This window comes from Pantoea sp. X-Soil-OKNW-556, from assembly GCF_059730695.1.
The window spans coordinates 1-230686 of record NZ_AP035993.1; the positions used below are offsets into that span (position 1 = coordinate 1).

208 protein-coding genes and 7 pseudogenes (1 of these 215 cut by a window edge) are annotated in these 230686 nt (G+C 51.3%); 119 read left to right on the forward strand and 96 right to left on the reverse strand.

Annotated features, from left to right (window positions below):
- Window positions 1-542 precede the first annotated feature (542 nt).
- Window positions 543-1622 carry a RepB family plasmid replication initiator protein gene (locus tag AC6I8T_RS25055; protein WP_021183835.1) on the forward strand — a complete coding sequence of 360 codons (1080 nt, stop codon included), beginning with the start codon at window positions 543-545 and terminating at the stop codon, window positions 1620-1622.
- A 600-nt stretch (window positions 1623-2222) separates the two neighbouring features.
- Here the strand turns inward: AC6I8T_RS25055 and gstA are convergent.
- Window positions 2223-2828, reverse strand: coding sequence for a glutathione transferase GstA (gene gstA, locus AC6I8T_RS25060; RefSeq protein WP_208727039.1), 606 nt, complete (start codon window positions 2826-2828; stop codon window positions 2223-2225).
- 129 nt (window positions 2829-2957) lie between these two features.
- On the opposite strand from gstA, the gene AC6I8T_RS25065 reads away from it, so the two are divergent.
- A complete protein-coding gene (locus AC6I8T_RS25065) occupies window positions 2958-3848 on the forward strand; it encodes a LysR family transcriptional regulator (RefSeq protein ID WP_497834743.1) in 891 nt (296 codons plus the stop codon).
- 117 nt (window positions 3849-3965) lie between these two features.
- On the opposite strand, the gene AC6I8T_RS25070 is transcribed toward AC6I8T_RS25065, so the two are convergent.
- Window positions 3966-4634: a DUF3313 domain-containing protein gene (locus AC6I8T_RS25070; protein WP_497831454.1), complete on the reverse strand. Its 669-nt coding sequence runs from the start codon at window positions 4632-4634 to the stop codon at window positions 3966-3968.
- A gap of 118 nt (window positions 4635-4752) precedes the next feature.
- On the opposite strand from AC6I8T_RS25070, the gene AC6I8T_RS25075 reads away from it, so the two are divergent.
- Together AC6I8T_RS25075 and AC6I8T_RS25080 are read left to right on the forward strand one after the other, a co-directional pair.
- The gene (locus AC6I8T_RS25075) at window positions 4753-5223 is read left to right on the forward strand and encodes a hypothetical protein (RefSeq protein WP_244634106.1); all 471 of its coding nucleotides are present in this window, start codon (window positions 4753-4755) and stop codon (window positions 5221-5223) included.
- 376 nt (window positions 5224-5599) lie between these two features.
- Window positions 5600-5884: a hypothetical protein gene (locus AC6I8T_RS25080; RefSeq protein ID WP_208727042.1), complete on the forward strand. Its 285-nt coding sequence runs from the start codon at window positions 5600-5602 to the stop codon at window positions 5882-5884.
- 307 nt (window positions 5885-6191) lie between these two features.
- Here AC6I8T_RS25080 and AC6I8T_RS25085 read toward each other — a convergent pair whose 3' ends face one another.
- On the reverse strand, window positions 6192-6815 hold the full coding sequence (locus tag AC6I8T_RS25085) for a TetR/AcrR family transcriptional regulator (RefSeq protein WP_208727043.1): 624 nt from the start codon (window positions 6813-6815) through the stop codon (window positions 6192-6194).
- A 79-nt stretch (window positions 6816-6894) separates the two neighbouring features.
- The gene (locus AC6I8T_RS25090) at window positions 6895-7536 is read right to left on the reverse strand and encodes a TetR/AcrR family transcriptional regulator (protein ID WP_208727044.1); all 642 of its coding nucleotides are present in this window, start codon (window positions 7534-7536) and stop codon (window positions 6895-6897) included.
- A 116-nt stretch (window positions 7537-7652) separates the two neighbouring features.
- On the opposite strand from AC6I8T_RS25090, the gene AC6I8T_RS25095 reads away from it, so the two are divergent.
- The 7 genes from AC6I8T_RS25095 (at window position 7653) to AC6I8T_RS25125 (ending at window position 17828) form a co-directional block, all read left to right on the forward strand.
- The gene (locus tag AC6I8T_RS25095) at window positions 7653-7976 is read left to right on the forward strand and encodes a hypothetical protein (RefSeq protein WP_497834744.1); all 324 of its coding nucleotides are present in this window, start codon (window positions 7653-7655) and stop codon (window positions 7974-7976) included.
- The gene (locus AC6I8T_RS25100) at window positions 7976-9313 is read left to right on the forward strand and encodes a hypothetical protein (protein WP_497834745.1); all 1338 of its coding nucleotides are present in this window, start codon (window positions 7976-7978) and stop codon (window positions 9311-9313) included. The genes AC6I8T_RS25095 and AC6I8T_RS25100 overlap by 1 nt, the downstream gene beginning before the upstream one ends.
- Window positions 9314-9342: 29 nt before the next feature.
- Window positions 9343-10812, forward strand: a complete 1470-nt coding sequence (locus AC6I8T_RS25105) for a prolyl oligopeptidase family serine peptidase (RefSeq protein ID WP_497834746.1) — start codon at window positions 9343-9345, stop codon at window positions 10810-10812.
- Between the two features lie 310 nt (window positions 10813-11122).
- The gene (locus tag AC6I8T_RS25110; protein ID WP_497834747.1) at window positions 11123-12457 is read left to right on the forward strand and encodes a Fic family protein; all 1335 of its coding nucleotides are present in this window, start codon (window positions 11123-11125) and stop codon (window positions 12455-12457) included.
- Window positions 12458-13172: 715 nt separating this feature from the next.
- Window positions 13173-15518: a membrane-bound PQQ-dependent dehydrogenase, glucose/quinate/shikimate family gene (locus AC6I8T_RS25115; protein WP_497834748.1), complete on the forward strand. Its 2346-nt coding sequence runs from the start codon at window positions 13173-13175 to the stop codon at window positions 15516-15518.
- 143 nt (window positions 15519-15661) lie between these two features.
- Entirely contained in the window at window positions 15662-17011 is a 1350-nt protein-coding gene (locus tag AC6I8T_RS25120; protein WP_208727050.1) for an NTP/NDP exchange transporter, read from the forward strand.
- Window positions 16992-17828, forward strand: a complete 837-nt coding sequence (locus tag AC6I8T_RS25125) for an aldo/keto reductase (protein ID WP_021183849.1) — start codon at window positions 16992-16994, stop codon at window positions 17826-17828. The genes AC6I8T_RS25120 and AC6I8T_RS25125 overlap by 20 nt, the downstream gene beginning before the upstream one ends.
- On the opposite strand, the gene AC6I8T_RS25130 is transcribed toward AC6I8T_RS25125, so the two are convergent.
- Both AC6I8T_RS25130 and AC6I8T_RS25135 read right to left on the reverse strand, forming a co-directional pair.
- Window positions 17825-18457 carry a hypothetical protein gene (locus tag AC6I8T_RS25130; RefSeq protein ID WP_021183850.1) on the reverse strand — a complete coding sequence of 211 codons (633 nt, stop codon included), beginning with the start codon at window positions 18455-18457 and terminating at the stop codon, window positions 17825-17827. The genes AC6I8T_RS25125 and AC6I8T_RS25130 overlap by 4 nt on opposite strands.
- Window positions 18457-18789: a helix-turn-helix transcriptional regulator gene (locus tag AC6I8T_RS25135; RefSeq protein ID WP_013512403.1), complete on the reverse strand. Its 333-nt coding sequence runs from the start codon at window positions 18787-18789 to the stop codon at window positions 18457-18459. Before AC6I8T_RS25135 ends, AC6I8T_RS25130 begins: the two co-directional genes overlap by 1 nt.
- Before the next feature lie 161 nt (window positions 18790-18950).
- Between AC6I8T_RS25135 and AC6I8T_RS25140 the strand changes: the two genes are divergently transcribed.
- From AC6I8T_RS25140 to ydfG, 5 genes are read left to right on the forward strand one after another with little or no spacing between them, the layout of a single operon-like run.
- A complete protein-coding gene (locus tag AC6I8T_RS25140) occupies window positions 18951-19526 on the forward strand; it encodes a cupin domain-containing protein (RefSeq protein WP_497834749.1) in 576 nt (191 codons plus the stop codon).
- A 26-nt stretch (window positions 19527-19552) separates the two neighbouring features.
- On the forward strand, window positions 19553-19846 hold the full coding sequence (locus AC6I8T_RS25145) for a putative quinol monooxygenase (RefSeq protein WP_208727052.1): 294 nt from the start codon (window positions 19553-19555) through the stop codon (window positions 19844-19846).
- 21 nt (window positions 19847-19867) lie between these two features.
- Window positions 19868-20416: a YbhB/YbcL family Raf kinase inhibitor-like protein gene (locus tag AC6I8T_RS25150; RefSeq protein ID WP_497834750.1), complete on the forward strand. Its 549-nt coding sequence runs from the start codon at window positions 19868-19870 to the stop codon at window positions 20414-20416.
- A gap of 9 nt (window positions 20417-20425) precedes the next feature.
- Complete coding sequence (locus tag AC6I8T_RS25155) at window positions 20426-20611, forward strand: tautomerase family protein (RefSeq protein ID WP_208727054.1); 186 nt, start codon at window positions 20426-20428, stop codon at window positions 20609-20611.
- Between the two features lie 17 nt (window positions 20612-20628).
- Entirely contained in the window at window positions 20629-21378 is a 750-nt protein-coding gene (gene ydfG, locus AC6I8T_RS25160) for a bifunctional NADP-dependent 3-hydroxy acid dehydrogenase/3-hydroxypropionate dehydrogenase YdfG (RefSeq protein ID WP_208727055.1), read from the forward strand.
- 88 nt (window positions 21379-21466) lie between these two features.
- Here the strand turns inward: ydfG and AC6I8T_RS25165 are convergent, their stop codons facing one another.
- The 6 genes from AC6I8T_RS25165 to AC6I8T_RS25190 form a co-directional block, all read right to left on the reverse strand.
- Window positions 21467-22729, reverse strand: coding sequence for a c-type cytochrome (locus AC6I8T_RS25165; protein WP_208727056.1), 1263 nt, complete (start codon window positions 22727-22729; stop codon window positions 21467-21469).
- Between the two features lie 10 nt (window positions 22730-22739).
- Window positions 22740-24509 (reverse strand): GMC family oxidoreductase, encoded by a 1770-nt coding sequence (locus tag AC6I8T_RS25170; RefSeq protein ID WP_208727057.1) that lies wholly within the window; start codon window positions 24507-24509, stop codon window positions 22740-22742.
- Window positions 24510-24526: 17 nt separating this feature from the next.
- Complete coding sequence (locus tag AC6I8T_RS25175) at window positions 24527-25255, reverse strand: gluconate 2-dehydrogenase subunit 3 family protein (protein WP_021183857.1); 729 nt, start codon at window positions 25253-25255, stop codon at window positions 24527-24529.
- 434 nt (window positions 25256-25689) lie between these two features.
- Window positions 25690-26949, reverse strand: coding sequence for a glycerate kinase type-2 family protein (locus AC6I8T_RS25180; RefSeq protein WP_208727058.1), 1260 nt, complete (start codon window positions 26947-26949; stop codon window positions 25690-25692).
- A gap of 2 nt (window positions 26950-26951) precedes the next feature.
- Window positions 26952-28040: a tartrate dehydrogenase gene (locus AC6I8T_RS25185; RefSeq protein WP_021183859.1), complete on the reverse strand. Its 1089-nt coding sequence runs from the start codon at window positions 28038-28040 to the stop codon at window positions 26952-26954.
- Window positions 28041-28058: 18 nt separating this feature from the next.
- Complete coding sequence (locus AC6I8T_RS25190; RefSeq protein ID WP_208727059.1) at window positions 28059-29369, reverse strand: MFS transporter; 1311 nt, start codon at window positions 29367-29369, stop codon at window positions 28059-28061.
- A gap of 130 nt (window positions 29370-29499) precedes the next feature.
- Between AC6I8T_RS25190 and AC6I8T_RS25195 the strand changes: the two genes are divergently transcribed.
- From AC6I8T_RS25195 to AC6I8T_RS25215, 5 genes are all read left to right on the forward strand, one after another.
- Window positions 29500-30408 carry a LysR family transcriptional regulator gene (locus AC6I8T_RS25195; protein ID WP_497831473.1) on the forward strand — a complete coding sequence of 303 codons (909 nt, stop codon included), beginning with the start codon at window positions 29500-29502 and terminating at the stop codon, window positions 30406-30408.
- A gap of 383 nt (window positions 30409-30791) precedes the next feature.
- Window positions 30792-32087, forward strand: a complete 1296-nt coding sequence (locus AC6I8T_RS25200) for an MFS transporter (protein WP_021183862.1) — start codon at window positions 30792-30794, stop codon at window positions 32085-32087.
- Between the two features lie 59 nt (window positions 32088-32146).
- Entirely contained in the window at window positions 32147-33007 is an 861-nt protein-coding gene (gene ttdA, locus AC6I8T_RS25205) for a L(+)-tartrate dehydratase subunit alpha (RefSeq protein ID WP_021183863.1), read from the forward strand.
- Entirely contained in the window at window positions 33004-33612 is a 609-nt protein-coding gene (gene ttdB / locus AC6I8T_RS25210; RefSeq protein WP_021183864.1) for a L(+)-tartrate dehydratase subunit beta, read from the forward strand. Before ttdA ends, ttdB begins: the two co-directional genes overlap by 4 nt.
- A gap of 20 nt (window positions 33613-33632) precedes the next feature.
- Window positions 33633-34487, forward strand: a complete 855-nt coding sequence (locus AC6I8T_RS25215) for a fumarylacetoacetate hydrolase family protein (RefSeq protein WP_021183865.1) — start codon at window positions 33633-33635, stop codon at window positions 34485-34487.
- Window positions 34488-34608: 121 nt separating this feature from the next.
- Here AC6I8T_RS25215 and AC6I8T_RS25220 read toward each other — a convergent pair whose 3' ends face one another.
- Together AC6I8T_RS25220 and AC6I8T_RS25225 are read right to left on the reverse strand one after the other, a co-directional pair.
- Entirely contained in the window at window positions 34609-35619 is a 1011-nt protein-coding gene (locus AC6I8T_RS25220; RefSeq protein WP_036625976.1) for a substrate-binding domain-containing protein, read from the reverse strand.
- Window positions 35620-35655: 36 nt separating this feature from the next.
- The gene (locus AC6I8T_RS25225) at window positions 35656-36930 is read right to left on the reverse strand and encodes an O-acetylhomoserine aminocarboxypropyltransferase/cysteine synthase family protein (RefSeq protein ID WP_208727061.1); all 1275 of its coding nucleotides are present in this window, start codon (window positions 36928-36930) and stop codon (window positions 35656-35658) included.
- A 318-nt stretch (window positions 36931-37248) separates the two neighbouring features.
- Here AC6I8T_RS25225 and AC6I8T_RS25230 point away from each other — a divergent pair, with 318 nt between their 5' ends.
- From AC6I8T_RS25230 to AC6I8T_RS25280, 11 genes are all read left to right on the forward strand, one after another.
- Entirely contained in the window at window positions 37249-38328 is a 1080-nt protein-coding gene (locus tag AC6I8T_RS25230; RefSeq protein ID WP_497834751.1) for an S-methyl thiohydantoin desulfurase, read from the forward strand.
- Window positions 38329-38339: 11 nt separating this feature from the next.
- Window positions 38340-38942, forward strand: coding sequence for a glutathione S-transferase family protein (locus tag AC6I8T_RS25235; protein ID WP_208727063.1), 603 nt, complete (start codon window positions 38340-38342; stop codon window positions 38940-38942).
- 74 nt (window positions 38943-39016) lie between these two features.
- Entirely contained in the window at window positions 39017-40648 is a 1632-nt protein-coding gene (locus AC6I8T_RS25240) for an S-methyl thiourocanate hydratase (protein WP_036625978.1), read from the forward strand.
- Between the two features lie 5 nt (window positions 40649-40653).
- On the forward strand, window positions 40654-42975 hold the full coding sequence (locus AC6I8T_RS25245) for a molybdopterin-dependent oxidoreductase (RefSeq protein WP_497834752.1): 2322 nt from the start codon (window positions 40654-40656) through the stop codon (window positions 42973-42975).
- 156 nt (window positions 42976-43131) lie between these two features.
- Window positions 43132-44529 carry a hydantoin-5-propionate amidohydrolase gene (ertD, locus tag AC6I8T_RS25250; protein ID WP_497834753.1) on the forward strand — a complete coding sequence of 466 codons (1398 nt, stop codon included), beginning with the start codon at window positions 43132-43134 and terminating at the stop codon, window positions 44527-44529.
- Window positions 44523-45788 carry an N-carbamyl-l-glutamate amidohydrolase ErtE gene (gene ertE, locus AC6I8T_RS25255; RefSeq protein ID WP_497834754.1) on the forward strand — a complete coding sequence of 422 codons (1266 nt, stop codon included), beginning with the start codon at window positions 44523-44525 and terminating at the stop codon, window positions 45786-45788. The genes ertD and ertE overlap by 7 nt, the downstream gene beginning before the upstream one ends.
- Window positions 45789-45856: 68 nt before the next feature.
- Complete coding sequence (locus AC6I8T_RS25260) at window positions 45857-46960, forward strand: ABC transporter ATP-binding protein (RefSeq protein ID WP_497833186.1); 1104 nt, start codon at window positions 45857-45859, stop codon at window positions 46958-46960.
- Window positions 46957-47607 (forward strand): ABC transporter permease, encoded by a 651-nt coding sequence (locus AC6I8T_RS25265; RefSeq protein ID WP_021183875.1) that lies wholly within the window; start codon window positions 46957-46959, stop codon window positions 47605-47607. The genes AC6I8T_RS25260 and AC6I8T_RS25265 overlap by 4 nt, the downstream gene beginning before the upstream one ends.
- Window positions 47604-48323 (forward strand): ABC transporter permease, encoded by a 720-nt coding sequence (locus AC6I8T_RS25270; RefSeq protein WP_497834755.1) that lies wholly within the window; start codon window positions 47604-47606, stop codon window positions 48321-48323. Before AC6I8T_RS25265 ends, AC6I8T_RS25270 begins: the two co-directional genes overlap by 4 nt.
- 5 nt (window positions 48324-48328) lie before the next feature.
- Window positions 48329-49204 carry an ABC transporter substrate-binding protein gene (locus tag AC6I8T_RS25275; RefSeq protein WP_021183877.1) on the forward strand — a complete coding sequence of 292 codons (876 nt, stop codon included), beginning with the start codon at window positions 48329-48331 and terminating at the stop codon, window positions 49202-49204.
- A 66-nt stretch (window positions 49205-49270) separates the two neighbouring features.
- Window positions 49271-50806 carry an HAL/PAL/TAL family ammonia-lyase gene (locus AC6I8T_RS25280; RefSeq protein ID WP_497834851.1) on the forward strand — a complete coding sequence of 512 codons (1536 nt, stop codon included), beginning with the start codon at window positions 49271-49273 and terminating at the stop codon, window positions 50804-50806.
- Between the two features lie 80 nt (window positions 50807-50886).
- Here AC6I8T_RS25280 and AC6I8T_RS25285 read toward each other — a convergent pair whose 3' ends face one another.
- Complete coding sequence (locus AC6I8T_RS25285) at window positions 50887-51786, reverse strand: LysR substrate-binding domain-containing protein (protein WP_208726879.1); 900 nt, start codon at window positions 51784-51786, stop codon at window positions 50887-50889.
- 302 nt (window positions 51787-52088) lie between these two features.
- On the opposite strand from AC6I8T_RS25285, the gene AC6I8T_RS25290 reads away from it, so the two are divergent.
- The 16 genes from AC6I8T_RS25290 to AC6I8T_RS25365 all read left to right on the forward strand — a co-directional run bounded on the left by AC6I8T_RS25290 (window position 52089) and on the right by AC6I8T_RS25365 (window position 69622).
- A complete protein-coding gene (locus tag AC6I8T_RS25290; protein WP_036625989.1) occupies window positions 52089-52625 on the forward strand; it encodes a sugar dehydrogenase complex small subunit in 537 nt (178 codons plus the stop codon).
- An 11-nt stretch (window positions 52626-52636) separates the two neighbouring features.
- The gene (locus tag AC6I8T_RS25295) at window positions 52637-54241 is read left to right on the forward strand and encodes a GMC family oxidoreductase (RefSeq protein WP_021183881.1); all 1605 of its coding nucleotides are present in this window, start codon (window positions 52637-52639) and stop codon (window positions 54239-54241) included.
- Window positions 54238-55626 carry a c-type cytochrome gene (locus AC6I8T_RS25300; RefSeq protein WP_497834756.1) on the forward strand — a complete coding sequence of 463 codons (1389 nt, stop codon included), beginning with the start codon at window positions 54238-54240 and terminating at the stop codon, window positions 55624-55626. The genes AC6I8T_RS25295 and AC6I8T_RS25300 overlap by 4 nt, the downstream gene beginning before the upstream one ends.
- 218 nt (window positions 55627-55844) lie before the next feature.
- Window positions 55845-56792 carry a LysR family transcriptional regulator gene (locus tag AC6I8T_RS25305; protein WP_208726882.1) on the forward strand — a complete coding sequence of 316 codons (948 nt, stop codon included), beginning with the start codon at window positions 55845-55847 and terminating at the stop codon, window positions 56790-56792.
- A gap of 120 nt (window positions 56793-56912) precedes the next feature.
- The gene (locus AC6I8T_RS25310) at window positions 56913-58028 is read left to right on the forward strand and encodes an alkene reductase (RefSeq protein WP_497834757.1); all 1116 of its coding nucleotides are present in this window, start codon (window positions 56913-56915) and stop codon (window positions 58026-58028) included.
- Window positions 58029-58077: 49 nt separating this feature from the next.
- On the forward strand, window positions 58078-58761 hold the full coding sequence (locus AC6I8T_RS25315; protein ID WP_208726884.1) for a type 1 glutamine amidotransferase domain-containing protein: 684 nt from the start codon (window positions 58078-58080) through the stop codon (window positions 58759-58761).
- Between the two features lie 6 nt (window positions 58762-58767).
- The gene (locus tag AC6I8T_RS25320) at window positions 58768-59628 is read left to right on the forward strand and encodes a type 1 glutamine amidotransferase domain-containing protein (RefSeq protein ID WP_208727082.1); all 861 of its coding nucleotides are present in this window, start codon (window positions 58768-58770) and stop codon (window positions 59626-59628) included.
- Window positions 59629-59898: 270 nt separating this feature from the next.
- Entirely contained in the window at window positions 59899-60786 is an 888-nt protein-coding gene (locus tag AC6I8T_RS25325) for an SMP-30/gluconolactonase/LRE family protein (RefSeq protein WP_208726885.1), read from the forward strand.
- Window positions 60787-60837: 51 nt separating this feature from the next.
- Window positions 60838-62004 (forward strand): mandelate racemase/muconate lactonizing enzyme family protein, encoded by a 1167-nt coding sequence (locus AC6I8T_RS25330; RefSeq protein WP_208726886.1) that lies wholly within the window; start codon window positions 60838-60840, stop codon window positions 62002-62004.
- An 11-nt stretch (window positions 62005-62015) separates the two neighbouring features.
- On the forward strand, window positions 62016-62792 hold the full coding sequence (locus AC6I8T_RS25335; protein WP_497834758.1) for an SDR family NAD(P)-dependent oxidoreductase: 777 nt from the start codon (window positions 62016-62018) through the stop codon (window positions 62790-62792).
- 47 nt (window positions 62793-62839) lie between these two features.
- Window positions 62840-63844, forward strand: a complete 1005-nt coding sequence (locus AC6I8T_RS25340; protein ID WP_021183890.1) for an ABC transporter substrate-binding protein — start codon at window positions 62840-62842, stop codon at window positions 63842-63844.
- Between the two features lie 70 nt (window positions 63845-63914).
- Entirely contained in the window at window positions 63915-65435 is a 1521-nt protein-coding gene (locus AC6I8T_RS25345; RefSeq protein WP_497834759.1) for a sugar ABC transporter ATP-binding protein, read from the forward strand.
- A complete protein-coding gene (locus AC6I8T_RS25350; protein WP_208726889.1) occupies window positions 65432-66412 on the forward strand; it encodes an ABC transporter permease in 981 nt (326 codons plus the stop codon). The genes AC6I8T_RS25345 and AC6I8T_RS25350 overlap by 4 nt, the downstream gene beginning before the upstream one ends.
- A 6-nt stretch (window positions 66413-66418) precedes the next feature.
- Entirely contained in the window at window positions 66419-67426 is a 1008-nt protein-coding gene (locus tag AC6I8T_RS25355) for an ABC transporter permease (RefSeq protein ID WP_021183893.1), read from the forward strand.
- A gap of 110 nt (window positions 67427-67536) precedes the next feature.
- Entirely contained in the window at window positions 67537-68220 is a 684-nt protein-coding gene (locus tag AC6I8T_RS25360; protein WP_208726890.1) for a GntR family transcriptional regulator, read from the forward strand.
- A gap of 661 nt (window positions 68221-68881) precedes the next feature.
- The gene (locus AC6I8T_RS25365) at window positions 68882-69622 is read left to right on the forward strand and encodes a carbonic anhydrase (protein ID WP_208727084.1); all 741 of its coding nucleotides are present in this window, start codon (window positions 68882-68884) and stop codon (window positions 69620-69622) included.
- Between the two features lie 211 nt (window positions 69623-69833).
- Here AC6I8T_RS25365 and AC6I8T_RS25370 read toward each other — a convergent pair whose 3' ends face one another.
- From AC6I8T_RS25370 to AC6I8T_RS25400, 7 genes are all read right to left on the reverse strand, one after another.
- Window positions 69834-70814 carry a VOC family protein gene (locus AC6I8T_RS25370; RefSeq protein ID WP_208726891.1) on the reverse strand — a complete coding sequence of 327 codons (981 nt, stop codon included), beginning with the start codon at window positions 70812-70814 and terminating at the stop codon, window positions 69834-69836.
- 351 nt (window positions 70815-71165) lie between these two features.
- Window positions 71166-71648, reverse strand: a complete 483-nt coding sequence (locus tag AC6I8T_RS25375) for a YbaK/EbsC family protein (protein WP_208726892.1) — start codon at window positions 71646-71648, stop codon at window positions 71166-71168.
- Between the two features lie 214 nt (window positions 71649-71862).
- Complete coding sequence (locus tag AC6I8T_RS25380; protein ID WP_497834760.1) at window positions 71863-73359, reverse strand: efflux transporter outer membrane subunit; 1497 nt, start codon at window positions 73357-73359, stop codon at window positions 71863-71865.
- Between the two features lie 13 nt (window positions 73360-73372).
- Window positions 73373-74488, reverse strand: coding sequence for an ABC transporter permease (locus tag AC6I8T_RS25385; RefSeq protein ID WP_021183915.1), 1116 nt, complete (start codon window positions 74486-74488; stop codon window positions 73373-73375).
- Between the two features lie 4 nt (window positions 74489-74492).
- Window positions 74493-75620, reverse strand: coding sequence for an ABC transporter permease (locus AC6I8T_RS25390; protein WP_497834761.1), 1128 nt, complete (start codon window positions 75618-75620; stop codon window positions 74493-74495).
- A complete protein-coding gene (locus AC6I8T_RS25395) occupies window positions 75613-77400 on the reverse strand; it encodes an ATP-binding cassette domain-containing protein (RefSeq protein ID WP_497834762.1) in 1788 nt (595 codons plus the stop codon). The genes AC6I8T_RS25390 and AC6I8T_RS25395 overlap by 8 nt, the downstream gene beginning before the upstream one ends.
- Window positions 77384-78406, reverse strand: coding sequence for an HlyD family secretion protein (locus tag AC6I8T_RS25400; protein WP_497834763.1), 1023 nt, complete (start codon window positions 78404-78406; stop codon window positions 77384-77386). The genes AC6I8T_RS25395 and AC6I8T_RS25400 overlap by 17 nt, the downstream gene beginning before the upstream one ends.
- A 112-nt stretch (window positions 78407-78518) precedes the next feature.
- Between AC6I8T_RS25400 and AC6I8T_RS25405 the strand changes: the two genes are divergently transcribed.
- Window positions 78519-79175: a TetR/AcrR family transcriptional regulator gene (locus AC6I8T_RS25405; RefSeq protein WP_208726896.1), complete on the forward strand. Its 657-nt coding sequence runs from the start codon at window positions 78519-78521 to the stop codon at window positions 79173-79175.
- A gap of 20 nt (window positions 79176-79195) precedes the next feature.
- Here the strand turns inward: AC6I8T_RS25405 and AC6I8T_RS25410 are convergent, their stop codons facing one another.
- Window positions 79196-79603, reverse strand: a complete 408-nt coding sequence (locus AC6I8T_RS25410; RefSeq protein ID WP_497834764.1) for a nuclear transport factor 2 family protein — start codon at window positions 79601-79603, stop codon at window positions 79196-79198.
- A gap of 153 nt (window positions 79604-79756) precedes the next feature.
- Here AC6I8T_RS25410 and AC6I8T_RS25415 point away from each other — a divergent pair, with 153 nt between their 5' ends.
- The 5 genes from AC6I8T_RS25415 (at window position 79757) to AC6I8T_RS25435 (ending at window position 85637) form a co-directional block, all read left to right on the forward strand.
- Window positions 79757-80308 carry a TetR/AcrR family transcriptional regulator gene (locus tag AC6I8T_RS25415; protein WP_303464584.1) on the forward strand — a complete coding sequence of 184 codons (552 nt, stop codon included), beginning with the start codon at window positions 79757-79759 and terminating at the stop codon, window positions 80306-80308.
- Between the two features lie 512 nt (window positions 80309-80820).
- A complete protein-coding gene (locus AC6I8T_RS25420; protein WP_036626024.1) occupies window positions 80821-83028 on the forward strand; it encodes a TonB-dependent receptor in 2208 nt (735 codons plus the stop codon).
- A 41-nt stretch (window positions 83029-83069) separates the two neighbouring features.
- Window positions 83070-84074 carry an ABC transporter substrate-binding protein gene (locus tag AC6I8T_RS25425; protein ID WP_208726899.1) on the forward strand — a complete coding sequence of 335 codons (1005 nt, stop codon included), beginning with the start codon at window positions 83070-83072 and terminating at the stop codon, window positions 84072-84074.
- A 284-nt stretch (window positions 84075-84358) separates the two neighbouring features.
- A complete protein-coding gene (locus tag AC6I8T_RS25430) occupies window positions 84359-84877 on the forward strand; it encodes an SRPBCC family protein (protein WP_497834852.1) in 519 nt (172 codons plus the stop codon).
- Between the two features lie 25 nt (window positions 84878-84902).
- Window positions 84903-85637, forward strand: a complete 735-nt coding sequence (locus tag AC6I8T_RS25435; RefSeq protein WP_497834765.1) for an NAD(P)-dependent oxidoreductase — start codon at window positions 84903-84905, stop codon at window positions 85635-85637.
- A 98-nt stretch (window positions 85638-85735) separates the two neighbouring features.
- Here the strand turns inward: AC6I8T_RS25435 and AC6I8T_RS25440 are convergent, their stop codons facing one another.
- Genes AC6I8T_RS25440 through AC6I8T_RS25450 form a run of 3 tightly spaced genes read right to left on the reverse strand, consistent with a single transcriptional unit; the run spans window position 85736 to window position 89258 of the window.
- The gene (locus tag AC6I8T_RS25440) at window positions 85736-87085 is read right to left on the reverse strand and encodes a cytochrome c (RefSeq protein WP_497834766.1); all 1350 of its coding nucleotides are present in this window, start codon (window positions 87083-87085) and stop codon (window positions 85736-85738) included.
- A gap of 12 nt (window positions 87086-87097) precedes the next feature.
- Entirely contained in the window at window positions 87098-88702 is a 1605-nt protein-coding gene (locus AC6I8T_RS25445) for a GMC family oxidoreductase (protein WP_208726902.1), read from the reverse strand.
- Between the two features lie 40 nt (window positions 88703-88742).
- A complete protein-coding gene (locus AC6I8T_RS25450) occupies window positions 88743-89258 on the reverse strand; it encodes a sugar dehydrogenase complex small subunit (RefSeq protein ID WP_244634090.1) in 516 nt (171 codons plus the stop codon).
- Window positions 89259-89635: 377 nt separating this feature from the next.
- On the opposite strand from AC6I8T_RS25450, the gene AC6I8T_RS25455 reads away from it, so the two are divergent.
- From AC6I8T_RS25455 to AC6I8T_RS25475, 5 genes are all read left to right on the forward strand, one after another.
- Window positions 89636-90535, forward strand: a complete 900-nt coding sequence (locus AC6I8T_RS25455) for a hypothetical protein (protein WP_208726903.1) — start codon at window positions 89636-89638, stop codon at window positions 90533-90535.
- Between the two features lie 331 nt (window positions 90536-90866).
- Complete coding sequence (locus AC6I8T_RS25460; protein WP_244634091.1) at window positions 90867-91388, forward strand: hypothetical protein; 522 nt, start codon at window positions 90867-90869, stop codon at window positions 91386-91388.
- A gap of 906 nt (window positions 91389-92294) precedes the next feature.
- Window positions 92295-93587 (forward strand): esterase, encoded by a 1293-nt coding sequence (locus AC6I8T_RS25465; protein WP_497834767.1) that lies wholly within the window; start codon window positions 92295-92297, stop codon window positions 93585-93587.
- 162 nt (window positions 93588-93749) lie between these two features.
- Window positions 93750-95768 (forward strand): TonB-dependent receptor domain-containing protein, encoded by a 2019-nt coding sequence (locus AC6I8T_RS25470; RefSeq protein WP_497834768.1) that lies wholly within the window; start codon window positions 93750-93752, stop codon window positions 95766-95768.
- A gap of 89 nt (window positions 95769-95857) precedes the next feature.
- Window positions 95858-97006, forward strand: a complete 1149-nt coding sequence (locus tag AC6I8T_RS25475) for a YncE family protein (RefSeq protein WP_497834769.1) — start codon at window positions 95858-95860, stop codon at window positions 97004-97006.
- On the opposite strand, the gene AC6I8T_RS25480 is transcribed toward AC6I8T_RS25475, so the two are convergent.
- The 3 genes from AC6I8T_RS25480 to shiA all read right to left on the reverse strand — a co-directional run bounded on the left by AC6I8T_RS25480 (window position 97003) and on the right by shiA (window position 100732).
- Complete coding sequence (locus AC6I8T_RS25480; RefSeq protein WP_497834853.1) at window positions 97003-98346, reverse strand: ATP-binding protein; 1344 nt, start codon at window positions 98344-98346, stop codon at window positions 97003-97005. The genes AC6I8T_RS25475 and AC6I8T_RS25480 overlap by 4 nt on opposite strands.
- Window positions 98346-99065 (reverse strand): response regulator transcription factor, encoded by a 720-nt coding sequence (locus tag AC6I8T_RS25485; RefSeq protein WP_497834770.1) that lies wholly within the window; start codon window positions 99063-99065, stop codon window positions 98346-98348. The genes AC6I8T_RS25480 and AC6I8T_RS25485 overlap by 1 nt, the downstream gene beginning before the upstream one ends.
- Before the next feature lie 356 nt (window positions 99066-99421).
- Window positions 99422-100732: a shikimate transporter gene (gene shiA / locus AC6I8T_RS25490; RefSeq protein ID WP_208727091.1), complete on the reverse strand. Its 1311-nt coding sequence runs from the start codon at window positions 100730-100732 to the stop codon at window positions 99422-99424.
- A gap of 349 nt (window positions 100733-101081) precedes the next feature.
- Between shiA and AC6I8T_RS25495 the strand changes: the two genes are divergently transcribed.
- Window positions 101082-101387, forward strand: a complete 306-nt coding sequence (locus AC6I8T_RS25495) for a HigA family addiction module antitoxin (RefSeq protein WP_497834771.1) — start codon at window positions 101082-101084, stop codon at window positions 101385-101387.
- A 91-nt stretch (window positions 101388-101478) separates the two neighbouring features.
- Here the strand turns inward: AC6I8T_RS25495 and AC6I8T_RS25500 are convergent, their stop codons facing one another.
- The 8 genes from AC6I8T_RS25500 to fliB all read right to left on the reverse strand — a co-directional run bounded on the left by AC6I8T_RS25500 (window position 101479) and on the right by fliB (window position 109774).
- Window positions 101479-102636: a mandelate racemase/muconate lactonizing enzyme family protein gene (locus AC6I8T_RS25500; protein WP_208726906.1), complete on the reverse strand. Its 1158-nt coding sequence runs from the start codon at window positions 102634-102636 to the stop codon at window positions 101479-101481.
- A 6-nt stretch (window positions 102637-102642) separates the two neighbouring features.
- On the reverse strand, window positions 102643-103992 hold the full coding sequence (locus AC6I8T_RS25505) for an MFS transporter (RefSeq protein ID WP_021183937.1): 1350 nt from the start codon (window positions 103990-103992) through the stop codon (window positions 102643-102645).
- Between the two features lie 74 nt (window positions 103993-104066).
- Window positions 104067-104699 carry a 2-dehydro-3-deoxy-6-phosphogalactonate aldolase gene (locus tag AC6I8T_RS25510; RefSeq protein ID WP_497834772.1) on the reverse strand — a complete coding sequence of 211 codons (633 nt, stop codon included), beginning with the start codon at window positions 104697-104699 and terminating at the stop codon, window positions 104067-104069.
- Complete coding sequence (locus AC6I8T_RS25515) at window positions 104692-105624, reverse strand: 2-dehydro-3-deoxygalactonokinase (protein WP_497834773.1); 933 nt, start codon at window positions 105622-105624, stop codon at window positions 104692-104694. Before AC6I8T_RS25515 ends, AC6I8T_RS25510 begins: the two co-directional genes overlap by 8 nt.
- Before the next feature lie 49 nt (window positions 105625-105673).
- The gene (locus AC6I8T_RS25520; protein WP_244634092.1) at window positions 105674-106345 is read right to left on the reverse strand and encodes an RraA family protein; all 672 of its coding nucleotides are present in this window, start codon (window positions 106343-106345) and stop codon (window positions 105674-105676) included.
- On the reverse strand, window positions 106329-107360 hold the full coding sequence (locus AC6I8T_RS25525) for a C-terminal binding protein (protein WP_497834774.1): 1032 nt from the start codon (window positions 107358-107360) through the stop codon (window positions 106329-106331). The genes AC6I8T_RS25520 and AC6I8T_RS25525 overlap by 17 nt, the downstream gene beginning before the upstream one ends.
- Before the next feature lie 173 nt (window positions 107361-107533).
- Entirely contained in the window at window positions 107534-108226 is a 693-nt protein-coding gene (locus AC6I8T_RS25530; protein WP_021183942.1) for a GntR family transcriptional regulator, read from the reverse strand.
- 144 nt (window positions 108227-108370) lie between these two features.
- Entirely contained in the window at window positions 108371-109774 is a 1404-nt protein-coding gene (gene fliB / locus AC6I8T_RS25535) for a flagellin lysine-N-methylase (protein WP_497834775.1), read from the reverse strand.
- 162 nt (window positions 109775-109936) lie between these two features.
- Between fliB and AC6I8T_RS25540 the strand changes: the two are divergent.
- Window positions 109937-110182, forward strand: a pseudogene (locus AC6I8T_RS25540) (Rpn/YhgA-type helix-turn-helix domain-containing protein); the annotation flags it as partial.
- A 209-nt stretch (window positions 110183-110391) separates the two neighbouring features.
- Here AC6I8T_RS25540 and nifJ read toward each other — a convergent pair.
- The gene (nifJ, locus tag AC6I8T_RS25545) at window positions 110392-113901 is read right to left on the reverse strand and encodes a pyruvate:ferredoxin (flavodoxin) oxidoreductase (protein ID WP_497834776.1); all 3510 of its coding nucleotides are present in this window, start codon (window positions 113899-113901) and stop codon (window positions 110392-110394) included.
- Between the two features lie 355 nt (window positions 113902-114256).
- On the opposite strand from nifJ, the gene nifH reads away from it, so the two are divergent.
- From nifH to AC6I8T_RS25620, 15 genes are all read left to right on the forward strand, one after another.
- Window positions 114257-115138 carry a nitrogenase iron protein gene (gene nifH / locus AC6I8T_RS25550; protein ID WP_021183946.1) on the forward strand — a complete coding sequence of 294 codons (882 nt, stop codon included), beginning with the start codon at window positions 114257-114259 and terminating at the stop codon, window positions 115136-115138.
- A gap of 12 nt (window positions 115139-115150) precedes the next feature.
- Window positions 115151-116599: a nitrogenase molybdenum-iron protein alpha chain gene (gene nifD / locus AC6I8T_RS25555; RefSeq protein ID WP_021183947.1), complete on the forward strand. Its 1449-nt coding sequence runs from the start codon at window positions 115151-115153 to the stop codon at window positions 116597-116599.
- Between the two features lie 55 nt (window positions 116600-116654).
- Window positions 116655-118217 carry a nitrogenase molybdenum-iron protein subunit beta gene (gene nifK, locus AC6I8T_RS25560; protein WP_208726914.1) on the forward strand — a complete coding sequence of 521 codons (1563 nt, stop codon included), beginning with the start codon at window positions 116655-116657 and terminating at the stop codon, window positions 118215-118217.
- Between the two features lie 41 nt (window positions 118218-118258).
- Window positions 118259-118489 (forward strand): putative nitrogen fixation protein NifT, encoded by a 231-nt coding sequence (gene nifT / locus AC6I8T_RS25565; RefSeq protein WP_208726915.1) that lies wholly within the window; start codon window positions 118259-118261, stop codon window positions 118487-118489.
- Window positions 118489-119151: a NifB/NifX family molybdenum-iron cluster-binding protein gene (locus AC6I8T_RS25570; RefSeq protein WP_208727093.1), complete on the forward strand. Its 663-nt coding sequence runs from the start codon at window positions 118489-118491 to the stop codon at window positions 119149-119151. The genes nifT and AC6I8T_RS25570 overlap by 1 nt, the downstream gene beginning before the upstream one ends.
- Window positions 119152-119314: 163 nt before the next feature.
- Window positions 119315-120688, forward strand: a complete 1374-nt coding sequence (gene nifE, locus AC6I8T_RS25575) for a nitrogenase iron-molybdenum cofactor biosynthesis protein NifE (RefSeq protein ID WP_497834777.1) — start codon at window positions 119315-119317, stop codon at window positions 120686-120688.
- A gap of 15 nt (window positions 120689-120703) precedes the next feature.
- Window positions 120704-122077 carry a nitrogenase iron-molybdenum cofactor biosynthesis protein NifN gene (gene nifN, locus AC6I8T_RS25580; RefSeq protein ID WP_497834778.1) on the forward strand — a complete coding sequence of 458 codons (1374 nt, stop codon included), beginning with the start codon at window positions 120704-120706 and terminating at the stop codon, window positions 122075-122077.
- Window positions 122064-122522, forward strand: coding sequence for a NifB/NifX family molybdenum-iron cluster-binding protein (locus tag AC6I8T_RS25585; RefSeq protein WP_036626047.1), 459 nt, complete (start codon window positions 122064-122066; stop codon window positions 122520-122522). Before nifN ends, AC6I8T_RS25585 begins: the two co-directional genes overlap by 14 nt.
- A 203-nt stretch (window positions 122523-122725) precedes the next feature.
- Window positions 122726-123550, forward strand: a complete 825-nt coding sequence (gene nifU / locus AC6I8T_RS25590; RefSeq protein WP_208726918.1) for a Fe-S cluster assembly protein NifU — start codon at window positions 122726-122728, stop codon at window positions 123548-123550.
- A 29-nt stretch (window positions 123551-123579) separates the two neighbouring features.
- Window positions 123580-124782: a cysteine desulfurase NifS gene (gene nifS / locus AC6I8T_RS25595; RefSeq protein WP_208726919.1), complete on the forward strand. Its 1203-nt coding sequence runs from the start codon at window positions 123580-123582 to the stop codon at window positions 124780-124782.
- A 12-nt stretch (window positions 124783-124794) separates the two neighbouring features.
- Window positions 124795-125937, forward strand: a complete 1143-nt coding sequence (nifV, locus tag AC6I8T_RS25600; RefSeq protein ID WP_208726920.1) for a homocitrate synthase — start codon at window positions 124795-124797, stop codon at window positions 125935-125937.
- Between the two features lies 1 nt (window position 125938).
- The gene (locus AC6I8T_RS25605; RefSeq protein WP_208726921.1) at window positions 125939-126196 is read left to right on the forward strand and encodes a nitrogenase-stabilizing/protective protein NifW; all 258 of its coding nucleotides are present in this window, start codon (window positions 125939-125941) and stop codon (window positions 126194-126196) included.
- Window positions 126193-126630, forward strand: a complete 438-nt coding sequence (locus AC6I8T_RS25610; RefSeq protein ID WP_021183958.1) for a nitrogen fixation protein NifZ — start codon at window positions 126193-126195, stop codon at window positions 126628-126630. Before AC6I8T_RS25605 ends, AC6I8T_RS25610 begins: the two co-directional genes overlap by 4 nt.
- A gap of 5 nt (window positions 126631-126635) precedes the next feature.
- A complete protein-coding gene (gene nifM / locus AC6I8T_RS25615) occupies window positions 126636-127427 on the forward strand; it encodes a nitrogen fixation protein NifM (protein WP_208726922.1) in 792 nt (263 codons plus the stop codon).
- Between the two features lie 286 nt (window positions 127428-127713).
- Window positions 127714-128697, forward strand: a complete 984-nt coding sequence (locus AC6I8T_RS25620) for an IS110 family RNA-guided transposase (RefSeq protein ID WP_497833612.1) — start codon at window positions 127714-127716, stop codon at window positions 128695-128697.
- A 37-nt stretch (window positions 128698-128734) separates the two neighbouring features.
- On the opposite strand, the gene AC6I8T_RS25625 is transcribed toward AC6I8T_RS25620, so the two are convergent.
- Window positions 128735-129268, reverse strand: a complete 534-nt coding sequence (locus AC6I8T_RS25625) for a flavodoxin (protein ID WP_497834779.1) — start codon at window positions 129266-129268, stop codon at window positions 128735-128737.
- Window positions 129269-129595: 327 nt separating this feature from the next.
- On the opposite strand from AC6I8T_RS25625, the gene nifL reads away from it, so the two are divergent.
- From nifL to AC6I8T_RS25645, 4 genes are all read left to right on the forward strand, one after another.
- Window positions 129596-131080, forward strand: coding sequence for a nitrogen fixation negative regulator NifL (nifL, locus tag AC6I8T_RS25630; protein ID WP_208726969.1), 1485 nt, complete (start codon window positions 129596-129598; stop codon window positions 131078-131080).
- A complete protein-coding gene (gene nifA / locus AC6I8T_RS25635) occupies window positions 131077-132648 on the forward strand; it encodes a nif-specific transcriptional activator NifA (RefSeq protein WP_208726968.1) in 1572 nt (523 codons plus the stop codon). Before nifL ends, nifA begins: the two co-directional genes overlap by 4 nt.
- Window positions 132649-132812: 164 nt before the next feature.
- Window positions 132813-134216, forward strand: coding sequence for a nitrogenase cofactor biosynthesis protein NifB (gene nifB, locus AC6I8T_RS25640; protein WP_497834780.1), 1404 nt, complete (start codon window positions 132813-132815; stop codon window positions 134214-134216).
- Complete coding sequence (locus tag AC6I8T_RS25645; RefSeq protein WP_497834781.1) at window positions 134213-134719, forward strand: nitrogen fixation protein NifQ; 507 nt, start codon at window positions 134213-134215, stop codon at window positions 134717-134719. Before nifB ends, AC6I8T_RS25645 begins: the two co-directional genes overlap by 4 nt.
- 86 nt (window positions 134720-134805) lie before the next feature.
- Here AC6I8T_RS25645 and AC6I8T_RS25650 read toward each other — a convergent pair whose 3' ends face one another.
- The 8 genes from AC6I8T_RS25650 to AC6I8T_RS25685 all read right to left on the reverse strand — a co-directional run bounded on the left by AC6I8T_RS25650 (window position 134806) and on the right by AC6I8T_RS25685 (window position 143514).
- Entirely contained in the window at window positions 134806-135318 is a 513-nt protein-coding gene (locus tag AC6I8T_RS25650; protein ID WP_497834782.1) for a hypothetical protein, read from the reverse strand.
- A gap of 53 nt (window positions 135319-135371) precedes the next feature.
- The gene (locus AC6I8T_RS25655) at window positions 135372-136370 is read right to left on the reverse strand and encodes an Abi family protein (RefSeq protein WP_497834783.1); all 999 of its coding nucleotides are present in this window, start codon (window positions 136368-136370) and stop codon (window positions 135372-135374) included.
- A 69-nt stretch (window positions 136371-136439) separates the two neighbouring features.
- Window positions 136440-136925, reverse strand: coding sequence for a hypothetical protein (locus AC6I8T_RS25660; protein ID WP_497834784.1), 486 nt, complete (start codon window positions 136923-136925; stop codon window positions 136440-136442).
- Window positions 136926-136953: 28 nt separating this feature from the next.
- Complete coding sequence (locus AC6I8T_RS25665; RefSeq protein WP_497834785.1) at window positions 136954-138300, reverse strand: ATP-binding protein; 1347 nt, start codon at window positions 138298-138300, stop codon at window positions 136954-136956.
- Complete coding sequence (locus AC6I8T_RS25670; protein ID WP_021183968.1) at window positions 138297-139028, reverse strand: response regulator; 732 nt, start codon at window positions 139026-139028, stop codon at window positions 138297-138299. Before AC6I8T_RS25670 ends, AC6I8T_RS25665 begins: the two co-directional genes overlap by 4 nt.
- 7 nt (window positions 139029-139035) lie before the next feature.
- Entirely contained in the window at window positions 139036-142170 is a 3135-nt protein-coding gene (locus tag AC6I8T_RS25675) for an efflux RND transporter permease subunit (RefSeq protein ID WP_497834786.1), read from the reverse strand.
- Window positions 142163-143236 (reverse strand): efflux RND transporter periplasmic adaptor subunit, encoded by a 1074-nt coding sequence (locus AC6I8T_RS25680; RefSeq protein WP_497834787.1) that lies wholly within the window; start codon window positions 143234-143236, stop codon window positions 142163-142165. Before AC6I8T_RS25680 ends, AC6I8T_RS25675 begins: the two co-directional genes overlap by 8 nt.
- A gap of 23 nt (window positions 143237-143259) precedes the next feature.
- Complete coding sequence (locus AC6I8T_RS25685) at window positions 143260-143514, reverse strand: EF-hand domain-containing protein (protein WP_208726960.1); 255 nt, start codon at window positions 143512-143514, stop codon at window positions 143260-143262.
- 232 nt (window positions 143515-143746) lie between these two features.
- Here AC6I8T_RS25685 and AC6I8T_RS25690 point away from each other — a divergent pair, with 232 nt between their 5' ends.
- Window positions 143747-144319, forward strand: a complete 573-nt coding sequence (locus tag AC6I8T_RS25690; RefSeq protein WP_208726959.1) for a flavin reductase family protein — start codon at window positions 143747-143749, stop codon at window positions 144317-144319.
- A 68-nt stretch (window positions 144320-144387) separates the two neighbouring features.
- Here the strand turns inward: AC6I8T_RS25690 and AC6I8T_RS25695 are convergent, their stop codons facing one another.
- The 3 genes from AC6I8T_RS25695 to AC6I8T_RS25705 form a co-directional block, all read right to left on the reverse strand.
- Window positions 144388-145710 (reverse strand): aspartate aminotransferase family protein, encoded by a 1323-nt coding sequence (locus AC6I8T_RS25695; RefSeq protein ID WP_208726958.1) that lies wholly within the window; start codon window positions 145708-145710, stop codon window positions 144388-144390.
- Window positions 145707-147173, reverse strand: a complete 1467-nt coding sequence (locus tag AC6I8T_RS25700) for an APC family permease (protein ID WP_497834788.1) — start codon at window positions 147171-147173, stop codon at window positions 145707-145709. Before AC6I8T_RS25700 ends, AC6I8T_RS25695 begins: the two co-directional genes overlap by 4 nt.
- 69 nt (window positions 147174-147242) lie before the next feature.
- Window positions 147243-148613 (reverse strand): type I glutamate--ammonia ligase, encoded by a 1371-nt coding sequence (locus AC6I8T_RS25705; RefSeq protein WP_208726956.1) that lies wholly within the window; start codon window positions 148611-148613, stop codon window positions 147243-147245.
- A 172-nt stretch (window positions 148614-148785) separates the two neighbouring features.
- On the opposite strand from AC6I8T_RS25705, the gene AC6I8T_RS25710 reads away from it, so the two are divergent.
- The 11 genes from AC6I8T_RS25710 (at window position 148786) to AC6I8T_RS25760 (ending at window position 159615) form a co-directional block, all read left to right on the forward strand.
- Window positions 148786-149637 (forward strand): MurR/RpiR family transcriptional regulator, encoded by an 852-nt coding sequence (locus tag AC6I8T_RS25710; RefSeq protein WP_021183976.1) that lies wholly within the window; start codon window positions 148786-148788, stop codon window positions 149635-149637.
- Entirely contained in the window at window positions 149621-150442 is an 822-nt protein-coding gene (locus AC6I8T_RS25715; protein WP_208726955.1) for an N-formylglutamate amidohydrolase, read from the forward strand. The genes AC6I8T_RS25710 and AC6I8T_RS25715 overlap by 17 nt, the downstream gene beginning before the upstream one ends.
- 3 nt (window positions 150443-150445) lie before the next feature.
- The gene (locus AC6I8T_RS25720) at window positions 150446-151093 is read left to right on the forward strand and encodes a cysteine hydrolase family protein (RefSeq protein ID WP_208726954.1); all 648 of its coding nucleotides are present in this window, start codon (window positions 150446-150448) and stop codon (window positions 151091-151093) included.
- A 121-nt stretch (window positions 151094-151214) separates the two neighbouring features.
- Window positions 151215-151667, forward strand: a complete 453-nt coding sequence (locus tag AC6I8T_RS25725) for a DUF4174 domain-containing protein (RefSeq protein ID WP_497834789.1) — start codon at window positions 151215-151217, stop codon at window positions 151665-151667.
- 349 nt (window positions 151668-152016) lie between these two features.
- Window positions 152017-153549, forward strand: coding sequence for an ABC transporter substrate-binding protein (locus tag AC6I8T_RS25730; RefSeq protein ID WP_244634098.1), 1533 nt, complete (start codon window positions 152017-152019; stop codon window positions 153547-153549).
- A gap of 11 nt (window positions 153550-153560) precedes the next feature.
- Window positions 153561-154478, forward strand: a complete 918-nt coding sequence (locus AC6I8T_RS25735) for an ABC transporter permease (protein WP_021183981.1) — start codon at window positions 153561-153563, stop codon at window positions 154476-154478.
- 9 nt (window positions 154479-154487) lie between these two features.
- Window positions 154488-155411, forward strand: coding sequence for an ABC transporter permease (locus tag AC6I8T_RS25740; RefSeq protein WP_021183982.1), 924 nt, complete (start codon window positions 154488-154490; stop codon window positions 155409-155411).
- A gap of 12 nt (window positions 155412-155423) precedes the next feature.
- Window positions 155424-156419, forward strand: coding sequence for an ABC transporter ATP-binding protein (locus tag AC6I8T_RS25745; RefSeq protein WP_208726952.1), 996 nt, complete (start codon window positions 155424-155426; stop codon window positions 156417-156419).
- Complete coding sequence (locus AC6I8T_RS25750; RefSeq protein WP_208726951.1) at window positions 156416-157267, forward strand: ATP-binding cassette domain-containing protein; 852 nt, start codon at window positions 156416-156418, stop codon at window positions 157265-157267. The genes AC6I8T_RS25745 and AC6I8T_RS25750 overlap by 4 nt, the downstream gene beginning before the upstream one ends.
- A gap of 5 nt (window positions 157268-157272) precedes the next feature.
- Window positions 157273-158667, forward strand: coding sequence for a M20 family metallopeptidase (locus AC6I8T_RS25755; protein ID WP_497834854.1), 1395 nt, complete (start codon window positions 157273-157275; stop codon window positions 158665-158667).
- Window positions 158668-158682: 15 nt separating this feature from the next.
- Window positions 158683-159615: a LysR family transcriptional regulator gene (locus tag AC6I8T_RS25760; protein WP_497831363.1), complete on the forward strand. Its 933-nt coding sequence runs from the start codon at window positions 158683-158685 to the stop codon at window positions 159613-159615.
- 92 nt (window positions 159616-159707) lie between these two features.
- Here the strand turns inward: AC6I8T_RS25760 and AC6I8T_RS25765 are convergent, their stop codons facing one another.
- Complete coding sequence (locus AC6I8T_RS25765; RefSeq protein ID WP_021183987.1) at window positions 159708-160724, reverse strand: 1-aminocyclopropane-1-carboxylate deaminase; 1017 nt, start codon at window positions 160722-160724, stop codon at window positions 159708-159710.
- Window positions 160725-161112: 388 nt separating this feature from the next.
- Between AC6I8T_RS25765 and AC6I8T_RS25770 the strand changes: the two genes are divergently transcribed.
- Window positions 161113-162024 (forward strand): DMT family transporter, encoded by a 912-nt coding sequence (locus tag AC6I8T_RS25770; protein WP_497834790.1) that lies wholly within the window; start codon window positions 161113-161115, stop codon window positions 162022-162024.
- An 8-nt stretch (window positions 162025-162032) separates the two neighbouring features.
- Here the strand turns inward: AC6I8T_RS25770 and AC6I8T_RS25775 are convergent, their stop codons facing one another.
- The gene (locus tag AC6I8T_RS25775; protein ID WP_021183990.1) at window positions 162033-162530 is read right to left on the reverse strand and encodes an Lrp/AsnC family transcriptional regulator; all 498 of its coding nucleotides are present in this window, start codon (window positions 162528-162530) and stop codon (window positions 162033-162035) included.
- Window positions 162531-162683: 153 nt separating this feature from the next.
- Between AC6I8T_RS25775 and AC6I8T_RS25780 the strand changes: the two genes are divergently transcribed.
- On the forward strand, window positions 162684-162896 hold the full coding sequence (locus AC6I8T_RS25780) for a helix-turn-helix domain-containing protein (RefSeq protein WP_051337958.1): 213 nt from the start codon (window positions 162684-162686) through the stop codon (window positions 162894-162896).
- Between the two features lie 127 nt (window positions 162897-163023).
- Here the strand turns inward: AC6I8T_RS25780 and AC6I8T_RS25785 are convergent, their stop codons facing one another.
- From AC6I8T_RS25785 to AC6I8T_RS25805, 5 genes and pseudogenes are all read right to left on the reverse strand, one after another.
- Window positions 163024-163323, reverse strand: a complete 300-nt coding sequence (locus AC6I8T_RS25785; protein WP_208726925.1) for a helix-turn-helix domain-containing protein — start codon at window positions 163321-163323, stop codon at window positions 163024-163026.
- A pseudogene (locus AC6I8T_RS25790) lies at window positions 163310-163686 on the reverse strand (type II toxin-antitoxin system RelE/ParE family toxin). The gene AC6I8T_RS25785 and the pseudogene AC6I8T_RS25790 overlap by 14 nt, the downstream one beginning before the upstream one ends.
- A 116-nt stretch (window positions 163687-163802) precedes the next feature.
- Window positions 163803-164660 (reverse strand): NAD(P)-dependent oxidoreductase, encoded by an 858-nt coding sequence (locus tag AC6I8T_RS25795; protein WP_497834791.1) that lies wholly within the window; start codon window positions 164658-164660, stop codon window positions 163803-163805.
- 19 nt (window positions 164661-164679) lie between these two features.
- The gene (locus tag AC6I8T_RS25800; RefSeq protein WP_497834792.1) at window positions 164680-164985 is read right to left on the reverse strand and encodes an EthD family reductase; all 306 of its coding nucleotides are present in this window, start codon (window positions 164983-164985) and stop codon (window positions 164680-164682) included.
- A gap of 36 nt (window positions 164986-165021) precedes the next feature.
- A complete protein-coding gene (locus tag AC6I8T_RS25805) occupies window positions 165022-166149 on the reverse strand; it encodes an MFS transporter (protein ID WP_497834793.1) in 1128 nt (375 codons plus the stop codon).
- A gap of 294 nt (window positions 166150-166443) precedes the next feature.
- Between AC6I8T_RS25805 and AC6I8T_RS25810 the strand changes: the two genes are divergently transcribed.
- The 4 genes from AC6I8T_RS25810 (at window position 166444) to AC6I8T_RS25825 (ending at window position 170249) form a co-directional block, all read left to right on the forward strand.
- Complete coding sequence (locus AC6I8T_RS25810) at window positions 166444-167064, forward strand: TetR/AcrR family transcriptional regulator (RefSeq protein ID WP_208726929.1); 621 nt, start codon at window positions 166444-166446, stop codon at window positions 167062-167064.
- Window positions 167065-167341: 277 nt separating this feature from the next.
- Complete coding sequence (locus tag AC6I8T_RS25815) at window positions 167342-168043, forward strand: hypothetical protein (RefSeq protein WP_208726930.1); 702 nt, start codon at window positions 167342-167344, stop codon at window positions 168041-168043.
- 46 nt (window positions 168044-168089) lie between these two features.
- Complete coding sequence (locus tag AC6I8T_RS25820; RefSeq protein ID WP_208726931.1) at window positions 168090-169526, forward strand: hypothetical protein; 1437 nt, start codon at window positions 168090-168092, stop codon at window positions 169524-169526.
- Between the two features lie 228 nt (window positions 169527-169754).
- Window positions 169755-170249 (forward strand): hypothetical protein, encoded by a 495-nt coding sequence (locus AC6I8T_RS25825; RefSeq protein WP_497834794.1) that lies wholly within the window; start codon window positions 169755-169757, stop codon window positions 170247-170249.
- Between the two features lie 169 nt (window positions 170250-170418).
- On the opposite strand, the gene AC6I8T_RS25830 is transcribed toward AC6I8T_RS25825, so the two are convergent.
- Window positions 170419-170640 carry a hypothetical protein gene (locus tag AC6I8T_RS25830; RefSeq protein WP_244634095.1) on the reverse strand — a complete coding sequence of 74 codons (222 nt, stop codon included), beginning with the start codon at window positions 170638-170640 and terminating at the stop codon, window positions 170419-170421.
- A 345-nt stretch (window positions 170641-170985) separates the two neighbouring features.
- On the opposite strand from AC6I8T_RS25830, the gene AC6I8T_RS25835 reads away from it, so the two are divergent.
- Window positions 170986-172023: a tyrosine-type recombinase/integrase gene (locus AC6I8T_RS25835; RefSeq protein WP_497834795.1), complete on the forward strand. Its 1038-nt coding sequence runs from the start codon at window positions 170986-170988 to the stop codon at window positions 172021-172023.
- Window positions 172024-172030: 7 nt separating this feature from the next.
- Here AC6I8T_RS25835 and AC6I8T_RS25840 read toward each other — a convergent pair whose 3' ends face one another.
- From AC6I8T_RS25840 to AC6I8T_RS25850, 3 genes are all read right to left on the reverse strand, one after another.
- A complete protein-coding gene (locus AC6I8T_RS25840; RefSeq protein WP_497834796.1) occupies window positions 172031-172888 on the reverse strand; it encodes a helix-turn-helix transcriptional regulator in 858 nt (285 codons plus the stop codon).
- A 22-nt stretch (window positions 172889-172910) separates the two neighbouring features.
- The gene (locus tag AC6I8T_RS25845) at window positions 172911-173543 is read right to left on the reverse strand and encodes a YbhB/YbcL family Raf kinase inhibitor-like protein (protein WP_208726935.1); all 633 of its coding nucleotides are present in this window, start codon (window positions 173541-173543) and stop codon (window positions 172911-172913) included.
- Window positions 173544-174052: 509 nt separating this feature from the next.
- Complete coding sequence (locus tag AC6I8T_RS25850) at window positions 174053-174379, reverse strand: hypothetical protein (RefSeq protein ID WP_208726936.1); 327 nt, start codon at window positions 174377-174379, stop codon at window positions 174053-174055.
- A 418-nt stretch (window positions 174380-174797) separates the two neighbouring features.
- On the opposite strand from AC6I8T_RS25850, the gene AC6I8T_RS25855 reads away from it, so the two are divergent.
- From AC6I8T_RS25855 to AC6I8T_RS25865, 3 genes are all read left to right on the forward strand, one after another.
- Window positions 174798-175199: an H-NS family histone-like protein gene (locus tag AC6I8T_RS25855; protein WP_021184006.1), complete on the forward strand. Its 402-nt coding sequence runs from the start codon at window positions 174798-174800 to the stop codon at window positions 175197-175199.
- Window positions 175200-175642: 443 nt separating this feature from the next.
- A complete protein-coding gene (locus AC6I8T_RS25860) occupies window positions 175643-176167 on the forward strand; it encodes a cysteine hydrolase family protein (RefSeq protein WP_497834797.1) in 525 nt (174 codons plus the stop codon).
- Window positions 176168-176199: 32 nt separating this feature from the next.
- Window positions 176200-176955 (forward strand): AraC family transcriptional regulator, encoded by a 756-nt coding sequence (locus AC6I8T_RS25865; protein ID WP_208727097.1) that lies wholly within the window; start codon window positions 176200-176202, stop codon window positions 176953-176955.
- On the opposite strand, the gene AC6I8T_RS25870 is transcribed toward AC6I8T_RS25865, so the two are convergent.
- The 8 genes from AC6I8T_RS25870 to AC6I8T_RS25905 all read right to left on the reverse strand — a co-directional run bounded on the left by AC6I8T_RS25870 (window position 176952) and on the right by AC6I8T_RS25905 (window position 185304).
- Window positions 176952-178529, reverse strand: coding sequence for a DHA2 family efflux MFS transporter permease subunit (locus AC6I8T_RS25870; protein WP_497834798.1), 1578 nt, complete (start codon window positions 178527-178529; stop codon window positions 176952-176954). The genes AC6I8T_RS25865 and AC6I8T_RS25870 overlap by 4 nt on opposite strands.
- A complete protein-coding gene (locus tag AC6I8T_RS25875) occupies window positions 178522-179640 on the reverse strand; it encodes an HlyD family secretion protein (RefSeq protein ID WP_208726939.1) in 1119 nt (372 codons plus the stop codon). The genes AC6I8T_RS25870 and AC6I8T_RS25875 overlap by 8 nt, the downstream gene beginning before the upstream one ends.
- Window positions 179637-181118: a TolC family protein gene (locus tag AC6I8T_RS25880; RefSeq protein WP_497834799.1), complete on the reverse strand. Its 1482-nt coding sequence runs from the start codon at window positions 181116-181118 to the stop codon at window positions 179637-179639. Before AC6I8T_RS25880 ends, AC6I8T_RS25875 begins: the two co-directional genes overlap by 4 nt.
- 524 nt (window positions 181119-181642) lie before the next feature.
- Window positions 181643-182515 carry an arginase family protein gene (locus tag AC6I8T_RS25885; RefSeq protein ID WP_497834800.1) on the reverse strand — a complete coding sequence of 291 codons (873 nt, stop codon included), beginning with the start codon at window positions 182513-182515 and terminating at the stop codon, window positions 181643-181645.
- 10 nt (window positions 182516-182525) lie between these two features.
- A complete protein-coding gene (locus tag AC6I8T_RS25890) occupies window positions 182526-183506 on the reverse strand; it encodes a quinone oxidoreductase family protein (protein ID WP_497834801.1) in 981 nt (326 codons plus the stop codon).
- Between the two features lie 175 nt (window positions 183507-183681).
- Window positions 183682-184407: a cyclase family protein gene (locus AC6I8T_RS25895; RefSeq protein ID WP_497834802.1), complete on the reverse strand. Its 726-nt coding sequence runs from the start codon at window positions 184405-184407 to the stop codon at window positions 183682-183684.
- Window positions 184404-184898: a DMT family transporter gene (locus AC6I8T_RS25900; protein WP_497834803.1), complete on the reverse strand. Its 495-nt coding sequence runs from the start codon at window positions 184896-184898 to the stop codon at window positions 184404-184406. The genes AC6I8T_RS25895 and AC6I8T_RS25900 overlap by 4 nt, the downstream gene beginning before the upstream one ends.
- Window positions 184876-185304: a DMT family transporter gene (locus AC6I8T_RS25905; protein WP_497834804.1), complete on the reverse strand. Its 429-nt coding sequence runs from the start codon at window positions 185302-185304 to the stop codon at window positions 184876-184878. Before AC6I8T_RS25905 ends, AC6I8T_RS25900 begins: the two co-directional genes overlap by 23 nt.
- Before the next feature lie 220 nt (window positions 185305-185524).
- On the opposite strand from AC6I8T_RS25905, the gene AC6I8T_RS25910 reads away from it, so the two are divergent.
- Both AC6I8T_RS25910 and AC6I8T_RS25915 read left to right on the forward strand, forming a co-directional pair.
- Entirely contained in the window at window positions 185525-186097 is a 573-nt protein-coding gene (locus AC6I8T_RS25910) for a TetR/AcrR family transcriptional regulator (RefSeq protein ID WP_208726943.1), read from the forward strand.
- Between the two features lie 199 nt (window positions 186098-186296).
- A pseudogene (locus tag AC6I8T_RS25915) lies at window positions 186297-186410 on the forward strand (HigA family addiction module antitoxin); the annotation flags it as partial.
- 168 nt (window positions 186411-186578) lie between these two features.
- On the opposite strand, the gene AC6I8T_RS25920 reads toward AC6I8T_RS25915, so the two are convergent.
- The 10 genes and pseudogenes from AC6I8T_RS25920 to AC6I8T_RS25965 form a co-directional block, all read right to left on the reverse strand.
- Complete coding sequence (locus AC6I8T_RS25920; RefSeq protein ID WP_208726944.1) at window positions 186579-186884, reverse strand: type II toxin-antitoxin system RelE/ParE family toxin; 306 nt, start codon at window positions 186882-186884, stop codon at window positions 186579-186581.
- Window positions 186881-187168, reverse strand: coding sequence for a damage-inducible protein J (locus AC6I8T_RS25925; protein ID WP_208726945.1), 288 nt, complete (start codon window positions 187166-187168; stop codon window positions 186881-186883). The genes AC6I8T_RS25920 and AC6I8T_RS25925 overlap by 4 nt, the downstream gene beginning before the upstream one ends.
- Before the next feature lie 196 nt (window positions 187169-187364).
- Entirely contained in the window at window positions 187365-188672 is a 1308-nt protein-coding gene (locus AC6I8T_RS25930; protein ID WP_303465395.1) for an IS4 family transposase, read from the reverse strand.
- A gap of 226 nt (window positions 188673-188898) precedes the next feature.
- Window positions 188899-189285: a contact-dependent growth inhibition system immunity protein gene (locus tag AC6I8T_RS25935; protein ID WP_208726946.1), complete on the reverse strand. Its 387-nt coding sequence runs from the start codon at window positions 189283-189285 to the stop codon at window positions 188899-188901.
- Window positions 189282-189551, reverse strand: a pseudogene (locus AC6I8T_RS25940) (polymorphic toxin type 28 domain-containing protein); the annotation flags it as partial. The pseudogene AC6I8T_RS25940 and the gene AC6I8T_RS25935, both read right to left, overlap by 4 nt.
- Before the next feature lie 125 nt (window positions 189552-189676).
- On the reverse strand, window positions 189677-189976 hold the full coding sequence (locus tag AC6I8T_RS25945; protein ID WP_208726947.1) for a hypothetical protein: 300 nt from the start codon (window positions 189974-189976) through the stop codon (window positions 189677-189679).
- Window positions 189977-190454: 478 nt separating this feature from the next.
- A pseudogene (locus AC6I8T_RS25950) lies at window positions 190455-191082 on the reverse strand (VENN motif pre-toxin domain-containing protein); the annotation flags it as partial.
- Window positions 191083-191290: 208 nt separating this feature from the next.
- Window positions 191291-191701, reverse strand: a complete 411-nt coding sequence (locus tag AC6I8T_RS25955; RefSeq protein WP_208726948.1) for an Imm63 family immunity protein — start codon at window positions 191699-191701, stop codon at window positions 191291-191293.
- Window position 191702: 1 nt separating this feature from the next.
- Entirely contained in the window at window positions 191703-193472 is a 1770-nt protein-coding gene (locus tag AC6I8T_RS25960; protein WP_208726949.1) for a glycohydrolase toxin TNT-related protein, read from the reverse strand.
- Between the two features lie 233 nt (window positions 193473-193705).
- Window positions 193706-194296: pseudogene (locus AC6I8T_RS25965) on the reverse strand (DUF2913 family protein); the annotation flags it as partial.
- Between the two features lie 291 nt (window positions 194297-194587).
- Between AC6I8T_RS25965 and AC6I8T_RS25970 the strand changes: the two are divergent.
- Window positions 194588-194989: an H-NS family histone-like protein gene (locus AC6I8T_RS25970; RefSeq protein ID WP_208726971.1), complete on the forward strand. Its 402-nt coding sequence runs from the start codon at window positions 194588-194590 to the stop codon at window positions 194987-194989.
- Between the two features lie 111 nt (window positions 194990-195100).
- Here the strand turns inward: AC6I8T_RS25970 and AC6I8T_RS25975 are convergent, their stop codons facing one another.
- From AC6I8T_RS25975 to AC6I8T_RS25990, 4 genes are all read right to left on the reverse strand, one after another.
- Window positions 195101-195397: a hypothetical protein gene (locus AC6I8T_RS25975; protein WP_208726972.1), complete on the reverse strand. Its 297-nt coding sequence runs from the start codon at window positions 195395-195397 to the stop codon at window positions 195101-195103.
- 687 nt (window positions 195398-196084) lie between these two features.
- Entirely contained in the window at window positions 196085-196303 is a 219-nt protein-coding gene (locus AC6I8T_RS25980) for a hypothetical protein (RefSeq protein ID WP_208727108.1), read from the reverse strand.
- Between the two features lie 489 nt (window positions 196304-196792).
- Window positions 196793-197374: a plasmid replication initiator RepA gene (gene repA / locus AC6I8T_RS25985; protein ID WP_497834805.1), complete on the reverse strand. Its 582-nt coding sequence runs from the start codon at window positions 197372-197374 to the stop codon at window positions 196793-196795.
- Window positions 197375-197474: 100 nt separating this feature from the next.
- Entirely contained in the window at window positions 197475-198308 is an 834-nt protein-coding gene (locus AC6I8T_RS25990) for a DUF932 domain-containing protein (RefSeq protein WP_497834806.1), read from the reverse strand.
- A gap of 630 nt (window positions 198309-198938) precedes the next feature.
- On the opposite strand from AC6I8T_RS25990, the gene AC6I8T_RS25995 reads away from it, so the two are divergent.
- Complete coding sequence (locus AC6I8T_RS25995; RefSeq protein ID WP_497834855.1) at window positions 198939-199472, forward strand: DUF2778 domain-containing protein; 534 nt, start codon at window positions 198939-198941, stop codon at window positions 199470-199472.
- Window positions 199469-199684, forward strand: a complete 216-nt coding sequence (locus AC6I8T_RS26000; protein WP_497834807.1) for a hypothetical protein — start codon at window positions 199469-199471, stop codon at window positions 199682-199684. The genes AC6I8T_RS25995 and AC6I8T_RS26000 overlap by 4 nt, the downstream gene beginning before the upstream one ends.
- A gap of 104 nt (window positions 199685-199788) precedes the next feature.
- Here AC6I8T_RS26000 and AC6I8T_RS26005 read toward each other — a convergent pair whose 3' ends face one another.
- The 5 genes from AC6I8T_RS26005 to AC6I8T_RS26025 form a co-directional block, all read right to left on the reverse strand.
- A complete protein-coding gene (locus AC6I8T_RS26005) occupies window positions 199789-200355 on the reverse strand; it encodes a DUF5983 family protein (RefSeq protein WP_497834808.1) in 567 nt (188 codons plus the stop codon).
- A gap of 806 nt (window positions 200356-201161) precedes the next feature.
- Entirely contained in the window at window positions 201162-202439 is a 1278-nt protein-coding gene (locus AC6I8T_RS26010) for a DUF4034 domain-containing protein (RefSeq protein WP_497834809.1), read from the reverse strand.
- Between the two features lie 452 nt (window positions 202440-202891).
- A complete protein-coding gene (locus AC6I8T_RS26015) occupies window positions 202892-203101 on the reverse strand; it encodes a hypothetical protein (RefSeq protein WP_208726975.1) in 210 nt (69 codons plus the stop codon).
- A 140-nt stretch (window positions 203102-203241) separates the two neighbouring features.
- The gene (locus AC6I8T_RS26020) at window positions 203242-203820 is read right to left on the reverse strand and encodes a hypothetical protein (RefSeq protein ID WP_208726976.1); all 579 of its coding nucleotides are present in this window, start codon (window positions 203818-203820) and stop codon (window positions 203242-203244) included.
- Window positions 203821-203878: 58 nt separating this feature from the next.
- A complete protein-coding gene (locus tag AC6I8T_RS26025) occupies window positions 203879-204226 on the reverse strand; it encodes a hypothetical protein (protein WP_208726977.1) in 348 nt (115 codons plus the stop codon).
- Between the two features lie 388 nt (window positions 204227-204614).
- Between AC6I8T_RS26025 and yidI the strand changes: the two genes are divergently transcribed.
- Window positions 204615-205061 carry an inner membrane protein YidI gene (gene yidI / locus AC6I8T_RS26030; RefSeq protein WP_208726978.1) on the forward strand — a complete coding sequence of 149 codons (447 nt, stop codon included), beginning with the start codon at window positions 204615-204617 and terminating at the stop codon, window positions 205059-205061.
- Window positions 205062-205923: 862 nt separating this feature from the next.
- On the opposite strand, the gene AC6I8T_RS26035 is transcribed toward yidI, so the two are convergent.
- Window positions 205924-206208, reverse strand: coding sequence for a hypothetical protein (locus AC6I8T_RS26035; RefSeq protein ID WP_208726979.1), 285 nt, complete (start codon window positions 206206-206208; stop codon window positions 205924-205926).
- A gap of 292 nt (window positions 206209-206500) precedes the next feature.
- On the opposite strand from AC6I8T_RS26035, the gene AC6I8T_RS26040 reads away from it, so the two are divergent.
- Window positions 206501-206749, forward strand: coding sequence for a hypothetical protein (locus AC6I8T_RS26040; protein ID WP_497834810.1), 249 nt, complete (start codon window positions 206501-206503; stop codon window positions 206747-206749).
- Between the two features lie 746 nt (window positions 206750-207495).
- On the opposite strand, the gene AC6I8T_RS26045 is transcribed toward AC6I8T_RS26040, so the two are convergent.
- From AC6I8T_RS26045 to AC6I8T_RS26060, 4 genes are all read right to left on the reverse strand, one after another.
- Complete coding sequence (locus AC6I8T_RS26045; RefSeq protein ID WP_497834811.1) at window positions 207496-208332, reverse strand: hypothetical protein; 837 nt, start codon at window positions 208330-208332, stop codon at window positions 207496-207498.
- Between the two features lie 61 nt (window positions 208333-208393).
- Entirely contained in the window at window positions 208394-209158 is a 765-nt protein-coding gene (locus AC6I8T_RS26050) for a hypothetical protein (RefSeq protein ID WP_208727066.1), read from the reverse strand.
- 92 nt (window positions 209159-209250) lie between these two features.
- The gene (locus AC6I8T_RS26055) at window positions 209251-210717 is read right to left on the reverse strand and encodes a DUF1254 domain-containing protein (protein WP_497834812.1); all 1467 of its coding nucleotides are present in this window, start codon (window positions 210715-210717) and stop codon (window positions 209251-209253) included.
- Window positions 210718-210790: 73 nt separating this feature from the next.
- Complete coding sequence (locus AC6I8T_RS26060; RefSeq protein WP_497834856.1) at window positions 210791-212242, reverse strand: DUF1254 domain-containing protein; 1452 nt, start codon at window positions 212240-212242, stop codon at window positions 210791-210793.
- Between the two features lie 805 nt (window positions 212243-213047).
- On the opposite strand from AC6I8T_RS26060, the gene AC6I8T_RS26065 reads away from it, so the two are divergent.
- Window positions 213048-214562, forward strand: a complete 1515-nt coding sequence (locus tag AC6I8T_RS26065) for a DUF1254 domain-containing protein (RefSeq protein WP_497834813.1) — start codon at window positions 213048-213050, stop codon at window positions 214560-214562.
- A 334-nt stretch (window positions 214563-214896) separates the two neighbouring features.
- Window positions 214897-215612 (forward strand): annotated as a pseudogene (locus tag AC6I8T_RS26070) (IS110 family transposase).
- A 568-nt stretch (window positions 215613-216180) separates the two neighbouring features.
- On the opposite strand, the gene AC6I8T_RS26075 reads toward AC6I8T_RS26070, so the two are convergent.
- The 3 genes from AC6I8T_RS26075 to AC6I8T_RS26085 all read right to left on the reverse strand — a co-directional run bounded on the left by AC6I8T_RS26075 (window position 216181) and on the right by AC6I8T_RS26085 (window position 217149).
- Entirely contained in the window at window positions 216181-216390 is a 210-nt protein-coding gene (locus tag AC6I8T_RS26075) for a YdgH/BhsA/McbA-like domain containing protein (RefSeq protein WP_013512655.1), read from the reverse strand.
- 227 nt (window positions 216391-216617) lie between these two features.
- Window positions 216618-216809: a DUF6404 family protein gene (locus AC6I8T_RS26080; RefSeq protein ID WP_208726985.1), complete on the reverse strand. Its 192-nt coding sequence runs from the start codon at window positions 216807-216809 to the stop codon at window positions 216618-216620.
- 58 nt (window positions 216810-216867) lie between these two features.
- Window positions 216868-217149: a hypothetical protein gene (locus AC6I8T_RS26085; RefSeq protein ID WP_497834814.1), complete on the reverse strand. Its 282-nt coding sequence runs from the start codon at window positions 217147-217149 to the stop codon at window positions 216868-216870.
- Window positions 217150-217966: 817 nt separating this feature from the next.
- Between AC6I8T_RS26085 and AC6I8T_RS26090 the strand changes: the two genes are divergently transcribed.
- From AC6I8T_RS26090 to AC6I8T_RS26125, 8 genes are all read left to right on the forward strand, one after another.
- Window positions 217967-218707: a YMGG-like glycine zipper-containing protein gene (locus tag AC6I8T_RS26090; protein ID WP_208726986.1), complete on the forward strand. Its 741-nt coding sequence runs from the start codon at window positions 217967-217969 to the stop codon at window positions 218705-218707.
- 86 nt (window positions 218708-218793) lie between these two features.
- Window positions 218794-219276: a hypothetical protein gene (locus tag AC6I8T_RS26095; protein ID WP_497834815.1), complete on the forward strand. Its 483-nt coding sequence runs from the start codon at window positions 218794-218796 to the stop codon at window positions 219274-219276.
- Window positions 219277-219361: 85 nt separating this feature from the next.
- Window positions 219362-220504, forward strand: coding sequence for a tellurite resistance domain protein (locus AC6I8T_RS26100; protein WP_208726987.1), 1143 nt, complete (start codon window positions 219362-219364; stop codon window positions 220502-220504).
- Window positions 220505-220553: 49 nt separating this feature from the next.
- Window positions 220554-222011 (forward strand): SrfA family protein, encoded by a 1458-nt coding sequence (locus AC6I8T_RS26105; RefSeq protein WP_208726988.1) that lies wholly within the window; start codon window positions 220554-220556, stop codon window positions 222009-222011.
- 16 nt (window positions 222012-222027) lie between these two features.
- Window positions 222028-225102 (forward strand): virulence factor SrfB, encoded by a 3075-nt coding sequence (locus tag AC6I8T_RS26110; RefSeq protein ID WP_497834816.1) that lies wholly within the window; start codon window positions 222028-222030, stop codon window positions 225100-225102.
- Entirely contained in the window at window positions 225102-227795 is a 2694-nt protein-coding gene (locus AC6I8T_RS26115; RefSeq protein WP_497834817.1) for a virulence factor SrfC family protein, read from the forward strand. Before AC6I8T_RS26110 ends, AC6I8T_RS26115 begins: the two co-directional genes overlap by 1 nt.
- Window positions 227789-228778 carry a hypothetical protein gene (locus tag AC6I8T_RS26120; protein ID WP_497834818.1) on the forward strand — a complete coding sequence of 330 codons (990 nt, stop codon included), beginning with the start codon at window positions 227789-227791 and terminating at the stop codon, window positions 228776-228778. Before AC6I8T_RS26115 ends, AC6I8T_RS26120 begins: the two co-directional genes overlap by 7 nt.
- A protein-coding gene (locus tag AC6I8T_RS26125; protein ID WP_497834819.1) for a vWA domain-containing protein crosses the window boundary here: on the forward strand, window positions 228778-230686 show its 5' portion. The gene runs 50 nt beyond the window's last position; the window shows 1909 of its 1959 coding nt (coding positions 1-1909); it begins with the start codon at window positions 228778-228780; its stop codon lies beyond the right edge, outside the window. Before AC6I8T_RS26120 ends, AC6I8T_RS26125 begins: the two co-directional genes overlap by 1 nt.

Consider the following 230686-nt stretch of genomic DNA (forward strand, 5'->3'; position numbering starts at 1 on the left):
ATGGCCTGGATAGATGTTGATGACTGCTGTAGGGAGAGGAAAGACTGCTGTGTTGAGTTAATTGACTGCTAAAGAGAGTACTGATGACTGCTATGTTGAGCAAGCGATGACTGCTGTAGTGAGTAACTGTTTGATTTGGTTGTTTATAAGTCAAAATGCCTAAAATCCGCGCTAAGCTGCGTCCTTACTGTTATCAACGGACTGCCTGAGTTCTCTATAATTTGTTTTCATTGAGTTATACACAGGTCAAAATCATAAAAATAATCCTCTAAAGTCATCCTCAAACTGGATCCAATAAACGATCCGCTAGTTAGCACAGCAGTTTGATCGTTTTCGATTATCGTCAATATAATGATTTATAACAGATTACCCCCGAAAATGACTACTATAGAGAGTGAAGAAGACTGCTGTGATGAGTCAAATGACTACTATGGAGAGCAATTAAACTGCTGTAGTGAGTAGAATAACCGCTGTAGTGAGTGCTAGTATCCGAAATATCGAGTAACGGCGATCATCGCTTGTTCAGATCACGGATTTTTCAAATGCCGAAAAAAGAACAAGAAAACAAACTGATAGCTGAGGCTTTCAGTGAAACGGATAAACGAACTGGAGAGGTTGTTCACCTCACGCCGAACAGTAATAACACTGTTCAGCCGGTTGCATTAATGAGGCTGGGACTGTTTGTTCCGACCCTCAAATCCACCGCGAATGGCAGAAAAAATCAGTTATCCACTATGGATGTCACTGATGAGCTGAAGCAACTGACGATCGTTAAAGCCGAAGGGTATGAAAATATCAAGATCACCGGCGCGCGTCTTGATATGGACAACGATTTCAAAGCATGGGTTGGCATTATTCATGCGTTTGCCAAGTACAAAGTGCTGGGAGACAGTGTCACGCTGCCTTTCGTCGATTTTGCCAAACTCTGCGGGATCCCGTCACTTCGCTCTTCCGCTAAGCTCAGAACACGCCTGGAAGCCTCTTTGACGCGTATCGCGACGAATACCATCCACTTCACCAATAAAGAAGGGGAGTATTACGTTACGCATCTCGTCCAGTCAGCGAAATACAGCGTAAAAAATGACACTGTCACTTTGCAGGCGGATCCCAAGATCTTCGAACTGTATCAGTTCGATCGTAAGGTACTGCTTCAGCTTCGCGCAATTAACGAATTAGCCCGCAAAGAGTCAGCGCAGGCGCTTTACACCTTTATCGAGAGTTTGCCCCCGGATCCTGCTCCTGTGTCAATGCAGCGCTTACAGGCGCGCTTAAATCTTACTTCGCGACCAAACACCCAATACGCGACCGTCAGAAAGGCGATGGAGCAGCTCAAAGAGATTGGCTACCTCGATTACACCGAGTTTAAGCGTGCCAGCACCGTTTACTTCTCCATTCATTATCGACAGCCCAAACTCAGACCAGCAAACATCCCGCTGAGCCTGCCAGAACTCGGAGAAGACGATCTCGATAATGAGATCGATATCGTCCCGGTTAAGAAGAAGGTGAGGGCAAAAACGACGGTCAAGAAGACCAGGGAAGAGTCGGCAGGGAAGATGGTGATGCTTTCTGATGAGGAGTTGGCCATCCTGGAAACCATCAGGAAGACCAAAAAAGCTGAATAGTCCGTCAGCTGTCATGCGCTCAACATTCCCCTAACGCTGTAGTGAGTTTTACTCACTACAGCAGTCTTTTGTATTTCAGCCACTCAATAGATCCACGATCACAACTCGCTATAGCAGTCATATTCACTCACCATAGTGGTCATTTGGCACTTCTGAAAAGAAACCGCTGTAGAGAGAAAGAAGACTTCCAACTTGCCAGTAATGACCACTATAGAGAGAACGTATTGATGTTTTCAGGCCTCCCTTTGCACAACCCCCCTGGTAGTTACTAACCTGCGAGGCCTTTATATACTTGATGTTAGTGTTTACTAACAATGAGGGTTTCCTTATCAAGTGGATGTTTACTGCAAAAATTAAAACACGGGTGATATTGCTCAATTCTGGTAATTCTCTCTATAGCAGTCATACCTGAAACGGTCGTTACTCTCCATAGTGGTTATCCTGAAGAACACGCGTTACTCCCCACAGTGGTCATCAACAACAACTGACGATCTCACCTGTTCTTTGCAAGTCTTCCGGCAGGCTTCATCGTGGCTCCAATGTAACCTCGGGCTTTGAAACAAGATTCAGCTCAGGCGCGCGGGAAAGGTTCACGGGCCTTTAATTTGGGGCTTCAGCGCGTAATGCAGCCTGCACAGCAGGCCGCAAAGTAACAGAGGCCTGATAGGCCAATAGCGCAGGCCAGTTATGAAGTTCGATGGAGAACCATTTACACCAGCCCAGCACGGTGAAAAGGTAGGCATCGGCAATGCTGAACGATGAGCCTGTCAGACAGGTTCTTCCTGCGAGAGTGTCTTGCAGGAAATCGAACCGTTTGAACAGCTTTTCACGGAAGATATCTTTGGTGGTCTCGGGTAGCGTGGTATTGAACAGCGGTGCCGAGCCAGCGTGAATTTCAGTGGCGATGAAGTTCAACCATTCCTGTAATCGTAGTCGCTCCCAACTGCCTGCGGGCGGTGCCAGCTCACGCTCCGGTTTCAGGTCAGCCAGATACTGCACAATAGCCGGACCTTCTGTAAGTATCTGCCCATTTTCCAGTTCCAGCGCAGCGACATAACCCTTGGGGTTAATGGTGCGATAGTCTTGACCATCTACGGTCAGCTTACTTTTGTTGTCCACCCGGATTAGCTCAAATTCAAGCTCAAGTTCGCGCAGCACTATATGGGGTGAAAGCGAACAGGTGTTTGGGGCGTAATATAACTTCATGATATCTCCATAAATATTAAAAACAGTTTCGCAGTGCGCTACCTGCACCTGCAGTCACTGTGATTGAGTTGAGATATTCTGTAAAATTAATAGTTAATTAATTAAGTATTGGTTGAGCTACTGATCATCATGATGAATCTATTGCACTGGCGGCTACTGGTTGCTGTCGCCGATGCCAGCAATATCTCGCGTGCCGCAGAGGATGTGGGAATGACTCAGTCTGGTGCCAGCCAGGCTATCGCTCAGTTGGAATCATCACTTGGGTTCCAGGTTTTTACCCGTGAGCGACGGCAGATCACCGTTACCGCATTGGGCGAGCTGGTGGTTGAGCACGCAAGGAATATGCTGGTTCATCTGGAGGCGATCCGGGCGCTGGCCGATAACAATCGCGGTTTAAGCACTGGCCGCATTCGCCTGGCCAGTTTTCCCTCGGTCACGTCAACGCTACTACCTGGGTTGTTGCGGGACTTCAGGCGCCTGCATCCTGGAATTGAAGTTGTCGTGTTGGAGGGGACAGATGAAGAGGTGGAGGAGTGGGTGGCTGAAAGCACTGTCGAGTTGGGGATTGTCATGAACCCTGATTCTGGCCGTGCGGAAATGGTAATAGGGCAGGATGCCTGGGTCGCGGTCTTTCCAGCCAGTCACTTGCAAGCACGCCGTGTAAGAGCACAAGGTATTACACTTGGGGAACTGGCCTCTCAACCCTTTATCCTCGCTACCGGTGGCTGCGCTGTAAACGGGAGAAGCTTGATGGAGCAAGCGGGTTTGCAGCTTTCAGACATACGCATGACGGTACGAGATTGGATCAGTGCCAGCAAGATGGTGCGCGAGGGGATGGGCGTAGCTTTGGTCCCTGAATCAACCCTTCCGGAAGATCGGCGTGGCTTGTGCGTGGTGCCATTGCTTCCTCCTGTCTGTCGTGAATTTGCGCTGGTTTGTTCACAAGCCGGAAAATCTTCCCAGGCAACTCAGGCCTTAATTGCACGGCTGCGCATATACAGCAAAGCAATGCACGATTGATCACCGTAGCGTCTTAAAGCGGTACGTGGAGCATTAGCACAACGTAAACTCCACGTACCGTGAGAACAGGGACGTTGACAGTGGACTCAACTCCACGCAAAACACGCCATTAATTTGTTAATGGAGTTTTTCTAAAAGCTGTTCAGCCCCTTTGTCTATCCCGGTTTCAGCGGCACTCAACGAGCCAAAGGTGGCACCGACGTTCATTGCATTCGGATACTGTTCAGTGACGTAGGCCAGCAGAAGTTCGTTCGTCTCGGCGTCCTTTATCTCGACTGCATAGTTAACGTATCCGCTCATCAGCCCGCGACCGCCCCGGACAGACTGAACAATGTTGTAAGGTCCACCAGCCAGATCGAATTTCGTAAAGGTACCAACAACCTGCGGTGTCGTATCCGCACCGGTTAGCGTCAGTTTAAGCCGGAGGGAGGGGGACGTTCCTTTAGCAGCATCTACGACAAACTTTTCTGCCAGCACTTCGCTAAATTTTTTCTGCATATAGTCGGCGAGCTTACGCCGATCATCCGGAGAAAGATCGTTAAATTGTGCGTCACTTCCACCATAGATCTGCACGGGTTCTAACGTGATGCTGCGATATTTGTTCCAGTTTACCGGGGCCGCATAACGGAAAGGTATACGATCGCTATCCTCTGACGTATTTGGCGTCATCCGTGATGAAGATTCAATCCCAGAATACTTTACTGGGGAGGTGTCAGCGCAACCGACAACAGCGATAGCGGCGGCCAGAGTCACGGTACAACAAAATGGGCGGAACAATTGCTTCATATCCAGGCTCTCCAAAAATTTCTTTAAATGAACTGTACGGTATAGTTAAGATCGATTAACATGCCTAAGTCAAGAATATGTTTCAGTTCATTTCGGTATTTTTCTTTGCGGAGGTCATATGCTGAATATCCAGTCGCATCCCGTTGGTCGGTATTTAACTATCTGTTCTGCAAGCACAAAACAGCACGTTAATGCTCCAGAGCACCTCAGCACTTCGCAAGAAATTGCCGAGTCAGGATTCCATTGCGAACTGCCGTTCCGCTATATCGGCCTGCCTGTCAGGAGGAAACTCACCCGGATGATGCTCATGATGAAAAAAAGTGAGAGCAGGGCTTTGCAGCATTCAGGCAATCCCTCTTCTTATCGGCACGCGGTGGATTATGTACGCGGGGTAATGGACGCAGCCATGCTGCGAGGCGAACTGCGTTACCGGCCAACTGAAGAAGTGGTGCGTTTTTATCTTTCGCAGCTGAATGAGTTGAGCATTCTGCTGGCCGGATCATGCTGGACGAATTTCGAGTTGCGTTGCGAAGTGCGCCGCAGAACAGAGGTATTTATCGAAAAGTACGCAGCCGTTAGCCGGGGATAAAAATAATTCTGATGGTTAGCAGACTGCTGATAGTCGCCGGGGAAATGACGTACAGGGAGTGGGTCATAGATATGGCAATGATAACGGTATCCATCCTGATTCTCTGGCGAGCAGGCAGCAATGTCAGAGAGATTCGGTATATCCGTCGATTAGGCATAAAGCGGGGCAATTATTATGCATCCCGGGTCTGGGGGGCCCGTCTGCTACCCCTCATTGTTTTGCTGATGGTTGAGATCGTGGTGGTGCTGGTAGTCGGTGTTCTGACTGTCCTTAAGTTGAGAGAAGTAACGTTCTGGTGAATGACAGCCAGGGTTGCGGTATTTGCGTGCTGCCCATAAGGGTGAGTGATATTTCTTAACTCAGGAGAACCATCCAGATGAGAGACAAGTTTCTGACCTTAACGGAAGAAATGACATTCAGGGACTGGAGCATGCTGTGTGTACTTGTCACCACTGTCATTATCATGTGGTGGCGGGTGGGGAGTAACATCAGAGATGTCATCTATATCAGACGATTCAGAGCGCAGCGTGGCAGGCAATATGTATCCGGGGCCTGGGGAGCGCGCCAGAATTCCCTGATTACCCTGCTTGTTGCGGAAACACTGGTGGCGGTGGCCATCAGTATTCTCATCGCGCTGATGCTGGTTGGTGTGACATTGTAACGGTTGGACGCGATGATGTTGCCCGCCAGGTGCGGGCAACATCCGATCAAATATGACTACCGACAGACAAACAGCCAGTAAGAAGAATGACCGCCGCGCTGGTAAACAGGGGGAGAATGAAACGCATTTTATTTCCTTAAAAGAGAGAAACACACCCGCTGAGCAGCAGCGAGCCGAAAGTAATACCTGCCAATAACAGAACACGGTGCAACATAAGACAATCCTCATTAATGAACTGTACCGTTTAGTTTAATTGTAATCTGTGGTCTGTCAATCGAATCATGATTTGTTGACAGACTTACATCCCTTATCTGACGTTCAGGGCGGTCCCTTGCAGAAATACCTGCACGGCATTTTCAACCATTGTGGCAACTTCTTTATCCGTATACACCGGCATCTGGCGTCGCAGAAAGAGTTCATCTGCTTCAGCCTTAACCAGGGCCGAAAACTGCTTTGCTCTTAACCCTGGGTTGCTACGGGATAATTCCCCACTTTCCATGTATTTTTCCATCACCAGCGTCAGAGCGTTCATACTTTCCCGTACACCGGATTCATAAAAAAGCTCTCCGATATCGGAATGGCCGGCTTCGCCAACGACCATGCGGTAAAGTTGCATGGCCTTCCAGTCGGACGTCATGACACCCAGCATACTCTCACCGAACTGCTGTAGTTTATCCGCGAGGCTAAGAGATTGATTATCCGCACTGTACAGCTCATCAGCAGCTCGCGTGAGATAGTTAGTACTGAACGTTCTGACGACCGCCTCAAACAGGCTTTCTTTCGAGTTGAAGTAATTGTAAAGGGTGGCTTTTGAACAACCGGCGGTTTTTGCAACGCCATCCATCGAAGCCCGTTCATATCCTTGTTCAAGAAAAACGGAGGAAGCCGCGTCAAGGATCTCTTTTCTTTTTTGTTCAGTTAGCTTACGCATTGTTATCTCCAGGGTCAGAAAGACCACCTTAACAAAACCAGATGGTTCATTAAAGGATGAACTGCTCCGCGACGTTCCATCAGGCTGGCAACCAACCCATACCGCGTAACGTAATCTGGATGCGTCTTTTTATATGTTCTGCGATCACCTGTTTTTCTCTGAAGTCTGCTACACGCCGGTGTGGCATAAGTGCGCCGAAGACCACATCCATCAACATCCCGGCATAAACAGCCGCATCATCCAACGGCAAATTTTTCTCGCTGGCGGTACTCTGTAACCAGTCCATGAGCATTTCCCTGGAACTTACCGCCCTGGTTTCATAGAGATAATCGGAAAGCTCAGGGAACAGGATTGATTCGCGCGTCATCAGCCGCAGGATCGCTTCACGCTCCAGAGATTGTTCTTCGCTGACGTCGAGGCGAAAAATTCGAAACAGAGACTCGTCCAGCGCGCACTGTTCATCCTCGGGTCTTGGCAAATCAAGCAACAGATGGCGATGCTCGCTGATCACCGCGGCAAATAAGGCCTGTTTATCGCTGAATACCTCATACAGCGTGCGTTTCGAAACTTTTGCCCGCCGGGCCACTTCTGCCGTGCTGGTATTGGCAAAACCCAGTTCAACGAAGGCGCGATAGGCACTTTCAATGATGACCTGACGTCGGCTGGCGGCATCCTGGGTTCTGGGGCGACCGCGAGTAGGCAGTGAGTCACTACTTTTCATGTTAACTGTGGGTTCCGTTAATCTTCGTCACAATTATGGTACTTGATAAGTACCATAAAAAGGTACAGGATATTTTTCAGCAAAGGCAGATTTTAACGTAACCCTGGAGAACATCCATGAAAACGGAACCGTTTACTCACACCTCCTCCGCCATACGTGATCCGCAGATTTTAAAGGTGATCGCGCAGATGAATGCACGAAGGACGCATCCGGATGCGGCCGCATTTGCCGGACCGGGCGCACCGGACCCGGACATGTTTGCCGATTATGGCTTCTCGATTCATCCCGGGCAGGGCGATCTTATTTATCTGGGTGGTTACGTGTTGAATGATAACGCGGAACCTGATTTCCTGGCGTTTATCCGTAATCCGGACAACGGATTCATCTCGGTTACGCTGCCCATTAAGCGTGGAACTGAACTGGCAGTGAAGGTCGGATAATGTCGATGTTTACCCGACGACATTTCCTTCAGGCCGGTGTAGGGCTGGGGGCTGCCGCGATGTTGACGCCTGGCTTTTCCGCTTTCCTGTCCGGCAAAAACCATCGGCTTAAGGTGGGCGTGGGACGGGCAAATGTGGTTCTGACCGGGTTATATCCGCTGGATGATTTTGTCGGTGAACACGATCCACTGGCTACCCGTGTATTGCTGCTGGAGCAGGATGGCCAGCGTCAGGCCATTGTCGTAGTGGACCTGACTTCACTGACACAGGATGTCATTGTCCGGTTCAAGTCTATCCTGGCAGAGGTCAGCGGTGTCACCGCTGTGAACACCATCATCAACGCCAGTCATTCCTTCTCAACACCGCATATTTTTACCGGAGCCTCAGCAGCGGTGCTAGCCGCCTTTGAGAATGCCGTGCGTAGCGCAGCAACACAGGCGGTCAGTTCCTTACAACCCGTACAACCGGGTATCGGTAATGGCCTGAGCAGAATCGGCGTCAATCGTAATATCAATACCCCTGCGGGCTGGTGGCTTGGCGCTGACGATGCGGGTGATAGCGATCCTCATGTGGGGCTGATAAGTCTGAATACGGCAGACGGCCATCCGCTGGCGATTCTGATCAACTATGCCGTGCAACCGGCGGTGATGGATGCATCCGAAAGAGCAACCGGGGGCCGTCTGGTCAGTGCGGATCTGGCGGGAGCGACCTGTCGTTATGTCGAAAACCATTACGGCAGTGGCACGGTGGCGTTTTATCTCGTGGGCTGTGCCGGGGATCAGGTGCCTTATCTCCAGGCCAGTCGTCATGTTGTGCATACAGATGGCAGCACCGATCGTATCGATATTCACGAAAAAGGTTTCGCGTTGCTGGATTCATTCGGACAGCGTCTGGGAGACGAAGTTATTCGAATCGCTGATGGTATCAGCCCTCAGCCAAGTGGCATCTTCAGAGTCGAACGGCAGAACATTACCGTCAAATCGCAAAACTTCTCCCCCCGGCACGCACCAACCGGTCCCGTTAAGGCATTTGATTATCAGGTCAGCGGTGTCAGCAGCCTGCCAGTGGTGATGATGCAATGGGGAGACAGCGTATTAGTCGGTGTCCAGCCGGAGTTCTCTGCCAGCCTCGGTGCACATATTCGTGCCGAATCCCCTTTCGCACAGACCTTTGTGATGACCATGGTGGATGGTGCGGCCAAATATCTCCCGGACAGCGACAGCTACGACCGCTTTACCTATGAAGCTCGCTCTTCACCTTTTGCACCTGGCGCCGGTGAAGTGGCAGCCCAGGCCATTATTAAACAGTTAAAGCAGATGCGGGCGTTACCTGCATGACGCGCAACCTTCATTCAGGAAGATAAAATATGGCAAATATGTCACGAAGAACTTTCATGGTGGCCGGAACCGCGCTGGCCGGAGCTATCTCTGCGGCAGGGATATCCCGTGAGGCGGTGGCGGCAGATAAAAATGGATTTATGGCGGCATCGGCAAATGCGACGAGCAAAGACGATGGCGTGAAAAAAGGACCCGGTTTACAACGTATTTTCGCACTTTGCGAAGTCACGGGGGGTGGGGAGAAGATTTACGGCATTGCCGCTGAATATGACGCAGATATCGATCCCACCAGCCTGGCGCTCACCACGTTTAAAGCGGGGGTAATACCGGCAGCCGAGGGATTCTTTGCCGGTATGCCCAACGAACCCGACAAAAATGCCACGCAGGCTAAGCCCTTACCACGCGCCATCACATCAATTTACACCCATGCCGAACCCGCGTTGCTGGCAGGACAATCCAGCGTAACCGGACGTTATGTGATTGTCGAATTCGCTCATGATCCGGACCTTAGCCTGCCGACCCAGGACAGCGATATCGTATCGCTGACGCAGGTTAAGAACGTCAAGACCCTCGCCGGTCATGTCTATGCCGCCAGCAATACGCCGTGGAGCAATGTCGCTGCGCGCGGCAACAACGTTGTTATTCGGGGCGTTGATGAGTGGGAGCAACATCACTGGTGGTGGGATGACACCCGCTCGGCGTGGCTTGAATACAGCATCTATCTACCGAAATCATTCCTCAAACCGGGTGGTGAGAACAAGGCATATCCGCTGGTACTGGCCATTACGCACTCCGGCACCAGCTATGATGGCACCTGTGCCCAGACGCTGACTGAGCAATGTATTGCGTCGATCTGGAGCATGCCGGAAGAACAGGACTTACATGAATGTGTGGTTATCACACCGCGTTACGAGCGCACCACCATGAACGATTACTGGGAGCACACCAGTGATGTGGAGAATACCTGGCGGCTGGTGCAATCCCTGCTCAGTAACACCTGGGACTACGGTAATCCGAATCTCGAAGATCGTGCCGACAAGGTGCTGAAAATTGATGCATCGCGGGTGTACTGCACCGGATGGTCTATGGGGGCCATGACATCGCTGTGGCTGATGGCGAAACACCCGGAAACCTTCGCCGCCGGACTCATCATTGCCGGGCAACAGCGCCCCAAAGATGTTGCGACCCTGGCGAACCAGAAATTGCTGATCATTACCGGGTCTGACGACAACAAAGCCACGCCGTGGAATGAAAAATGTGTGCCCGTGTGGGAGCAGGGTGGCGCGAAGGTGACTCGCCCGAGTGAATTGCTGGATCCGACACTGATTTTCCCGGTTAACAATCAGCAGGCATTAACGGAGCAGGTTAATCATTATCTGGATCAAGGCGGGAACATTACGTTTTTGACCTTCAAAGGTGTTGATCATATGGCCTCGGCACGCAAATTCTTCTATATCAATGCCGCACGGGCGTGGTTGTTTAAACAACAAAAGGTGTAATTATCAAATCGGATATAGACGGTTTACTGGTCCTGCCTTATGCCGATAAGCGCCAACAGTGACAGTATGAAGCAGGATATGTACGTCATTGTGGGCCGTAAATGTAGTGGAGGTGGGCCGATAAAGAGGCTTCTGGGCTGTAAATATTGTCATGATGGGCCGAAAAGGCTACTGATGGGCCGTAAATTCTGCTGTAATGGACCGAAAACAATATCGATGGGCCGTAAATTTTATATATCGGGCCGTAAACCTATCTGCAGGAAAGGTGTGTCAGCAAAGCTGATGTCATGTAGCGGCAACTGGAGAAACAATGGATTTGAAAAATGAGATTTTGGTAGCTGTGGCTGTCAGTAACATACCTCTCAGTTCCGGTGAACTCGCGCTGTCACTAAAAATTGGCAAATCAACCGTTAAGCGTCATGTTGATACTCTGCTTAAAGAAGGCCGCCTAATAAAGGTAGGAACAGGTAGGGGAACCCGGTACAGAACTGATGTAGATTTACGGCCTGTTAACTTGCAAGATGACGCAAATGCGGGGCTTGAACAGCCATCCAAATCTTCAGTATTACTTAGTTATCTTCAGGCTCCACTCTCCGCAAGAGACATTACTGGTTATGCGAGAGAGTTTGTTGATGATTATATTCCAAATCAATCCTCTTTACTGCCAGCAGCCCTTGCGGAAACCTTGAGACTGGAAGGACAGATGGGTGGGCAACAACCTGCTGGTACCTTCGCTCGTAAAGTTCTTGAGCAATTACTGATAGATTTGGCATGGTCTTCATCGAAACTAGAGGGAAATAAGTATTCGTTACTAGCGACAGAAGAACTTTTTAAAAGTGGAACTGAAGGCGCTGACCTTGATGCAGTTATGCTGCTTAACCATAAACAGGCAATTGAGTTCCTGGTAGATGCGGTTCCTGATTATGGGCTTACTGCACCGGTAATTAGCAACTTACACTCTATTTTAATGCATGATCTTCTGTCTGATTCTGAAGGGTTGGGTACCATAAGAACAAAAATTGGGAATATTAGCGGTACAACATATACACCTTTACAAGCCCCTTTGATTCTTCAGGAAATGTTTGACATAATTATCGCTAAAGCACGTATAATAAAAAATCCAGTTGAGGCGGCTTTTTTTCTCTGGGTTAACATGGCTTATCTCCAGCCATTTGAAGATGGAAATAAAAGAACCAGTCGACTTGCAGCTAATATTCCACTGATGATTTATAACAGTGCCCCATTATCATTTCTCGATGCTGATGTAACTGATTATGCTTATGCAATGATGGGTGTTTATGAAAAGCAGGATGTGACACTTGCTATTGATTTATTTGTACATTTGTACAGGCGTTCGATAAAAAGATATCGTGTCACTTTGGATTCTATGGGGGTTCCTGATCCGTTCAGATTACTCCATAGGGAAGACCTTAATATCGCAATACGGGCTATTGTTGTAGAAAGACGAGATATTGAATCAGTACTCACATCGCTGGGAATAAATGATGATGAGAAAGAAAAATTCAAATCATTATTGGTTGATGAACTCCGCGTATTGCAAATTCATAATTTTGCACGCTATCGGTTGGGCATGAGAGAGGTTGAACAATGGATTAACGAGGGCCGTCCTATCATAAATCTGTGAACTGATGGTTTTTTGCGTATCAATTGCTGGCTGACGAAAGAAAAGTGTAGGGTTATGGAAAAATACTATGAATTGTAGCTGCACATAATGCTTATAGATGTAAGCTCTTAAGCACTCTCGCAAAAAGAGCGCTAAGACTAAGTGAAATAATATCCCTACTCGACATCATCTCTCTATCCATTTTATTGCTATGGATTAGGGGCGATCGCTAAAGAACTGACCCGGTTTGCCCATATCACATTTCCAGCATGAAGAATGATATTCATCTCTTACCTTGAAACGCCTTAACCTACGAAAGCTCAGCAGCAAAACCAAGCGATTGGAGAATTCGCTCACGGCCTAATGGATTTAATGTACCGGATGGTCAATTGTTCGGATGAAAATTCATATCAGCCGAACGGTTATCACATTGAACACCCCCACAAAAAATCCCAATAAAAACCAAATTAATCATGTGGTTATGTCTATTTTTTATCTAAAAAACATATTGACAGCCCTGTCCCTGCATACCTAGATTATAAAGGCATGCTGCCAAATGTTACAACAACAATCTTTTAATGTTGCAGGCATGTAAGTGTGCTGGTGGCACAAATTCTTACTTCTCGCGCCTGCAAGATTCCACACCACCAGCCTGTAATCAACTTACTCATTGAGCTTACTCATGAATTCATCACTTGAAGGAAATACCAGGATCTCAGGCTGGCGAGGATGGTGCATGTTGGGATTTGGCGTTTTGCTGATTCTCACCGGTGCCGTTCTTGCCATACCGGGTTTTAAACTGGTTCGACTCTCCGGCAGTCCCTACTACCTGGTGATGGGGGTAGTGTGGATCGTCGCGGGTTTACTGGCGGTTTTACGTCGTGCGAGCGGGTTGTATCTGTACCTGCTTAGCTTTATTGCCACACTGGTGTGGTCACTGTGGGAATCGGGCCTTGACGGGTGGGCGCTGGTGCCACGCCTCGATCTGGCCCTGTTATTCCTGATTATCACTGTGGTGCTGATGCCCGCCCGCCGCACAGATGGATCACGCGCTTATCGACGCTATGGGGTGGGCTTGCTGGTGGTGACAGTGGTGGGGCTGGCAATCGCCATCCCGCTGGCGCAAAAGCCCTATCCGGTTGAAGCGGCGACTACGCCAGTTGGGAATTATTTTGACAATGTCACTACGCCAGCCGCGCAGGACTGGCCGACCTATGGTGGTGGTCACGGTGCACAGCGCTTCTCTGCGCTAACGCAGATCACCCCGCAAAACGTCAGCCAGTTGAAACGCGTCTGGGTCTATCATACCGGTGAAGCGCATACGCCGAACTTTGGTAACGAGCTGACCCCGATTAAAATTGGTGATGTGGTGTATGGCTGTACCATCCGCCATAAAGTGTTCGCGATCGATGCCGCTACCGGTAAACAGAAATGGATGTTCGATCCTAAAACCCCGGCAGAATCCTCCCCGCCCAACTCGGCCTGTCGCGGCGTGGCTTACTATGAAAACCCTGCCGTCCCTGCCGACCAGGCCTGCTCGCAGCGCATTATCGTGGGTACCCTGGATGCCAAACTGGCAGCGGTGGATGCCCGTACCGGTGAACTGTGCCAGGACTTTGGTCATCACGGCTTTGTCGATCTGATGGATGGCATGGGCAAATGGCCTGCGGGTATCGTTTCCGTCACGGCGGCACCGACGGTAGTGAAAGGCGTGGTAGTCACAGGCCAACAGGTGATGGACGGCCAGCTCCGCCACGCACCTTCTGGTGTGGTGCGCGGCTATGATGCCGTCACCGGTCAGTTGCGCTTCGCGTGGGATATGGAGCAACCGGATATCACCACCACACCGCCGCCGGGTAAAACTTATTCACTCGGCACGCCGAATATGTGGTCCACGGCGGTGGCTGATGAAAAGTTAGGGCTGGTGTATCTGCCAATGGCCAACTCGGCGGGAGATTACTACAGCTCCACCCGCACCCCGGAAGAGCGTAAATACAGCTCCTCGATTACCGCGCTGGATGTCACCACCGGTAAACCGCGTTGGGTGTATCAGTTCGTGCATAACGATGTCTGGGACTACGATACCCCTGCGCAGCCGAGCCTGGTGGATTTCCCCACCGACAAAGGTTTGGTACCGGCGCTGATTGAAACCACCAAGCAGGGTGATCTCTGGGTGCTGGATCGTCGCACCGGCCAACCTTTGCACAAGGTTGAGGAGCAACCGGCACCACAGGGCGGCGTGGAGCCAGAAGAACGGGCGAAAACCCAGCCACGTTCGCTGTATAGCCACACGCAGAAACCCGATCTGACTGAAAAAATGATGTGGGGTGTGTCGCCTATCGATCAACTGGTGTGTCGTATCCAGTATCGTGAAGCGAACTATCAGGGCATCTTTACGCCACCGAGCGCGGATAAACCCTGGATTGAATATCCGGGTAACAACGGCGGATCTGACTGGGGCAGCATCTCGGTTGATGTGCACAATGGCGTCATTATCTCCAACTACAACGATCTTCCCAGCTATTCGCGTCTGGTGCCGCGTGCCAAAGATGACGAAATGGGCGTGTTCTGGCTGGGTGACCCGCGTTATAAGACCCCCCCACCGGGACGCAATCGTCCACAGGCTGGTCTGCCCTATGGTCAGGATGTTAACACCGGCTGGGTATCCAATATCGGTGTGATCTGTAAACAGCCGCCGTTTGGCATGATTAAAGCCATCGATTTGGCAACGGGTAAAACGCTGTGGGATCGCCCATTGGGCACCGCAGAACGTAACGGTCCCTGGGGGCTGCACTCCATGTTGCCGTTGCAAATCGGTCTGCCGAATAACGGCGGGGTGTTAACCACGCAAAGTGGCCTCGCGTTTGTGGGGGCGACCACTGATGATTACCTGCGTGCGATAGACGTGAAGACGGGCAAAACGTTGTGGAAAGATGAACTGCCGGCGGGTGGTCAGGCAACGCCAATGACTTATGAGGTCAACGGTCAACAATTCCTGCTCATCATGGCGGGAGGCCATCACGGCATGATGACGCCGGAAGGCGATGAAGTCATCGCTTATGCCCTGCCTGACAAGGTCTGAGTTTCCCTCCCGTTAAACGACCTGCTGTGAAGCAGGTCACAATTCCTTGACAGTGAAAACCCACTTACCTAGATTATCTAGGTAAGTGGGTCATCCGGCTTGATACCTGATGACATGGAATCATTATTTATCCAGGAGTCGTTATGGGCAATCAGCCGACTGAACCTGTCCGTCAGTCAAAGGTGCCTTTCTGGTTACGTCTGGCACCCGTCAAAGCAGAGGAAGTGAGTGCGCTGCTGGTTTGTATGCTCTACATCTTCTGCGTGTTATCTGCCTATTATGTCCTGCGCCCGATCCGCGACACCTTTGGGATTGATGGCGGGATGCACAATCTGCAATGGCTGTTCTCTGCCACGCTGTTGGCGATGCTGGCCCTCAATCTGCCGTTTGCGGCATTGTCACGCAAACTTCCGCGCAAAAAGCTCATTCCTTTGGTGTATCGCTTTTTTATCAGCCATTTACTGATTTTTGCCGTACTGAAGTTTTATCTGCCGGTGGATGCCCAGGTGTGGCTGGGGAGAGTGTTTTTCGTATGGCTTTCAGTCTTTAACCTTTATGTCGTGTCGGTGTTCTGGTCACTGGTTGCCGATATCTTTTCGCGTGAGCGTGCCAGCAGGCTGTTTGCCATGATGGCTGCCGGGGCCACGTTGGGGGCGATCGTCGGATCGGCCACCACCGCGTTGCTGGTACATCGTTTCAATACCATCGGTCTTTTCGTGTTGGCAGCGGTGTTGCTGGAATGTGCCGTTGTCTGCGTCAAGCGGTTGAACAACGTGACGCACCTGGCGGATGAAGCCAATGATGGTGCAGTCCAGACGCAACCGCTTGGCGGAGGGGTGTTCTCAGGCATTGTGCGCATCGCGCAATCACCGTATTTGCTGAACATCTGCCTGTATATGTTGCTCTACTCGGTCACCTCGACATTGATCTATTTCCGCCAGGCCGACCTGGTACACCACCTTTTTCAACATGACAGCGATCGTACCGCCTTTTTTGCCACCCTGGATTTGGTGGTCAATGTGCTGACGCTGGTGACGCAGTTATTTATCACCAGCCGCCTGATGGCGCGTTATGGCACTAAGTTGGTGCTCGGTCTGTTGCCAGTTATCACGCTGCTGGGATTTGCCAGCCTGTCGATCTGGCCGGTGGCTGCTTCGATTGTGATGTTCTCGGTGCTCAGGCGCGCCAGTAATTTTGCCCTGGCGCGCCCGGCACGCGAAGTGCTGTTCACGGTGTTAAAACGCGAAGACAAATACAAAGCCAAAAACGTGATTGATACCGCTGTCTATCGTACCGGTGACCAGGTGGGCGCATGGAGCTGGGCGGCCATGAATGCGGCCGGTATGAGTGGCGGCATGCTGCTGTGGCTGGCCTTACCCCTTTCGCTGATCTGGCTGGTTAACAGTCAGTGGCTGGGCCGCAAACAGATACAGCTTGAAGAGAAAACCTTTTATCCCCTCAAAGAGACATTGCATGAAAACAGTCACTCTTAACGGTCAGACAGTTCCCGCTATTGGTATGGGGAGCTGGCATCTGGGCCAGGGCAGGCACAGCGCACAGGCGGAAATTAATGCGTTACGCGCCGGTATTGATAGCGGGCTGAAAGTGATCGACACCGCCGAAATGTACGGTGATGGCCGTTCTGAATCACTGATTGGCAAAGCGATAGATGGTTTGCGCGATAAGGTGTATCTGGTGTCAAAAATCTATCCTTATCACGCTAATCGTCTGATGATGGAGCGCAGCTGTAATGACAGCCTGAAGCGACTCAACACCGAATGCCTCGACCTCTACCTGCTGCACTGGCGTTTCAGCAGCATGCTGTCTGAGGCGGTGTCCGGTTTTGAGAAGTTGAAACAACAGGGGAAAATCAAGGCGTGGGGCGTCTCCAATTTTGATGTCAGCGATATGGAGGATCTTTTCGCTACCGAGAATGGCGATCGCTGTGCAACCAATCAGATTTTCTATAATCCGGCGAGTCGTGGCATTGAGTTTGATTTGATCCCCTGGTGTAACCAGCATCATATGCCGATGATGGCCTACTCCCCGCTGGGTGGTGAAGGGGCATCGCTGCTGCGCCATCCGTTGATCACTCAGTTGGCGGCCAAATATCAAACCGGTCCCTCCACCATTCTCCTCGCCTGGGTGATCCGTAACGGCAATATGATCGCCATACCGGAGTCAGGGGAGGCGGCACATATTAAAGAGAACGCCGCCGCGCTAAGCGTGCAGTTACAGCCAGCTGACCTTAACGTCATGGACGAAGCTTTCCCGCCCCCTGGGCGTAAAGTCCCTCTGGAGACACGTTAATGCTGTGCGGTTTTCTTCCACAGCGCGCACATACTGCGGCTGCGTAATTTCAAATGAAGCATACGTGCGGCGAGGATCACCACCGCCGCCGATTCGAAAGAATGGTAGTAAAGGGAGCTGTTGGGGGAGCTAAAAATGTTCCACAGCAGCGCCAGCAGCAGGGCGCATGACGTCGTCTGGCAGGCGATCATCGGGGTACACAGCCAGTGATAGAGGCGAACCCCTTCCAGCTGATTGCGATGAATGGCCAGCAGACCCGCCCAGGTGACACAACCGCTCAGTGCGGCGGTGATCACCGCAGGCCCACCGTGGTGATTGGTCAGGCAGGTAAACACGGCAAACACGATGGCGATAATGATGCCGAGATTGATAAACAAGGTGTTGCGCAGTTTGCGCGTGATTAATACCACGGCAAATTCAGCGGCCAGATTTTGCGGGGAACCAAAACGTTGCGTCACGCGCAGGGCCGCTTTTTCTGGCGTATCGTGGCTGCATTCCACCGCTTCATAGAAATGCTCACTGATCTCCAGACAGATGTTGTCTGCATATTTCTGCTCAAAACTGAGTTCATGCTTTAGCTCCAGCAGATAGCGTTGCGCAGGTTCTGGCAGTTCAGTCAGCGTGGACATTATGACCTCTGTAATAAAGAGGAGACAGCCAGGGAGTAGCTATCCCAGGCTTCGCGTTTTCTCACCAACTCCTGCTGACCTTCTTTGGTTAGTTGATAAACGCGACGTTTCCGTTTGGATGGTGCGATCTCCCACTCTGCGCCAATCAGGCCACGCTGTTCCATGCGGTGCAGAAGGGGGTAGACAGTCCCTTCCTGGAAGGAGAGGACGCCATCCGTCAGCTGGTGGATCAATTCAATTAATGCGTAGCCATGACTGGGACCACGCTCCAGCGCGGCAAGTATGACCATTTCAATATGGCTCTTCAGATTGTCGTCAGCACTGCTTCTCATGGTCATTTTCCGCTTACAAAGATAGATACAAACTTCGCCATTATCTTAGCTTGACTTAGGCTGCCTTGATACCTAGTTTATCTAGGTATGATAATGAAACCGGATGGCTAATTTTGCAATCTGTTCCGGTACTGGCAGACCACGATATTTCAGGAAGGGATATGGCTCACTTCACCCGACGCAACTTTTTGCAGCACTCGGCGCTACTGGCTTTATTTTTACCCTCTCTCGCCGTGCAGGCCGCAGACAGTTCAACCGCAATGCCATTGCAGTTGGTCAATCAATGGCGTCTGTCAGCTGATGGATGGGTGCCGAATAATCCCGCCTTACCCGTTATGCATTTCCGTACGACACAGACTGAGACTACTGCGGGCGGGTTGATTAAGGCCGGATGGACGCAGCAATGGCAGGGAAAACCCTTCGCCTATCAGCATTTCCATAGCAGTACGCATGTGATTTTTGTCGTAGCGGTAGGCAATGGTCAGTTGCAGATTGGCGGCGATAACGGCGAGGTGGTGCCAGCCAGGGTTGGCGATGTGATTTTTTTACCGGCAGGGACAGGTCAGCGCCTGTTGCAGAGCAGCCATGATTTTTCGGTTCTGGCGTGCTATCCCGAGGGCAACAATTGGGATGTCTGTCGATCGGCGATCAATGCAGAAACGCTGCAAAGAGCGTCGAATCAAAAACTGGAAAATCGCACCCGCCGATTTTTTAACCGCAGCGGTACAGTGATTTAAATCATATTTATACGAGAGAAAACCTGATGAGCGGAAATATTAAGCTGGTTATTGCCAAATTTATTGCCCAGGAAGGGAAGGGAGAGGAATTATTTGCAGCCATTGAGCGCTGCATTGCTCCCAGTCGCGCTGAAGAGGGATGTATTCATTATGACGTTTATAAGAATACGGAAGATGAGAATATCTTTCTGATCCACGAAAAATGGAAAGGCGAACCGGCGATTCAATTTCACTTCGAGCAAACCCATTTTAAACGTTTGCTTGCTGATACTGATCCATTACTTGCTGCCGTACCCGATATTAAAAGCATCGATTTATAATTCAGAAGAAAGGAGAAAGCCGTGTTATCACGCGTTCATACAGGATTATTTGCAGGCCTGATGTTATGTTCTGCCGGCGCGTTGGCTGCGCCCTTTACGCTGCACTCAAACCAGTTCCACAATGCAGGGAAATTACCGGTTGCGATGGGCGGCGGTGGCCAGTGTCCGGGGCAAAACGTTTCACCGCAGCTGAGCTGGAGTGGCGCACCGGCCAACACCAAAAGTTATGTGCTGCTGATTGAAGATCCACAGGGGGCCAACGGCCTGGGCATGACCCATTTCCTTGGTTACGGCATCGACAGCAGTCGTCACCAATTTGCTAAAGGGGATCTGACCGGTGTTGTTGGCTATACCCCAGGCACCAATGGGAAGAATGTTCAGGGTTATTCCGGTCCTTGCCCTCCGGTGAATGGTGATATTCACAACTATAACTTCACCTTAATTGCTACCGATTATGCTCCTGATGCGCTGCAAAAAGGGCTGGCAAGAGAGGCTGTCATGTCGCAACTGAAAGGTCATGTTCTGGCATCAGCAGGTCTGGTCGGTCAGTTTATTATGCCTAAGAAATAAGGTGAAAAGATGCCAGAAATTATTGTGCACATGGTGAGCGGCCGCACAGCTGACCAAAAGAAAAAACTGATGGATGGAATTTATCAGGCAGTGAAAGACGCCTTACCGGTTAAAGAGGAATACATTGTTATTTCGCTGATTGAAACGGACAAAGAACACAAGTCCCGCGGCGGTATTTTATTTAAAGATCTTTAATTACCAGGATAGTTATCATGCTTATTCTTATTACCGGAGCCACGGCCGGATTCGGCTGGGATTTGGCGCTGCGTTATGCGCAACATGGACATCGGGTGATCGCCACCGGGCGGCGGCAGGAACGTCTTGATGATCTTAAAGCCATAGCCGGAGACAACATTTTCACCCTCAAGCTGGATGTGAGTGATTCACTGGCGGTTGATAGCCTGCTGGAACAACTGCCGCTGAACTGGCGGGACATTGATGTATTGATTAATAACGCCGGTCTGGCTTTGGGGCTGGAGCCTGCTCAGCAGGCCAGCATGGACGACTGGAACCAGATGATTGACGTCAACATCAAAGGTCTGGTGCATGTGACAAGGGTGGTTTTACCGGGGATGGTTGCACGCAATCGCGGCCATATTATCAATCTCGGCTCGACGGCGGGCAGCTGGCCTTATGCGGGCGGCAACGTCTATGGCGCGTCAAAAGCTTTCGTGCGGCAGTTCAGCCTGAATTTACGCACCGATTTAGCGGGTACCGCAGTACGTGTTACCAATATCGAACCGGGATTGGTCGGTGGGACAGAGTTCTCCAGCGTGCGGTTCAAGGGAGATGCCGGGCGCGTTGATCAGACGTATGCCAATACGCAACCCCTGTTGCCGGAAGATATCACCGAAGCCATTTGGTGGGTCAGCAGTCTGCCTGCGCATGTGAATATCAACACGTTGGAAATGATGCCAGTTTGCCAGTCATATGGCGGATTGCGCGTGATTAAAGGCGAGTAAAAAAAACGTAGCGGCGCGATTTATCGCGCGTTTTTTCCGGCAACATGCACGGAATTGCGCGATAAATCGCACCGCTACGCGGATTACATTAAGGTTTAGCCAGACTTTCCCGTACTTTTGTCACCTCTTTTGGCGTGACAGCCGGTGCGTTGTTACTCCAGCCACTACGCACAAATGTTGCCAGTTGCGCCACCTGTTCATCACTCAGTCGGGAAGCAAAGCCCGGCATCGCCATCACAGACGGTGCTTTCGGTGTCGAAGGGGTCTGTGCCCCTTGCAGGATGATGTTGATTAACCCGGTTGGGTTATCCGCGATCACCACATCACCGCCGTTCAGGCGCGGGAATATTCCTTTGGCCCCGTTGCCGTCGGTCCAGTGACAGGCTTCACAGTTGTTCATGTACAGCATCTGCCCGGCATTCAGATTATGCCCCTGGGTCAGGTAATCAGCAGTTTTCTTCGTCTCCTGCTCTGCATCGGCGCGGCGATTGATCACCGGGGTATCCGCAGGCAATGACTTGAGATACGCCGCGATCGCGTGCAGGTCCTGATCATTCATATGCTGCATACTGTGCTCAACGACACCGGTCATTTCTCCGCCCACGGAGGCAAAGTCATTACGGCCTGTGGCGAGGTAATCGGTAATGTTCTGGATACTCCAGGTTGGCATACCGCGCAGTGAAGGCACAGGCCAGCCATTTAGCTCCCCACCGGCGAGATACTTGTCGCTGGATTCATTCAGTGCCTTCTCCTGCATGCCGATGCCCCTGGGGGTATGGCAACTGCCGCAGTGCCCGAGTGTTTCCACCAGATATTTACCGCGATTGATATCGTCAGGCACGGAATGGCGCGGTGCAAACGGCTTATCCTCGGTGAACGCAACATTCCAGAACCACATGCCCCAGCGCTGGCTGAAAGGGAACATTAACGACGTTTCCGGTGCTTTTTCAGCTACCGGTTTTACGCCTTTCATAAAATAGACATACAAGGCATGAATATCTTCATCGGTAATCCCACGATAATCCGGGTAGGGCATCGCCGGATAGAGATGCTTACCATCGCGACGAATACCTTTGCGCACCGCGTCAGCAAACTCCTGTTCGGTGTACTTGCCGATACCGGCTTCGGGATCAGGTGAAATGTTGGTGGAGTAGATCACCCCCATCGGGCTGGCAATCGCCAGGCCACCACCAAACTCTTTTCCACCGGCAATGGAGTGGCAGGCGGTGCAATCCCCGGCGCGTGCCAGATATTCCCCTTTGGCAATCAACGTAGCATCCTGATTGTCAGCCGCCTGCACGGCTGTGCTCACCAGGCCCGCCATCAGCAGATAACGAAGTTGCAGTTTCATGGTCATCTCCTTATGCCTGCACCAATGGGCCGGGGTTTTTCAGATATTGTTCGCGAATCGCTTTTGCTGACCAGTACGCCAGTCCGGCAACCATCGCCGAGGGGTTGGCATAGAAGTTTTGCGGGAAGGCATTAGCCCCCATCACGAAAAGGTTGTGAACGTCCCAGCTTTGCAGATAACGGTTAAGCGCAGAGGTGCGAGGGTTATCGCCCATAATCGCGCCACCGGCGTTATGCGTGTTGACATAGTTCGGCGAGCTGGCGAAATGGCTGTCCATCTTCAGAATGTTATGCGAGTACTGCGTTGGATTGAGGTGTTTGGTAATCGCCTCCATCTTCTCTTTCATGTACTGCAACATACGCAGATCGTTTTGCACGTAATCGTAAGTCACACGCAGCAGCGGCATACCAAAACGATCTTTATATACCGGGTCGAGATCGAGGTAGTTACCGCGCGTGGCCATATTGCTGCCTTCAAGCTTCACGCCCATCGAATGGCCATAACTTTCTTTCAGCGCTTTTTTCCAGCCGCTGCCCCATGATGGCGCGCCTTTCTTTATTGCGGCTGCCATCGGCGTACCGGTCGGTTGTGAACTGTAGATCTTGGCTCCACCAATAAAACCAAGCTGGGCCGTCTCTACATTGCCGGTGCCGTAGTCGCTGATGACGGTGCCGGTCGGTCCTGCCGTGGCGAACGGGTTGAACTCAAGGTTATCGAAGAACAGGGTAAATCCACCGCCATACTGGTGGGTGTAGTTACGACCAATCACACCTTCTTCCGTGATGGGGTTGTAAGGCTTACCGATTGAGGAGTTGAGTAACAGGCGAACATTGTTCAGGCCAAAGGTAGACAGAATCACGATGCTGGCGGGCTGGAACACCTCGTCGCCATTTTCATCAATGTAAGTCACACCCGTCGCTGTTTTACCATCGGCATGTTTTTCCACGCGAATCACGTTGGCGCGGGTTTTATAGTCGAAGTTATTAAACTGCTTCAGTCGGTCGAGGATGGCAGTTTGCGGCGATGCCTTTGAATAATTCAGGCATGAGTAGAACTGACAAAAGCCGCAGTAGTTACAGGGGGCAATCTGCTGACCATAAGGGTTGGTATAAGGCACCGAAACCGCCGCCGAAGGCATGGAGTACGGGTGAAGTCCCATCTCCTGGGTGGCCTGACGAAACAGGGTTGCGTTAAGGCTATCTTCCAGCGGTTTATTGGGGAAGGGGTTGGAGCGCGCACCCTCAAAAGGATCGCCGCCCTGCTGGATCACGCCTCGCAGGTTGCCCGTCTCGCCGGAGGAGCCACACACTTTATCGAAGAAATCCATATGCGGCTCGATCTCTTCCCAGCTGACCGGGAAATCGGCGATACGCAGTTCTTCATCCAGTTCACCTCGTTTGAAGTGTTCGTCGGCGTAAGTTTTCATTTTAAGGTCGACAGGCGTTGGACGGGTGATCATCCCGGTCCAGTGCAGACCCGCACCACCCACGCCATCGCCCAGACGGAAGGCACCCAATTCACGCATGGGCAAGGCGGTTTCTGAGGCGTTGTGACGAATGGTAAAAGCCGCATCATGCGGGCTTTGCATGATTTTATGGCGTTTGGTAAAGGCCAGTTCATCAGCCGGTTTGGGATAAGCATAATCGCTGTTCAGGCGGTCTTCTCCACGCTCCAGCGCGCGCACTTTTAATCCGGCCTGCGCCAGCTCAATACCCATAATCGAGCCAGCCCAACCTAAACCGACGATGATGACATCGACGGCGTCATTGATCTTTTTCATTTATTTTCCAGGAAGAATCAGGCTTGCTCGCCGCTGAGAGAGACCGGGCCAAGGGGATATTTAACGTTATGGATCTTTATCCATTGCGGGAAACTGGCGCGTGCACCGGGGAAATTAATCATCTTCCATGCCGCCATATTCTTATTCCCGCCGTACTGCGGATCGGCCAGATAGCCTTCTTTGGTATTTTCCAGCAGTCGGGTAAAGAAATAACCGGCATTCAGGTCGGCTTCGCCAAACTGGGAAAAATCGGCGACATTCTTTTGCAGATCGGTTAACACCGCATCTTTCATTCTGGCTGGCAGGTCGCAGAAATTTTGATTGTATTTGATGCGCGAGTATTGATTGGTCAGTGAAATGCCTTTGCGGTACAGCACCTGCAACGGGAAGGGCATCTGATAGCCGAACAGCAGGCTGGCATGGCTGTCGAACGGACCTTCCATATACCAGTCTTCACCCTTGCCATAAGGGGTCAGCATCTGCTTATCAATAAAGACCGGAACATGGGTATCTAATGCCCCCGGACCTTCTCTGTCCGACGGGATCAGGCGGTCACAGGCGGCCAGCATAAATTGCCACTCTTCTGCGGTGAAAAATACCGGTTGATATTGTTTTAGCTCGTCCGCAGTGGAGGGAACGGCGGCAAAAACACTACTCACACCGCCTTTCATCCCGAGTGAGGCGATGCCAATCAGCGACCCAATAATAAAAGGACGCCTTCCAATACGACAGGGTTCATTTGCCATTTGCTTTCAGTTTCTCGTTATCGTGCGAAAATCATTCACTTGCCTGGTGGGAATACAACGCTTCATTACTGTTAACGAATCGACGTTAATATTTAAATAGCCTTAGAAATACTGTTGCCATTTTGTAACGGCGCATCATAGGCGCATTGGTAGCACATGATCACGTTATCTGGTTTATATAAACTATTTAAATAATCCATCTCGTCCTTGTTATATGATTTATAAGAAAAAACCTTAATGTACCTCATGGTACATTTACACTTTGTTTTATCTTCACAACCTTGTGAAATGTTTTAGCTCATTAGTTATCCAGGCATCCGAGATAGCGCCGTTAACAATTGGCTTTTTTTTGATCTCACAATATTTAATAAATCACGCTGGTGATTACAGAAATAACAGCTTTCCCGGATGTCCGGGAAAGCTGTTCAGGAGGGTCAGGCAATTAATATGGCGCGAATATCATTCACGTTGGTGAGGGTGGGGCCGGTCATCACCAGGTCGCCAATGGAGTGGAAATAACTGTAGCTGTCATGTCCATCCAGATACGTGGCGGCATTCAGACCATTCAGCTTCCCGCGTGTCAGCGTGTCCGGCGAGATCATGGCACCGGCTGCATCTTCCGTACCGTCGATACCATCCGTATCACCGGCAATCGCCCAGATACCGGCTTCCCCCTGTAAAACACAGGCCAGACTGAGCAGAAATTCAGTATTACGCCCGCCTTTACCCGCGCGGCCATTGGTCACCGTGACGGTGGTTTCGCCCCCTGACAGCAACACCGCTGGCCCTTTAACGGGATGACCATACTGTTTCACCGATCGGGCGATACCCGCCATCACGACAGCAACCTGGCGGCTCTCTCCTTCGATGGCGTCACCGAGGATCAACGGAGTTAAGCCGAGCTTACGTACCTCTGCGGCGGCAGCTGCAAGGGCTAATGCCGGGGTAGCAATCAGCCTGGTTTCAGCATATCCGGTCTGCGGTGGTACTTGCTGGGGATGAGTCAGCACATAACGCACTGGCTCTGCGATGGGAATGCTATAGCGTTCCAGCACTTTCAACGCATCCCCCGGAGAACTGTTATCGGCAACCGTTGGACCAGAGGCCACGTCGGTTGGGTTGTCACCCGGAACATCGCTGATAATCAGAGAAACCAGCCGTGCCGGTTGTGCCAGCAGCGCCAGTTTGCCCCCTTTAACCGCTGACAGATGGCGACGTACCAGATTCATCTCCCTGATATTGGCCCCGCTGTGCAACAACGCGCGGGTAATCGCCTGCTTATCAGCCAGAGTCAGCCCCGGAGCAGGGAGTGCCATCAGCGCCGAACCACCACCGGAAATCAACGCCAGCACCAGATCATCCGGGGTCAGTCCACGCAGCGACTCCACGATCAACATCGCGGCGGTTTCGCTCATGGCATCGGACACCGGATGGGCCGCTTCCAGAATACGAATGCGACCGGCAGGGACGGCGTGACCATAGCGAGTCACCACGACGCCACTGACATCCACATCCGGCCAGGCCGCGTCTACCGCTGCGGCCATCGCGGCAGAGGCTTTACCCGCGCCAATTACCACACAACGGCCTTTCGGTTTTTCAGGCAGTGCCGGGGGAATGACAGGCCCGGGACGGGCACTGTCAACAGCACGCTGAAAGATATCTTGCAGAATCTCTGCGGCCTGTTCATTTCTCATCGTTATGCGGTCTCAGCTACGGTGGCTTTCGAGGTGATAAATTCAACCACGGCTTTGGTCACATCCGCAGTTTTTGCCGTACCGCCCACGTCCGGCGTCAGAATGCCTTTGGTGCAGGCATACTCGATACCTTCCATCACCAGCGCGGCGGCATCATGTTCGCCGAGATGTTCCAGCATTTGCACCGCCGTCCAGAAGGTGGCGATCGGGTTCGCGATGCCTTTGCCGGTGATGTCAAAGGCTGAACCGTGGATCGGTTCGAACATCGACGGGAAACGATGCTCAGGGTCGATATTGGCGGTCGGGGCGACACCCAGGCTGCCTGCCAGCGCACCGGCCAGGTCGGAGAGGATATCGGCATGCAGGTTAGTCGCGACAATGGTGTCCAGACTCTGCGGATGCACGGTCATGCGATGTGTCATGGCATCGACCAGCATCTTGTCCCATTTCACATCCGGGAACTCCTGTGCCACTTCTGCGGCGATCTCATCCCACATCACCATACCGTGACGTTGGGCGTTGGATTTGGTGACCACGGTCAGCAGCTTACGCGGGCGAGACTGCGCCAGTTTAAAGGCATAACGCATGATGCGGGTTACACCCACACGGGTGAAGATTGCCACTTCAGTACCAACCTCTTCAGGCAGGCCACGGTGTGCACGACCGCCGTTCCCGGAGTATTCCCCTTCAGAGTTTTCACGCACGATCACCCAATCCAGGTCGCCAGGACCGCGATTACGCAGCGGCGAGGTGACGCCCGGCAGGATTTTGGTCGGACGTACGTTAGCGTACTGGTCAAAACCCTGGCAGATCGGCAGGCGCAGGCCCCACAGCGTGATGTGATCCGGCACATCTGGCGCGCCCACGGCACCGAAGTAGATCGCGTCGAATTTCTTCAGCGTTTGCAGGCCGTCTTCCGGCATCATCACACCGTGTTTTTTGTAGTAATCCGAACCCCAGTCAAAAGTTTCGATATCAAATTTCAGCTGTGGATTCTGGCGTTCCAGCGCATGGAGCACCTCAACACCGGCAGAGATCACTTCAGGGCCGATACCGTCCGCAGGGATAGCGGCAATTGAGTAGTTACGCATGTTATTTCTCCTGTTAAATCAATGTGTATGAGGATGTGGAATATCGACTGTCTGCGGTTTATTCGCCTGGGCAGACAGAATCAAAACAATCAGGGCCGACAGGGCGAGCAAGCCCGCAACGAAGTAAAGCCCCCAGGTGTAGCTGCCGGTTTGTTGGCGGATCACGCCGATCATCATCGGACCGACGAATCCACCCAGGTTGCCAATCGAGTTGATGGTGGCGATACCGGCGGCAGCGGCCGGGCCACTGAGAAACAGCGTTGGCATGCTCCACAGCGGGGGTTTAGAGGCGCTGATGCCGACCGTCACTAAGGTCAGTGCGAGAATCACCGTCAGCAGGGTGCTGACATTACCGGCGTAAATCAGCCCGGCCGCCGCGAGCAGGCAGGCACCAATCACATGCCAACTGCGTTCGTTTTTGCGGTCGGAATGGCGCGCCCACAGAATCATGGCGATAACGCCAATCACCGCCGGGAAGGCATTCAGGAAACCAATTTCCAGCGATGTTGCACCGAAGCTATGGATGATTTGCGGCGACCAGATCCCAAGTGTGTAGAGGCCAGCCGAGGTGCCGAAATAAACCAGCGCCAGCGCTAACACACGCCTATCAGCCAGCCCGCGCCAGGCGCTGGTGTGACTCTGTTTTGCTGCACGCGCCAGTTCTTCGGCCTGCATGGTATTTTGCAGCCACTCACGCTCTTCATCGGTCAACCATTTGGCTTTCGCCGGGCGGTCGGTCAGGAAGAACAGCACCACGATGCCAAACACCACGGCAGGAATGGCTTCCAGCACAAACATCCACTGCCAACCGGCGAAGCCCATCAGGCCGTGCATCTCGAGCAATGCGGCGGAGATCGGTGATCCCAGCGCGGTGGAGAGGGGGGCCGCCGCCATAAAGATCGCCGTGACCTGGGCGCGTTTCGCCGCCGGGAACCAGAAACTGAGATACAGAATGATGCCGGGGAAGAAACCTGCTTCCGCGACACCGAGCAGAAAGCGCAGCACGTAGAAGCTGGTGGTGCCCTGAACAAATGCCATGCAGCCAGACACCAGACCCCAGGTGATCATCACGCGGGCGATCCAGATGCGGGCGCCCACCTTATGCAGTATTAAGTTGGATGGGACTTCGAAGAGAAAATAGCCGAGGAAAAAGATCCCAGCACCCAGCCCAAATACGGTGGGGGAGAAACCTAAATCCTGATTCATGGTTAATGCAGCAAAACCAATGTTTACGCGATCGAGAAATGCGATGAAGTAGAGCAGCATGATGAAAGGGACAATGCGCAACGTCACTTTACGCATCACCCTTTTTTCGAGGTGATTATTCATATTAAAGTGCTCCAGATTGTGTAGGGGTGTGTTATTTTTTTGTAATCAAGTTCAGTATGCAGTTTTGGATTAGCAGATCATTAATGTACGATTATATAAATTATTTGAATAATGCTTTGGCGAGGAAAATGTGGATATAAATCAATTGCGTTGTTTTGTCGCCGTGGGCAAAGAGTTACATTTCGGTCGCGCAGCCCAAAGAATGGAAATGATGCCTGCGTCACTTTCTCGCTTCATTCGATTACTCGAAGAGGATCTGGGCGTCCGACTTTTAAATCGATCAACACGTAATGTTTCGCTCACCGCGGAGGGCGCGATTTTTTTTGACGAAGCTAACAAACTCATCGATCAATTTGATGCGCTGGCACTACGATTTAAAGGTGGGTTAAAAGATGAGCGTCGCACCTTAAGGATTGGTGCGATTGACAGTGCGGCACGCGGATTAGTCCCGGCGTTACTCAATCGCTTTGTTCCGACGCACCCTAATACGGATATTCATATTATTGAAGATAAAACCATCAACCTGCTACCGAAATTAAAATCAGGCTGGCTGGATATGATTTTTTTTCGCGCGCCACAAATCATTGATGCATCCATTTCCGTACGTTTTATTACGCGCGAAAGTTGTGTCCTGGCAGTACCGGCGAGCCACCCGCTGGCTGAACGTAACGAAGTTTCATTAGATGATTTCAAACATGAAGCGATGATTATCCCGGAAAGACGTACTCGCCCACATAGCCATGACCTGACCATGAGCATCTACAAACTGGCGGGACTCACGCCGGTGATTGCGCAATTTGCTGAAGAAAAACAGACCATTTTAAGCCTGGTGGCAGCCGGTCTTGGCCTGGCGGTGGTGCCAGCGTCCTATCGCAACATGAACAGCGAGAATGTCGCCTATATCGACCTGCAATTAGATGAACATATTAAAGGTTTGCCGTTGAGTATTGCCTGGCAGAAGGGCAACGAAGATGAATATTTAAGGGATATGTTGAAGTTATTAACCGATCACAAGAGCGAACTTACCGGAAAGTTGTGATGTTTTGCGGGTGCAGACGGGGTGTTGCTCGTCTGCAAAAGTATTGAAGTAATGAGAATCACTGTTATTCCATCCTGTTTGCATCCCCCTCCTGCCTGGCAACAATTTGAATTCGATCACATTTCTGTATATTGGTTTTTCGGTCAATTGTTTCTTAATCGTGTAATTAAGTTTGTCTCGCTGTAAAAATAAATCATTATCAGCTGAATTAAGTGATCCAGGTCAACCAAAAGGACCTGGTGGATTTTTTCTGTGGATTGTGTGAATTATTTATATAACCAGGGTGCAATGATTGCCTGAGTTTAATTCATTATAGTTTTCCCAGTGCAATGTAAACATCAGTCCAAAACGTACCCCTGATAATACTTAAAAGGCTGGAAAATATGAATAATGATATTGAACGCATCACGTTACGAAAAATAACGTGGCGCATCGTCCCTTTTGTTATGTTTGCCTATTTTATTGCTTTTTTTGATCGAATAAATATTGGCTTTGCGGCATTAACCATGAATCAGGATTTAGGGTTTTCTTCATCGGTTTTTGGTCTTGGCGCTGGGCTGTTTTTTGTGGGTTATTTTATTACCGATGTCCCCTCAAATGTTATTTTGCAAAAAGTTGGCCCACGTATCTGGCTGGCGCGCATTATGATCAGCTGGGGGGTGATTGCTGCCTGCATGATGTTTGTCAAAAGCGCCAGCGGATTCTATCTGTTGCGTTTTCTGCTGGGGGTGGCGGAAGCGGGTTTCTTCTCCGGCATCATCCTCTATCTCAGTACCTGGTTTCCAATTAAACGCCGTGCTCAAGTGATTGCCTTTTTTATGGCGGCAGCGCCTATCTCGGCGATGTTAGGTTCACCGTTAGCCGCCACCATCCTCAGCATGCACGGCGCCCTGGGTCTGAAAGGTTGGCAGTTGATGTTTCTGCTGGACGCCATTGCCGCTGTCATCCTCGGTATTTTTACCTTCTTCTACCTGAATGATCGTCCGGAAAAAAACAGCTGGCTGAATAAGAGTGAGACGGCATGGTTAATTAGCACCCTTGAGCAGGAAGGCAAGAATAAAGCACCGGGTGAAAAAACCAGCCTGTGGAAAGGACTCTCTGATATCCGCGTATTGACGCTGGCAATCGTCTATTTTGGCACCTCAGCCGGGCTGTATTCTCTGAATATCTGGTCGCCGCAGTTCCTGAAATCCTTTGGCCTGACCACCCTGCAAACCGGTTTTATTAATGCGTTACCGGCAGCGCTGTCGGTAATTGCGATGATCAGCTGGGCAAAACACTCCGACAAAACCCATGAACGTACCTGGCATGTGGTGTCTGCCTGTTTGCTGGCGTGCGTCGGTTTCATTCTGGCCGGTTCGGTGCACAGCTTAACGCTGGCGGTGGTGGCGCTGGTGATGGCCAGTGTCGGCATCTCTTCCTGCAAGCCTCCCCTGTGGAGCATTCCGTCGCTGTTCCTGAAAGGCCCGGCGGCCGCCGCCGGACTGGCGGCAATCAACTCAATCGGCAATCTGGGTGGTTTTGCCGGTCCGGCGATCATTGGCTGGCTAAAAGAAACCACCGGCAGCTTCTCTCTGGCGATGTATTGCGTGGCGGGAATGTTACTGCTGTCGGCCATCCTGACCCTCTCTATTCAAATTAACCGCAAACGGGAAGCGGTGAACAATTCCCTTGCCTGATTTAATGCTGGAGAACCCTTGTGAGCACATTAACTGCTGTTGAAAACCTGACGGACATAATGACCCGATTTACGGGCTACGTCGGTAAACGTCTGCCAACGGACGTGATGAAAAAACTGGAAGCGCTGCGCGAGCAGGAGACTGCCCCATTAGCCTGCGCTGTTTATGACTCGATGTTTGAAAACCAGAAACGCGCCGATGAACTGGATCGCCCCTCCTGCCAGGACACCGGCGTGATCCAGTACTTCATTACGGCGGGTGCACGTTTCCCTTACCTCGGCGAACTTGAAGACGTGCTGCGCAATGCCACGCTGGAAGCCACACGCAAGGCGCCTTTACGCCATAACGCGGTGGAAACTTTTGTCGAGAAGAACACCGGCACCAATACCGGCTCGCGTGTGCCCTGGCTGGACTGGGAGATCATTCCCGATGACGACGGTTGCACCATTGAAGTGTATATGGCCGGTGGTGGCTGCTCGTTACCTGGCGCGGCTAAGGTGCTGATGCCAGGTCAGGGCTATGAAGGCGTTAACCAGTTTGTGTTCGATGTGATCACCTCCTATGGCGTCAACGCCTGCCCGCCGTTACTGGTGGGAGTCGGGGTATCCACCTCGGTTGAGACGGCGGCACGGTTGTCGAAAAAGGCCATCCTGCGCCCGGTCGATTCACGCCATCCCAATGCGGATGCGGCGAAAATGGAGGAACTCCTCGAATCGGGCCTCAATCAGGTGGGACTGGGGCCGCAGGGCTTGGGCGGCAATGCTTCGGTGATGGGCGTCAATATTGAATCGTCGGCGCGCCATCCCTCCACCATCGGGGTGGCGGTGTCTACCGGCTGCTGGGCGCACCGCCGTGGAGCTATCCGTTTCTCTGCTGATTTGTCGTATGAAATTCTGTCTCACAAGGGGGCGGTACTGTGAAAAAAATCCTGACAACACCGATTAAAGATGAAGACTTACTGGCGCTGAAACCGGGTGAAGTGGTTTATCTGACCGGAACCCTGGTGACGTGCCGTGACGTGGCGCACCGCCGCCTGATTGAATTGGGTCGTGAACTTCCGGTGGATTTGCGTGGTCTGGCTATTTTCCATGCTGGCCCAATCGTCGTCGAGCAGGGGGATAACCAGTTCCAGATGATCTCGATTGGACCGACGACCAGCATGCGCATGGAGAAATTCGAAAAAGAGTTTATCGAACGAACCGGGGTGAAGCTGATTGTTGGCAAAGGCGGTATGGGGCCAAATACCGAAGAAGGTTGCCGTCAGCATAAAGCGGTACACGCCATCTTTCCCGGTGGTTGCGCGGTATTAGCCGCAACCTGCGTAGAAGAAATTGAGGATGCCCAGTGGCGGGATTTAGGAATGCCGGAGACATTGTGGGTATGCCGGGTTAAAGAGTTTGGCCCGTTAATCATCTCTATCGATACCGAAGGTAACAACCTGATTGAAGGGAATAAGCAGGTTTATAATCAGCGCAAGCTACCGGTGATTGAAGAGATTAACCAACAGGTCAAATTCATTAAATAGCCTGATGGCTGAGGGTTTATATGAAACTACTGAGTTTTATTCATCCCAACACCGGAAAACGAACGTGGGGATATCATCAAAATGATCAAGTGGTTGATTTAGGCGGTCATTACCCGGATTTAAAGTCAGCGCTAATGAGTGATTTTTTAAGCGATATTCTCCCGGTGGGTGAGCAATTTCCGACGTTCTCACTGGACGAAATCACCTTTCTGCCCGTGATCGACAATCCGGATAAAATATTCTGCGTGGGGATGAACTATCAGGATAAACGTATCGAGTTTGAACAAACCATTGATGCGCCGACGTTGTTTGTCCGTTTCCCTGATTCGCTAACGGCGCACAGCGCGGAGCTGTGCAAACCGGAAAGCAGTAATGAATTTGATTATGAAGGTGAGCTGGCGGTGATTATTGGTAAGCACGCCAGTAACGTAAGCTGCGATAACGCGCTGCAATATGTGGCAGGTTATAGCTGTTTTATGGATGGTTCTGTGCGGGATATGCAGTACACCTGGTTTACGTCAGGTAAAAACTGGCAGAGAACCGGCGCATTTGGCCCCTGGATGGTCACCCGCGATGAGATTGAAAATCCGCAGACGCTATCCATCAACACCTGGTTGAACGGGCAACGGGTACAGCATGATTCCACGCAAAACATGGTCCGTTCGGTTGCGGAGCTGATTGCTTATATTTCCCGCTTCAGCCCGCTCAACCCAGGGGATGTGATTATTACCGGGTCACCCGGCGGTGTGGGTAAAAAAAGAACCCCACCGTTATTTATGCAGGAGGGTGACACTATCGAAGTTGAAATCAGCGGGATCGGGCGTTTATCTAATCGCGTGGCGGGTTTGAGAGTGATTGAGTCACTTCATTCGTAGTCATCGTTAACATCGTGACGAACTCAGGTTAACCCGGAAGGGGATGAGTTCGTCGTTATTGGCCGAAAAGAGCAGCGGATGATGGCTGAACTTACACGCGACTACGACCAAAATGGAAAATTTAATCTGATTCCCGAATGATCAGCATCGCTTTTTGTAAGTGGTGAAATTCTGACTCACTTCGCTGATACAGATGGCGGCTAAAAAACATCCCCAACTGTTTACCATTCTCTTTAGGAAAGGGATCCATCGTGGTAAGGGGCGGGCTGGCATAAGTCGCCCCCGGCGTATTACCGTAACCAATCAGGGAGATGTCTTTTCCCGGCTGTAAACCCATGAGACGACAGGCAGCCATCGCCCCAATCGCAATATCATCTGTGGCACAGACAATTGCCGTGGGCCGTGGCTGAACTTTCAACAAACGGCTGGCAAGTACATACCCGTCCATTTCGGTCAGTCCTCCCATCATCTGCCATTCGTTACGATAGATAAGCTGATGATCCTGCAAACATTGCCGGTATCCTTCATGCCGCAACCGGGCATAATTGAACTCAGTGGAGGTATTTATAAAGGCAATGTGCTTATGGCCGCGGGCAATCTGTCGGGCAGTGGCCTGATAAAAGGCATCGAAGTGATCGACATCGACCCATGCATAGGGTTGCTGTGACTGTGTCCGGCCAAACGTGATAAATGACAGGTTGTTATTTTGCGCATACTCGACGCGCGGATCATTAACGCGGGTTCTCAGGATCAGAATGGCATCAACCAAATTCTGCTGCACCATATCCTGATAGCTGCGGACATCCTCATCACTTTCGTTGCTATATTGATTGGTGATCAGCAGCTTCAGCCCGGCGGCCTGGAGTTCAAACACCAGTGTGCCGAGCATTGAAGAATAGAAAGGCTCCACCAACATGCCATTCATCAGCGGAGGGGGGAGAACCACGCCAATCATGTTTGTTCGTCCGCCCTTAAGTCTTCTTGCTACGGGATTCGGTATGTAGCCCAGTTCAATCGCCCGTTGCATGACGCGCTGTCGCGTATCATAAGCCACATCGCTGTAGCCGTTGAGTGCCCGTGACACTGTTGATTTGGATAATTTAAGGTCTCTGGCAAGTTCAGAAAGCGACATGTCTTTTCCTGGTATTGATAACTGGGCTTGTATGCCTTAAGCGGTGTGTTCCAAAGCCTGAATCAGGTCATTCAGGATATCTTCAATATCTTCTATTCCGACAGACAGACGGATCATTTCCGGTGAAACACCCGCAGCGAGCAACTCGGCGTCGTTCAGTTGCCGGTGGGTTGTCGATGCCGGATGACAGGCGAGTGAACGTGCATCACCAATGTTTACCAGGCGCTTAAACAGGTTGAGTGCATCATAAAATGCCTCTCCTGCGGCAAATCCCCCTTTTAACCCAAAGGACAATATGCCTGACGGGCGGCCCTGCATATACTTAATCGCGAGCTCGTGATGGCGATGACCGGGCAATCCCGCATAATTGACCCATGAAACGGCGGGATGGTTTTGAAGAAATTCAGCGACCTTGAGGGTGTTTTCTACATGCGCCTTCATACGTAAAGTCAGCGTCTCCAGGCCCTGGAGGATAAGAAATGCATTCATTGGAGATAATGCCGCGCCTGTATTTCTGAGGGGAACCGTGCGCGCTCTGGCGATAAAGGCCGCATCACCAAAAGTTTCTGTGTAAACAACACCATGATAAGCAGGTTCAGGTGAGGTGAGGCAAGCGAATTTTTCCGGATGCAAATGCCAGGGAAATTTTCCCGCATCGACGATGACGCCACCCAGTGAGTTACCATGTCCTCCAACATATTTGGTCAATGAGTGGACCACGATGTCTGCACCATGCTGGATAGGCTTGCATAAAACGGGTGAGGCGACGGTGTTATCCACCATCAATGGGATGTGGTGCCGATGCGCAACCTCTGCCAGACCGGCAATGTCGATAATGTTACCCGCTGGATTACCAATACTTTCACAGAAAACGATTTTAGTATTTTGGTCGATCGCCTTTTCAATTGCCTCGGGTGTGTCATTCTCGGCAAAAGTCACCTTTATCCCCAGCCCCGGTAACATATGGGCTAAAAGCGTATAGGTACCGCCGTACAATTGCGGTGTTGCAACGATGTTGTCCCCTGAGCGAGCGAGCGCCAATATTGCAGCGGTAATAGCGGCACTCCCTGAAGATAATACCAAAGCGGCAATCCCTCCCTCGAGGGCTGCCATTCGTTTCTCCAGCACATCATTTGTCGGGTTCATTATGCGGCTGTAAATGTTACCCGGTACTTCCAGATTAAACAGATCGGCGGCATGCTGTGCACTGTCAAATTCATAAGCCACGTTTTGATAAATAGGAACCGCGACACTTTTTGTGACGGGGTCGCACTGAAATCCGGCATGAATGGCAAGCGTGGCATCTTTCATTATTCTCTCCTTAAAATGTGTAATGAATGGCGTAGCGGAATAAGTAAATTGTGCATTAGATGTAATGCATCTCTGGAATGACTTCAATCCCTCCTGTTTTACATATCCAGGATAAAAATTATGTTGCGATCCATGCTGGTGCACTAAAATGGTGCTAATGCACGTTATTTGATCGAGTTATTTAGGTAATACAGGGTAAAAACGCGAACAAAAACGGTTTTGTTAACTGGCATTTTGCTTGCAGCTAACTATAAATATCGACTTATTTTATTTTTAAATAAGCTTATTAATAAATTGTACTGTCATGGTGATTGATAAATGAGAGACCTTAGTGTTAAAGATGTCCTCCCGGCAATGTATGGTGGCTTGCTGCTCTCCGCCGGTGGAAGTGGTGTTAATAACTCGTTAGAAAAACACGATTTGGCTGCTGAAGTGGCTCTCGGTCTTAACACCATCCGTCTTGCAAAACTTGATGAAATAGACGATGAAGGGTATGTGTTAATTTCGACATCAGTGGGTGCACCAGGTTTTGCAAAACCTGAATTGGTGTTAAAAGATCATATTAGTGCCGCAGAGTCATTAATTGAAAAACTCGGTAGTAAACCTGTCGGTATCATGTGTGGACATGTACCGGGATTTAATGGCTGGCTTGTCGCCGCGGCATTAGATGTCCCCTATATTGATGCAGCGGCAAATGGTCGTGGTCACCCGACAGTGAAAATGGGTGGGATGGGGTTAGCATCCCGACCGGATATTTCAATTGTGCAGGTTGCTCAGGCAGGATATGCCTCAACAGGATCAAAAATCTCCGTGGTCGCGGAAGGGAATTTGGTTAAAACATCCCAGGTGATGCGACATTGCGCCACAATAAGCGGGGGACTGGTTGCCTCCGCCAGAGGGCCATATAAACCTGATTTTATTGCAGAAAATGGTGCTTCTGGTGCTATTTCATTTCAAATTGAGCTGGGAGAAGCCATGTTGTCAGCGGAGCCGGGTCTGAACCGTGCCACGGCAGCAGCCTCATTTATGGGAGGCGAAGTGATCATCAGCGGCAGAGTAATAAAAAATGATGTGGTTTATAAAGACGGATTCGACATCGGTTATGTCACGGTCAGTAATGGCAGTGAAACTCTCACTCTGGGTGTCTATAACGAATTTATGACGGCGGATAAAGAAGGGACTCGCGTGGCGACTTTTCCAGACATGATTGGTTCAGTTGATGCTCGCACGGGTGACCCGATTTCTATTTCAACGATGTCGGAAGGAAAGGAAGTCAGCATTATTATTGCGCATCATACTCAGTTTCCGCTTGGCAAAGGTGCTATTGACCCGGTTGTATTTACAGAAATAGAACAGGGACTTGGTGTTGAACTTTATTCTTATATTAAATCGAATTAATAGGGCGTTTTATGATCAAGTTGTATGACAGCAAACTTTCAGGCAATGCATGGAAAATTAGATTGATGCTGAACTTTTTACAGATCCCTTATGTAAGGGAAACGCTTAATCTGGCCGAAGGAAAGCATAAAGAAGACGCCTTTAAAAAAATTAACCCCTTTGCTCGCATTCCCGCTGTGGAGCTTGCAGACGGACGCTTCCTGAATGAGTCTAACGCCATACTGCTCTATTTTGCCGAGGGCACTTCTTTATTACCTGTCGATCCCGTATTACGGTGCAAAATCAATGCATGGTTGTTCTTCGAACAAGCGGATTTGCTGCGCTTTTTGGCGTACCCACGCTTTTATACCATGATCAATCAACGTGAAAAGCACCAGGATATTATTTCTCATTATATGGAATTAGGTAAACCCGCCCTTACCCATGTAGATAAGTGTCTCGAAAAGAATACCTGGATTGCGGGTGAAAGCCTGAGTGTGGCCGATTTTAGCCTCTACCCTTATATTTCGATGGCTGAAGAAGGTGGATATGTATTAAATGAGTGGCCATCGATCCAGCGCTGGTTGAAAGATTTTAAAGACATCCCTGGTTACGAAAATATTGTGAACGCCTGATGCTTATTCTGCGTCATTACTTTTTCATCAGGTAGTTAATGGGTTAACTTTTTCGATTGTTCAGGATATTAATTATGTCACGTAAGATTACTGCCCAGCGGGGTAGCGAACTCCGGTGTAAAGGATGGCGCCAGGAAGCCATTCTCAGAATGCTGGAAAATAATCTTGAGAATGCTGAGAACCCCGATCAACTGGTGATCTACATGGCCTGGGCGAAAGCGGCACGAGACTGGGTGAGTTTTGACCAGACGGTCGATGCGCTTAAGCGTCTCGAAAGCAACCAGACCCTGGTGATGCAATCGGGTAAACCTGTGGGGATTTTTCCATCACAAAACACCACGCCTGTCGTGTTAATGGCTAACGGCAATGTGGTTGGCGGATGGGCGGGGGACGATGATTATCGCAAGCTTGAGCGGGCGGGACTCACCGTTATGCCGGGGATGACGGCTGCCGCCTGGCAATATATTGGTAGCCAGGGCATTTTGCAGGGCACCTATGAGACATTCATGTCTGCGGCGCGTGAACATTTCTCGGGCAGTCTGGCGGGGCGGCTGATTGTTACAGGAGGATGTGGCGGCATGAGTGGTGCGCAACCCCTTGCCGGACAGCTCGCCGGTGCGGCCACCCTGGTGGTTGAGGTTGACGAAAACAAAATCCAGCGTCGGCTGGACAGCGGTTATTGCCAGGTCCTGACATATGAGCTGGATGAAGCGCTTGCTCTGTGCGCCAATGCTCAACGTGCAGGAAAAGGCATCTCAGTAGGGCTGGTTGGAAATATTGCTGAAGTTTTAACGGTGCTGGTTGAACGCGGTCTGACACCGGATATCGTCACCGATCAGACGATTGCTGAACCGGTAAACGGCTATTTCCCGCTTGGCGTGACAAAAGAAGACGTCGTGAGCTTGCGCCAATCGGATCCTGAAAAACTGAAGGCTTTGTCCTACGCAACCATCAGGCAGCATGTTTCAGCGATGCTGACGTTGCAGGAACGTGGAGCCATCGTTTTTGAGTACGGGAATAATCTCCGAAAATATGCGAGTGAAGCCGGGGTCAGTGCGGCCTTTGAAATTCGTTCGTTTATTGAAATGTTTATCCGTCCACTTTTCTGTCAGGGGATTGGCCCCTTCCGTTGGATTGCAGTAAGTGGCGATCCTCAGGACATTTATAAAATTGATGATCTGGTGCTGGAATTGTTTCCGGGCAACCAGCGGATTGTCGACTGGATAAAAACCGCCAGAGATAACGTTCAGTTCACCGGCCTGCCAGCGCGTATCGGCTGGATGGGATATGGCGAACGCAAGAAACTGGCGCTGGCCGTCAATCAACTGGTGGCGGAGGGTAAGATTGGACCGATTGCCTTCACGCGTGATCATCTTGATTCTGGATCTGCCACCTTGCCGCACCGTGAAACTGAAAATATGTCTGACGGTTCGGATGCGATTGCCGACTGGCCAATCCTGAATGCCTTACTGAACTGCGGGTCAGGTGCCGATCTGGTGGCCGTTCACTCTTTAGGTAACTGGGGGGTCTCGGCAGGAGTGACCACGGTAGCGACCGGGGATCAGGATGCGGCGGAGCGGTTATCGCGGGTGATGGATAATGATACCGGCATCGGTATTCTGCGTCACGCCAGTGCCGGGTATGAAACTGCGGTAGACCTTGCCCGCGAGTCGGGGCTGGGTATCTCTGCGCAGTTTAAGGATTAACGGTCATGTCACTCTCGCCAGAACGTAAAATCCTGACTTCAACCCACTGGGGTATTTACGAGCTTCATATTGAGAATTCGGCCCTCGTTGCGGTTAAACCGTGGGCGGAAGACCCGGAACCTTCACCAATTGGTCAATCACTGCCAGGGGCGATCGACGGGCCGGTGCGTATCGCCCGTCCTTTGATTCGTAAAGGGTGGCTGGATAAGACATCCAGAGAAGCTACCCCGCGCGGCAGAGATGCGTTTATTGAGGTTTCCTGGGATGAGGCGCTGGAGATCGTGGCAGCCGAACTGGATCGGGTACGGCAACAATATGGGAATCAGGCTATTTATGCGGGTTCCTATGGCTGGGCAAGCGCAGGGCGTTTTCACCATGCGCAAAGCCAGATTCATCGCTTTCTGAATCTGATCGGCGGGTACACGAGTTCAGAGAACACCTATTCGTCAGCGGCGGGTGAAGTGGTGCTGCCGTATATCATTGGCAACCAATATGGTCTGGTCAGCCACTACACCACCTGGGAACAGATCGCCAGTCACGGTGAGCTGGTGCTGGCGTTTGGCGGTCTACCAGGGCGTAACAGTCAGATTCAGGGGGGGGGCGTTGGCAGACATCTGCACAATGCATCCCTGCAACGTGCTGTGGAGCAGGGCGTGCGATTTATTAATCTCTCCCCCTGTCGCGATGATATGCCAGAGAACATCCCTTCTGAGTGGTTACCGCTGCGACCCACCACGGATAGCGCATTACTCCTGGCATTGTGCTACGAGCTGATTCAGCAGCAACGTTACGATAAGGCGTTTATCGAGCGATGCACCGTCGGATTTGAGCAGATTTCAGCTTATTTGCGGGGTGATAACGATGGCATTGTGAAAGACGCCGCATGGGCGGCGGCTATCTGCCAGATCCCGGAAGCCAAAATTAGAGAACTGGCCGATCTAATCGCCTCGCACCGTACGATGGTCATGGTTAATTGGGCGATTCAGCGAGCAGAGTTCGGCGAGCAACCTTACTGGGCGGCTGTCACCCTGGCAGCGCTATCCGGTGATATTGGGCTGCCAGGGGGGGGATTCGGCTTTGGTTATGCCTGTCTGAATGGCGTCGGACAAAATGAGCTGGGTTATCGTTGGCCCAGTCTGCCTCAGGGTAAAAATCCGGTTGCTGAAAGCATCCCGGTTGCGCGTCTGGCAGACATGCTTCTGGCTCCGGGTGATGAGTATGACTTCAACGGCATGACCCGGCGTTATCCGGACATCCGACTGGTGTACTGGGCCGGTGGCAATCCTTTTCACCACCATCAGGATCTCAATCGGCTGGTTAAGGCGTGGCAACAGCCGGAAACCATCATTGTTCAGGAGCCGTTCTGGAACGCGACCGCTCGGCATGGCGATATCATCCTGCCCGTCACGACTTCATTTGAACGCAATGACATCGCGCTGGTAAATCGTGATAACACGATTGTTGCCATGAAAAAAGCGCTCCCTGCCTTCAGGGAAGCGCGTGATGATTATCATATTTTTCAATCTATTGCGCAGCAACTCGGCATAGAAGAAAACTTTACCCTGGGCCGGACCGCTGAGGAGTGGGTGGAGGATTTGTATGAACAATCCCGTAAAAGGAATCCCCTTCTGCCGCCGTTTGACCAGTTCTGGCAGGAAGAGGTGGTGACCTTTGCCCAGCCAGCAAGCCATTACAATCTTCTGGAGGATTTCAGGGCAGATCCTGCGCGTTGCCCCCTGATGACAGCATCAGGACGTATTGAACTCTATTCACAACCGGTTGCCGATTATGGCTATACGGAGTGCCCTGGGCATGCGGTCTGGCGGGAACCCGAGGAGTGGTTGGGGGCGCCGCTGGCGCGCACCTATCCGATTCATCTGTTGTCGCCGCAGCCAGCGGATAAATTGCACAGTCAATACGACCACGGCAAGGTGAGCCAGTCAGCAAAAATCCACGGAAGAAACCGGCTGTTGATGCATCCGCTGGATGCGCAGCACAGAGGGATTGTTGCGGGTGATGTTGTGCGGATTTTTAACTCCCGTGGGCAGTGCCTGGCCGGTGTAAAACTCAGTGATGCCATGATGCCGGGTGTAGCGCAGCTCCCGACAGGTGCCTGGTTTGATCCTTTATATCAGGATGGGGAGTGTCTGGATAAACAGGGTAATCCCAATGTACTGACACAGGACAAGGGAAGCTCCCGACTTTCACAGGGGCCGAGTTGTAATTCTTTGTTGGTTGAGATTGAGCGTTATATTTCGCGATTGCCAGAAATCACCGCGTTCACGCCACCACAGATATTAAGGCGATGTCAGAATGTTAAAGAATAAATGTTCCTGCGAATTTCCATGATCTTTTTATGAGGAATTAGCCAGAGCGGGTTATTGAAACTTCAGGTTGCCCGACTACTTATAATCTTCCACTGCAATATCTTGTCCGAGGTGCAGGGAGTGATGTTTATTTAATTTACTACAGGTAAGATGAATATGTCTTTGAATGACTTTGCATGTGAAAAAATCATTTTAGGTACTGTGGTTCTTTCCGATAAAATTATTGAAGATGGCTTTGTCGCGATCAGCAATGGCCTGGTGGTTGCGGTAGGTGAAAGGGGGCAATCATTGCCCCAAACCAATGATCTCATCGACTACCGTGGCAGTTATATTTTTCCGGGTGCGATTGATGCTCAAGTTCATAGTCGTAGCCAGAAAGGCAATGAGGATTTTATCTGGTCAACCAAGGCGGCTGCCGCTGGCGGTGTGACCACGATTGTTGATATGCCTTATGATGCCGGGCGTCTCATTTGTAATGAAGCGTTGTTCAACCTCAAGAGAAAAGAGGCAGAAGAGCAGGTAAGAGTTGATTTTGCGTTGTATGGCACTGTTCATCCGGAAGAAGGGAAGCAGCACCTGGAAGCCATGACCCAGGCTGGTGCGATAGGCTTCAAATTCTCAAGTTTTGGTACCGATGCCCAGCGTTTTCCACGTATTGCTCCGCATATGTTATATGAATGTTTTAGTGAAATATCTAAACTTGGCTTGATTGCTGGCGTGCATAATGAGAACGATGAATCCGTAAAATACCTTATTGAAAAATTAAAACAGGAAAATATCACCGATTACCGGGCGCATAATCTTTCACGACCGCGTTACACTGAAAATATTGCCAGTGCGGAAGTGTATGAATTAGGCGCAGAAACGGGATGTCGTGCGCATATTGTCCATTGTTCTAATGGTCGTGGTATTGAATTATGCAAAAGCTACCGCGATCTGGGTTATGACGTGACGGTTGAAACCTGCCTGCATTATTTAACCTTGAGTGAAGAAGAGGATGTGGCCCGGCTGGTGGGGAAAGCAAAAATTAATCCCCCGGTGCGGCAAAAGGCAGAACGTGAAGCGCTGTGGCAGCATCTCGAAAAAGGGAATATTACGGTCCTTTCGACCGACCACGTAAGTTGGTCACTGGAGCGTAAAAACTCTGCGAATATGTTCGAGAATGCTTCCGGTGCGTCAGGGTTGGAATTACTGGTAACCCTGGCACTGACCGGTGCTGAACAGCGCAATATCGCTTTTCATCATCTGGCCAAAGTCCTCAGCTATAACGCCGCCCGGCTGTTCCGGTTGGATAATTGTAAAGGTGCACTGGAATCTGGCAAAGATGCCGATCTGATCATCATCAAACGTGATCCCTATATCTACTCAGCCGCTGAAAGTGGCAACAACTTCTCTCCGTGGTCACCCTATGACGGGCGCGAAATCTATTATCGCGTTGAACGCACCATGCTGAGAGGTGAATGGATTTATGCCGACAACGTCGTGACGGCTGAGCCGGGGAATGGCCAGTTCGTTTCTCCACATTGTCGCCGTGAGGTGGCGGAAAAATGGTGATCAATGATTCTCGTATGTGGCAGTGGCTGCTGACGCTGAGCCAGTATACCGATCCTGCACAACCCTACACCCGGCGCTCATTCAGTGAGCGTTTTCTGGCGGGCAGAAGTTGGTTAACGCAGCAAATGGAAATGTTGGGTCTGGATACACACATTGATAGCGCAGGTAATCTGATTGGCCGCATCAACGGCACTGATCCTGATGCCGGAACCCTGGTGATGGGTTCTCACAGCGATACGGTTCCGGGTGGCGGCCGCTTTGATGGTATTGCTGGGGTCATTGCCGGTCTGGAATGCATTGCCGCGATGAATGACGTCAATTATCGTCCTCGCCATAGCATAGAGATCATTGATTATCTGGCTGAAGAACCCAGTGAATGGGGCATTTCCTGCGTTGGTAGCCGAGGGATCAGTGGCTTTCTGCATGAGGCCATGCTGGAAACGCCTCATCCTGAAACCGGTGAGTTGTTACGAGATGCAATTCGCAGAGTGGGCGGAAAACCTGACCAACTCAGCATCAGAAAGGACATCAAAGCCAGCTTCGAGTTGCATATTGAGCAGGGACAGATCCTGGAACAACATCATGAAGATATTGGGATTGTCAGTGGCATTGTCGGGATTCTACGCCTGTCGCTAACGCTGGCGGGCCAGGCTGCACACGCAGGGACTACGCCAATGCATATGCGTCAGGACGCTCTGGTTGCCGCGGCCAATACGATTCAACGGGCAGATAACCTTGCCCGCGCGATTTCAGCCGCAGGCGATCATCATCTCACCGTTACCTGCGGGCAAATATTCTCCTCTCCCAACGCCAGTAATGTCGTGCCCGGCGAAGTGCGGCTGGTGTTCGATATTCGTTCTGACAGCCATCAGGTCATGGAAGATTTTGCCAATGCGCTCAGCAACATGGCCGGGCAGGTCACGCAGGAGTTCGGCGTTTCATTACAGGATTTCGTCATCCTTACGGATACACAACCCACCCTCTGTGACGCTCAGTTGATGTCGTTGATCCAGCAGTCATCTCAGCAACGGGGATGGTTGTCCCGCGTCATGCCCAGTGGTGCAGGGCATGACAGCGCCTTCCTGGCGACGCTCGCACCCGCAGCAATGCTTTTTGTCCCCAGTTTACTGGGGAAAAGCCACTGCCCGGAGGAATGGACGTCGCAGGAGCAACTGGCTCGTGGCATCAGTGTGCTGCTGGATTCTGCCATCGCATTTGACAGGCAGGGATTCGAGCCATCGGTACGCAACGTTTCCTGAATATCAGACGGTGCCCCTCGTCAGCATGAGATGAGGGGCTGCTCAAAAAATAAGGCAGTGGGCTAATCATGATTTCGTTCGAGAACGTCACAAAACATTATGAAGATGGAACCCTGGTTGTGGACCGGCTCTCTTTCACGGCACCAACGGGGAAGTTGACTATTCTTGTCGGTCCCTCGGGATGCGGAAAGACGACAACATTGCGCATGATCAATCGTTTGATTGAGCATTCTTCGGGGAAAATTTTACTTAATGATCAGTCGATTGACGAATTGGATGTCGTCAAATTAAGAAGAAAGATTGGTTACGTCATTCAAAATGCCGGACTTTTCCCGCATAAAAACATCGTTGATAACATTGCAGTGACCGCCATGCTTAATGGTGCAACGCGCCACGCCGCGCGTAAAACGGCCATGGAATTGCTGGAACGTGTGGGCCTGTCTGCATCGCTGGCCAATCGCTATCCCTGGCAACTTTCCGGTGGGCAGCAGCAGCGGGTCGGGGTTGCCCGCGCGCTGGCGTCCGATCCTGAATTTATGCTGATGGATGAACCCTTTAGCGCGGTTGACCCCGTTGTGCGCGAGCAGCTCCAGGATGAGTTTTTGCGTCTGCAAAGGGAGATTGGCAAAACCATTATCATGGTCACGCATGATATTGATGAAGCGATGAAGTTGGGTGATCAGGTTGCCGTTCTCATGCCGGGAGGACGGCTGGCACAGGTTGCCTCACCGGCTGAACTCCTGACCTCACCGAAGAGTCCGTTTGTCGCCGATTTTATCGGCAGGGATCGCGGGTATCGTCGTTTAACCTTTAGCCCATTGCAGCCTCAATTACCCCTGCAAACCGAACCGACCGTTAATCTGGGTGAAAGCGTCACACGGGCCAGAGCGGTGGCTCAGGGACGCTGGGTACTGGTCACTGGGCAGAATAAACCACTGGGTTGGTTTGATCTGGAACAGGCCACTGAGCCAACGATTGAACTCAGTGACATCAATCTGGGGAGCACTTTTTCGCCTCTTTCCGGCAACTTGCGTCAGCTGACAGATGCGGTACTCAGTTCACCCTGCCAGCGAGGTGTCATTGTTGATGACGAGCAGCAACTGCTGGGAACGCTGGGGTTTGATGATGTTCTGGACGTTCTGCGCGCCAGCAACAAGGCGGTGGGGCTATGAGATTTGACTGGCTTTTACGGCAAAGTGACCAGATAGCCCAGTTGTTTCTCTGGCATCTTTGGTTATCTGTGTTACCGGTGCTCATCGGCCTGGCACTGGCGCTCCCGGCTGGTGGACTGATTCAGCGGCTACCCCGTCTGAAAGCGGTGCTGCTTAACCTGTTTGGGTTGTTATATACCATTCCTTCCCTCGCATTATTCATTTTACTCCCCGGTATTCTGGGCACGCGCATTCTGGATACGGTTAATGTGATGGTTGCTCTGGTTATTTATGCCTTTGCACTGCTGGTGCGCACGGTATGTGATGGGCTGGATTCCGTATCACCAGACACCCGCCAGGCTGCCATCGCATTAGGATACAAGCCCTTTCACCAGTTTCTCACGATCGACCTGCCTGTCGCGATCCCCGTCATCGCCGCTGGATTTCGGGTCGCGGTGGTCTCGAACGTGAGCATTGTATCGATTGCTGCCCTGGTGGGAACGCCGCAGCTTGGCAGCCTGTTTACACAAGGGTTTCAGCTACAGTTCCTGACGCCGATCATCGCGGGTGTGGTTTTGTGTGTCCTGCTGGCGTTGTTGCTCGACAGCCTGGTGGTGTATGGCACGCACAAGCTGGTGGTATGGCAACCGGCAAGGAGAAAATCATGATTGCATGGTTTGCTGACAGTTCACACTGGCTGGGAGATGACGGCTTGCTGCTCCTGATTTGGCAGCATCTGCTTTACAGTGCGGTTGCTCTGGTGTGCACATTGCTGGTGGCTTTTCCGATTGGTTGTTATTGCGGGCACACCGGGAAAGGTGAACGCGTGTTGATAGGGTGCGCGAACGCGCTCAGGGCTTTACCGTCTTTTGGTCTGATCATTATTCTGGTGATTATCTTAGGCCCGGTTTTCACCTCGGATTTGGCTTTCATTATACCCAGCCTGATTGTCTTAATCGTACTGGCGTTACCATCAGTTATGCTCGGAGTATGGTCTGGTATCACCAGCATCGACCGTACCGTTATTGATGCGGCCAGAGGAATGGGCTATTCCCCGTGGCGTTTACTGTTAATGGTGGAATTACCTTGTGCGTTACCTTTAATTATCTCCGGTATTCGAAGTGCGACGCTACAGATCATCTCTACGGCGACCATTGCTGCTTATGTCTCTTTAGGTGGCTTAGGACGATTGATTATTGATGGGCGTGCGCAGAGTGATTACCAGCAAATGATCGCAGGTGCATTGTTAGTGGCTGTTTTAGCGTTATTAGTTGACTTTATATTTTCATTATTAATCAGGGTAGTGGTTTCGCCCGGTATTTTACGGCGTGAAACATCACAAAAATCTTCCGTTCCATCTATTCTTACACGCAACCGGAGTTAACTTAAATGAAATTGAGTCATTTATTTGCGGCATCTCTGTTATCGCTCGCTTTTTGCCAGGTCACCCATGCAGCAGAAGCGTCAGAAACGATTATTATTGGTTCAGCAGACTTCCCTGAGAGTCAGGTCCTGGCAACTATTTATGCGGATGCACTGGCGGCAAAAAATATTCATGTAGAAAGAAAAATGAATATTGGGAGTCGCGAAGTCTATATGCCCGCGCTGATTGACGGGTCGGTCAATCTTATGCCTGAGTACACCGGTGCCGCGCTGCAATATTTTGATAAAAAATCACAGGCCAAAACGACCGAGCAGGTGGCCGGTGACCTTGTAAAAGCGCTGCCCAAAGGCATCACCATGCTGACACCGTCGCAAGCGCAGGACGTGGTGACACTGGCAGTGACCGAAAAAACAGCGGAAAAGTTTAAGCTGAAAGATATTGGTGACCTGAAAACGCACAGTCAAAGTATGACACTGGGCGGCCCGGCTGAATGGAAAACGCGTCCCGAAGGGTTGCCGGGACTGAAATCTGTCTATGGTCTTGAGTTCAAATCCTATAAAACGCTGGATGTTTGTGGCCCACTGACATTATCGGCGCTGGTGAACGGTCAGGTTAATGTTGCCTGTGTATTCTCAACCGATCCCTCGATTAAGACCAGAAATTTAGTTTCTCTTAACGACACGCAGAATTTAAATCCGGTGCAGAACGTTGTCCCTCTTATTTCTTCGGCTAAGGTCAATAGCACGGTAACTGACACGTTGAATGCCATCTCACAGGCATTAACGACACAGGATCTGATTGCGATGAATGCGCGTCTCGATAATCATGATGATTACGATGTTATTGCTTCTGACTGGCTCAAAGCACACAAATTAAATTAATGCCGCCGCAGGTGGGGAGCGCGGTTCTCCACCTGCATATTTTTGGATAAAAAAATGAAAGATTTCATGCATGCTGTGCTGAAGAAAAAAGAGATGATAACTCTCAGTGAGCAAGGGTGTACGGTTGAGGATATTGTTGCCATTGCCGCCGGTGCAAAAGTGATGCTTGCCCCATGTTCTCTGGAAAATATGAGAAAAACGCAGCAGCTAATGCAGGATGCAATTACCAGTGGCGTTCCCATATATGGCCTGACGACCGGCGTTGGTGACCTGTACAGTGTCAAACTTTCTCCCGAAGAAATCAGACAAACACAACTCAACATGTTACGCAGTCATGCCAGCGGCGTGGGCACCCCACTGGATAGCTGGAATGTTCGCGCCATTATGGCCACGATTATTGTCGCCATGCTGAAAGGTGCGAGCGGTGTTTCACCCGAATTGCTGGAAACAATGGCCGCCATGTTAAACAAAGGCGTGACACCGCGGGCACCATTAGGTGGATCTGTGGGCTATCTGATCGCGACAGCACATATCGGACTGAGTGTCTTTGGTTATGGAGAGTCATGGTTTGAGGGTGAATGGCTATCGGGCGCTGAAGCCATGCAACGCGCGGGTATTACGATTCGCGAACCCGGCCCAAGGGAAGGACATGCATTAATCAGCGGCACCTATGAGATCTCCGGACTCGGTGCTATCGCGTTGGTGCGGTGCGAAGCGCTGATCGCGCTTGCCGACCTTGCGGGGGCAATGAGTTTAGAATCTATGCGCGGAAATGTAAGTGGATTCGATCCCCGACTGCACCGTTTTCGCCCGCATCCCGGCCAACTGGAAACCGCGGATCGGCTTCTGAAGCTTTTAGCCGACAGTGAAATTCTTGATGCACATCGGCATTACCGTCTACAGGATGCACTGAGTTTACGCTGTATTCCTCAGGTCCACGGCGCAGTTCGGGATGCAATCACGTATTGCAGGAAAGTGCTGACTACCGAGCTCAATTCACTGACAGACAATCCTATTTTCATTGTGGAAGATGATGAGCTGGTCGCGTTACCTGGGGGCAATGGACACGGGGCACCTGTTGCGCTGGCACTGGATAATCTGGCGATTGCGGTTGCCACATTATCTACGATTTCTCAGGCCAGAAGTGACCGGCTTGTGAATCAGCACCTGAGCGGATTGCCTGCATTTCTCTCGGGCCGTGAGGGCGGAGGGTCTGCATTTTCTATCTCACCTTGTATTGCTGCTGCGCTCTCGGCGGAGAATCGTGCGCTTGCCGCACCAGCCTCCGTGCATACCCTGTCCACAGTGGCCGGACAGGAAGATCATATTTCTCAAGGCGCGTTGGCAGCGCGTAAGGTGCAGACTGCGATTGAAAATCTGGCGGATTTATTGAGTGTCGAATTGCTCTGCGCGGCACAGGCGCTGGATTTCCATAAACCGTTGCGTCCGGGAAAAGCGACAGCGGCTGCGTGGGAATTAATAAGAACTAAAGTCACCTTCCGCGTCAGTGATCGTGAAATGTACCCGGACCTTGCCGATGTGCGCCGTTTTATTGATGATGGCAGTTTGAATCATATTGTGGATAACGTACTCAGCGGTTGACAGGCTGATATGGCCAGTATGTTTAGCCTCCTGTTATCCGGGAACCATTGGGCTAGAACTGGCCATTTCGTGGCAGAGTATTATTTTGTCGAGTAGTTTCTGAAAAAATCAGTCATTAACTTCTGCACAGGATTGGTTTGATCATGATTCCAGACAAAAATTAGCTGAGTCAATGCGTTAGCATCCTCCAGCGGGCGGAAAACCACATTCCCAATACTATAGGAAATAATGTTTTCCGGAACCAGGCTGACAGCCATCCACGCATTGACCAGGCCAAGGCTATTATTTACCGCTGATACTCGCCATTCTATTCTTGGATTAAATCCGGCCTGATGGGAAAGTTGGATTAACGAGCCGCTTATGCCCTGAATATCCGGCTCCTGATAACTCACAAAGGATTCGTTTTCCAGATCCTTCATTGACAATGATTGTCGTGAGGCGAGGGGATGATTAGGTGACATCGCCACACAAAGCCTTTGCGCCGAGAATGTGCAATTGAGCGTTCCTTCCGGTAATAAAGGATAAGGCCCACGAATGATTGCCAAATCCACTTTTTGCTTACGAAGCAAGGTAAGTTGCTCTGGCATGGCGAGTTCGATCAGTTGTATTTCAATCGCCGGATAATGACTACGGAAGTCTTTTAAAAGATTGAGAAACTTCTCATCCAGCAGGGCCGTCCCCACATGACTTATCGTGACCTTTCCCATCTCTCCGGATGCGGCTTTTTTGGCCTTTTCAATGGCAAGTTTGTGATTCTCAAGTAACTCAATAACGCTCTGGTGATAATGTCTGCCCGCCGCAGAGAGACATATCCCCCTTCCGGCCGGTTGAAACAGGCGAAATCCCACTTCCAGCTCAAGTGCTTTTATTTGCTGACTGAGTGCTGATTGAGCAATTCCAAGTTTCTCAGCTGCCTTGCCATAATGTTCAATTTCGGCAAGACAGGTGAAATATTCTAATCTTTTTAACGTATCAGCCATCTTTTTCTCATAAGCATTTGCTTATCAAATTAACATTGTAGTTATCTGGATCACATTTTTTTATCAAATCATAATACTACCCACATGAAGACTAAGGGGACCATTTTGCATGAATGTGTCTGCCTGACCGACGTTGTGGGATGAAAACAATGCAATAACCAAATCAAAGCAATGTAACTTTAAGTGTCTGTTTTTCAGTTGTTTGTTCTGAATATGGACATGTATTGCTGCTCCTACAGCACATTACAATATTCAATAGATGCAAAAAGGCAAGTCTAAAAATTTAAGCAAGGCAAATTAATATGAGTATGTCGACTGACGTCAGTCCCGCTGGAAGAAGGCGATTCATCAAGCTTTTGGCAACAACCACGGTACTCGGTGCAACCAGCAGTTTACTTCCCGGACAGATGGCCTGGGCAATAGATGCTGGCATGCGTTCAAACCCCGTTTTTACCGCTTTTATGACCGTCTCTGAGATTATTTGCGGCTATCCCGAACTGGATAACGCACTTGGGCAGCGCATTTTTACCTTGATGCAAAGTCGCAATGCAGAATTAAAAAACCAGTTAGTGACACTTAATAAAATTCTGAATGCAGACATGCGTTCTGTTGATATGCAAAAGGCTTTACAGGGTGTTGATCAGAATACCCAGACGTTGTTCACCGATATTTTACGCGCCTGGCAATTAGGGATTGTGGGTAGCGGTAAAGAGGCGAAAGTGGTCGCGTATGAATATGCGCTGATGTACACCCCCATTGCCGATGTTGTGGTACTCCCGACCTACGCCAGAGGTGAACCGCATTACTGGGCCAAGCCGCCTGTCATTAAAAGCCTGTAAGAGAATAATTGATGAAAACAACGCATTCAGCCACCGTCGTCATCGTTGGCTCGGGGATTGCTGGCTCTCAGATCGCCCAAAAGTTACAGAAAGCGGGGATTGATACCCTGATGCTGGAAGCGGGCCCGCGTATCGAAAGATGGAAAATCGTAGAAAACTACCGTAATTCTCCGTTCAAAGGCGATTTTCAGTCACCTTATCCACCGACGCAACATGCACCTCACCCGCAATATTCACCCCAGGATAACGACTATTTTATTCAGTATGGTCCGGAGCCTTACAAGGCGGGATACCTGCGTGTCGCGGGCGGTACCACCTGGCACTGGTCGGCTCAGGCATGGCGTTTATTGCCCAATGATATGAAGCTCAAAACACTTTATGGTGTCGGGCGCGACTGGCCAATCAGCTACGATGATCTGGAACCCTATTACTACGAGTCAGAAGTTGAGATGGGCGTTGGTGGTCCCGACGATACCGGATCCCCGCGCAGTAAACCTTATCCGCAGCCCCCGCTGCCGTTGTCTGACTTTGACAAGGCCTTCAAGAAGGTGGTCGATCAGAATGGCTATCACCTGATCACCGAACCGGCTGCGCGTAACACCCAACCGTTTGATGGCCGTCCTGCCTGCTGCGGTAACAGTAACTGCATGCCCATCTGCCCGATTGAAGCGCAATACACCGGCGAGACGGCTTTGCGTAAAGCAGAACGTGCTGGCTCGCTGTTGGTGCCGAACGCGGTGGTTTATAAAATCGAGCACGATGAAAAGGGCAATATCACCTCGGTGCTGTACAAAGATCCTAACGGTGAAAGCTTCCGCGTCACCGGGAAAATTTTCGTGCTGGCCGCCAATGCCATCGAAACCCCGAAATTGATGCTGATCTCCAAAAGTGATAAGTACCCGAACGGTATCGGCAACACCACCGATAACGTCGGACGTCACCTGATGGACCATCCGGGCACATCCGTTTACTTCCTCAGCAAAGAGCCGATGTGGCCGGGACGTGGCCCGATGCGTCTTAGCTGCATTAACAATCTGCGCGACGGTGCGTTCCGTTCTGAATACTCCGCCATGAAGATTAACCTGGGTAACTACTCTCCGACGCTGGCCGTCAGTAATTATCTGTTAAGCAAGGGAATCTCAGGTAAAGAGCTGCCCGCTATGGTGCGCGACTATGCATCGCGTTGGGTCGCAGTGAATACCTTTTTCGACATTCTGCCAGACCGAAATAACCGAATTGTGGCGGTTGAGGACAGAAAAGATGCCCTCGGTATTCCAAAACCGGGCGTGCATTATTTTATCAACGATTACATCAATAAAGCCCGTGATGTCGCGCATCAGCACTTCGATCACATTGCCAGCCTGTTTGGTGGCACAGAAGTTCGCCACGATGATAAGTATTTCAATAACAACCATATTATGGGTACGCTGATCATGGGCAATGATGCAAATGATTCAGTCGTTGATGCGGATTTACGTACACACGATCACCAGAATCTGTTTGTCGCTTCCAGTGGTGTGATGGCAAGCGCCGGCACCGTCAACTGTACGCTGACACTCTCCGCTCTGGCGATGAGACTGGCGGATAAACTGATCGAGGAGTGTAAACACGTATGATGCGCTTATCACTCAGAGCATCGTTACTGATGGCTCCCCTGGCTGGCCTGTTTTTCTGTTCTGCAAGTTTTGCCGCTGGCGCGCCGCAGGATTTAATCCGGCAGGGCGAATATCTCAGCAAAGCGTCTGACTGTGAGGTATGCCATACCGCACCCGGTGGGACGACGTTTGCCGGTGGGTTAGCGTTCAAAACCCCGTTTGGCGTGATTTACTCTTCGAATATCACCCCGGACAAAAGCACCGGTATTGGTCGCTGGACGGAACAACAGTTCAGCAATGCACTGAAACACGGGATCCGCGCCGACGGGAAAAATCTCTATCCGGCCATGCCTTACACGTCATACTCGAAGCTGACTGACGCTGATATTCATGCGATGTATGCGTATTTTATGGCGATCCAGGGGGTTAACCATAATCCGCCGGAAAACGAAATGGGCTTCCCGTATAACCAGCGTCTGGCGCTCAAGGGGTGGAATTTAATCAATTTCCACTACAAACCTTTTGAAGACGATCCGCAGCAATCTGCCGAATGGAACCGCGGGAAATACGTCGCTACGGCGCTTGGACATTGTGAGGAGTGCCATACACCACGTAACCTCGCAATGGGACTGAGTAACAAAGCCTACGCCGGGGCGATGGTCGATGGCTGGGAGGCGTTTAACATCTCATCAGATAAAGTGTCGGGCATTGGCAACTGGAGCCATGACGATCTGATGCAATATCTACGTACCGGGGCACTGCCCGGCAAGGCTACCACCGGCGGCGGTATGGCTGATGTTATCTCGCACAGCTTGCGTTTCCTGACCCCGGAAGATATGAGCGCGCTGGCGACCTATATCAAAAGTGTGCCGGCACAGCAGACATCCTCCCGCAACCGCTCGGCTGCCGGTCAGGATGCGCAAAGCAATATCACACAGGATGTGCGTGGTATGCCGATTGATGATGCTGCGCCTTCTGGTGCAATGTTATATAACGGTAACTGTGCGAGCTGCCACGGTACTGCCGGGCAGGGTATTGGCGAAAATAGATACTACCCCTCATTGTCGCAAAACAGTGTTGTTGGTTCCGATAAGCCGAACAATCTGGTGCAGGTGATACTGCATGGGATAGACCGTGAGAATGGGGCAGGGGATCACATTGTCATGCCGGGATTCGGTGACAATCTGACCGATGCACAGATCGCCACGTTAACCAACTATGTGCGCAATCAATACGGCAACGGCGGAGATAATGTTGACGCTGCTGCGGTGAAAACCTTGCGTGACAATAATGTCACCGTTATCCCGGGTTATTTGCTGATCGCGGGTGGCGGAGTGGGCGCACTGATCGTTATTGCCCTTGTTGTTTATTTCCGTCGCAGAGGAAAACTGCGCCAGATAAGTTAATTTATCAAAATAGACGTAGCAGGTAATTGCTCACGTTAATGGGTCAGTGATATTCACTGGCCCATTTTTTTGTTCAGGAAGCGCATCTCCTCTGCGGATAAATTTAACCTGACTAAATATTTATGATGCAATATTCTTTTTTCCCAGGTTATGCTTCCTCACAGCGTCAAATGGGTATTCTTCGCTCATTTCTAAACATTCATCCATGCTGGTAAAAAATGAAACAGGATTTGCAGGCGTTAGATTTTAATCTTCTCAAAGCCCTGAACGCGCTGCTGGAACAGCGCAGTGTGACACGGGCGGCAGAACAGTTATCGCTTTCGCAGCCTGCTGTGAGCCTGATGCTGACAAGGTTACGTGAATACTTCGGCGACCCGCTTTTTGTCAGGGGGCAACGGGGAATGATCCCCACCAACAGAGCGATGGAACTCGCTTTGCCTGTCAGTCAGATTCTGTCGAATATCGCGCTTTTATCGCAGCCCGCAGAGTTCGATACCGACACCGCGAAAATGGATATCACCGTGGCAGCAACAGATTACGCGTTGAAAGCCGTGGTTTTACCCTTTATGTCAGTATTGAAAAAGCGCGCACCAGGCATTCGCCTGGCTGTCATTCCGGTTGATGCAGAACGAATGTCCGGTCAGTTTGAGCGGGGTGATATCGACATTGCGCTCGTCAGACATGATGCAACCCCAGAGGAGCTACATTTCAGAACATTATATCAGGAACGCTATGTCTGCATGATGCGAGCGGATCATCCGGTCGCCACCAAAAACGCGCTGACACTGGATGATTTCTGCGAACCTGAACATGTCATCGTGTCTTCGACCGGGCAATTCCAGGATGACATTGATCAACGGTTGGCTGAAAAAGGATACCACCGCCGGATCGGTATGGCGGTAAACAGCTATGTCGTGCTACCCGAGGTGTTACGCACGACGGATATGATTGCTGTTGTCCCTTACCGCCTGACCTGTGCTTATGACTTTCTTGCCCGGTTTGAGTTACCGTTAGACGTGCCGGGGTTCAATCTTACGATGGCCTGGCATGAACGTTCTCACCGCGATGTGGCCCATCAGTGGATTCGCGCCTTATTGTTTGAGGTTGGCCAAAGGCCGAATATCTTATCCCTGACGTCTGAACCCCACCTGGTTTCTGGCGTGTAGTCGAAAATCCCCGTTCTGATATAAGTTATCAATATAGTCGTTATAGAGAATACGATGTTTTACATATAGCAAACTCTCGCTATTCTCCTGGTCTTTCCAACTCAGAAGATGGAAACACTAATGACAAGTCTTTTTGATGGCTACCAGTTAGCGGGGAATACCCTTAAAAACCGGGCGGTCATGGCTCCCATGACCCGCGCTCGTGCGCCGGGCAATATACCGACCGAAGCGACAGCACGTTACTATGCACAACGCACCGATGCTGGATTGATTGTGACGGAAGGAACGCCGATCTCCCAGGAGGGCAATGGCTTTGTCGATTGTCCCGGTATCTGGAACGATGAGCAAATTGCCGGCTGGCAACAGGTTACGCAGCGTGTTCATGACGGTGGCAGCCTGATTTTTACGCAAATCTGGCACGTCGGTCGCATCAGTCATACTTCTCTTCAGAAGAATGGTCAGCCCCCTGTCAGCTCCACGGCGGTCCAGGCGGCGAAGAGTTCAGCCTTTGGATTTAATGATGCCGGAGAGCCGGATTTTGTTATTGCCAGCAAACCCCATGCACTCACCACGGAAGAAGTGAAACGGGTGGTTAAAGATTTCGCCCACGCCGCTGTCAACGCAGTAAAAGCTGGATTTGATGGTGTCGAAATTCACGGTGCAAATGGTTATTTGGTTGAGCAGTTTCTGAATGGTGCGGTGAATGACCGCCAGGATCGTTATGGTTCTGACACGCTGGAGAACCGCCTGCGATTTGCGCTTGAAGTTGTTGACGCCTGTATAGCCAAAATCGGTGCTGACCGCGTGGGTATCCGGCTATCACCCTTTGGGCGTTTGCATGAGCTGGGGGATTTTGCCGAAGAAGAAGAAACGTTTTTGGCACTGGCGCATGAACTCAGTCATCGCAATATCGCCTATATCCATATTATGGATCAAGCCAGCCGTGGCGCACCTGCGATGCCCGATGGTTTTCTTGAAAAATTCCGTCAGGCTTATAATGGAACATTAATCCTTGCGGGGGGTATGGACCTGAATAAAGCCAACGAGATGATTAATAATAATATTATTGATCTGGCTGCATTCGGTGCGAAATATATCTCCAATCCCGATTTGGTTGAACGTTATCGTCATGGCTGGCCAGTGAGTGAACCCGACCATAAATATTATTATGGTGGAACGGAGCAGGGATATACAGATTATCCCACCTTCAGTGGTGCAACGACTATTAAGCTGTAACCTGATATCACACCGATTTAAATTAATTAATGACGTAATGGAGTAAACCATGTCAGCTATTAAACCCGTATTATTTGTTTTGACCAGCCACAAAGATCTGGGAAAAGGCCACGACGATTCCGGATTCTATCTGCCTGAATTAACCCACCCGCTTCATGTGCTTGATGAGGCCGGGATCGCCACCGAGTTTGCTTCAATCCTGGGGGGAGAACCGCCGGTTTATGGCATCGACCTCGAAGACAAAATCAATAAACATTACTGGGAAAACCCGGCATTCCGGGAAAATATCCGCAACACTCTCACCCTGGATAAAGCGGACAGCAGCAAATATAGCGCCATCATGTACGTTGGCGGTCATGGTGTGATGTGGGACTTCCCGGATAGCAACGCGGTTAAACATATTACAAAAGAGATGTATGAGAATGGCCAGATCGTCGCCGCCGTTTGTCATGGCCCGGCTGCTCTGGTGAATGTGAAACTCAGCGATGGCTCGTACCTTGTAGCGGGTAAAAATGTAGCGGCCTTTACCGATACCGAAGAGCAGGAAGTCGGCATGGCGGATACGGTTCCTTTTCTGCTGGAATCTACTTTGAAACAGCGTGGTGCACATCATCACGGTGTGGCGAACTGGCACGAAAAAGTGGTGGTGGACGGAAACCTGATTACAGGCCAGAACCCGCAGTCGGCAACAGGTGTGGGTAAAGCCATTCTCAACGCCTTGAAGGGTAACTGAGATTTAATCGTTATGATGAAGAAAATGCTGCTGGCTGTGGCATTAACCACGGCCAGTTCCTGGGCTTCTGCTGCTCATGTCCTTGTCGTGCTTTCAGATGCAGATCAGCTTGAACTGCAAGGTGGAAAAGTTCATCCGACGGGATTCTTTCTTAATGAGCTGATGCAGCCGGTCAAACTGCTGCTTGACGCCGGGGATACTTTGACATTTGCAACGCCCTTAGGGAAAGCGCCAACTATGGACAAAGTCTCCGTCAATGCGAAAGATTTTGGCGGGGATGAAAAGGCACTGGAGACACACCTCAAGCTGCTCGACAGTCTTAAGCTGACCGATCCGGTGCACTCGCCTGTGATCAGCTTATCCCGGGTTGAGCAGATTGGTTATAGCCACTTTGATGCGGTATTTGTTCCTGGCGGTCATGCGCCAATGCAGGATCTGCCTGGCAGCCCGGAAATGGGTAAGCTGTTACGTGCTTTCCATCAGGCGGGTAAACCGACCGTGCTGCTCTGTCATGGACCTGTCGCACTGATTTCCGCATTACCTGAGGCGAAGAGTTACCTTCAGCGCCTGGAAAAGCATTCGGGGGCAAAAGCGCAAGGCTGGATTTATTCCGGATATCGGATGACGTCATTCACTAACGCGGAAGAAGATGCCAGTGCCGCGGTGCTTGAGGAGGGGAAAATGAAATTTACCCCGCAGACAGCACTGACCAATGCCGGGGCAATATTTATCTCTGCTCCGCAAAAATGGCAAAGTCATGTTGTGGAAGACAGGGAGCTGATTACGGGTCAAAACCCGGCATCTGCACTTGAACTGGGCAAGCGCCTGGTTGCAAAACTTTCTGATGTGAAAGATCAGAAACGGTAAATCTCTCACTCATGGCACTGACATAGCCAAAAATTGAAAGCGTCCTCTCTCACCGTATAATTTTTCCCGGTATGAGAGGGGCGTTCTGCGACTGACGCACATTTCACCGGTTTCGCCCCCTCCTGAGCATCTGACCACCTTGCTGTTCCCCGCATAAAAAATCGCCATCACGATCACATTTATCACAAGTTGTTCACAAATTGACTTGCCTGATATATCAGATTTGATACTTACTATATCTAACATGTCACCTGATCGGATAATTTAGCGATGCAACTTACCGAGTCACCTCAAGTCATTCTTGACTGCCAAAACGTGTTGGGTGAAAGCATCCTCTGGGATGACCGAACCAACCAGCTTTGGTGGACGAATATTCATGCCCGTGAAGTGTGGTGCTGGGCACCCGGACAGCAAATATCTCCACGTATCTATGCTATGCAACAGCGGGTTGGGGCCATTGCGTTATGTGAAGGACCGGGGATTGCGCTGGCGCTGGAAAAAGGGTTTGGGATGATGGATACCGCTACTGGCGCGGTTGAATGGTGCGCGGATGTTGAGTCTGCCGTGCCTGACACCCGGCTCAATGATGGTCGGGTGGATCCCGCCGGACGTTTTCTCTGCGGCGGGATGCATGAAGGCTCACCACAGTTGCCGCATTCCGCGCTTTGGCGCTGGGAAGGCAACAACCAGGTCAGCCTGTGTTTGCCACATGTGTCATGTGCAAACTCACTTTGCTGGAGCCCGGATGGTAAAACCCTGTATTTCACCGATATGCCGGAGGGCACCATCAACGCCTATCCCTATAACCCGGACACCGGTGAAGTCGGTGAACCACGCCTGTTTGCCGACCTTGCCGAACAGCCTGGTCTGGCTGATGGATCAGTGGTGGATGAAGAAGGGTACTTGTGGAATGCGCAATGGGGTGGGGCGCGTATCGTGCGTTATTCGCCGGACGGTGCCATCGATCGCATTGTCTCTCTCCCGATCGACAACCCGACCTGCCTGACATTCGGTGGCCCCCAGCGGGATGTGTTGTTTATTACTTCCGCCTGGTGGGGGCTAACCGAGGATCAGCGCCAGCAGCAGCCCTTCGCTGGCAGTGTCTTTGCTTTCAGGCCTGGCGTCCGGGGGCAGCGAGAACACCGGTTTCATCGTTAACGCGCTGCACCGCGCAGCGTTCTGCCACTTTCCTTCATGAGTAACTTATCAATGAAAATAACATCAGTGACGTCTCATCTTTTGCGTGTGCCGCTGGGCGATAAAACGTTCTATTCATCGCAGGCGGCCTTTCCGGAAAGAAACAGCTATCTGGTGCGGATCGAAACCGATACCGGGTTAGTCGGCTGGGGAGAAGGGGGGCAATATGGGCCAGCGCAACCGGTCGCCGCAGTGGTTGACCACGTTTTCACCCCACGGATCCTCGGGCGCGATCCCTGCGAGCCGGTACGTATCTGGGAGGAGCTGTACGCCTTTTCACGGGATTTCGGTCAGCGAGGCACCTATATAGAAGCGCTTTCTGCCATTGATATCGCGCTGTGGGATATCGCCGGGCAGGCGGCAGGGTTGCCGGTGTGGAAATTACTGGGTGGGCGCTTTCGCGACAAAATCACCGCCTACGCCACCGGGTGTTATTACCCGGAAAGTTTCCATGATTTGCCCTCAATTTTAACCTCCTTGCAGGCTGAGGCCGCAGGCTATGCCAATGCCGGATTCGGTTTGCTAAAGGTCAAGATTGGGTTGCTATCGCTGGAAGATGACATTGCCCGGCTGCGTACCATCAGAGAAGCAGTTGGCCCGCATATTGGTTTGCTTGTGGATGCTAATCACGCCTACAACGCGGCGACCGCCGTGCGTATGGGACGGATGATGCAGGAACTGGGGGTCTTGTTTTTTGAAGAACCCGTGGTGCCCGAGGATCGCGACGGTTACCGCAAGGTACGCGCTGAAAACCCGATTGCGGTAGCAGGTGGAGAGTGTGAATTCACCCGTTATGGCTTCCGTGATTTTATCGCGGGTGGTTGTGTGGACATTGTTCAACCCGATCTGGCCGTCTGCGGCGGCTTCACCGCCTTCACGCAAATCCTGGCGCTGGCTAACAGTTGGGGCGTAGCCACCGTGCCGCATGTGTGGGGTTCAGGTATCGCCGTCGCTGCCGCGTTGCAGGCTGTCGCAATTATTCCGCCTTTCCCGTTTACCGCGAATGGACTCCCTCTACTAAATCAGCCTGTGATTGAGTTCGATCGTAAACATAACCCGTTGCGTGATGACCTGCTTCACCAGCGTTTTGAGCTGGTTGATGGTTGTCTGGCCGTGCCTGATGCGCCAGGACTGGGCGTCACGGTGCGCAACGACATTCTTAGCCAGTTTTCATATTGAGGAGATCAACCATGAGATATCAGGGAAAAAACGTGCTTATCACCGGTGCCGCCGCCGGGTTGGGTCAGGTTATCGCCACCTCCTATGCGCGCGAAGGGGCCAGCATTGCCATTATCGATTTTGCCGATGCCAGTGATTCCGTGGCAAAAGTGCAGGCACTGGGTCAGAAAGCCGTGGCGTTTCAGGCCGATGTTCGTGACCAGGCTGCCGTTCAGGACGCAATGCAACAGGCGGCCGCATTCTTTGAAGGACGTATTGATGTGCTGATTAACAATGCCGGTTTTAACGGGCATTACAATCTGGTGGAAAACATGCCGTTGGCACAATGGCGTGAAACGCTGGATATCAATCTTACCGGCACCATGCTGGTGACGCAGGCGGTAATCCCGCATATGCGAGCCAGCGGTGGTGGCGCTATTGGTATCACCGCCTCTAATGTGGCTCGCCGGGGATTACCTTATCGTGCCGACTACGTCTGTTCAAAATGGGCACTGCTGGGGCTGAATCAAACGCTCGCACTGGAGTTGGTCAATGACCACATCCGCGTCAACGCTGTCTGTCCGGGGCCGATTGAAGGTGATCGCATTGAAGACGTGATGGTGCGTCAGGCCGAAGCCGAAGGTAAGAGTCTGAGTGACATGCGTAAAGCCTGGAAGGATGCGGCCCCGATGAAGCGCTTTGTCACTGCTGATGAAGTGACGGCCGCCATGATGTTTCTCACCAGCGACGCCGCCAGTGCGATGACCGGTCAGGCATTAAATGTCACCGGTGGATTCTTGATGACCTGAGAACAACTTCCCAACACCAAACCTACCCTACACCCGAGGAAGTCAAAATGAAAAATACAACAACATACGCCCTCGCTGGCGCAATGACGCTCGCCCTGCTTTCAGCTTCTGCTGCCAGTTGGGCAAAAGAACTGGTGGCGTTTTCCCAGGCTGGTATGGAAAACGAATGGCGCGTCATGGACACCAAAGATATGGAAAAAACCTTCAAGGATGCGGGTTACGACTTTGTCTGGACCAACGCAAATTCCGATCCCGCCAAACAGATCTCCGATATTGAAGATTTGCTGGCGCGCAAACCGGCGTTGTTAATCGTGGCCCCTATCGAGTATGAGCCGCTGGCACCGGTGCCGGATATGGCCACCAAGGCAGATGTGCCATTGATTGTGGTGGACAGGGCACTTCCCGGAGAACCCGGTAAAGGCAAGTGGCTCGCGCTCCTCACCACCAATTTTGTCGATACCGGTGAGCTGGTGGCGAAAGACGTGGTGAAAGGATTGACCGAGAAGAACGGCGCACCCAAAGGCAACTTGCTGCATATCACCGGCAACAAAGGCGCATCGCCGGTGGTTGACGAACAAAAAGGGCTGGATAACGTCCTGAGTAAGTATCCCGATATTAAATTCGTCGCCAGCTGCGACGGACTTTATTCGCGAGAACCCGGGCGCAAGTGTGTGGAAGACCTGTTCCAGGCTTTCCCGAAAGGCAAAATTGACGGCATCGTGTTTGACAGTGATGACATGATGATTGGCGGTATCCAGGCCATCAAAGCGGCAGGCCGAAACGAGTTACTGGGCTATCTGTGGGGCAAAGATGGCACGGTTGATGGCCTGCAAGCCATGATCAACGGTGAGGCGCGTTTTAGCGTACAAACGCCGCCGTTCTTTGGCGAAAAAGCTCTGGAGGTCTTCAAGCTGTTCCGTGCGGGCAAACCGATTGAACCGAAGACGCAATACGTGCCTAAAGAGATTTTCCAGCGCGATACCGATCAACATCGGGCGCGTTTACCGCTGCGTATCCAGGAGTTGAAGGCAATGGGTGTCGGCTGCTGCTGACCCCGTTAATGGCAGGTAGCCAAGTGGGCTGCCTGCTTTCCTCATTGGCGACAACACCTGGAACTGCACTATGCAACCTCACATGCAACCACTGGCCAGACTTGAAGCTATAAAAAAGACCTATCCTGGCGTGAAAGCGTTAAGTGGAATCGATTTTGACGTTTTAGCGGGCGAGATCCATTGTCTGGTGGGCGAGAACGGCGCGGGTAAATCGACGCTGATGCGCGTTCTGACCGGCGCAACACAACCGGACAGTGGCACCATCTTTATTGACGAGAAACCTACCGTTCTGGATGCCAAAACCCGGCTCGATCACGGGATTGGTATTGTCTGGCAGGAGCTGGATCTGATCCCTGCCATGAGCGTGGCGGAAAACATCTATATCGGCCATGAACCGATGCTGAGTATGGGGCGCGTTGATCATGCCGCCTTACGCGACAACACCCGGAAACTGCTGAGCAATTTTGACCTTAACGTGTCCCCCGATACGCGGGTGGATCGCCTGGCTCCGGCCCAGCAGCAACTGGTGCAGATTGCCAAAGCGCTCAGCCATAATAACCGTATCCTGATCCTCGATGAGCCAACCGCTTCGCTCACCGACAATGAGGTCGCGAACCTGTTTGTGCTGTTACGTAAGTTGCGGCAACAGGGATTGGGGATTGTTTATATCTCTCACCGGCTGGAAGAGCTGACCGCAATTGGCGACCGTCTCACCGTGCTGCGCGACGGACATTACATTTTGACGGCCGATGTTGCCGCGCTCAGTCACAGCGACATCATTAAAGCGATGGTTGGACGACCGCTGGCCGAGCAGTTCCCCCGAGGTTCCCGTAAAACGGCGGAGGTCGGATTACAGGTCTCCGGGTTGGGGCGCCACGGTGAATTTGCAGAGATAAACTTCAGCGTTAATAAAGGCGAAGTGCTGGCTATCGCGGGGATTATTGGTGCCGGACGTAGTGAGCTACTCGAAACCCTGTTTGGCCTGCGTAAGGCGGATAACGGCAGCATTGCCATCGACGGTAAGCCGGTCAATATACGCCATCCACGGGACGCGGTCCGGCTGGGCCTGGGACTGGTGCCAGAGGAACGCCGCGAAAGTGGTCTTGTCCTCAACCGCGCCATCAACGACAACCTTATCTATCCCATCATCAATCGGTTGGGCAATGTCCTGCATTTCAGCCGCAGCCAAATGCGCGCGGTCAGCGATCGCCTTATCAAGCAGTTAGCCATTAAAGCCCCATCAGGGCAGGCGAAGGCGGGGAGCTTATCTGGCGGTAATCAGCAAAAAATCGTCATCGGTAAATGGCTGGCAGCCGGTGTGAAGGTGTTATTGCTGGACGAGCCGACGCGCGGGGTAGATGTGAATGCCAAAGCCGAAATCTACCGTCTGATTGACGAACTGGCGCAAACCGGCGTCACCGTGGTGGTGGTGTCCTCTGAATTACCCGAGGTACTGGGCATTTCCGATCGCGTCCTGGTGATTGCGCAAGGTCGTCAGACGGCGCTACTCAACACCGCGGAAACCAGTCAGGAAGAGATTATGTCTTTTGCGGTGGCTGCCACCAGCATGCCGCAACCGGAGGAAGCATGAATTCGACGACCTTTAACAAAAAGGAGACGCTGACCCTGGAACGTCTCCCCGGTGAAAGTATACTCAGGAAGTTGTTTTCTGCCTGGGCGCTGGTGTTTATCTGGGTGGCAATGGCGATTGTGGCTTCGATCATCTCGCCGGTTTTTCTCACCAGTATCAACCTCAGTAACATTCTCAACCAGGCGTCGATACTCGGCATTCTGGCGTGCGCCCAGTTTCTGGTGGTGCTGGTCGGCGGTTTCGATCTTTCCGTCGCGGCCATTCTGGCGCTCTCCTCGGTGATCTTTGCCAGTACGGTTCCGGTTTCAACCGGGTTGGGCATGATGTCAGGCTGCCTGGCTGGCGCAGCGTTGGGTCTGCTCAGTGGTATTGCTGTCACATGGGGCCGTGTGCCGCCAATGATTGCCACCCTGAGCGTAATGGGTATTGCGCGCGGTCTGGCATTCGTGGTGTCGGAGAAAAGCGTTGCGGTGCCGATGGCTAAACTGGCCGCTTACAAATTCAGTTTTTCCGTGCTTTCCCTGCCGGTGCTGACCTGGCTGATAGCGGCGTGCTTACTTTACTGGATGCTGCGGTCACTGCGGTTTGGCCGAAATCTGTATGCCATTGGTGGCAATGAACGTGCCGCCAGTCTGGCGGGGATCGGTGTGCGAACCCATAAAATCATTGTTTACACCCTGGCCGGTGCGCTCTCCGCGCTGGCCGGGCTGATGCTGGTGGTGCGCACTTCATCCGGGGTTCCCCATGTGGGACAAGGCTGGGAGCTGGATTCGATCGCGGCGATCGTCATCGGTGGCACACGCTTGTTTGGTGGTGAAGGCAATATCCTCAAGGCGATGATGGGGGTGATTATTTATCAAACCATCGCCAATGTGATGAACCTGGCGAGCCTCGATCCCTTCTATCAGGACATTGTGAAAGCGCTGGTCATTATCACCGTGGTCGGCGCGACGGTCATGCGTGCAGAAAAGGTGTAGGAGAAGATGATGACAACGCAAACGGCGAAAACGGGCCTGAATCTGCGCAATCCGGCCTTCTGGCAAGACAACGGCACGGTGGTGGTATTGATCGCTTTTATCATCCTGGCGACTGCGGTATCCGGGGGCGTTTTTATCCGGCCCGATAACTTAATCACCATTGCTTACCAGGCATCGATTGTGGGTGTGCTGGTTCTGGGACAATCATTGGTGGTGATCTCTGGCGGCCTGGATCTCTCTATGGTCGGCATTTTGATCCTATCAGCGGTGATCATGGGCGGAGCCGGCTCGGAACAACAATCGATGATGCTGCTGGGCGGCTTGCCTTATATCGGTTTATGGCCAGCGATTATCGCCGGATTTCTGACGGCCTTACTGTTTGGTTTGCTGAACGGGCTGATGGTCACGCGGCTGCATATTCCTGCGTTCATTGCCACACTGGCCAGCACATTGCTGCTGGGAGGCATCATTCTGCTCACCACCGGCGGAGCGCCGATTTATTACCCTGATCCTTTTTTCACCCACTTCGGCAATAGCATTTGGCTTGGGCTACCTGCACCCATTTATCTGTTTATCGCCATGACGCTGATAACCTGGTGGATGCTGAATCGCACCCGTTTTGGCAGAAAACTTTACGCTATCGGCGCGAATGCGCGTGCCAGCCATTACTCAGGCGTGGCCGTGAACAACGTGCGGCTGTGCGTGTATATGCTGAGCGGGCTGGCGGCTGGGGTGGCGGGCTTCATGTTCCTGAGTCGTACCGGGTATATTGCCGCCGCGTCGGGCGGGGATATGCTGATGACCACCATCGCCTCGCTGGTGGTGGGCGGCATCAGTTTGTCTGGCGGCTTTGGTGGCATCAAACATGCGATTTCGGGTGTTCTGCTACTGGCTGCGCTCAGTAATTTAATGAATATCCTGCTGATTTCGCCCTATGTGCAAAATGCGATCAACGGCTTTGTTATTCTTATCGCGGTGTCGGTGTACAGCCATATCCACCACGACCGCGCGTAACAGAAAATGGGTGGACTTGTTTCACCCAGAATCGCTACGTAGACTGATATATAAGATTTCAGCCGGTTTGACGGTAAGCCGCTTAATGAGCGATGTATTGGATGACAATAATGACAAAAACGCAAACTGATGCGCTTCCCGCGATTTCTCTGGAAACGCTCGGCAATCAAATTGTCGATGCACTGAGTCAGGAGATTATCTCTGGCCGATTAACCCCCGGACAGCGTGTTGATCTCGGTTACTACGCGACGCAATGGAACATCAGTATCACACCGGTACGCGATGCGGCGCGAAAATTAGAAGCGTTGGGGTTAATGGAGATCTTTCCTCGTCGCGGTGTGTTTGTGGCAACGCTGAATGCCAGAGATGTCAAAGAGTTGTTTGATGTGCGTATTGCGCTGGAGAGTGCCACCATTCGCCTGGCGACGCCCAATATTCCGCGTGCAGAGGCCGAGCAAACGCGCGCCCTCTATCTCCAGGCGGGGGAACAACTGCATCAACAGAACGTTGAGCAATCGCTGCCAGCAGTAGATCTGTTGATCCATAAGCTGGCATTACAATATTGCGACAATGCCCGATTAACCCGGATGATGCAGGAGATGTGGAGCCAGATTGAGTGGTGTCAGAATACCATCGCCTCACAATTGCAGGAGCCTTTCCTCACCACGTTACCTGAACATATTGCGATATGTGATGCCGTTATAGCAGGAGATGCGGAGGCGGCTTCGCAGGCCATGTATCGTCATCTCACGCTGACTGCTGAGCGTATTCAACACTTATTGATGCAAATGTAAGGGGCTGGAGGACGACGTTGAGCGGTCTGGATCGGAAAAGGTTCATTTGGCAGAACCTTTTTCGGCAATGGCATGCTGCCCGGAGCTGTAAACAACGCTCACGCACAACGTCTTATGTTGGGTATAAATGGATTCAGCCTTGTTAATTTAATGTCCGTCGTTTGGTGTGACAAGATGCTTAATGGCTAATATCTCAATCAGCAAGCCGATGAAAGGCTTTCGTTAGCGGTTCGCTTTAAATAAATTTCCCTCAGAAAAATTTTTCCTACCCCCAACTCTGCATTGGTACTGATTTTATATTTATCTCTAAGCCTGGGCGATAATTATATGACTGAAAAATAAGTAAATGCACAAATAATGGCAGTGGCAGGCTCAGTGTAACCAGGTAAATCTATTTTCAGGGAAACAACGCAAGAAAATGCCACTGCATTATTTGATTTTATTTTAACAGGTGATGAAAGCGCAATTTATGCCAGGCTGATATATCATTGGATGTCGACATTTTTAATTTCACCGGGCATTAACAGCACTGAGGCTATTTATTCCCGAAACCAGACCGAATAACGCCGTGTAAATCAGGTATGAAGTGGTGACTCCCTCTGCGAGAGGATGAGTCAGGCTTGCCTGAAATGATACATTTCAACCTTGCAAGGAGTACATGATGAGCCATAACCCCCTGAATCAATCATCACGTCGGATATTATTGAAACATACCCTTGCTGTATCCGCTCTCTCGATCACTGGACTGGCAGGTTTATTAGTGCCCACTATCAGCCTGGCAGCATCGCTTAGCAAAGCAGAACGCGATGCGATGACGCCTGATCAGGTTATTGAGCATTTCAGGCAGGGCAATGCGCGTTTCAGGGAAAACCGTCCTGCAAAACATGATTTTCTGGCGCAGAAACGCAGCAGCGCTGCGGGTCAATATCCGGCAGCAGTGATCCTCAGTTGCATTGACTCGCGCGCACCGGCTGAGATTTTGCTGGATGCCGGGATAGGGGAGACGTTTAATGCTCGCGTTGCGGGCAATATCAGCAACCGGGACATTTTGGGTAGCATGGAATTTGCTTGTGCAGTTGCCGGAGCGAAGTTAGTACTGGTTATGGGCCACACCAGCTGCGGTGCTGTTCGGGGCGCAATTGATAATGCAGAGTTAGGCAATCTGACGGGGTTGCTCGATGAAATTAAACCCGCAATTGAAAAAACAAAATACAGTGGCGAGCGTAAAGGCAGTAATTACGATTTTGTTGATGCGGTTGCCAGGCAAAATGTCGAAATGACGATTTTAAATATTCGAAAAAATAGCTCGGTGCTGAAAAGTCTGGAAGACGAGAAAAAGATTAAAATTGTTGGCAGCATGTATCACCTCGTGGGTGGCAAGGTTGATTTTTTTGAGGTGTAAAATCTTGCGAGTAAATTATTTTATTGGAATTGCCCTGATGGCTCGGAGGCCATGACTTCAGGGCAAGACCCGATGATATCTTGTTGGGTGTTAAAAGATTCCCAATGGCTAAAATTTCAAACCTAAAACCTTCCGTGCCTTCGCATCAAAAACTCTCTGTATGGTCGATTTTTAACGACAGCAGCCTTGGTAGCCGCGCAGCACAAGCCTGTCACTCTTCCAGTTGTTTCGGTGTTGGTGGTGTGCCATGAGTATGGAAAGTTTCGATCGTCTTCAGGCCCCATGCCTGTCCTTTTTTACGCTCGGTTTCCGTCCAGACGACTGTCTGCCAGTCAGGAGCCAGAATCAGCCGTGCCCCAGAATTTGCCAGCTCAACACGGTTGCCAGCAGGTTCCCATACGTACAAGAAGAATGTGCCCTGAATGGCATGCTTATGCGGTCCGGTTTCGATATGTACACCATTTTCGAGAAAGATATCCGCGGCACGCAAAATATCTTCACGGGTATCTGTCGCATAGGTGACATGATGAAGACGAGCATTACCCCCACCATGCTCTTCGGTGCAGGCCAGATCGTATGTTTTATTATTGATCGTGAACCAGCAACCGCCGATGCGTCCGTTATCAAGCTGAATCATTTCGGTGACACGCGAGCCGAGGCAGGTTTCCATAAAGGTTTTAAACTCGCTCACATCGGCTGCCAGCAGGTTGAGATGATCGAGACGACGTGGGCAAGCGCCGCGGCCATGATAGCGTTGCGCTAAGTTTTTTAATGAAGGGCGCTCAGCCGCATCTGCCTGATAACGTACCGTGTCGTAATAGATTTCAAATACGTGTCCGAAGGGATCTGAGAAGCGAAAAGCACGTCCATGTCCAGGTTCATCATCAACCCAGCCAATAACATCATATTTACTGGCCTCGATCGCCGCCACCCGTCGCATCAACGCGGCCTCTGAACTGGCGCGGTAGGCGATATGGCCCACACCTGTCGTTGAGTGGCGCGTCAGTTTCAGGGTATGGAATTCGTAGTCATCCCATGCCCTGAGCCAGGCATGGTTCTCATCCTGCGCAGAGACAGTGAGACCATACACGTTGACAAAGAAATCCAGGCTTTCCTCAAATTTATTTGAGAACATCTCAACATGTGCCAGGTGTGCAATATCATGACATGGCTCGGCTAAATGGTTTGTCATTCGAGGCTCCCAAAATCTGATCGTATCGTAGAGGTTTATTTATCCTTCGGTCAGGGTATCTTTAAGCGGCACTGGAAAGCAGGTGGCTTTCGCTTTTCAAGGTATGAGTTCCATTTATACTGTGACGGATGTATCACCGGATAGGGGCAAAACGCGGCGGATCGGCGGGAAAATGCCAATAGCGTATAAATTTCATAAATTGATCAGGCAGAGTGGCTGGCGGCAAACTGAACAAAGCGTGAGGGCATCTCATGGCCAGATTGACGGATTTCTAAAGAAATCCGTTCCAGATAGCGTTGATTCTGTCGGGTACTGAGATTGATGCTACAGATAATTAAAATGACTTTACCCTTACCCGGGCAGTTTCTGGTTTACATCAACACTCAGGCTCACCCATTTGGCCCCGGTAATGCTGGCCAACTTTTCGGGTGAGATACGCACTCCTGAGCGTGCATTGCCGCCCGCAGGCAGCACTTCAGGATAACTGAGCAGGCTTTCATCACAGTAAATATTAACTTCCGGGTTGATGCCGAATGGGCAGACACCACCCGGAGCAAAGCCCGTTTGCATCTCCACCTCATCGGCTGCCAGCATGCGCGCCTTCACACCAAAAAATTCTTTGTATTTTCGGTTATCCAGTCGACGATCGCCCGCCATAACCACCAGCACGACCTGGTCATTAACCCGGAAGGACAACGATTTTGCGATTTGTCCATGTTCAACGCCAAATGCTTCGGCCGCCTGAATCACGGTTGCAGTTGGTGCTTCCAACTCGGTCACGGTAATTTCTGGTGCGTGTGTTTGCAGGAAGCTGCGAACGCGTTGAATCCCCATATTGCTCTCCATGTTGCTGATTTCAGCTCGACGATATGATGAAAGAAAGCTCATCATTGTTATGAAATCAGATCGTTTTCTGTTTTACCAGTCCGGCAACGGGATCTAACTTTCTCATTTCCTGCTATTTAGATTAATTGTGGTGGTGGAGGTATTCTCAAATCTTACGTGATGATCCCAACATCAGCGCGGTGTATAACGTTGCTGGTGTGAATTAACGTGGATAGTTACCCACAGCACGATTCACCGCCGCCCATGCCGTCTTAAGATCCCGCTGGCTCATTGCCAATGCCTGACGTGCCTGAATATCGCTACGTTGGGCATCCAGGACATTAATAAAACTGGTTAATCCGCCGTTATAGCGTGCCTCAATCAAGGCCAGCGCCTGAGCAGAACTCTCAGCCCGCGTTTGTTGTTCAGCGAGTTTTTGTTGGGCTGCGCTATAGCGACTCAAAGCGTCATCAATTTCCTGCCACGCTCTCAGGACAGTTTTCTGATAATCGACAGCGGCCTGTTGCTGATCAGTCTCCCGCAATACGACAGTCGCTTTACGCCGTCCTCGATCGAAAATCGGTAAATTGAGGCTTGGGCCAACGGACCAACTGCGGCTGCCCCATTCACCGAAATTACCCGCGCTGTAGGTATCCATCCCAATTTGGGCACCGATTGTGATACTGGGGTAGAGTTCTGCTTCAGCCACGCCAATTCTGGCTGTGGCAGCATGAAGATGTGCTTCCGCAGCTTTGATGTCAGGTCGGTTTGACGCGACCTTTGAGGGGATACCTAACTGTAAAGGCGGCAGATTGCCTGCCTGTAAGCTGCCAGGTTTGAATTGCAGCAACGTTTTCAATGCACCAGGACGTTCATTCAGCAGCAGAAGAAGCTGATTTGTCGTCACACCCTCCTGTGCCTGTAATTCAATAAGATTTGCCCGCGTCGCTGCCAGTTCACTGCGTTGCCGTTCAAGATTCGTATTATCCTGTGCACCACTCAACGTTCGTGCTCGAATCAACGACAGACGTTCATCAAGTGCTCTTTCATCATCTTTTGCCAGGCTGATTTGCTGCTGAATCCCCCGCAAAGTCCAGTAACTGTTAACCACGTCACCAACAATACTCAATCTGGCAAATTCAAGCTGTGCCTGCTGCGCGGCGCTGTCAGCTTCGGAAGCCTCAATGGCGCGACGGACGTGCCCCCAGAAGTCAATTTCCCAGCTAAAATCCAGTCCTCCCTGATACCAGTTGTAGGGATCGGTCATCAACGTGATGAGCTCATCCGGATTTGGCAGCACCTCTTTTAACGCTCTGGTCGAAGGGCTGTTTTCGCTTTGCTGATTGCGGGTGATACTGGCTGTCGCATTGACATTTGGCGTTTGTTGCGACGACGTGATGTGTTGCTGTGCGCGTGCGCTGGCAAACCGAAGCGCGGCAGTTCTGATATCAGGACTGGCAGTTAAGGCCTTTTCAACCAGCACATTGAGCGTGGGGTCATCGTATCTTTTCCACCACTGGTTATCCGCTACCGCAGCGGCACCGGGAACATTAAGCAACGCAGGATCAGCACTACGCCAGCTTGTCCAGTCAGCCGGAGCTTTCTGCTCTGGTTTTTTGAAATCAGGACCAACGGTACAACCGCTAACGAGTATCATCGCCAGCAACGTTGCCACGACGGACAACCCAGGACGATTTAAGTGGGAAACACTGAGATTCATCTTCATTCCTGCATCAGTACAGTCGGTTACGAAACAACCATGCAGCCAGCGGCATAGTGACAACAGCCAGGGCAAGCATTGGAATAAAATCAAAGGCGATATCAGCGAATCCGGCTCCCTCGAGATAGACCCGGCGCACCAGATCGATGGCAAAGCGCAAGGGGTTGGCATAGGTGAGGGTATTGAGCAGGTCAGGCATGGTTTGTACCGGGGTCAGCAGCCCGGAAAGCAGCATGAGCGGCATAATCAGCAAGAAGGTGTAAAGCATCGCCTGTTGCATATTGATGGAAACAGCCGAAATCGACAGCCCCAGACCAACCGCAGCAATGTTGAAGCACAACAGGCCGGTGTAGAGCACCAGAAACGAGCCGTTCATCGGTATCCGGAACCAGAACAGAATGATCAGTAAAATTATCGTCGACTGTACCAGGCCCACCAATACAGGTGGTATGGCTTTGCCAACCAGTAGCTGCATGGGTGTAAAAGGGGTCACAAGCAACTGATCAAATGTTCCCTGTTCCCGTTCTCTGGCGACAGACAGAGCAGAAAGTAACAGGGTTTGAATCATGCTGAGGGCCGCAATCAGAGTAGGCATTATTCCCCAGCGAGACTCAAAATTTGGGTTATACCAGGCTCTGACCACGACGTTCATGGCAGAAGGGCCAGCACTTCTCTGATTGAAGCCAGTGACTACCGCAGAGATATAACTCGCTGCGGCCCCGGCCGTTGAAGAGTTACGCCCATCCAAAATTACCTGCATGGGGGAGGCTAAGCCCTGGTTGAGTTTATCCTCAAAGTCGGGTGGGAAAGTCAGTACCATAAGCGCTTTACCGTCCATGACAGTCTGCGCTATCTGGGCAGATGAAGTCAGGGTCGCCGTACGGTTAAAAACACCGGTGCCATCAAGATGCGACAGAATCTCGATGGAAGACTGACTTCTGCTTTGATCCAGGACGGCGTAGTCAACATGATTGACATCATAGGTTGCGGCATAACCGAAGAGTACGGCCTGCAAAAATGCCGGTGCAATCAGGATCACCCGGTTGGCGGGTTCTTTGATGATCGTCAGCATTTCTTTTCTTATCAGAAAGCTGATATGTCGCAGCCACTGTATTAATGAATTCGTCATCTTTTTATCTCAACCGTTTACGAAGTGAGATCCGCGAAGCGTTAATAAGCAGCACTGCGTAAAGCAAAAGAATGCCGCACTGGCGGAAAAACAATGGCCAGTCATTCCCCCCCAGGAAAAGCGTTTTTATCAGAGACATGAAATGTGTGGCAGGCAGGATCTGACTGACTACCTGGATTGCCACCGGCAAATTGCGAAGATCAAAGACAAATCCTGACAGCATCATGGCTGGCATAAAGCTCGCAATCAGTGCCACCTGACTTGCCATGAACTGACTCGGCGCAAACCCAGAAATTGCCAGCCCCATACCCAGCGCCACCAGCAGGTAGAGCAAAGAGGCGATGATGATAGCGAACAGGGAGCCACGGATGGGGACGTCGAAAAGATAATGTGCAGCCAGAAGGCACATCATCAGGTCAACCGTGCCTATCACCATATACGGGGCAAGCTTGGCGAGTACAAGTTCCAGTGGGCGAACCGGGGTGACAAACAACGCTTCCAGCGTTCCCCGTTCTCGCTCCCTGGCTATCAGTAACCCGGTAAGAAAAGCACCAATGAGCGTCAGAATCAGGACAATGATCCCAGGAACGATGAACCAGGTGCTGTTGCTGGCTTCGTTAAACCACATACGCTGCTCGATGGAAACAGAACCCACCACCGAGGGGGTATTTTGCCTGTCTGATTCAACGGCAGACTGCACGGCCAGTGCCCCGGTAATGTAATTCTGAGCGGCAGATGCGACGCTGGTCACCGCCCCATTCAGGATTACCTGCAACTGTCCTGTGCCGACGCTACTACTCTGCGCATAATCTGAAGGAATACGGACAATGGCATCCGTTTTCCCCTGTTGCAGCGCCCTCTGCGCCGTAACGAAGTTTGGATACTCCTGCACTGACAGATAGCGACTTCCCTGCAATGCGCTAATCACCTGATGGCTTTGCGGAGTATGTTGTTCCTGAACGACAGTAACACGGGCATTGGCAAGGTCGAAAGAAATACCGTAACCAAATAAAAGAATTAGCACCACGGGTAACAGGAAACCCACGGCCAGATTGCTTTTATCACGAACCAACTGGCGTGTCTCTTTCCGTGTCAGCGAGATAAGACGATGAACGAATGTGGAGTCATGCATGTGATGACCCTCTCTCTATGGCGTTGGCTCGTGCATTCTCGACAATCGCAATAAATGCCGTATTCATATCGACATCGTGATGCAGCCCGGCAAACTGTCGTACTTCTCCTGGGGTACCCAGTGCCAGCATTTTTCCGGCATCCTGAATCGCTATGCGGTCGCAATACTCGGCTTCTTCCATAAAGTGAGTGGTGACAATGATGGTGATCCCCTTATCTGCCAGCTCTCCGATGGTGTACCAGAAAAGGCGTCTGGCCAGCGGGTCGATACCACTGGTGGGTTCATCAAGAAAGACGATTTCGGGTTGATGCAATAATGCGACAGCCATCGACAAACGTTGTTTAAACCCACCCGGCAATTCACCACTGATAGCATCAGGGTTGAGTTTGAACTGTTTAAGAGAGGCTTCAATCTGCCGGGTTAACACGTCCCCGGACAAGCCATAAGCACCGCCAAAGAATGTCAGGTTTTCCCTGACGCTGAGATTGCCGTACAGCGCAAACTTTTGCGACACATAGCCAATTCGGGCGCGCGCTTTTGCTCTTGCGGTTCGCAGATTCATTCCGGCGACTTCCAGCTGACCACTGGTCGCAGGCAGCAGTCCACACAGCATGCGAAAGGTGGTGGTCTTTCCGGCGCCGTTCGGTCCGAGAAGACCGAAAATCTCCCCACGTTTTACGCCAAAAGAGGTGCTGGCAACCGCAGTAAAATCACCAAACTTACGGACCAGATCCTTTACAAGAATGACAGGATTATCGCTGTCATCTGCGGAATCACGGGATGACACCATTTCTGGCTTCACCGGGGCAGAGAATGTTGAGGATTGTTCCTTCAGCTGTGCACGATGCAGCAACAGCATGAAGCCGTCTTCAAGCTCAGGTTCGCGTGGTGTGGCGTTTATCCCGGCAGGGGTCGATGTGTCTTCAGGGGACTGACAAATAAACCTTACGGCATCCCCTTTAGGGACGGCGTCAGCAATCTTTTCCCGTTGTTCAAGTAAATGTGCCTGCAATGTACGTGATTTGATTCCGGATGCCGGAATTGCCTGCCATGTGCTGCCATTGGCGACCTGTCGAAGCTCGTCTGGTGTGCCAGAGGCGAGAATTTTACCCTGATCCAAAATGTAAACCTGAGCACATCGTTCAGCTTCATCCATGTAAGCTGTGCTGATGATAACGCTCAGATTTTCTTCCTGGACAAGTTGCTCAATAATCTTCCATAAATCGCGACGGGAAAGCGGATCAACCCCGACACTGGGTTCATCCAACAACAATAAATCCGGGGAGCGCACCAGGGTACAGGCCAGACCCAGTTTCTGTTTCATACCGCCAGACAGCTTTCCTGCCGGGCGAGCGGTGAAACGTACAAGGTCAGTGATAGCCAGCAAACGGGCAAAACGTGACTGCCTTTGCCCGGCTGGGACACCATGCAAGTCAGCATACAGGTCAAGATTCTCCTGCACGCTCAGATCCTCATAAAGACCAAATCGTTGCGGCATATAACTGATGCGGTTTTGCACAGATTGCGGGTCAGCAACTACATCGGTCCCCAGAACTGTCAGGGTACCCGATGTGGGGGTATACAGTCCGGCGATCAGTCGTTGAAAGGTGGTTTTGCCAGCACCATCCGGCCCGACGAGCGCCGTCACTTCACCGGCACGAATCCTCAGCGTGAGTCCATCCAGCGCTCGCAGGTCTGGCATATTTTTCCCAGGGGCAGGAAACTCGCGCACTAAATCTTGAGCCACCACCACGTCCTGACGATCAGTGAGGGGCATCATGTTGTTTCTCTGGTTGAGTGTTGATAGTGACCGTTGCAGGCTGTCCCATACGCAATACATCATTCGGGTCTTCAGCAACAATTCGCACTTCGTAAACCAGATTGGTTCGTAGCTCCTCGGTCTGAACCGATTTTGGGGTGAATTCGGCGACAGAAGAGATAAAGCCGACTTTGCCCTGCACGGGGTTATCAGGAAAGGAGTCTGTCCTGATCTGGGCGGTCATGCCTGACCTCACCCGGCCAAGATCATTTTGGCTCAGCCATACCCGAACCCATTTGGGTTCACTCAGTGCCAGAGTGAAGACGGCTTTCTGAGGTCCGGTCATGTCACCCGGCTCCTGAAGACGGGCACGTACCACAGCGTCGACAGGAGAACGTAACTCGGCCTGTGAAATGTGGTACTGCATCAGTGCCAGCTGGGCCAGCGTGGCGCGGACCTGAGCGACCGATGCCTCACGCTGCTCTTTTCGAACCCCTTTTTCCATTAACGTGAGGTTAGCCTGCCGCTCTTGCACACTCGCCTGTGCAATGAGCAGGGAACTTCTGGCCATATCCAGTTCCTGCTTGCTGATACCTTTACCACCCGTGGTGGCTGAAATCCGCTGGATCCGGGTGATATCCTCAGTGGCTTTTTGCAGTTGTGCCTGAGCGGATGCCAGTTGCGCTTTCGCCTGTGCGATTTCTTCCGGACGCGCGCCCGCCTGCTGTTCACGAACGGTCTGCTTTTGAACATCCAACTGCGCCACAGCCTGTTGTTCCTGAATTTCCAGCGCTTTGGTATCCAGCGTAGCCAGAATCTGCCCGGCTTTGACGTGGTCACCTTCATCAACGGCAACCGTACTGATACGGCCATTATTCTCAAATGCCAGTGAGACCTGACGGATGTCGACATTGCCATACAGTGTCAGTTGACCCGTATTCTGGTTGTTTCTGCCAAACAACCAGAAAGCGCCTGCGACAACGATGAGAACCGCCACGATCCCTCCAGCGATGATTTTTTTGTTCATGGGCATTGCGTCCTGACGCTCTTCGATGCTTAGTTTAAATTTAATTTAAACTTTAATTGTGTGATAATAAACCCCTTATGGTCATAAATAACTTATCCGGGCATTTTGAATAATGGGCAGAGCACGACGCAGCGATGGAGATATCACCCGCGAGAGCATTCTGGAGGCAGCAGGGGAATTGATTGCTGAGAAGGGGTTTGCTCAGACCACTAACAAAGAGGTCGCCAAAAAAGCCAATGTTGACCTGGCAGCGATCAACTATCACTTTGGCGGTAGAGATGGGCTATATCTGGCTGTGCTGACACTGGCTCATCATCATTACCTGGATGGTGATCAGCTTGCTCAGTTAGCGGCATCAGACCTTCCCGCTGAAGATAAACTGGGTGTGTTTCTGGAAACGTTTCTGGCGAAACTCAGCAATCCGGATGACTGGCACGGACGCGTATTTGCACGAGAACTGTTGTCTCCTTCGGTACAACTCGGTGATTTTATCAACTCAGAAGGTGCAGGAAAAATTCAGTCAGTCAGGCGGATTGTTGCGCAGGCAGCCGGTCTTGCAGAGGATGATCCCCGCCTGCTTCCCTGCATGCTCAGTGTCGTGGCACCCTGCATGATGCTGATGGTGGCCGGGAACCGGATACCTGGCCCGGTGCAGGAAATTGTCGCGATGCAGACGCAAGCGCTGACTGCGCATTTCAAACTTTTTTCTCTGGCTGGGTTAAAGGCGATACGTGGCGAGAACAGCAGTGAATCGCCGCAAAAAAGTTAACCGTCAGCTTAACCAGCGTTTCAGACACAGGCCTGTGCGACAGCGTAACTGTCTTCAAACAGCCGAAAACGCGTAATCAGGCCATCAGTCACCGTAAAATCAAGCACGAACTCGCTCTCGATCAGTTTTCCGGTTTTGTTCACCCGGGAGGCCAGCCTGCCGGGGATCATTACTCTGCCACCCAGCACCAACCTCTCGCCGACTTCAAAGTGTTCCGAGCTAATCTGCTCGCGGATCTGCCGATAAAACTCGACGGCACCGGCTTTGCCGTGCTTGCGGCCAATCCACGGCACAACCGCCACATCTCCCGCCACGAACCAGTCAACCTCCTCGCTGACCAGCTCAGCAATGGTTGAAACATCTGGCGATGTTGCCGCACGTTGCAAAAATTCCTCAATAACCTCAACCGGTTGTCGTTCAGACATCATGCGCCTTCTATTCTGTAGTCAAAAATATATAATTGGTTCTAACCCGGCTGGATGATGCAGTCAATAATTTTGTAGTGATATTTACAGAAATGGTGTGCTATGACTTCTCGCGGAAGACCCCGCAGTTTTGACAGGCAAGCGGCTTTACAGGCGATGATGGAAGTCTTTTGGATTCGCGGCTATGAAGGCGCGCAACTCTCTGATTTAACTGCCGCAGCAGGTATTAACCCGCCCAGTTTTTACGCTGCATTTGGGTCCAAAGAAGCCGCATTTTGTGAGGCGGTGGATCATTACCTGGTGACAGTCGGAGAAGGGTCGCGGCTGGCGCTGGAGACGCCGCCAACGCTGCGGCAGGCGCTGCGTAATATGTTCCTGACCAGTATTGAGGCTGCGCTCGCCCATCAACCGGGCGGATGTATGCTGATCCTCGGTGTAGTGAATTGCCTGCCGGGTAATGAACAGGCAAGGCTGTACCTTAAGCAGGCACGGCACAAGATTGTTGAGGCGATTACCGCCCGTATTGAACGTGGACGTCATGACGGCGACATTCCCGCAGAAACCGATATTGGGCAAATGGCGGCGTTTTTTTATGGCATAACCCAGGCGATTTCCTTGCAGGCGCGTGATGGATCATCCAGAGAAGAGCTTATCGCCATGATTGATTTTGCCCTTCGTGCGCTGGATACAGTGGTGGTTACAGGTTAAAGCGGTCAGATAAAGAAGAGAGAATGCTCTGCGCAGCCATCAGGGCAATGGAATATTTCCTGTCGAAATTTTACCGCAAGAGTAAATAGAAAAAATGTTAATGTCTGATGGCGACTTTAGTCACATGTGAAGGTTAAATATGCAGAACGTGTCTGTGTATGGCGTGTTTTCAATTGTCGAAATTAATGTTTGTTTTATGTGATTTATATCACTCCATTGGTCTTTCCGACCTTTAATTATTGTCTCCTTATTAATGTAATTTACTTAACTTATTGATTTGTATTTTTTATTTTAGCGCATGAAAGAAAATATAATGATATGCAACCATCTAAGTTTATGCCCGGAATCATATAGTAAATACATATAAACGTCCTGTTTAGATCTTGTTATTTACTGTGAGTGATTACTCCTGTTGCATTTTTTCAATGTTTTTAATAATTGCTAATCATTAATTGCAGATGTATTCTCCTTGCTCCTTTTTCGTAATATAAATAACTATATAACGCAATGATATGAACAAGAGATTAATCGCGATACTACTCGCCGGTTTGCCTGGGATGGTCGGTGCAGCAGTAACGAATGAACCTGTTGCGACAAAAGATAAAAGCACGTCGGCAAAAGAACCTACCCATGATGAACAGATGGTGGTTAACGCAGTGCCCTCGGGGGACATTTATTCAGACAGTCAGGGTGGAGCAGGGTTTACCACGCCGGATGTCAACCTGGGTCCCATTGGCAATAAGTCATGGACTGAAACGCCGTACTCGACCACGACCGTTACTCACCAGATGATTGATAATCAGCAGGCGAAAAGCGTCAGCGAATTATTGAAATATTCACCCAGTACGCAGATGCAGGCACGCGGTGGCATGGACGTTGGGCGGCCACAAAGCCGGGGGATGCAGGGTAGCGTGGTGGCAAACAGCCGTCTTGATGGTCTCAATATCGTTTCAACCACCGCATTTCCGGTAGAGATGTTAGAACGTCTTGATGTACTGAACAGTTTGACGGGAGCACTTTATGGCCCCGCCAGCCCGGCGGGTCAGTTTAATTTTGTTGCCAAACGTCCCACTGAACAACCGCTGCATCGGGTCACTTTGGGTTATCAAAGCCGCAATGCTTACAGTGGTCACGTCGACCTGGGGGGGCATTTTGGCGATGACGATAAGTTTGGCTACCGGGTGAATCTTCTTAATGAAGAGGGTGAAGGTAACGTGAAGGACAGCACGTTACGCCGCAAACTGGTCGCAGTCGCGTTTGACTGGAATATCCGACCGGGGACGCAGTTGCAACTTGATGCCAGCCATTATGAATTTATACAAAAAGGTTATGTTGGTGGCTTCAGCTATGGTGAGAGCATAAATCTGCCGAAAGCACCTAATCCGAATAATAAAAACTATACGTTGCCGACATCAGGTAATGACCTGACCACTGACACCATCAGCACCCACCTGATTCATTACCTGAACAGTAACTGGTCAGTAAATGCCGGGGTTGGCTTCCAGCAGGCTGACCGGGCAATGCGCACCGTATCTAACACGATTACCGATAATTCGGGGACACTCAGTCGCTCCCTTTCTGATTCTGCGGCTGCGGGGCGATTCAGAGTATTAAGCAATACGCTGACGCTGAACGGACACGTCGATACGGGAAGTATCGGTCATGATCTGGCCTTCTCCACGGGAGGATATGTATGGTCTATCTGGACCGCTAAAGGCAGTACCCAACGTTATAGTCTGGGAACGACTAACTATTATGATCCGTCGGCTATGCAGGAACCGGGTGATGGCAAAATTATCACTGATGGTGCGCGTTATAAATCGAGTGTGACCACGCAACAAAATATCACCGTTGGCGATACCGTCACTTTCAATCCACAGTGGTCAGCGATGTTCTATCTCAGCCAGAGTTGGCTGGAGACCAGTAACTACAGTAATGCGGGCCAGAAAACCGGGGTGGTTAGCCAGGATGGCTTAAGCCCGAATGTCGCGTTGATGTATTCGATCACCCCAGCCTTGATGGCATATATCAGCTATGCCGACTCGCTTGAACAGGGTGGCACGGCGGCAACAGGTGAAGGCATTAAAAATGAGGGGCAGACACTCGACCCTTACCGCAGCGAGCAATATGAAATTGGGCTGAAAGCGCAGGTTCAGGGGTTGAATCTGGGTGCCGCGCTGTTTCGCCTGAAACGTCCCTTTGCTTACGTTGACCCATCTGACATGGTCTACAAAGAGCAGGGTGATCAACTCAATAAAGGACTCGAACTCACCGCCAGCGGAAATGTGTTTGACGGGCTGAATATCTATAGCGGCGTCACTTTCCTTGATCCGAAATTGAAAAACACCGTTTCGGAAGACACCAGTAATAAACGGGTGGTCGGCGTACCGAAAGTTCAGGGGAATGTGCTGGTGGAATACAACCTGCCTTCCATGCCAGAACTGGTGTACAGCGCCAATGTGCATTATACCGGCAAGCGTGCAGGTAATGACCTGAATACCACATGGGCAGACAGTTATACCACCCTGGATCTCGGTACCCGCTACACCACGATGGTTGGAAATATCCCCACCACACTGCGCGTTGCGGTAAATAACGTGACGAATGAACACTACTGGGCGTCTATTTTCCCGGGTGATACCGACGGGAGTGGCAGCTCGGCAAGTGCCTTTGTCGGCAACGGCCGTGAAGTTCGCGCTTCAGTCACTTTCGATTTCTAATATCTGGAGCGGTGTCTCCCGCCAGGAGGCACCGGGATTATATGGAAAACTTTATTCGTCGATTAACGACGGTTTTATTCGCCGCCCTGTTAGCCTGGCCGTTGTATGGTAATGCTGCAAATGAGACGCACAGCGATATTCGTGTCGCGTCTCCCTGGCCTGCACAAAATACCATTATTGCCATGCTGGGTTATGGACCCAATATTGTTGGCACCTCAGAAATTGCCAAACGCATTCCTTTGTTTCGCCAGATCTATCCAGGCATCGAAAAAGTACCGGTCATTGGTGTGAACAGTGCGCATGAAATCAATCCTGAGCAGGTTATCGCACTCAATGCTCAGCTACTGATCATTCCCGCCAATATGCATTTGTCACAACCTGAACTGTTATCTCAGGCCGGTGTTAAGACGCTGGAGCTGAAAGCGAATTCGATGGATGCCTTGCGTGAGCGGGTATCACTGACGGCGCAGGCACTGGGGCCATCTGCACAGGTTATTAACGATCGTTATCAGCACTATTTTGACCGCAATATCGCGCTGATAAAGCAACGACTGAACGGGCTGTCGGAAAGTGAACAGGTAACACTTTATCACAGCATGGGAAGCCCACTAACGACCAGTGGTCGCCCTTCTCTCAACCAGGACTGGATGGATTTAGCTGGCGCGCGTAACGTGGCAGAACATTGGTTTGGCGTAAAACGGAACAACATGGGTGAAGTCCCGCTGGAGAAAGTCATCGCCAGTAATCCTGAGGCAATTGTTGCCATGAACAGACGCGATGCCGATGAAATCATGCATTCTCCCGCGTGGCAGGCTGTGTCTGCGGTAAAACAGCACCGGGTGTATGTCAATCCGCAGGGGATGTTCTGGTGGTGCAGGGAAACCAGTGAAGAGGCAATACAGATCTTATGGCTGGCGAAAACCCTTTACCCGACGCGATTTACTGATATCGATATGGCTAAGGAAACGCATGATTTTTATAGCCAATTCTTTGGTGTAGACCTGTCATCGCAGCAGGTTGAAGACATCCTTAATCCTGAGTCGTGAAATGAGTTGTATCTGTCAGGGTCGGATTTTCAGTACGGCTGAGCTCGACCCAGTGATGAAGGTGTTGCCAGATCATAACTATCCTCTGATTTTTGATATCATAGAAGTTGATATCAAAAATCATAAATCATAATTTTCTTTATTTCTTAAGTGCTGCCACCATTGATTCATCGACACACTGACTGGATTAAGAAATGAAAAAAACACTACTGGCTGCCCTCCTGAGTTCTGCTTCACTTTTCGCCGTGGGAAGTCATGCCGCACAGCAACAGGTATCTCCACAGATGCAGACTGAGGGATATGGCCCTGTCATTGTATGGCCCAAAAAGTTTACCCCGGGTACTACAGATAACTATGTTTCTAATGAAGTGGTAGTTAAGGGACTCACTATCAATGATGTCTGGCCTTTGCTCACTCATGCGTCTGAATGGCCGACCTACTACAAAAACGCAGCAAACATCATTTTTCATAAGAAAGGTGAAACAGAACTGCATATGGGAACCCGTTTTAAATTCACCACATTTGGTTTCCCGGTTGAGTCTGAGGTCACTGAGTTTCAGCCATCCGTTAATGGTGGGCCAGCACGCATCGCCTGGCATGGCTGGGTGGAAGGCGATGCCCAGCATCATCTCGATGTTCATCACGCCTGGTTACTGGAGAATCTTCCGGGGGGGCGCCTGCGCATCCTGACAGAAGAAAGCCAGATTGGTGTTCCTGCTCAACAACTGCACAACACATTACCTAATCCTATGCTCAACGCTCACCAACTTTGGCTGACAGGTCTGGTCCAGGCTGCGGAATAAGCCAAACAGTAATTTTCTGGCCTGAGTGGCCGTCTGGAACCGCACGCCGGCGGCTGTTAAGGAACTGGCTTCTGCCGGGGCTATCATCGGCAAAACGCCGCGTGAAGCGGTAGCCAGTGCTGATGTGGTTTTATCAATGGTGCGCGATGATGATGTCTCACATGAGGTCTGGCTTGATGCCGAGCACGGTGCGCTTGCCGGTATGCAACCGCATTCAATTGCTATAGAGAGCAGTACTCTCACGCCGGGCTGGATTAAGACGCTTGCCGCAGAAATGGCTACGCACACCAGGCACTTCGTTGAAGCACCGGTATCAGGTTCACGGCCTCAGGCTGAAGCAGGAACCCTGGTCTGGTTTGCTGGCGGAGAACAGGATGTGATCAAAAAAATCCAGCCTGTGCTTCTCCAGATGGGGTCTGTGGTTTACCACACCGGTGCGCACGGTTCAGCGGCACTGACCAAGCTGGCCACCAATGCCCTGATGGGCGTTCAGGTCACCGCGATTGCTGAGATCATTGGCATCCTTAATCAGGAGGGGGCTGATGTGGCCCGCGTACTGAATGCGGTTTCCGGCACGTCATGCTGGAGTCCGCTGGCTGGCGGTATTCCAGCGAGCTATCGACGCCGGACAGGGCGCGGACAATATGTCAGGTCTGGTAAGGCTGTTTCGCTGAAAGAGGAAGAGGCTTTGCGCAATAATTTCGCGGTCACTATCGCGGTAGGTCAGCCGACACTTCACGGCGGTAAAATCTGCGGGTGACTTCATCCGTAAATGCTCATTTACTCATTTGAGTAAACTCAGTCAGCAGTTATCAGAACTCATCAGGCGATGGCAAAAACCATCGCCTGATATTTACCCTATTTTCGTTGTCGTCTGCGTACGAAAAACAGAAGAATCGCCAGGACAATAACACCACCAGCGACCATACCGCCTTTCGCCACGGCTAATAGCGGCGAAGGGTTACCGCCTGCTCTTAACTCTTTCACGCGCTCGGGTGTGGTCTGAACACGGGCATCGCCAAAATTATCGAACAGATAGTTAACCAACGTGGCAACCTGTTGGTCGTTCATATGCCGGGAGAAAGCTGGCATCGCTTGTCCGTGGTCGGGTACCAGACCATCCAGCACTGCCATGACAGCGTTATCCGCCACCGGGCGTCGAAGTGCCGCGTTGCCAGCCAGGGCAGGGAGTCCGTTACGTCCTTCTCCCGACAGCTGATGGCAACTGGCGCAGTGGCTGTTATACAGATTTGCGCCTTCGGACGCATTGCCCGATAACAGCTCCAGCTCATTCACCTGCTTTGCCGGGGTTATCTGCGTTTGCGTTGCCGTTGGATTGATTTGCTGTGCGGGTACATCGCGCAAATATGCGGTAATGGCTTTGATATCGGTGGGCGTCAGGTGACTGAAGCTTTTGTTGATGGCTTCCAGCATCGGGCCACCTGCCTGCGATCCTTCCCCTGAATTACCGGTAGTGAGATAAGCAGACAATGCCTGATCTGACCAACTGCCGATACCTGCATGGACATCCGAGGTAATGTTGGGTGCAAACCAGGTACCGAGAGATGCACCGGCCAGCGCCTTACCCGACTCTTCAGCCATCAGGGCGTTGCGTGGTGTATGGCAAGTGGAGCAGTGGGCTAACCCCTCAACCAGATACGCGCCCCGATTCCATTCAGCCGATTTGCTGTTATCCGGCGTAAACGGTTTATCGTCTGTAAACAACAAATTCCATCCTGCCATCGACAGGCGAATATTGAAGGGGAAGGGCAGATCGGTTTGCGGCCCTTTGTCATCGACGGGTTGGACACCCTGCATGAAATACGCGTACAGCGCCTTCATATCCTCATCAGTAACTTTCGAGTACGAGGTGTAAGGCATGGCTGGATAGAGGTTTGCACCATCTTTGCGTACCCCATGACGTACCGCTTTTTCAAAATCAGTCAGGCTGTAAGCACCGATACCTGCTGTTTTCGACGGAGTGATGTTGGTGCTGTAGATACTACCGAGCGGCGTCTGGAGTGATAATCCACCGGCAAAGGGTTTGCCACCCGGCGCAGTATGACAGGCACCACAATCTCCCGCGGTGGCCAGATACTGCCCTTTGGCGATAAGTGCAGCGGATGCCGACTCATCAGCCTGGGCTGCTGCACTCAAGGAGAGTGCCAGCGCCACGCCTGTCAGACTTAAAGAAAGCGTCTTTTTCATTTACGGCTCTCCTTAAATTTTGCCAAGAATGGCGTCGGCAGTACGTAATCCGAGCGCGCAAGCGGTGAGGGTTGAGTTTGCGGTCGCAACGGTTGGCATGACACCCGTCGATACCATGTAGAGATTGTCGTATTCCCAGGCTTTGCCATGATGGTCAGTGACTGAGGTCTTTTCATCAAAACCCATCGCCAGCGTGCCGGTAATGTGTTGGTTATTGCTATACACGCCCGGCGTGGAGTAACGCACATTGGTGGCACCCAGCATTTTGGCAATATCGGCATACACCGCTAAGGAGTGCTGCATCCCTTTTTCAACATAACTGTCGAATGAATAAGAGAATGCCGGGGTGGGTAAACCCAACGCATCCTTTTTCGTGGTACTCAGCATGGTACGGTTGTTAGGATCGGGCAATTGTTCTAACACGTTCTTAAAACTCAGTTCATGGGAGGCGCGAAACCGGATAGCGTCATCCAGTGCCTGACCGGTAAGACCTTCTTTAATTGCACCCGCAGTGACGCCGGCGACCCGCGATGAGTTGGAAATATCAATACGAAACGCGGCGGATTCAGAACGGAAAGCACCATCACGCAACTGCTGGATAGAAGAGGGACTCATGGGGCCGCGTCCGGGCCAGAGGGGTTCATCAGCGAAAAAGGTGACGGAGTTTGATGGATGGTCCATCAAATTACGTCCCAGTTGGTCATAGTTATTGCACAGACCATGAGGGTTTTTCGCATCGGCAGACATGAACAATATTTTGGGTGTTTCAACCGCATTTGCCGCCAGCACGACGATCTCCGCTTCTACCCGGTGAGATTGTTTGTTCCAGTCGTAATAGTGAACGGCCGTGATCTTACCTTTCCCGTCCTGCTCCAGTTTGTAAACCACCGCCTGTGGCAGCAGTTTGACACCCGCTTTTTCAGCGGCATCCGCAGCAATGCCACCGTGATATTGCGCATCAATCGGACAGATTGGCATGCAGTTATTGTTACCACAGCATTGAGGACGACCATCATAAGGCAGTGAGTTACGCCCGGTGGTATTCGTCAGCACTTCATATTTCGGTGCCAGGCGGTCGGTAATTCGCTGCTCAAGCCACGATTTGGTGACGGGAGGCATCGGAAATGGCTGTTTTCTGGGTGAATATTTCGCCATTTCTGGCGGGCCTGATACGCCCCAGAGGAGTTCGGCCTCGTGATAATACGGTTCGAGATCGTCATAACTGATCGGCCAGTCGCGTCCAACGCCATACTGAGTTTTCAGGCGAAAATCAGCCGGCACCAATCGCCATGCCTGGGCTGCCCAGTGCCAGCTGGTCCCACCGACAACGCGCAGATATTCGGGTTTATAGTCCTTTGGACCCGTCTGGTCGAGATAACCGTTATCTTCAGGTTTGTAATCCGGAAACGGGGCGATTTTTGAATTTGGGTAGGGAGCGATGAAATCGTCCTTACGGGCAGAATGACGGAAATTGCTGACAATGGTGTCTCGTTCAATACGCGGGCCAGCCTCCAGCATCAGAACCTGGCGTCCCGCCAGCGCCAGCTTACGGGCGGTTAATGCGCCCACGACCCCGGAACCGATAACGACAATATCAGTAGTAATAGTTTCAGACATATTAGTTACTTAATCTCAATGGATAGATTGAACCCAGGGGTTAGAGCGGCTTTGCAGCCCAACTGCCATAAGCGCCGTAAGCGTAGGTCGGTGGTCTGAGCTTGTCGGCCACAACCTGATTCGCGAGCGCTTCGATATAAGCCACGCAAATGGCGTTCTCTCCTTTGCCGACGACCCCGAGATACCAACCAGTCAAAATGTCGGTAGGGAGGTGGGCTAAATCGGCTACTGAGGGATCGGCTGCCAGCTTGCTGCTCATTTCATTGGCGCTCACTGCGTGTTGGTCAATCCACTGCTGAAGTCTGGACGTTTTACTGCTGAAACTGCTGTCAATTCTGGAGAATGCAGCAAGAAGGACCCTGGTAAAGTTTTCCGGTAATTGTGATTTACCGGTTAGCAGGGTGGATAATTTTGCGAAACTACTGTCTTCGGGGGCACTGGCATAGGAAGGGAATGCAGGAATAACCGTCAGTGCAGCCAGTGCACCCATTCCCTGCAACAAACGCCTGCGCGAAACACGACTTGATTGCTCAACCATAAATAAATGACCTGCCATATGTGATTCTATTGTTATGACTGAATGCTGCCAGCCACAGGTGTGGTGACATAAATTCAATCTCTCAATAATTATAGGGATATAAAAACTTAACCTGTATCACAAAAATGACGGTAAAATTTCACAAATTACATTTAATGTGATCTTTTCTTAAGGAGGTGTAACATTTTGTGTGTTGTGCGGCTTATGTTGTCAGTACATCTATGTATTACGCTTCTTCACTTCCCTTCTGCCAGATTTATCAAGAGCGGTGAGCCTGCAAGCCAGTTGTGTCAGAATTACCTCTACGTTGCCGGTTACTGATTCCGCAGTGAGTTTTTCACCGAGCGGGATACAACGGCGTTCGAACATTTCAGTATGAATTGAGTGGGGGTTTCATGAGTACAGGCAGTCTTTTCCTGCTACAGCCGCTTTCAGGCGACATCATTGAATTTAATCCTGAAACCGGGGAACGCGCTTCTGTTGTTTCCGGCTTACGCTCCCATCCCGATGGCATTGCCATAGATGTTATAAATAAGCGGATTTATTGGACAAATATGGGGGAGCACAAAGAGCCTGATACGTTGGAATTTTTCCAGGCCGATGGCAGTGTTGAAACCGCGAACCTGGACGGTTCTGGCCGTAAGCGCCTGGTTGAAAATGGGGTGTTTGTTACGGGTAAGCAGCTTCTCCACGACAGCGACAATGGTCATCTTTACTGGTGCGATCGAGAAGGAATGCGCGTTCTTCGCTCAAATGATGATGGCTCAAATCTGACGGTACTTATTCAGACGGGGCTGTTTCCCAAAGATTCCAGAGACTATACGCGGCATTGTGTTGGGATCGCGATTGATCTGAAAAATGATTTTATCTACTGGACCCAGAAAGGACCGTCAAAAGGTGGGAAGGGGCGCATTATGCGTGCATCACTCGCTCTCCCTGAAGGAAAAACGGCATCAACACGGCAGGATATTAAGCCTGTAATGGAAAACTTACCGGAACCGATAGATCTGGAGTTCGATTTCCACAATAACCTGATGTACTGGACAGACAGGGGAGACAAGCTGCAAGGGGGAAACACGTTAAACTGTGCTTCGGTGCAAAACGGCGAGTTTACCGATCATCGTATCCTTGCTATGGGTTTGGACGAAGGTATCGGATTAGCCATAGATCATCCTCGTGGAGTGATTTGGATTACTGACCTGGGCGGTAATTTATGGCAGTACAAACTGAACTCAGATGAGCCACTCCAGCGTATCGCCAGCTTCGAACCACTGACAGGTATCGCCCTCGGTTGAATGGCGTCTGTTCTGGCACGACTCCCGGCAGGAGCATTAAATAACGCCAATGGCGATTAACCTGTGCTTACGGTCGTGCCGGAATAAAGTGGAGTTGACAGGCATGATTTGGGTAAAGGCACGCTTAAATGTTTACGTAAAAAGAGCTTTGGCGGATACAGAAAATTCATTGATTCAAAGGGTACTGAACTGAGTTTATATATAAAAATAAGGACAGTTAGAACTGCCCTTATTTATATCCTCAGCCGTGCCTCCCTAATATTAGTGCTTTATTCGCATAAAAATTCGAGACAGAACCACGGCCTATGGTTAAAATGGATGCGCTTACAGTATGTTAAAGCAAACATTTATCGGGATGATAACCTGGCAGGATATAAAAATGAGAACCGCTTCCATTCTTTTAGCTTCAGCTTTGCTATGCATTTCAGCTACACAAGTACATGCCGAGACCGGCTCCGGGCTTCCAATGAATCAAGTTTATCGGGGAACAATCCACCTCCCGGATTTCAACGGAAGAGACAGTCAATACGCCAGATTTAAGACAAGAATTACCAACGAAATGAAGACTGGACCAAATTTTGCGGGCCACTATGCAATAGTGACTGTCGGGTGCGGCACCAGTTGCAACTTTTCATTTGTGGGGGACGTAGCGACAGGGCAGGTCTTCAGTTTTCCTTATGGTGGGGAAGAATACTATATGCTTCAGTTGCGGTACGGGGTTAAAGATAACTCTGTGTCGGTAAAATGGGTAGAAAACGATGTATGTAATTCTGACTACATTACCTGGAATGGTAATGAGTTTACTACAACTGGCAAAACTGTCCTCGGTGCAAGAGAGAAGTGTGACTATTAACAGCTTGTGATGACTCATATATTGTTCTGTTAAAAACTCCCAGCTTTGATAGCAATGCGGATAAGAAAAGTTAAAGGCATAAACTATGCAAAGCTGGCAACGTCACAGAATCTCGCGCGGTTAGACAGACAAAACTCTATTCAACCTTGATTATATGCCGACAACGCTTGGTAACATCCCAGTTAGGCTGTGGCAGTTGTGGGAATGTGCTCACAACATCTCTCGACTGAGTTTGATTGGTAATGAAATAATTTTCCGATATTTCGCGTGCGCGATAGTCAATAGCAAAGTAATAACGTTTCCCGGGCTGGGGGATAAACGGAATCCACTGTTCTTCGCTAACGTCCGAAAAAGGGAGTAGGAGGCTAATTGTTTTTTGACCGTGTAGATCTGTTCCATCGCGATGAGTTTTCCCGACGGAATTTATTTTTTTCTTTCTTGCAGCGAGCCTATGGCCTACTGGCGGTACTGTGCATGACGCTAATGAACAAGAAGCGGCGCAGCGCCAGCAGAGCAATTAACACCAGATAAAATTAAGGAATTCGTTGCATTGTTTCATTTGTGAAACATATTCCTTTAAAGGTTTGCAAATTAAGTCACAATATTTTTGTTATTTAAGTATGGCCACATAAATTATCTTTTTGTAGAAAAATAACTTAAATATCATTATCTTGCGATAATATTGTATAATGATAATGATTTTCATAAGCAATTGCATGTCTGTTCATATCTGCTATCTTAGCCGCGAATAAGAAGGGATGGTCAATGGCACCATAACCCCCAATATTATCCTGCATGGAGAATAATTGTACTTTCGGGTCTTTGAGTATCGGCTTCTTATCTTCTACTTATCTAAATAAATTCCTGATAATTAGTGCGGTTTATAACTTCTAATATGGACATGGTATGAATCAGACAAAAGCACATGGCATTGTTTTGCGTTCTCTTGCGGTTATGATCTCGGCAGTTTTGTGCCATCAGGCGTTTGCTGACTTGCCTCAGCCAGCTAATGATCCTCATGCTCAGGTTCATGATGGGGGTAAAGGCGGGCAACATAAATGGGCTCAACCGCCTCAGCCTTTTAAAGTCTTACCTGATAATAAAGTGGTTTTTAGCATTCGTGCGCCGGAAGCTTCTAAAGTAGAAGTGCAGGGTGGCTGGCCTGGTGGAGCGAAAGGGGATAGTCGGGTTGCCATGACTAAAGGCGCTGATGGCGTGTGGACCACCACTGTGGGTCCTCTGGCTTCCGATATCTGGAATTACCAGTTTATCGTTGATGGTGTTAAAGCGATGCCTGAGTTTGGCCGTAAGTCTCCTCAAACCGGACTGGCAAACAATGAATTTGCTATTCCTGGTGCAAAAGCTGACGACTTCGTGGCAAATTCCGCTTCTAAAGGCAGTGTTACTTACACGTCTGTGCCGTTCATGGACAGTCAGAAGCGTTTTACCATCTATACCCCACCAGGCTATTTCAATTCATCTGAGCGTTACCCGGTTTTATATCTCACGTTAGGTGGCGCACATGATGGTTCTCGGGCGAATGAAGACTCTTTCATCTTCAACTTGCTTGATAACATGATTGCAGATAAACGTATCCAACCGATGATTGTGGTTGTTCTCGACCCGGATGCGCCAGGAGGAAGTTCGCTGGGGAACTCCAGTTTCCATGGTGGAGGAAACCAGACATCTGAAAAATATGTAGAAGCATCTCAGGCGATTGTAGATAACATCGTCCCCTTCGTGGATAAATCATTCCGTACATTGGCGGACCGAGAGCATCGTGCAATCGGCGGTTTCTCCTCTCCTGGTGCACAAGGCTTTATGGCTGGAGCACGTAATCCGAATGTATTTGCCTCGATTGGTACTTTCAGCGGCGGCTTCCCGACCTGGCCGGGTGTAGGTGTGCAGATTGAAAGCAAGCTGCATTATGACCATTACACTGGGCCTGATCTGAACCGCGTACCTGACATGAAAAAGTTAGGAGCATATATTCCTAAACTGAATTCAGACGCAAATATGAAGTTGGTCTTTATGAGTGTTGGAAGCGATGAACCTCTGATCCAAACTTTCGAACTGATGAAAACGTTTCTGAGTGAGCGTGGAATTAAATATCAGGCCATCGTTGAACCGGGTGAGATCCATGATGGGCGTAATATCCGTGTTTCACTGCGTAACTTCCTTCCATTGTTGTTCAAGTAATTAGTTGTATTTCGTCATTCAAAATAGAAATCAATAAAATTTGAGCCTGCTTTGCAGGCTCTCATAAGAAATGACCGTATTGATACCATTCGCATTTAATTGCGTTATTTGGTTGCACGCCCGTGTTCTGAATATGTTCAATTAAACGACGAGAAAAAAGAAATGTCTATCAAGTATGCACAGGGATTGCCGCGGCTCTCTTCATTATCTCTTGCAGTAACATTGTCCATTTTGACGATGAATAATGTCCATGCCGATGATTTTTCATATGATTCAACTGCTAATAACCTTAATGGTAAAGACCAGAACACAATGGTCGTGACGGCATCTGGATTCGATGAGGATGTGACCAAAGCTGCCGCCTCTGTCACCGTCATTAGCAATAAAACCATACATTCCAAGCCATATTATACGGTGCTGGATGTACTAAGAGACGTCCCAGGGGTTTTTGTAACAGGAAGCGTCGGCTCTGAAGAAATAACCATGCGTGGCATGGCAAGCGATTACACCTTGATTCTGGTTGATGGAAAAAAGGTTGATATGCGAGAAACCGTCGATGAAACAACGACAACGGGATATCAATTTTTGCCGGGTATCGAAGCCATTGATCATATTGAGGTGATCCGTGGCCCTGCATCTTCCCTTTATGGTTCCGATGCAATAGGTGGTGTTATCAATATCATCACTAAAAAAGCGAACAGAAAAGAATGGCACGGTTCGATTACCGCAGGAACAACTATCCAGGAACACAGCCGTTCTGGTGACATTAATCAAACCAGCGCCCATTTAGCAGGTCCATTGATTGAAGATACGCTGAGTATGAAAGTCGATGGCACTTTTCAGCAGAGAAATGAAGATGACTATGATGGTGGGGCAGCAAAACGTAAACTTCTGAATGGAGGGGTAGGATTTACCTGGACGCCAAATCTCGACAATATTTTTGACTTTGATGTGACCCGAGCTTTACAGGAAACACTGGCCACACCGAAAACTTCTGGTGGTACGACTAACCATACCTACACTCGAACAAACTATACGCTGAGCCATAAAGGGTATTATGGAATCCTGGAGACTAATTCTTATGCTCAAATTCAGGACTCAACCAATTCCAGCAGTAGCATCACTGGCAGAAACACCACGTTAAACACGCTTGAGAAACTTTATCTTGGGGACAATCATACGTTTTCATTTGGGGGTTCATTCCTGAACGAGACCATCCATGATGCGAACAATGTGCTTAAAGTTGAGAGTGGTGATCCAACTTCAAAACTGGACCGTAATAGCTGGGCGCTGACTGCTGAGGACCGATGGAATGTAGTTGACCCATTTGATGTGATCCCGTCACTTCGTCTGGATGAAAATGAAAAATACGGTTCACACGTTACACCAAAACTTTATGGAGTATGGACTATCGCCCCGCAATGGACGTTAAAGGGCGGTATCTCTGGTGGTTATAAAAACCCCACTTTACGCCAGTCAGCGTCAAACTGGGCTGACTCTGCCGGTTCCGGTCAACGAGATGGCGTAAGTATTGGTAATCCTGATCTTAAGCCGGAAACCAGTACTAACTATGAGCTGGGAATTAACTGGGACAGCGGCAGAGTGAAAGTCGGCGTCACCGGATTCTACAGTAAGTTCAGAAACAAAATTGAACTTGAAACGCTATGCACCGGAGATGCCGGAACTTATACCTGCGATTATAATGGCGAGAAATATGACTTTGTCTCGTCTTACTATAATGTGAGTAAGGCAATGATGCGTGGGGTTGAATCCACATTTGCATGGGATATTCTGTCTAATCTGCATCTAAATACTTCTTACACCTATACTGAAACCAAGCAGGAGTCGGGAGAATTTGCAGGCCAGCCGCTTAATCAGCAACCTAAACATCTGGTAAGTGCACGTCTGGATTATGACTTCTCACAGAATATCAGTCCGTGGTTGCGTGTTTATTATCGTGGCAAAACGTCTGAGCACTATGCAGGGAATTCCAGGTCAACTGAAACAGCAGGGTTCTATTCCTACACCGTTGTTGATTTAGGGGTTAATTTCCAACTTACACCGAAGGTTAAGTTAAATACCAGCGTTTCAAACCTGTTTGATAAATACATAGATAGTGATACCTATGGCGATAATCAGGATGGAAGACGTTACAACGTTAGCCTGACCTACAATTTCTGATTCTACAGCAGGGCGTATCAGGTATCTAATACGCCTAAATCAGAAAAGAGTCTCCCGGTTAATAACTAAGATGAAAAATTAAGGACTTAATGATGGTAAAGTTGAAAAAAGGGCACTATACCTTAAAAACACTATTTGCCGTATTATTGGCGAGTATGGCAACTCCGGGTTTTGCAGACATCCAGGTGTTAAGAAAACCGGTTGATGTAGGTGCATATGAAATGGTCTACAACAATGATCATCAATCCATTTTGGTTGCCACCACTCAGGACAGAAATGTTGAAGGGGGGCTGGTATATGAACTTGATGCAAAAACACTGAATGTGATTCACACGATCAAAACAGGTAAAAAGCCTTTTGGCGCAGCAATAAACAATAAAACGCACACCGCATATTTTGGTGGAAGTATAGATGGATGTCTTATCGCTGTTGATATTGATACAGGAAAGGTCAAAGGTATTGTTAGCCTGGTACCGCAGATGCAAAGAGCAGAAACGAAAGGTAAACCCACAGAGCCGCGTCGTCAGAATGCGCAAGCTCGTGGAACGAAACCTGCGGGTGAGATGAAGATTCACGACGACAACCGGCCACCTGCACCGCGAGAGCTGGCGGTGGATGAACAAACCAATACCGTTTATGTCAGTGGTGTTAACCGCAAAGATAGTGTGCTATGGGTGGTTGATGGTGCCAGTTTAGTGGTGAAACAGACACTGCACGGATTGGGTAAACTCAACACCGGATTGGCAATAGATAATGATAATCACCGCCTTTATACCAGTAACGGTGATGGAGAGTTCATCACAATCGACAGCCAGAACAATAGCATCCTCTCCAGAACGAAAATTGTCGCAGATGACCAGGAACATTTGCTGATGAATATTTCTCTCGATAAGAAAGGGCATCGCGCATTTGTGTCAGATAATAAAGCAGCTGAGATTTTGGTTGTGGACACGACCAATGGTAAAGTTATTCATCGGATCAATGTACCTGAGTCTATCGGTGTTCTTTTCAATTCACAGCGTAATGAGATCTTCGCAGCCCACCGTAACGATGGGACTGTCAGCATAATTGATGGCAGAAACTATGAGGTGCTGTCAACTTTACGGCTTCCAGCACACCCTAATAGTTTTGCATTATCAACATCAGGTGATGCACTCTATGTAAGTGTAAAGCAGGACTCTGCTCATGATAAACCTACTATTCTACCTGATGATGTTGTGCGTATTGCCCTGAACTAAGATGAAGCGTGCCCGTATTCCGTACGGGCATGCAATGATTTAGGGAGGGTCACACGCGCGTTAAGTCCGTGAGGGTTACGGTTCATCAATTCGAATACACCGCCATGTAATTGAACAATTTCATTGACGATTGAAAGGCCTAATCCGGCATTTCCTTTTCGCTCATTTCTTGCCGAATTGAGATGAAAGAATGGTTCTTTGACTTTCTCTAGCATGTCGGGAGGGATGCCTGGGCCGTTATCCATGATCTCAATAATGATTTGATCACCGGCCTGCCTGGTATAAATCGCTATTTGGTCTGCGTGTGCTGCTGCATTTTCAATAAGGTTGACGATAGCCCGTTGAATAGCTTCTGGTTTGCAAAATAATTCCAGGGTTGATGTACCAATGTATTGTATGCATGTTCCGCCATCTTCATATTCATCGCAAAGGGTTGTCAGTAAGGCATCCAAATCCAGCCGTTCTGGTTTTTCTCCATCCGAACCCGTGCGAATGAAAGAAAGAGCCGCCCCGATCAGTTTGGTCATCAGATCTATGTCCTTGATGAGTTTTTCTTTTGCAATTTCCGTTGGCCAGGTATCGATACCAAGTCGCATTCGGGTGAGGGGAGTACGCAGATCATGACTGATAGCTGCCAGCATATGGCTACGGCTTTGCATGTAACTTGAGATGCGCTCCTGCATGAGATTGAAAGTGTGGGCGACTCTGCGAATTTCGAGAGGGCCTTCCTCTTTCACCGGTATAACCGTCATATCGCGACTGAATGCGTCTGCTTTTATTGAGAGTTCGCGCAGTGGGCTAATAATTCGGCCAATTGCCCAAATTGACATAACGGCAATTCCCGTCAGAAGAAACAATATTGCGCAGAAGGTTGGAAAGGTAAATCGCGTAGGTTCTCTGCCAATGTTATCCACCATCACTTCAAGATAACCATTACCCATATTTATGATGACCTGTATATCCTGGCGGGGGTTCTGAGAGTTACAGGAAAAAACGTCAATATGGTTTCCCCCTTTTAATTCACTGGCTAGTGATCTTGCCAGATCCCAGGTATTGAATGTCTGAGTTGTGCAACTTACAGGTTGTTGTGTGACCCAACGCATTTTCATCCCATCGGCTCGTTGTGCTGCCTGCAATATTGCATTCTGCTGTGCAGGCTCAACTTCACGCAATATATTAACAATGCTACTAATACGATAAGTTGTTTGCCATGGCCAGGGAGGGCCGGGTGGCCCTTTCGGGATGAATAGCAGTGTGCATAAAACCATAAAGGTAATGACAGTCGAGCATGAAATAATAATCAGAATATGGCCTAACGTAGTGGAAAAGAATGTTTTCATCACAGCGTATTAACTTCTGGTCTGAACATATAGCCACCATTTCTGAATGTCTGGATTAACTCATCTTTTACCTGGTCATCAGCAAGTTTTTTTCTTAAACGGCTAATCAGAATGTCGATGGTACGTGTTGATGGTGAACAGTCATCCGCCCGAGTTAACTCCAGCAGATTTTCGCGAGAAAGCAATTTGTTGACGTTCTGACACAACACGACCAATAAATTTGTTTCGTTCGCGGTCAAGGATTTGCGTAGTCCCCCAGGACCGCGAAGATAGCGTCTCAAGGGGTAAAAGGTGTATGCAGAAAACTGAAATGTCATTTCTGTTGTTAATTTTGGTTGAGAGACATCACGAGAAGTCGATCGGCGTAATACGGAACGAATCCTGGCGAGGAGAACATGTAAATCAAAGGGTTTCGTAACATAGTCGTCTGCGCCAAGTTCCAGACCAAGAATATTGTCAGCAGGATCTTCCAGAGCCGTTAGCATGATGACAGCTGGACCTCCTTCGGTGCGGACTTTACGGAAGAATTCAAAGCCGTTCTCTCCAGGTAACATCAGGTCAAGTAGAATCAAGTCAGTGCTATTTTTCTTCATCCACTCATGCCCAACTTCAGCTGAAGGACATGTTTCCACATGATAGCCCTGCGTTTTGAGAAACGAAGCAAGTGATTGGTTTATATCAATATCATCTTCGATTATTAGGATTTTTGTCTCGTTCATGTGTGTATTCAGCAATCTCAGGTATGAGCAATATTTTATCATTAATTGATAATAATAGTCATTATCAATTAACGAATCTGTATCTGTGAGATTGAGAGAAAAGAAAGGGCTTAAATATCTGAACTGGCAAAAGTCGATAGTTGTCGTTGGAGCTAAAATAAACATACCGGGATTCGCAGTATGCCGGTGCGGTTTATAACACGTTAACGAATTGCCATATTGTTCCAGGGAAGAAGGGGGCATGGTGGAAAATCACCACCACAACTTTACCCTCAGCTTCGAGTTTAGTCAGGAACCCGTTGTAAAACCGGTGGCGCAAAGTGGGAGCCCGATGGCTGCCCACTCATCAAGCGCAGTTAGTGAGATTTTTTCATAAACAACGCGGTGCCTGCGGAGAGCAGGCAACCAGCCAGAAGGTAAATTGCCACGCTATGCCATTGGCCACCTGACAGGGTGACTAAAGAGGCCGCAATAAACGGCGTAAAACCACCGCCAACTACGCTGGCAACCTGATAACCCACCCCTGCGCCGCTGTAGCGATAACCTGCACCAAACATTTCAGTAAACATGGGTTGCTGGACGCAGACGACCATATCATGCGCAATATTCGCCAGCATAATTGAGAAGAATATTATCCAGACGAGAGATTTTGCCTCCAGTGCCATAAAGAAAGGAAAGGCACTCAACATACCGATCACCGCACCGATGATGTAAATGCGATGACGACCGAAGCGATCCGCTAAATGGGCAAAACAGGGGATGGTAAGACAGCTTAGGCCACCGACCAGCAGACCGATATTAAGGAACAGTTCGCGTGGCAAGCCTAGATTCTGTGTGGAATAACTCAGTGCGAACGCGGTAACGATATACATTGTCAGTAATTCACACAGTCGTAGTGCGATAATCTTTAAAAACGCACCCGGATGACGCACCAGCGCCTCCATGACAGGTATGCGTGATTTCTTTGATACTTCTGTTTTCTGCTGGCGCTCAAATTCAGCGGATTCTTCCATGCCTTTTCGTATCCACAGCGCGGCAAGAACCAGGATCGTGCTGCATAAGAAAGGGATGCGCCAACCCCAGCTCAGAAATTGCTGGTCCGATGTTAAATGACTGATGAGTGAAACCAGTCCGGTGGAGAGTAAAAGTCCCACGCCGTAGCCGACCTGAACACCGCTGCTGTAAAAGGCTTTTTTTCGCTCAGGCGCACTTTCTACTGACAGCAACGCTGCACCTCCCCATTCTCCACCAACGGCAAAGCCCTGTATGGCCCGCAATGTGACCAGCAACACCGGTGCATACCAGCCAATGCTGGAAAAGGTTGGCAACAGGCCGATAAGGGCGGTGGAAATACCCATCATCCAAACCGTCATCATCAACATGCGTTTACGGCCCAGACGATCTCCAAAATGGCCGAAGATTATCCCGCCCAACGGCCGGAACAGAAAGCCGACACCAAAGGTGGCGAATGCAGCGAGCGTTCCCATCGCTGGGCTAATCTGTGGAAAGAATTCATGGTTAAAGACCAGGGCGGCAGTGATGCCGTAAAGCAAGAAGTCATACCAGTCAACCACCGCACCGGCAAAGCTACCCCAGGCAGCACGCCGGGCACGATTCAGAGACGGAGTTTTGTTCATGGCTGATGGTGAAATAAGTGGAGAATCCATAGTTGTCCTGTTTGCACTATTTTTAGTTGTTAGAACGAGCAGCAAGTCATTCTTATCAAAGCGGGCATCATTCAGAGTCGGCCAAGAGACTACTCTGTCATCAGCTTGGATGAAACCCTTATCCGGTGATACTTGCGCGAAGCTGTCTGTGCCATAAGGCTAAGCTGAGAGGCTGTACAAGTTATCCAAATCGGTCACGCAAGTCTTAATTGATAAAAAATAAATATTTATCAATAAGATATAAAAGTGCGCAAAATGATAGTTATGTTAAATTACCTGTCCCTCTATCACGGCCAGTCTGCGTCATCATTCCCTACCCGTAACTTCTGAATTATGAGGATTATCACTGATGACTATGCATAACCCCCCACACGCGGGTGAAATTATTTCCGATATTATGGAGGATCTTGATATCGGCATCAGAGAGCTAGCCCGTGCTCTGGCCGTTGCGCCCTCCACAGCTTCACGTATGGTTTCTGGATTGACTGCTATCACACCAGAAATGGCTATCAAGCTGTCAGCTGTAATCGGCAGTACTCCCGCGATGTGGTTACGTATTCAAGCTGCCTATGACCTTGACCAGGCGGAAAAAACTGTCGACCTCTCTGTTTTGAATACAAGTTATAAACCAGCCCCTTTAAAAGGTGCCAACTGAGCCGGTTAAGAGGCTTCAAAGCCACTGTTTCTTAATGACATTCCCGAACTGGGCAGGCTACCTGTTCTGCCCAGATTTCAGGAGTGTTACGTCAAAATATGTTAGCAGTCAGAGCATTCTCTTTTAAAAATTCACGATTAATCGTGAAGCCCAAACCAGGCTCTTGCGGTAACGCTAACCAACCCTGTTCATGTTCAAGCGGATTCTCGACCAGCGCGGTGCGGAACGGATGTGATGATGTGTCGTATTCGAAAAGCGGTTGGCTGGCATAGAGCGCATAGTGGGTGACCGGGGTTGACGCGATCAGATGCAAAGAAGCGTATTGACCCACCGCAGTGCCCCAGACATGAGGGTTGACCTGAACGCCGCCTGCCGTGGCTAACACGTTAATATGACGTAATGCAGTCACCCCACCCGCCAGGCAGATATCCGGTTGGGCAATATCAATGGCCTGAGATGCAATGAGATCACGGAAGCCAAACAATGAAAACTCCGCTTCACCACCCGCGATGGGAATATCCAGCGCATCCCTCACCCGGCGGTAAGCAACATAATCTTCAGGAATAACCGGCTCTTCCATCCACAGCAAATCGTAATCGGCCAGGGCGCGTCCAAGGCGAATGGCATCATTGGCACCATAGCCGTGGTTAACATCGATCATAAATTTGCTGCGTTCGCCAACGGCTTCCCTGATAGCAGACATCACTTTTACGTCATCATCAACACCAAAGCCTAACTTCACCTTCATCAGGGAAAAACCGGCTTCACTGTGGCGTATCGCCTCACTGGCCATAGCATCCGCCTGGCCGCGTCCTTCCGTACGGAAAAAACCTGTCGCATAACATTGCACGCGCTCACGAAACGCGCCGCCAAGCAGTTGCCAAAGCGGCAACCCTGCCGCTTTACCGCAGATGTCCCACAACGCAATATCAACTGCGCTGATGGCCCCCAGCACCACCCCCTTACGGCCATAATCTCGCGTTTTGACATACATGTCATGCCACAAGACTTCTGTATTGCGCGGATCTTTACCGATGATCAATGGCTTCAGGGCGCTGTTGATGGCGGCGGCAGCGATTTCAGGAGGCTGCAAGCCAACACTGAACGTCTCACCCCACCCCTCAATGCCTTCGTCGGTGGCGATGCGCACCAGCACGGTGGATCGTCCCTGCACCCAGCCTTGTGAGTAGGCAAATGGCCGATCCAGTTTGCTCTTCAGGATATAGGTTTCTACTTCAGTAATTTTCATCTCAGATTACTCCTGCGTAGCTTGTGCCATAAGGGATGAGGATTTTTCTTCGCGGATAACCGGCTTACCGACGAACCAGAAATAAATACCTGCGCCAAGCACAGAGACAACCGCGGAAATCAGAAACACCAGTGTAAAACTGTGAGTAGCATCGACAATCGCGCCAGCGACCAGCGGTGAAACTGTCGCACCGAGGAAGCCACCGAAATTCTGCACTGCGGCGACAGAGGCTACGGTGCCAGGGGCTGTGACTTCGGCTGGAATCGACCAGGCATGCGCGACTACGCCACCATTAAAACCGAGCGCAAACGCCATTAAGATCACCGCGACAGTCAGGCCCGCACCTTCACCGAACATGCCATTAAATGGCAGCAGCGCCAGGACGATAGCCTGTAACACCAGCGCACCAATGATGGTGACCTTCTTGGCTTTAAGTGTGCTCCAGCCGGAACGTTCGGAGAGCTTACCTGAAATCACACCGCTCACGAGATCACCGATGATCGCACCAATCCACGGGACGCTGGCGACCAGTCCTAAAGAGGAAAATTTAATCCCAAACTGGTTAATGATATAAAGTGGGATAAAGACCAGGAAAATCTGGTAAACCCACATATTACAAAAGAAACCCGCCATCATGCCCCACATCGTTTGATGTTTGAATAATTCCCTCCAGGGTAAATTATTTTTTGTAATTATGGGGGTGGCATCATGCTGAATATATTCCCGTTCTTCTTTTGTCAGGGATTTATGTTTCTCAATATCCCGATAGAAGGCAAAAAATATCACTGCGGCAATAATTCCTGCCCCACCGGCAATGAAATACATTTCACGCCAGCCAATTTCTGAAACGATCCAGATAAGTAAAAAGGTAAAGAAGGCCGGTCCTACTTTAAGTGCAGCATCCCAGCTGGCATTGGCGATGCCCTGCTCCTTTTTTGGGAACCAGCGGGTAACAATTTTATTCGTGGCTGGTAAGGAGGGTGCTTCAGCCAGACCGAGCCAGATACGGGCCAGTATAAAGCCAGTAAGCGTATAGGACATACCCATCGCGACTGTCGCGGCACTCCAGATGATCACGGACGCGCCCAACAGGATACGCGGGCTGAAACGATCGACAAACCAGCCGGAAGGTAATTGACCAAATGCATAAGCTAAAGCAAAGGCGCTTCCCAGCAGGCCGATATCCGTAGCGGTGATATGCATTTCAGTTTGCATTACCGGCGCTGCGATAGAAAGCGTCAGGCGGTCAATATTATTAATGATCGCCAGCAGGCACAGTAACCCTAGCACTCCCCAGCGTTGCCGCCCTGGAGGTTTCATGGTCGAGCTTTGTTTTGACAGAGTAAATCCAGACATTTATTTTCTCCTGTAGGGTAGAGAGAATAAGGCCACGTTCTTTATGCCGTAGCCGTTTTATTACGGGAAAATAGTTATTGGTTTTTTAAGGCGTCCCAGGCGTGCACCAGATTTATTGCTCTTTGCGAAACCATGCGTGCGTTATCTCCGGCTTTATACAGATTGCTACCAAGCCCGAAAAAATGAATACCGGCTTGGTGATAATCAATAAACTGCCCAGCTTCTATTCCGCCAACCGCGCCCAATGGGATGTCTGAAGGTAGAACTGCGCGCAGCGCATTGATACCACTGGCCCCTATCACGGATGCCGGAAAGAACTTAAGGCCGCTGGCTCCTGCGGCAATCGCCGTAAAAGCCTCGGTTGCTGTCAACACGCCCGGCAGAGATAACATGCCCCGTGAACGGGTTTGCTCAATGACGGCCTTATCGACGTTGGGACTCACGACGATGCCGCCGCCACAGTCTGCCAGTCGGTCGACATCATGTGGGTTCAGCACTGTGCCAGCACCGATGAGAATGTTCGAAGGTAATGTTTTTATCAGCCGAGATATGGATTCAAACGGTTGCGGGGAGTTCAGGGGAACCTCAATGATCTCGATTCCCGCTTCGACCAACGCATAGCCAATATCCACCACTTCGTAGGGTTTAACACCGCGCAATATGGCGATAAGCCCCCGCTTAGCCCCTGATAAAGTTAATTCAGACATGATGTTGCTCCTCCTGCCGCTGCCACAGGGTTTGTGCACTCTGGAACAGCCCGGCGCGTACCGCTTCGTCAGCATCCACCAGGGTGACAGCAAAGCCCGCCAGCGTTAAAGCCTGGCGATAAAGCGCGGAGAGGGAGCCTGATGCAATTAACATTACCTGGCGCTGCGACGTCTGTTGATAGCATGCCGCTACCTCTGCACCAATCAACAATCCCGATAAGCGCGAGGCGCTTGCTGCCGGGGTGCAGTCACTCAGTAAGGTGGTTGAGCGCACGGTGAACAACTGTTGAGTGAGTGATCCCCCACTTAACATCAGCTTCACTGCCGCGATAAACGCCGGAGAGTGTTCATCAATTTCACCGACAGCATCGGCGACCGCGTGGCGCAGGATAGAATGCGTGCTCATCAGGTTGAACAGTTCCCCGGTCATAAACGTGCTAAAACCGGTGACAACTGCATCCTCCAGCGAGACCCATTTGCTGTGAGTGCCGGGCATCACGATCAATCCGTTCTTAAGCTGGCCTGATCGCACTGCACCCAACAACATGGTTTCCTCGCCACGCATGACATCGTAAGCCGGTGAACGTTGGCATACGCCTGGCAAGATACGGATGTCTCTTTCGCCAGCAATTCTGATCGGTGACATCAGAAGCTCGTTCACCGTCAGCGGGACCGTGCTGTAACCGGCGTCCTTCCAGCCCTGGCGGGAGCCCGCCATCCCACAAATCAATACCGGCAGGTCGGATGATGCGCCAAGTTCCGCCAGATGCTGCTCCAGCACGCGTGAAAACGACCGGTCGGCCATACTGCCTAACCCCTGGTGGGTACGCACCTCACTCAGGGTTTTGCCCTGCCCGTCCACCAGCCACAGTCGAAAGCTTGAGGTGCCCCAGTCACAGAGTCCAAATTCCGCAGTGTTGCTCATCTTTATCTCCGGGTTCACATGCTCTGCACCCTGGGTGCAGAGCAAACGGTCAGATACGGCCAAACTCTGCCAGCAGGTCTTCAACGGTTTTGCCCTGCTTCACCCATTCGCGCGTGGCCTGTTCACGCTCAACCTGTTCTTTCGCCAGATTTAAAACGTCTTGCGCATTTTCCAGAGGGATCACCACCACCCCCATCAGGTCAGCCACGATAAAATCGCCAGGTTTTACTAACTGACCGCCGACCGCGATGGGAACGTTGATGGACAGTTCTTCTTTACGCCCGGAAAACATGGTGTGGGTACCGCGAGGCGTGATCGCCCGGCTCCAGATTGGCCAGTTAATATCTTCCAGTTCATCGGTGTCGCGCCCGGCCCCGTCAATGATCATGGCGCGAATCCCACGATTCTGCGCCAGGCCCCCCATCAGCCCTCCGCAAACGGAGGTGTTACCGTCACCGCCGGCATCCACCACGATCACATCACCAGGTTGTCCCATCTCCAGTGCTTTCAATGGATCAACCAGGTCGCCTTTAGAGAGCTGCACGGTAATGGCCTGTCCACAGACTTTGGCGCGGAATGCGGGTTTAATGCCGCTGTCCATCACGCCAGTGCGGTACTGCACATCGGCAAAAACCGCAGCAATGGAATAGCTCTGCAATAAAGCGTCAAATTGAGCCAGCAGCTCTGGCTGGCGGGTGAAATCATTAAACTGCTTCAGCATGGTCATTTGCTCCTTTGCTGCGAAGCGCAAGGGCTTCGCCATTAACCGGGAATCGTGGTGTTTTGCCTGTCAGCACGCTGGCAACTTCAGTGGCCGCCAACTGGCGTGCGACACGAATTGATTCTTCGGAGTAGTAGGCCGAATGGGGTGTCACGATGACATTTGGCAGAGAGAAAATCGGGTTGTCCGCAGGATTCCATTGCGCGCGTTTTGCCGGTTCCTCTTCGGGATCGTCCAGTGCCGCACCGGTAATCCAGCCTTCATGCAGTGCGCGGTACAACGCCTGATTATCGATAGTGGGGCCACGTCCGGTATTAATGATTAACGCCCGACGCTTCATGGCTTTGAATTCTGCTTCGCTAAGGAAATGACGGGTATCCGTGGTCATCGGTACCTGCATCATGAAAATGTCGGATTGTGTGATGAGCGTTGCTTTGTTGACCAGTTTCACCTGATGTTGCTGTGCTAATGCCGGATCGATGTAAGGATCGTAGACGATGACATTCACGCCAAAGGCGCGAGCGCGTTCGGCGATTGCCTGGCCAATGCGGCCAAATGAAACAATCCCCATCGTTTGTCCACGCAGGCGATAGACAGGTGCGCCGGATTGCCACTGCCAGACGCCCTGATGTGTGGCGGTATTGTAAGCAAACAGGTTACGGGCCAGCGCCAGCCACATGCTGATGGCATGATCGGCGACTTCCTCGGTGCAGTAATCCCGTACATTTGTTACCAATATGTTGCGATTGGTAGCGGCGTCCACATCGACAATATCGACACCGACACCGTAACGGGCAATCACCTTGCATTGAGTCATGGCGGAGATCACCTTTGCGCCGACACGGGCGTACTGATTCATGATGGCGTCGCAATTACGAGCAGCTTCAACCAGGTCATCCTCAGATTTCGCCTGTAAACCAATAACATCCGCACCTGCGGCATTGAGGATCTCTTCTTCAATGGCAATGTCGCCGTAATCGTAATCAGTAATAACCACCTTAAATCTTCGACTCATCAGACGCTCCTTTAACCAGATTGAGTAGGTTTCGTGGCCAGCATTAGCTGCCGGTTTTGAAAAAAACTAACTGAGATCTGGTATACCAGTCAAAGAAAAGTTAAAAAAATGTGACCAGGATTGGTTTTTTAGTGATTACGCAGGAATGGGCCAGGTATCCCTGGCTCAGAAGATCAGGAGGACGTCGTCAGGGAAGCCGCGTCGGCGGCGGCAATGTCTTCAACGCCGATCTCATAGGTTTCGCGGGTACGGCCTAAATGGCGTTCGAGAATGGTCAGAACTTCTGCGTGCGCATCATTTCTGATGGCAGCAACAATGTCACCATGTTCCTGATAAGAAAGGGATGTGTGCTGAGGTTTTGCAGACAGATGGGTACGTAGCGCCGCAATCTTCGCCGCATAACGCACATAAGAGTTGGTCAGGTAAGCGTTGTCACAGAAATCAAAAAAGCGCTGGTGGAAATCATTATCCAGCTCCAGATAACGGCGAAAATCCCCCTCACTCTGAGCGACATCCATTTGTTTAACCACTGCATCCAGTGCATCGGCCAGCCCTTTTGCATTCTGCTGCATAGCCAGAGTGAGTGCCGCGGTTTCAAGAACCTGCCTGAAAGCACAGATTTCGCGGACTTCTCTGGCGCTCAGTGTAAACACCCGCACGCCTGATTGCGGCTTAATCGTAACAAGACCCTCGTTACTGAGCTGGGCAAGCGCTTCACGAACCGGTGTTTTTGAGACATTCAACTCAGCGGCAACCGTGCGTTCGCTAATGGCTGCACCCAACGGAATATCGCCATGAACTATCAGCTTACGAACGTGATCGGTTACCACCGCTGTCAGTGACTTAGGTCGCTCAAAATCTGCCACGGATGACTCCCTGTTGATGGACGAGATGCCACATTTTAGCGAATCAACTCAGGACAACAATCCTTTTACATTTATTACTGGTTAGTCAGAGGTCGTTAAGAAGATGTCTGCGGCCCGGATCATCATCCGCCTCGGGGAATACCATCACTTCAACAGATAAGCCAATGAAAGATTATCGCTAAACGTTATCCTGCCAATTTCAGACAAAAATACATCCTCTGCATTTTTGTCATGTCTTGCGATACTGTGATAGCTATAGACAATATTAATCACGTCATCTTCAGTAAAGTTATCATTCAGCGCAATATTTGCAGCAATTAGCCACTTTAGTAATAACCATTCCGATATCATCAAATAAAGGTTGGTGAAGAGTTCTCTCCCATTCTTCAGTGGGAAAAAATCCTCATACATACGATACTGGATATAGTTACTAAGCAGATGGGGGCGTTCCTGGAACCAGGGGCGTGCTTTATCTTGCCAGATTGTATTTATTCGCTGCATTGTGTCTGCGGAATTGTTGCTTTGCATATCATGCAGTTTTTGCGAATAGAATCGTAGGGTGGACCACCCACGACCTTCATGTTTTGTACCCAGGTATGTTTGCAGTCGAGAAAGGAGTTCGGATTGTAGCTGATAATTCGGATTTAATTCATCAATGCTTTTTCTAATTTGATCGTTATGAATCGCCGTCTGGATATCCTCGAAATAATTTAAAATATTTCCTTCCGGCTCATTGTCTTTTGCCAGTTTATCACGATAAAAGAATAACAAGATGATACCGTAAAAGCCCGCCTCGATGTCTGAACCGCAGGTTAGCATAATGTTGCTGCACATCAGATTGAGCAGACGATCCTGCTCGCTAATGTCAGGTGCATCCAACGCCTCGGGACTTGGCTTGATTTTTTCGCTGTAGAGCATCGCGCCCGGCGTTGTTAACAGTCTTTTTGCCGCCTCCGGGCACGATAAGGTCAGGTTACTTTTGATTTCATATTTATAGCTGGCGTAAAGACGTGGATAGACCGCACAGGTGGTGCTGAGCGCTTTTTCCCCAAGTGACTTATGCACTTTGCACAAGCGCTCTTCATCAAGAAAAGTACAGTTACCATTACTTGTTAATTTTATTTTTCCCCAACGACTCTGACTCTCTTTAGTGGTAATAATATTTTCAACAGCAATATGACGAATTTCAATGGCTTCGCTCTGCATGTATCGATTTACCGTTGATTCATCGAACTCAATATCCCATCCTTTGCAGCAATGGTCGGGGCAGGCACTACCCACACACTGAAACTGGTTGAAAAATGCCGGTTCTACAATAACGATCTCTTCCATTAACGCAGCGCTCTCTTCAAAGAAGAAAAAATAACAATGCCCAACGATAGCAACAGGTGAATGAATCGATAGTAGAAAATAATAACCAAATTGCTGCATGTTCTGCTTATAAAATACCGTTTTAGAGCGAGGGATGCCTGTGGATTTGGCGATATAAAAGGCGGGCGCTGTGTCATTTAACTTGTTTTTAACATTATTGGTGGGAAATAAAGACATGGAAAGGGAATTAAAAGCATATAATGTTAAAGATGACAGGAACCCAATATCTCATAAAAGAAAATTATTCTTATCCATTTGGGGCATGCCCGCGGCTTCTGAGCCAATGGGGAATGTTGAAGTCTCTGAATAGCGGGTATAAATTTCAGTTTTTCCCCTCCAGATGCAGAAGGTTTTATTCGCGAACTGGCCCAACGTTTGCCACAGCATGAGAATGAACTTATGACCATTGCACAACAACTTGAGCAAAAAGGTGAGCAGAAAGGCCTGCAAGAAGGCAAGCAAATCGCTGAGCGCGATACCCGGCTGGAAATCGCCCGCAATTTGCTTGAAAGCGGTTTTGACTGGGCATTTGTCATGAAAATGACCGGTCTTACCGAGCAGGACCGTCAGCATATTAAGCACTAATGATGTTGCCCTGCTAAGCCCAAACACCTGGTGAGTTAGATGCAGCACAAGCGCTAGCGTTGAAGAGAACACATGCTGCGTCAGCAGGAACATTCAAAATCTTCCTTTAGCCAGAGAACAATATGCAGGAATAATTTTGAAGATGGCAAGGACATGAGCGAGCAGCGCGTGTCCTGCGCTGCTCAAGCCGTCTTTTCTTAAGATATAAATTACTCACCCGCCATGCGTCTGTACTGCTCAAAGCGTTGTTTTGCATCCTGTTCCGTCTGTTCAAACAAGCGATCCACAATATCTGGCGCTGTCCGACGCAGCGAAGCATAGCGCACCTCGCCCAATAAAAAGTCGCGGAAACTCTCTTCCGGCTCCTCCGAATCCAGGATGAACGGATTCTTGCCTTTCTCTGCCAACTGCGGGTTATAACGCCACAGATGCCAGTAGCCAGCGTCGACCGCACGCTTCGCTTCGCGATGGCTGCACCCCATGCCCGCTTTTAGCCCGTGGTTGATGCACGCCGCATAGGCTATGACCAGGGAAGGACCGGGCCATGCTTCCGCTTCGGCGATGGCCCGCAATGTCTGAGCTTTATCGGCCCCCATCGCTATCTGAGCGACATAGACGTTGCCGTAACTGAGCGCCATCATACCCAGGTCTTTTTTACGGGTGCGTTTGCCTTGCGCTGCAAATTTGGCAATAGCCGCAGCCGGTGTTGATTTCGAGGATTGACCGCCGGTATTGGAATAAACTTCGGTATCATAAACCAGTACATTCACATCCTCGCCTGAAGCCAGCACATGGTCTAAGCCACCAAATCCAATATCATAGGCCCAACCATCGCCACCAAAGATCCACTGCGAGCGTTTGGCGAAGTAGTCCTGATTTTGATAAAGGTGATTGAGCAAGTCATCATCGCCCTTTTCTTCCGCCAGCAGCGTACTCAGACGCTCACTGCGTTCTCGCGTACCGTTGCCCTGATCTTTCAGCGTCAACCATTGCTGCAATGCCTGATTCAGCTCAGCACTGAGCGGGCGTTTCAGGGCTTCGGTTGCATAATGGGCGAGTTGTTCGCGCACTGCCCGACCGCCCAACATCATACCAAGGCCAAATTCGGCGTTATCCTCAAACAGCGAATTCGCCCATGCCGGTCCCTGCCCTTTATGGTTGGTGGTCCAGGGAATGGAGGGGGCACTGGCTCCCCAGATGGATGAACAACCGGTGGCGTTGGCGATCATCATTCGGTCGCCAAACAGTTGTGTCACCAGCCGCGCATAAGGGGTTTCACCACATCCGGCGCAGGCACCGGAAAACTCCAGCAACGGGGTTTCGAACTGGCTGCCTTTTACCGAGGTTTTGCCAAATGGATTGGGTTTTGGGGCCAGCCCCAGTGCATAGTCCCACACCGTGCTCATATGTCGCTGACTTTCCAACGGCTGCATACTGAGCGCTTTGCCCCTGGAGGGGCAGATATCGACGCAGTTTCCGCAGCCAGAGCAGTCCAGCGGCGAGATCGCCAGGTGATATTCATAATCGGTGGCGCCTTGCGCGGGTTTACTTAACAGCTCCGGCATCGCGAAATAGCGTTCCTCATTGGTCAGCAGTGCCGGACGCACGGCGGCATGGGGGCAGATAAACGCACATTGATTACATTGGGTACAGCCCTCAGGCTGCCACACCGGTACATCCCGTGCGATGCCGCGTTTCTCCCAGGCCGACGTACCGGTGGGAAAGGTGCCATCTTCGCGACCGGCGAAGGCACTGACCGGCAATTTATCGCCACACTGGCGATTCATCGGCTCAAGAATGTCATTGATAAAATCAGGCACCAACTGCGCGACGGCGGGATGATCTTCTCCGGTTGCCCAACGTTCGGGCACCATCACTTCCTGCAATGCTTCCATCCCCAAGTCAATGGCCGCATTATTCATGTCGACCACGTTTTGGCCTTTGCTACCGTAGGATTTCTCAACAGCCTGTTTTAAATAGGCCGCGGCAGTTGCTGGGGCGATGATCCCGGTCAGTTTAAAAAACGCCGCCTGCATCAGCATATTGAAACGCCCTCCCAGCCCCAGGCGGCGGGCAATGTCCACGGCGTTCAGGGTGTAAAATCGAATCCCGTTACGCGCGATGTAGCGTTTCATACTGGCGGGGAGTTTCGCCTCCAGTTCCTCGCCAAACCAGGTGCAGTTAAGCAGAAAGGTGCCGCCAGGATTCAATCCTTCCAGCAGGTCGTATTTGTCGACATAAGATTGCTGCGAACAGGAGATAAAATCGGCGCGATGGATCAGGTACGGGGCATTGATCGGACGTTGACCAAAGCGCAGATGAGACACGGTAATCCCGCCCGATTTCTTCGAGTCATAGGCGAAATACGCCTGCGCGTACATCGGGGTGTTATCCCCGATGATTTTAATCGCGCTTTTGTTGGCGCTTACGGTACCGTCCGAACCTAATCCCCAGAATTTACAGGCGGTGATCCCTTCGGTAGAGACTTGCACCTCCTGAACGGGCACCGGCAGGGAGGTATGGGTGACATCATCAAAGATCCCCAGGGTAAAGCCATCTTTAGGCTGCGGTCTTTTCAGATTTTCAAAAACTGAGACGATATGTGATGGCAGGACATCCTTACCACCGAGGGCGTAACGCCCACCGACGATCAGCGGCGGATTAGCACGTTGGTAAAAGGCATTTCTCACATCCAGACACAGCGGTTCGGCTTGGGCGCCGGGCTCTTTGGTTCGATCCAGCACCGCGATACGTTTTACGCTGGCAGGAATGCGGGCAAAAAAATGCGCTAACGAGAATGGCCGGAACAGATGGACCATCAGCACCCCAACCTTCCCGCCGCTGTCGAGCAGGGCGTCAACCACATCCTGAATGGTGTCGCATACCGACCCCATGGCAACAATCATCTGCTCGGCATCCTCCGCACCGTAATAATCAAACAGATGGTATTCCCGGCCAGTGATGGCGGCGATCTCCGCCATATAGCTTTCGACAATCTCCGGCAATGCGGCATAGAAACCGTTGGCGGCCTCGCGTTCCTGAAAATAGATATCCGGGTTCTGGGCTGTGCCGCGGATAACCGGATGATCGGGGTTGAGGGCATTCCGGCGAAACCGGTCCAGCGCGTCGGTATCCAGCAGCGGTGCCAGCGCATCGTACTCCAGCACCTCAATCTTCTGGATTTCGTGCGAAGTGCGGAAACCGTCAAAGAAGTTAATAAAAGGCACGCGCCCTTTGATGGCGGCCAGATGGGCCACCGCAGACAAATCCATCACCTGCTGCACATTGCTTTCTGCCAGCATCGCGCAGCCAGTCTGGCGTACAGCCATGACATCCTGGTGGTCGCCAAAGATATTTAATGAATTGGTCGCCAGTGCCCTGGCACTGACATGAAACACGCCAGGTAACAGTTCACCGGCGATTTTGTAGAGATTGGGGGTCATCAGCAGCAACCCCTGGGAAGCGGTATAGGTGGTGGTTAATGCCCCCGCCTGTAGCGCCCCGTGTACCGCGCCCGCAGCACCCGCTTCCGACTGCATCTCCATCACCCGCACCGGTTGACCAAACAGGTTCTTTTTCCCGGCAGCCGCCCACTCATCAACATTTTCCGCCATTGGCGTGGAGGGGGTGATGGGGTAAATCGCCGCCACATCGGTAAAGGCATAGGAGATCCAGGCCGCCGCCGCGTTACCATCCATCGTTTTCATCGTTCCGGACATGTCTGTTTCCTCGAAAATCGTCGTGACCTTGCCCGAAGCACAGCCTGTGCCAGTTTGTATTTAACTAATAAAAACAATGAGATGAATTGGTTTTATGTTGCACGGTGCGGGATGTATTGCGCGGAACAACACAGCCAACCCGACAACCTGTTGTACAGCCGACAAATTAACCGGCCACGTCGGAATTGTGCTGTTTCCAACAATTGGTCTGGCGATTGTTTCTTCTTTGTTATACCCGGCGGCGACACGAAAACAACATGCCTATATTTATCAATGCATTAGCCATCCTGGCACGGCTGGTATGTTCCCTGCACAGATTCCTGAGCAAACACACCAAACCAACAGGAGACATACGATGACCATGCGTCAATGTGCCATCTACGGCAAAGGTGGTATCGGCAAATCCACCACGACACAAAACCTGGTCGCCGCACTGGCGGAGATGGGTAAGAAAGTAATGATTGTTGGCTGTGATCCCAAAGCGGACTCCACCCGTTTGATCCTGCATGCCAAAGCTCAAAACACCATTATGGAAATGGCCGCAGAAGTCGGTTCCGTGGAAGACCTGGAGCTGGAAGATGTGCTGCAAATTGGTTATGGCGACGTGCGCTGTGCCGAATCCGGTGGCCCGGAGCCAGGCGTTGGCTGTGCCGGTCGAGGCGTGATCACGGCTATCAATTTCCTTGAAGAAGAAGGTGCCTACGTGCCCGATCTCGACTTCGTTTTCTATGACGTGTTGGGGGACGTGGTGTGCGGTGGTTTTGCCATGCCTATCCGTGAAAACAAAGCGCAGGAGATCTACATCGTCTGCTCCGGTGAAATGATGGCGATGTATGCCGCCAACAATATCTCCAAAGGGATCGTGAAATACGCTAAATCCGGCAAAGTGCGGCTCGGCGGGTTGATTTGTAACTCACGTCAGACCGACCGCGAAGATGAGCTGATCATCGCGCTGGCGGAGAAACTCGGCACCCAGATGATCCACTTCGTTCCTCGCGACAATATCGTCCAGCGCGCCGAGATCCGCCGGATGACGGTGATTGAGTACGACCCCACCTGTAAACAGGCCAATGAGTATCGCACCCTGGCGAGCAAAATCGTCAACAACACCATGATGGTGGTCCCCACCCCCTGCACTATGGACGAGCTGGAAGAGTTGCTGATGGAGTTCGGCATTATGGATGCGGAAGACACCAGCATCATCGGCAAAACCGCAGCGGAAGAAAACGCCAACTAACAGGATGCGCCCATGAGCAATGCAACAGCCGATCGCAATCTGGAGATCATCCAGGAAGTGCTGGAGATCTACCCGGAGAAAACGCGCAAGGAACGCCGTAAACACATGATGGTGACCGACCCGGAGATGGAGAGTGTCGGAAAATGCATCATCTCTAACCGCAAATCACAACCGGGCGTGATGACGGTGCGTGGTTGTGCCTATGCCGGTTCCAAAGGGGTAGTGTTTGGGCCGATCAAAGATATGGCCCACATCTCGCACGGCCCGGTAGGTTGCGGTCAATATTCACGCGCCGGACGCCGCAACTACTTCACCGGCATCAGCGGTGTCGACAGTTTTGTCACCCTTAACTTCACCTCCGATTTTCAGGAACGTGACATCGTGTTTGGTGGGGATAAAAAACTCACCAAACTGATTGCGGAGATGGAGGAACTGTTTCCGTTGACCAAAGGGATCAGCATTCAGTCGGAGTGCCCGGTCGGGCTGATTGGCGACGATATCTCTGCCGTCGCCAAAGCCAGTAGCACCGCCATCAACAAACCGGTGGTGCCGGTGCGTTGCGAAGGCTTTCGTGGCGTATCTCAGTCGCTGGGGCACCATATCGCCAATGATGTGATCCGTGACTGGGTGCTGGACAACCGTGAAGGGCAACCTTTTGCAACCACACCCTATGATGTGGCGATCATCGGTGACTACAACATCGGCGGTGATGCCTGGGCCTCGCGTATCTTGCTGGAGGAGATGGGGTTGCGGGTGGTGGCGCAGTGGTCAGGCGACGGCACGCTGGTCGAAATGGAAAACACCCCGTTTGTGAAGCTCAACCTGGTGCACTGCTACCGTTCAATGAACTACATCTCGCGCCATATGGAGGAGAAGCACGGCATTCCGTGGATGGAATATAACTTCTTCGGGCCAACCAAAGTGGCGGAGTCGCTGCGTAAAATCGCCGATCAGTTTGATGACCACATTCGTGCCAATGCCGAGGCGGTGATTGCCCGCTACCAGGCGCAAAACGACGCCATCATCGCGAAATATCGCCCACGTCTGGAAGGCCGCAAAGTGCTGCTTTACATGGGTGGGCTGCGCCCACGCCATCTGATTGGTGCTTATGAAGATCTGGGCATGGAGATCATCGCCGCCGGTTACGAGTTCGGTCATAACGACGACTATGACCGGACTCTGCCGGAACTGAAGGAAGGCACATTGTTATTCGATGATGCCAGCAGTTATGAGCTGGAAGCCTTTGTCAAAGCGCTCAAGCCGGACCTGATCGGCTCGGGTATCAAAGAAAAATACATCTTCCAGAAGATGGGCGTGCCGTTCCGCCAGATGCACTCCTGGGACTACTCCGGCCCCTATCACGGCTACGACGGCTTCGCCATTTTTGCCCGTGATATGGATATGACGTTAAACAATCCCGCCTGGGGCCAGCTTACCGCGCCCTGGTTGAAGTCCGCCTGACATCTCTTATGCAATCCCGTCAGTTCACAGATTTGTGGCGCGGGAGGAGAAAAACATGAGCCAGACTGTTGATAAGATTCATAATTGTCATCCCTTATTTGAACAGGATGAGTACCAGAAACTGTTCAGTGGCAAACGATCTCAGGAAGAAGCCTGGGATCAGGCACGGGTGCAGGAGGTATTCCAGTGGACGACGACTGCCGAATATGAAGCCCTGAATTTCAAACGCGAAGCGCTGACCATTGATCCGGCCAAAGCCTGCCAACCATTGGGCGCGGTGCTCTGCTCGCTGGGGTTTGCCAACACCCTGCCCTACGTACACGGTTCTCAGGGATGCGTGGCCTATTTTCGCACCTATTTTAACCGTCATTTTAAGGAGCCGGTGGCCTGCGTGTCAGACTCAATGACCGAGGATGCGGCGGTATTCGGTGGCAATAACAATATGAATACCGGGCTGCAAAATGCCAGCACCCTGTATAAACCGGACATCATCGCCGTCTCCACCACCTGCATGGCAGAGGTGATTGGCGATGATTTACAGGCGTTTATCGCGAACGCCAAGAAAGAGGGTTTTGTCGATGCCAGCCTGCCGGTGCCGTTCGCACATACACCGAGTTTTATCGGCAGCCATATCACCGGCTGGGACAATATGTTTGAGGGGTTTGCCAAAACCTTCACGGCCGATCACCAGGCGCAACCCGGCAAAATTCCCCGCCTGAATATGGTGACTGGCTTCGAAACTTATCTGGGCAATTACCGTGTATTGAAGCGCATGATGGCGGAAATGGCGGTGCCCTGTAGCCTGCTGTCTGATCCCTCTGAGGTGCTGGATACGCCGGCAGATGGTCACTATCACATGTACGCCGGAGGCACCACGCAGCAGGAGATGCGTGAGGCTCCCGATGCCATCGACACCCTACTGCTGCAACCGTGGCAACTGGTAAAAAGCAAAAAAGTGGTACAGGAGATGTGGAATCAGCCTGCGACTGAGGTGCAGGTGCCAATGGGGTTGGCTGCGACCGACGACCTACTGATGACCATCAGCCAGCTCACCGGCAAACCCATCCCCGCTGCGCTGGCGCTGGAACGTGGCCGCCTGGTGGATATGATGCTGGATTCCCACTCCTGGCTGCACGGTAAAAAATTCGGGCTGTATGGCGACCCGGATTTCGTTATGGGCTTAACACGTTTTCTGCTGGAGCTGGGCTGTGAGCCAACGGTGGTGTTGTGTCACAACGGCAACAAGCGCTGGCAGAAAGCCATGAAAAAGATGCTGGAAGCGTCACCCTATGGCAAAGAAAGTGAAGTATTCATCAACTGCGACCTGTGGCATTTCCGCTCACTGATGTTTACGCGTCAGCCGGACTTTATGATCGGTAACTCCTACGCCAAATTCATCCAGCGCGACACCCTGGCGAAAGGCGAGCAATTTGAGGTGCCGCTCATTCGTCTTGGCTTCCCGTTGTTCGATCGCCACCACCTGCATCGCCAGACCACCTGGGGCTACGAAGGTGCCATGAGCATGCTCACCACGCTGGTGAACGCCGTGCTGGAGAAAGTGGACAAAGACACCATCAAACTCGGCAAAACCGATTACGGCTTTGACCTTATCCGTTAACCATCATGCGCCCCGCCGGAGCGGGGCCACAGGAGGACGTGATGCCAAGGGTGATTTTTCGACAACGTGGTGCCGACTTGTATTGTTATATCGCCAAGCAGGATCTGGAGGCCAAAGTGACGCAGGTTGAACATGATACGCCGGAACGCTGGGGCGGAGCGATTTTGCTGGAGGGGGGGCGTTGCTACTACGTCAGCGAGCAGCCGGGACGTCCGAACTTCCCGGTGAGCCTGCGCGCCAGCCGCGATGCACAAATGCAGGAGGGGAGATGATGTCTGATAACGATGTACTTTTCTGGCGTATGCTGGCGCTGTTTCAATGCCTGCCGGAGTTACAACCTGCGCAGATCATGGCCTGGCTGACCCACGATTTGGATGAAGCGCTGACCCCTGCCCGCCTCGCGGCTTTCACTCAGCGTCAGCTCGAAGCCAACTTTCCTGGTCAGGAGGTGATGATGTCACCGGGACGCTGGTCACGCATTCGATCCTGTCTGCGCGGGGAGTTGCCCTGGCATCTGCATATTGAAACCTTGCCGCAGCGGAAACCCCAGTTGCGCGTAGCCTTTTGTTCGCAGGACGGTCTGATGATCAATGGCCATTTTGGTCAGGGGCGGTTGTTCTTTATTTACGGTTTTGACGATGAGGGGTGCTGGCTGCACAGCTTGCGCCGTTATCCTTCTGCGCCGCAGGAGGATGAGCCAAATGAAGTTCGGGCGAAGTTACTGGATGACTGCCAGTTATTGTTTTGTGAAGCGATTGGCGGACCAGCAGCAGCCCGGTTGATCCGTCACAACATCCACCCGATGAAAGTGGCACCCGGACTGGCGATCTCGTCCCAGTGCGACAACATCAAAACGCTGCTTGCCGGACGATTACCGCCGTGGCTGGCGAAACGACTCGACCGTGCCAATCCGTTAGAAAGCCGCGTGTTCTGATCCGCCCTCTGCCTCACAAGGCACAGTGTGTCTTGTGGGGTCCCTGTCGTCATTGTCTGCTTTGTCGTAAAAACGACAACATTTTCTTCTTTAAAATCAATGCGCATTAGCTGGTCTGCGATTTGCAACAGGCAAGGTAACCCAATCTGTCAATGAGGTCACTATGAAGGGGAACGAGATACTGGCGCTGCTGGATGAGCCTGCCTGTGAGCATAACCACAAACAAAAGTCCGGTTGTAGCGCGCCAAAACCCGGCGCGACGGCGGGAGGTTGCGCCTTTGATGGCGCGCAAATCACGCTGCTACCGATTGCCGATGTGGCGCATCTGGTTCATGGCCCAATCGGTTGCACCGGCAGTTCCTGGGATAATCGCGGCAGTTTCAGTTCGGGGGCGCTGATTAACCGGCTGGGCCTGACCACCGATTTAAATGAACAGGATGTGATCATGGGTAATGGCGAGCGCCGCTTATTTCACGCGGTGCGGCATATCGTCAATCGTTACCATCCGGCGGCGGTATTTATCTATAACACCTGTGTCCCGGCGATGGAGGGTGACGATATCGAGGCGGTGTGCCGGGCGGCGGCAACCGCCACCGGCGTGCCGGTGATCGCCATTGATGTTGCCGGTTTTTATGGCAGCAAAAACCTCGGTAATCGGCTGGCCGGGGAGATGATGGTCAAACAGGTGATTGGTGGGCGTGAACCGGCCCCGTGGCCCGAAGATTCCCCTTTTCTGCCGGAACATCGTCACGATATTGGTTTGATCGGTGAATACAATATCGCCGGGGAGTTCTGGCATATCCAGCCGTTGCTGGATGAACTGGGCATTCGCGTGCTGGGTACCCTGTCCGGTGATGGACGTTTCGCCGAGATCCAGACGTTGCATCGTGCGCAGGTCAATATGCTGGTGTGCTCCCGCGCGTTAATCAACGTGGCGCGCGCCCTCGAACAACGCTATGGCATCCCGTGGTTTGAAGGCAGTTTCTACGGTGTGCGTGCCACTTCGGAATCCCTGCGGCAGTTGGCCGCGTTAACCGAAGATCACGACCTGATGCGGCGTACCGACGCCGTGATTGAGCGTGAAGAACAGGCGGCTAATCAGGCTCTGGCCCCCTTCCGAGAGCGCCTGCGTGGGCGCAAAGCGCTGCTTTATACCGGTGGCGTGAAATCCTGGTCGGTGGTGTCGGCGTTACAGGATCTGGGTATGACCGTGGTTGCCACCGGTACGCGAAAATCCACCGAAGAGGATAAACAACGTATCCGCGAGCTGATGGGCGACGATGCTTTGATGCTGGATGAAGGTAACGCCCGCACCTTGCTCGATGTGGTGTATCGCTACCAGGCAGACATGATGATCGCCGGTGGGCGCAACATGTATACCGCCTATAAAGCACGGCTGCCGTTCCTCGATATCAATCAGGAACGTGAGCATGCCTATGCGGGATATCGGGGCATTGTCACCCTGGCCGAGCAACTGTGCCAGACGCTGGAAAGCCCGATATGGACCCAAACCCATGCGCGCGCACCGTGGCATTAATCACAGGAGCAGGTTATGGCAGAGATTATTCGTTCGAAAAAACCGTTAGCCGTCAGCCCGATCAAAAGTGGACAGCCGCTGGGGGCCATCCTTGCCAGCATGGGGTTTGAACACTGTATCCCGCTGGTACATGGTGCGCAGGGGTGCAGCGCCTTTGCTAAGGTGTTTTTTATCCAACATTTTCACGACCCGATCCCACTGCAATCCACCGCGATGGACCCGACGTCGACCATTATGGGGGCCGACGACAATATCATGACGGCGCTCAACACGCTGTGTCAGCGCAATAACCCGAAAGCTATCGTGCTACTCAGCACCGGGTTGTCGGAGGCGCAGGGTAGCGATATTTCCCGCGTGGTACGTCAGTTTCGCGAGGCCTCTCCACGCCATAAAGGGGTGGCGCTATTAACCGTCAACACCCCCGACTTTTATGGCTCGCTGGAGAATGGTTTCAGTGCCGTGGTGGAAAGCATGATTGAGCAATGGATACCGGAAACCCCGCTGCCTGCGGGAAGGAACCGACGCGTCAACCTGCTGTTGAGCCATCTGATCACCCCCGGCGATGCGGAGTTAGTGCGCAGCTATGTCGAGGCGTTTGGCTTGCAGCCCGTGATGGTGCCGGATCTGTCGTTATCGCTCGATGGACATCTGGCGAGCGGCGACTTTTCTCCGGTGACACAGGGGGGCTCGTCCCTGTCGCAGATAGAACAGATGGGACAGAGCTTGTGCACCTTCGCCATCGGTGTCTCACTGTCGCATGCTGCTGCGCTGCTGGGCAGACGCAGTCGTGGTGAGGTGATCGCCTTGCCGCATCTGATGACGCTGGATTTCTGCGATCAATTTATCAATCAACTGAAGTTGATCTCCGGTCGCAACGTACCAGGCTGGATTGAACGGCAGCGCGGGCAGCTTCAGGATGCGATGATCGACTGTCATATGTGGTTGCAGGGGGTGCCGATAGCGATGGCAGCAGAAGGCGATTTGCTGGCGGCTTGGTGTGATTTTGCTGCCAGCCAGGGCATGGTACCCGGTCCGATTATTGCCCCGGTCAGCCAGAAAGGATTATCCCGTTTGCCGGTAGAAAAGGTGGTGATCGGTGACCTGGAGGATATGCAGGATCTGCTGCGTCTCACCCCGGCCAACCTGTTGGTGGCGAACTCGCATGCGGTCGATCTGGCACAGCACGCAGGTTTATCCCTGATTCGCGCCGGTTTTCCCATTTATGACCGGCTGGGCGAGTTTCGTCGGGTGCGGCAGGGTTATATGGGAATGCGCGACAGCCTATTTGAGCTGGCGAATGTGATGAGCCAGCACCACCATTCCCTTACGCCCTGGCACTCACCCTTACGTCAGCAATTTGCTCCGGGAGCACAGCATGTACCACATTAACCGGCAGTTCAGTACGGTCTGCGCTGAGGAGTGGCCGATGAAAGTGGCCTTCGCCAGTTCGGATTGTCTTCATGTTGACCAGCATTTTGGCGCGACCCCACGTCTGGTGGTGTATGGCGTAAAGGAACATGAAGTCATGCTGTTACGGGTGGCCGACTTTTCGGTATTTTCAGGTCATCTGGAGGAGAAAATCAGCTGCCGCATCAACGCGCTGGAAGATTGTGTCACCCTGTATTGTGTGGCAATCGGCGAAAGGGTGTTTCGCCAACTGCTACAAATTGGCGTGCGCGCCGTGCGTGTGCCGGCGACCACCACCATTGGGGAATTGCTCCAGGAAATACATCACTACTGGTACGACAAAGAGCAGCGCAAAAAGATGCGTGATCCCGAACGCTTCGCCCGACTGCTGGAGGAAAAGGAATGGGATGATAAAAACCTCCGCTAGTCGTTTCTCTGACACAACTGTGACAAACCCCACATTTAACCGCGACACTGATCGCGGTTTTTTTGCCACTTAATCATCTATCAAACTGAATATTAACGACTTTAATTTCTGGTACTGCTTTTGCTTGCTAGTGATATCCCGCTATTTATTACGCGGGGAAATGCGCCAAAGCGCTTTCCGTCATAGTCCTGGGAGCTGAAAGCATGTGGAATTATTCTGAGAAGGTGAAAGACCATTTCTTCAATCCCCGCAATGCCCGAGTGGTGGATGAAGCTAACGCGATTGGCGACGTGGGATCCCTGAGCTGTGGCGATGCCCTGCGACTGATGCTACGGGTTGACCCGGAAAATGAAACCATCCTGGAAGCCGGATTTCAGACCTTTGGTTGCGGCAGCGCCATTGCCTCTTCGTCGGCCCTGACCGAGCTGATTATTGGCCGCACCCTTGCTGAAGCGGAGCTGGTCACCAATCAACAAATCGCTGACTACCTCGATGGCCTGCCGCCGCAAAAAATGCATTGTTCGGTGATGGGCCAGGAAGCCCTCCATGCGGCGATTGCCAATTATCGCGGCCTGACACTCGACGATGACCACGAGGAAGGCGCGCTGATTTGCAAATGCTTCGGCGTTGATGAGGGACACATTCGCCGTGCCGTGCTCAGTAACGGCCTGACCACGCTTGAGGAGGTGATTAACTACACCAAAGCGGGCGGCGGCTGTACTTCCTGCCATGAAAAAATCGAGCTGGCGCTCGCCACTATCCTCGCCAGCGCTCCCGAAGCCACCGCCCCGCTTAGCCCCGCTAAAGATCCGCACTGGCAGGAGGTGATGGAAACCATTACCGAGTTGCGTCCCCATATTCAGGCCGATGGCGGTGATATGTCACTGGTCAATGTTGCCAATCACACCGTCACCGTCAGCCTGACCGGCAGTTGCAGCGGCTGCATGATGACCGATATGACCCTCGCCTGGTTGCAGCAAAAGCTGATGGAACGCACCGGTTGTTATATGGAAGTGGTCGCGGCTTAGACCGTCGTTAACGATAGGGGAATACGCATATGAAACAGGTTTATCTGGATAACAACGCCACCACCCGTATTGATCCGATGGTGCTTGAAGCGATGATGCCGTTCTTAACTGACTATTACGGTAATCCCTCCTCGATCCACGACTTCGGCACGCCGTCGCGGGCTGCATTAGAACGCGCACATCAACAGGTGGCGGCGCTGCTGGGGGCGGAACACAGCAGTGAAATTATCTTTACCTCCTGCGCCACCGAAGCCACCTCCACCGCGATCCATAGCGCAGTCGAAGCACAGCCGGAGAGACGGGAAATCATTACCACCGCGGTAGAACATCCGGCCACGCTGGAGGTGTGTGAATATCTCGAACGTCAGGGTTACCTGATTCATCGGCTGGCGGTCGACAGCGAGGGTGCCATCGATATGGCGCAGTACCGACAAGCGTTGAGTCAGCGGGTGGCGCTGGTGAGTGTCATGTGGGCCAATAACGAAACCGGGGTGATGTTTCCGGTGGAGGAGATGGCAACGCTGGCACATGAGTCTGGCGCCTTGTTTCACTGCGATGCGGTACAGGTGGTGGGAAAGATCCCTCTCAATGTCCGGCAAACGAACATCGATATGCTCTCCTGCTCTGCCCACAAACTGCACGGCCCGAAAGGGGTAGGCTGCCTTTATTTGCGGCGCGGCACGCGCTTCCGACCGTTGCTGCGCGGCGGTCACCAGGAACGGGGACGCCGTGCTGGTACGGAAAACATTGCCGGCATCGTGGGTATGGGTATGGCGTGCGAGCTGGCGCAGGTGCATCTGCCAGGGATGAGCACCCTCGCCCGGCTACGGGATCTCCTTCAGGAAAGCGTGGTCGCGCACGTTCCCTCCGTCAGGGTGATGGGTGGCAAGTCGCCACGCGTGCCTGGCACCGTCAATCTGGCGTTTGAATATATCGAAGGGGAAGCCATTTTGTTGCTGCTGAATCAGGCCGGGATTGCGGCTTCCAGCGGTAGCGCCTGCACCTCGGGATCGCTGGAACCCTCGCATGTGATGCGGGCAATGAATATTCCCTACACGGCTGCGCACGGCAGCATTCGTTTCTCGTTATCTCGTTACACGCGGGAAAAAGAGATTGAGTACGTCATCCAGACACTGCCCGCGATTATCGCCCGCCTGCGCTTGCTGTCGCCTTACTGGCAGGACGGTAAACCCGCCCCGGAACAAGCCGCCTTTATGCCCACTTACGGTTAAGGAGTGACAGCGATGTCTACGGTGTTGATCAATGATACCACCCTGCGGGACGGTGAGCAGAGTCCCGGCGTTGCGTTTCGCGCCAGTGAAAAAATTGCTATCGCAGAAGCGTTATTTGATGCCGGTATCACGGCAATGGAAGTGGGCACCCCGGCTATGGGCGAGGAGGAACGCACTCGTATCCAACTGGTACGCCGCCATCTGCCCGCTGCCATCTTGATGACCTGGTGTCGGATGAGCGGTGACGAGATTCGTCAGAGCGCAGAGCTGGGGATGGACTGGGTCGATATCTCCCTGCCCACCTCCGAGAAGCTGCGGCAGTACAAATTACGCGAGGCACTGCCGGTGCTGCTGGAGCGGCTTGCCAACCTCATTGTGTTGTCGCGCTCGCTGGGGATGAAGGTTTGTGTGGGATGTGAAGATGCCTCCCGCTCCAGTGACAACGATCTGCGCTTGGTGGCGGAGGCGGCGCGGGAAGCCGGCGCACAACGGTTACGCTTTGCCGATACCCTTGGTGTACTTGATCCCTTCACCACCGCAGCCCGTATTTCCGCGTTGCGTAGCGTCTGGCCGTCAGAAATTGAAATGCATGCGCACGATGATTTGGGTCTGGCAACGGCCAATACGCTAGCCGCCGTTCAGGCTGGCGCAACCAGTGTGAACACCACGGTGCTGGGATTGGGTGAACGCGCGGGTAATGCTGCGCTGGAGACCGTTGCGCTCGGTCTCAGCCGTTGCCTGGGGCAGGACTGCGGCGTCGATTTTCGTTTGCTTCCTGCGCTGTGCCAGCAGGTCGCTACCGCCGCGCAACGTACCATTGACGTGCAGCGCCCGTTGGTGGGCGATCAGGTGTTCACCCATGAATCCGGCGTGCATGTCGCCGCCCTGCTGCGCGATCGCGAGAGTTATCAGGCCATCGATCCGGCGCTGGTGGGGCGGGAATATCGGCTGGTGCTGGGTAAACACTCCGGGCGGCAGGCGGTAGATGGGGTATTCAGCAAAATGGGATATACCCTCGACACGCTACAGATTGATCTGTTGCTGGCGGCGATCCGTCGCTTTGCCGAAAGCTGGAAACGCATCCCGCAGGATTACGAGTTGATCGCCCTTTATGACCAGTTGTGTGGTGAATCTGCATCAACGCTAAGGATCTAATATGCAATGGTTTTATCAGATTCCCGGCGTTGATGCGCTGGACACGGCGGAATCCTTTTTTGTGTTTTTTGCTGTCGATTACGATGCCACGCTGTTGAAGCCTTGTTGCCTGCCGGTGTTGCGCGAATTTCACCGCAAGATACGTGACAACGTGCCGTTGCAAAATCATCTCGAGGCTGAACCGCGTGCGCCCTGGCTGTTGGCCCGGCGCTTATTGGCTGAGAGTTATCAGCACTACACGCAAGGGAGTCAGGCATGAGAACAAAATTCGCCTTAGGCGATGAAGTCAGGGTAATCCGCGCCATCCGTAATGACGGCACCATGTACGGTTATGCGACGGGTGAGTTACTGGTTCGTCGCGGTAGTACCGGCTTTGTGCGTTCATGCGGGACTTTTTTGCTGGACCAGATTATTTATCAGGTCCACTTTCTCACCAGTGACATGATTGTCGGTTGTCGCGAGCAAGAGATTATCAGCGCAGCGGCGGCCTGGCATGCCGGGCATTTTCAGTATGGCGACAGCGTTATTTGTCGTCATACCCTGACGGTGGAGGGGAAAGTTGCGGTGCGTTCGGGGGCGCGTGGCCGCATTGAACGCACCGACCAGGGGGAGAATGGCGAAATCTATACCGTTATGTTTGGTGAACGCTGGTTCCAGGTCCCTGCCAGCGCCATCAAATTGCTGGAGGAATAACCGCCATGCCCGAACTGTGGGAACGTTTTTCCCGGCAACAACTGGCACAATCTCGCTGGCAGTGCTCACCGGAAGCGCTATCCGTCAGCCAACAGGCGGAGTTTCACCGGCTCTGGCAACGCCAGCGAAAGATGGAGTGTGCGCTGGCCGGAGCGGCGGGTAATGATCCTATCCCGGAAAAGCATCTTATCAGCGTGACAACGTCACTCAGTCCCCTGTTGGCTGAACAGGTTTTTTCTGACGCTGAACGGACGTCAATCATCCAGCATCATGCGCGCATGGAAATTCAACTGGCGCGCGTGGCAGAACAGGCACCTGCACCCGATGAGTTGCAGGTGCTGGCCTGGTACCGACAACACCAGGACAAATTTATGCGCCCGGAGCAGCGTTTGTGCTGGCACCTGCTACTGACAACGGATAATGATCGCCCGGCCATGTATCACCAGATCCAGCAACTACGCCAGCAAATCATCACCTCCCGGCAGCACTTTAATTCACTGGCGCAACGCTGGTCTCATTGCCCCAGCGCGCTGGAGGGCGGCCGTATGGGCTGGATCAGCCGGGGTTTGCTGTTTCCTGAACTGGAAAGCGTCTTGTTTGCGATGAAACCGAATGGCGTGAGCCATCCGATTGAAACTCAACTCGGCTGGCATTTGCTATGGTGCGAAATGATTCGTCCACCTGCCCCTATGGAACAGAACGCTGCGCTGACGCAAGTGCGAACGATATTAACTCGTCAAAACCAGCAGCAATGGCTGCGACAATGGCTAAAGCTGCCAGGGTGTAATGGCGGATAAAACTGACAGATTCCGTAGCGGCGCGATGTATCGCGTGGGGTTAACAACACAGAAAACAGCGCGATAAATCGCGCCGCTTGTATCTTGAAGTTGTAACTGGTTAGCTACCCGTTACACGAAACGGAGGCAGCTTGTCGCGCCGCTTAAGACCCGATCTTGTGCCGTAGCTTAAAGCCCTCCGTTTCTCCTTTCACGCCAGCATCTACTCTGAACGGTAACCAGAAGCTCTGACTTCGTATGTACAAGGCAAGATGGCGTGATGGTTCATGTGAAAGGGAGCTGTCTTATGATTTATCTCGGTATTGATGTCAGTAAAAACAAACTCGACCTCTGCCTGTTGCCCGGCAACGGGAAAAAGAAAACCAAAACCCTCAAAAATCATCCCGACGCCGGCCGGGAGATAAATGACTGGTTAATCAGGCAAAAATGCCATCCTGAACAGGTGATGGTGGTGCTCGAAGCGACCGGCATTTATCACGAAAACGTCGCCTTCAGTCTTCATGAAAATACCCCCGTCACGGTCTGCATCAGCAATCCTCAGCGGGTCAGGGAGTTCGCCCGTGGAATGGCTATCCTGACTAAAAACGACTCCGTTGATGCTTACATCCTGGCCCGTTATGGCGAGCTGAAACAGCCTGATGCCTGGGTGCCACCCTCCCCGGAGGTCCGTAAACTTCGGGAGCTGGTGCGTCTGCGGGACTCACTTCAGGCTGATGTCCAGCGGGCGGAGAACCGACTGGAAAAAGCCCATTCAACCCGCACAGCGCCTGAAATCATTGACTCGCTGGAGAGAACCCTGAAAGCCCACAGGGACGAGCTGAAGCGTATTGAAGCGCTCATCTCAGACCACACAGATAATCATCCGGGTCTGAAGGAAGACCGTGAGCTGCTGGAATCGATAAAAGGAATAGGCAGCGTGGTGGGCACGACAATGCTGTCGGTGCTGCGCTCGTGTCCGTTCCGGAGTGCTTCACAGGTCGCTGCGTGGCTGGGTGTGGTACCGGTGGAAAAAACGTCCGGGAGCTCAGTCAGGGGGCGTGCGCGGATGTCAAAAACAGGCCCGGCAGACGTAAGGGCGAAACTGTATATGGCGGCGATCGTAGCGATCAGGTGGAATGCCCCAGCGAAGGCGCTGTACCAGAGGCTAATCGCGAAGGGCAAAGCCAGCAAGGCCGCGCTTGGAGCGGTGATGCGCAAGCTGGTTCATCAGTGCTTCGGGGTGCTGAAAACGCGGATGAAGTGGGATGAAAATTACGCAGCTACCGCTTGACGTTCAAGACGGTAGCTACGCGTTATTGCAAACCAGCTTACTCTACAATTGCTGGCCTGAGACTCTCCAGCCAGGCATCCAGTCGCTCCTCGGTAAGGTCATACTGATTATCCTGGTCCAGAACCAGTCCAACGAAAGCGCCTTCTTCCAGTGACGCTGAGCGGGTGAATTCATATCCCTGATTTGGCCATTGCCCGATAAGCTGTGCGCCGCAGTTTTTCAGTGCGTCGTACAACGGGCGCATCCCGCTGACAAAGTTATCAGGGTAACCTTTCTGATCGCCCAACCCGAATAAGGCAACGGTTTTACCCGCCAGACTGGCCCCGTTAAGCTCGGCCACAAACTCCCCCCACGAGGCATTTTCACAGCCCGCATTGAGGCCAGGTAATTGACCATCGCCGAGGGTGGGTGTGCCCAGTACCAAAACCGGATAGGAAAGAAAAGTCTCCAGAGAGATGCGATTGATATTGACCGGGGCATCTGCCACCTCCCCCAACTTTTTGTGGATCATCTTAGCGATCTTGCGGGTTTTGCCCGTATCAGTGCCGAAAAAAATACCAACGTTCGCCATGCCGCCCTCCTGTGGAATAAAAGAATCACTCCTCATTGCTGTTGCGAATGCTGTGCCAGGTATCTGGCTGCACAGTTTTGCACCAGGGCGCACCAGAAGTGACGCACTCTCAGCGCGATTTCAGTGAATTCAGGAACCTTACTGAGCGATTTTGCGCGAGATGTACGGGTAAAACCGATCTGGATCAAGGTTAAGGCGAGTCACTGCCGCATAAGGCTTACTGTTTGCATGGTTATATGGCAGGCAACCACCGCGGCGGCCAATGTCGACAGGTGGGACAAATTGTCATAACTGCGACACAAATGAACCTGAGTTCCGGAGGATGTGATGACTGAGAATATGATGATGGATGCCGCTGAACCGCAAGCCATTGCACGAGGGCTTTCTCAGCAACATCCCGGCCTGTTTATGACCATTGTTGAAGAGGCACCCGTTGCCATCTCTTTAACTGATGCTGAAGCCCGAATTATTTACGCCAACCCGGCATTCTGCCGCCAGACGGGTTATCCGCTGGAAGAATTATTGCAACAGAACCCGCGCCTGCTTGCCAGTAAGCAAACACCGCGCATGATTTATGAGGATATGTGGCGCACCTTGCGCCTGCGTCAGCCCTGGCGCGGACAACTCATCAACCGCCGTCGTGATGGCAGTTTGTTTCTGGTCGAGATCGATATCACTCCGGTTATGAATGTCGGAGGCGAGCTGGAACACTATCTGGCAATGCAACGTGATATCAGTACAGGTTACGCGCTGGAACAACGCCTGCGTAATCAAATGACGCTGACCGAAGCAGTGCTGAATAATATCCCGGCTGCCGTTGTCGTGGTGGATGAGCAGGACCAGGTCATCATGGATAACCTGACCTACAAAACCTTATGCGCTGATTGTGGTGGCAAAGAGTTACTGACTGAGCTGGATTTTTCTTCACGGAAAAAAGCGTTCGCCGAGGGTGAAGTCATTCCCGTGATGCTGTGTGGTGCGGAGCGCTGGCTGAGGGTGACATGCTGGACACTGCCCGGCGTCAGTGAGGAAGTTAGCCGTTATTTTATTGATAACAGTCTCTCCCGCACCCTGGTGGTGATTACCGATTATACCCAGCAGCAGCAACAGCAAGAACAGGGACGACTGGATCGACTGAAACAACACATGACCACCGGCAAATTGCTGGCGGCAATTCGGGATTCACTCGATGCGGCACTGATCCAGCTAAACTGCCCGATTAATATGCTGGCAGCCGCCCGACGCCTGAATGGCGACAACAGCAACGTTGCGCTTAATTCTGCCTGGCATGAAGGTGAAGAAGCTATGGCTCGCCTGCAACGCTGCCGCCCCTCCCTGAATCTTGAACAATCTACCCTGTGGCCCCTGACCGATTTTTTGGCCGATCTGCGCGCACTCTACCACACCCGTTATCAGCAGGGAGATCGCTTACAGGTGACGCAAGACTCCCCCGAACTGGTGTGTTTTGGTCAACGAACTCAGGTACTGGCCTGCCTGAGTTTATGGCTGGATCGGACTCTGGATCTCGCCGCTGAAATCCCCCATTTTGCGCTGGAAACCCAGCTTTATGCCCATGAAGAAAATGGCTGGCTGGCCTTCTACTTATGCGACAACCTCCCGTTAAAGTATGTCCACTACACCCACACCGCAACTGCTTTAAATGCCCCAGGAAAAGGGATGGAACTACGGCTGATCCAGACCCTGGTTGCACATCATCGGGGGGCCATTGAACTCACGTCGCCGCCCGAAGGCGGGTCCTGTCTCACCCTGCGATTTCCGTTATTTGCCTCACTGACCGGAGGTGCCAAATGACTCAGCAATCGGAATCCGACAACCGGGTCTGGCGCTTTGACCTGTCTCAGCAATTTACCGCGATGCAACGTCTTAGCGTGGTGCTGAGTCGTTCAACCGATCGGCATCGGACACTCCAGGAGGTGTTGTCCGTACTGCAAAACGATGCCTTTATGCAGCATGGCATGATTTGCCTGCACGACAGTCAGCAGGGGCAACTGAATATCGAAGCACTGCCAGAAGCCGATTTGCAGCAACTGAATGATGGCCTGAAAATCCGTTATCGTGCCGGAGAAGGGCTGGTGGGCACGGTGCTGTCTCAGGGACAATCGCTGGTTTTGCCACGCCTGGCAGATGACCCGCGTTTCCTTGATCGACTGGGGTTGTACGACTACAACCTGCCGTTTATTGCGGTGCCTTTAATGGGGCCAGATGCGAGGCCGATGGGGGTTTTGGCTGCACAGCCGATGGCGCAGGCTGAATCACGCCTTCCTTCCTGCACCCGCTTTCTTGAAACCGTTGCCAATCTGGTGGCACAGACGGTACGCCTGATGTCATCACCGGCGCCGACCGTTGCGCGCCCGGCGGTGATGCCGCCAGTCAAGGGGCATAACTGCGTTCCCGCCCATAACTTTGGCTTCGAAAATATGGTGGGAAAAAGCCCCGCGATGCAGCAGACACTGGAGATTATCCGCCAGGTGTCGCGCTGGGATACCACCGTGCTGGTGCGTGGCGAAAGTGGGACGGGTAAAGAGTTGATTGCCAATGCCATTCATCACAATTCTCCGCGCTCCACTTTTCCGTTTGTGAAGTTTAACTGTGCGGCATTACCCGATACCTTGCTGGAGAGCGAGCTGTTTGGTCATGAAAAAGGGGCGTTTACCGGCGCGGTGCGGCAGCGGAAAGGACGATTCGAACTGGCTGATGGCGGCACGCTTTTTCTCGATGAGATTGGCGAGAGCAGCGCGTCTTTTCAGGCCAAACTACTTCGGATCTTGCAGGAAGGCGAAATGGAACGGGTCGGGGGGGATGAAACCCTGCGGGTCAACGTGCGAATTATTGCTGCGACCAACCGTAATCTGGAGGAAGAGGTCCGCAACGGGAATTTTCGTGAAGATCTTTATTACCGCCTGAATGTAATGCCGGTTGCGCTCCCGCCGCTACGCGAACGTCAGGACGATATCCCTGAGTTGGCACATTTTCTGGTGCGCAAAATCGGGCAAAACCAGCACCGCACCCTGCGGATCAGCGAAGGCGCAATCCGTCTGCTGCTGAGTTACAACTGGCCGGGCAATGTACGTGAGCTGGAAAACTGCCTGGAGCGTTCGGCGGTGATGTCGGATAGCGGGTTAATTGATCGTGAAGTCATTCTGTTTAACCATCGGGAAACGGTGCCAAAACCACTGCCGGTCAGCGCACCGCGAGAAGACAGCTGGCTGGATCAGAATCTCGATGAGCGCCAGCGGTTAATCGCTGCGCTGGAAAAAGCCGGATGGGTGCAGGCCAAAGCGGCCCGGTTACTGGGAATGACGCCGCGCCAGGTAGCCTACCGTATTCAGACCATGGATATCACCATGCCGCGTCTCTGACGCGAATTGTGATGATCAGCACATTGTCAGCTACAGGTGGTGATTATGACAAAACCCAGCGCGAAAAATAGAATGAAAATTGTTTTATTTCAGTTGGTTATAAAATTGGCAAACGGTACATAACTTGCAGCAGGAAGTTCAGTCGATCTTATCAAGGTAACGTTATGACTTCCTGCTCCTCTTCTGCCTGTCAGGCACCCACTCGCGAAATGCTGGATGATTTGGTCGCGGGGAAAGTGGCGTCACACCCCTGCTACTCACGCAGTGGGCACCACCGGTTTGCCCGTATGCACTTGCCGGTGGCACCCGCCTGTAACCTGCAATGCAACTACTGCAATCGCAAGTTTGATTGCAGTAACGAGTCACGGCCCGGTGTCTCCTCGACCTTGCTGACGCCGGAACAAGCTGTTGCCAAAGTCCGTCAGGTCGCGACGGCGATCCCACAATTATCAGTGGTGGGCATCGCCGGTCCGGGTGATCCGCTGGCAAATATGCATCGTACCTTTAACACCCTCGAACGCGTGCGGGAGGCGTTTCCTGACCTGAAATTATGCCTCTCCACCAATGGTTTGATGCTGCCTGATGCGGTGGATCGTCTGGTGGCGCTTGGCGTTGACCATGTCACCGTCACCATTAACACCCTTGATCCCGACATCGCCGCGCAAATTTATGCCTGGCTGTGGCTGGAGGGGGAGCGTTACAGCGGGCGTGAAGCGGGTGAGATTCTGGTTGCCCGTCAACTGGAAGGCGTACGTCGGCTCACCGCGAAGGGCGTATTAGTGAAAATTAACTCGGTGTTGATTCCGGGAATTAACGATCAGGCGTTACCCGATGTCAGTCAGTTGCTGCAAGCCAGCGGTGCGTTTATCCATAACATCATGCCGCTGATTGCCCGACCTGAACATGGCACGGTGTTTGGCCTGAACGGACAAGCGGAACCTGATGCCGCCATGATCGCGGCAGTCAGGCAGCGCTGTGGTGAGATCATGCCGCAGATGACCCACTGTCATCAGTGCCGCGCGGATGCGATTGGTATGCTGGGGGAAGATCGTAGCCAACAGTTTGACCGGATACCGGAACCTGAGCCGTCACCACAACCCTGGTTGCCGGTACTGTTCCAGCGTGCCAGGCTGCACGCCAGTATTGCGACCCAGGGGGAATCGGATGATGAAGACGCTTGCCTGGTGGCCGTGGCATCGCAACGTGGGGATGTGATTGACAGCCATTTTGGTCATGCCGACCGTTTTTATATTTACAGTCTCTCTGCCGCAGGTGTGGTGCTGGTGAATCAGCGTTTCACACCTAAATATTGTCACGGTAACGACAATTGCGACACCGAACAGGACAATGAAGAGCGGATGACGGCGATTTTTGATCTACTCGCCGATGTACAAGCGGTGTTCTGCGTACGTATGGGTTATACGCCCTGGCAAAAACTGGAAGCACTCGGTATTCAGCCTTGTGTCGACGATGCCTGGCAGCCTGTAACGGCAGCATTGACTCGCTGGTGGCAAGATTATCGAACCCGAATAGCCTCCTCAGACAGACGAAATAAGGGGGTTGCATGACGCCTCAGCATCGCTGGCTACACCGGTTAATGTCTCTCTATGCTCAGGGCTGCGGCAGCTATGCCCTGATGATGGGGCTTTCACCGCAGCAATGGACACGGTTGCCCTATCCTGCCCGGCAACGGCCCGTTTCAGAGGATGCGCTGAGGCGTCATCAACTGATGAGTGAACTGATGGCGACACGCCGGGATGAGCAGCAACAACTGGCGTTATGGCTGGCAGAGTACATGCATCCTGACGCTGATCCGATGCATTGCATTGTTGCCAGCGTTGCGCTGGCGTTTAACCATCTCTGGGAAGACCTCGGCCTGAGTTCCCGCGCGGAATTACGCCAACTGATGAGTGACTGCTTTCCTGAGTTGGTGGTGATGAATGATAAAAATATGCGCTGGAAAAAGTTTTTCTATCGCCAGCGCTGTCTACATGCCGAAGGTGAATTGATCTGTCGTTCACCGAGTTGTGATGCGTGTTGTGAACGGGGCGTTTGTTTTGATATGGCATGACTTTTGGCGGCACTATCCAATATTTTTGCCGGCATGATTACGTCTCTGTCTTACATTGCTGAATTATCGTCAGCCAACAGCATGTTTTATCTTTTCGTTACGGCATGAATGACAGTCATGCCCAATGCGTTGCTTCGTTTAGTGATGGTAATAACGTTGCCGCCATACACATTACCTGCCGGATAACACACTTTGATTTTTTCTTCCAAATCAGGATCGTACAGGCGAGCACCTGAACAGCTATGGCGTCCAGCGGAATCATATTCATAAGGGGCGGAGTAAGTGCTGACCTGTCCTGGTAGTAACCACGTCAGTGTGGTGAGCAGCAAATAACTGAACATGCAAAGGAGAAGAACCACACCGGAATACAATTTAATATAATCCTTGGCGGTATGTGGTTTGGCACCTTTTCCCCATTTAATTAGCGCAAAGAGCAATGGCACAGCGAATAATAAACTGGCTAACAGCATGTTCCTGATAGTCAATGGTCTCAGGAACGTCTCCCGATCAACCTCATTTTGCCAGGTGAAAAAGCCAAAGATGCATCCCAACACCATGAGTGTGATGGAAAATAATTTAGGATATGAGGATGTCATCATTTTTTGCTACCTTCCGTGGTCATATTCGTCGCTTTACCATACAAATCGTGCTATCAGGCAGGAGGATTTATCGAGCGGGTCCAGAGAACATCGGTTCGCCACCCCTCCATGAATCCCATTTTTTCCCATGTCACGCAATCAGGACGTTGTGCCATGAGGTTGTCCAGCTGTTCTTTCAGCCCATCACTCCACGATACCTGGTCGGAGAGATATTTGAGTACGGCCAGACGGCAGTAGAGGGTGTTCTTACGTGAAAAGTGGTGCTCATATCCCTTCATATGCATCGGCGCGAAAACCTGAAAATGGCGGTTCCATATACGGTTATGATGAGCACAGAGGTTACGCAGGTGTGACAATGTATGAAACCACGAGCCCAAAACTTCATTGCTGTTCAGACTGAACATGCGCGCGATTTCACGTTGATCTCTGACGGATAATCCCGCATAAGCACTGGACCAGCTGCCAAACGTCATAACCTCCGTTACCATCCAGGAGGGGGGGTACACAGGTGTCGAGTAAGTATCACTGTAGTGCTGAATGAAGACTTCTTTGGCGCTGGAAATCTGCTTAAAAAACGCATCATAATCAAATTCTGGTCTCAGGATGGCAAGATTCATGAACCAGTGTGGTCCGTATCTACCAGACATATGTTCTGACAGGCAGGTACGCAAAGCCACTTCAACCTTCTGGATTTGTTCAAGAATAATCAGCCGTAGACGGCGATCGAATTCATAGAGGCTGATCACCTGCTCAATCGTGGTGTCAGGCAAGAAGTGTTTCGGTTCAACCGGTTGCGGCACACGTTCGTCCGTCATTCGGTAGTAGGGATAGAAATAACCGCGCAGGCGGTAGTAACCAATAAACCGGAGCGCATTCTCAGCAACCGCGTGATCCTGGATAATTAACCCACGCTCCCTGAGCTTGCTGATTAGCTCGTCTGGGCTGTTTGTCGGTTTCGTATAAGGTACTTTACTATGTTCAGCTTTCCTTGCCAAAAATCCTCCCTTTACCCACAAATATACAGACAAAAAAAAACCCGCCAGTTTGCGCATGATTTCTAATAGAAACCCTAGGCGAGGCAGGTGTTGTTAAGGATAACTTACCAGTACTTGATGATTGCGTCAATCACTGGTCGGCTCATCACGCCATACCAATGGTACTCCAACAAACGTGTGGGTACAGCATCGGCATGTCACGGGAATATCCTCTGCTGTGATGTGCGGATTAACCTGTTGAAGGATTCTGTTCTCGTCTACATAGAGACCCGGAAAAAAGGCGAAATCCCCACACCGGACATAGTCCCCCTGTTGATGCTCATGCAACGCCACCATCCAGAAAATGGGATCGGGCCTGTCGAGTCGGCTGTTGGCTTCACTGAAAACATCATCCCACTGTTGACCCACTTTACTCATCAGAAAGTTAAACAATGGCGTGTAGTCCAGGCCACGTTGCTGTTTACCGCGCATAGATTCGCGTTGGGGTAACAGATCATCTGCAAGCTTTTTCCTGTGTCTGCCATGACGGTATTCCGCACCGGGATTGTTCGAATGATGGCGCGTCGTGGTATTGACTCTGCGGTAGAGTTTTTTGGCGTGATTGTCGTGCAATGTCATTCCTTTCAATGTCGCTAACGTGTTAATGCCGAACTGAAGTTGACACAACGAGTTTTCCTCCCTCAACCAACGGCAGCGTCACCATTACCGTCAGTCCCCCGCCTGCCCGCTGGCTGACGCTGAGATCCCCGCCATGTTGCTGGGCAATCTGGCGTGCGATAGCCAATCCCAGGCCCGAACCGTTGTGCCGGGCTGCCGCGCCTTTACCCCGGTGGAATGGTTTAGTAATCAGCAACAATTCTTCCTCTGTAACGCCGGGACCACGATCCTGTACCGCAATCTTTGCGACATCACCTTCCCGCCAACTGGCAACTTCAAGTCCGGTCCGACCATATTTGGCGGCGTTTTGCATCAGGTTTGTCAGCAGGCGCATCATGCTGACGGGACGAAAATAGCACACCGGGAGCGGCGTCAGGGACAGGGTAAAGTGTTGGCCCAGACCGGTAAAATCATAATTCAGTTCGGTAATCATCTGATTAATGTCACCAGGCTGACTCAGCTCAGTGGCGCTGCCGCGGGCATAATCAATGAATTGCTGGAGAATAGTATCCACATCCTCGAAGTACCGGCCAACATCATCCGGGTTAGCGCTTCCCTGCCCGCCGATTGCCATCGCCAGCCGCAATTTGGTCAGCGGAGTGCGCAGGTCGTGAGATATTCCGGCCAGCATCTGCGCGCGGGCATTTTCCATCTCGGCCAGACCATCCAGCATGCGGTTAAATGTCAGGCTGACCGTCCTGATTTCGCTCGGTCCTTCCGGCGATAACGGGCGCGGCCATCCTCCCTTCCCTACATCAGTGGCAGCCTGCGCCAGAGAGGTCAGCGGGCGGTTGATGCGCCGTTGCAGGCCATAGGCCGTCAGCAATGCCAGCAGGGCCAGCCCCACTGACAGCAGAATCGCACTGATCAGGCTGGAAAGGTGGTTCGACGGTTCAACCGCCAGCGCCACCCAATATGGCTGACCTGCGATCTGTACCTCCACCCATAATTTTTTTTCGGGGGCCTGTTCCCAGCGCAGCGGTATGCCGGGCGGAAGTTGCTGGTGCAGGCTATCAAGAAAGACTTTGAGATAATAACGGCGATAGAAACCCGCCAGCCCCAGCGTGGGGATTTCGATCAGATGAGCCGGTTGTTGAATGACGCCCCCCACCGCCTGGGCATAACGATCGCGATCCGTGGCCGGTACCGTTGCCAGCAGCTTATCGAGCATGATGATCTGCGAGGCAATGAGCGAGGCGGCATCATTCACTCTGGGCTTCTGGATAAAAACCAGAAACACCGTGAACGTGGTGATTTGCGTCAACGTCACCAGCAAAATCAGCAGGACACTGTTGCGTGCCAGCAGTGAGCGGGGCCAGAATTTTTTCACGTTTCGCTATCTACGATAAGCATGTAACCCATCCCCCACACGGTCTTCAACCAGCGAGGTTCGGAAGGCTGCGCCTCAAGTTGCTGGCGCAGGCGTAACATCTGCACATCAACACTTCTGTCCAGCGCTGCATATTCGCGTCCTCTGGCGCGGCTCAGCAGGTTCTCGCGGCTGACGGGCCGGTTAGGTGTGGTGGCCAGCGCAATCAGTAAATTCATTTCGGCAGAATTCAACGCCAGCAACTGATCTTCGCGGTACAGCGTCTGCCGCGTGATATCAAGACGGTAAGGGCCAAAGCAGACCGCCCCCGAACCTGCGGGTGTTTCACCCTGCTGCAACGCCTGACGCCGGAAGATCGCTTTGATGCGTGCCACCAACTCCTGCGGCAGAAAAGGCTTGGCGAGATAGTCATCAGCACCGGTTTCCAGACCGATCACCCGATCTACCGGATCGCCGCGCGCCGTTAGCATCAGAATGGGCAACGTGAAGTTTGCTGCCCGCAGGCGGCGGCAAACGGACAGGCCATCTTCCGGTTCCATCATCAGGTCAAGCACCAGCAGATCAAAGGGTTCACGTTGCAAAAGGCGGTCGAGTCGGGCGCCATTTTCCGCCGTCCTGACGTCAAATCCCTGATCGCGTAAATAGCGTTGCAGCATGCTGCGCAGTTCATTTTCATCGTCAAGGACCAGTATTTTCTTTGCCTTATGCTCGGTTTTCGCGTCACTCATAGGTCATTCACCCCTGATGAACAGGCTTCCGGCGCGCTTGCCAGGCCTCTTGTGCACGTTGCAAAACGACATAAAAACAAGGGACCAACAGGATGGCAAGCAACGTCGCTGACACCATCCCGGAAAAAACGGTAATCCCCAGCGATTTTCTGGCACTGGCGCTGGCGGCGCTGGAGAATATCAGCGGTATAACGCCCAGCGTAAAGGCCAGCGAGGTCATAATAATCGGGCGGAAACGCGTCCTGGCTGCCGTCAGTGCCGCATCGATGATGCTGCTACCGGCCAGACGTTGCTGGCGGGCATATTCGACAATCAGGATCGCATTTTTCGCAGCAAGTCCGGCCAGCAGCAGCACGCCAATCTGCGTATACAGATTGTTAGCGATATTCAGCGCTAACAATGTGATCGCCGTACCTGATAATGCAAGCGGGACACCGAGGATCACGCTGACGGGCAACCAGTAGCTTTCATATTGTGCAGCCAGCACCAGATAAACCAGCAGCAGTGACATGGCGAATGCAAGATAGATACGGTTCCCGGCGACGTTTTCCTGATACGACATATCGGTCCACGACAGGCTGATATCCGGCGGCAGTGTGGCTTTTGCCAGCGCGCTCACTGCCTGCATTGCCGCACCGGTACTGTAACCCTGAGCGGGCATACCATTGAGGGTGGCCGACGGATTAAGATTATATAAAGAAGCCACCGCTGGCCCTTCTGTCGGGGTGAAACTGACAAGGGTTGCCAGCGAAACCGGCTCGCCGCTGGCATTTTTTACCGTCAGGGCGGAGATTTGTTGTTGCAGGCGGCGCTGGTCAGACTGCGCCTGAACGTACACTTTCACGCTATGGTTTTCACGGGTGATTTGATTGACATAGCTGGCCCCGAGATATTGTTGCATGGCATCGAAGACATCACCCGGTGAGACGCCCATCGCTGCCGCGCGCGTTCTGTCCAGCGTGACATTGATCTGCGGTACGTTCGAACGCAGTGTACTAAACATCCGCGACACTTGTGGCAGTGCCATCGCCTGCCGGACAAAATTGTCACTTACCTGCTGCAAATGCTGATAGTCACGTTGTCCGTTAGTTTCGCTCAGCACCATCTGCATACCGCCCCCGTTACCTACGCCCTGAATCGGCGGCGGCACAATCACCAGCGCATTGGTATCGGGAATTTTCGCCAGTTGTTTATTCAGGTTGCTGTAGATAGAACGCAGATCCTGGTGTCTGCCACGCTGATTCCACGGTTTCAGGGTGACGTAAATCAGTGCCGCGTTGGACAAGGACGCATTGTTGTCGAGCGGTGAAAGTCCGCCAATCACGACGGCATGATCCACCCCCGGTTGCTGCCCCAGCACCAGCTCTACCCGCTGGGTCACGCTGGCGGTTTGTTCCAGCGAGGCGGCGTCCGGCAGTTGCAGCGACACCAGAAGATAGCCCTGGTCTTCCAGCGGAATAAATCCGGTCGGGATGCTGAAAAAGGCCGCCAGTGTCAGCGCGATGACCAGCAGACCGCCGATAAACGCCACTTTGCTGTGGCGGATCAAGCGGCGAATGCCGTTGAGATAGGCGTTTTCCAGCCACGCGAACACCTGATTGAACTTGCGGTAAATCCAGGGTTTGCTGCCACTGTTAGCGGGTCGCAGCCACTGCGCGCTTTGTACCGGTTTTAACGTCAGGGCATTGAGGGCGCTGAGTAAGGTGGTCACGGCGATCACCAGCGCAAACTGACGATACATCTGGCCGCTGAGGCCGGGTAAGAAACTGGCCGGAAGATACACGGCGACCAGCACCAGCGTGATGGAAATGATCGGCGGCAGCAGTTGACGCATGGCATGTAGCGTCGCCTCGCGGGGTGCATATCCCTGTTCGATATGATGACTCACCCCTTCGACCACCACGATTGCATCATCAATAACGATACCAATCGCCAGCACGATGGCAAAAAGCGTCAGTAGATTGATGGAAAACCCCATCAGATAGATGGCACCGAATGTTCCGATAAGGGTGACTGGCACGGTGGTGGCAGGCACCAGCACGGCACGCCAGTTTTGTAAGAAAACCACGATCACCAGTAACACCAACAGCCCGGCAATCAGCAGCGTGCTGTAGACATCATTGACCGAACTCTTGATAAAGGTGGTGGTGTCAAAAGGCAGCGCATAATGCATGCCTGCTGGCATCCGGGCAGACAATTTCTGCATCTCCGCCGCAACCGCGTTGCCAACCTCCAGCGCGTTAGCATCCGGGAGTTGCGAAATGGCAATCCCTGCCGCAGGTTTACCGTCCATCGTGAAAAACTGCGCATAGCTGGATGAACCCAGCTCGGCATGGCCCACATCCTGTAAACGTACCAGTCTGCCGCCGTCCTGGGTGCTGCTTTTGATAACGATCTGATTAAACTGGCTGGCATCGCTCAGCAGGCCATTGACGTTAAGCGTCAGCTGCATCTGTTGACCATTGTTAGCGGGTGGCGCGCCCAGTTGCCCGGCGCTGACGCTGCGGTTTTGCGCTTTGATGGCGTTAATTACGTCATCCGGCACCAGGCCATATTGCTGCATACGCGCGGCATCCAGCCAGATGCGAATACTGTAATCTCCGGTACCGAAGACCGTGACATCCCCCACGCCGGGGATCCGCGCGAGTGAGTCGCGCAAATGGTTGGTGGCATAGTTGCTTAAAAACAACGTGCCCTGGTTTGGGTCAGAAGATTGCAGGCTGTACAACTGCAAAATTGCCGTCGACCTTTTACGTACCGTCACCCCCTGCTGCTGCACCGCATCCGGTAACTGGGAAAGCGCCGCCTGAACACGGTTCTGCACCAGGATCTGTGCCTGATTGCTGTCGGTGCCGATGGCAAAGGTGATATTCAGGGTGTAGGTGCCATCATTGCCGGTGGTCGATTTCATATACAGCATGTTCTCGACCCCATTTACCTGCTGCTCGATAGGGAACGCCACCTGATCCTGCAAGGTTTGCGCGTTCGCACCGGGATAGTGGGTCACCACCTGAACAACTGGTGGCGTAATGGCGGGATATTGCGTTACCGGCAACGCCCACAAAGCCACAGCGCCGAGGATCAGGATGATCAATGACAGTACGTTGGCAAAAACCGGCCGGTCAAGAAAGAACTTAATCATGCTGGCTTTGCGCCTCGTTGCTGACGTTGACTTTTTTGCCGACCAGATCCGGGCGAGCATAGGTCAGGACGCGTTGTGTGGTGTCATTTGCACTGAGCAAAATGACATGTTCATCACTGCCGGGAGCGGTGTTAATCCTGAGCTGGCTGACCGTGCCATCCGGGGACACCGGGAAAATGCTGCCGTCCTTCACGGCCGTCACCGGGAGCTGCCACGGGCTGTCCGGCGTTGCCGCATGCAGAGTGACCTGGACAAACATGCCCGGCAGCAGGTTAACCGGCGGCTGGTGCAGGGTCGCGCGCAGGGTGATATTGCCGCTGGCGCTGTCGAGCTGGTTATCGACAAAATCGATGGTGGTATGCAGCGGCTCATTCAGACCGGGAACCTGGATATCCACCGGCTGATGTTCCACCGCATCGCTGCGTGCCGCGATAATGCCGAAACGTGTCGCGTCTGACTGGTTCAGGCTGAAAGTGACATACAGCGGGTCGATTTTATTCAGCGTGGCTAACACGGTGTTACCGCTGCTGCCGACCAGATTACCCACATCGACAGTGCGTCGCCCGATGCGCCCGGTAAACGGGGCGGTAATCCGCGTATAGCCGAGGTTAATTTGCGCAATGTCCCGTTGCGCCTGTGCCTGATCGCGGGCCGTCTGTGCGTTTTGCAAGTCTGACAGAGAAATAACATGTGACGGATAGAGCGCCTGGTCCCGGTCCGTTGCACGCTGATTATTCACCAGCGTGGCCTGGTCCGAATTAAGCTGCGCCTGCAAGGTGGAAGAGTCCAGGGTGAACAACACCTGACCAGCATGAACGATATCGCCGTCCCTGAAGTTAACAGATTGCAGCGTCGCGGCGACACGCGCCACAATCTGTACCTGCTCAGAAGCACTCAGCGTGCCCGTGACGGTGATTGACGGATCAAACGTGAGTTTTTGCGGCACACTCACCGACACGGCGGGAACGGGTTGCGGGTGAGTGTTTTGCTGTGGCTTGCACCCCGCCAGTGCACAGCCCGCCATCACCAGCAGCCCGAATCGGCATGCCACACTAAGTATCTTCATGGATAGCACGTTCATCAGCCAGGTTATTTTTTCGCAGCCATAAATGCGCTGAGTTGTGCGAAGGTGATATAGCCTTTTTTCGCCGTATCTATTTCAGAAAAATGCTGCGCAACGCGGGGCATGCCGGCCTGCGCTTCAGCCAGGGTTAACTTGCCATCATGATTGGTGTTCGCTGCATTGAAGCGATTTTGCATCAGTTGCGCGAATGCGGCGGTCGGTGCGGCGTTGGCCGCGCTCATAAAGACCAAACCTGCCACCAGAATCAGAAACTTTTTCATTTGTTACCTCGATTAACCGTTAAAGAAAGCGTAAAGGGATGTGAGGAAATTCACGGGGAGGAGAATATAAAAAAGCCGCGTCGGCAGGGGTTATCAATTGTTCCAGACTTATGTCATCGCATGTCATGGAGAGGCAAGCTAACGCTTTTGATCTGCTGTTTTATGAGGGGAAAAGGTAAAATGACGCAGGTCGTGACCTTATTTTTTCCGCCAACAGTGACAGGAAGATGCAATGAACCCCTATTTCACCTCAGTCGAGCCAGAAAAGGCTTACCGCCTGATAAATCATGGGCCTGCAACACTGGTATCCGCCAGTCATGATGGCATTGAAAACGTTATGGCGGCGTCCTGGGTTTGTGGTCTGGATTTCACCCCAGCCAAACTGACGGTGGTGCTGGATAAATCCGCCTATACCCGCCAGTTAATTGAGAAGAGCAACAAGTTTATTATTCAGGTTCCGAATGCCAAACAGGCGGAAATGGTGCACTACCTTGGAACCCATTCAAAAGCCAACGAGCAGGACAAGCTTTCTCACAGCGATGTCGAGTGTTTTTATGTTGAGGGGATTGATCAACCTTTTGTCAGCGGCTGTTCCGCCTGGTTGTATTGCGAACTGATTCCGCTGGAAGCGAATCAACGCGATCACGATCTGTTTATCGGCGAAGTCAAAGCGGCATGGGCCGATAGCCGTATTTTCCAGGATGGGCACTGGTTGTTTGAATCGGCCGGGGATGAGTGGAGAAGTTTGCATTACATCGCGGGAAAACACTTTTATAAAATTGGTGAAGTGCTGGACGTCGAGTAGCCAGACATCTTATTCATGAGGACGATCTCGCCAGACCGGCTGGCGAGATCATCTCAATGCGAGATTCGTTACCAACCCGCATACGCCTGGATTTCTTCACGCGTGACCTGCGGGGCATGGCGTATGGCGAGCGAGAGTTTTTCGACCGCATAGGCCATCTCATCCTGATTGATGATTAACGGCGGCGTAATTTCCAACACATTCCCCCCGACGTAGTACACCACCAGTCCCTCTTTCCATGCCTGGTACACGACTTTTTGCGCCAGCGCACGGTCCGGTTTTTTGCTGCCGTCCGGAACGACTAACTCGACTCCGATTGCCAGGCCATGTCCACGGACATCACCGATCTCCGGGATATCCTGCGCCAGCTCGCGCAGCAGTTGCATAAAATAGCGTCCGGCCTGCGCCGCCCGCTGTGGCAGTTCTTCGCTTTGCAGCACACGCAACACGGAGCGGCCCACCGCAGTACAAATCGGATTGCCCGCCGTGGTCAGCAATGCATGCGCAGCGGGACCGCCGAGGATCTCTTTTGGCCCCACGGTAGCAGAGAGCGGTAAACCGCCACCGATCACTTTGCCAAAGGTGACGATTTCCGGGGTGATGTTCTCATGCTGGAAGGCATGCATCAGTCCGGGTCGTCCCAGTCCCATTTTTACTTCATCGCAAATCAGCGGCACACCCGCGTTAATGCACAACCGATGTAACCCCGATAAAAAGCCTTTAGGTGGCACCACCATGCCGCCATCCGACAGAATCGGTTCGACGATGACACAGGCGACATCGCCTTTATCGAGTTGTTCTTTAACTTCCAGCAGGCTGGCACTGACTGCCGCTGCGCCTGCATCATCGCTGCGGAAAGGATTGGGATAGGTGGCGAGATAGAGGTCAGGATCGGCAGCGTTGCCTGCCGAGATATGTACGCCGGACACCTTCATTGCCAGCCCGATGCCGCCGTGATAGCCATGCGCAAACGCCACCACTTTACGTTTGCCGCTGGCGAGTCGGCAGGCGCGCAGCGCCACATCATTGGCATCGCTACCGGCATGGCCGAGATAGACACAGCGATCGCCACTGCCGGGGGTGATCGCCAGCAACTCCTCCGCCAGTCCAACCGAATCCGGATGAACGGCAGACAATCCCCCCGCCCCGGCTGGATTCTGTGCTGCCTGGGTGATGGCAGCCGTAATCGCCGGATGTCCATGCCCCAAACCGGATGCGGTCCAGGTGGCTGACAGGTCGAGTAACTTTCGGCCACCGGCCTCGGTTAGCCAGCATCCCTGCCCGGAGGTAATCGCTAACGGAAAAAAGCGTAATTTCTCGATACCGGCGACTGACTGGGCGTCGCGTTGATACAGCGCGGCGGCTTCGGGTGGAAAAATGTCCTGACTCATACCCACTCCTTCTGTGTCGTGGCGGTTGTCACCGTTTCCGCAGGCGTAACAAACTCTGACGCCAGAGAAAGCCCGATATTGCGCACCAGTTTTGGCGCGGAGATGATGATGATCATCCCGGCAATGCACCAGTAAAACGCCACCAGTGCCGGGCTAAACAGTTCTTCCTGCCCTACCACGTTGTAATACAACGACACCACCATAATGACGATGCCGAGTAGCGGCAGGATCAGTTCCCATTTCGGGATGTTCTGGCTCATGCGGGTGATAAAATTGATCACCCCAACTTCAATCATCAGATAGGTGATCATCAGGCAAACGGAGCCGATGATCGCAAAGTAGAAGTACGCATCAATCGCGCTATTGCCGGTGCCCATCGCCGGTTTACCGCTCAACCAGGCCACGACATCGATCAGCAGGCTGAGTACCAGTACCAGCGTTAAGGCGTTACGAGGTTGATGATTTTTTTCTGACACCTGCGCGAAGCATGCCGGGCCGAACCCATCGCGGGCGAGGGCAAACAGCAGACGGCTGGAGGTGGCCGCGGCCGATAAATTCGCGGCGAAGGCCGACATCATGGCGGTAAACAACATCGCTAATGAGAATGCGGTGCCGACGTAATTTTGCGACAGCGTCCCCAGCGAGTTCGCTGAATTTTTGAAGGCAGTTAAACCCGATTCGCTGGTGCCAAAACCGAGTGTTTGCACATACATCATGCCGACAAACAACACCCCGGTCAGCAGGATAGAACCCAGCAGGGCCAGCGGGATATTGCGTTTGGGATTTTCCGTCTCTTCACCCAGGGTGGCACAGGCCTCAAAACCAGCCCAGGAGAGGAAAGCAGCGACCACGCCCGCCATCACCGCCTGAAAACTAACGCCATTCAGACTAAACAAGGAGGCATGTTCTGTGCCGGTCGCAGGCTGGTGCACGACAATCACCGCCGCCAGAATCAACATCAATACAATCCCGACGCCCTCAATCACCATCAGCACGCGGGCCACGGTCTGCCCATCTCGCGAATTCAGGATCCAGCTAAATATCACCCCGACCGCCGCAGTGACAATCCACGGGATCTGGAAACCTGACGTGGGGAATAATGCGGCCAGAAAGGCGTTGGTAAATGCACCCAGTGCCGCCAGCGTGGCAATCGAGAAGAACAGATAGGTGCCCATAATGGCGAAACCGGAAAAGAACCCGGCACGCGGGCCGATGGTTTTTCCCACCAGGCCGTATGCACTACCGGCGTGATTATAAAAACGCGTCAAACGAATAAAACCATAAGCAATTAACGCGACCCCGATCAGACCGAGTACAAACACAATCGGCAGCGCTTTGCCTACTGAGTCGATCAATCCCTGCGCATTGCCCGACATAGCCAGCGTCGGTCCCACCATCCCCAGCGAGAGCGCCAGCGCTTCCCACAGTTTTAAACTTCGCTTTTTATTTGGTGCATGGTTCATCTTCATCACCCTCATACGACGTGATTGATTAGCGAGATGTGTTATGGGTTTCCCCGGTATTGGTAAGGCTTAAACCGACCATGCAAAGCGGAATTTTTCCGTGATGGTCTTTAACGGCATATGTCCCCAGGTATCCTGTTCGTGCTGACGCACAGCGATCAGTGCCCCCAGCAGTTCCGGCGGCAACATCGATTGCGCCAACGGACTTTGTGCGAGACGCGTTAAGGCATCGCTGTGGGAGGTGATCAGTCGATGAATATGTTGCTCATGGCGCTGCACTTCAGAGAGATCGGCAGGAGCCGCTTGTGTAGGTTGTGGCAGCGGCAGCGCGGCGTTCAGTCCCGCCAGCGCCATCCCCAGCACTGCGCCACAGGCGATATAGGGGTTGGCGGAAGGATCGATACACTTCACTTCAAGGTGCGCGCCATACGGGTTGCCCTGATTTGCCGCACAGTAACGCACCGCAGCTTCCCGGTTTTCCAGTCCCCAGCAGGCATACGCGCCTGACCAGTGCCCGGGTTGCAGGCGATCGGCAGACAGCACTGACGGGGCCAATAACGCCACCAGTTCCGGCAGATGCCGGACAATCCCGGCCAGCAGGCTGCCTCCCGCATCGGTGATACCGTAGCTACCGGTACCGCCTGCCAGCAGCGGCTGGCCCTCACGGGTAAAGGAGAAGTGCAGATGTGCGCCGTTACCAGCATCATGCTCAAACGGCCTTGGAGAGAAACTGATCCGCAACTTGTGTTGACGCGCGATGCGGCCCAGCAAAATACGGGTCAGCACCAGGCGATCGATGGCCGTAACCGGATTGGCCGGGGCCAGTGACAATTCAAACTGGCGAGTGCCATATTCGGCATGAAATTGCTCAAGGCCGACACCGGCTTCTTCCAGGGTTTTGACGAGGTCATTGACCATCGCTTCATGTGCCAGCAGCCCGCCCATACCGTAGGCGTGCCATTCGTTATCCTGCTGATCGTCCTGTTCGGGTAACAAAAAGAACTCAAGCTCACCGGCTGCGAGGGTTTCAATGCCCTGCTGTTGCAAGGCCGCTACCTGTCGGCGTAGAAAATGGCGGCTACACCAGGCAGCGTGCTCCCCTTCCTGTTCAAACACATCAACCGGCGCCCAGCAAAAACCATCCGGTAATGTCACCAGCGCGGCGAGGTCGGCACGCAGGCGATGATCGCCAACCGCCGAGAACGCAGGGATCCAGGCGATGGCGTTATCGGCGCAGAATAATGCCCAGGAGGGGGATGCCCCCACCCCTGACTGACAGAGCGTTTTCAGTCGGTTAACCGGAACGGATTTGCCACGGATAACGCCAGCGGAATCCACCAGTGAAGCAAACAAGGTCGTGACACCGAGTGCCCTGAGCCTTTCACTTTCACTCTGTAAATCAATGGATTCTTCGTCGATGATTACGGATTGCTTGCCCATTAAACCGAGAACTCCCGTCATAGTTGGTTTGAGATACGCCCCTTGCTATTTTTTTATGTATGTTACAAGATCGATTAAAAATCAATATATGTAATATATATTAAATTCGTATGGTTCAGACGCAGCGCTTGTGGCACTGTGATTTGCCTGAAGTGGAGTGAAGGAGATCCGGGTGCTGGCACAACAGATAAAAGACAATATGGCGGAGCTGAGTCCGGCGGAGCGTAAAATTGCCAGGGCCATGCTGGCCGACTATCCCGGTGCGGGCTTAGGTTCGGTGCAGATGCTGGCAGATCGCGCTGGCGTCAGCCTGCCTTCCGTGGTGCGCTTTGCCCGCCGCCTGGGCTTTGGTGGCTTCGTTGATTTTCAGCAGGCGCTGCGTGATGAGATCTCTGAACAGGCCAAAGGTCCGTTACAACGTCTGGATAACTGGGTGACGACAGAAAGCGCGTCGGCCCTGATGGAAGCGGCGATTAAATCTTCGACGCTGGCAATCCAGTGTTCATTACGTGACATCGCGGAATACGAAATCGCCGAGGCCACCCGGCTAATCGGTGCCAAAGAACATCATGTGATCCTCGGCGGTGGCCGTATCAGTCAATCGCTGGCGATGTATTTTGGCCGCAACCTGCAACAGGTAAGACGCGGCGTGGATGTGCTCGCCGAAAACCATCATGACCGGATTCAGCAGATCATCGACGTCAATAAAAACGACGTGTTCGTGCTGTTTGATTTTCGCCGCTACCAGCAGGACATGTATCAGCTGGCGCAGGAGATTGTGGCGCGAGGCGCCACGCTCATTGCGGTAACGGATACCCAACTCTCTCCCATCGCTTCTCTGGCTAAAGTGGTGCTGGCCATCCATGTGGAAACCCCGTGGCTGTTTGATGGTTATGCCGCCGGTATTGTGCTGATCGATGCCATTATCGCCAGCATTATGGAAAGTCAGGGCGATAAAACCGTGCAGCGCTTGCAGCAATGGGAAGCGCTTGGCCCCCTATCTTTGAATGCAAAATCTAAATGAGGTAATTGAAGACGTGAGCGTCCCACTCCTTTTTTCCGATGAACCCGCTCCGGTGATGGTGGAGAACCGGACAGGCGATTCCCCTTTTTTGATCCTGTGTGACCACGGTGGAAAACGCATTCCGCGTCAGCTCGGCGATCTGGGTTTACCTCAGCATGAGATCGACCGACATATTGGCTGGGATATTGGCGTACTGGCGGTTTCCCGGCACCTGAGCCGGTTACTGAATGCCCCGTTGGTGCATCAGCGCTATTCCCGCCTGGTGATCGACTGCAACCGCCTGCCTGGCATTCCCAGTTCGATCCCGGTGGTGTCGGAAGCCACCCCCATTCCGGGCAATATCGGCCTGAGTCAGCAGGATCGTGACCAGCGACGGGACGACATTTTCACCCCGTATCATGATGCTATCCGCGCGATACTGGCCGAGCGCAAGCAGCACGGTATCCCGACGTGCATCCTGGCAATGCACAGCTTCACCCCGGTGTTTCATGGTGAGCAGCGGCCCTGGCAGGTTGGCGTTCTGTATCAGCATCAGGCCGACTATGCCCTGACGGTGCTGGAACAATTGCACAACACCCAGCGCTGGTGCGTGGGAGATAACCAACCCTATTCCGTTTCCGATGAAACCGACTACGCCGTACCGCAGCATGCCAATAAAAATGGTCTGCCTTATGTGGAAATTGAAATCCGCCAGGATTTGATTGCACAGCCAGCAGGACAACTGGCTTGGGCTGAGGATTTAGCCCCCATTTTTACCGACAGCTGGAATGTGCTTACCCGTCAGCAATATAAAAAAGAGGCGTAATTCATGTTTAATCCCTCCAGTCGTAATATCCCGATTGAGAAACAAGCCGCGACGTTGTTATTTGTCGATGTGCAGAACTACAACGCCCGCCGTGATGGTGGTGAATATGTCGGGATGTCTACAGCCGAGCAACACGAGAAGTTTGGTTATTTCTTTGACATTATTGAACGTGAAACCATCGCGAATATGCAAAAAGTCCAGGCGGCGTGTCGTGCCAGTCAGGTTGAAGTGATGTACACCGTGATTGAAAGTCTGACCAAAGATGGACGTGACCGTAGTCTCGACTACAAAATCACCGGCTTTAACGTGCCGCGTGATTCGTGGGACGCTCAGGTGCTGGAAGCTATCGCACCAGCGGATGATGAAATCGTTCTGTCGAAAACCTCTTCCAGCGTGTTTATCTCTACCAATATTGATTATGTGTTGCGTAATCTTGGCACACGTTATCTGGTGATTGCGGGTTTTCTTACCGATCAATGCATTGAAAGCGCGGTACGTGACGCCTGCGATCTGGGCTATCTGGTAACATTAGTGACCGATGCCTGCGCGACACTGACGCCAGAACGTCAGCAAAACTCCCTCAATGCTATCAAAGGTTATTGCCGCCAGGTGACGACACAGGATTTTCTCAACGAACTCGCGGCAGGTTAAACAACGGTCTCAGGATTATCTGGTCCTGTTGGTAAAAAAAGGTGAAGACCCGCACGGTCGGATCAGTTTCCTCTAACCTTGATAGGGTGGCTTTGCGCCCGTCGGCTTAGAGGAGATCATCATGATTACTGCATGCTTCCCCGCTCAATGGCATCCTGGTAAAAGTTTGCTGCTTGCAGCACTGCTTCTTGTGTTGTGCAGTGCTGCCCATGCGGCAGAGAGTCGCCTGTTTCGCACTTTGCCTCCCGATACTGCCGACCTGAGTCAATACCGCTGGCATTCGCGTCCGGTGGTGATTTTTGCCCCCTCAACGCAAGATGCAAGTTACCTGGAGCAGATGGCAATGCTGGAAAAGGCCCAGACTGCCCTGGCCGAACGTGATGTCATCGTGCTCACTGATACCGCGCCAACAAAGCAAGGTCAGTTGCGTTCGCAGCTCCAGCCAAAGGGGTTTGAGGTGGTATTGGTCGGTAAAGATGGTGGAATGAAACTGCGTGACACCCGACCAATAAGTTCAGAGATCTTGCTCTCGACCATTGATCAAATGCCGATGCGCAAGGCTAACCTGGATTAACGCGGGTGACGGGCTACAACCTGTTGTGCTCGTTGCCAGCTTTCACAAAAATAGAATGCGGTTTGCACAAATAACCTTCACACAAAAAGTGCAGGATGAAACTTTCCTGCACCATCGTAACGCTCAATGGATGGTACTACGATAACGCGGCGTTCCCTGGCTGGCTGATATTCCCTCCCACTTAACCTTAATTATCTCGCTGTGACGTCTGCCTGCTCTCGTGTTTCTCATTTTGAGAAATCGGTTATCGAAAATCGGTAATGACAATATTCCGGCATTGGCGCTGCTCTTGCTACATCAGTGCCATCTGCTTTTGTTGTTAACTTTTCATTGATCGCTGGAGAACGGTATGGCTCGTTACAAGACAAGACAGATTCACAAGTATGCTTTAACCGCATTATTGTTGTGCTGCGTTTCTTACAGCTATGCAGGTAAACAGAACGACACGCTGGTTTATGCCTCTGATAACGAAGTGGAAAATATCAGTCCTTATCATAACAATCTGCGCGAAGGCGTTATTCTGGCGCATATGGTGTGGGACACGCTTATTTATCGCGACCCGAAAACCGGTGAATATAAACCGGAACTGGCATCTGACTGGAAATGGGAATCCCCGACTGCGTTATTAATTCATCTGCGCAAAGACGTTAAATTCCACAATGGCGATCCCTTCAGTGCCGATGATGTGGTCTACACCTTCGAGAAAATCGCGGGTCCAAATACCGCCTCCGTGGTGCCGCAAAGTGTTGACTGGATCGATCATGTTGAGAAAGTCGATGACTTCACCGTTCGTTTGCACCTGAAACAACCCTTCCCGGCGGCGCTGGAGTACCTGTCCGGGCCTACGCCAATCTACCCGGCCAAATATTTCCAGCAGGTGAAACTGGAAGGTTTCAGTAAAGCCCCAATCGGCACCGGCCCCTACAAGATCGTGAAAGTCATCCCCGGCCAGGGCGTTGATATGGTGAAAAACCCCGACTACTTCAAAGAGAGTCCACAAGGGCAGCCGCACATCGGCAAGGTGCAGTTTGTGGTGATCCGCGACCCGGAAGCCCGTGTCGCCCAGTTGATGACCGGCCAGGTGGACTGGATCTGGCGTGTGGCCGCCGACCAGGTGGAGCCGCTTTCGGCCATGCCGAATATCGCGGTGAAAAGTGGCGAGACCATGCGCATCGGTTTCCTTGCACTGAACACCAATGCCACCGGCCCCGAAGCGGCGCCGCTGAAAGATCTGCGCGTCCGCCAGGCCATCAATTACGCTATTAACCGTCAGGGCATTGTCGATAACCTGGTACGTGGTGGCAGCAAGCCAGTGTACACCGCCTGTTTCCGCACCCAGGTCGCCTGCAACGACAGCAAAGTTATCAAGTACAATTACGATCCTGCCAAAGCGAAGCAACTGCTGGCAGAGGCGGGCTATGCCAACGGTTTTGACACCGACCTGTGGGCCTATCGCGAACGTGATTATGCGGAAGCGATTATTGGCGATCTACGCAAAGTCGGTATCCGCGCCCGCCTCCATTTTGTGCAGTATCCGGTGATGGCGACCGCCCTCAGCTCCGGCCAGGCGCCGATGGCCTTTAACACCTGGGGATCGTTCTCGATCAATGATACCTCGGCGTTTACCACCCCCTACTTCGGTGGCAAAGGCAGCGATATCTGGAAAGATGCCACGCTGACCGCAATGCTGAAAAAAGCCGATGCCACGGTCGATGTCAAACAGCGCAATGAAGAATATGGCGAGGCGCTGGGGCGTATCTCTGCCCAGGCTTACATTGCACCGATGTTTTCCTACTCCACCCACTACGCCTTCAATGCCGATCTGAACTTCCAGGACTGGCCGGATGAACTGCCGCGCTTTGCCCAATCCAGCTGGAAATAAGGAGCCGAGTTATGGTGCGCTTTATCTTAAATCGGCTGCTGGTGGCGCTGGCGGTGCTGTTTACCGTGGCGGTCGTCAGTTTTGCCCTGCTGCATCTTTCGGGTGACCTGGCGATAGCCATTGCCGGACCGGATGCCAGCGCGGAAACCGTGGCGCAGATCCGCGTGCAGAATGGACTGGACCAGCCGCTGCTGGTGCAGTTTTCACACTGGTTCTGGTCGGCGTTGCACCTCGATTTTGGTCGTTCGTTCTACTTCGAAAATACCGTGATGGAGCTGGTCGGTCAGCGTATGCCCATTACGCTCCAGTTGGGCGGTGTGGCGCTGCTGCTGGCGCTGGTGGTGGCGATCCCCCTTGGTGTGGTGGCGGCGGTGTTTCGCGACAGTTGGGTAGACCGCTGCGCGATGTTTATCTCGGTGCTGGGCCAGGCGATCCCCAACTTCTGGTTCGCTCTGGTGTTGATCCTGATTTTCGCCGTAGGGCTGAAATGGCTGCCGGTGGCCGGTAACGGTAGCTGGCAACATTTTGTGTTGCCAGCAGTGGCACTGGGATATTACGCCATGCCGTCGCTGATGCGCCTGACACGCTCCGGCATGCTGGATGTGCTGGGTGCGGATTATATCCGCACCGCCCATGCCAAAGGATTGAGTGCCTTTAAGGTGGTGGTCAAGCATGGGCTGCGTAACGCCATTATCCCGGTCGTGGCGCTGGCAACGGTGGAGCTCGGTTTTATGCTGGGCGGCTCGGTGGTGATTGAATCGGTGTTCTCGTTGCAGGGGTTGGGGCAACTGGCCTGGGACTCCATCTCGCGCAACGACTTCCCGGTGGTGCAGGCCATCGTGTTGATCATCGCCATCTTCTATATCGGGCTGACGTTCCTGGCGGATGTGCTTAATGCCGTGCTCGATCCCCGTTTGCGCAGCAAATAAGGAACCTCAATGAAAACGACTATGGCAGGAACCATGAAAAACGTCATTAGCCCGGAAACCGGCCTGTTGCCGGAACCAACGGCCTGGCAGCGCCTGTGTCGCCGTGTCTTCGGTCATCACAGCATGACGCTGGGCGTGGTGATTCTTGGCACCATCGTTCTGCTGGCGTTGCTGGCTCCATTAATCAGCCCACACGATCCCTTTGCGCAGGACGTCAGCAGACGCCTGGTGCCGCCGGTATGGTTTGAGAAAGGCGAATGGACGCACCTGCTGGGCACCGACAAACTCGGGCGCGACTATCTCAGCCGCCTGTTGTATGGCGCTCGGGTATCTCTGCTGATTGGTCTGGTATCGGTGATGATCTCAGCGCTGATTGGCGTCACGCTCGGTGTGCTGGCCGGTTACTTTGGTGGACGGGTTGATGCGGTAGTCAGTTACCTGCTGACAGTGCGTCTGGCGATGCCGGTGATCCTGGTGGCGCTGGCGCTGGCCTCGCTGATTGGGGGTTCGGTCAAGGTGGTGATTATGCTGCTTGGCCTGTTGTTGTGGGATCGCTTTCTGATTGTCTCCCGTTCCGTCACCCGGCAACTGCGTGAGGCCGAATTCATCGCAGCAGCGCGAACGCTGGGCGCATCTTCGCTGTTTATCATGCTGCGCGAAATTCTGCCGAATCTGCTCGGGCCGCTGACCGTGGTGGTAACACTCGAAATTGCCCACGCCATTTTACTGGAAGCCACCCTGTCGTTTCTGGGGCTTGGCGTACAACCGCCCATGCCGTCCTGGGGGCTGATGGTCGCAGAAGGCAAAGCCTATATGTTCTTTCAGCCCTGGGTGATTGTGATCCCCGGTGTGGCACTGGCGTTGTTGGTATTGAGTATCAACCTGGTGGGTGATGGTCTGCGCGATATCACGGCGCTCGACGGTCGCAACTAAGAGGGAAATGACATGAACCAGACTGACGCACCTCTGCTTGAAGTGAAAAATCTGCGGGTGGATCTCCAGACGCCGCGTGGCACGCTGCATGCCGTGCGCGGTATCGATTTCAGCGTAAATCGCGGCGAAATGCTGTGCCTGGTGGGGGAATCCGGCTGTGGTAAATCCATGACCTCACTGGCGATGATGGATCTGCTGCCGCGCAATGCCCGACGCCAGGCCGACAGCCTGCGCTTCAAGGGGAACGACCTGCTCGCACTTAACCGCCGCGAACGGGCGGCAATGCGCGGCAACAGTATGTCGATGATATTCCAGGAACCAATGACATCATTGAATCCGTCCTGGACGCTCGGCGAACAGTTATGTGAAACCCTGCTGGCACATCGTAAGGTGTCGCGTGCGCAGGCGCGGGAACGCGCGGTGTACCTGATGGAGCGCGTCGGCATTCCGCAGGCGGCAGATCGACTGAAACAGTATCCGCACCAACTTTCTGGTGGCCTGCGGCAACGCATCATGATTGCGATGTCGCTGATGTGTGAACCTGAACTGATCATTGCCGATGAACCGACCACCGCGTTGGATGTCACCATTCAGGCACAGATCCTGCGTTTACTGCGCGAGTTGCAACAGGAAATGGGCATGGCGGTGATCTTCATTACCCACGATCTGGGCGTGGTGGCACGTATCGCCGATCGCGTGGCGGTGATGTACGCCGGGCAGGTGGTGGAAACCGCTCCGGTCAATGAACTGTTCCGTCAGCCGCACCATCCCTATACCCGTGGGTTGCTGGAGTGCATTCCGGTTGCGGGCCGCACGCAGCCGGGGCAGCCTCTGCCTACCATTCCTGGCGTGGTCCCCAATCTTACCGGTCCTCAACAGGGTTGTGCATTTCGCAACCGTTGTAGCCAGTGCCAGGAGGCGTGTAACGAGAATCCGCCTTATCAACCACTCAATGCACAGCATCAGGTGCGCTGCATTCGTCCTTTGACCATCAGGGAGGCGCTATGAGCAAGCTGACACCGCCACACATTGCCGGCAATGAGGATATCGCCCTGGAACTTTGCGCGCTGAGCCGGACTTTTCGCCTGAATCGCGGGTTGTTTAAGTCCCCTGCGGAGATCCGGGCGGTAGACAATGTCTCGCTGCGTATCCGGCGCGGGGAAACGCTGGGACTGGTGGGGGAATCCGGCTGCGGTAAAAGTACGCTGGCAAAAATGCTACTGGGTCTGCTGCCGCCCACCACTGGCAACGTACTGATTGAGGGACGCGAGGTTGATGCCGCCGATCGGCGTAAATTGAGTGCGCGTATTCAACCCATTTTTCAGGACCCCTGGTCTTCACTTAACCCGCGTCGCACCGTCTCAGATGTCGTTGAAGTGGCATTGCGGCTGCACCACATTGGCACGCCGGATGAACGCAAAAAGCAGGTGCGGGAGATGCTGGATCTGGTCGGCATGCCTTCACGTACTCACAGCCAGTATCCGGGGCAACTTTCCGGTGGTCAGCGTCAACGCGTCGCCATTGCCCGTGCGCTGATCCTGCGTCCGGAGATTCTGATCTGTGATGAACCCACTTCGGCGCTGGATGTTTCGGTGCAGGCGCAGATCCTCAATCTGTTGCTGGCGCTGAAACAGGAGTTTTCCCTGACTTACCTGTTTATCAGCCACAACCTGTCGGTGGTGGAACATCTGGTTGATCATGTTGCGGTGATGCGCAAAGGCCAGATCGTTGAACAGGGAACGCGGGAACAGATTTTTAGCCAACCGCAACATCCCTACACCCGAGCGTTGTTGGCCTCGGTAATGACACCGGAACCGGGGCTCGGTATCCCGGAAATAGAAGGAATTGACGGATAATGACGATCACTCGTGAAGTCGTGCTACAGGCAGCGCTGGACCATTTTCACACCGGTGCCTTACGTGAAACGCTGGCGCGCCGGGTCAGCTACCGGACAGAGAGTCACCATCCACAGCAGATGGCCTATCTCAATGAAGAGATGATCCCGTACCTCTCCGCAATGGGGTTCAGTTGTCAGGTGGTGGCCAATCCTAAAGCAGGGAAAAGTCCTTTTCTGCTGGCGCGTCGTCTCGAAGCCGATGCGGCTTTTACCCTGCTGACTTATGGACACGGCGATGTGGTGCCGGGAGACGAAGAGAACTGGCGCAGCGGTCTTAATCCGTGGGAGCTGAGTGTCGAGGGCAATCGCTGGTACGGACGCGGCACGGCTGATAACAAAGGCCAGCACAGCATTAACCTGGCGGCGCTGGCGTTGGTTCTCAAAGCGCGTAACGGACGGCTGGGCTATAACGTCAAAATGATTCTGGAGATGGGTGAGGAGACCGGCTCACCGGGACTGGAGACGGTTTGCCAGCAGTATCGCGACTGGCTGGCCGCCGATCTGTTTATCGCTTCAGATGGTCCACGCGTGACAGCGTCACGTCCAACTTTATTCCTCGGCTCACGCGGCGTATTCAACTTTACCTTGCGGGTGACATTACGTGATGGCGCGCATCACTCCGGCAACTGGGGCGGATTGCTCAGTAACCCAGGTATACGCCTGGCCCATGCGATTGCCAGTCTGGTGGATGACAATGGTCGCATCTTGCTTCCTGCGTTGTTGCCACCACCGTTATCCGCCAGTATCCGTCATCATCTGAGCGACCTTGCGTTGGGAAATGCCCCTGGCGATCCGCAGATTGCCCCGCAGTGGGGAGAGCCGGGCTTAAGCGCGGCAGAAAAACTCTATGGCTGGAATACGCTGGAGACGCTGGCAATCACTAGCGGCAATCCCGAAAAACCGGCACATGCTATCCCACCAACCGCGCTGGCGCATTGCCATATGCGTTATGTTCCGGGCAGTGATGTGGACAACTTTGCCGACCATATTCGCCAGCATCTTGACCAGCAGGGTTTTCACGATGTGGATGTGGTGGCGCCGGTAAACTGTTTCAAAGCCACGCGTATTGATCCTGACGATCCCTGGGTCGGCTGGAGTCTCGACTCAATTCGCCGTTCAATCGGCAAGGAAGCCGCAGTGCTGCCAAATTTTGGCGGTGGCTTACCCAATGCCTGCTTTCTTGATACGTTTGATGTGCCCACGTTGTGGCTACCCCACTCGTATCCGGCATGTTCCCAGCATGCACCCGATGAGCATTTGCTCGCCGATGTGGCCTGCGAAGCGCTGCAAATCATGACTGGTCTGTATTGGGATCTGGCTGAGCAGGGCCGGGAGGTCATGCTCGATCGGCAAGGCTGACATCAGGGAGGCCCTGTGCACAACACTGAGATTCGCTACTTTATGGCGGTTGCAACCACCGGCTCGATCAGCGCCGCCAGCCAGCAACTGTTTGTCGCCATCTCCGCCATCAGTCGGCATATCCAGCGGCTGGAAACCCGGCTGGGGGTGACGTTATTTGAACGCAGTCCACGCGGGATGCAGCTTAATGATGCCGGACATATTCTGGCAAACCATGTCCGTCGTAGCATGGCGGATATGGAGTTGGCCGTGGCTGAACTGCAAGGTATTAAAGCCGTGGCTCAAACCACTATCCGGGTGGTGTGTACTGATGGGCTGGCGTTTAACTTGCTACCGAACCTGATGGCAAAGTTTCGCCTGCTCCATCCCCGTGTCAGTTTTATCCTCACGGTCGGCACCGGCAGGCAGGTGCCGGAACTGGTGCGCAATGGTGAGTGCGATCTGGCTATCCGGTTTATCCTCTCTCCTGAGTCCGGTGTGGAAGTGCTGGCGTCTTTTCCCTCCCCAGTACTGATTTTTATGAAGGACGATCATCCGTTAGCGGAACGGGATATTCAGCTGGCGGATCTGAATGCCTGGCCCGTGGTGCTGCCAGACCAGTCAGCGACCATTCGCCAGCTTTTCGACCTCTCCTGCCGTATGAATAATGTCTTCATCGATCCCGTCTTCACCTGTAACCACTTTTCCACGCTGTACGAATTTGTCTGCCAAACTCCTGGCGCCATCAGCGTTAGTAGCCATTATTCGATAATGACGCGGGCGCGGCAGGATGGCCTGATCATCAAGACCATCAACCGCGACCAGTTGAGCCAACGCAGCCTGCAATTGCAAAGTGAGATGGGAAAACCGCGCAGTGCGATGCTGGATGCTTTTTTTGTTTTCCTGCGGGAAGAGTTACAGCAGCGGGATCAGCAGTGTCGGAAAGAGTTTGATTTGCAGTTTCGTTGAGTCAGATCCGTCGCGGCGCGATTTATCGCACGGTTTTAAAACAAAAAACAGCGCGATAAATCGCGCCGCTACGAATGAATTATCCCGAGGGATTAACCGTTACGGAAGATATAGCTGTAAGCACTCAGGGCTGGCGCACCCCCCAGGTGGGCATAGAGCACTTTCGAACCTTCCGGGAATTCGCCATTACGTACCATATCAATCATGCCCTGCATGGATTTGCCTTCGTAAACCGGATCGGTCAGTACCCCTTCGGTACGGGCGCACAGGCGAATCGCTTCCAGCGTGCCTTCGCTCGGTAAGCCGTATTCCGGGCCGCCGTAACGGGTATCCAGCACTACGTCCTCTTCGGTGATTTCACGTCCCAGTTCGACCAGGTTAGCTGTATTCTGCGCAATACGCAGGATTTGGGCTTTGGTCTTCTCGGGTTTGGCTGAAGCATCAATACCAATGACATTACGTGAACGGCCATCAGCGGCAAATCCCACCACCATGCCCGCCTGGGTACTGCCGGTGACTGAGCAGACTACGATGTAATCAAATTTAAAGCCCAGCTCTTTCTCCTGCTGACGAACCTCTTCGGCAAAGCCGACAAAGCCCAGGCCGCCGTAGGGATGTTCTGAACATCCTGCCGGGATCGGGAAGGGTTTGCCGCCATTTTCTGCCGCTTCTTCCATCGCCTGTTTCCAGCTTTCGCGGATCCCGATATCGAAACCGGCAGAATCAAGGCGCACATCGGCACCCATAATGCGTGAAAGCTCGATATTGCCAACGCGGTCATAGACGGCATCGGCATAGTTCACCCAGTTCTCCTGCACCAGAACACATTTCATCCCGAGATGTGCGGCCACAGCGGCAACCTGGCGCGTCTGGTTGGACTGCACGCCACCAATGGAAACCAGCGTGTCACAACCCTGCGCCAGTGCTTCCGGGATCAGATATTCCATTTTACGGGTTTTGTTGCCACCGAAGGCCAGACCGCTGTTGCAGTCCTCGCGCTTGGCGTAAAGTTCTACTTTACCGCCTAACTCCGCACTCAGACGTTTCAGTGGGGTAATCGGCGATGGACCAAAAGTCAGAGGATAACGGGGGAATTTTTCAAGATTCATAGCTTCTCTCCGGGATAAATGAAGTCGCACGCCTTAAATTATGCTGCGCAGTTGATATTGGTTTGCGAAATAACAATATCGCATCGTGTTTGTTTTTAACATTTCGTTTTAATCACGTATTTTTTAATAAAAATCCATTCATTTTTAGGATCGCGACTGGAAGTTACATTTTTCGGCGTCATGACGAAATAAAATTAACATCGCCAATGGACTGCCATCGACCTTTCTTTGTATTTTTGATTAAAAATCATAATGTTAACATGATTTTGCTGAGCAAGGCTGACGTGATGCAGAACCCTGAATTCATCATTGCCTTCTATTGAACGCATGCGGCTAACAATGCTATTTCTTTGTCCATTCCTCCCCCATATTAATAATGAATAATCACATGACTGAAAATTACCAATATGCGAGCAGTGCCCGCCAAGGGATGTTGAAAGGCATTATTTTATTAGTCGTTGCGATTATTTTATGGGGGTGTAACTGGCCGGTGATGAAAGCGGGTCTTTCACATATCACGCCATTGTGGTTTTCTACATTGCGTTTTTCCTCCAGTGCGGCCGTCCTTTTTTTATTGCAGTTATCGACAGGACGGATACGTATTCCTGGCCGTCGGGAGTTGCCGGTGATATTCAGTGTCGGCCTGTTACAGATGATGGCGTTTACTGCGCTGGGGTGTATTGCGATGAATTATCTGCCCGCCGGAAAATCTGCCGTCTTGGCCTACACAACGCCATTGTGGGTCGTACCAGCTTCAGTGTTTCTGTTTAAAGAAAAATTATCCTCACTCCAGTTGTCAGGTGCGTTAATTGGCATTATTGGTATTGTGGTATTATTTAATCCAATTGCTCTCGACTGGCACGATCACGGGCAAATTATCGCCAACGGACTGTTGTTGCTGGCTTCTCTTTGCTGGGCTATCTGCATTTTGCATTTGCGCCATACTGGCTCCCGACTCAATGCCTTTGAACTGGCACCGTGGCAAATGCTGCTCGCTACCCTGGTGCTACTGCCGCTGGCATGGGGATTTGAGGGCAACTGGAGCGGCGATAACTCCCGCGAGCTGTTAGCAATCACCTTATTTGTGGGGCCGGTCGCCACGGCGTTCTGTTTTTGTGCGGTCAATGCCGCCAGTACGTGGTTATCTGGCGTCACCCTTTCATCAATGATGTTGCTGGTGCCGATTACCGGCCTGCTGGTGTCGGTGCCTGCATTGCACGAAGAACTGACATTACCCCTGATGGCGGGCGCGTTGCTGATTGCTCTGGGTATTGCGTTACTGACGCGGAAAAAAGCATGAGGACCGTTTTATAAAGGTATTTGTGTGGTAGAAAACACCTCACGCAAACCAATAAATGAACGGATCTGGCGTACACCGGGAAGAAATAATAATTGCTCGGCGTGGAGTTTATTAAAGCTCTGGTTATCTGCGGTGCGAATTAACATAATGTAGTCGAACTCACCGCTGACCATATGGCATTCCATGCAGCCGCGTATTTTACCGGCTTCACCTTCGAAATCTTTAAAAGATTCAGGAGTGGAACGATCAAGAACAATGCCAATCATCACGACCAGACCCGCATTTAATGTTTCCGGGTTGAGTAATGCAACAGTGCTTTTTATAAAACCGAGCTTTTTTAACCGTTCGACACGGCGCAGACAAGCGGGAGGGCTGAGGTTGATTTTCTCAGCCAGGGTGACATTAGCGATAGAGCTGTCGCGCTGTAAAATTCGGAGTATTGCCATGTCAAAGCGGTCGAGTGTTTTATCACCATTTGTGATGTCCGGATTCTTCTTTTGCTCCATGATCTCCGCCTTGTATAATATGAATATCTTATTTTTGTCATAGCCTGTTCTTATATTTTTGCTGGCTACGAGAATTGCTTGTTTGCATCCTTTCATTGGAATATAAAAAAATCAATCAGAATTAAATCAACTCCAGTATTGATGAAGGTGAAAATGGCTTCGATTGACATTTATATCTCTGAACGCTTGCGACATTTGAGAAAAGCGCAGGGCTGGAGTTTGAGTGAAACAGAGAGAATGACCGGGGTCAGCAAATCAATGCTCGGTCAGATCGAGCGAGGAGAATCGAGTCCGACGTTGGCGACTATCGAGAAGATATCCGCTGGATTTCAGCTGACGTTAAAAGATTTCCTGAATCTGTCTTAATTCAGGAACCCTGCGTACTCATGCTATGCCTTAGCTGTACGAGAAGGTCATGGTGCAAAAAGTCATGACACATCACCTGGTTGAAGTGGATAAAAAGCCCCACTTTTTGATGCGGCATCTGTGGTTTTTACAGATTAAGCGCAATACGCTTACCATCTGGCAAGGTGACATCAAGCGCCAACTCACCACCCAGGGCAGCGACGTAACGTTTCAGGGTTGACAGTTTAGGGTCATTATCAACCTTTTCAATCTTCACTATCGAAGGTTGGCTAATACCCAGCGCGGCCGCAAGCTGAGTTTGTGATACTTCTAATTCTTCGCGCAGTTTCGCTAATGTGATTTCCTGCCGGATTTCAGCAGTTCTCGCAGCAATGCGCGCCTGGCTTTCAGGTGAGCATTTTTCGAGCAATTTTTTATCCGTCGCCATCTTCTTTTGCCTCTAGTGATTTCAGATGTGATGCGTACTCAGCATCTGCAATTTTAATCATTCGTCTGTAAAATAGTTTTTCGACCTGGCCCTTCTTATCACCGGCGCATAAGACAATTGCCTTACGTGTTGGATCGAACGCAAAGAACAAGCGGAACGGGTGTCCACCAACCTGTACTCGCAATTCTTTCATATTGGTTAATTTGAGCCGTTAAGCTGGTCGACCTGTGGGCGCCCCAGGTTAGGACCGTCTTCCTCGAGAATGCCAAAGTGGGCTAAAATCTCTTCCTGCACCTCGTCAGCTTGAGCCTCAAACCAGTTATCAAATAACGTCCGTGTGATGATTTCCCAGGCCAATTCCATCAATCTCCTATAACCCACAAGCTATAAAAAAATTATACCTTGTAGGTTATATATGCAACATTTTAGACGCCAATATCTTCTATTTAGATGCTGGAAGTTAGTTCTTTGCCCATTGCTTAGCGTCTGTTCGCCGACCGAATGGTATAATCCGCGATGACCGACCAGTCTTTGTCACCTCCGTCAGCATGAACAGCGCGGGCCATTTGCTCGTTCACTGCTGCCAGCATGGGCAGGTCTGCACTCAATGTTGCGGCGGCTTCTCTGGCGAGTCCCAGGTCTTTCAGGCCCAGACTGGCTTTGAACCCCGGTTCATAAAGCTCTGCCATGATGTTTCGTGAATAGACCTGATAGCTCCGGCCGCCAAACAATGTATTGAGTATGAGATCAAAGAATTGTACTCGATCCAGTCCATTGGATTCCGTGAGCACTACAGCCTCCGCCATCGCTTCAATCGCCATAGTGATCATCATGTTGCAGGCGATCTTCGCTGCATGTGCAGCCGTTTGTTTCTCTCCCATTTCCCATACGCGTTTGCTGATGACGTCCAGCACCGGCCTCACTCGGTCCAACGCATCCGGCAGACCGGCAGCAAGGACATTCAGCTCCCCGCGTGCGGCGACATCCGGCCGGCCCAACACCGGCGCTGCTACATAACTTATCCCGGCTTGTTGATGAACCAGGGCTAGTTGCTGTGAAAAACTTACCGATATGGTTGAGGAAATAATATGCACGAGATTTGGGTTGGCTCCGGCAAGCAAGTCGCCATCGATGATGACTTGCTGGATTGCTGCATCGTCAGAAAGCAGAGTTATTGCGACATCACCCAGCAACGTCTCTTCCGGCGCATTGACGTTTATGATGCCCTCAATCTCACGGCTTGAGCGGCTCCAGGCATATACCCGGTGTCCGGCAGCCACTAAATTTCGGGCAATGGCACTCCCCATCTCGCCCATCCCAATGATGCCAATGTTCATGATGTTGTCCTCTGATGAATTAGATTTGGCTGGCGCGTACACGCACCGGCGCAATATCCGTAAACTGCACGACGTCTGCCATTACCGCAGTGACCTCAGGTGAAGTAAAAGAAGCTTCGATGGCGCTGTCATCGCGGAAAATGCATTCGCATATCGCAACGGTTCCTGGCTGAGGCACTGCCGGATAAAAGGCTGCAACGCTGAGCAGGCCGTAGCGGGCAAATGACGCCATCACCAACGGAAGATGCTTGTTGTGGTAGTAATCCCGGTCAAAACGGGACCCTGTCGTTCCGGCGTAGGTAACGTATACGGTTATGTGTGTCATGGTTATCTCCTGCTTTAAGCGGAATGAGGAAAAGTATTAATGCCCTGGGCGCGCACCTGCTCTGAACCCCTGTTCCCGCGCCCGCCATGTGATTAGAAATGCGATGATCAGCAGCAGGATGAGCACCGGTGGGAAAACCTGTGCCCCCCAGTTATTGAGCAAAATGCCGCCAACAAGACCGCCAGCTGCGATAGCGCCGTTCCATGCCACCACATTGATCGAGAGCGCAAGATCAGCGCCCTCGCCCGCGCTATCCGCCAACGCGGTTTGCAGCAGCGTTGCTGCGCCACCGAAAGTGAATCCCCATACCGCTACACCGGCATAAATCACCGCCGGTACTTGTGCAGAGACCATAAACACCACAGAAACCAGCGTAAAAATGGCAAGGCTAGCCAGCACACAGGTACGCAGATGGCGATCTACCAGACGCCCGGTAACCGCGATCGCCAGCAATGCCGCGAGTCCAAAAGTGAGCAGAATGACATCTGTCTGTGAAGCGAGGCCCGCCAAATCAAGAAATGGTGCGATGTAGGTATAAAGAATGTTGTGCGCCAGCATCCAGGTAATAACGACGCTGAGGACCGGGCGTACCCCTTTGGTAGTCAGTACGTGCAGCAGCGGCAGGCGTTCATGGCGGGACTGCCCCGGATAATCGGGTACGCTGGTCAGCACCCATATCACCAGCACAACGGTCAGGGCAGATATCCCGGCAAAGGCACTTCTCCAGCCGATTACCCCACCAAGCCATGTTCCCAATGGCAGGCCCAGTGAAAGGGCGATTGGCGTTCCGACCATAGCAATCGCCATAGCTTTACCCTGCTGGTGGATGGCAACCATACGACGCGCATAACCGGCCAGCAGGCTCCATGACAGCCCTGCCGCTACCCCGGCAAAGAATCGTGCCATCAGTGTGAGCCAGTAATGTGAGGACAACGCGGTAATCGAGTTGAAAATAAAGAAACCGGCAATGGCAAGCAGCAGCACATTGCGGCGTCGCCAGCTTTGCGTGGCAATGGTCAGCGGTATCGCAGCCAATAGTGAGCCAAGAGCATAAGCAGTCACGGTCTGACCTGCGAGGGAATTCGAGATACTCAAACCAGACGCGATTTGCGGCAATAATCCGGCTGGCAACGTTTCAGTAATGATGCAGATGAAACCTGTCATTGCCAGGGCAAGTAACGCTGAAACTGGCAGCCTCTGTGTTTCTGAATGGGGTTGCGAGGCTGCTCGCTCATTCGGTTGTGTAAAGATGGTCTCGTTCTCCATACGTCCTTCAATGTTGTGATATGTACCGATTGGTATATATATTGGTGTGGAAATTTGTACCCGGTATAACCGGGTGCCAACTTATGGGGTCTACTTGTGTATCGATCGATACATTAGTTAGAGAGGAAATCTTTGTCAACGACATATGTATCGATTAGTATGTTAATCGTTAGATTCTGACGGGAGAAAACAATGGCGACTATGGGCCGACCAAGAACGTTTGACAGAGATAAGGCGATTGAAGATGCCATGTTTCTTTTCTGGCAGCATGGCTATGAATCAACCTCACTCGCCCAACTGAAGGCCGGGATCAACAACGGCATCTCAGCGCCCAGTTTCTATGCCGCTTTTGGATCGAAAGAAGCGCTATTCCGGGAGTGCGTGCAGCGTTATATCGCCACTTATGCTCAGGTCACCGAGTTCTTATGGGATAACAACCTGTCAGCTCGCGATGCCCTTGAAACGACGTTACGCCGTTCAGCAAAAATGCAATGTGAGCCAGGACATCCATCCGGCTGCATGGTAGGTCTGGGGGCGATGAGCGCGCCCTCCGCTGAAAATGCTGCTGTCGCTGAACCGCTGGAGCGCTCGCGTAATCGCACCAGGGCAGGCGTTGTCGCAACAATTGAGCGTGGCGTTGCGACGGAACAACTTAATAAAAGCGTCGATGTGAAAGCATTAGCGGCAATGTTCAGTACTTTTTTGTTTGGTATATCGATTCAGGCGCGCGATGGTGCCAGCCTTGATGAGCTGAACAAGGCTATCACGCAGATGATGTGGCTGTGGGATAGCAATAAACAGAATGAAGATTGATATTTTCCGTCGTTATAACGGCAGGAAGATTACCCATCTTCGGATGCGAGTTCAGTTTCTTCAGCTACGGCCTGAACCGCTATTCGAATAGCGTTGCATAACTGCATCGGGGTACGAATAACGTATCCTGATGGTCGTTATAGCTCAGCGAAATTCCCCCTCATTTACCTGATGCATTAATCCAGCCGACAGCAAATTTGCAGTGTAGATAAAGTTTTCCGCCTTTTTGCCGATGTTATCTCCCATAGCAAAAACCGTTACTTTTATGGATGAAAACATGTCGAAAAAATTGACGCTGTCTCTATTGGCAACAACATTAACGCTGACCGGATGTGCTTCAAAACCCCTTCCTCCGACTGAAAAGCGTGTCCAGACTGAAACAATTACTTCAGAAAACCAATCCCAGCTTACTGTTGAAGGTTGGCAGGACCTCGAAACCGATTACAGTCGCCCCTCAGACACACAATTGCGTTATATCACTCAAGGTGACACCACTAAAGCGACGGCATTAAAAACACTTCAGTTTGTTTCAATGATATTTGTCGGCGGCCAGATTCAGGGGTTTAGCAAGGATCAACTTAAAGGAACACAAGCCGTTGGTGTTATGAATCCGTCGCTTTCATACCTGACTCCGCGAGTGAGCGAAGTCCTTAAAGCCGAGATGGATCGTCTACCAACCAAAAAATACGATAAACCGCTAGTTATAAAGCCATTGACCTGGAAGCTGATTTATAAAAATCTCGCAGGCGGTGATGACAATTATCAATTAGTGATGACGACGACACTCACACGTACTGTCAGCGATCCAGCGGGGCACCTAACATCCAAACAAATCGAATGCAGCTCGGATGCAACCACGCCGCAATTCACCCTCCCGCAGTGGCAGGCAAATAATTATGCCAAAGTAAATGAGGTCACGCAGAAACTCATGGATAGCTGCGTAACAACCTTCACCAGCCAGGTGCGATCCTTTCTTTGATGCGGCCAACATATAGGCATCATGGAAAAATAGAACAGGGTAAAAAATGAAAAAGTCGATAATGCTGCTGGCAGCACTGACAACGTTGTGTGCAGTCAGTGCGGTACAAGCCAGCGATGAAAAATTGCCGCCGCCGAATGTCAGCAATGTTTTTATCAATCCTCTTTATTTCTATCGTCAGAATGACCACCTCACCTACGTCACGATGGTGAAACTGAATAATGGTTCCAGAGTTGAACGCTGGAATACCGTGGACTGCGGGAATAAAAAATATTATCGATTGTATCTCGATATTTTAAATAAAGACGGCAAACTGAGTGATCGTTTTTACGGCGATAAAAGTTATGGGCGCTATGCCCCTCCGCTGGAAATAACCGGTAATGAGGCAAAGGCAGCCGCAATCCTGTGCGATATCAAAGTTAAAAACAGCGACTGGGTTTACAGCGAAAAGAAAAATAATGTCGGTAAGGATATTCCGGAAGCCTCTTCGCTGGTGGATGTCGCGAATGTCATCAAAGTTAAGGACAAGCTGCTTGTCCGGTTGGGTTACGGCTACGATGAGATCGATTACGACCCGCCTTACGATGCTCCTTTTGATCTTAAAGTCGAATACCACGTTTACGACTGTAAAACCGACCAGGACACGGTGATCGGGGCGACAGATGTGGATCCTCACGGGTTCGTTACCGACAGTTTGATCGGTGAAGCAATGAAAAAGCGTGCATCCGACTTTACTAACAGTCCGGCAGTTGTGGAATCATTCAAAACAATGTGCCGCATGGACGAACCCCAGCGCTATGCCGGATCAGGAAAATACCAGAGTCATCCGCATAAAACGGTTGCCAAATACAGCGGACCAATCCTTCCTGACTTCAGGGATAATAATCCGAACTGGATAATGAAGTTTCCGCTGACACCGGAGGTGGAGTCGAAGGGGATTGCACTGATTGCGAATTGGGCGGAGCCTCGTTTCAGACAACTCAAATGGTCAGAAACGCAGGCCGATGATAAGCCGGTGAAAATAATCGCTGATGTTCAGGCTAATGGACTGGTACGGCGGCTTGAGGACTACAACGTTTTTCTCGCGCAGCGCATTATGGTCGCCAATGACATTCAACTGGAGGGGGCAATGAGCATCAGCCCTCTTCCGTCCATCACGCAAAGGATCGAAACTACGCTACGTTTCCCTTTATTTAAGGGGCAGCATTATCATGTGCTAACGCTGACCAAGGGGCAAGACGGCGAAAAGGTCACGCGGATTGAGCGAGACTGCGACGTCGTATCCAGTGGAGATGCTGCAAAGATTAACGCTGCATTTACCGGGAGTTACTGGCGCGTGGAATGTACGCAGTCAGGTTCGGATGGCCCGGAAAAATCAGCAATCGCATGGTTAAATGATTTGCGGATCTTCCTTCCCCTCGAACGTACTTATCATGGTGTGATAAAACCGATAGCGATTACGGATGTGGGGATTAGCCGTTAAAAACGCTTTTTATCGGGTATTGGATGCGGCCATAACGTTTGGCTGCTACCTGGACGGAATAACATCAGGGATGCTTCGGTTTCCTTGATGTTAACGCAGTAAAATGTGTTTATCGGTATTCAGTGCCGTCATAATGTCCATCATTCGATGGTAATAGACATCGCTACTCGCTCAGAGATAGAATAAGGTTCAACTTTATTAATTAAAATCAGTAACTAAGGATTTATTTTGAAATTGATTTCTGGGCGGGCTTATTTCGCGCTTTTTTCTCTGCCAGCATTTTTTATCTCAACCTATGTACATGCCAGCGTTATCACCTACACACAGGCTCAATCCGATGAGATAGCCGGGCATGCAACGCGAGCAGTCAGACTTGCGGAATGTGTCGCACTCGGTGCCCAGGCAAAAGTTGACGGTAAAAAATTGCAGGTCCTTGCTAAAAACTTTAGCAAAGAGTCAGATGAATTTTTAGCGGGTATTGATGCAGGGAATATTTCAAAAGAAGCAGCGGGTAAGATCCCGATGATTTGGAGTGCTCTTCTAAATGATTATCACACGTCATATGAGTTTGTGAAAGGCGCACTATGGAATGCCGAACAAGAGCAAGCACGGAAAGCATTTTCGGAAGGCATTGACTCTAATCAGACATGGTCAAAATACAGTAGCGCCCTGACAAACTCAGCTGCATTGCTTTATAATGACAAAAACTGCGAGTTATTATAATACATATTTCATCGTGTATTATCAGGGGCTGTTTTACCCTGAAAAATAATTATTTATGGGCAGTTATGGGAAACTTTATCACCTGGCTGTCTCACTGGGGCTGGCACTGGTATTTTTTCAACGGCCTGCCCCATACCTTTATGGTAAAAAAGTTAGATCCATATGGATTTTAATTAACTTCAACTTTCTCTACAATAAATCCATCCCTACGGAAAAAGTCTAACACTCGTTCTATGTTGCCTATGCCCCACTGATTAGATATTGCCACAACCTCGCCAGATGCAAGCTCGATCAAGTCATCGTCATTTATATGATATCGGTTTCTTCTCTCGTCACTGATAAGTTCTGCTAAGGCAATAGTACGGTTTTTTATGACTCCAGATAATTTCATATGGAGCTCATCAAAGCTGGCTGGATTATTTTTTTCTATCCAGTCAGTGAAAATCTCTAAAGCCAGATTTCTTTTGTTCAGGGTAAGTCCCTTATATTTATAACTTGAGTAGTCTTTTTCTGACTTCTTAGCTCTCTAACTTTACATAATGGGAGTTATGTAAAGTTAGGATCCTTTAAAGGATCCGGGTATGATAATTGCCACCAATCGTATTTTTGGCATCAGCAACAAAACTGTGCATAAATCAGGCGTCGCTACGCAAAATTTGCAGGGTAATTCCCCGCGCGTTATTCCAGAATTTACGTAGCGCGATCAATTCAATAATCGGCCAAATAACACACAATAATGACGGAATTTGTACAGAACACCGCTCTGGCTCTCAACTTCCCCGATGACGGTGACATTTCAGCGCGACTGAAAGAGTTTGTTCAGGACAGGGATGCGTTTTCAACCAACACCTGGTCACAGCTGATGAGTGTAATGGCAGTATGCTGGCGCTGGTCGCAGGAAAATCAACGCAGCTTTTTGCCAATGTTGTCCAGCGATCTCCGTGACTATCTCTCCTGGCTACAGCAGGCCGGACGGGCCTCAAGTACCATTTCAACCCATGCCTCGTTGATCTCAATGTTACACCGTAACGCCGGAGTCACACCGCCAAACGTCTCACCCCTGATTTACCGTGTAATGAAGAAGATAAACCGCATGGCGGTGACGTCCGGCGAGCGCGCTGGTCAGGCCGTACCGTTCAGACTGGCTGATCTGGAGAAGGTGGATGATTGCTGGGCGGGCTCTGAACGCTTGCAGGAATTGCGTAACCTCGCCTTTCTGCATATCGCCTACAGCACCCTACTCCGTATCAGTGAAATTTCGCGCATCCGCGTGCGCGATATCTCAAGGGCTGAAGATGGGCGGATCATTCTCGACATTTCACATACAAAAACTATCGTCATGACGGGTGGACTGATCAAAGCGCTGAGCAGCTATTCCAGCCAACGTATTGATGAATGGCTTAAGGCATCTGGCCTGTTAAGTGAGCCTGATGCATTTCTGTTCTGTCGGGTTCACCGTTCTAACAAAGCGCTTCCGTCAGAACACCAAATATTAAGTCGCCCTGCTGTTGAGGACATATTCAGAAAAGCCTGGGATGTTGCGGGTCAGATCGAGCCAGTCAGGGCAAATAAAAACCGCTACCGTAACTGGAGTGGTCACAGTGCGCGTGTTGGTGCTGCGCAGGACATGACTAAAAATGGCTATCCGGTAGCGCAGATCATGCAGGAAGGCACCTGGAAAAAGCCTGAAACCCTGATGCGTTACATCCGTAATGTTGATGCGCATGAAGGTGCGATGGTCGATATGATGGAAAAAAAGAAAGGCAGATACTGACCTGAAGTTATCTTAGCTGTGCTGGCGAATTACCAAAGCGATAGCGGAATCGTTCGGTAAATCGTGATACCGATTTGTAGCCGCATGCATCAGCAACCTGGGTAAGATTCCAGTGGGTAGTTTGGATCAACATCAGAGCATGGTGCATCCGGATATCCAAAAGCAACTGTTCAAACCGCACGCCCTCCTGCCGCAAGCGTCGGCGAAGTGTCGATTCACTCATCGCCAGTGCATCACCGGCCAGTCTGGCGGTCCATCCTTTATCCGGCGCTTCTCGTAACAGCTTGCTCAGACGTGGAAAAATTCCCTGCTGATGAGGTAATAAGAAGTGAACACGTTGTTCCGCCAGTACCAGAAGAAGGTCAAAGATGCGCAGGCGAACCCGCTCATCACTCATCAGTGGGTTTTGCAGCGTTGCCAGTAAATCTTGCACTGAGTCTTGAATATCGCTCAGTAATTCCACTGTGGTTATCTGCGCATTTTTTCTGGCAGCGGCGAGATATTGCGGAAAATGTTGATAGAAACCGTCGAGCACATCCGAATTCAGGGAAATAAACAGGGAACGAAACGGGGAAGCATCGTTTGCCGGATACTTAACATAGTCCGCATCGACCCCCTGGTCGATCACGCCCAGCAGCGTTGGTGTGTTCAGTTCATACGAAGTTGCGACGTGGGAGAACTCAATCCTGCCGGAAAGCACCAGCAACAGCGTCGGTTCATAAAAGAAAAATGAACTCGCCTTCTGCTGAATCTTCAATTCTGGCCATGCAACGGAGATTAAATTTGCCCGCCGAAGACTGTCATGGGAAAAACCAGACCCTGGCACTGGACTCTCTTTAACAGGCAATGCACTTTCACTGGTCATGGTTTTTCCTGATTTTGTATCGTTAAATCTTCACGTCTGGATTCAGGCTATAAAGCCCGGTCAGCTTCGCTTCAGCCAGGACATGACTCTTTTTCACTGCTTGCAGGATGTTAGCTCCAGTCAGTTCGCCTTCGACTGTCAGGGTCGGCGTTGCCAGTGCATATAATGTGAAAACATAATGATGCACGATCTCATCATTCCAGGGTGGGCATGGGCCATCATAACCATAGTAAGTCCCGCCCATCGCATCATCGCCAGCAAACCAGGCGGTATAGTCGTTGATGCCATGTTTCAGTCCACCAGGTGCTTGCGGCCCGGTTTTGCCCTTGGCCGTAATGCCGTTTGACTGTGCACCCTCAGCGATTTCTGTCTGTGTAGCCGGAATATCAAACAGCGACCAGTGATAGAAATCGGTTCGCGGCAGTGAAGCCGGAACAACTTTGCCTTCCTGATTGACGTTTTCGCCGCTGGTCGGGACATCGTAATCATGGCAAATCAATACCAGTGACTGTGTTCCGGCAGGCAGATCTGACCAGCCGAAATGCGGGTTCTGGTTATCAGACAAACGTACATGGCTCTGTGCATCATAAACCGCGAAGCTGTTTTTCCCGGGGATGACATCCCCGTCATTGAAGCTGTGGCTGAATAATTTCATCTCTTCTCCTTGTGCGACTCGGATGGAACGACAATCAACGTCAACCTGATTATAAGAAGCTTCTCGACTTCATGACGATCTAATCCGGTCAAATTTATCCCCGAAGCCGTCATTATGGACAGGATTGGTTATCTGATGTGCATCATCATGGCTTGAGGTTACTATGGACTTTCCGGAAGTACGATTCAAACAAAACTAAAGTTTATTAAAGTTGTCTTTAATAAAATCCACAGCCATTAAAATCATTTTTAGTACATTGTCAGTTATTAAAGACAGGGATACATCGTCTCGCTTCCAGGAACAGAGTACCTTCAGCAATCAGCGTGACTCTGCGTTTGCTGCGGTGAAACAGGCACTGGACCAACATCGACTGTTGCGCGTGATTTTTGTCATCGATGCTGTGCGCAAAAAAATCTCCCTGTAATAAGTGAAATAGGATTAATCACATAGGTTTCAACCGACAAACAATAGCCGAAACCGATATTTTATTGCCATAGATTCTGAACCATCTATTCATATTGAAAAACGATGTCGATCTTTTCTTCGGCAACATTGACAGTTATTTCACATTTGGACCAAATCGCAGTCCCATCAGGCATACCGCTTTCGACAGAATGCTGCTGAAGTTCGCGTAACGCTTCGGATAAGTCGGCAACAGCCAGATGATCAGGCTCGAACCAGTCCGGCTCGCCACTGTCATCCAGATAATCAAATTCGAACTCCCCTGCTCCAGTTGCAGAAAACAGTTTGGCTTTGACAAACAACTCGCTGGCATTCGCGGGTCCACAGCTATAAATAATCTGTCCGATCCTCTGATAAAGAAGTTCGTCTTGCATTGCTTCATCTCGATGAATACTTTTCTAGTACAGTATCATGATGTTGCGATCTTCCATCACACATAATTTCCGAAAGTCACTCTGGCTACTGGGATCCTTTGGATCTGATTATCCTGTCAGAACAATGCCAGACTGAAGTTACATTTCGTATTCTTCAACGTGAGATGATTTGAAGAGTTAAAGATAAGATTACGTTTTTTCACATAACCTGCACAACCTATGTCTAAAGAGAAAATTTAAGAGAAGGTGTTACCTCATCTCTTAACAAAATGGGTAAGAGAATTGAAAATATAATAGCTTCATCATGAAAATTCCCTTCACTGGAAAGATCAGTATGTATATACTCAATTTAAAGCAGTATTTGAGGTCATGCAGATAACGACCTTCTTACATTCAAAACCAGATTTTGGAGATGTCCATGAACGAATCACTGAAAGCGATAAATAACATTCGTACACTCCGTGCACAGGCACGAGATCTGGCTCTGGCTGATCTTGAAGAAATGCTTGAGAAATTAAGCGTAGTCGTTGCAGAACGTCGTGAAGAAAGTCATGCCGAAGAAGCAGCCGTTCGTGAGAAAGCTGAGAAACTCGCTAAATATCGTGAGCTGTTGCTGGAAGACGGTATTGATCCTACTGAACTGCTGGGTGCTTTGCAGAGTGCAGGAAAACCTCGCGCAAAACGCGCACCTCGTCCGGCCAAGTACAAATATACCGATGAAGATGGCCAGGAAAAGAACTGGACCGGCCAGGGCCGCACGCCAGCTGTGATTAAAGCGGCAATCGACAGCGGTAAATCTCTGGATGATTTCCTCATCTAAATAGCCTGTCGATGTGATGTGGGCGAAGTGCCCACATCATTGCATTTCTTTTTTGCCGTCTATTCAATCAAGACTTATCACTGTTGCATCACATCAACAAGTTTCTAATCCTATTTCTCTGGCCCTGCACCCGGGTTAATAACGAGCAACACCACTGAGTGCGAATTGTTGAGCAAGACATGCGCAGTACGATTAATTTTGCATAAGTAAGCACACTGTATACTTTATTCGAAGCTTTATGTTAGTTTCGTCATGAGTACCTGCCACCCAAGAGTGAGACAATGCATCTGATTACGGTCACCACCACATCCACTACTACCACCGCAACCTGCGGCGGCGTGAGTGTTTCTGTGGCGAATATCTGAGCAGACAGAATCTCAAACCCCGCCGCTCTGGACGGGGATAAAAACTCCGTTCATCGCCGTTTTGAATGGAGACACTTCATGAAAAATGCATTACTGATTATTGATATGCAACAGGGACTGTTTCATGGTCCACACATTCCCTATGCTGCCAGCTCAGTTTTATCCAATATCAGACTTCTGATCAAAAAAGCCAGATCGTCAGGTACTCCGTTGTTTTTTGCCCGCCACACCGGCCCGGATGGATCACCTTTTAGTGAGCAGAGTCCCTTGACGCAACTGATACCTGAACTTGACGTCAATGTTGAACAGGACAGCGTATTTATCAAAAAATATCCTAACTGTTTCCGTGATACGGTACTGCTACAACAGCTTAAGCTACGCAATATTGATCAACTGGTGATTGCCGGAATGAAAACAGAGATTTGTGTGGATACCACCTGTCGTGCAGCTTTTGATGCCGGGTTTAAAGTGGTGCTGGTTTCAGATGCACATACTACGATCGATAATCCGGCCCTGACAGCGGATAATATTGTTCGCCATCATAACCAGACTCTGGCTGGCCCCTTTGTTAGTCTGGTCAGCACAGAGGAATGGGTGGCATAAAACTGAGTCAAATAACTGTGCTTAATAATGCAATGAATCATTTTTTTCCTGAACAGGGTGTGATGCCGGTAACGGCCGTATCGGCAGACTTCATAAATGGACATGTTATTCCTGCGCACAGTCATGACCTCGCTCAACTGCTGTATGCGATTGAAGGGGTCTTGGTCATTGAGACCAGTGCAGGGCGCTGGGTCGTCCCGCCCAGCAGAGGTGTTTGGTTAAAAGCAGGTATCAGCCACACGGTGCGTATGCGTGGTGCGGCCAGGATGCGCAGTATTTTTGTGCTGCCCGATGCGATACCGGGACTTCCCGACGAGGACTGCGTTATTGAAGTGTCTCCGTTACTGAGAGAGTTGATTTTGGCGGCGACCAGAGTCGAGGGAGATTACCTGCCAGATAGCCGTGACGCACGTCTGATGCGGTTTATCCTTGATGAGTTGTGCACATTACCGGTTTTACCCTTCAACCTTCCCTGGCCGCAGGATTCCCGCATTTTACGAGTTTGCCAGATGCTGTCTGCGGAACCCTCTGATGCCAGAACCGCTGACGACTGGGCTGACCTGCTGTCGATGACAGTTAAAACTTTCCATCGTCAGTTCCACAAACAAACCGGCGTGACATTTGGCCGCTGGCGGCAGCAGGCCAGACTGCTGCTGTCGCTGGAGTCTCTGGCGCAGGGCCAGCCGGTTTTACAGGTGGCGTTACAGCATGGCTATGAGAGCCAGAGTGCTTTTGCGGCGGCTTTCAAACGTCAATTTGGCATGCCGCCTTCGGCTTTTTATTCTTAATCGTTGCTTTTTCGCAGTACCAGCCCGGTGATGACGCAGAGCAACATGGCGATCCCCGCGAGATAAAAAGCATCGCTGTATGCCATCAGCAACGCATTCCGTTGTATCTCCTGGTTGATCAGTGCCATCACCTGCATACGTAAACGGGTTAAACCCTCTCCATAGAGTGCCGTAGCGTAACTGATGTGCTGGTGAGACAACCGATTCACTATCGCGGCCATGTTTTCCTGGGTGCTCAGGGAAAAATCCGTGACAGCGTCACCGAGTCGTACGGCATGAAACCTGGCGCGCTCCACCACTATCTGACTCGACAGCGCGATCCCTACCGCGCCGCCAACATTTCTTACCATGGAGAACAGACCCGAGGCAGATCCAACCTGTTCTTTTTCCAGCCCCTGAATCGCCATCACCCCTAACGCGACGACGACCAGCGACTGGCCGATGCCGCGTACCACCAGTGAGGGCACAATCACATTGGCCGCCGCATCAGGATTAAGATGGATGTTCATCAGGCATCCCAGAGCCGTGATGAGAAATCCGACGATGATGATGGTTCGCGCACTGGTCCAGCGCATTAAATGCGGTGTGGCGAAAGACATAATCAACTGAATGATGCCATAGGGGATCATCATGATACCGATCTGGCTGGCGTTATATCCCTGTACCTCGGCGAAGTAGTTCGGCACCAAAAAGACCACGCCAAATACCACGGCACCAAAGCAGAACTGCATCAGGCTGGCGATGCCAAAATTGTAACGCCCCAACAGACGAAGGTTGATAAAAGGTGTTTTACTCCTGAGTTCAACCCAGACAAACCCCACCAATCCGATCACAGCCAGCAACGTACAGTTAATGATATAGGCAGAAGAAAACCAGTCGTTACGCTCGCCCTCTTCCAGCATGATCTGGAGTGCAGACAACCCCAGTGCCATAGTGATAATGCCCCACCAGTCTCCCTGTCGTAACTTTTCCAGCATCAGTGGCTGGGGTTTAACCGACCAGCCAATCGCCGCCAGCAACAACAGACCCGGTGGCACCTGCAAATAGAAAATCCACCGCCAGGAATAGACGTCTGTCAGCCAGCCTCCCAGTGACGGCCCGGCAGCCTGAGCAACATTGTTGGCAACGGCAAACAGGGCCATGCCCAGCGCATGCTTTCTGGCAGGCAACTCACTGACAATAAGTTGAAAAGAGAGCGGGATCAGAACGCCACCGAAGGCGCCCTGTAACGCGCGGGAGACGATCATGGTCTGTATATTCGGTGCCATTGAGCAGAGGACCGAAAAGATCACAAAGCCCGTGGTCCCGGTCATCAGGACTCTGCGCATCGAAAAAATTGATACCAGCCAGCCTGTGACAGGGATGATGATGATTTCCGCTACCAGATAAGCCGTGGTGATCCATGACCCCTCTTCAAAAGACGCACCCAGTGAGCCGCGTATATCCGGCAATGAAGCATTAGTCACATGCACATTCATCCCCGCCATAAAACAGCCCACTACGCTGCCCAGCACGGCTACCCAGGTACGAAGCGAAATGGAGTTTGTGGGTTCTATGGTCAGTTGCTTAGTCATGATGGGTGTCCACGGTCACCAAAACGGACATCCCGGGACGAATCACATCTTCTCCGTTCTGTCCTTCTGAGAGCCGAATCTTCACCGGCATACGCTGGACAATTTTGGTGAAGTTCCCCGTCGCGTTATCTGGCGGCAACAGCGCGAACTGTGCGCCAGAGGCTGGCGCGAAGCTGTCCACCGTTCCACGAAAGCGCCTGCCACCATAGGCATCAACGCTGATTTCCGCAGGCTGACCAATGTGCATGTGATCAAGCTGGGTTTCCTTGAAGTTGGCAATCACATAGACATTGTCAGGCACCACCGCGAGTAAAGGTGCCCCCGTTTCAACATATTGCCCGGTTCTGATGGATCGCTGTCCGACGGTGCCGGTAATCGGACTGATGATATTGGTACTGGCTAAATCAATCCGCGCAAGATTCAGTTGCGCCTGAGCCTGGCGCAACGCCGCATCAGCATTGTCCTGCTCGGCTACGGCCGCCTGCCGCTCACTCGCCAGCACTCCGCTCTCCTGTCGGGTGATTGATAATGCAGCCTGTGCCTGCGCAACTGAGGCAACCATTTTTTTCATCTGGGCGTTAGCGGATTCCAGCAGTTGTTCACTGCTGACATGCTGGCTGACCAGCCGCTGCTGTCGCTGCGCTTCCTGCACGGCACGGGCGGATTCGGCCATTGCTGCATGGACGGTTGCCATCGCTTCATCAACGCGATTTTTCTGCTGTGCCTGACGTACATCCAGATTGAAAATCTGCGCCTGCCGGAGACGCTTTTGCGCCTCTGCTGACTTCACGACCGCTTCCGCCTGACTAACCTTCGCCTGATATTCATTATCGTCAATCCGGGCCAGCACCTGTCCTGCGCTGACACGCTGATTATCCTGAACCTCTACGACCGCGAGATAACCACTGACCCGTGGTGCAAGCGTCACAATATCGGCCCGCGCATAGGCATCATCGGTATCGCTCATCCAGCGGGCGGTTGTCCACCAGTAAATTCCCCATGTCAGTGCGATGATCAGCAGAAATATGGCGATCATCAGAGTACGGGGGCGGGGTTTTGCATAGCGATGAGTAAAGGCCTGCTTTTCAGCAACCTGCGGATTCTTGGTCATTGTTTTATTTCTCTGTTATCGACAAGGGAGATCTGAGATGGAACAGGCCTACGCTGCGGCTCTGGTAAGGGTATGGCCGGAGCCTGCTGCCAGCCGCCCCCGAGCGATTTAAACAGCGCGATCTGTGTATTGATCAGTTGGGTGTCGGCGCTGGCTAACTGGTGCTGAATAGCGATGTCAGTGCGTTGTGCATCCAGAAACGCCAGCGCGGTCGCTGCGCCCTCTTTTCTGGCAATGGACGCAAGTTTTAACGCATGCTGACTGCCAGCCGCCGCCTTTTGTAACGCGGCATTCTGTTGTAATGCCGCGTTATAATTCGTCATACCTTGCTGTACATCTTTCAGTGCACCAAGAATGATGGCATCGAAATGTGCCAGAGCAGACTGCTCATGGGCATTCGCCTGAGCAAGACGTGCGCGTTGCTCACTCACATTCGGGAATGACCAGGAAATAAGTGGGCCGAGGCTCCAGACGGTCGCTCCGCTTTTATCCCACCCATCTGGCTGATGGGCTGAGCTGAACACGCTGCCGCCAATCGATATTTGGGGGTAGAAGTCGGCAGTAGCGACGCCGATGCGAGCCGTTGCCGCAATCAACGCCTGCTGGGCCTTCAGGACATCCGGGCGTCGACTTAGCATTCTCATCCCCTCACTATGAGGAACCGCAATGCTTGTCAGCGAGGGCGTTGACTGACACTGCATTGCCGCCTGAGGTGGATTGTCAGGCAATTGCCCCATTAATACGGCAAGCTCAGCAAGGGCATTGTGGCGCGCAGCCTGTAAGGGTGGAAGCTCAGCTGCTGCCAGTTCAACCTGGTTCTGCGCACGTATCACATCCAGCTCAACACCTGCACCGGACTGATACAACTGGCTGGCGAGTTGCTGGCCCTGTGCTGCCAGCAGCAAAGAACGCTGTGCGATACCGATCCGCTGGGCGTAACTACAGGCACTGAGCCAGGCTCGGGTGGTTTCGGCTGCAACCAGCACGCGCGCGCCCTCCTCTTCTGCCATCACCGCCAGCGCATCAGCGTTGGCTGCATGGCGCATCGAACGGAGGCGACCAAAAAAATCGATTTCCCACTGCACATCGATACCAATGCCATAACGTGCACCGGTACGGATATGGTCGGATTGATTCAGAGCGGCTTCTAACTGGTCATTTGCAGTACTGCCGTATCCGGCCTGAGTATTCAGGGATGTCGTGGGAAGACGCGCTGCATCCGTTTCATCCACCACAGCTTTTGCTGCCCGGAGATTTGCAGCGGCCATACGCAGATCGCGATTTTTAGTCAGCGCCTGTTCAACCGCGTGATTCAGATCCGCATCGTGATAGAGGGTCCACCACTTATCAGGGATGGACGCGCTTTGCCCGTCGAGTTTCACGGGTAAAGTGGTTATGGGGGGCTGTTCTGGCCCTGATGTACAACCTGCTAACAGCAGGGGGAATAAGGCAACATAACATCCTGCGGATTTGTTCATTGGGCAAACTCGTTAATGAGAATGCGTCCAGGTTACTAAATTGCTGGGTGTCTTTATGTCGCGTGCTGGACTATCTTTATCGCGAAATGGACATTCGGGCATAGCGAAGGTAGCGCGACGGGAAACTTTCTTGCCCTACCCTTTGGTTGAACAACCAGCGAAGTATAGGGTTGGGGTGGTCAGATTGGTCTGAACCCGGTCATCTGTGCTTGGGTACAACATGAAATACTTCATACTTATTATGTTAAATTAGATATTCCGTTAATCCCGGAATACCTCCTCTCCCGAAGCGGCGCGATTCATCGTGATCCTCTGGCATCGATGCTGAAAACCCGCGCCGCTACAGAATGATTCAGACACCGATGCCGATCAATATCTAGTCATTTATGATGCCAGCTACGTTTTACGCCCAGGCGGTTACGGTGGTAATGCGCTTTACCCGATTTAGTCTGTCAGTGTGATGTGGGCTATGTACCCACATCAATCCATCTCCAATACAGGCGATTATGGTTCTTTTGAACGTTTTATTTCAGCAGCGGAAGTAACGCCAGCATATTTTTTAAATTAATCACATCCCATGGAAGATGCTCCGCAACGGTGAGACCTACCGGTGCTGCAGATGCGGATGCAATGTTGATAAGCTCTATAACCTCTGAAATCGAGAGTCGTCCCTCTGCCGCATCCCCGAAATCATGCTGACCTCTGCCCGGACGGGCAAATAAAACGGAACGGAACATTGCCGGGTCGAGCACGTCCAGGTCCAGATGAATAGCCAGACAGGTTATGTTTTCCCGCTGAATCCAGTCCAGCACTGCCCCTGCCCCTTGCCTGACCTCATCTGGCCCGCAAGTCGCAATTCCGTGTTCAGCAATAAATCCCGCTTCGTAATCCAGAGGATCGTGTATGCCGGCAATCATCACTTTTTCGGGAGCAAGGGGGTGCGTAATATCCCGAGTCAGGTCTTCATCACCATTCCCCATTAGTGCGCCAAGTACATGGGCGTGTGAATGGGCAAACTGATCCGGCGTCATGACATCAGGGTGGGAATCTACCCATAGTACACCCAGTTTTTCACCGTAGGTTTCCACAAGGTAGGAAAAAGGAGCCAGTGAAACCAGACAATCACCCCCCAGCGTGACAAGGGTGTCCGGGCGATTCTCACGGATCAGGCTGCGGGCGTTGTGCAGTTGTGATACCACCTGAGATCTGCCAATGATGCCTTCTTCATTCTCCAGAGGAATACCCGCAGGCGGTAAAACGTTAACCTCTGCAGTCAATCCTTTTTCAGCAGGGGCAAGCCAGGCGAGCAACTGCGAACCAAAGAAGTAGGATTCATTGTTACCTCCCTGCCATTGGGGAAAAATCAGTCTCAGATTATTGCTATTAGAGTCACTCATCAGGTAATCCTTAGTCTTCACTCAGTTTGAGTAAAATAGTGCCTTTTGCTGTTCGCGAATTCAGTTTGTTATAGGCCGCGGTGAAATCCTGCATTGCATAAATGCTGTCGATATTTGGCCTGACTTGCCCCGAAGCAATATAATCCTGAAGCGATTTCATAGCCGCAGCCACATCATCATCCGTTTCCATCCAGGCGTCGTAACCCAGTAGTCGTTTCTCTTCTACCACCAGATCGGGAATATCAATTTTCCCCTCCGTTCCGGCAACAAAGCCGATGCTGACTGCAGTTCCGCGCGGGCGAAGCGTCTTTATCAGTTGCCCGAGCAGCTCACCGCCTACCGGATCAAACACCATGTCTGCACCTCTATTTTCACTCAGACGTCGTATCTCTTCATGCATATCTTGTTGTGATAAATTAATGACATGATGAGCGCCTGCCTGCTTTGCGTGTATCGCTTTATCGGTTGTAGAGACCAACGCAACCGAAATTGCTTCCAGCGCATTCGCAATCTGAATGAGTGCGTGGCCCACCGAACCAGTTGCACCCGCGATCACCACCAACTGCCCCTTCTTTACATCCCCTACACGTGTCATAGCCTGGAAGGCGGTCACGTAATTGATCGGTAGTGCAGCGGCATATTCCAGGCTGTAGTCTGCGGGAATCTCGACCAGGCGTTTATCTTCCACCAGGACAAATTGCTGCTGTAACCCGTCTTCTGTGATCCCAAGTTGACCGCCGCCATAGATGGCCACTTTTGTACCGGCTTTGAACCTGTTGCTCTGCATAACCATGCCTGAACCATCGTTGCTTAACACCAGAGGCGCTATGGAAGATGGAACGCGGCCGGTCAGAACCAGATTTGACAACGGATTGACCGTGGCAGCATACATTCTGACTAACGTGTGTCCCTGGCGCGGGGTTGGAATGGCCCGCTCTTCGATTTCAAACCAGGCAGATGGTCCGAGGTTCTTTGCTACCAGTACTTTCATCAACGAGTGCTCCGAAGCGGATCGTGCACGGGTCATTGCAATATCTGTCACGGTGAAATTTACTCCAAAATAATGAATGAATGATCATTCATTTTAAAGTTAAAGCCTCTTCATGCAAGTGAACATTCCGTCTACCGCATCAGGGGTTAAAACAAACCGTTGGAGATTATTCGTTTCAGTAGACTGCCGCAAAAATTCGAGCAGGAAAACTCGCCATCGGGACACGCGGAGGTACCGCGGTCAGATAAGCATTTTTTCCCATCAGACTACCGATGTTTGTCATATCTTCGGCAACCACAACGTTATTTTTGAGCAAGATATCGTGTGCAGGAATCGATGAGGCATCGTTGTAGTTATCAATAAGCACCGAGTCGATCCCAACCAGTGCAGCGTGATTTTTCGCCAGCCATTTAGCTCCCTCAGCTGACAGATAGGGAGGATTATCGCTGTACGCCTCCGTACCGAACAGCCGGTCGCGCCCGGTCATCAACAGAACGGCTTTCCCGGCGACATTTTTTCCCTGAAACGCGGAGGAGAAGAATATCTTCTTGCCAGGTGGCAGCCTTACAATAACTACCGGCAGATTAACGAGTTGCCTGAGATCGTAGTCCGATATCTTCTTTCCGTGTGGATCTGCATGGAAGGGGGCATCGATGTACGTACCGGAAATGCCCAGCAGCTTTATGCCATCAATGATTGCACCGTTTTTGCCGCGCTCAAGCCTGGTATACAGCTCCACTTCACTGAGTCCGGGATAGGTTGTCATGTTTTCATGCAGCGGGTGATTCAGTTCAATATATTCTTTAACCGGTGGCAGTGTGGTCGCCAGGGCAGCTCCGCAGAACATACCGGTTTCCGTCAGCAGAATAATGGTGAAGGTTATAATTCGACCGAACATCATGATGTCATCTCCGGTTGAAGGCGACGTTTCAGATTCACCTCAGCAATGACGATGGACGCCACAATCAATGTGGTTGCGGCCACGTCGGTGACGGTTAGACGCTCACCGAAAAACAGCGCACCGGCCAGCATGGCTGCAACCGGAACCAGTGCTACTGTCATACCCGCTGTAGATGCCCTTACCTTCCATATCCCGTGGAAAAAGAAAACATAGGGTAATGCCCAGACGAACAATCCGTAGTAAACCAACGTGATGGCCTGGCTCTGGCTTATCGCGAGCAGATGAAAGTCCCCACCTTCTGTCAGTGACAATGGGAATGAAAGCACCGCACCCACCAGACAAACGCCCGTTGCCATAGTCACAGGCGGCAGTTGGGATGAGAGTTTCTTGGCGAAGATAATGACTAACGCAGTGGACAACGTTGATAGAGCCAGGAAGAAAAGGCCGTAAGCATTACTGTGGCCGTCATTACCTGTCGTGGGTACGGTCATTACGATAACGCTGAGAACAGCCAGTAGCACAGCGAAACCTGATTTCAGGGTCAGCTTTTCCCTGAGAAAAATGACCGAAAAAATCAGGACAAACGCTGGCGATAACCGATGCCGCGACAGCAGAGGTATCCGGCAGTCCGTAAAGCAGAAAAACAGTGTACAGAACAGCGCCAAACAGGGCCTGCACGCCAATCGCCGCCCAGTCACGGAGCGAGACAGCAAGCCAGCGAGTCTTGTCAATCATTAGGGAAAGCGGGAAGAGTGCAGCCAGTCCGATCAGAAAAGTGATGAATGTGAAAGTCCAGGTCGGAATGGAATCCATTGCTTGTTTGGCAACAGGATAACTGATGCCAACCAGTATGTAGCACATTGCTACGCATAACACGCCAGAGTGTTTCCTTAACATCGTTTCACCTCGTTGATGATGAATGAACAGTCATTCATTTAATGCGAAGTGATACTGTTTCTTCTGTCCGGTGAAAAATATGAAATTGCTATGACGCCCAGTTTATCAGGGGGTGTTACGCACCAGTCGTTCGGTGTTGCGCCGGTTGGGGGATCTGGGGAGAACCGTATGGTAAAGGCCGTTGGAAAAAGGATAAGATTGCTTTCAAAGGAGATTATTAATGACAAAAGATTCGGCCACCTACCATAAACTGATAACTGCTGCCGCTGACTGCTTTGCCGAAAAAGGGTTCAATGCCACAAGCGTGCGGGAAATAGCCCTTCGTGCGGGGATCAGCCAGGGGGCAATGTATACCTATTTCAGGAGCAAGGATGAACTGATTTCAGCCATTGTGCTGGAAGAGCAAAAATCAGCGCTTAATGCACAGAATGAATCCTTTTCTGGTTCATTTTTGGAAAGGATTTGCTCACTGGTCTCTTCCTGCATCAGTGATGTCGGTTATCCGGCTACGCACCGACTTTGGGTAGAAATTATTGCAGAGTCGGCGCGCAACACTTCCCTCGGAAATACCTTCATTTCCAGTGATATCGCCATGCGCCATGGGATTGGCAATATCATCCGTCAGGGAATTGAGAGTGGAGAATTCAGAAAAAATCTTGTCGTAGAAGAAACGACGATTGTGATTTTTGCGATCATTGATGGGCTGATTGCCCGTAAAGCTATCAACAAAGATTTTTCTCCGCACAAGGACCTGAGCACGTTTAGTGACGTTTTACGTCATCTCCTTACCTGATTTCCTGGGGGCAGCATTGCGAGACAGTCATTCTGAACAGGCGACACAGTGTCTTTTTGCCTGCTCTGATTAAGGTAATATTATTCTGTTGCATGTCATGCAACACACACTTTGTGTGTTCGACATCAAGTAACAATGAGAAACACAGATGATTAAAACCTCGCTACATAAGTGGCTTGAGGAATGAGAGCTTGCCCGCGCTATGGCCGTAACGCCCTCCACAGCTTCACGTATGGTTTCTGGATTGACTGCTATCACACCAGAAATGGCTATCAAGCTGCCTATGACCTGGATCGTGCGGAAAATTTTATAAGCCTGACCCTTTACAAGGCGCCAACTGAGCCGATTAAGAGGCTTTAAAGCCACAAGTAATATTATCCTGCTGCTTGTGGTTGGCCACATTTGCCGCTACCCGTTTCTGCCTGCCAAACCAAACCTGTAGTAACCTTCTTACTATTCGAATCTTAAAAGCCTAATAGACTTAACTATGGCTGTATCGCCCGGCTATTTTTCGGGATGTATGAAGGACACGGAGGATGCTTACTTTGGTCTCGTCAGCCACATACACAACTATGAAGGGAAAATGTGGTATTACGAGCTTTCTATGTTTGACGGTGCGCCCGGCCTGTACTCCAGCCATAGGGTTTTCCTTGAGTATACTCACCATCGCTGCGAGTCTGTCATCGGCAGCAATGGCGACTAAAGCACCTGCTTCTTTGTTCAGGTAGAGAAAAATGTTTTCTCTGTCAGCCAGCGCGCGTCTCTCCCAGACAATATTCGTGGTCACAATTTCCCCTGAGCAGCTCGCTGTCGCAGATCATCCATGTGTTTTGTCACTTCATCATTGTTAAGGTACTCGCCTTCACCAGAGTTATGACGATTGAACGCGTGAGCTATCTGTTGCTCCAGCCAGTGCTCATGATCACTGTTTTGAAATCGGAGTTCTTCTGCTGCCAGCTCTTCTGCGCGCTGACGCATGAGTTCAGTAAGGCTCATCTGCTGGCGCTCCGCGGCAAGCATGGCCAAACGTTTCGTTTCATCATCTATCCGAAAATGAATAGTGCTGCTCATAATGCTGCCTCTTGTGGTGTCGTTTGTGTTGTCATTATGAGCGTAAACCATCTTAGTGTCATCCTCGGATGCAAAACTAATCATGCAGCCAAACTACTGTATACTAATTATGTTAAATACGATATCCCGCTAATCACCAACCCTACACCCATCCCGTAACGGCGCGATTTATCGCGTAATGCTTGTCAGTTAAGCCTCAGTCATGCCGGAACGCATAGCGTTTCGGCCTCTTTTTTACCGCCCGTGGATAATGCCTCTGCCTTCGCTTCGGAAGCACGAAGCTTCCTGCCATCTCCATTATTTCATTTATTATTCGCGGGATTTTTCCCGGTGCTACGGCGGGCAGGATGCTTAGCTGGCCCGTCAGATAAAGCGCGGCCTGCTTAAAGCCCATCTGATAAGGTTCCACATTCTTCAGGCTGTAAGCCATCTGCGCCATCATAAAGCGCAGGAGATTGTACGCCAGTGCAACGCCCCATAACTCCTGTCTCACCAGCTCCGGTTTTTTACTTCTCAGCGTCAGTTCATTGTTCAGTAGATGCTGTTTCATCTCCCGGAAGCCATGCTCGATTTCCCAGCGATACCCGTAAAGCTCAACGATATCCGCCTTCGGATAACGACGCGCATCGCACATCGAGGTCAGGATTTGTACTGTTTTCCCGTTAACCTGCTTGCTTATCAGCCGCGCCGTCAGTGTCTCCGGCGCATCTTTCCATTTTTTGCGCGCCTGCCACGACAGGTCGAACTCTACCAGCTCGTGGCCTTTGTCCAGCTTTTTCAGAACCCGGTACTTTGCATCTTTACGCAATGGAAGCATCCAGTGTCGCCCTGTCCCGGATGTCTGCCAGTAGTGCAGCAGGCCGAGCGCATAGAAGCCTTTATCCAGTATAGTCAGTGAGTTATCGGGAGTCTGTTTCACCAGCCCGGCGGCAAGGTCAACTTCGCTGGTTTCTGTCACACTGCCAAAACTCACACCTGACAGCAGATGGCTGGTCACTTCCATCTGGCAGACCATGCGTAACTGCGGCCAGTCAGAGCGGCTGTGTATATTTGCCGTTCGTCCAAAAGCGGCATCGTTTTCCGGCGTATCGGGCGCACGCCATAGCGTGCCATCGACGGCCAGCAGGGTCAGACCATTCCAGTTCGACAAGGGTGTTTTGTCGAACCAGAGCTGGCGGGACTTCTCAAAAACCAGACGAACAACATCTTCACCGAGTCGCTGACGCGCCTGCACCACGGCGCTGGGCGCGACAAAAGGACGTTTACCCGGTAACACGATATCCAGATGAGAAACAATCTGGTTCATGGAAAGCGAACGAAACAGGGACATGCCGGTAACAGCCCAGACCATCATATCCATTGGGAGGCGGCGTTTTCGCAGAGTCACGACACCGGTATCAACCAGACATTCATCAATGAGTTCGGGTGAGAGCAGATCGGAAAGCGCAGAAAATTCTTTCGGCGTAAAGTTCAGGACGGTATCGAGAGCCTGGCTGAGTAACATAAAAAAATCCGTAATCCCCGGGAGATTACAGATTTTTGCAGAACTACAGGATCGTTCAATCGATCATTTCATGCTTAACTGATCGGCATTACGCGATTTATCGCGCGGTTTGTCAAGGCGTAAAAGAATTCTGTCTGAATTTAGTTCTTTCAAAAAACCTCCTGAATTAGCTGCTGAAAGATAACTGACTGATAAAATAGTAATCCCGACACTGTAATCGTTTTTTTCATATGGCTATTTGATTTAGCTTTAAAATATCATTTTTCAGGTCACTGTCTATGTCTTGGAGACCTAAGCCGTTTATAAGGTTCTTAATTCGGATAAACGTCTCTTTATGATCCTGCAACTCATCCCCTTTTATTGTTGCTAGGGATGCGATGAGTTCACCATCATATAGATCCCCGATCAGGGGATCTTCTGTCAGAACGTCTAATATTGCTGGCATCAGTTGATCAACACATACGTTCTGCCGAACCGCACGGCAGAGATCTCCTACTTCCAGGCTTTCCAATGGAACATCAAGAACGCTCTCGAACCATGCTTCAAGAGAAGACTGCTGACTAGGGTTCTTCCTTGTATTAATGTTTCCCACAAGTTCGCGAAATGTCGTCATATCCCATGTCCTTTCAGCGCTGATTCAATTTTATTGTTAGCCTCAGTTTCTCTGCCATAGTCGGCCTGGGCTTCAGGGTTATTGACGTTTTTCAGAGTTCTAGCATGATTCCTTAATCCTCTGAGTGTATTTTGCATTTCCTGCATATGATCCCAATAGCCACCGCTATCTTTAGGCACAGGGTTTCCATCCATATCCTTAATAGTTCCTGTTATATTATGCTCCTTCAGAGCATTTTTAATTGTGTTATCAATCTTCCTCATAGAGATCAAAAATAGAGACTGCGGACCCTGAATTCATTATTTTCTCCCGCAAGGAATGTCTGTATTACCATTTGGACGTTTTGTTAACGCAGCCACTATAATTCGTAACGGCAGTTAAAAGTTTCTAGTTAATCAGAAAGTTGTGCTTTTTGCCAAATGTCGTCTTTTGAACTCCTCCAGGCACACCATCCCAAAGGAAGGTCAGCTAAAGCAGTAATAGAATGATCAAGATCAACAATACTTTTCAGGCTAACTAAGACAGCATCATTCTCACTCAACGGAGTAATCTGATTAGTATGAAATTGCCATGCGCCATCAACACTATCATGAGAAACATAAGCAATCCATTCCCCTGAGGAAATTATCTTCCTATTAACAATAACTGCTACATTTGGAAGATCATTAAATTTCCATTCTGAATTTTGCATTACGTTTCACCTCAATGATTTGATTTTTGCCTATATTGTTCTCGGGACAAAACTTGAGCATTATTATAACTATTTGTTCCCTGCCCAATGTTAGTATTTGCAGGGTTTCTGGGCACAATATGATCGATTTGTGCCTCATTTGACGGGGGGGAACGCCTGGCTGACTCTTTTGTGGCATGACCAACTCCTGTCCATCAAGATCAGATCGTAGCACCCCACCATTATTTTCCATATTTTGTTGATAAATATTAGCTTTTTGAGTACGTGTAAAGTTTTTTCCTGGGCCAACTGATGGTGAATCGGTCAAATTGGAATATGGTCCACCTCCCGCACCAACAGGAACTCCTACACCCAATGGATACGTGATAGGGTCGCCTTTCTCATCACGTTCTGGCTCCAACCCCGGATTGATTGTATATATCTTTATGTGGCCATTGCCAGTTTCTCTATCATGCTCAGCTTCATCGTGATCAAAAGGACTATCCTCTTTGAGCGCATTTTTACCCGCCTGCGCCCCCGCGACTGCGCTGCGTGTACCCCCCGCCTGCAATACCCCCGTCCAGTCCTGCCGCCAGTGTACTCAGCGTGCTGATAGTCTGACGCTGTTCCTCACTCAGGTCGGCCCGGTCAATACCCGGATACAGCTGCTGGGCAATGTACTCTCCCGTCACCGCCCCGGCGGCACCTGACAGACCGTTGTTGCCCGATGCAGCAGCTACCACGGCACCCAGCACTGCGTGTGCCATCAGGTTCGCCGTGGTGTTCACCACTTCGTTGCCATTCGCATCACGCGTGGTCGTTTTATCGTGGATAATGCTCGCCAGATACGGTGCTGATGCTCCGGCTATCGCAGCGGTCAGGTCTCCTCCGGCCAGCAGAGTACTGGCCATGTTGCCGACAAATTGTCCTCCCAGGCTGGCACCTGAACTGAGTCCAATCCCCTGATGCTCAACGTTGTAATCGGCTTCATTGTGGATATCGGTGAACCCAAGCGTGCCGGTATCCAGGCGGTTTTTATCTGCTTCGGCCTGGCTGGCGATAACTGCCCCGTTCAGCTGAGTGTGATTCCCCACCATGATGTCAAAGCCACCTTCACCCGCGTAAATGTAGCGGCGTGATTTATCCTGCTCCTTTTTATGACAGGCAATCCAAAAGGGGTATTAAGCGATAAGAAAGATGTGGAACGGATACGGCAACGTCTTCAAGCGTGTTATTTTCAACAGTATTGTCAATATGCCTGTTAGCGCTGTCGGTGTCGCGGCTGAGCCCCAGACGACAGGCAAAAAATCCCGGTTCAAATCTCGCTGGCCGGGATTAAAGTTTTAAATTATCCTTAAAAGGATCTTGAACAAGTATTTGATTAAATTTTTCCTTAGCTTTCTCTCCCCATTCTGATTTGAGCTGAGAAAGGTATTCAATTACTTTTCGAAAAATAAGACGTCGAACATCACATCCTTCAATCCTATGATTTAACTCATAACTTACTGCCATCTGATGCACAACATCGTACATAATCCAAAAAAGCAATTCATCTGGCGATGATGTTTTCTTCCTGGAAAACTCATATCCTCTCTCGGAGTAAATATAATTATACTCATCATTTTCCACAGATAAGTAAGGACGACCATCATCGAATGGCGATGTGCCAACTATACTCTTCGGAGCATGGATTTTCTCACACAGAGAGTTAACGATTTTTTGAATTTCCTCTATCGTCACGGACATATCAATGAATCTCCTTCAAGTAACCATTATCTATCAACCATTGGACATTAACGCGTTCAGTCATATTTGGTAAAATTTGTGTCCCACCACCGACTTGTCCAAACGCTGGCGCGATTGTTCCTTGGATGGCTGGAAGGGGTTTTATTACTTCATATTCATGATAACCGTTAGCTTGTGATCCTGGGGCAAGGGCACATTGTTCATAAGGAGTATCTTTCGGCGCAAGAAATGAACCATTGCTATCACCATATCGATCTAATGTTGTTCCTACAGGAATAGTCGTTTTAACTGGTTCTCCTGAAAAGTCCAAATTCTTAGGCCAATCCCAGCCACCATCAGCATTCTTAAATCTGTCGTAGTAAGAATAACCTCCGGCTTCAGCATCTGTAATTGCACTTGAAGAGTTAAGGTTGTTAGGTACGCTTTCTTTAACGATACTCTCGCCTAATGCACTAATTTTATTAGCAGCCGCAGCACCCAACACTGGCGTCATCGAAGCCGCTACTGTCTTCATCCCGTCATAGGTTTGGACATAGTTCTCTGCCGCCGTCTTATCCAGACCGAACTGAACCATGACATAGTTCACCATCGCATCCTTCACCTGCTGCTGATTCTGAGCATCAACGCTGGTGATATTAAGCAGGTTCACAATCTGGCCATAAGAGTCAGCATACATATTACTGACTTTGTTATTGTACTGTCCGGTTTCGTATTCACTTTTGGCCGAGATGACTTCCAGCCTGGCTCCGGCACAGCCCGCGCTTGCAGCTTTACCATTTCCACAAGCATCCATCACTTTCTGGTCGCGACTGATATCCAGTTCCGTTAATTCAGCCACCTTTTTCTGCGCCGCTTCACGTTCCGCAGGGTCGCTACTGTTAAGTTTCTGTTTCGCTATCTCCAGCTCCGTCTTCTCACTGACGTGCAAATAGTTATTCTCAACCGCATTCTTTCCGGCCACCGCCCCGGTACCTGCACCCAACCCTGAATCCGATACCAGCCCACCTGCCAGCCCCGCCGCTATCTGGCTCAGAGCACTGACCGTCTGCTTCTGGCTTTCCGTGAGATCGCTTGGGTTTTCCACATCGGGATACATCGATGCCACTATTGCCCGCGCCATCAGCTCACCACCGGCTGCTCCGGCAGCACCTGCTGCGGCACTGTTCCCCGCCAGCTGCGCCAGCACCGCCCCGGCCACCGCGTGCGCCATAGTGTTTGCCAGCAGGTTGGTTTGTTCCTTACCGTTGGCGTCATAGGTGGTGGTCGCTTTCTTTATCGTGTTGGCGATATACGGTGCCATCGCCCCGCTCGCCGCCGCACCCAGGTTACCGGCGCTCAGGCCACCCAGCGCCCCGGCCACCGCACTGGTGACCATCGAGTAAGTCCCGCCCGTCCCCCAGTCTGCCGCCACATCCTTATAGCTCTGGTCCTCCAGCACCTTGTCGTGCAGTTCCGTCTGCGTCAGCGTCGCGTATCCCGGATGCTCTTTCAGCAGACGGTCAGAGGCTTCTTTTTCCGCTGCATTAAGTTTGTAGGTTTTGATGTCACCCGTTACCCGCTGGGCCAGCTCCTGCACGCCCTGGGTGAACGCCATCTGGTTTTCGACTGTGTCTTTGTCGAAAATCTTACCGATGCTGCCGTTGGCACTGTCGGTATCACGGCTGAGGTCAGCCACATCCTGCGTCTGGTTCTGCGTATCGCGTACCGTAATGGTGCCGTCAGCGACCGCCGAACGGGTGGTGCCGGATGCACTGCCCGACACGTTGGCCATCGTCGGCAGGAAACCACCGGAGAACCGTTCGCCCGGTTTCTGGCTGCCGTCATAGCTGCCGCTGAGGCCGACTGAAGCGCTGCTGGCGTGGTACCATAGTGCAGCCAGGACAGATGCTGCCCGCCTGGCAGTGTCAGACCGGTCAGGTTACTCAGTTCATCCCACGCGTAATCGACAGGACCATTCACACCTGAAATAACCAGGTCTGGGATATGAGCCCGTGCGTCAGCGTGAGCTATCAGGCTGAACACAGACGGTCCGTTGTCACCACAACTGGCGGTAGCACTCCAGTGACAACGATTAAGCAGTTTCTCCAGAGCAGGAATGTTTCCGGTGAGTTTTGCCGTCAGAGGGGCAATCTGCATTCCTTCATCATTGAATGCGACATCAAGAACCGTGCGGGAGAGATAGATACCATTGACGGCTGGATTCATTATGACAGCGTGGCGACCTGTCCACTCTTTATCGCTGAGTAATCGATAGACCCACTGCATTTCTTTGGCCGTTTCGATGGCACAGGTTAGACGAAACAAATCGTGCTGTTTTGCCAGCCCACCGCTGCATGAACGCCAGAGATAATCGAGTTTATGCCGTAATCTTGCTCTTGTTCCGAGTAACCTGCCCTGCTTAAGCAACCACTGAATATCTGTTGCCAGCTCACGCGGGAAGCGATGCTGCTTCAATGCAGTAGCAAGCCAGCGTGTGAGGAAAATATTTTCTTGTGATTATGATCTTATCAGACCGTCACACCTGGCCAACTGTAGAGCAATTAGCCCGCACCAGGCCAGATGACCTGTTTTTTCAGTTATTGATTCAGTGCTCAAAAATTACATCTCCATGTAATAAATGTCTCGGTAAAACGCAGCAGGTATAAAATGTAAAGATTATGACAGATAAAATGAAATAAAAACCACACGTATAGACAGGACACGACACTTGTTCGAGACGGAAGTTTGTATATAACCCGATATGTATAGACATCACACAATAAGTTTCCGTCATGATTTTTTACTTCTCTGAATTGTTCATTATCAATATACTTAATGACAGGCTTAATTCTAAAACATAAAGCTAACTCTTTTCTGAATTTAACGACCCAGATCCTGGAGATTTACATGAGTGAGTCACTTAAGGCTTTAAATAACATCCGCACACTGCGCGCACAGGCTCGCGAACTGGCATTAGCTGATCTTGAGGAAATGCTTGAGAAGTTCAGTGTTGTGGTAGCTGAACGTCGTGAAGAAAGTCATGCAGAAGAAGCCGCCGAGCGTGAGAAAGCAGAAAAACTCGCTAAATATCGCGAGCTGCTTCTGGAAGATGGTATTGATCCCACTGAATTGCTGGGTGCTTTGCAGGGAGCAGGTAAACCGCGTGCAAAACGTGCCCCCCGTCCGGCTAAATATAAATATACTGACGAAGACGGCCAGGAAAAACACTGGACCGGTCAGGGCCGCACTCCGGCGGTGATCAAAGCGGCAATCGATAGCGGTAAATCTCTGGATGATTTCCTCATCTAAATAGTCTTTCGATGTGATGTGGGCTAAGTGCCCACATCCATTCATCTCTAAAACGCAAAACTTCATCATCGTCTTAATTTATTCTTCAGATATTCCTTTTTCTGCTGTGATTCAATAGCGCGGTGTTTTCGTGCCCCGTTTACCCGTATAGGGATTGTAATTTCCTTTAGCACTGAAGTTATCATATTGAGTATTGTCTTTATGTGTCCGCATGTATGAAGACACATGATTTCCGTTGCTGCGTGTATAGCTACTGACGTGATCGTGCCAGGCGCTGCTTCCTGTTCCATAGTGACCCGAGGCAGACGAATGGTATGAGCCAGTGGACGGTATATGATAGCTATAGCCCCTGGCGTGAGCAGCACCTGCTGCTGCAAGCATAAGTGCTGTGATAATCAATTTTTTCATAACACTATCCTTTTATTTATTTATGCAATTCATCATTGTTAATGACATTAAAAGTGTCTGTGGTTTTTATATCCTGCCTTAGCCCTTATTCCTGGCCCATTTGTATACGCTGACCTGAAAGGCTGAGATATGCAGTCCTGTTCCTGGCGTTTTTGAGTGTGGGTTACAGCATTTGAGGCACAAAGGCCATATTTTCGGGACAGCAGACTGCTAAGCCATACGGACTAAAAGCGCACAGTAATTATTGTGCGCCGACGGAGTTGGCCCGGCAAGGCAGAATGCCGCCGCAGGGACGTATCTCCGCGTAAGCGGGCCGACAGGGCCGCATACGGGCGTGTTACTCAGGTCGTACAGCTACAAGACGCGCAGCCAGCTTCAGATTATAGTTACATCATACATTTTCAATGCAATAACATAACGGGCCTACGGCCCGGGCGTGCCGCTTCTCAGGAGGTTCATGCGGTCTCATGTCAGAGGTTTGCACGATTTTTGGTGGAGAGGGGCATAGTGGTTGCAGAAGTGTTCCTGTCATATGTTATGGTGTTTATGTTTGTTGTAACTAACCTCAAAGTAAGAGTATACTGTTACTGGAATTTATTATACGAGTTCCTCCCCTGTCTTCTCTTATCATCTGTATTTGGCCTTCTGTTATCCCGCCCAAATCACATCATGCAGAGAGCCAATTTCTTACATCTGAAATGTATTCCCTTTACCCTCCCCTTCAAGTTCCAGTAGCAATGAACTCAGCACGCGACAGGCCCCCCCTTTCACCAGGCGATTTAAACCGGCATTCAATGCCTTGGGACTGTCTTCATGGAAAATTTTGGCCAAATCGCGAGTGGTGAAGACATAACGCCCTTTCTTATCGAATGCGTTTAAGCGCTCAACGGCTCTCATTTTGTCCATCAATAAGTCCTCGCGAATACCACACAAGCATAATATTCATGTAAACATAAGCGGAAGACATCTACCAGGTACACATGAATACCACAAAAATATAGTATTACCGTGAACTTGATAACCCCCTCTCCTCCGTAATGCTGCTGAACATCTTCTAATTCTTTTTAGATTCTTTCATCTGACTGAAAGTCAGGAATGTATTGCCAGTAGCAACATCAACGAATGCCGCTATCGTGATTTCGTCGTTTGCAGATAAATGTGTATAACCCGATGTTGATGCATTCAGCACCCGGCGTGTGTATCGAAATTCGTCCTTCGAACGTTTTAAAAGCCATCGGCCTGACCAGATAACTACGATTTTATCGCCAGCGGAGGTGGTAAAGTCATGTTTAAAAATCAGTGGGTGGGTTCAGGTGTGCGTTCACATCCGAGTCCAAGAAGATTGAGGTTCTGCCAGACCAGCCGGTTAAAACTGTCACTGTCCATATTGAACAACTAATGGTTTGGCAGCGTCCTGATCAGCCATGACGATATCGCCTGTCGACGCTCATCAATACGCAAGGGCGCCAACCGTTTTCTGCGCTTGCCGCGTACGGATCGGATATGTCGATGACGAAGCGTGTTAATCAGCGCGCGTTCATACCATTGATGACGCACTTCACGTACAGGCATTGATGTGCCAGCCTCAGCTTTGCACTCCCCTTCTGTCTCGATCCGGGCATTGCGTTGCGCAAGCAGCTTATCCATATTCACGCCGCACAGTTGCCAGAAGCGGTCCGTGAGTCTGATATGACGGGGCATCCAGTATTTCTCGATCGGATCCCATTCAAGCTCCGGCATTTCGATAAGGCCAAACCAGGCGAGTTCCGGAATTAACCGGGACAGACGTGATGGCTCAACCCGTGTTTCAGGAACCACGTTCCTGTCTGCATCTTTCGGGCTTAATTCTTCTGCCAGCCGCCCGATGTTGACCGTTACAATCCAGGTGGCCCGGTCTGGACCATGCCGGAATACAGACCAGCGTGAAGGCGATTCGCGAAATCCTGAATGCACGTAAAAAAACTGCGGGGCGCGCAACCGCTACCCGCAGAAACAACAAACCAGGGCCAGGTCAGACATCACAGCAGGCCTGATCGTGGTCAGTGCCGGGCGGAGATATGCCCCCGCCCGACAGGGATCAGGACCTGATATCTTTCATTTTCTCAGCCATCTCCCACAGCGCCCGATTCAGTTTTATATCACCATCAATCCCCGTCACCGGTCGCGTGCGCTGCGATTTTCCTTTCGCCGTTCTTCCCCATAATCCGCCCTTCGTCAGGTTTTCCTGCACACGCTGGTAAGTCGTCCAGAGATTATTTGGCCGATCCTCTTCACGACGTATCGACAGCACATCATCCGGACTCAGCGGGATATGTTTTCCCTCCCCCCTGTCGTCATATTTCCAGTTAAGGGCCGTTTCCGCGAAAATCCGCTGTTCCTCCGGATTAAGTGCGATGTTTTTCATCTGCTCACTGGAATCGCGGATGCCGTCAAAAATACCCAGCACTTCATAAGCGCCCTCGATCACCCTGCCGACGACATCACCTTTGTGTGGCACACGTACCTCCCCGAACGTCTTGCCGCAAACCATGCCATTCATGCAGACGAACCGAAACATGCCGGGGATCATCTGATAGCTGCTGCTCCCGTCGTGGCTGTTGAGGAGGATAATTTCCGGTACTTCGCTGCCCGTGATCTGACCTTCACGACGCAGGCGCAACATATGTTTTGTATGCGCACGCTTATCCGCATTACGCACGCGCGTCTGACAGGCAAAGAATGGCTGAAAGCCTTCATGGCGTAAGTTATTCAGCAGGGTGATGGTGGGAATACAGGTGTAGCGCTCACTGCGGGACTGATGCTTATCTTCCGAGAAAACACTCGGTACGTAGCGCATCAACTCATCATTGGTCAGCGCGCGTTCCTGACGGATTCCGGTGGCAGAACGAAAAACAGAGGCTAAACGGGCCATATTGACTCTCCTGAGTGGTTTTTAAATGACTTTCTTCTGGCGTTGTCCTTTTGATGGTGTGTTGCCATCGCGGAAGGCCGCTGCCGTGAAAATGACCAGACCCGGTCCATCAGGGATGAACACAAGGGTGCTGACAAAGCCGCAGCGCAAGCGAACGACCACAGGGAGGGAGTGCGAACGGGTGAAGACAGCAGGCGCAGCCTTTACCCTTGTGAGTATCCCGGACCGGGTTAGCGTCTTTCACGGCAGAGGCAGTCCGTGATGACTTCCGGAAACTAAAGGAGAGAACGGGAAGTTAAAACGGGCAACGCCCGTTTCCCTAATGGGGCGGCGCAGGCGTCAGCCTGCTGCAAGCCTGGTGGTAAGATTGCGGTGAGAGTCGGACAGACAAACAGATCATGTTGCCCTGTACTTTTATACCAGGAGCGGAGCTCTTTCGTGGCAGCATCAGACCGTTCGGAATGTTCTGAGAAAGTACGCCCGAAAGAGGAAAACCGGATAATTGACGGCCATAAGATTGTCTGTTGTGTAAGATATTGTTTGCGTTGAACAAGCCAGAAAATCTGTCATCGTTAAGCAGCAATGAATGCTGTCGATTACGACCTCATGACAATTACAGGAGTTTCACTGATGCAGATCTGCATGATGGACTATGGGAGGTTATCCCCGGATGGGAGGACACTTAAGTTGATGTGTTATGGCGTAGGGTCTTTTGATGTTTTGTCCGGTATTGAAAAATACATAAATAATCCAGACTGCTCTGATCATGAAAAAGCCGCAATCCCGCCCGGGACATACTGGATAGTAGACAGGCCACAGGGAAGCCTGTTCAACCGGGTAAGGGCAGAAGCCATTGATATGGCCCATTTATACAGAAATCACCATTCAGAGTGGTTTGCGCTGTATAACAGCCACACAATGAGCGACCACGTCTTCGTTAATGGGGCGCGTCGCGGAAGTTTCAGACTGCATCCTCTTAATACTGATGGTTCTGGTGTGTCCTGGGGATGCATAACCCTTTACCGGGCAAATGAATTTCAGGTCCTGAGGCGTACACTTCTGAGCAAACCTAAAGTGCGCGTCCCGGGTGGAAATGGGTTGATGGCTTATGGTCGGATTGATGTTCGTGGTGTCCCGGACTTTTCAAAGTGTGATGTAAGATGAAGATAATTGTTTTTTTCGCGGTTCTGATCGCAGGTGTTTTACTGATACCAGATAGCGTAATTGGCTCTCTGGTTGATCACCTGAATATTATTCAGGGAGATGGCGAAGAAGGGATGAATAATTTCGACTTTACGGTTCTTATAATCAAGCTGGTTATATCTGCATTGGTAGCGTTGTTTGTTTTAAGGTTCTTCCGCAAGGACTTACCTTGATACTAACCGCATCAATGGCTGCTGTTGTTAATCCTGATATAGCGTTGATATGAAGATCGGACAGCAAAAGGCCCACCATCGATGGGCCGGGGAATTAACAACGCTTACCATGTGAAGGTTTCGAAAAACTCCAGCTCGTCACCCAGGGATGAAAAATAGATCATACTGACCCTGCCCTTTTTATGGCAGGTATGAATCAGTTTCCGTGCCTGCCGGGAGAGCCCTTCTCTTTTCAACCGCAGGATGGGAAACGATACGGCATCCAGCCTGATTAAATACCCAAACCCGGTCGCCAGAATCCATTCATTGTCTCCATATACCTCACTGAGATAGCAGAGAATGTCATTGTCTTCTCTGGTGATATGAGCAGTGCTGCACTCCAGACAGGTCAGGATACTCCAGTCCGGTAAAGTGACTGTTTTTCCCCATCTAAGTGGTTCAATAAAATCACTCCATTGCCATTCAACGTTATCAGGGACGTTGTATGAGAGTACCTGCAACGGCAGGCCCAGCGTCTCAGCCAGCCGTTTACCGAGATCAGTTAATATGTCATCACTCCGGGTGAATTCAGCCCACGCCAGTCGTTGTCCATGTAAAAAGACTGCTTCATACCCATTACTCAGGGTAATAATGGTCACACCATAGGGTGCATTCACGGTAAATGTCTTCACGTCCTTATTCCTCCAGGATTTTGCCTTGCGGCTTATTCCGGCGTTCCTCTTCCGGTCTGGACCGGTTGCGAAACGCCCCTCATTGCGCAGACGCCCGGGCAGCGGAACGACCGGCTGCAAGGGAAGAGGACTGATTTTTTAGGCTCTTTGAAAAAATCTGGCCGAAAGCAGCTTGCTGCGACCCTTGTAGTGAGGGAGAGAACGATGCCAGTCTGCATTAAGCAATGAGGGGCTTTCGTAGTGGCCTTGAGGGGTAAAGACGGAAGTTGACCTGGACGTTGCCATCAGATCCCAGCCGACAGGACCAAAACGCTTTTACGATTTGGCAGAGTCTGGCGGCCACTATTCCACCGCCAGACGAAGGGGCACCGCCGACGGCAACACCGGGAAGCAGTCCGGGCCATAAGGAAATATATCAGAGAGTTATGCTACCGGAAGAAGTTATTGATTATGCGCCCAGGGCTTTAATAATCAGCGTAGTTACGGCTGCCACAGCCCCGACCATGCCAGTGGCGATGGCAACGGGATACCAGGGCAGCAATCAGGCAGGGCTACCCCTGCCTGGTAACCGGATCAGATTTCCCCACTGTCCTCGTAATAACCGCACTCACAATGGTGGATTCTGTAATACGTGTTTATCGAGCCTTCTGCTCGCTCCCAGGAGCGATAAGACGCACCGCCGGCACAACGCGGGCACTCACAGATATCCGTATCATCATCAAGTGTGTCACCAGGCGCCATACTTCCACCAAACGCACACACACCAGGTCTTCGATCCGTTGCAAGGACGTTCTCAATTCCTGGCATCACTCTGAAGCCCGTATCGAACTACCTTCGGTCTGACCTTCAGGAAAAATACCAGATAACGGAAAGTTCGCAGCTAGCGCATTATATAAAACTTCAACCTGAGATGTCAGGTTACGATATCGTGTTTGCCTGGAGAGGTCGTCAAAGACTTGCAACTCATCTTCAAACTCATAAATCTTCATCATGGAGAAGAGTAAATTGAAGACCTCAGTTGCCCGGTAAAAGATGATCCAGGGTGAGGAGAGTCTGACAATATCATGTAATGATTGATAAATACTCCGCACCATCGCCTCGTTTGAGGCCAGGCGGTCGGCAGGCATAGTTGTCAGAACATGGTAACAAAAATCAATATATTCAAATCGGGTCAGAGAGTCTTCTTCAGCACTGAGGTGATCATTAACGAACTCGACAAATTGTTTCTCACTCTTTTCCAATGCTTTTCGTAAGTTGATCGATGGCAGGGTATTATAAGCTGTTAGTCGATCGTATTCTTTCTCCCGTTGTAATGTTTTCATCTGCAACGCAGATAAACCTGAGCAGTAATCACTTGCCAGAAATTGATTAACTTTCTCATATTTTTCATCACCATACCATCTTGACGACAGAAACCTGATGACCGTTTTTCTCGACTCAATATGGTCTGGTACGGTTGTCAGGATGGACCTCAACCAATAGAGTGGAATGAAACTCATTTCTTCTTCAGTCGGGGCCGGTAGGGTTATGTTGATCGTCCCTTCCGGAAGTCGATATCCGGCAAATGAAAATATATAATCCCTGGCTTCTGGATTGTAATCGGTGCAGGAGAAGTTAATCGGCTGATTGACGGAAAACTCCAACCACTCAGGCATACCAAATCGACCTGACGCTTCTAATAACTTATTAAAGGCCGCGACACTTTCAGGATTGAATTCGAGTGCCTTAAGCGCCCAGTAAAAGAACTGGTCGTTGGCAATACTCAATCGCATGCGTTGCGCGGGAGTAACGCGATCTATGGTTTTTATGCCACGCTCATTGGCGGCGGTCATGTACCAGAAACCTGCAATGAAGTCATAAGGATAATAACTCTGCGGCATTTCCTGCTCCCAGGCATGAAGTTGTTTCAGAATCTCATTTGCATCTTCAACCTGAGGGTTAAAAAGGAACTGAATCTGCAGAACCTTATGTAAATCTTGCCCCTTCAGCTGTGCAAACAGCAACTCAAGGTTTTGGTAGTTCCTTTGACTTAAATTACGTTTTGCGTGCTGTTGTAAGTCATATATTTCAACGAGAGATTGCATGAGTAAACGTCCTGTTCCTAAATCATGATGTCATTGTATAAGTGCGAAAACGCCATGTTCTTAAAAAATGAGGAATTAAAGGGATAGTTCAATAAAACAAATATGTCTATGGGGATCATCTGATAACACTTAGTGGTAACCATTGATTATAATCAGACAAATAAATTACTCACACAAATTCTAAATTGACCGAGCCACCTGACCTATGCAGGAAATGTATACCCATATGTTTATTGAAATTTACTGGAATTAATAACCTGGCCAAACGCCATAAGATTCCGCAGGGTGAGATCGCATTAGCAGCTAAATATAGAGGTTTATTATTCAAAACAGCGCAGTCGAGAGAGAAAGAAACGATTCAAAGGCCTGCCAGGAAATGTCCTTAGCAAGCCTCGTATTTCTATTCAGACGATCAAGAAAACATTCAGGCTAAAGTTCCATTAGAGAGGAAATCAACACTCTTTTTTCTTAACATGATCCCATATTGCGCATGCCAGCATGTGAAACAGGAAAGCCCATGCAGCCAGAAATGCACATCCCAATAACCCAAAGTAAAAAAGTAAATTCGGTACACCACCACAAATTATCAGTGTTGCTGTGAAAACGAGCACACACCAAAACCCTTTTAATACATAGCCAGATAACGCTTTAAAATCACTCATTCTGTAATATCCAGATAGCTTTGCCGGTCATGGCCATCATCTTCAGTCCCGCAGGATGATAACAAACATAACAGATAATAATATGCCCTGAACCATACATAACTGGTTCTTTTTGACTTTTTTGGTTCAGGGGGTGCTGATTAATTGTTAATGTGCGAGGCTACGCTTTTAGCAACTTGTACTGCCACATCATCCCATGCACTCTCAAGGATGCCTGTTGCAGAGGTCCCACCAATAGTGGGATCTTTCTTATACGAAGAGAATTGCTGGGTCCAGGTCTTACCATTCAGGTTAAATGATGCATTCAACGTAACTTTACCAACATCTATGGCCGGAGTGATATTGAACATACCTGCCGAGTACTCAAATCCAGAATGAGCCTCAAGTATGGTAATCGTCAGGTCCTTACCATTTGGAACCAGGTCGGCATAGGTAGAAATTGCCTCTTCAATGCGTGATGACAGAGCAACACCCGTTGGTACTCGAGTACGAGAACCACCACCAACAAAGCCATCTGAACCCTGAATATCAATTCGTTGCGGGAAGTCAGCTGGGTTCCATGTGATAGAAAGTCTGGGTTTCTCTCCCTGAATCTGTACCGATTTCATATCGGTGATTGATGAATATGCGAGACGATTATTGAATGGCAGACTTATTGCACACCCCGAGAGCCCAACAGCCATAAAAACAATGACAGCAGAGCTTAAAAGCTTTTTCATCTTCAGTTCCTTGAGTGATAAATTGTTATAGAGTTATTTTTTAATATTCAGAGAGAGGTTAATTGCAGCCAAATCGATTGCAGTTCTTTGAAAAGTAATTTCCGTTTGTATCCCTGCCATGAACCGAATAGTTACCATTGCCGTAACTGGTTGTCGTACTATTCCAGGTGTTGCCATTAGCAGCAGTGCCGTGAGTTTCCGTTTGATTACCGTATGAAGTACTACTTTGGCTCCAGTTATTGCCCGTACTCATATTGCTACCCTGAACATTGGTTGTATTGCCAAAACGCTGTACGTGGTAAGTATTGCCAGAGTTATCATTGCAGGTCTGATATGCGTCAGAGCCAAAACACGCAGCCCATGAGGCGATAGGGAAAAACAGCAAAGCCAACGAGATCCTTTTCATTGAAAATACCTGTGTAAATATTTTGAAAATTCATCTTACCCTGATTGCATTTTCACTTCACTACTAAAATTTTGAGCCCACCCCGAAATCATTAAGTTTTATTTATGGATTGAAAAGGCGGTAATATATGCGTTATTCTCTCTCTTAATGAGAGATGACTCAGGAAGTGTCGATAATGCGCTAGCGCTATATCGCATCAACATTCTTCAGGAACCTCTGATGATTCTAAAGATGCACCTATAGTTTATGGCAACATAAAATGAGAGGCATTTTTCCAATTCATTAATTTTTGATATTCATTTTAGAGGTGCCAGGTGGATGATGTTGTTATCTACCCGCAAAGATTGATATTTTCCTGAACAACATAATGCAATAACAGGGAGGTTTGATGAATACACTATCGCAAAGCAAGTGGAGTTCAGCGGGCATGATTTTAGGCGCTGTGGCCCTGATGCTCAGCGTTTTTCATTTTACAGTAGGCCCTTTCACCTCACCAACGCAGACACTTGAACACATTGTTGCTCACAAAGTTTCTGCCGTTAAAACGGGCATTATTGCCGGTCTGAGAGGCGAAGTCCCCCCTGTTACTGACAGAAGATCCACGCCTGATATCGATGCCCTTCTCGACAATGCCGGAATTGGAATGGCAATCATTGCGCTGCTCTGTGCTTTTATCGGTGGTATTCGTAAAGAGAGCGCATGGAGTGTCAGTGGTGCCATGCTGTTTGGTGGCAGTACGCTAGCGTTCTACGCCTTCCTACTATATGTCGGGCTTATCTGTACGGTGCTGCTGATATTCCTGGTCGTTTCCTGGTTCGCTGGTCCACCGGTTTAGCGAGCATATTCTTCGAAACCAAATCGAATATCCTCAGCGGTCAGCCCCGATTGCTGACGGAAGCCAGACATCGACAACGAATCAATGGCGCTTCCGCGCATGAATGAATCAGACAAGGTATGAAAAGAACAAAAGTATCTAAATCGCTATCCGGGATATTCCGGATAAAGAAAACAAACTCCGCAAAATGATCTCGTGGGAAAAAACATCGCATCTAAAATGCGCCGTTCAAATTGCTGACTCACTCAATACCGATGCGGAGACATCTGCAATGAATGATTGCTGGCTTCAGAGTATTTAAAAGAAAAGTCCTTTTTCGAATCCCTTACCTCTGATAATCCCCTGCAGTTTTTAAAAAAATTATCTGCTGAACCAGAGGAAGGTGGAGGCAGGCCGCGTCGACGTAGGCGCAACGTCTGCTCCACCAGCAGGGGAAGCCTGCCAGGGTTTATCCGGTTGCAAAGCGGTTAAGGGGCTTTGCGACCCAGCGCCCTAAAGATGGTGACGGCTTCCGGATTGCTATCCGCAAATACCATCAACTGCGAACCCGGTATCAGGAAACCGTGCCGGCCTAAGCCCGTAACGGCCCTACCCTGTGGTGTTTCCAATCTGAAGATTGCGGTGTACGGTATTTCCTTATCAGTCTGAAGGTCAGTGAGGATGTCTGTTACTGCAAATCACCCACCTTGCCGGGCGCGGTCACCCTGCATCCGATATTTTTAACGCCATTTTTCCCGACCTCACCGTAAACCGCATTGCCGTCACGTAAAATCTGAATGGCACCACCGTCCCCGCCACCAGCAGGATGGGGGAAAGAAAGATAAATGCTTCCGGCTTTGCCTGGCTGGATTGCGAGGATCTCTTAGGCGTGCTTTTCAGGGGTTAACTGGTCAAATGTCGCAACCGTACCCTCATCAACATACGTGACCGCCGTTACCATAAGATACCCGGTAACGGATTCAATTTTTCCACTTCCTTTACAGTTAATCCCGACAGTCTCAGAAATCCGTTTACCCGTTTTCTCTGCGGTCTTAATGTGTTTAATAAAGCTCAGGGCCGCGTCAGCGTCAGGCGCGGGCGGTGCAGCAAGGGCAGGAACAGAGACAACGCCTACGGCCAACATTACAGCAACAACAACTCCCCTCATGATACCAACTCCCTGACTGGTTCAGTTCGAATCCGCCACTTTTGCGGTTGTCTCTTGCAGTATCTGCGGATCAATTCAGACATGGCTGCGTCAATATGTATAGCGCCGTTTCTCTCCGGTTCGCAAAGGCCAGGGTCAGCCCTTTCGGTTGCTTATCACAAACAGAACAACTTATTAATAATATCCTTACACCACTGTTATAGAGGCATCCGGTTTTCCATTGTGTTACGTACGTTAATCTGAGTTTTCAGACCAGAGAAATTAAGTCAGCCGACCCGGAGAGGATAACGCGATGACACCTGTTGAATTTAAAGAAAGGTTAAGCCGCTGGCCCGGCACATCATTCACGCACATTGAATGGGAATTGCATAACAATCAGTATGAAATTTACGCAACGGGAGACTGTCATTTTACACGGAGTTGCTTATTCCTTTGCCGGGTGCCTACTGAACGCCAGTCACGCACGCTGACCAGCAATTTCCGGGAATGGCTGCCGCGCATCAACAGGATATTAAGGAAGGAAAAGAAAAAATATAGCTGATTCCAGACTCCCTATACTGTTCACCGAGACCTTGCGTATCCGGCAGTAATTTCGGATGATCCAGCATCCCGGCACTATCTGAGAAATCCACAGCCTGCCTGTCAGCCACCGCCGGCAGGCAGCATGACAGCGACGCGCAGTAATATCCTCAATTTACGGTTGCAGGAACATATTTAAGAAGTGTAGAACTGTCAGTGTTTGATTTACTGACACAAACAGGGAGTGTTATGACAAACAAAGCCATTTACATGATTCATCGCCCCAGTCCTATGTTAGGTCGTTCGCCTCTACAGGGAGGTTTTTTCCCCTACAAACTTACCGAAAAGTATATCGCAGCCCTTCAGAATGAACTTGACAGGTCAGCCCCTGGATGGACAGTTTTCGCTGACGACACCGAGTCAGATATTAATTTACTGGCAGAACGAAATCCCACTCTTCTCGTTTGCGCTCCCGGTCTTCGGTATCAGTTTTACCATCAGGGATTCGACGAAGATAAAATCATCTGGTTGAGCGTACTGGAGTATGCGTCTGCTGATCCTGAATCCGTAATCAAGAGACTGAGAGAACTCGCCTGTTACGGTTCATAACTGCACGGATACAAATCTCCTCGCTCATAGCAGATCGTATCTGTATTCAGCCTTTATGTTAGCTTGCAGATTAAGAGGTAATGGTATGAGCACCTCCCACTACATGAAAGTATGAGATGCCTTCCACTACGTAGTTATCCGTAATGTCCCCTGAGTATTTTAAAGCCAGTTTGACTCAAGGCGAGATGCCTTAGCACTGAGGCAGACGCATGAGTTGAACTGATAGCTGTAAGAAAGCACGAACCGGTTATCAGGGCTGTCCAGGTACGTATTGTTGTCCATGATAAACGTCAGCAGATTGAATGACTGATGTTCGGTCAGTTTGACTCCTAATCCAGCACCGCCAAAGTAGCCTTCATAGTTATCACCATCGTCGTTTTTGGAACCGTATGAACCTGCCGCAAATGCGATTATCGTCAATGAGGGTGAGAGCGGTCTGAGGGTAAAGACGCCAAGATAGCCACTACTTCCTGAGGTGGTAATCGTGTCATAGCCAAACTCAGGTGAAAGGGAGTCCGCAAACTGAGGTGCGACACAGGAGCCATCTGATTTACAGCCTCTAATTTCCCCGGTGTTATAGGTATAACCCGCCATGGGGAAGATCTGAAATCCAGCCGGAGCAATGCCAAAGACGCTGAGAGGAATAAAGGTTCCTACCGAGTAGTTTGTCTGTGTTGCGCCATTGGTGTATTCATTTTTCCCAAAATTGAAATTCACAATCCCCACTGGAAAAAGCCATGACCCACCTATGCGCCATTCGCTGACATCGCTGTTAATGCGTGCATTTAGTTTACGGGCCTTATCCAACGCAACCGAACCGGAGAAGGAAACGTTGCTGTCGTCCATATCATAGGTGTCTGACCATGAGACGCCGAGTTTCGTCGTCACTTTGGTCGGGTCGTCGTCGAGCTTTTCAGGTTCATCACTCGCGGCCGCCGCCAGTGCTGGCAGTGACATCACTATCACCAGAATAATGCTGCTATACGTTGCACGCATGATCTCTTCTCCTGCGGCTTTGCCTTCAGTCCTGAATAAGGGGGTATGTACGTGGGGGTTATCAGTTCAGAAACTGCAGGTTGAGCCCAAAGAAAATCTGCCACCGGGCCTGACCCGGTCCGTGATCGGCGATGCTTCCCTGAGGTTCCACGAATAAGTTGTAAACCGTTTTGCCGCTCTTTATCACCTGACCCACACCCAGACCGAGCGGTACGCCATAGCTGTCATTCTGGAAGTTATAATTCCAGATGGGCGCAGAGCGCAGATAGGTGCCCCCACCCAGCTGATAAAACAGGAATGGCTGGAAGGCACTCACATTCACATCATTACGGCTGTTGTCTCCCGCAAAGCTGTGCTGCCATGAAGCAAGATAGCCGAACTGAAATACCGGTGAGCTGGCATTAAACAGGACGTTGACCAGGCCAGCTGACCACTTTTCAGAACCCAGCGCGTTCCGGCTGGCGGTGGGTGCGGTAATTTGTGGACCGAATCCAAAGCTGACGGCCGGATTGCCGGTATCAATGAGCCAGGCGGTAAACAGGTTGAGGTCGCCCAGACCGGTCTGATGTCCGCCCGTCGGCGGAGACGGATAGATGTTTAACGGCAGGGACGCGCGCAGCAACCAGTTGCTCTCTCCCAGAGAAAACGGCTGGGCATAACGCAGCCAGAACTGGTTTGCATCCTTATCGGTACCACTGACGTCGCCAATATAGTAATTCTGCATATTAAAGGCGGTCATGTTGGCCAGCGGGTTGTTAGCCTGAGCCGCGCCGGTGGGGCTGTTTTCCGCCGCTGAGGATGCGGCGGCCACGGTGAGCAACGTCATTATCAGAGGGATATTCGGAAACGTCATCATCTGCCCCGTGTCACATGAATTTAGCGGAAAATGCCGGCAGCATGGACTGCCGGCTGACGAATTTACTGTGTTTTCTCAATGCGTGGCGGCTGCCAGGTGCCGTCTAAAATGGCTTTCTCACCCCAGTAAGCACGAATGTACAGGGAGAAAGTTCCCTCTGGTGCCGGCAGCCAGTTGTTCTTTTTATCATCCCCTGGAGAGGTACGGCTGACGTACAAAGTCAGCGAGCCGTCCGGATTATATTTCAGCGACTTGTTTTTGGTGCCCAGTGAGTAGCGGTTAAGCTCATTCGGGCTGAACAGATGACGATCGTTATAAAGCGTCAGCGACCAGAAGCCTTTTACCGGTGGGATCTGACCTTTGGCAAAGGTAACGGTATAACTGTTTTTGCCGTCAAGCTGGGTATGGGTTGCATCATTGTCGGTATAGAAATACTGGGTCTCATCCGGCTTGTTATCGAACATGTTGGATTTAGAGGTGCCAGTGCGGTTGTAATAGTCGACACCAAAATCTGCGTTATTTTTCGAGCGGTTCCACCCGTTGCCCGCAGGCACCCCGTTGTTCTTCCACTTAAAGAAGTCGGCAATCACGGTTTTGTCGGTCTGCTCTGCGGCCTCGTCCATCCATTTACGTACCTGAGGATCTTTATTGCCGGCCGCGACAAGGTGGCGGAACTGTGCGTACATCGCCTCTTCTCCCGGCAGCGGCGGAACCTTGTTCAGCACGTTTTCCAGCTGATCAAAGAATTTGTCAGGTATGACCCAGTGGACCTCCCCGGTACTGGGATCCGGCTTGTCTCCGATGGCGGGAATTTTAGAATACTCAAAGGACTTCATCTTGCCGTCAAACTCGCTCAGCGGATACGACATCACCTGACGAATAGGTGCCTGAATCGCAGCCCTGTCTTCCGGAGTATCGTCCATCTGGATACGCGGTATCATATTGGCCATCTCGGTGGGCGAGTGGATCACGCCGGAAATGCCTTTGGGGGTTTTACCCTTCCAGTCCGGACCGACCAGCAGATAAAAACCCGCTTTTGTGCCGTAAGGTTTGCCAACGTTACCTATCTGATCGGTGCGGGCATCGTAGATGGCATAGACCCAGAAGCGGTCGCCAAAATCGGGCACCTGAATAACAATCGGACCGTTTTCCAGCGCGTAGAAGCCCAGCCCGTAAGCCACATCCTGATTGGGGCAGGTCACGAACGTCTCTTCAGGTTTAATGTAATCCGTCAGCATACTGAGCTGGCCCATCGGCGCCACCGGTACCATGCCGCCATTCAGCGCAGGGTAAGGGGCTTTGGTAATGGTCATACGACGATTAAACTGATTGACCATGGGATAACCCCATATATAGGCCTGCTGGGCTATCGCCTTGACATAGAATTCCGGCATGGTGACGTCAGGTGATGGCTGGCTGAGTTGTTCGAACTTTTCCGGATGGGGTATTGTTACCGGCTCGGTCTGTGCAAGGTTGAAATGACTGGTGGTCAGCAGGGTTATCGCAAGTGCGATCGTTGTTTTACGCATATTCGTGTCCCTCTCAAACAATAAGCGGTGACTGGCACTCGTGACAGCCACCCGGCCCACATTCTCACTGGCATTAATGACTGGTTTTGATCAGATCGTCCGGCACCCAGGTCTGGTCGTAGAAGCCGTCTTCGGTACCGTACAGGCGCAACGCAACCAGGAAGTTACGTCCCTTGATGGTTTTGATAAACGCGTTGTCTGCCACCCCGTCAGGTTTTGCCGGCCCAAACCAGATATCAATCGAGCCGTCCTGATTCTTCGGCTGATCGTAATAGCCATTGGTTGAGGGCAGCAGTTGGTCGGTTTCCGGCATGGTGCCGTCCGTTACGTTGTAGGCAGTGACTGCCCAGAACAGCGCGGCGGGCGGGTTTGGTGGCAGATGGAGCTTGTAGGTATTACCCCCTTCAAGGAAGTTCCCCTCCTTATCATGCGTAGTGAAAGGATATTTTGAACCGGCACCGGTGGTGTGCATCACCATGGCCGCCGCACTGGAATAGGCAATCTGGAAGAAGGCCGCGCGCTGATTTTCATCCAGCGTGCCAAACTGCATCCATTCTGCCGTCGCGCCAGCCCACGAGTTTTCCCAGTGGCGGTCTTTGTAATACAGCTGACGCTGGTCTTCTCGACCCAACTGACGGCGGGCGAAGATCATCTTCGGGGCCATTTCCACGGCCTTATTCAGCAGCTCGGTCTGTTTAGGTGACGGATTAAAGGGCTTTCCTTTGACCATACCAATGCTGAGCAGGGCGCTCCGGGTGGCATCCGGGATGGCGGTCAACGGCTCGTAATCCACAAATGCTTTGAGCTTTGTCCAGTAAGAGGCGTCTACCGGATACATCATGTTAACCCGCTTGCCACTGGCGTCCGGGAACTGCATCGGCTTCACATCTTTCTCCACGTCCCAGAGCGGATACACCCTGGTCGTCTCCGCATTTTTTACCGCCGGGGCCGGATCGGGTTTCCCCTCACCTTTGGCCATAACGGTGCGGAAAAACAGAAAGACGTTATAGGTCGGAGATTTAAAGGCGAAATAGCCCTGTGGCACGGGCCCCTCATAGTCCGGTGGGAGCAGAAGATAGAGCCCACCGCGCGCGCGGTCGGGACCGACTGCGCCCACATCGGTGATGGTATGCTGGAAGAAGTCGGTGAACATGCCGATGACGTCATGCGGTGCTTTGACCACAAGCGGTCCTGTTTCTTTCAGGTCCAGATAGCTCATTGAATAGATCACATCGCCGTTAGGCGTAGGCACCACAGCGCGGCTGTCCATACGCTGCTTCCAGATCGGAAGAATGTTATAGCCTTTTCCGAATGCCGCCTCAGAGCCATCCCGCAGACCAATGGTATTCAGTAGCGGCAGCGTAGTGATGTATGCATGAATTGCATCCTGATAGTAAAGCTCATCACTCAGTGACTGTGCATCATTTTGCGGGAGCCAGTTTCCGTTATTGATTTGTGCCATAAGCGGCGACTGTGGCGGGGCATCGGCGGAGAACACAGGGGTGGTAATGAAGGTCGACAGCATACCGCCTAAAGCAAGGTTTAAGGCCAGGGGGCGAAGTTTCATTTGTTTCCTCTTGAGCAATGAATTTCGTTACCGAATACAGCAAAGAGGCCCGCCGGTTAATCCCGTGTGCCGGCAGGATATAAATGGTGAAATGGCTTAAACCTTACATTTCGAATTAACTGTAGAAAGAAGTATTACAGTTGCCAGTTTGGCTTAATCATTTTGAGAGTGAGTTATCAAAACTTTCAGAAACAACAAAAGAATTACTGATTAATCATGGTTCCGATCACAGCCCATTAAAACAAAAAAATAATTATATAACAGTTGGTTATGTTGATTTTAATTAAAAGCATAAGATCCAGCATGTACTTAGATTTGCGCCAGGCTTAAAAACCAATTTTCAGAAAAGTGCCACATCCCTGGTGGGCAGTTCTGTCTTGTTTCCCATTGATTTTTCAATGATGCGTTACATTAAATTCCAACCTTTTAATTCAGGAGAGGCTCTCTGGATATCTTCAGTGGACGTTTGAGCAAAAATATTATGTACTGATGAAATCCTCCCTCTGGAAAAATCGTATTGTTGATCATGAAACCCCTTCATATATCACAAGTTTGGGGGCTGTGACTTAGTTAAACTGAAAGTACCCTGTGAAATTTTCCTCTTGCTCCCAGCCATGCCAACTACACTGAAATCACGCGCTAAAACGCCGTGTTCTCAATGGGTTCCTGTCCTTCAGCAATGTATTTGTCCATATAGATTTGGGTTGAAACATCTGCCATGCAGAAAGAGTCGCACATTTAAATCCATTCAAGGAAATCATTCATGGCCATATCAAGACGAGGTTTTTACAAGCTGGTTCTGGGCAGCGCGGCAGGTTTCGCCGTGATGAAACATGTCAGTGCCAGACAGCCTGAAGTGCTGCAAAAAGTCCCCCTGCACCATGGCGCGGGCGATAAAGGCGAAACACAGGGCGGTTTCCCGCCCTCAGGCGCCACCTGCTCGGTCGTTGATTTTGACTATCAGATTAAATATCAGCGTGCGTTTGAAGCCGTTCTCTGGAACATACCTGCCGTGGCGATATACAGCTTCCGGCGCGCCGCCTTCGATAACCTGGGCATGAAAGATAACGACATCATTGCCTATTCCCACACGGCAACGCCCAGGCTGGAAGCCATCACGGCCAACAGTACCACGCCTTACATCACAGCGTTTACCGACCTGCAACACGGGCCTGTGGTACTGGAGGTACCCGTTGCAGGCGCAGAGGGCAGTCTGTATGGGCAGATTGTCGATGCCTGGCAGTTCACTATCGCAGACGTCGGCCCGGCGGGTATGGATAAAGGTCAGGGAGGGAAATATCTGCTCACGCCTCCCGGCTATAATGAGGCGATACCGCAGGGGTATCTGCACGTTGCTTCGCCCAACTATCGGATTGCTTTCGCCTTCCGGTCAGTGCCCGCGACAGGAAAATCACTGCAGGATGCCTATCTTTACTCGAAAAAACTGCGCATGTATTACCTCAGCGACGCCGCGAATCCCCCCACCCAGCGCTTCGTCGATCCCAGCAATGATGTCTATCCCACACTGCCGTTCTACGATGAGCGGCATTTTGAGGATATGCATGCCGTAGCCAGCGTTGAGCCGGTACAGGAGCAAGACAAGGTGATGATGGGTATGCTGATGTCACTGGGGATTGAACGCGGTAAACCCTTTGCCCCCGATGAAACCACGCGCAAAGCCATGCGCCAGGCCGCGATTGACGCATGGTTTTATCTGCAGCACTGGTTCGACAACTTCCCCCGCGAAAAGCTCTTCTGGCCAGACAGACACTACGCTTCGCTGTTGCTGGCCGATGCAAACCAGCGCTTCACGTTTGTTTACGATGACAAAATTGACCTGATTAATCGTGCTGCAGAATATTTCTGGTGTACCTACATGCCGAAAGATCTCAGCCCTTCACCTGCAACGCAGTATCTGATGGCGATGGCAGACAGTCAGGGCCAGTTACTGCAGGCTGGCGTCATGTACCGACTGACCGTACCCGCACAGATGCCGGTGAAACAGTTCTGGGCCTTGACGGTGTACAACCGTGACACCATGTCCTTTATCTACAACACGCTCGAACGCACAACGCTCTCTTCCTACGATCTGGACGGGATGAAGAAGAACGCCGACGGCAGCGTGACGATTTACATCGGCCCACAGGCGCCAGTCGGGCTCGAGAACAACTGGATACCGACCAGCGGAAAGCGTCCGCTACCGGCAATGCGGCTGTATGGCCCCACTGATGCCATCAACAATAAGTCTTTTAAACTCGCCGACATTGAGCGCGCATAACGAGTCAGCCCGGAACCAGAGTCGAAGAGGAACAGAACACTGATTGTCATGCTGCTGTCAGCCTTAGCGTCACTTAGCTGGTGCAGAGAAGCAACCAAATGGCAGAGGATGCCTATATTGATGGCTATTCCTTGGATTAAGCCTCCGGGCTCTTTTCTTTGCAATCATTATGTAAGGGCGCGTAAGTATCACCACCACGCTTGCGCTTTGTGTAGTGGTTTTGACATTTTCCCAGTGGATCGACATACGGCATTGTTAGCAAGTACCGTGTCGCAATCCTTTCAACCTTATGCATCCATAATTTCTCTAACAGTTCGTCAGAGAGTTACCGGATATGAACCGCATGGTCGTAGGCGCTGACATCGCCAAAAACGTGATTCAGCTTCACTATGTGGATACTGAAACCGGGGAAGTGGTCAATAAGGCGGTTAAACGCGCCTCTTTCCTGAGCTTCTTTCAGAACCGGGAACCCTGCCTGGTCGGCATGGAGGCCAGCGGCGGCGCGCACCACTGGGCCCGTCAGCTGATGCCCGGTGCCTATGTGAAAGCATTCAACATACGAAACAAAAATGATATGGCGGACGCTGAAGCCATCTGGCGCGCCGCTCAGCAGCCGGGTAAAGCGGTGGCGGTCAAGACGGAGGCTCAGCAGGCGATGCTGGCGTTAAAGCCATCAGCGCCATCCCCGGCGTGGGTTTCCTGACCGCCACGGCGGCCATTGCCGCCACGGGAAGCGCCGGTGCGTTTCGTTCCGGTCGGGAGTTTGCCGCCTGGATAGGGCTGATTCCACGACAGACCGGCACGGGTGGCAAAGTTATACTGAAGGGCATCAGCAAACGGGGTGATAAATACCTGCGCAAGCTGCTGATCAACGGCGCGCACAGTGTGATTCAGAATGCGAATGAGCCGGGAGCGTGGGTAACGGATCTGCTCAAGAGGCGGCCCGTGAACGTGGCATCCGTCGCGCTGGCCAACAAAATGGCCAGAACCATCTGGGCGGTTCTGGCTCACAATACGCCGTATACCATAACACCGCCGGACACGGTGTAGCGGTTCTAGAGCCCCTGATTGATAAGTCTCCTGCGATTGCGCGGGTAGTCGTACGTAATGACAGACAGGTCGGACCGTGGCGCGCTAAACCTGAAAAAAGTATCGAACTCCAGGTTCGCAGAGGTAATGAGGCGTGCGCCAGCGGAATTCATTAGGGCCCGCGACAGTGCTAACTGCCGCAACAAGGCCGGATATATAACTGCAATCGCCTAACTGTCATCACCGAGACTGTCCGGCATACGGGAGGTGCTCATTTATATCTTTTTGTCGGGTTGTCCACATTCCGGGTGCATAGCCTCCCGTGAACCCTGTGGATAAAATCAGCCCCGCCGTGAACCGACAGGGCTGTAGCGTGATGGTTAATTATTGACCGGCGCTATCGCAGGTACTTCTGTATCAGCGCTGCCCCGTGATGAAGATGACGTGCCGTCACGCAGATGCAACTCACATCCAGAGCCAGTTTTTGTTGGCGATGGTCAAACTTGACTCACTGAATTTATGGTACAGCAAATGCGAAAAAGGCCGCCTTTTGGCGACCTCTTCCGGCACTTCTCTGTACGACCATCCGTTATTTGTACAGTTCTGCGGTCATGTGAACACGGTTATTGGTGTTCGCTTCGGTGATTTTGTACTGCGCACCCTGCTGAGCGGCCTGTGCAGCGATTTTCGCTTCTGCACCATCCAGGGTAGAAGCGGAAGCAGTGATGCTCTGCGCAAAGCTACCGAAAGAAATCAGTGACAGGGCCGCAACTGCAACGAAAGTTTTGATAGATTTCATGGTCATTCCCTCATAAGTTTGTTTAATCGGTGAGGCGTTGTGCCTCGATGTGAGAGAGAATAGACCTGTCGACGGGTGAGTAAAAGCTGAGGGATTTGCTGAAAGAACTCAAAAAAATTGAATAAATGTTAACCAGCAAACTGCTTCATCGATCCAACACAACGCGTATGACACGTCGGTATTACTTCCCTGTCAGATGAGGTCAATGAAGCCATACTGCATTTACGTCAAAAAAGATGCCTGATATACCTCAGAAGAAAAACTCCGGATGCGTAAAGCGGGCCTGAAATGAGGGATATGCAGACCGCTTTTCGGGATGAAAGCCCTGCTTTCTTCCACTGCGCAAACCACATGGCCATGCCCCACAGCACGGAAAAACATACCGCGCTAAAGACGAATTCAATCACATAATGCTTCATAACACCTCCCTGATTTTATCTGTTGTTCCTGTCGGATGTTGACCACTTTCTAAAAGTCTCAGCCTGGTTCACCCAGCAAACGATGTCTGTAATATTTTCGGGCAACGTGAATGAGAATTTGACTATAAACAAAGCCGCCAATCGCTCCCATGACGGTAACTCCGGGGAAACCCAATAATTTTGCGCCCGCGCCGGATAACAGTGCACAGAGTAGCAGCCCGACCCATGTTTCCCAATGCCGAAAGGTTGAGGTATAGATATCGTTCCAGCGTTTGCCACACTCTTTTGAAGAAAGTTGTGATAGCTCGGGGATGCTTCTGAGTGACCAGTAGATTTTCATGCTGATGTCCTTATTGCGATGAATACAAACAGGAGAACATAAAAACGGGGCTTATAAAAGACTTACACACTGTTGCGGGTACGCCTGACATCGGACCAGTGGTCCTCTTTGGCGATAAAATTAATGCCAATTGAGCACATTGCTAACCCTGCGCAACCTTGACATTAGAATATTCATCTGGAAAACAGCGTAATCCAGCCTCACATGTCATGTTAATGCGTAAAGAAAGTGTAAGGTGTGGGAAAGTGTATAATTTAGTTGTATTGAAATATATTGTTTCATACCTACTCGTGCAGCCTATAGAATACTAATCATATCAGGTTGATTTCACTGACCTCTGAAGGAAATTAAGCATGGATCGTGTCTTGAAATACTTTCCTTTTTAAGTTAAATACAAAAAAAATCCCTATCGGCAACGATGAAAATTAAAGATGCTTTTGCATCTGTTTCGACGAATATTCCCAATCTGCATAGAGGTTTTCCAACCTCTGGCTACGCAATTCTTTTTGGGATATTGGGTTAGGACTGTTCCTTGTGTTTTGGTGAAAAAAACAACACGACTATTTCTTCTCTGATACTAAAGATCTCAACAAACACGCCGATAACCTCTCCGGAAATAGATGCGACGTATCTCATCTAGTTTCAGAGAAGAGCGAACACTCCAGAAAATAGGTTTATCTGTACCTGTGAGATGTATCGCCACGGATTTGCCTTAACAGATGACAGTCAAATCCTGATTTAAAATTTTAACAGCAAAAGTGTCTATGGACAGCACACTCATTAAGCGCTGATCCATTCGACCATTTAAGGAAAAAAGATGTCGAATAAGTTTAAACGTAGCACTACCTGTCTGCTTGTTTCTCTTTCCCTTCTGCTTGGTGGTTGTGCTAATACCGGAAGCTCCCTGCTCTCCAGCACCAAACCCGATCCACGACTGACCAGTGGCGAACAATCCCAATTATTTAGCAGTTCAGCAGCCCAGGGCTGTGGCATGGGGGCTTTGGCGGGCGCAGGCATTGGTGCCCTGGCAGGGGCTCTGGCCGGAAATGGCAAAAATGCGTTGGTGGGTGCCGCCGTGGGCGGTGCTGCCGGTTGTGCTGCCGGTGTAGCGACCAACTATTACCTGGACAGTCTGAAAAAAGATTACGCCACCACCGCCGATCGACTGCAAGCGATGGATAAAGACATCAATAAAGATACCGCAGATATCGCCAAAACTACCGCAGCGATGAAAGCGGTGATCAGTGAAAACAGCGCGACCCTGACCCAAATTAGCATCCAGAAAGACAAAGCAGGCTTTGATAAAGCCAGTGCCAAAAAAGAACTGTCTCAGGTTGATGCCAATATCAGCGTCATGAAAGACAAAATTAAGAATATGAAAGAAAAAAGTGCTGCTTATAAGGTCGCGTTGCAGGGACAAACCACCAGCACAGCGGCAGATAAAGCCAAGCTGAAACAACTGAACACCGAATATAGCGAACTCAATGGCCAGATTACCGCGCTGGAATCTGAAGCGAATGGTTTATACAGCCAACGCCAGGCTATTTCATTAGGTTGATAATGACGGGCCGATATTATTATCGGCCTGTTTAGATTTATTGCTGAACACATTTCGTTCAGCACGCTCAATTCATGGACGCCCTTATGAGAATTTATGTATTAGTCACTTCCCTGCTACTCGCCGGATGTGCCACATCTCCTCAGGATTGCGATTTGCATGCTCAGGATCCCAGCTTTCTCACCAAGTTGAGCTGCACAACTTCTGGCGGATATAGACAAAAAGTCGACGAGCAAGAGCGCCATGTGCGGCAAAGTCAGCGGGACAATAAAATTGCCCAACAAAATCTCGCGGATACCCAAATCAGGGAACAAGCCTCCAGCCAGAAATTGGCAGATGAACAATCCAGGTTAAAAGCGGCGCGATCTGATCTGGCTCAAACGCTGAAAAAGCTCAAATCGAGCAAAGCCAATAATCAGCAACGCCAGCAAGAAATTAAGCAACTGGAAGCGTTGCAACGTCAGTCTCAGCAGGCCAACAGCGCAGATGAAGTCGCGGTCATTGAAAAGAAAATTGCCGCAGCCAAAGCACGCGTCGCCGAGCTTGAGCAAGCTAACGCACTTCAATAATGCGTCACCTGAGTGGCGGCATTTAATGCTCGCCACCTGGCCAATCAGCATCTGCTGCTAATAACGACAAACATGAATCCGGGCTATGCAACGATTAACAAGATCAGCGCAAATTGATGATGCCACCCTCGCCATTTATGAAGAAACGGTTGCGATTATTCACCGTTATCTTCCGCCTTCCCTCGCGCTGCTTTATGCCACTGCACGTCGAAGCGCCGAAGGGAATCTGGAGTGGTGGACAGCGCGACAAGGTCTTGCCACTCCGCTGTCAGCACTGAGCGACACCGAACAAATCGAAACTCAGCGTAAGCGTCAGCAGTATCAGGACACGGTCGCTGGCTTAATTGACCAGCTTACCGCGCGTGGGGAAACCCAACCGGCTCAGGCATTGCAAACGCTGCTCACCCATTCACAGGATCTGGATTGTTATCGCGTCGGTGGCGAGCCGGTATTAATCAATTGGGCCATCCCGGTACCGGCTCCCTTGACTCAGGTGCCACCACCAGCGAGGCGGTGGAGATTCCTGCCCTGGTTGCTGCTGGGATTATTGCTGCTGATTGCTCTCGCATGGTGGTGGTTCTGTTATCACCACCGCACCGATGCTGCCCTTCCGGTACAGCACACGCCACCTGCGGCAGTTGGCGATGCCTCGCCAAATAAGACCGAGTTAACGCAGGATAATCCCAGCGTCAGCCTTGCTAAAACAAACGACTTCGGCCGTATCAAAGTCAATCTGACCTGGCAGCAAGGTCAGAATCACCAACCGGTAGATCTGGATATTGCCGCGTTCATTAAATTGAAAAATGGCAGAAACACCGGTGTTGAGGCACTCAGTAAATACCTGGGTGACTATGAAAAAGCCCCCTTCATGCTGTTGCAAAAAGATCTGCGCGATGGCGGCAGCAAAGATGGCGAATGGCTGTTCATCAACGGCAGCCAATGGCAGGAGATTGATGAGGTACTGATCTACAGCTTCATTTACGGCGGCGCGAATAACTGGCAGGGACTGGATGCCACGATCACGCTCTCTGTGCCGAATCAGCCACCTATCTCAACCACTTTGGTCAATAGCGGTGAACGCAATGAAGTTGCGGCAATCGCGCGAATAAAAAACGTCGATGGCGACCTCAAAGTTGAGCGGCTTAACAGCTTCTTCCCGGACCGGGAGTCACTGGCTAAGCACTATGGCTGGAATTTTGAATGGACGCCTGGCGCCAGCAAAAATTAGCCACCGTCATCTGACTTGCGTTAATTAACAGCCCTACAAGGTTTAGACAATGCGAAATTCGATTCAGGGACCACTGTTACGTACCGGAAACAACTCGTCTTTTAAGGCGCTGGGGGAGACGGGTTATCCAGTGTTTAAGATGGCCTTTCAACTCCGTGAAGCTATTTACCGTCTTGATGCCGGGCGCGATTTAGCCCGCCATCTTGCCATCCCGCAAAATGAGCAAGGTGGCGATCGTACAGATTGGTACAGCAGCTTTGCAGGCGATGTCATTCCCTGGCGCAGTGCCACGGAAAGCGAGCGCGCCTCAGCACGTCAGCAGTTCACCGGATTCCAGATGGCGGTTCAGGCGTTGAGTGAGCAGATGCTGAACGCTGAGAACAGCGGTGCAGGCGGCGATCGGCGGGTATTCGCTCAGTTATTAAAATCCGTCGTTAACTTCCCCGATGATGATTTTCTTTATCTGGTTAACGGCGTACTGGTGATCACCTTCTGGGGTTTTGTCCATCCAACAGGTGAGCAGAGCAACCCGATGCACTGGCTGCAACCCAGCTCAGTACCCGAGCCAAAAGCCGTCGCCCCCCTCACCCAGCCACTGGCGCAAGCGGCTCCAACGGCTGTTCACACCGTTGAGACGGTGACACACACCCAACGGCGGAAATGGAACTGGCGATGGTTACTCTGGCTGCTGGTCGCCCTGCTGGCTCTGGCGCTAATCCTGGGATTACTGCGTGGCTGCGTTCCGTCGCTTTCCCTGCCGGGACTGCCGAAATTGTCCGCTGAGAATAACCCTAGCGAACCGGTCGGCAACCTGGACAACAGCCAAAACGTGGCGGTCAATCCTTCAGCCAACTCCGGCTCTCCTGTTGCGGGGAGCACGGATGCGACCAGCAGTGGAGCAGTGGCGAGCACCGCTGAGGTGAATCAAACCGGTACAGGGGGTGTCGATGAGCCGCCGATTGTGGATACCTCCACATCAGATGCACCGGCACTGACGGACTCCCGTGAGCTGCCAGCACCTGATTCCGCCGCGACAACTACACCACCCGTGATGCCAGAACCACAAAACGTTGAGCCGCAAAATCCTGCGGTCACGCCCAATAGCGTGCCCCCCGTCCAACCCGTGCAGGGTCAACCACTGACGCTTCCTGGTACGTTACCTGATGGACCTGCGCAGTTTCTGAACGGGCAGTGGCGAGTCAACGGCGGAATCCAGGACAAACTCACCGGCCGTCCGTTGCAGTTGCAATACAACTTCAAACAAGGCGAAGGCACCGTCAGCGTCCGTCAGTCCAATGGCGTCACCTGTACCGGTGCGGCTAAAGGCAATGTGCAACAAGGCGCGCTCAATATTACAAATCCTGAGCAGATGAAGTGTACCGATGACTCAAACTTTATTGGCCCAACCATAGAGTGCAAAGCGCCCGCGGCTGGTCATACCGATTGTGTCGGCAAGAATGAGGGAGATAAAACCTTCCCCATTCGTATGCTGCAAACCCATTCTTAACAGGGACGAATAGATTATGTTGCCTGAAATTGTTTCTTTTGATCGCCAGGTCACTCTGGTCGGCGACTCCGGAATTCAGTTTATGGATTTCGGTTTGACCTTCAAACGCCAGACTGCCGGGACGGGCGAATTTGTCAAACTCGCCAACGGCGTACTGACACGTCTGATTTACAACGAACCGCGTGATTACTATTTCTATCAGCCGACGCCAGACAAAATTGAGAAGGCGAAAAGCCAGTACGACATTCCTGTTGAGCAGAGCCTGAAACTGCTGGACAGCGTCTGGTTGCCGCTGCCCCTGTTCCGTTTTAGTTTGCCCAATATTTACCAGGAAGGCCCGCTGAACTGGGCGCGTTTTCGCCTTGTGAAACTGCCTGAAGCTGACCTCGATGGTCACACGCACCGCATGACGCTGGCGATTGATACCCGCATCATGGCTAAACAACAATCGGCTGCGGATCTTAGCCCTAATCATGAAGATGTGAATGCCGGTGCGACCTTTGCAGTAGCCACTGCCACTTACGCGCTCAACTGGTACTTAACCCAGGAGTGGGTCAAAGATTGGCTGGTCGATGTCTTTAATGAAGCCAGCAAAGGGCGGGATATTGACGATCGAGAGGAAGAGATCGCCCAGCAGTATCCGCTGGCGCACTACCTTAACCTGCTGTCCCTGATGGCAGAACCGCTTGAGGGCCTGCAAACCCAAACGGTAGCCTCTATCGCGATACCCCAGTTTAAAGTGATTGCCAATCGTGAAGTGAACGCCATTAAACCGATCCCGGTCGATCTGATTCTTGATGTGGGTAACTCCCGCACCTGCGGCATTTTGATTGAAGATCACGGGCAGTCAGGATCCGGCCTGATGCACAACTACGTGTTGAAGCTGCGCGACCTTAGCACACCTGAACATATCTATATCGACCCGTTTGAAAGTAAGGTGGAGTTCGCCCAGGCCTTTTTTGGCAAAGACCTTTATTCCGTGCGAAGCGGTCGCCACGATGCTTTCCAGTGGCCAACCATCGCCCGCATTGGGGGTGAAGCCAGTCGCTTAGCGTCACGCCGCCGGGGGAGCGAGGGTTCTACCGGGCTTTCCAGCCCTAAACGCTATCTCTGGGATGAGAAATTTTATGGTCAGGGCTGGCGCTTTAACGGCAGCTCATTGCAGGAAACCAATCCCCTTGCCACTGCCGCTCCTTTTGCCAATTTAATTAATGAGAAAGGCGATGCCCTGCATACCATTGAGGATGAGATGGATCGCATCCCGGTGTTCACACCACGCTATTCCCGCAGTTCACTGATGACCTTTATGTTGGCGGAAGTGTTAACGCAAGCCATCAGCCAGATCAACAGTCCCGAGCAACGTATTCGTGAAGGCCATGCCGGTCTTCCGCGTCAACTTCGCCACATCATCCTGACGGTCCCACCGGGTATGCCGATGGCGGAACGCTGCATTCTTGATGGAAGAATGCGTCAGGCCGTGGGCCTGGTATGGAAATCACTGCGCTGGCATGCGGGTGAGAATGATCCTTATATTGATGAGAAGGAAGAACACAGCAAGGGCAACATCAAGATCCCACTGCCAAAAATCCGCGTCGAGTGGGATGAAGCGTCCTGTGCTCAACTGGTGTACCTGTACACCGAGATCAATCAGAACTTCGCCGGTCATCCGGAAGTCTTTTTCAATACGCTTGGCCGCCCGGACCGTCAGGATCGGGAAACCCTCACCATTGCATCAATTGATATCGGCGGCGGCACAACAGATCTGGTTATCACCGATTACCGCCTGGATCGCAATGGCGTGACCGGCGGCGGCGCCAACGTGCATATCATCCCCCACCAGCGATTCCGCGATAGCTTCAAAATTGCCGGGGATGACATTCTGCTCGACGTTATTCAGTCGTACGTATTACCGGCTTTCGAGCTGGCGCTGCGTGAAGCAAATGTACGTTCGGTAGATACGTTGCTGTCCCAACTGTGCGGTTCACAAAATATCAGTGCCGCCGAAGCGGTGCTGCGCCAGCAACTGACCCTGCAAGTGTTCGTGCCACTGGCGCTGCACCTCCTTGCCCGCTATGAGCAATATGATCCGCAGAATGAACAAACCTATCTGCTGATCAATCAGCGCGTCGGTGAATTACTGCCCGCGAACAGCATCAGTGACGAGGTTGATAGTTTTGTACGTCGTGAAGTGAAAAAGGCGGGCGGCATAGAGGATTTCAAACTCGCGGATATTGCCCTCAATATCACGCTGACGAAAATGCACACCGATATGTGCTCAGGCAAATTCAACATCGACAAAGTGCTGACCGCATTGTGCGAAGTGTTGTCCTGTTACCAGTGTGACCTGCTGCTGCTGACCGGGCGACCGTCGCAACTGCCAGGGATTCAGGCGATTGTCCGTCGCAACCTGCCGTTACCTCCAGGACGCATTCTGGCGTTGCATGGTTACCAGACCGGCACCTGGTATCCGTTCCATAAAAACGGTCATATTCACGATCCCAAAAGTACCGCCTCGGTGGGTGCGATGCTGTCGCAATTATGCGCGAACCACAGTATTCCCAACTTCCATTTCCGTATCTCGGCGTTGAAACCGTATTCCACCATTCGCCATCTCGGCACCATTGATATGGATAACCTGATCCACGATGCCGACGTTATCTACCGCGATATCAAATCTGAAGACGGACAAATCATCCTGCCGGTATTTATGAATGATGAGGGTGAAGCAACCACCGCAAGCATCGTGATGCGCGGCGACCTGCGCCTGGGTTATCGCCAGCTGGACGCAGAGCGCTGGTCTGCATCCCCCTTATATACGCTGCGGTTCACCGAGTCTGGGCGTGAAAATTTCTCTAAGGCGAAATCCATCGACAGCGGCTCTCCGTATCTCAAAGTCAGGCTCACGATTGATAAAGGTAAGGCTGCGCAAAAATTAGGGCTGATCAGCGATCGTCTGACCATTGCTGATGTCAGCAGCAACACCGACCGATCTTTCGGCAAGAAAGATGTCGAGCTGGAACTCAATACCATGCCCGATACAGGACTCATTGACAGCCGGCACTGGCTCGATAGCGGGAGCGTAAAAAAATAATGAACAACGAACAAACTACTCTTCAACAAGGATGGGCGGCTATCGCCCAGGGCTGTCAGGATGCGCTGGGCTGGGTGGACAATGTCCGCACCGGCTCTCGTCGCCTGGACACAGAAGCCGACCAACTGAATCTGAGTTTGCTGCGTACCCGTAATCTGGCGAACAGCCTCTCTCAGGTTTCTGGCACGCCAATGACGGTAGGCTTCTTCGGCATCTCTCAGGCCGGTAAGTCTTATCTTATCTCTTCAGTAGCCGCAGGTAGCAATGGCGAACTGAAAGCACGCTATGGCACCAGGGTGGTGGACTTTATCAAAGAGGTCAATCCGGTTGGCGGAGGGAAAGAGGCGACCGGTCTGGTCACGCGCTTTACCCGATACGCGCCCGAAGCCCCGCAGGGCTATCCGGTTCCTTTGCGCCTGTTCAGTGAAATCGACCTGGCCAAGATCCTCGCCAATACCTGGTTCAATGACTTCAACCATGAAAATCTGACTTATCAGCTTGATGAAAACCACATTGAAGAACGCCTGCGACCTTTCCTGCAACGCGCCGGTCAGGCTGATGCCAACAATGGTGTCAGCAGGGAGGACGTTGTTGCCCTGTGGGATTACCTCAAAGATTCATTCAAAAAATCAGTAGAAAAGTTTGAGCATGCCTGGTGGCCGCAGGTGCTTAAAATCGCCCCCACCCTTACTCCCCATGAGCGTGCAGACCTTTTTTCTCTCCTGTGGGGAGAACAACCGGAACTCACTGAAACATACCGTTCCCTGGCCCATGTGCTGGCAAAACTTAACCACGCAAAAATGGTGTTTGCCCCATTAGAAACGCTTACCGAGCATAGCAACGGCAGCATTATGAATGTCGACAGCCTGAATCGCCTCGGTTCAAGCCAGGATCGCCTGGTCGAGATACGTTTCTGGCAAGAGAACCAACAAACCGGTAGCGCTCACTTGTCACAAGCGGAGCTCGCGGCATTGACCGCGGAGCTCATTTTCCCGCTGGCAGAGGTCACGCCAAACAGCGTGATGGAACAGGTCGACTTACTCGACTTCCCCGGTTATCGCGGTCGCCTCAAACTTCTCGCCCTGAAAGATGCGGCTCAGTCGGGTAAAAATCCGGTATCGCAGCTGTTGCTACGCGGCAAAGTCGCCTATCTGTTTGAGCGTTACACCGATAATCAGGAGATGAATGCCCTGGTGGTCTGTGCCAGCTCGTCTAAACAAAGTGACGTCTCCGATGTGGGTCCGGTTCTCACCCGCTGGGTCGAGAAGACGCAAGGCAAAACGGCTGAAGAACGTGCCAAAAGTAAAGCTGGCCTGTTCTGGGCCATTACCATGTGCGATGTGCGCATCCAGGACAATCTGACGAAAACGGAGAGTCAGCTCAATGAAGCCTGGGAAGGCATGATACATATGACTCTGCTGGAACGTTTTGCCCAGTATGAGTGGTTGAAAGAGTGGTCCCCGGGCAAACCCTTTGATAACTGTTTCCTGGTACGTAAACCAGGCATAGATACGCCGTTCCTGAAGCTTGAAAATGTCCCAGGGCAGGAGAGCCTGAAAGAGGTGGCGATTACCGATCGCTACCAGGACATCATCGACACTATGGGGCGCGCCTTTGTCACCCGTCAAAATGTCCAACGGCATGTTGCCGCACCCAATGAGGCATGGCAGGAGATGCTCAAGCTCAACGATGGCGGCGTTTCTCGCCTGACCGGGGCACTGCGTGGCGTCGCCCACCTGACGTTTAAATTAGATCGCCTGCGTGAGCAGCTGAAACAATGTCGCATCGAAACCGCAGAAAAACGCCTTGGCCGCTGGTACCAGCATGACGGCGACGGCCAGTTAGAAAAAAAACAAGCCATTGCCAAAGAACTGTGGCAGGGCTTAACCGCCAGCCCGCAGAGTTTGGGGGAGATGATCAGTCGTTTAGATCTGCCTTCTCATGAGCTGAACAATATCTATCTGAGCATTCGCGATCAGGATCAGGTGCCGCAAGTCAGCGAGGTTGAGCGTCCGCAAAACACCTTTGCTGCGAATCCCTTTGGAAGTAACCCGTTTGGCAGCAATCCTTTCGGTCAGGATTCGGTCGAGGAACAACCCTCCGCGATTGCACCCACGCCAGAACGCATCGGTCAGGATGACGAATTCGCTCATCAGGCCTTTAAAGCCTGGGTCGCGCATTTGAGAGAACTGTCGCAGCAAACCACGTATTGGCAGCAACTGGGGCTGAACAGTGAAACCATCAATTTGTTGTGTGAAGAGTTGATTACCGCAGCCACACGTCTGGATCTGGAAGGTACGCTCAAGCGCGCGCTGGCAGGTCAGGAACAGGCGGGAACACGTCGGGAGCAGTTGCTGGCACGCCAGACGCAACGTGCTCAACTGGCGCTGCGAGACTTTATTGCCTGGTTTGGCTACCTCACTTTGCCCGAAGCGCAAATCCCTGACAGCTACGTTGGCGAGAAAAAGAAAGTGTTTGCCCGCCAGGCCACGCTTGCCCGCGATGAATTGCCGCAACTGGCAGCGGTCGCGCCTCAACCGGGGATGGCCTATCTGGGCGACTGGCTCTCGGCATTAATGGCGCTCACGTTGAACAACGCCGGCCACAGCGCAACCAGTGATATCTCCATTGAACAAAATCAGCAACTGGGCCAGATCATCGGCCAAATGAAACAAGAGAACCCGTCATGCTAGCTAAAATTTTACCGTGCCAACCTTCAGAGCCGGGATTTGCACAATTGATGATTCGCCTGCGTGGCGAAGACGCCGTGCTGGCCAATCTGAACTTTACGTTGTGCAACAACGAGCAGAATTACTTGCAGCCTGACGGCCACTGGAGCCCGGAGCCACACTGGTTTACCATCAATGGCGGGTATGCATTCAATAATGGCAGCGGCTTCCGTATCGGCCCGGACATCCTTGACCCCCTGCTGACCAGCCCCAGTCAGGTGCAAATTCAGGCTAAGTTGGCCTCCGGTAAAACCCTGATCACCACACTCCAGTTGGCACGCGATGAGTTGTTCTCTTCTGGTGCCCGTGGGCAAACCGCCCACTACGGTGGCAGTAGCGTGTTGGATACACCGGACACCGCACCTGAAACCGTTCCGGAGACTGAGGCCGAACCCACGCCTGATGAACCCATCCGCACACCAACAGCCGCGCGGCCCAAACGCAACACGTCTCTGGTTCCGATCATCATCGCCGTGCTGCTGGTGCTGTTGATTGCCGCCGGTGCGCTCTGGTGGTTTATGGGACGCGACAACGCCACGCCAACCGCGGCAGCGAAACAACCGGAAGCCCCGGTGGTGGCAGAGGCAGCCAAAGCAGATGCTAACGCGTGTTCACCCGCTAACCTGACAAGTCAGACCGAGCTCGATTTTGTCCAAAACTGCGTACAACAGAAGCTCGACAGTGACAAGTTGCTGGCCATCATTCAGGCAGCCAAACAGGCGAAGCAGTGCGGTGTAGCCCAGCGTCTGTACGCCCACAGTGCTCAGGGTGGTGATACCAGGATCGCGCTCGCCTATGCCGCTGAATATGATCCTCAGGGTCACCAGCCAAGCGAATGTTTCAAAACCCCGGACCCGGATACCGCTGCTTACTGGTATGAAACCGTGCTGCAAACCGATCCAGAAAATCAGAAAGCCAAACAACGCCTTGCGGAGCTGAGAAAATAATGACCAGACATTTTCTTCGGCTCGCCCTGCCGTTATGTGGCCTACTTCTGACCAGCCAGGTGTTGGCAGCAGAGGGAGACAAACCTCTGCTACAGGAAGGCAAGAAAACCTTATTTCAAAGGGTTCTGACGACGCCAGGCTGCAAACTGGCAACGACGGCTGGCGATGATAAGGGCCAACTGCAACCCGCATTTAGCAGCTTTTATGTCTATCAAAAAGCGGATGTGAACGGCCAAAGCTGGGTCAAAGTGGGGCCTGATAGCTATGGCAAAACCATTGGCTGGTTACCCCAGTCCTGCACCGTTGACTGGAAAATGCAGCTGACCCTGGCCTTTACCAACCCGGCGAATCGCGACCGGTTAGTGTTCTTTAAAGACAAGAAAAGCCTGGATGATATTCTCTCTGCGCCGGACCCCGTCTCAATAGTTGCGCCGCTGCGCGCTCATCTCAAACGCGACGGCCATGCTGACGGTGTTTTAGCCCAAGAGCCGGAATACTTTGTTGATCTGCAAAAGCAGTTCTACCTGTTGCCGATCCTCAGTGGCGAAGAGATCATGACAGAGAGTGGGTTTTATACTCGCTTACTGAACGTCGCCTCTGTCAGCAAGGCAGACCCCAACGCGAAACAGGCCGATGACGTTAATCAGCTTAAAGGCTTTAATGCCTCGGTCGTTTTCGTCATTGATTCCACCATCTCGATGGGTCCGTATATCGATCGCACCAAAGAAGCGGTCAACAAAATTTATGACAAGATTAAACAGGAACACTTGCAGGATCAGGTTAAGTTTGGTCTGGTTTCCTTCCGCTCCAACACCAGAGCCGTACCCGGCCTGGAGTTCACCTCGAAGATCTTTGCCGACCCCAACCAGGTGAAGGACGGCAATGATTTCCTGCAAAAAGTCGCGGGCCTGAAAGAAGCCAAAGTATCCAGCTCTTTGGTTGATGAAGATGCTTACTCCGGCGTTCTTTCTGCTATCGACAGCATCGACTGGACGCCTTTCGGCGCGCGTTACATCGTATTGATCACCGACGCGGGTGCCATTGATGGCAGCAACAAACTTTCGTCTACCGGGCTTGATGCGAAACAGCTGCGCCTGGAAGCCGGTAACAAGGGGATTGCGATTTATACCCTGCATCTGAAAACCCCGTCAGGCAAGAATGACCATGCGAAGGCGGAAGGTCAGTACCGCGACCTGTCTAACTTTGACAGCACGCAGTCCAATCTCTACCAATCCGTTGATGCCGGTGATCTGAAAACCTTCGGGCAACAGGTTGATACGTTGGCAGGTGCCATTACCGAGCAGGTCAAAGCGGCCTATATGGGCGATCCGGCCATCGGCAGCGCACTTTACTCTAAAGATGATGGCAAAAAGCAGACGCCTGAAGAGAAATTGCTGGGGGATACAGCCCTGATTGGTCATGCCATGCAACTGGCCTGGCTGGGTAAAAAGAACGACACTCAGGCTCCGCTGGTGTTTAAGGCCTGGATCAGCGATCGCGATCTCATCAAGCAAAACATCCCCACCACTGACGTTCGTGTACTGCTGACCAAAGGGCAACTGAGCGATTTAAGTGATGTGGTGAGCCAGATCCTGCAAGCCGCTAATGAAGGCATGATTTCGCCGAATAAAATGTTTGAGCGTCTACGTTCCGTTGCCGCCACTATGGGTGCCGACCCGAACCAGCTTAAGCAGCAGGATAACGCCAAAATCAACGATCTCGGCGTGTTAGGCGAATACCTGGCAGACCTGCCCTATCGGAGTGACGTGTTGAATCTTGATGAAGAGACCTGGAAAAGCTGGGATGGCTTGTCACAGGAGAAATTCATCCGCACGCTTTCCACCAAGCTGCGTTATTACCAGAAATACAATGCCGATGTTGACCGCTGGGTGGAGCTGGCCAAAGGCA

What these genes read in the sequence shown, in the direction of transcription:
- AC6I8T_RS25055 (WP_021183835.1), top strand. Translation starts at nt 543, where the DNA reads ATGCCGAAAAAAGAACAAGAAAACAAACTGATAGCTGAGGCTTTCAGT.
- gstA (WP_208727039.1), bottom strand. Translation starts at nt 2,828, where the DNA reads ATGAAGTTATATTACGCCCCAAACACCTGTTCGCTTTCACCCCATATA.
- AC6I8T_RS25065 (WP_497834743.1), top strand. Translation starts at nt 2,958, where the DNA reads ATGATGAATCTATTGCACTGGCGGCTACTGGTTGCTGTCGCCGATGCC.
- AC6I8T_RS25070 (WP_497831454.1), bottom strand. Translation starts at nt 4,634, where the DNA reads ATGAAGCAATTGTTCCGCCCATTTTGTTGTACCGTGACTCTGGCCGCC.
- AC6I8T_RS25075 (WP_244634106.1), top strand. Translation starts at nt 4,753, where the DNA reads ATGCTGAATATCCAGTCGCATCCCGTTGGTCGGTATTTAACTATCTGT.
- AC6I8T_RS25080 (WP_208727042.1), top strand. Translation starts at nt 5,600, where the DNA reads ATGAGAGACAAGTTTCTGACCTTAACGGAAGAAATGACATTCAGGGAC.
- AC6I8T_RS25085 (WP_208727043.1), bottom strand. Translation starts at nt 6,815, where the DNA reads ATGCGTAAGCTAACTGAACAAAAAAGAAAAGAGATCCTTGACGCGGCT.
- AC6I8T_RS25090 (WP_208727044.1), bottom strand. Translation starts at nt 7,536, where the DNA reads ATGAAAAGTAGTGACTCACTGCCTACTCGCGGTCGCCCCAGAACCCAG.
- AC6I8T_RS25095 (WP_497834744.1), top strand. Translation starts at nt 7,653, where the DNA reads ATGAAAACGGAACCGTTTACTCACACCTCCTCCGCCATACGTGATCCG.
- AC6I8T_RS25100 (WP_497834745.1), top strand. Translation starts at nt 7,976, where the DNA reads ATGTCGATGTTTACCCGACGACATTTCCTTCAGGCCGGTGTAGGGCTG.
- AC6I8T_RS25105 (WP_497834746.1), top strand. Translation starts at nt 9,343, where the DNA reads ATGGCAAATATGTCACGAAGAACTTTCATGGTGGCCGGAACCGCGCTG.
- AC6I8T_RS25110 (WP_497834747.1), top strand. Translation starts at nt 11,123, where the DNA reads ATGGATTTGAAAAATGAGATTTTGGTAGCTGTGGCTGTCAGTAACATA.
- AC6I8T_RS25115 (WP_497834748.1), top strand. Translation starts at nt 13,173, where the DNA reads ATGTTGGGATTTGGCGTTTTGCTGATTCTCACCGGTGCCGTTCTTGCC.
- AC6I8T_RS25120 (WP_208727050.1), top strand. Translation starts at nt 15,662, where the DNA reads ATGGGCAATCAGCCGACTGAACCTGTCCGTCAGTCAAAGGTGCCTTTC.
- AC6I8T_RS25125 (WP_021183849.1), top strand. Translation starts at nt 16,992, where the DNA reads ATGAAAACAGTCACTCTTAACGGTCAGACAGTTCCCGCTATTGGTATG.
- AC6I8T_RS25130 (WP_021183850.1), bottom strand. Translation starts at nt 18,457, where the DNA reads ATGTCCACGCTGACTGAACTGCCAGAACCTGCGCAACGCTATCTGCTG.
- AC6I8T_RS25135 (WP_013512403.1), bottom strand. Translation starts at nt 18,789, where the DNA reads ATGAGAAGCAGTGCTGACGACAATCTGAAGAGCCATATTGAAATGGTC.
- AC6I8T_RS25140 (WP_497834749.1), top strand. Translation starts at nt 18,951, where the DNA reads ATGGCTCACTTCACCCGACGCAACTTTTTGCAGCACTCGGCGCTACTG.
- AC6I8T_RS25145 (WP_208727052.1), top strand. Translation starts at nt 19,553, where the DNA reads ATGAGCGGAAATATTAAGCTGGTTATTGCCAAATTTATTGCCCAGGAA.
- AC6I8T_RS25155 (WP_208727054.1), top strand. Translation starts at nt 20,426, where the DNA reads ATGCCAGAAATTATTGTGCACATGGTGAGCGGCCGCACAGCTGACCAA.
- ydfG (WP_208727055.1), top strand. Translation starts at nt 20,629, where the DNA reads ATGCTTATTCTTATTACCGGAGCCACGGCCGGATTCGGCTGGGATTTG.
- AC6I8T_RS25165 (WP_208727056.1), bottom strand. Translation starts at nt 22,729, where the DNA reads ATGAAACTGCAACTTCGTTATCTGCTGATGGCGGGCCTGGTGAGCACA.
- AC6I8T_RS25170 (WP_208727057.1), bottom strand. Translation starts at nt 24,509, where the DNA reads ATGAAAAAGATCAATGACGCCGTCGATGTCATCATCGTCGGTTTAGGT.
- AC6I8T_RS25175 (WP_021183857.1), bottom strand. Translation starts at nt 25,255, where the DNA reads ATGGCAAATGAACCCTGTCGTATTGGAAGGCGTCCTTTTATTATTGGG.
- AC6I8T_RS25180 (WP_208727058.1), bottom strand. Translation starts at nt 26,949, where the DNA reads ATGAGAAATGAACAGGCCGCAGAGATTCTGCAAGATATCTTTCAGCGT.
- AC6I8T_RS25185 (WP_021183859.1), bottom strand. Translation starts at nt 28,040, where the DNA reads ATGCGTAACTACTCAATTGCCGCTATCCCTGCGGACGGTATCGGCCCT.
- AC6I8T_RS25190 (WP_208727059.1), bottom strand. Translation starts at nt 29,369, where the DNA reads ATGAATAATCACCTCGAAAAAAGGGTGATGCGTAAAGTGACGTTGCGC.
- AC6I8T_RS25200 (WP_021183862.1), top strand. Translation starts at nt 30,792, where the DNA reads ATGAATAATGATATTGAACGCATCACGTTACGAAAAATAACGTGGCGC.
- ttdA (WP_021183863.1), top strand. Translation starts at nt 32,147, where the DNA reads ATGACCCGATTTACGGGCTACGTCGGTAAACGTCTGCCAACGGACGTG.
- AC6I8T_RS25215 (WP_021183865.1), top strand. Translation starts at nt 33,633, where the DNA reads ATGAAACTACTGAGTTTTATTCATCCCAACACCGGAAAACGAACGTGG.
- AC6I8T_RS25220 (WP_036625976.1), bottom strand. Translation starts at nt 35,619, where the DNA reads ATGTCGCTTTCTGAACTTGCCAGAGACCTTAAATTATCCAAATCAACA.
- AC6I8T_RS25225 (WP_208727061.1), bottom strand. Translation starts at nt 36,930, where the DNA reads ATGAAAGATGCCACGCTTGCCATTCATGCCGGATTTCAGTGCGACCCC.
- AC6I8T_RS25230 (WP_497834751.1), top strand. Translation starts at nt 37,249, where the DNA reads ATGAGAGACCTTAGTGTTAAAGATGTCCTCCCGGCAATGTATGGTGGC.
- AC6I8T_RS25235 (WP_208727063.1), top strand. Translation starts at nt 38,340, where the DNA reads ATGATCAAGTTGTATGACAGCAAACTTTCAGGCAATGCATGGAAAATT.
- AC6I8T_RS25240 (WP_036625978.1), top strand. Translation starts at nt 39,017, where the DNA reads ATGTCACGTAAGATTACTGCCCAGCGGGGTAGCGAACTCCGGTGTAAA.
- AC6I8T_RS25245 (WP_497834752.1), top strand. Translation starts at nt 40,654, where the DNA reads ATGTCACTCTCGCCAGAACGTAAAATCCTGACTTCAACCCACTGGGGT.
- ertD (WP_497834753.1), top strand. Translation starts at nt 43,132, where the DNA reads ATGTCTTTGAATGACTTTGCATGTGAAAAAATCATTTTAGGTACTGTG.
- ertE (WP_497834754.1), top strand. Translation starts at nt 44,523, where the DNA reads ATGGTGATCAATGATTCTCGTATGTGGCAGTGGCTGCTGACGCTGAGC.
- AC6I8T_RS25260 (WP_497833186.1), top strand. Translation starts at nt 45,857, where the DNA reads ATGATTTCGTTCGAGAACGTCACAAAACATTATGAAGATGGAACCCTG.
- AC6I8T_RS25265 (WP_021183875.1), top strand. Translation starts at nt 46,957, where the DNA reads ATGAGATTTGACTGGCTTTTACGGCAAAGTGACCAGATAGCCCAGTTG.
- AC6I8T_RS25270 (WP_497834755.1), top strand. Translation starts at nt 47,604, where the DNA reads ATGATTGCATGGTTTGCTGACAGTTCACACTGGCTGGGAGATGACGGC.
- AC6I8T_RS25275 (WP_021183877.1), top strand. Translation starts at nt 48,329, where the DNA reads ATGAAATTGAGTCATTTATTTGCGGCATCTCTGTTATCGCTCGCTTTT.
- AC6I8T_RS25280 (WP_497834851.1), top strand. Translation starts at nt 49,271, where the DNA reads ATGCATGCTGTGCTGAAGAAAAAAGAGATGATAACTCTCAGTGAGCAA.
- AC6I8T_RS25285 (WP_208726879.1), bottom strand. Translation starts at nt 51,786, where the DNA reads ATGGCTGATACGTTAAAAAGATTAGAATATTTCACCTGTCTTGCCGAA.
- AC6I8T_RS25290 (WP_036625989.1), top strand. Translation starts at nt 52,089, where the DNA reads ATGAGTATGTCGACTGACGTCAGTCCCGCTGGAAGAAGGCGATTCATC.
- AC6I8T_RS25295 (WP_021183881.1), top strand. Translation starts at nt 52,637, where the DNA reads ATGAAAACAACGCATTCAGCCACCGTCGTCATCGTTGGCTCGGGGATT.
- AC6I8T_RS25300 (WP_497834756.1), top strand. Translation starts at nt 54,238, where the DNA reads ATGATGCGCTTATCACTCAGAGCATCGTTACTGATGGCTCCCCTGGCT.
- AC6I8T_RS25305 (WP_208726882.1), top strand. Translation starts at nt 55,845, where the DNA reads ATGAAACAGGATTTGCAGGCGTTAGATTTTAATCTTCTCAAAGCCCTG.
- AC6I8T_RS25310 (WP_497834757.1), top strand. Translation starts at nt 56,913, where the DNA reads ATGACAAGTCTTTTTGATGGCTACCAGTTAGCGGGGAATACCCTTAAA.
- AC6I8T_RS25315 (WP_208726884.1), top strand. Translation starts at nt 58,078, where the DNA reads ATGTCAGCTATTAAACCCGTATTATTTGTTTTGACCAGCCACAAAGAT.
- AC6I8T_RS25325 (WP_208726885.1), top strand. Translation starts at nt 59,899, where the DNA reads ATGCAACTTACCGAGTCACCTCAAGTCATTCTTGACTGCCAAAACGTG.
- AC6I8T_RS25330 (WP_208726886.1), top strand. Translation starts at nt 60,838, where the DNA reads ATGAAAATAACATCAGTGACGTCTCATCTTTTGCGTGTGCCGCTGGGC.
- AC6I8T_RS25335 (WP_497834758.1), top strand. Translation starts at nt 62,016, where the DNA reads ATGAGATATCAGGGAAAAAACGTGCTTATCACCGGTGCCGCCGCCGGG.
- AC6I8T_RS25340 (WP_021183890.1), top strand. Translation starts at nt 62,840, where the DNA reads ATGAAAAATACAACAACATACGCCCTCGCTGGCGCAATGACGCTCGCC.
- AC6I8T_RS25345 (WP_497834759.1), top strand. Translation starts at nt 63,915, where the DNA reads ATGCAACCTCACATGCAACCACTGGCCAGACTTGAAGCTATAAAAAAG.
- AC6I8T_RS25350 (WP_208726889.1), top strand. Translation starts at nt 65,432, where the DNA reads ATGAATTCGACGACCTTTAACAAAAAGGAGACGCTGACCCTGGAACGT.
- AC6I8T_RS25355 (WP_021183893.1), top strand. Translation starts at nt 66,419, where the DNA reads ATGATGACAACGCAAACGGCGAAAACGGGCCTGAATCTGCGCAATCCG.
- AC6I8T_RS25360 (WP_208726890.1), top strand. Translation starts at nt 67,537, where the DNA reads ATGACAAAAACGCAAACTGATGCGCTTCCCGCGATTTCTCTGGAAACG.
- AC6I8T_RS25365 (WP_208727084.1), top strand. Translation starts at nt 68,882, where the DNA reads ATGAGCCATAACCCCCTGAATCAATCATCACGTCGGATATTATTGAAA.
- AC6I8T_RS25370 (WP_208726891.1), bottom strand. Translation starts at nt 70,814, where the DNA reads ATGACAAACCATTTAGCCGAGCCATGTCATGATATTGCACACCTGGCA.
- AC6I8T_RS25375 (WP_208726892.1), bottom strand. Translation starts at nt 71,648, where the DNA reads ATGGGGATTCAACGCGTTCGCAGCTTCCTGCAAACACACGCACCAGAA.
- AC6I8T_RS25380 (WP_497834760.1), bottom strand. Translation starts at nt 73,359, where the DNA reads ATGAATCTCAGTGTTTCCCACTTAAATCGTCCTGGGTTGTCCGTCGTG.
- AC6I8T_RS25385 (WP_021183915.1), bottom strand. Translation starts at nt 74,488, where the DNA reads ATGACGAATTCATTAATACAGTGGCTGCGACATATCAGCTTTCTGATA.
- AC6I8T_RS25390 (WP_497834761.1), bottom strand. Translation starts at nt 75,620, where the DNA reads ATGCATGACTCCACATTCGTTCATCGTCTTATCTCGCTGACACGGAAA.
- AC6I8T_RS25395 (WP_497834762.1), bottom strand. Translation starts at nt 77,400, where the DNA reads ATGATGCCCCTCACTGATCGTCAGGACGTGGTGGTGGCTCAAGATTTA.
- AC6I8T_RS25400 (WP_497834763.1), bottom strand. Translation starts at nt 78,406, where the DNA reads ATGAACAAAAAAATCATCGCTGGAGGGATCGTGGCGGTTCTCATCGTT.
- AC6I8T_RS25405 (WP_208726896.1), top strand. Translation starts at nt 78,519, where the DNA reads ATGGGCAGAGCACGACGCAGCGATGGAGATATCACCCGCGAGAGCATT.
- AC6I8T_RS25410 (WP_497834764.1), bottom strand. Translation starts at nt 79,603, where the DNA reads ATGATGTCTGAACGACAACCGGTTGAGGTTATTGAGGAATTTTTGCAA.
- AC6I8T_RS25415 (WP_303464584.1), top strand. Translation starts at nt 79,757, where the DNA reads ATGATGGAAGTCTTTTGGATTCGCGGCTATGAAGGCGCGCAACTCTCT.
- AC6I8T_RS25420 (WP_036626024.1), top strand. Translation starts at nt 80,821, where the DNA reads ATGAACAAGAGATTAATCGCGATACTACTCGCCGGTTTGCCTGGGATG.
- AC6I8T_RS25425 (WP_208726899.1), top strand. Translation starts at nt 83,070, where the DNA reads ATGGAAAACTTTATTCGTCGATTAACGACGGTTTTATTCGCCGCCCTG.
- AC6I8T_RS25430 (WP_497834852.1), top strand. Translation starts at nt 84,359, where the DNA reads ATGCAGACTGAGGGATATGGCCCTGTCATTGTATGGCCCAAAAAGTTT.
- AC6I8T_RS25440 (WP_497834766.1), bottom strand. Translation starts at nt 87,085, where the DNA reads ATGAAAAAGACGCTTTCTTTAAGTCTGACAGGCGTGGCGCTGGCACTC.
- AC6I8T_RS25445 (WP_208726902.1), bottom strand. Translation starts at nt 88,702, where the DNA reads ATGTCTGAAACTATTACTACTGATATTGTCGTTATCGGTTCCGGGGTC.
- AC6I8T_RS25450 (WP_244634090.1), bottom strand. Translation starts at nt 89,258, where the DNA reads ATGGCAGGTCATTTATTTATGGTTGAGCAATCAAGTCGTGTTTCGCGC.
- AC6I8T_RS25455 (WP_208726903.1), top strand. Translation starts at nt 89,636, where the DNA reads ATGAGTACAGGCAGTCTTTTCCTGCTACAGCCGCTTTCAGGCGACATC.
- AC6I8T_RS25460 (WP_244634091.1), top strand. Translation starts at nt 90,867, where the DNA reads ATGTTAAAGCAAACATTTATCGGGATGATAACCTGGCAGGATATAAAA.
- AC6I8T_RS25465 (WP_497834767.1), top strand. Translation starts at nt 92,295, where the DNA reads ATGAATCAGACAAAAGCACATGGCATTGTTTTGCGTTCTCTTGCGGTT.
- AC6I8T_RS25470 (WP_497834768.1), top strand. Translation starts at nt 93,750, where the DNA reads ATGTCTATCAAGTATGCACAGGGATTGCCGCGGCTCTCTTCATTATCT.
- AC6I8T_RS25475 (WP_497834769.1), top strand. Translation starts at nt 95,858, where the DNA reads ATGATGGTAAAGTTGAAAAAAGGGCACTATACCTTAAAAACACTATTT.
- AC6I8T_RS25480 (WP_497834853.1), bottom strand. Translation starts at nt 98,346, where the DNA reads ATGAAAACATTCTTTTCCACTACGTTAGGCCATATTCTGATTATTATT.
- AC6I8T_RS25485 (WP_497834770.1), bottom strand. Translation starts at nt 99,065, where the DNA reads ATGAACGAGACAAAAATCCTAATAATCGAAGATGATATTGATATAAAC.
- shiA (WP_208727091.1), bottom strand. Translation starts at nt 100,732, where the DNA reads ATGGATTCTCCACTTATTTCACCATCAGCCATGAACAAAACTCCGTCT.
- AC6I8T_RS25495 (WP_497834771.1), top strand. Translation starts at nt 101,082, where the DNA reads ATGACTATGCATAACCCCCCACACGCGGGTGAAATTATTTCCGATATT.
- AC6I8T_RS25500 (WP_208726906.1), bottom strand. Translation starts at nt 102,636, where the DNA reads ATGAAAATTACTGAAGTAGAAACCTATATCCTGAAGAGCAAACTGGAT.
- AC6I8T_RS25505 (WP_021183937.1), bottom strand. Translation starts at nt 103,992, where the DNA reads ATGTCTGGATTTACTCTGTCAAAACAAAGCTCGACCATGAAACCTCCA.
- AC6I8T_RS25510 (WP_497834772.1), bottom strand. Translation starts at nt 104,699, where the DNA reads ATGTCTGAATTAACTTTATCAGGGGCTAAGCGGGGGCTTATCGCCATA.
- AC6I8T_RS25515 (WP_497834773.1), bottom strand. Translation starts at nt 105,624, where the DNA reads ATGAGCAACACTGCGGAATTTGGACTCTGTGACTGGGGCACCTCAAGC.
- AC6I8T_RS25520 (WP_244634092.1), bottom strand. Translation starts at nt 106,345, where the DNA reads ATGCTGAAGCAGTTTAATGATTTCACCCGCCAGCCAGAGCTGCTGGCT.
- AC6I8T_RS25525 (WP_497834774.1), bottom strand. Translation starts at nt 107,360, where the DNA reads ATGAGTCGAAGATTTAAGGTGGTTATTACTGATTACGATTACGGCGAC.
- fliB (WP_497834775.1), bottom strand. Translation starts at nt 109,774, where the DNA reads ATGTCTTTATTTCCCACCAATAATGTTAAAAACAAGTTAAATGACACA.
- nifJ (WP_497834776.1), bottom strand. Translation starts at nt 113,901, where the DNA reads ATGTCCGGAACGATGAAAACGATGGATGGTAACGCGGCGGCGGCCTGG.
- nifH (WP_021183946.1), top strand. Translation starts at nt 114,257, where the DNA reads ATGACCATGCGTCAATGTGCCATCTACGGCAAAGGTGGTATCGGCAAA.
- nifD (WP_021183947.1), top strand. Translation starts at nt 115,151, where the DNA reads ATGAGCAATGCAACAGCCGATCGCAATCTGGAGATCATCCAGGAAGTG.
- nifK (WP_208726914.1), top strand. Translation starts at nt 116,655, where the DNA reads ATGAGCCAGACTGTTGATAAGATTCATAATTGTCATCCCTTATTTGAA.
- nifT (WP_208726915.1), top strand. Translation starts at nt 118,259, where the DNA reads ATGCCAAGGGTGATTTTTCGACAACGTGGTGCCGACTTGTATTGTTAT.
- AC6I8T_RS25570 (WP_208727093.1), top strand. Translation starts at nt 118,489, where the DNA reads ATGTCTGATAACGATGTACTTTTCTGGCGTATGCTGGCGCTGTTTCAA.
- nifE (WP_497834777.1), top strand. Translation starts at nt 119,315, where the DNA reads ATGAAGGGGAACGAGATACTGGCGCTGCTGGATGAGCCTGCCTGTGAG.
- nifN (WP_497834778.1), top strand. Translation starts at nt 120,704, where the DNA reads ATGGCAGAGATTATTCGTTCGAAAAAACCGTTAGCCGTCAGCCCGATC.
- AC6I8T_RS25585 (WP_036626047.1), top strand. Translation starts at nt 122,064, where the DNA reads ATGTACCACATTAACCGGCAGTTCAGTACGGTCTGCGCTGAGGAGTGG.
- nifU (WP_208726918.1), top strand. Translation starts at nt 122,726, where the DNA reads ATGTGGAATTATTCTGAGAAGGTGAAAGACCATTTCTTCAATCCCCGC.
- nifS (WP_208726919.1), top strand. Translation starts at nt 123,580, where the DNA reads ATGAAACAGGTTTATCTGGATAACAACGCCACCACCCGTATTGATCCG.
- nifV (WP_208726920.1), top strand. Translation starts at nt 124,795, where the DNA reads ATGTCTACGGTGTTGATCAATGATACCACCCTGCGGGACGGTGAGCAG.
- AC6I8T_RS25605 (WP_208726921.1), top strand. Translation starts at nt 125,939, where the DNA reads ATGCAATGGTTTTATCAGATTCCCGGCGTTGATGCGCTGGACACGGCG.
- AC6I8T_RS25610 (WP_021183958.1), top strand. Translation starts at nt 126,193, where the DNA reads ATGAGAACAAAATTCGCCTTAGGCGATGAAGTCAGGGTAATCCGCGCC.
- nifM (WP_208726922.1), top strand. Translation starts at nt 126,636, where the DNA reads ATGCCCGAACTGTGGGAACGTTTTTCCCGGCAACAACTGGCACAATCT.
- AC6I8T_RS25620 (WP_497833612.1), top strand. Translation starts at nt 127,714, where the DNA reads ATGATTTATCTCGGTATTGATGTCAGTAAAAACAAACTCGACCTCTGC.
- AC6I8T_RS25625 (WP_497834779.1), bottom strand. Translation starts at nt 129,268, where the DNA reads ATGGCGAACGTTGGTATTTTTTTCGGCACTGATACGGGCAAAACCCGC.
- nifL (WP_208726969.1), top strand. Translation starts at nt 129,596, where the DNA reads ATGACTGAGAATATGATGATGGATGCCGCTGAACCGCAAGCCATTGCA.
- nifA (WP_208726968.1), top strand. Translation starts at nt 131,077, where the DNA reads ATGACTCAGCAATCGGAATCCGACAACCGGGTCTGGCGCTTTGACCTG.
- nifB (WP_497834780.1), top strand. Translation starts at nt 132,813, where the DNA reads ATGACTTCCTGCTCCTCTTCTGCCTGTCAGGCACCCACTCGCGAAATG.
- AC6I8T_RS25645 (WP_497834781.1), top strand. Translation starts at nt 134,213, where the DNA reads ATGACGCCTCAGCATCGCTGGCTACACCGGTTAATGTCTCTCTATGCT.
- AC6I8T_RS25650 (WP_497834782.1), bottom strand. Translation starts at nt 135,318, where the DNA reads ATGATGACATCCTCATATCCTAAATTATTTTCCATCACACTCATGGTG.
- AC6I8T_RS25655 (WP_497834783.1), bottom strand. Translation starts at nt 136,370, where the DNA reads ATGCGCAAACTGGCGGGTTTTTTTTTGTCTGTATATTTGTGGGTAAAG.
- AC6I8T_RS25670 (WP_021183968.1), bottom strand. Translation starts at nt 139,028, where the DNA reads ATGAGTGACGCGAAAACCGAGCATAAGGCAAAGAAAATACTGGTCCTT.
- AC6I8T_RS25675 (WP_497834786.1), bottom strand. Translation starts at nt 142,170, where the DNA reads ATGATTAAGTTCTTTCTTGACCGGCCGGTTTTTGCCAACGTACTGTCA.
- AC6I8T_RS25680 (WP_497834787.1), bottom strand. Translation starts at nt 143,236, where the DNA reads ATGAAGATACTTAGTGTGGCATGCCGATTCGGGCTGCTGGTGATGGCG.
- AC6I8T_RS25685 (WP_208726960.1), bottom strand. Translation starts at nt 143,514, where the DNA reads ATGAAAAAGTTTCTGATTCTGGTGGCAGGTTTGGTCTTTATGAGCGCG.
- AC6I8T_RS25690 (WP_208726959.1), top strand. Translation starts at nt 143,747, where the DNA reads ATGAACCCCTATTTCACCTCAGTCGAGCCAGAAAAGGCTTACCGCCTG.
- AC6I8T_RS25695 (WP_208726958.1), bottom strand. Translation starts at nt 145,710, where the DNA reads ATGAGTCAGGACATTTTTCCACCCGAAGCCGCCGCGCTGTATCAACGC.
- AC6I8T_RS25700 (WP_497834788.1), bottom strand. Translation starts at nt 147,173, where the DNA reads ATGAACCATGCACCAAATAAAAAGCGAAGTTTAAAACTGTGGGAAGCG.
- AC6I8T_RS25705 (WP_208726956.1), bottom strand. Translation starts at nt 148,613, where the DNA reads ATGGGCAAGCAATCCGTAATCATCGACGAAGAATCCATTGATTTACAG.
- AC6I8T_RS25715 (WP_208726955.1), top strand. Translation starts at nt 149,621, where the DNA reads ATGCAAAATCTAAATGAGGTAATTGAAGACGTGAGCGTCCCACTCCTT.
- AC6I8T_RS25720 (WP_208726954.1), top strand. Translation starts at nt 150,446, where the DNA reads ATGTTTAATCCCTCCAGTCGTAATATCCCGATTGAGAAACAAGCCGCG.
- AC6I8T_RS25725 (WP_497834789.1), top strand. Translation starts at nt 151,215, where the DNA reads ATGATTACTGCATGCTTCCCCGCTCAATGGCATCCTGGTAAAAGTTTG.
- AC6I8T_RS25730 (WP_244634098.1), top strand. Translation starts at nt 152,017, where the DNA reads ATGGCTCGTTACAAGACAAGACAGATTCACAAGTATGCTTTAACCGCA.
- AC6I8T_RS25735 (WP_021183981.1), top strand. Translation starts at nt 153,561, where the DNA reads ATGGTGCGCTTTATCTTAAATCGGCTGCTGGTGGCGCTGGCGGTGCTG.
- AC6I8T_RS25740 (WP_021183982.1), top strand. Translation starts at nt 154,488, where the DNA reads ATGAAAACGACTATGGCAGGAACCATGAAAAACGTCATTAGCCCGGAA.
- AC6I8T_RS25745 (WP_208726952.1), top strand. Translation starts at nt 155,424, where the DNA reads ATGAACCAGACTGACGCACCTCTGCTTGAAGTGAAAAATCTGCGGGTG.
- AC6I8T_RS25750 (WP_208726951.1), top strand. Translation starts at nt 156,416, where the DNA reads ATGAGCAAGCTGACACCGCCACACATTGCCGGCAATGAGGATATCGCC.
- AC6I8T_RS25765 (WP_021183987.1), bottom strand. Translation starts at nt 160,724, where the DNA reads ATGAATCTTGAAAAATTCCCCCGTTATCCTCTGACTTTTGGTCCATCG.
- AC6I8T_RS25770 (WP_497834790.1), top strand. Translation starts at nt 161,113, where the DNA reads ATGACTGAAAATTACCAATATGCGAGCAGTGCCCGCCAAGGGATGTTG.
- AC6I8T_RS25775 (WP_021183990.1), bottom strand. Translation starts at nt 162,530, where the DNA reads ATGGAGCAAAAGAAGAATCCGGACATCACAAATGGTGATAAAACACTC.
- AC6I8T_RS25780 (WP_051337958.1), top strand. Translation starts at nt 162,684, where the DNA reads ATGGCTTCGATTGACATTTATATCTCTGAACGCTTGCGACATTTGAGA.
- AC6I8T_RS25785 (WP_208726925.1), bottom strand. Translation starts at nt 163,323, where the DNA reads ATGGCGACGGATAAAAAATTGCTCGAAAAATGCTCACCTGAAAGCCAG.
- AC6I8T_RS25795 (WP_497834791.1), bottom strand. Translation starts at nt 164,660, where the DNA reads ATGAACATTGGCATCATTGGGATGGGCGAGATGGGGAGTGCCATTGCC.
- AC6I8T_RS25800 (WP_497834792.1), bottom strand. Translation starts at nt 164,985, where the DNA reads ATGACACACATAACCGTATACGTTACCTACGCCGGAACGACAGGGTCC.
- AC6I8T_RS25805 (WP_497834793.1), bottom strand. Translation starts at nt 166,149, where the DNA reads ATGACAGGTTTCATCTGCATCATTACTGAAACGTTGCCAGCCGGATTA.
- AC6I8T_RS25810 (WP_208726929.1), top strand. Translation starts at nt 166,444, where the DNA reads ATGGCGACTATGGGCCGACCAAGAACGTTTGACAGAGATAAGGCGATT.
- AC6I8T_RS25815 (WP_208726930.1), top strand. Translation starts at nt 167,342, where the DNA reads ATGTCGAAAAAATTGACGCTGTCTCTATTGGCAACAACATTAACGCTG.
- AC6I8T_RS25820 (WP_208726931.1), top strand. Translation starts at nt 168,090, where the DNA reads ATGAAAAAGTCGATAATGCTGCTGGCAGCACTGACAACGTTGTGTGCA.
- AC6I8T_RS25830 (WP_244634095.1), bottom strand. Translation starts at nt 170,640, where the DNA reads ATGAAATTATCTGGAGTCATAAAAAACCGTACTATTGCCTTAGCAGAA.
- AC6I8T_RS25835 (WP_497834795.1), top strand. Translation starts at nt 170,986, where the DNA reads ATGACGGAATTTGTACAGAACACCGCTCTGGCTCTCAACTTCCCCGAT.
- AC6I8T_RS25840 (WP_497834796.1), bottom strand. Translation starts at nt 172,888, where the DNA reads ATGACCAGTGAAAGTGCATTGCCTGTTAAAGAGAGTCCAGTGCCAGGG.
- AC6I8T_RS25845 (WP_208726935.1), bottom strand. Translation starts at nt 173,543, where the DNA reads ATGAAATTATTCAGCCACAGCTTCAATGACGGGGATGTCATCCCCGGG.
- AC6I8T_RS25850 (WP_208726936.1), bottom strand. Translation starts at nt 174,379, where the DNA reads ATGCAAGACGAACTTCTTTATCAGAGGATCGGACAGATTATTTATAGC.
- AC6I8T_RS25855 (WP_021184006.1), top strand. Translation starts at nt 174,798, where the DNA reads ATGAACGAATCACTGAAAGCGATAAATAACATTCGTACACTCCGTGCA.
- AC6I8T_RS25860 (WP_497834797.1), top strand. Translation starts at nt 175,643, where the DNA reads ATGAAAAATGCATTACTGATTATTGATATGCAACAGGGACTGTTTCAT.
- AC6I8T_RS25865 (WP_208727097.1), top strand. Translation starts at nt 176,200, where the DNA reads ATGAATCATTTTTTTCCTGAACAGGGTGTGATGCCGGTAACGGCCGTA.
- AC6I8T_RS25870 (WP_497834798.1), bottom strand. Translation starts at nt 178,529, where the DNA reads ATGACTAAGCAACTGACCATAGAACCCACAAACTCCATTTCGCTTCGT.
- AC6I8T_RS25875 (WP_208726939.1), bottom strand. Translation starts at nt 179,640, where the DNA reads ATGACCAAGAATCCGCAGGTTGCTGAAAAGCAGGCCTTTACTCATCGC.
- AC6I8T_RS25880 (WP_497834799.1), bottom strand. Translation starts at nt 181,118, where the DNA reads ATGAACAAATCCGCAGGATGTTATGTTGCCTTATTCCCCCTGCTGTTA.
- AC6I8T_RS25885 (WP_497834800.1), bottom strand. Translation starts at nt 182,515, where the DNA reads ATGAGTGACTCTAATAGCAATAATCTGAGACTGATTTTTCCCCAATGG.
- AC6I8T_RS25890 (WP_497834801.1), bottom strand. Translation starts at nt 183,506, where the DNA reads ATGAAAGTACTGGTAGCAAAGAACCTCGGACCATCTGCCTGGTTTGAA.
- AC6I8T_RS25895 (WP_497834802.1), bottom strand. Translation starts at nt 184,407, where the DNA reads ATGATGTTCGGTCGAATTATAACCTTCACCATTATTCTGCTGACGGAA.
- AC6I8T_RS25900 (WP_497834803.1), bottom strand. Translation starts at nt 184,898, where the DNA reads ATGACCGTACCCACGACAGGTAATGACGGCCACAGTAATGCTTACGGC.
- AC6I8T_RS25905 (WP_497834804.1), bottom strand. Translation starts at nt 185,304, where the DNA reads ATGTTAAGGAAACACTCTGGCGTGTTATGCGTAGCAATGTGCTACATA.
- AC6I8T_RS25910 (WP_208726943.1), top strand. Translation starts at nt 185,525, where the DNA reads ATGACAAAAGATTCGGCCACCTACCATAAACTGATAACTGCTGCCGCT.
- AC6I8T_RS25925 (WP_208726945.1), bottom strand. Translation starts at nt 187,168, where the DNA reads ATGAGCAGCACTATTCATTTTCGGATAGATGATGAAACGAAACGTTTG.
- AC6I8T_RS25930 (WP_303465395.1), bottom strand. Translation starts at nt 188,672, where the DNA reads ATGTTACTCAGCCAGGCTCTCGATACCGTCCTGAACTTTACGCCGAAA.
- AC6I8T_RS25935 (WP_208726946.1), bottom strand. Translation starts at nt 189,285, where the DNA reads ATGACGACATTTCGCGAACTTGTGGGAAACATTAATACAAGGAAGAAC.
- AC6I8T_RS25945 (WP_208726947.1), bottom strand. Translation starts at nt 189,976, where the DNA reads ATGCAAAATTCAGAATGGAAATTTAATGATCTTCCAAATGTAGCAGTT.
- AC6I8T_RS25955 (WP_208726948.1), bottom strand. Translation starts at nt 191,701, where the DNA reads ATGTCCGTGACGATAGAGGAAATTCAAAAAATCGTTAACTCTCTGTGT.
- AC6I8T_RS25960 (WP_208726949.1), bottom strand. Translation starts at nt 193,472, where the DNA reads ATGGCCAACGTGTCGGGCAGTGCATCCGGCACCACCCGTTCGGCGGTC.
- AC6I8T_RS25970 (WP_208726971.1), top strand. Translation starts at nt 194,588, where the DNA reads ATGAGTGAGTCACTTAAGGCTTTAAATAACATCCGCACACTGCGCGCA.
- AC6I8T_RS25975 (WP_208726972.1), bottom strand. Translation starts at nt 195,397, where the DNA reads ATGAAAAAATTGATTATCACAGCACTTATGCTTGCAGCAGCAGGTGCT.
- AC6I8T_RS25980 (WP_208727108.1), bottom strand. Translation starts at nt 196,303, where the DNA reads ATGGACAAAATGAGAGCCGTTGAGCGCTTAAACGCATTCGATAAGAAA.
- AC6I8T_RS25990 (WP_497834806.1), bottom strand. Translation starts at nt 198,308, where the DNA reads ATGGCCCGTTTAGCCTCTGTTTTTCGTTCTGCCACCGGAATCCGTCAG.
- AC6I8T_RS25995 (WP_497834855.1), top strand. Translation starts at nt 198,939, where the DNA reads ATGCAGATCTGCATGATGGACTATGGGAGGTTATCCCCGGATGGGAGG.
- AC6I8T_RS26000 (WP_497834807.1), top strand. Translation starts at nt 199,469, where the DNA reads ATGAAGATAATTGTTTTTTTCGCGGTTCTGATCGCAGGTGTTTTACTG.
- AC6I8T_RS26010 (WP_497834809.1), bottom strand. Translation starts at nt 202,439, where the DNA reads ATGCAATCTCTCGTTGAAATATATGACTTACAACAGCACGCAAAACGT.
- AC6I8T_RS26015 (WP_208726975.1), bottom strand. Translation starts at nt 203,101, where the DNA reads ATGAGTGATTTTAAAGCGTTATCTGGCTATGTATTAAAAGGGTTTTGG.
- AC6I8T_RS26020 (WP_208726976.1), bottom strand. Translation starts at nt 203,820, where the DNA reads ATGAAAAAGCTTTTAAGCTCTGCTGTCATTGTTTTTATGGCTGTTGGG.
- AC6I8T_RS26025 (WP_208726977.1), bottom strand. Translation starts at nt 204,226, where the DNA reads ATGAAAAGGATCTCGTTGGCTTTGCTGTTTTTCCCTATCGCCTCATGG.
- yidI (WP_208726978.1), top strand. Translation starts at nt 204,615, where the DNA reads ATGAATACACTATCGCAAAGCAAGTGGAGTTCAGCGGGCATGATTTTA.
- AC6I8T_RS26035 (WP_208726979.1), bottom strand. Translation starts at nt 206,208, where the DNA reads ATGAGGGGAGTTGTTGTTGCTGTAATGTTGGCCGTAGGCGTTGTCTCT.
- AC6I8T_RS26040 (WP_497834810.1), top strand. Translation starts at nt 206,501, where the DNA reads ATGACACCTGTTGAATTTAAAGAAAGGTTAAGCCGCTGGCCCGGCACA.
- AC6I8T_RS26045 (WP_497834811.1), bottom strand. Translation starts at nt 208,332, where the DNA reads ATGCGTGCAACGTATAGCAGCATTATTCTGGTGATAGTGATGTCACTG.
- AC6I8T_RS26050 (WP_208727066.1), bottom strand. Translation starts at nt 209,158, where the DNA reads ATGACGTTGCTCACCGTGGCCGCCGCATCCTCAGCGGCGGAAAACAGC.
- AC6I8T_RS26055 (WP_497834812.1), bottom strand. Translation starts at nt 210,717, where the DNA reads ATGCGTAAAACAACGATCGCACTTGCGATAACCCTGCTGACCACCAGT.
- AC6I8T_RS26060 (WP_497834856.1), bottom strand. Translation starts at nt 212,242, where the DNA reads ATGCTGTCGACCTTCATTACCACCCCTGTGTTCTCCGCCGATGCCCCG.
- AC6I8T_RS26065 (WP_497834813.1), top strand. Translation starts at nt 213,048, where the DNA reads ATGGCCATATCAAGACGAGGTTTTTACAAGCTGGTTCTGGGCAGCGCG.
- AC6I8T_RS26075 (WP_013512655.1), bottom strand. Translation starts at nt 216,390, where the DNA reads ATGAAATCTATCAAAACTTTCGTTGCAGTTGCGGCCCTGTCACTGATT.
- AC6I8T_RS26080 (WP_208726985.1), bottom strand. Translation starts at nt 216,809, where the DNA reads ATGAAGCATTATGTGATTGAATTCGTCTTTAGCGCGGTATGTTTTTCC.
- AC6I8T_RS26085 (WP_497834814.1), bottom strand. Translation starts at nt 217,149, where the DNA reads ATGAAAATCTACTGGTCACTCAGAAGCATCCCCGAGCTATCACAACTT.
- AC6I8T_RS26090 (WP_208726986.1), top strand. Translation starts at nt 217,967, where the DNA reads ATGTCGAATAAGTTTAAACGTAGCACTACCTGTCTGCTTGTTTCTCTT.
- AC6I8T_RS26095 (WP_497834815.1), top strand. Translation starts at nt 218,794, where the DNA reads ATGAGAATTTATGTATTAGTCACTTCCCTGCTACTCGCCGGATGTGCC.
- AC6I8T_RS26100 (WP_208726987.1), top strand. Translation starts at nt 219,362, where the DNA reads ATGCAACGATTAACAAGATCAGCGCAAATTGATGATGCCACCCTCGCC.
- AC6I8T_RS26105 (WP_208726988.1), top strand. Translation starts at nt 220,554, where the DNA reads ATGCGAAATTCGATTCAGGGACCACTGTTACGTACCGGAAACAACTCG.
- AC6I8T_RS26110 (WP_497834816.1), top strand. Translation starts at nt 222,028, where the DNA reads ATGTTGCCTGAAATTGTTTCTTTTGATCGCCAGGTCACTCTGGTCGGC.
- AC6I8T_RS26115 (WP_497834817.1), top strand. Translation starts at nt 225,102, where the DNA reads ATGAACAACGAACAAACTACTCTTCAACAAGGATGGGCGGCTATCGCC.
- AC6I8T_RS26120 (WP_497834818.1), top strand. Translation starts at nt 227,789, where the DNA reads ATGCTAGCTAAAATTTTACCGTGCCAACCTTCAGAGCCGGGATTTGCA.